The following is a 217,001-nucleotide window of genomic DNA, read 5'->3' as shown; positions in this document are numbered from 1 at the left end:
GGTCGATCGTGACCGTCTCCTCGACGACGCCGACGACGTCGCCGGGTTCGACCGCGTCGCCGACCGAGACCTCGGGGGAGAACTCCCACTCTTTGTCCATCTCGATGCCGGGCGCGTCGACGCCGCGGTCGAGGAAGGCGCTCTGCATCTTGCTCTCCAGTACGTCCAGCGGCCGCTGGACACCGTCGTAGATCGTGTCCAGGAGGCCGGGACCGAGGTCGACCGTCAACGGCTCGCCCGTGTTCTCGACGGGTTCGCCGGGGCCGACGCCGGAGGTCTCCTCGTACACCTGAACCGTCGTGAGGTCGCCCTCGATCTCGATCACTTCGCCCATCAGCCCTTCGTCGCCGACGTAGACGACGTCGTTCATCCGGGCGTCGAGATCGCGGGCGGTCACGACCGGACCACTCACGCTCTGAATGACACCGTCCTCGCGGACGGTCTCCTGTGTTGCCTGACTCATTCGTTAATCTTCCTCCATGAGGTCGATGCCGATAGCTCGTTTGATCTGTTCGCGCAGTCCGCCGCTGCCCGCGCCGCCGCCGAGGGTCACGAGCGTCGGCTCGATGCTCGTCTCGACCGCCCGCCGGGCGTTCCGGGAGAGGGAGTCGAGGTCGTCGGCGTGCATCACCACGATGCCCACGTCGTCGTCGGACAGCGTCCGCTCGACGGCGTCGTCGAGCCGTTCGTCCTTCTCCTCGTCGGGGACGTTCTCGAACTTGCGGACGCCGGCGAGGCGGAACCCGGTGGTGAAATCCGGACTGCCGATGACGGCGATCTCCTGACTCATAGTATCACGAGCTCCTCTTCGATCTCCTCCGCGTCGAGGCCGGCCTCGCGGCCGCGGGCGATCGCCCTGATGTTCTCCACTTCGCGCTCCTTCGCAAGGATGTACGAGATGATCGGCGTCACCGACAGCGGGAACACGTACCCGAGGCTGTCGGAGTATTCGAGCAGCGCCGCCTCCAGCGCGCGCTCGAATCCGATCAGGCTCTCGGCCTGCTCCAACTCGTCGACCGCCGCCGAGAGGTCGTCGCCGTACGCGCTGTCGCGGATGCGCGAGACCAGTTCGTCCGTGTTCTGTGCCAGCGCCGAAAGCTCCGACGCGTTGAAGAGCCGCCCGCCGTCGATGTAGTACTCCGAGGGATCGATCTCCGCGCCGCTTCGGGCGAGCCGCAGGGCGTTCCGAGCGTTTCGGAAGTCGATCTCCGCTCGCAGGAACTCGTGGTACTGCTGGGTCGCCTCGTCGACGACGAGCCCGTCGAGGAGGTTCTCGTAGAACGCGCGGTCGACCGCGTTTTCGAGGGGGACGAGAACGCCGGTCTCCTCGTAGTCCTCGTACGCGTCGGCGAGCGCGTCGCCGAAGATGGTGCGGTCCAGCAGCTCGACGGCCTCCTCGATGGAGCCCGCGTCGAGCAACCGGTTCACGAGCCGCTCGTCGAACTCGCCGGCGCGGATGAGGTCGTCCTCGATCGCCTGCCGGTCGAGCTCCGAGTACAGCCCCCGGAGCACCGTCTTGACGTTCCACGCGTCGAACTTCCGCAGGTAGCGGGCGATGAGACCGTACAGCCGGCCGTTCGCCCAGTCGAGGATGTCGTCGAACTGCTTCGCGAGGTTGCGGTTCAACGCGTACTCGATGAGGTCGACGCCGGAGTACCGCGCCCCGAGCGCGTTTATCTCCGCCTCGTACTCCGACTCCTCCATGAAGCGGGCGATCTCGGCCGGTCCCATCCGAACCAGCTTGCGGTAGTCCTCGTCGCTGTACAGGGCACCGCGTCGAGCCCTGACGCGGGCGTTGACGTACTCCGGATTCGAACTCCCGGCGGCGCTCATTGCTCGAAGAGTCGGGCGCTCAGTTCCTTCAAGTTGTCCTCCCAGACCGCTTCGAGGACCGAGTCGAAGGTGTTGTTCACCCGGACCCGCGAGGCCGTGCTCTCGACGACGACGCCCCCGAGGCAGTCGTACTCGCCGGCGACGTCGAACCCGTCGTAGTCGTCGGCGATCGCCGCGAGCAGCGCCTCGTCGTCCGCGCGGCCGTAGACGCGAACGTCGTCGTCCGCGTCGAACTCCTCGGCCGCCGCGTCGAGCAGCTCGCGGGTGAGCGTCTCGCGCTTCGTCCCGTCGAGTTCGACGAGCGACCGCTCGACCTCCGCGCGGACCTGCTGCAGCACGTCGCGGCGGGCTTCGAGCCGCTCCTGCTTCGCTTCGAGCTTCGCGCTGGAGAGGGTCTGTTCGCGCTCCTGGTCGATCCGGCGCTCGACGGCCGCTTCGCGCTCTTCGAGGATGCGCGCCGCGTCCGCCTCCGCGTCGGCGATGATCTCCTCCGCGCGCCGGTCGCCCTCGGCGCGGATCTCCTCCGCACGCGCGCGGGCCTCGTCTCGAATGTCCTCGACGACTGTTTCCAAACTCATTGTGAGAGGGGAGAAAGGCGGTTTAGCCGACCAGGAACACGACGACCAGCGCGAGGATGACGAGCGTCTCCGGCAGGACCGTGAGGATCAGGCCCCGGACGAAGAGGTCCTCGTTCTCGGCGACCGCGCCGACCGCCGCGGCGCCGATGCCGCGCTCCGCGTACCCCGCGCCGAACGCGGCGAGACCGACCGCGAGGGCGGCCGCGGCGCTCGCGTCGATGGCTGGACCGCCGCCTTGCTGTGCAACGTTGGCGAACTCTGTGGCGATTTCAAACATGTGTGGGTGGAAGTCCTTTTAATACGGGTTTTGTCGTCTCCGAACGTTCGTAGTTCACCTCAGGTCGCTCATAAAGCTTCCCAAAGAAGGCGAGCGAAACTACTGGAAGGGGGACGAACGAGGCGATGGCTACCGGTTACGCGAAGAAGATTAAAACGTGAAGACCCGATCCGAGAGGGTCGTTAGTCCTGCGTGGTGTACCGCCGCTCGTAGCCGAACGGCTTGTACTCGTCGCCGCCGCCCTCGTAGAACTTGCCGAAGAACTCGACGTACTCGAGACGGACGGCCTGCAGGCCGGCGCTGGTTACGCCGAGCGCGAGCACCAGCAGGTGCCCGACGACGAGGACGATAATGCCGAGCAGGATGGTGGCCGCACCACCGTGGACGAGGCCGGGGAACATGATCGCCTCCGCCCCGTACTCGCCGATGACGTACTCCGGACCGTAGCTGGTCATGAAGTGGAACTCGCCGTCGGACTCGTACGCCCCGAAGAACAGGAGGTTGACCGTGAAGGCCATCCCCGCCTTCGCCAGCAGCACCGCGGCGATCCGGGTGTACGACAGCACGTTCACGAGCACGTTCAGGAATTCGATGGACTCCGCGGGCTCGCCCACGACGAGCAGTCCGAGCCCGAGCAGGAAGACGAGCAGTGGCACGGTGATCGGTCCGACGCCGGGGATGGAAAACACTTCCATCGCTGGGAAGCCGTTGAACCCGATCGGAATCACGCCGTCGGTCGAGAACGTCGTGTAGAGGAACGCCGGCGACGTCCCGCGAAGGGCGTCGCTGAAGATCCAGATCCACAGGCCGTTCAGCATCAGGAGCCACGACCCGCTCTCGTAAAGGGCGTGTTTGAAGTCGTGCAGTTCGAGCGTCTCGACGAAGTCGAGGATCCACCCGATGTTGAGGTGGGCGATGCCGATGAGCACGCTGACGGCGAGCCACCCGAGCGCCCAGTCGACCTGACCCGGCGAGAGACCCTTCTCGATCGGCGGGTGGCTGAGGCCGAGCGCGCCCTCCCAGAGGTACTCGGAGATGAGGTGCAGCCCGAAGAACTCGCCGTAGAGGACGCCGAACAGCATCGTGAAGAGGCCGGCCCAGATGGTGATTCCGCCCATGCTCTTGAAGCCGGGACTGTCGAAGTTCGTGTAGAGGTAGTAGCCGATGAGCGAGTAGACGATCCCGTAGCCGAGGTCGCCGATCATGAAGCCGAAGAAGGCCGGGAACGTAAGGAAGACGAAGACGGAGGGGTCGAACTCGTTGTACTTCGGGCGGCTGACCGCGTTCGTCAGGACCTCGAACGGCTTGACCGCGCCGGGGTTGTTCTGGACGACCGGCGGCGAGTCGTCCTTCGTGACGACCGCGCTGCCGCCGTCGGCGCGGGCCTCCTTTTCGCCGCCGTCGGATTCGGCGGGCCGCGCCCGCGACTCGTCGGGTCCGCGACCGCTCGTTGCGGCCGGTTCGCCCGGGCTCTCCGAGATCTGTTCGATCCACGGCTCGTGACTGCCGCTCTTGAAGCTCGCGCGCTGGAGCTCTTCGACCTCGACGTGGTCGCCGACCTCCGTCTGGAGCGCGTTCGAAAGCTGCGAGTACCGCTTCGTCGGGATCCACCCCTCGGCGACGAACGCGTTCTCGGTCGTCGCGAACGAGAGCGGCGCTTCGGTCTTCTGCACCTCGATCGTGAGCTTCTCCTCGGCGGCGAGGAGGAACCCCGCGACGTCGAGTTTCAGCTCCTCCAGATCGTCCTCGACGGTGGCGAGCCGCGATCGAAGCTGCTGTGCGCGGTGGCGCAGTTCCCCGACGTACTCCTCCGGACTCCCCTCGGCGTCTGGGATCTCGAAGGCGGCGAAGTCGGTGCCGACGAGCGCGTCCGCGAGCGCGTCTTCGTCCGCGTCGGGAGCGGGTCGAGCGAACGCGGCGAGCACGCCCTCGGACTCGAAGATCTCGTACTCGGCGAGGTCGTCCGCGTCGGCGATCGCGCCCTCGACGGCGGGACGCTTACCGCGGCCGACGACGACCTGCAGCGAATCGTACCCGGAGAGCAGGTCGAGGTCGATCCCGAGCGCCGCGAAGGGCTTCATCGCGTCGATCTCCTCTTCGACCTCGCGGAGTTCCGATCGGAGCTCGTCGCGGCGGTCGTCGAGTTCGTTCACCTGCGCGCGGACCGACGCGAGTTCCGCTTCGAGCGCGTCGTCCGTGACGATTCGGGCCGGGCCGGCGTCGTCGTCGTCGACGTCGAGGATGCTCTCGATCGATCGGACGGTGACGAGCCTGTCGGACGCCGTCTCCGCGCCCGCGACCGGATCGCCGGGGGAGAACCCGTCCCAGGAGCCGTCGTAGTCGGAGACGTGCAGGAGGTTGAGTTGGTGGACGGTCTCGATGACGTCGGCCATGACGGCCTTCGACCCCGTCACCGAGACCTTGCTCATCTGCTCAGGTCTGAGCATGCACCGCCTCCTCGAACCGTGTCAGGGCGTACTCGACGGCGTCGGGGACGTTGTCCTCGGCGGCCGCCGCCAGCCGTTCGCGGGCCGCCTCGCCCTCGCTGAGGATCTCCTCGCGGCGGGCGTCGATGTCCGTTCTGGCCTCAGCGAGGCGGGTTTCCTCCAACTCGTCGGCCTCCCGTCTGGCCTCCGCGCGGATCTCGTCAGCGCGCTCGCGGGCCTCGGCGATCCGTTCTTCGCGGTCCGCTTCGGCCTCCTCGACGATCTCGTCGGCCTCTCTCTCGGCCGTTTTAATCCGTTCGAGAACCTCTGGTCTCGGCATACTCACTAATCGTTCGAACGTTGCACGAGCGGCGTATAAGGTGTTTGCGGAACCGCTTCGGGGAAGCGAAAGAATCGCGCGGCGCGGAGGGAGGCGATCGAGGACGGCCCCGTACGGAGCCGTCCGGCCCGCCGGGAATCCTCACCGTTATGGCCCCCGCCTCCCAAGCCGGCGACGATGGGAGTCCTCGAAGACAAATCGCGGGCGCGGCTGTTCTACAAGTACCTCTCGAAGGTGTACGATCAGGTCAACCCCTTCGTCTGGAACGAGGAGATGCGCGCGGAGGCGCTCTCGCTTCTCGACATCCAGCCGGGCGACCGCGCGCTCGACGTCGGCTGCGGGACCGGGTTCGGCACCGAGGGACTCCTCCAGCACACCGACGACGTCCACGGCCTCGACCAGAGCGTCCACCAGATGGAGAAGGCCTTCCGGAAGTTCGGAAAGCACGACAGGGTGAAGTTCTACCGCGGCGACGCCGAGCGGCTCCCCTTCGGGGACGGCTCCTTCGACGTGATCTGGTCGTCCGGATCGATCGAGTACTGGCCGAACCCCGTCGCGGCGCTGCGGGAGTTCCGCCGCGTCGTCAAGCCCGGAAAGCGGGTGCTCGTCGTCGGCCCCGACTACCCGAAGTCGACGGTGATGCAGAAGCTCGCGGACGCGATCATGCTGTTCTACGACGAGGGGGAGGCCGACCGAATGTTCGACGAGGCGGGTTTCGTCGACGTCGAACACCACATCCAGCAGGCGCGCCCCGGCAGCCCCCGAGCCATCACCACGGTCGCCCGCGCGCCGGAGGAGTAGACCGACTCGCCGCGACCGTCTCCTCTTCGCTCGACTCGTCTCGTCCCGTTTCGACCCGTCTCATCCCGTTTCGGCTTATCTCGCCACGTTTCTCAGCGCCGCTCGACGTCGCCGAGAGCCTCGCTATCGGCGCGTCGCGGTGGGAAATCCGAACGACGACGCGCGATCCCGGCCGAATCGGCGGTTCGTTGGTTCCCGCGACCCGCAGCGTCGCCGTTTCGCCCGCCGTCCACTCCGGGTCGGCGGCCGGGTTGAACGGCCCGCTCGGGCCGGACTCGAATCCCCGCGCCGAGAAGAACGGCACTGACGGCTGGTGAGAGAGTTCCTCGCCGTCGACGCGGACGCGGAGGCGCAGTTCCCGTACGTCGAGGTCGTCGCCCCCGGCGTGAGCGATGGTCAGCCGGTCGTCGGAGACCGAGAGCGTGAGCGCGGCCGACGGCGGCGAGTCGACGGACGCGACGGTCAGCGCCGCGCCGGCCACGGCCGCCCCGAGGAGCACCGTCAGTCCCAACAGCGCCGCGACGCCGACGGCCGGAACGGTCGCTCGATCGGACACGGGTCGACTTCGATCCGTCTTCGGATAAAAAGCTCAGCGCCGCCGGATCGTCGACGGGGAGACGCGGACGGCCTCCTCGGCATCGTCGCTCCCGTTTTCGCTCTCGTTCGTGGCCTCTCGCGGCACCGCCGGCGTCACTTCCGCGCTGACGACGGAGTTGATTCCGGGCGCGATCTTTATCGCCCTGATCGTCACGTTCTCACGCGGGGCGACCACCCAGAGCGATCCCGCCTCGTTCGTGCGGCCGATGACGTCGGCGCTGGAGGCGGTGACGTTCGCCCGGACGGGATCGCCGGTTTCGCTGTCGTTCAGTTGGATCTTCATCGGTCCCCCGGGGTACGACGGATACACCTCGAGGTCAAGGCCATCCTGCGTTTCGCTGACCGGCTCGGCCTCCGGCGTCCTGTTCAACGCGACCCGCTGTTCTTCCTTGAACACGGTACCGGAGTCGCCCCGGTCGACGAACGCCGTCAGGTGCGTCCGTCTGGACGAAACCTCGCCGATGAACACGTCGCTCGACTGCGACTGCGGCGAGGAAGTTCGAAAGCTCCCTCGGTCCATGAACGAGGGGTAGTGCTCCTCCATCACCGCCTCGAGTTCGTCGATGTCGATCCGGCGGTTCGGATCGTCGGGTCGCCGCGTGCCGTCGTACGCCTCGCGAACGTACTCGTCGTCGGTGATCGTCGAGATGACGAACCCGTCGTCGGCGGTCTCGACGTAGATCCGCGTCGCCGGCGCGTCGCCCCGGATCACGTCGCCGACTTCGTCGCGGACCGGACCCCGAAGCGTCCGGAGTTCGATCCGCGCCACCTTCGACCGCCGGTCGACGTCGAAGTCTTCGATGTCGGCACCCGCCCGCTGCAGCGACGTCACGTTGGCGGCGAGCTGGTCGGCCGCGGCGTCGATGCGCGCGAGCCGAATGAGCAGTTCGGTGGTTCCGATCTCGCCCTCGCCGTGCCGTCGGAGCGCCTCCCGTTCGGCGGATCGAAGCTCGTCGGTTCGGATTTCGACCTCCGTCATGGTTCGCTGGATGTGCGCCTTTCGCCGCTGTTCGTCGTCGATTTCCCCGAGTTCCTCCTCCGTACGTAGCGTTCCGAATCGGTTGTCCAGGCGCTCGTTCCGAAGCACGAGCGCGGCGCTGAGGTTCGCTCGCGGCTGGCTGTAGTTCGTTCGGTTGACCGCGTCCGCGTCGAGCATGAGAACGTTCGTCTCGTTCGGCGGCGTCGAGATCGACCGCGGCGGCGAGTCGGGTGCGCCGTCGACCCGATGAACCGCGCCGCCGTCAGCGGGTACCGCCGCGCCCGCCACCGAAGAGAGGACGAGAGTGACGGTTAAAAACCCGACGAGGAGTTTCATGAGGGCGTGGTATATCCTCTTGCTACAAAAACTAGTCGCTGTTCGTGAATGAATAGTGTTTGATATATTTGAATTCCGCGGCGACGGTGACGTCCCTCCCCGGCGCAGGCGTCCGATTTCCGTCCGGTATTCCGTCGAAGTGGATTACTCTTTGATGGAAAACGTTTTCATCCTCTACTGAGAGTTCCTGAAACGTATGCGGCGTGCCGCCCTCGTATTCGCTCTCCTCGTCCTCACAATCGGCGGTGTCGCCGCTCCCACCGCCGGTGCTCTCGGAACGTCCGCGGGGGCGACCCACGTCGAGGTCGGTGAAGAGTCGACCCCGAAAATCAATCCGTCCGAGCACGGGGAGGAAACCGCCCAGATGTCCCCGGACGAATCCGACGGAACCGACCTCGTTATCGCGATCACGAAGAACGGCGACGCCCGCTGGAAGGTCGTCACCCGGTACACGTTGGAGAGCAAAAACGACACGGCGGCGTTCGAGCAGTTGGTCTCTGACCTCCGCGCCGGAGAGGCGAACGCCACGATGGACGAGCGGACGTTCCGAAGCGTCGCCCAGCAGTCGTCTACCGCGACCGACCGAGAGATGGCGATCCGGAACGTCACCTACACCGGGAGCGTGGACGAGGACAACGAGACGGGGACGTTGACGATGGCGTTCACGTGGAAGAACTTCGCCGAAGAGCGCGACGGGCAGCTTCACGTCGGCGATGCGTTCCGATCGCCCGGCGGCGGAACGTGGCTTCCCCGGATTGTGGCCGATCAGACGCTCACGATTCGGATGCCTCCCGGGTACCACATCGACGAGAGCGACTTCCGCGCGAGACAGGAAAACCGGTCGCTCATCGTCGACGGACCCCGCGAGTTCGAGTCGGGAACGATCCGCGTCACGTACGCGGAGTCGAACTTGCCCGAAATCAGAGGCGGCGTCGCGCCCGAGCTTCTCGCCGGAATCGGCCTCGTCGTGGCGCTCATCGTCGCCGGCGTCTGGCTGCTCCAGAGACAGGACGGCGACGAGCCGTGGAGTCGCGACGGCGATGCGCTCGCGGTTCGATCGTCGGAGGCGGACGATCGGGACGAGACGGGCGGCGACGAGCGCGAATCGATGGACGAGGTGCCGTCGAACGACGAGGACGCGGTCGATCTCTCGCTCCTCTCCGACGAGGAGCGCGTCGAGCACATCCTCGAACGGAACGGCGGCCGGATGCGCCAGGCGAACATCGTCGCGGAGACCGGGTGGTCCGACGCGAAGGTGTCGCAGCTCCTGTCCTCGATGGCCGACGACGGCCGCGTCGAAAAGCTTCGACTCGGGCGTGAGAATCTCATTTCGTTCCCCGACTGGGAGGACGACTCGGACGACGAGGGCGACTGATCGGCGAACGCGGGAGGCGTCGTCGGGTCGCCCCTTCCGAAAGCATTTACCCGCAGCTAGAGGTAGTGGTCGATGATGAAGGTTCTCGTGACCGTCAAAGAGGTCGCCGAAGTGGAGGAGGACTTCGAGATCGAGGGCGTCGGCATCTCGGAGCGCTACCTCGAGTACGACCTGAACGAGTGGGACGACTACGCGGTCGAGGAAGCCGTCCAGATCGCCGAGGCGGACGAAGACGTCGAGGTCGTGAGCGTCACCATCGGGCCGGAGCGCAGCGAGGAGACCGTCCGGATGGCCCTCGCGAAGGGCGTCGATCGAGCGATTCGGGTGTGGGACGACGCGCTCGAAGCGACGGATCTGCTCGACGTGTCGGCGAAGACCCGCATCCTCGCGGCCGTGGTCGAGGAAGAACGGCCGGATCTCGTGCTCACCGGCGTCCAGGCTGGAGACGACAGTTTCGGCGCGACGGGCGTCTCGTTGGCCGACGCGATCGGATTCGAGTGGGCCGCGGTCGTGAACGCCCTCGACCTCGACTCGGAGGGGGGCGTCGCGAGCGTCCACCGCGAACTCGAAGGCGGCGTCGACGAGGTCACCGACGTGGATCTCCCGGCGGTGCTCACCATCCAGACGGGGATCAACGAGCCGCGGTACGCGAGTCTCCGCGGGATCCGGCAGGCCCAGCGCAAGGAGATCGCCGGGAAGAGCCTCGTCGACCTCGGACTCGACGCCGAGGCGGTCGAAACCGACGTCGCCCTGACCGACATGTACGAACCCGAGAGCGAATCCGACGCGACGATCTTCGAAGGGAGCGCCGAGGAGACGGCCACGCAACTCGCGGAAGTGCTCCGGGAGAAGGGGGTGAGCGCGGAATGAGCAGCGCCGAGGTGAGCGACGTTCTCGCCGTCGCCGAGCACCGCCGCGGCGACCTTCGCGACGTGAGTTACGAAGTCATCACCGCCGGGCGGCAGCTCGCGGACGCGACGGGCGGTGATCTCCACCTGGCGGTCATCAGCGGCGACGTGGACGGTTTCGCCGAGAAGCTGAACCGCGAAGGAGTGGACGAGATCCACACCGTCGACTACGGCGAGGAGTTCAACCACGACGTGTACGTACAGGCGATCGAGGCGCTGTGCGACGACCTCGATCCGGCCGTGCTCCTGATGCCGAACAGCGTCAACGGCCTCGACTACGCCCCGGCGGTCGCGAACGCCCTTTCGCTGCCGCTCGTGACGGATGCGATCGGTTTCGAGTGGAACGGGAGACTGACGGCGACCCGCGAGATGTACAACTCGAAGGTGGAGACGACCATCGAAGTGGACGCCGGGCGCGTCGCGGTCACGATCCGCGGCGGGGAGTGGCCGGGCGCGGAGGGAACCGGCGACGCAGACGTGTCGGCGTTCGACGTCGAGATCGACGAGGACGCCCTCGGTTCGCGCGTCACCGGCTTCGAGGAGGCCAGCCTCGGCGACGTGGACATCTCGGAGGCGGACGTGCTCGTGAGCGTCGGACGCGGCATCGAGGAGGAGGAGAACATCGACCTCGTGCGCGAACTCGCCGACGCGCTCGACGCGACGCTGTCGGCGTCTCGCCCGATCGTCGACAACGGCTGGTTGCCGAAGAACCGACAGGTCGGCCAGTCCGGGAAGGTCGTCACGCCGAAGGTGTACCTCGCGATCGGAATCTCCGGGGCGGTCCAGCACGTCGCCGGAATGAAGGGGGCCGAGACGATCGTCGCGATCAACACGGATCCGAACGCACCGATCTTCGACATCGCGGACTACGGGATCGTCGGCGACCTGTTCGACGTCGTGCCGGAGCTGATCGACGAGTTCGAAGGCTAGGGCTCACGCTCGCACGGCGCGATCGACCGACCGATCACGGACGGATGGCTCACCGAAGGGCGGGCAGGCGGCGCGAGGGCGCGCGGGAGACGGCGCGAGAGACGTGAGATGGCGCGCCGCGCGCCCGCTGACCACCTCGCGGTCGATCGTCAGATCACAGCGGTGATGGTCCCGTCTTCGTATATAAACCGTCGCGCCGTTTCTGCGCGCTAACGAAACGCGGAGAGCCGTCGTGTTCGAGGCGAACCGGCGCGTTTCGTCACGTACTTGCGTCACGATCACCAGCGCGTAACTAATGGAGTATCTGGAGCGGCGTGTCGCGCTGGTAAACGACCGACTCGCGGCGGTCGTCGACGGAGTCGAGCCCGACGAACTGTCGGACGAGCTCGACCACGTCGCGCTCGCGGGCGGCAAGCGCGTCCGGCCGGCGGTGACGGTGCTGGCCTGCGAGGCCAACGGCGGCGCGCCCGAGGACGCCGTCGACTTCGCCGTCGGCGTCGAACTCGTTCACAACGCGTCGCTCGTCATCGACGACATCATCGACCGCTCGGACGTCCGGCGGGGCGCACGGAGCGCGTGGCGGGAGTTCGGGTACGGCCCCGCGATCGTCGCGAGCGACGGCCTGCTCGGCGAGGCGTTCGCGCTCTTTTCGACCGACGAGCAGGCGATGCAGATCGTCGCGGAGTCGATGGTCGAACTCGGCGAGGGTGAGGCGACGGAGCTCGCCGCCCGTCCGACGAACGAACGCGAGTACATGGAGCTTGCGCGCCGGAAGACGGGGGCGCTGTTCCGCGCGGCGGCCGAGCTCGGCGCGGTCGCGGCCGGGGTCGACGGGTTCACGGTCGAGGCGTTCGGCGAGTACGCCGAGCGGGTCGGCGTCGCCTTCCAGATCCGAGACGACGTGCTCGACGCGACGGCGGACGCCGCGGAGCTGGGCAAACCGACCGGACAGGACGAGGAGATGGGCCGTCCGTCCGTGGTACGGGTGACCGATCTCACGCCCGAGGAGGCGAACGAGCGCGCCCGCGCGGAAGCCGATCGGGCGCTGCGGGCGCTCGAAACGGCGGACCTGGAGGAGACGGCGGCGCGGGGGTACCTCCGCGACCTCGCGGAGTTCGTCGTCGTCCGCGAGCGGTGACGAGGACGGTATCGGCGATGCCGACGGTGACGACGGCGGCACGGGCGGCGGCGGCGACCCGACGGGAGGCTCAGACGGCGTTCACGCCGGTTCCGCGCCGGTCGGGTACCGCGACTCGGCGATGGCGAACGCGAGCGTGCTGAGCACGCCGAGCAAGGTTCCAACCGTCAGCGCGACGGCGAGGCCGGTCAGCGAGAACGCCCGGACGCTCGGCACGTTGACGGTCGGCGGGAGCACGACGTCCGACAGGAAGAAGCCGGAGACGGCGTAGAGCACCACCGCGATGGCGACGACGTAGAATGGGGCGTTGAGGTACCGCCACTTGAACCGGTCGGCGAGGTACTCGTCGGTCACCTGCCCGAGGCTGCTCGTCACGCCGGCGGCGGCGAACCACTGGACGGCGCCGTGGACGAGCGCCGCGAGGATGACGCCCGGCGGGAGTTCGCCCGGGTAGCTCGCCCGGACCGCGTCGAGCGTCTCGACGCCCTGGATGCCGCCGACGACCATCAGCGCGGCCGCGACGATGTAGGTGATGAGCGTCACCCGGCCGGCGTACAGCACGTTCCGGGCGTGCTCGGCCGCGTCGTCGACGACGCGTTCGAGCCCCAGCCCGCGAAAGAGGACGTACAGCCCGAGCAGCGCCGAGATGAGGCCGAGAACCGCCGCGCCCTGCACGTCGAAGTAGCTGGCGATGACGACGAGTGGATAGATGAGAAGCAGGATGCCGAGCGGGACGAGGATCGTCCCGCGCGTTTCCGGGTCGGCGAGCACCTGCTTCATCGTGTAGTACATAGATTCGAGGTCCTGCGCCTGCCGGACGACGACCCGGCGAACGCCGTCGATTGGGACGCGCGAGCGGATGACCGGCAGGACGGACTCGTCCTGCGCGCCGTCGGTGATGACGACCGCCCGGACGTTCTCGCCGGTCCGCAGGTTCGCGAGCACGGTGTCGATCTCCTCGCCGACCGCGCGGTTCGCCTTCACGTCGCTCCCCTGCACGCCCGTGACGGCGACGACCTCCACCTCCTCGTCGCCGTCGGCGGCCAGCTCGTCGTGGACGTGGATCCCCTGGAACAGCACGTTCAGATCCGAATCCTCGGGGTCGACGGTGGCGAGCGCGACCGCCGCCTCCTCGACGGCCTCGCGGCCGATGACGGGCGTCCGGAGGCCCGTCTTGCGGCCGAGGTCGTCGTCGAGGTCGACACAGAGGACGAGCAGCATCGGGCGGAGGTATGTCGTCGGGCTATATCTGTTTTCGGGAGCAGGGAGCGACGGCGGGGGTTCGAACGGCGGTGGCGCGGTCGATCGGGCGGGCGACCGGAAACCGCTCGGCGGACCGGACGGCGGTGCGAACTCGCCGGTTGATCGACGTCACTCGCTCGCCCCGCGGTGTTCGACGGCGGCGAGCAGGTCGCGGACGGCGTCCCCCTCGCGGTACATGACGCGCGGGTGCGCCGCCAGGCAGACGACGAAGTCGCCGCCGGCGGCGACCGCCTCGGAGACGTAGAGGTAGATTTCGACCGACGCGTTCGCGTCGAGGAGGCGCGCGTCGGCGGTGAACCGCGTCACGGTCGCCTCCGTCCCGAGCACCGACGCGTCGAACTCGCTCTCGGGGCTGACGTTCCGGACCGCCTCGTAGCGCTCCTGCACCGTGTGGGCGATCTCCGCCGTCGACATGTCCGCGACGGGGTTGAACGCTCGGCCGAGCACCTCCACCTTCGGGGTGCTGAGCGTCGCGAACACGGCCCCTTGCAGGCGGCCGAAGGCGCCGAGGTCGATCGCGCGGTCGTACTCGCAGATGACGTTCGTCACGTCCACCTCGCGGCCGACGCCGAAGACCTCGTACCGCCGCGTGACGACGTCCTCCGTGACGCGGTGCTCCGCGTACCCGGACGCGGAGAGCGCGGCGTCCGGAAGCGGCGCGCCCGAGGCGGCGAATTCGACCGATCCGTCGCCCGTGATGCTCCCCGCACACCCGGCGAGCCCCGCGCTCAACGCGGCCGCGGTTCCGGCGAGCACTCGACGACGCGTCGTCCGGCGATTCGATACAGACATGGAAACTGATATGACTTCGATAATATATAAACTGATCAGTGTTCGGGTTCGAGGTGCCGCGCAACTGGTCGAGCGCGCGGGCGTCGACGTCGGCGGTGGAGCGGGAAAACGGTGCACGCCGGATCGGAACGCACGCTTTTTCCCGCTCCGCGGAGAAGGACGGGCAACGAATGATCTCGAAGGGCTGCGAACAGTGCGCCGTGGGCGGGAAGATGGTGCTCTTCGTCTACGGCTACTGCGACGAGCGGGACTGTTTCTACTGTCCGCTCGGCGAGAACCGCAAGAACGTCACCGACGTGTACGCCAACGAGCGGCTGGTCGAGTCCGACGAGGACGTGATCCGGGAGGCGAAGCGCATGGACGCCCTCGGCTCGTCGATCACCGGCGGCGAACCGCAGGAGGCGCTCGACCGGACCTGCCACTACGTCTCGCTTCTGAAGGAGGAGTTCGGGGAGGACCACCACACGCACCTCTACACCGGGATCACGGGCGGCAGGGAGAACATGCGCCGCCTCGCCGACGCCGGCCTCGACGAGATCCGCTTTCACCCGCCGTATGAGCTGTGGGGCGACCTCCACGGCACCGAGTGGGAGGACATCCTGTACGTCGCGCGCGAGGAGGGCCTCACCCCCGCCTTCGAGATCCCCGGCATCCGCGCAGAACCCGAGTTCCTGACGTTCCTCGACGAGGGCGCGGCGGAGTTTTGCAACGTCAACGAGTTCGAGATGAGCGACGGGAACTACCGCCGGATGAAGGAGGAGGGCTACGAACTGCAGGAGGGACACATGAGCGCCGTCGACGGCTCGAAGGAGGCCATCCTGGAGGAGATGGGCAAGCACCCCCGCGTCTACTTCTGCACGAGCGTCTTCAAGGACGCCGCCCAGCACCGAAACCGGCTGAAGCGGATGGCGCGGATGATCCGCCGGGAGTTCGACGACGTCACGGACGACGGCACCCTCGTCTACGGGAAGACCTGGGAGACAGAAGAGCGCCTGCGCGAACTCGGCGTTCCGGAGGAGTTCTACGCCGTGAAGACCGACCACGTCGAACTCGCCTGGTGGCTGCTGGAGGAGATGGTCGAGGAGGGCGACGTGCGGAAGGGGGAGATCGTCGAGCAGTACCCGACCGTCAACGGGACCGTGGTCGAGCGGACGCCGCTGGCGTGACGCGTCGAGCGTCGCTCCGCCGACGGTCGCGCGCGCACGGGAAACGCGAAACCGAAGCCGTTTATTGGTCGAGACGGCGAGCGTAGCGTATGGACCGACGCTCCCTGCTCGCGGCCGCGGCCTTCGCGATCGCCGGATCGTCAGCCGGGTGTCTGGAGAAGGGGTACGACTACCACCCGCTCCCGCCGATCGCGGGGCGCGTCGTCCGGCGAGGGATGACGGCGGAGACGGAGGGGTCGGATTCGTCGACGTCGATCCTCACGGTCGAGCCGGAGGCGATCGGCGTCGATCCGGCGCTCCGGTCGGCGCTGCCGCGGGAGGACGAGGCGGGGAACGTCACGATCACGCCGGAGGTGGAGGAGCCGCTCGCCGACGAGTACGGCGAGGTGTTCTACCACGTCGAGGTCGAACACGAGAACGCGAACCCGATGGACGGCGTCGAACGGGGCGACAGGAACTGGTACACCACCACGCGGAACACGTTCAACCGGCTCATGGTGGGCGACGACGTGCGGTTCCAGGTCGAGTTCGTGAACCGCCCGTCGATGGCGGGGGTGAGCGAGGTCGTCCGCCGCGGCGACGTGGCGAGCGCGGAGGCCGAGGGAGACGGCGGCGGCGAGACGTACCGCGTCGTCGTCGACCACGGCGCGTGGGGGGAGACCCGACGGACGAGAGCGTACACCGCGACGCGGGCGACGTTCGATCGCATCGAGACGGGGCAGTCGATCCGGTTCGCCGTCGAGGGGGAGATGGGGGACAGGATCGACGAGCTGCTGGGGGCGTGAGTCGAGGGGAGGCGGCCGGAGGATTCGGAAGTCCGCGGAACGGGCGCGAGAAGCGACGGACCGGCGCGTTTCACGTTCACTCCACCCGTGGCAAACGATTAAGTAGCCGCCGGAGCGTGGTGAAAGTGATGCCAGACGACCCCGAGGGGGGGATGCTCTCGTGGGACGAGTCGGTCTTTCGCGACGAACACGTCTTCGAGATCGACTACGTTCCGGAGACGTTCAAACACCGCGAAAGCCAGATGCAGAGCCTGCAGTACGCGCTGCGTCCGGCGGTTCGCGGGTCGCGTCCCCTCAACACGATGGTCCGCGGCCCGCCGGGGACGGGCAAGACGACCGCGGTCCAGAAGCTCTTCGGGGAGCTCCGCGCGCAGACGGAAGTGCGGACGGTCCACATCAACTGCCAGGTCGACTCGACGCGCTACGCCGTCTTCTCGCGCATCTTCGAGAGGATCTTCGAGTACGAGCCCCCCTCCTCGGGCATCTCCTTCAAGAAGCTGTTCGGCCAGATCACGGACCGCCTCGTCGAGGACGACGAGGTGCTCGTCGTCGCGCTCGACGACGTGAACTACCTCTTCTACGAGAACGAGGCGTCTGACACCCTGTACTCGTTGCTCAGAGCGCACGAGGCGCACTCGGGCGCGCGGATCGGCGTGATCATCATCTCTTCCGACCTCTCGCTCGACGTCGTCGACGAACTCGACAGTCGGGTCCAGAGCGTCTTTCGGCCCGAGGAGGTGTACTTTCCCGTGTACGACGCCCCGGAGATCGTCGACATCCTCCGAGAGCGGGTCGACCGCGGCTTCCACGACGGGGTGCTCGACGCGCCGAAGCTGGAGCGCGTCGCCGAGCTGACGGCCGAAAACGGCGACCTGCGGGTGGGGATCGACCTGCTCCGGCGGTCGGGGCTCAACGCGGAGATGCGCGCCAGCCGCAGGATCAGCGACGAGGACGTCGACGTCGCGTACGAGAAGTCGAAGTACGTCCACCTGTCGCGGAGCCTCCGCGGGCTCAGCGATCCCGAGCGAGCGCTCGTGAAAGCGATCGCCGAGCACAACGGCGAGAAAGCCGGAGCGGTCTACGAGGCGTTCCGCGAGGAGACGGATCTCGGGTACACCCGCTACTCGGAGATCGTCAACAAACTCGACCAGCTCGGGATCGTCGAGACGACGTACGCGGAGATGGAAGGTCGGGGGCGTTCGCGGTCGCTGTCGCTCACGTACGATCCCGAAACGGTGCTCGACCGGCTGTGAGTGGTACGAGGGCCCGCGCCCTCGACCGGTCGAACGTCACGCACTGCTCGATTCCGTGCCCACGGCGTTTCGTCGCGCCGGTGCGGTCGCGACGACGTGCGTGACAGGGATAGGCACGGGGCGGGCGGACAAAAGCGTTCGCTGAACGTCGTTTCAGTCGGGGCGGGGGAACGTTCCGACCGGTCACAGGAACCCGGAGCGCGCCTCAGAGGAACTCGGCGAGCGCGCCGACGTCGGACGCGACGAGCGACGGCGAGACCGGGCTCTCTTCGACGGCCGCGCGGTCCGCGTCGCCGGTGAGGACGCAGACCGAATCGCAGCCGAGCCGCTCGGCCATCCGGATCTCCGTTTCGAGCCTGTCGCCGACGACGACGACGTCCGACGGGGAGACGCCGCGCTCTTCGACGACGTGGGCGATCATCTCGGGGTTCGGCTTGCCGAAGACGCGCGCCGGCTCCCTCCCCGTCGCGGTTTCGACGAGCGCGCCGATCGAGCCGCAGTCGGGGACGAGCCCCGCCGTCGTCGGACAGACCAGGTCCGGGTGCGCGAGCAGGAACTCAGCGCCGTCGCGGATGGCGAGCGTCGCCCGTCGCACCTTCTCGTAGGTGAGTTCGGTGTCGAAACCGACGACGACGTGCGAGGGCTCCTCGGCGTCGACCGCGACGCCGTGGTCGGCGAGCGCCCGCCGCATCGCCTCCGTCCCGACGACGTGGACCGCCTCGGCGTCGTTCGCGCGGAGGTACTCGATGACGCCGTCGGTCGAGAGGATGACGTCCTCGGGCTCCGCCGCGATGCCGAGCGCGGAGAGCTTCGCCGCGTAGTCGGTCTTCCACTTCGCGGAGTTGTTCGAGAGGAAGTAGACGGCCGTCCCCTGCTCGCGGAACGCCGAGACGATCGACGCCGCCCCGTCTATCGGCTCGTCGTCGAGGTAGATCGTCCCGTCGAGGTCGAAGAAGGCGAGCTCCTTCGAGCGCAGGTCGCCGATCGAGGCGAACCGCCCGTCCGCGACGAGGAGGTCGCGCCCGTCGTCGATCTCGACCCACGGAAGCCCCGCCACGTCGACCGGACGGACGTCGTGTCTGCCCGTTCGGAGCAGCCGATCGATGGCGATCTCTGACCACCCGGTGTACTCCCCCCGGCACTCGATGATCCGTTCGAGTTCGTCGAAGAGCGCCGCCGAGAACGACGGGGAGAACCGATACAGGTCGATGGAGGAGGCGTACGCTTCCTCGCGGGGTATCTCCTTGCTGATGTGGGTGAGTCGGCCCTTCTCGTCCGCCGTGACCTTCATCGCCTCCTCGGAGTACGCGCCCGTGTCGCAGGCGATGGCGCTCTCGCCCTCGTCGGCGAGGAGGCGCGTCGGGATCTCGGGGTCGAAGACGACGTCGCCGTTCGCGAGCACGAACGCCTCCCCGTCGACCGCCTCCCGCGCGAGCGAAAGCGAGTACAGGTTGTCCGTGTTCGCGAACACTTCGTTTTCGATCACCGACACGTCGAAATCGTCGTAGTCGGCGGCGACGCGCTCGCACAGCCGCGCCGTCCGATCGTGGAGGTACCCGGAGACGACGTGGACTTCGGAGAGGCCGGCGTCGGCGTACGCTCGAAGCTGATGGGCCAAGATAGGGGTCGAATCAACCGAAACGCAGCACTTCGGCTTTCGGAGCGTGATCGGCCTGAGTCGAGAACCGATACCCGCAGCTAAGACGACAGCCTGTGAACAGCGAGCCATTGTACAGGATCTACCACGGACAGAATAATAAACACATGTCTGATTTTATGAGAATTACGTGCGGAGGAGAGTGTCAGCGGCGATCGACTGTCGTCGGCCGAGGGGGTACTCGTCGACCGTCAGGAAAGCTGGATCGGTTCGAGAGCCGCCGCGTCGGAAGCGGCGTCGTCGAGCGCGCCCTCGGGAGCGAGAAGTCCCGGGTAGTCCGCGATGAGGCCGTCGACGCCGGCTCGGCTGAGCTGGCCGGCCTGTCGTGGGCTGTCGACGGTCCAGACGTTGACCGCCCGGCCCTCGTCGTGGGCGATCTCGACGAGATCGATCGGTTCGAACGGTCCCGAGCAGTACTCCTCGTTGAAGAGCGACGTCCCGTACACCATGTTCCACGGCGCGTGGATCACCTCGCAGTCGTGGCGGCGCGCGACGCGGAAGCCGTCGGCGATGGAGTCGAAGAAGACGGTCGCGATCGGGACCGACGGATCGACGTCGCGGACGGCGGCGATGGCGGCCTCGTGGAACGAGGAGACGAGCACGTCGTGCGGATACGCGGAGAGCACGGAGAGCACGTCGGCGGCGAAGTCGCGCCAGCGCTCGCGCCCCCTCGAAAGCGTCTCGGCGTCGAGCGCGCCGTACTCGACGGCCGACGTGCCGGGGTTCTTGAACTCGACGTTCACGCCGACGTCCGGCGGAACGAGGTCGAGGACGTCCGAGAGCGACGGGACGGGGTCGCCGCTTTCGAGCACGTCGAAGCGGCGGAGCGTCTCGAACGGGATCTCCCAGATCGGCCGGTCGCGCAGCCGCGGGGGCGCGTCGGTGACTCTGCCGAGGGTCGCGTCGTGGAATACGACGATCTCGCCGTCGGCGGTCGGCACGACGTCGAGTTCGACGGCGTCAGCCCGGCCGTGCGGGGTCGCGTCGTCGACGGCGCGTTCGAAGGCGGTGCGAGTGTTCTCGGGTGAAACCCCCGCGAAACCGCGGTGGGCGATGCAGGCGACGTCGCCGGTTCGTGGAAGAAGATCGGGCCGGTCGGTGGATCCCGGTTGACACGCCATACTGAGTTTCGTCAGCGGATCGTTGGATCATCCGCTATATCAAACTGTCTGTTGGTGATACATACCGATGGTAGTGTGACAGTACACCTCCCGTGTTCTATATTGGCACGAATCGAAAGTGATGGGCAACCCGTCGACCGAGACGGAGGTCACTCCATCAGCGCCGCCACGGCGTCGAACACGGCGGCCGCCCGTCCGCCGGCGGGGTGGTCGAAGAATCGACGTCGGACCGCGCACCGTTCGGTCTCGTAGGGGTCGTCGCCCGCGAGCGTGCGCTCGATCGCCGCGAGGAGGCCGTCGAAGTCCGAGGCGACCGGGCCCGGCGTGACCTCGTCGTACGCGTAGTAGAACCCGCGCTCCGAGCGGTACGACGGGAGGTCGTACGGGTAGAAGACGACCGGTCGGTCGAGGAGCAGGTACTCGAAGTAGATCGACGAGTAATCGGTGACGAGCGCGTCCGCGTGCGGCAGCATCGGGTAGACGTCGGACCACGACGGGATCCGCAGGATCCGCGGATACTCGTCGAGGTCGCGTTCGAGTCGCTCGTCCGGGTGGAGCTTCACGGCGAGGTACGCGTCGTGCGCGTCGAGCAGGCGGTCGAGCGCGTCGAGGTCGATGCGCTCCGACGCGCGCTCCGCGGGATTCTCGCGGAACGTCGGCAGGTACAGGAGGACGTCGTGTTCCGCGGAGAGGCGACGGAGGTCGGCGAGCGTCCCAGTCGCGACGCCGACGTCGGCGTCCGGAACCGAGTCGAACAGCGCGTCCGTCCGGGGATAACCCGTGACAACGAACCGCGACGGCGGGAGGCGAAAGCCCGAGACGAAGGAGTCGAGCGTCCCCCGACCCGTCAGCGTGACGCGGTCGTACCGCCGGTAGAGGTAGCGCGAGGCGGATCGGACGATCGGCGGGAGTTCGGCGAGTTCCGCGTCCCAGGAGATGCGCTTCAGCGCGATCCCGTGCCAGAGCACGACCGTCGTCGCGCCGCCGACGGCCCAGCGGTTGACGTCCTTGAAGTTGTGCGTGAGGAAGACGACGCCGGCGCGAAACTGCAGCAGGACTCCGCGCGGCGAAAAGAGGTGGTACGCCTCGTACCCCCGGGTTCGGAGCGCGCGGACCGCGTCCCGGTCGCGCGAGACCCAGACGACCCGGATGCCGGGTCGCGTCGCGGCGACGTGGAGGAACAGGTACTTGGCGTTGTCGCCGAACGCCTCGCCCTCGCGCGCGCCGAAGACCCAGAGGTCGGCGTCGCGTCCGACGATCCCCGAGAGGAACGCGACGAGCGCGTGCGCGGCCGCTTCGAGGAGGAGCGAGGCGTACCGCCGGAACCGCCAGCGGAGACGTCGGTCACTCGCCGGCACGGACGCACCCCCGACGGACCGTCTTTCCGCCGCCGGCCGGCGTCGCCCCCCGCGATCCTCCATCGGATCGCCGAGCGGTGTCACGCGAGCAGCGCATCGAGTTTTCGCTTCGAGAGTTCGAGGTAATCGGCGTCGAACGTGTACGCCTCGATCGAGGCGGTCCCGTCCCAGTCGGCGTCGAGGAGCGGCGCGAGCACCGCCTCGAAGTCGAGCGTCCCGGAGCCGAAGGGGAGGTGTTCGTCCCGCGGGCCCCGCGTCTCGTTGAGGTGGAGGTGCGAGACGCGGTCGAGGTGGGAGTCCAGAAACGCGGCGATCTCCGACTCGTCCAGCCCGTCGACGCGCGCGTGGCCGGTGTCGAGCGTCATCGACGCCTCGGTGCCGTCGAAGAGTCGGTCGAAGTCGTGGATCGAAAGCTGGACGCCCGGGAGGTTCTCGGCGCAGAGTTCGACGTCGAGATCCCGGGCGAACCCGTCGAGTTCGGCCACCGAGTCGACGATGATCGGGTGGACCTCCGCGGGGCGGTACTCGGGCGGGGTCGCGTTCGAGTACGGGTGGAGCACCGCCTTCTCGGCGCCCATCTCCGCGGCGTCGCGGACGCACGCGCGGAGTTCGTCGAGCGCCCCCCGTCGGACCGCCTCGCGGGGCGTGCCGAGGTCCAGGTCGAGGAAGGGGAGGTGGACGAGCAGATCGAGCCCGCGATCGTCGAGGAGCGAGACGAACCGGTCGTGGTCGAACCGCGTCCGCTCCGTCGCCCCGTCCATGTACAGTTCGACGTACTCGAAGCCGAACGCGGCCGCCTGCGCTACGGCCTCGGCGTACCCCACGTCGCCCGTGTGCGTCTGCGTGACGAACCCGACTCTCATTGACGTTCGTCAGTCCGTCGTCCGTCGAAATAAAACCCGGCTGACAATACGTTCGATTCCGAGAAAGACGGGATTCGGTGACAGTCCGGCGAGGGAGGGATTCGGAGCGCGAATCACCTCGGAGCGCTTTTGTCCCGCGGCGGGCACAGCGCGCACATGAAGACGGACGGCGGAAGCGACGGGGCGAAGCGCCGCGCGGGCGAGAGCGCGGCCGCCCTCGTCGGCGACGGGATGACGGTCGGACTGGGCACCGGGAGCACCGCGGCGCACGCGATCCGCGCGCTCGGTCGCGCGGTCGACGACGGACTCGACGTTCGCGGCGTCCCCACGTCCTTCGCCGCGCGCGAACTCGCCCGCGAGGTCGGGGTGCCGCTCGTCGCGCTCGACGAGATCGAGGCGCTGGATCTCGCCATCGACGGCGCGGATCAGATCGCGGGCGGCGACCTCATCAAGGGCGGCGGGGCGGCACACGCGCGCGAGAAGGTCGTCGACGCGGCCGCGGAGCGGTTCGTCGTCGTCGCCGACCCCACGAAGGAGGCCGACGCGCTCTCTCGACCCGTGCCGGTCGAGGTGCTCCCCGCCGCGCGGACGACGGTCGCGCGCGCGGTCGAAATCGCGGGCGGCGAACCGACGCTCCGGGCGGGGGAGCGGAAGGACGGACCGGTCGTCACCGACAACGGAAACCTCGTGCTCGACTGCGCGTTCGGCGAGATCGAAGCGCCGGCCGCGCTGGCGCGGACGCTCGCCGAGACGCCCGGGGTCGTCGAGCACGGGCTGTTCGTCGGCCTCGCGGACGAGGCGCACGTCGGACGGGACGACGGCGTCTCAGTCCGGCGATTCGACGGGGAGTAGCGCCGCCGCTGGGCGGCGAAAAATATGGAAAAGTGATTGGAGTCGACCTTACAGGTCGCGCGGCTGGACCGTCTTCCGGTCGTTCTCTTCGGCGCGGCGAGCGGCGTCGTCGAGCAGGTCCTGCACCTGCTCGTCCAGCGCGTCGTAAAAGTCCGAAGCGACGTTCTTGTCCTGCAGCGCTTCCTTCACGGCGGCTTTGACAATGAGGTCTGCCATGCATGCCGGGGTACTGTCCCCTTATTAATAAGATTTCCCAAATTGCCCCGTCAGCCCTCCTACTGTGGGTCTGTGGCTGATCGTGGCCGACGGATTCATATACCCTCGCGTTGTTTGCGGGAGGACCGCGTACGCCCGCGTCGACGGCCGAGAGCGACATCTACGAGTAGGCCACCGTCGTAGGTGACGGCATGCGAGACATTCTGAACGCGGTCGCGGCCGGCGATCTCTCGCCCGCGGCCGCCGAGGCGCGGCTGCGTGGGTACGCGACGACGGGCGCTGGACGGTTCGACGCCGCGCGCGAGACGCGCCGGGGCGTCCCCGAAGCGATCCTCGCGGAGGGGAAGACTCCGGACGAGGTCGCGACGCTCGCGGCGGCGGCCGTCGAGACGACGGGCCGGGCGCTCGTCACGCGCGCCGACGCCGAGACCGTCGCGGCCGTCGAGGCGGCGCTACCGGGCGAAGAGACGATTCGCGAGGAGCGCGCGCGGACGCTCGTCGTCCGCGAGCCGGGATTCGAGCCGCCGGACGTGAACGGGACCGTCTGCGTCGTCACCGGCGGCACGTCCGACGCCGCCGCGGCCGGCGAGGCGGCCGTCGTCGCGCGAGAGATGGGCGCGGCGGTGGAGTTCATCGGGGACGTCGGCGTGGCGCACCTCGGGCGCGTCGTCGACCACCTCGACGCGCTCAGGGCGGCCGACGCGCTCGTCGTCGCCGCCGGCCGGGAGGGCGCGCTGCCGACCGTCGTCGCGGGCCTCGTCGACGCCCCGGTCGTCGGCCTCCCCGTCCCGACGGGGTACGGCGCGGGCGGCGAGGGCGAGGCCGCGCTGTACGGGATGTTGCAGTCCTGTACGGTGCTCTCGGTCGTGAACGTCGGCGCGGGCTTCGTCGCCGGAGCGCAAGCGGGGTTGATCGCCCGCGCCGTCGCGGCCGCGCGAGACGGTGAGGACGGCGGGGCGGGCGACGTCGCGGAGGGGTAGTTCCGGCGGTACTGCGGGTGGTTCGAGCGACACCGCGAGAATCGTTTTCGTTTACGAAAAGATTCTTTCGATTATCGGTTCCCGTGAGTGCGCGCGAGGGAAGAAGTATTTGGTGCTGGAACACATACCACATAGCACCGGCAGTGGTGGATGCCGGAAAACCATGCCAAGTTGCGACCACTGCGGGTCGCACGTGTCCGAGCGCTTCGCTCGCGTGTTCGCGGACGAATCCGGGCGTATTCACGCCTGTCCAAACTGTTCTGCGAACGCGGGAATCGCCGAGGCCGCCCGACAACGGACCCGCAACGTCTGACCGCTGACTGGGTACCGCGACAATACCACCACGCGAAGCTGTTCTCTCGGCCGTCCCCGCGGAGCGACCGCGACCCTTATGCACGGCGGACCGCACGCCTCGGGTAGACGGACCGTGCACCACGTCTACATCGTCGAGTGCGCCGACGGCAGCTACTACACCGGCTACACGACCGACCCTGACCGGCGGGTCGAAGCGCACAACGCCGGCGCGGGGGCGAAGTACACCCGCGGTCGCACGCCGGTCGAGTTGATCCACGTCGAGTCGTACCGCTCGAAGTCGGCGGCGATGAGCCGCGAGTACGAGATCAAGGCGCTCTCGCGCCGGGAGAAAGAGCGGCTGGTCGGCGACCGGTGAGCGCATCGCCGATGAACGCGTCGCCGGCGACGGGGCGCGAGAGCGCCGGGGTCGGCGGAGCGCGATTCGACCGTCGGCTTCGACCGATCGATCAGTCGTCGGCCTCGACCGCCGCTTCCTTCCCGCGGAGGAGCGCGGCGTGCTCTGCGACCTTCCGGCCCAGCTTTTCGGTGCGCTCTCGCAGGGGTTCGTCGACGAACTCGTACTCGACTCCGTCGCCGTTTCGGTCGGTCGACGGGATCTCCTCGAACTTCTCGTACGCGCTGCGGATGCCGACCTGGTGGGGTACCACGAGGCCGTGGACCCCGCGGATCGTGATGCGCATGTGGTCGAGGGTGCTGCCGTAGGAACCGCCGCCGGCGACGGCGAGCAGACCCGCGACGGTGTTCTCGTACTCGTCGAACGAACAGTAGTCGTGGAAGTTCTTGAACGTCGAGGAGTACGAGCCGTGGTAGACGGGCGAGCCGACGACGACGCCGTCGGCCTCGCGCATCCGCCGCATGAGCTCGGGCGAGTCGCCCTGTTCGTCGATATCGGGGTGGTACAGCGGGAGGTCCACCGCACCGAGGTCGATGAAGTCGGTGTCGGCGCCCGCCTCCGCGGCGGCGTCGAGTGCGTACCTGAGGGCGGCTCGGGTGTAGCTTCCGTCGCGGCGGCTGCCGCAGACGGCGACGACGGTTGTCATTGCCGAACGTCGGGCGCGCAGGGATAAAAGCGACGCGAGACCGGCCGGTGCCTCCCGACCGGGGGGCGGGACGCGACCGTCGGGGGGTGGTTTTTTTACGGGCTGGCGGGAGTGATCCCGTATGGACGCGATTTCCTTCGGCACGGACGGGTGGCGCGCGACGCTCGACACCTTCACGGACGACCGCGTGCGGACCGTCGGACAGGCGGTCGCGGACTACCTCCGCGAGGAGGGACACGACGCCCCCGTGCTCGTCGGGTACGACGCCCGGGAGACGTCGGAAGGGTTCGCGGAGAGTCTCGCCGAGGTGCTCGCGGGCAACGGCTTCGACGTGCTGCTCCCCGAGCGCGACCGCCCGACGCCGGTCGTCGCCTGGGGCATCGTCTCCCGCGGGCTTTCCGGCGCGCTGATGGTCACGGCCTCGCACAACCCGCCGGAGTACAACGGCGTGAAGTTCATCCCCGAGGACGGCGCGCCGGCGCTGCCCGACGTGACGGAGCGGATCGAGGCCAACCTCCGCGAGCCGGCGCTCCTGCCGGCCGACGAACGCGGCTCCGTCGAGCGCGTCGACCTCGTCTCGGACCACGCCGCCCACGTCCGCGACCTCGTCGACGCGGACCTCTCGGGGGTCACCGTCGTCTACGACGCGATGCACGGCAGCGGCCGCGGCGTCACCGACGCGCTGCTCGAATCCGCGGGTGCCGAGGTGATCCCCCGGCGGACGAACCGCGACCCCACCTTCGGCGGGGAGTCTCCGGAGCCGAGCCCCGAGCACCTGACCGGTCTCGTGGAATCGGTCCGCGAGCACGACGCCGACCTCGGCGTGGCGAACGACGGCGACGCCGACCGCCTCGCGGTCGTCACGCCCGGCCGGGGCTACCTCGACGAGAACCTCTTTTTCGCCGCCGTCTACGACTACCTCCTCGAATCCGACGCCGGCCCCGCGGTGCGGAGCGTCCCGACGACTTTCCTCGTCGATCGCATCGCCGAGGCCCACGGCGAGGACGTGATAGAGACCCCCGTCGGCTTCAAGTGGATCGCAAAGGCGATGGGCGAGCACGACGCGCTCGTCGGCGGTGAGGAGTCCGGCGGCTTCAGCGTCCGCGGCCACATCCGCGAGAAGGACGGCGTCCTGATGTCGCTCGTCGCCGCCGCGGCGGCCGACGAGGAACCGCTCGACGCGCGCGTCGACCGCCTGACGGACGAGTTCGGCGGGATCGCCGCCGACAAGATCAGCCTCGACTGCCCCGACGACGAGAAGGGGCGCGTGCTCTCGGCCCTCGAATCCGCGATTCCCGAGACGGTCGCCGGCCGCGAGGTGGCGAAAGTCGTCACGCTCGACGGGTTCAAACTCCTCCTCGACGACGGGTCGTGGCTGCTCGTCCGTCCGTCCGGCACCGAGCCGAAGATGCGCGTCTACGCCGAGGCGACGAGCGAGGAGCGCGTCGGCGAACTGCTGGCCGACGGGCGCGCGCTCGTCGCCTCGGCGCTCTGAGGGACCGAGGAGCGTATGGGAGCGACGATGACGGTTCGTCGGGCGACGGGGTCGGATCTGGAGGCCGCCGTCTCGCTCCTCGAACGGAACGATCTCCCGACGGACGACGCGCGTGACGCGGGCGTCGAACTGTTCGTCGGTACGGCCGGTCCCGAACGCCGCGTCGTCGCCGTCGGCGGCCTCGAACGGTACGGCTCGGACGCGCTGCTCCGCTCCGTCGCCGTCGACCAACGGCGGCGAGGGTCGGGGTACGGCCGGGAGATGTGCGAAGTGCTCCGAGAGTATGCGAGGTCGCGGGACGTCGAGACACTGTTCCACCTCGCGACGACGGCCACGGACTTCTTCGAACGCCTCGGCTTCGAGCGGATCGAGCGCGACGCCGCGCCCGAGCCGATCCGGAGCACGGCGCAGTTCGCGTCGCTCTGCCCGGCGTCGGCGACGTGCATGCGGGCGAGAATCGGATCCGGTTCGGTAGACTCGGGAGCACCGACGGACTTCGGCTGACTCAGCGCCCGCGACGCAGCCGACCGTACAGCCGCCCGGCCCGCCGTTCGACGTCGAAGCCCAGCGACTCGTAGAACGGGCGGACGCGCGGGTCGAAGTCGACGGTCAGTTCGTCCGCGCGATCGGCGGCCGCCTCGACGAGCGCCGTTCCGATCCCGCGGCCCCGACGGGAGGATCGGACGGCGACCGCCTCGACGTGCGTCCCGTCGAGCACGAGCGTCCCGACGGCGTGTCCGTCCGTCTCGGCGAGCATCACCGCTCCGTCGGCGACGCGCCCCCGGACCGTCTCCGCGTCGGCCTCCAGCAACGCGCCGTCGAGGATCCGCATCACGGTGAGGAGGTCGTCGGCGTCGGCCTCGCGGATCGCGGGGGGCGGGTCGTCGACGGGCGACCCGTCGCTCACGGCCTCACCTCCGATCACCCGCCCTTTATGAGCCGGAGCACCTTCACGCGGTTCGCCTCGATCGGTTGATCCTCGGGGACGGGTCGACCGTCGACGAGCACGCTCACCTCGTGCGGGCTAAGGTCGAAGGGGGAGAGCAGCTCGGCGTAGGTCGCGCCGGCGGCGACGCTGACCTCCCTCGTCTCCTCGCCGACGACCTCGACCGTGACGTCCATACCGGACCGTCCGGCGGGGAGCGGTTTCAGCGTTGTCCTCGGCGGCCGTCGGACGACGCATCTCGGGGACTTTATCAGTCGACCGCGCCCTACATGGCCCATGAGCGAGGCCGACGCGGAGGGGTCGTCGCCGGGGCGGGAGATCTGGATCGAGAAGTACCGGCCGCAGACCCTCGACGACGTGCACGGACAGGAGGATATCGTCGAGCGGCTGGAAAGCTACATCGCACAGCGCGACCTGCCGCACCTCCTCTTTGCGGGGCCGGCCGGCGTCGGGAAGACGACCTGCGCAAGCGCCATCGCGCGCGAGGTGTACGGCGACGACTGGCGCGGGAACTTCCTCGAACTCAACGCCTCCGACGAGCGCGGCATCGACGTGGTGCGCGATCGCATCAAGAACTTCGCGCGCTCGTCGTTCGGCGGCTTCGACTACCGGATCATCTTCCTCGACGAGGCGGATTCGCTCACGAGCGACGCCCAGTCGGCGCTTCGCCGGACGATGGAGCAGTTCTCCGACAACACCCGCTTCATCCTCTCGTGTAACTACTCCTCGAAGATCATCGACCCGATCCAGTCGCGCTGTGCCGTGTTCCGTTTCTCGCCGCTGTCGGACGCGGCGGTCGAAGCGCAGGTCCGCGAGATCGCCGACGCGGAGGGGATCGAGATGACCGACGAGGGGCTCGACGCGCTGGTGTACGCCGCCGACGGCGACATGCGCCGCGCGATCAACTCCCTGCAGGCCGCCGCGACCACCGGCGACGTCGTCGACGCCGAGGCCGTCTACACGATCACGAGCACCGCCCGCCCCGAGGAGATCGAATCGATGGTGACCGCGGCCATCGACGGCGACTTCGCGCGGGCGCGGTCGCAACTCGACCGCCTCCTGACCGACACCGGGATGGCCGGCGGCGACATCGTCGACCAGCTTCACCGCTCCGCGTGGGAGTTCGACCTCGACGATCGGGCGACCGTCCGACTGATGGAGCGCATCGGCGAGGCCGACTACCGGATCACCGAAGGAGCGAACGAGAAGGTTCAGCTGGAGGCGCTCCTGGCGTCGCTCGCGCTCGACGAGTCGTAGTCGAGGCCGGCGACGCAGATCAGATCAGATCTCGGGTTCGACGTAGACGATCCGCACGCGGTCGTCCGCCTCGCGGAGCTTGCGTTTGATCTCCGTGATGTCCTCGTCGAGGTCGCCGGTGACGAGGTCCGAGTCGAAGCTCACCTCGGCGGCGACGAGCACCTGATTCGCCCCGATGAACATCGTCCGGAAGGCGTCGACGTGGTCGACCGATTCGTGGGCGTCGATGACGTCCCGGAGGTCGCGCTCGACGGTTCTCGGGAGGCTCTCGCCGAGGATGAGCCGCTTGTTCTCCCACGCGAGCGCGACCGCGAATCCCATGAGCAACAGCCCGATGAGGACCGCGGCGGCCGCGTCGTACGCCTCGTTGCCCGTGAACTCCGACAGCAGGATGCCGACGAGCGCCAGCGTCGCGCCGCCGAGCGCGATGGCGTCCTCCGTGTACGCCGTGAGCGTCGTCACGTCGCTGGTCTTCCGGAAGGCGTCGACGAGGCCGGTCCATCCGTACTCCGCGATCTGCCGGCGGAGTTCCTCGTCCGCCTTCTTGAACGCGTAGGTCTCGAAGGCGATCGCGCCGAGGAGGACGACGACGTTCACGTAGATGGGATCGAAGGGACCGATTCCGAGGAACTCGACCGGCTGGCCGCCCCCGCCGTGGCCGCCGTGCGTGAGCGCCTCGTACCCGTGTTTGAGGCTCTCCCAGCCGGCGACGCCGAAGAGCAGCACGGAGACGAGGAAGCTGTAGAAGAACTGCGCCTTGCCGTAGCCGAACGGGTGCGACGGCGAGGGGGTTCGACCGCTGTACCGAATGCCGAAAAGGAGGAAGACCTGGTTTCCGGTGTCGGAGATCGAGTGGTACGTCTCCGAGAGCATGGAGGGGCTGCCCGTGAGGAGAAACCCGAAGAACTTCAGGACCGCGATCGCGCCGTTCGCGAAGAGCGCGGCGAGGACGACCGACGTGCTTGCGCCTGCCATGTCGCCCCCCACACGAGCGCGGCGGATAGCCCTTCCGCCCGGGCGATGCGTCCCGTGCCGGATGAGTGAGCGGTTTATTGCAGGGCAGCGTACCGTCGCACGATGCTCACCGTCGTCTCGGACACCCACGGGAAAGAAAGCCACCGACTCACCGGACGGACCCTCGACGCGGTTCGGGACGCCGAACTCGTGATACACGCCGGCGATTTCACGACCGAGACGGTCCTCGACGCGTTCTACGAGGAGGCCGCGGCGCTGCGGGCGGTGTACGGCAACAACGACGACGCCGCGACGCGCCGGCGCGTCCCGGAGAGCAGGACGGTCGAGTACGGCGGCGTCCGGTTCGCGGTGACGCACACCCGCCACGGCGGTCCGACGGCGCTGTCGCTCTTCGGGCGGGAGCGCGACGCCGACGTCGTCGTCTTCGGGCACAGTCACCGTCCGGCGTTCGACGCGACCGGACCGATCCCGCTCGTCAACCCGGGAAGCCACGCCGAACCGCGCGGCTACCGCGCGGCCCACGTCGAGATCGAGCAGATCGAAGGCGGCGTCGGGGGGCGGTTCTGCACGCCCGGCGGGGAGGTGTTCGAACGGTTCGAGCTCCCCGCGGACGGGTGACGCCACCGGCTGTCGAGGGGACGCGTATCGTGAGAACCGCGAGCGCCGAAAGAGGCCGCGTCGCCCGCGACGGCCGCCAACACGACGGGGAAGGGGGCGTCGGGCGTGAGTGCGACGCGCTGGGACGGTGCCAGAGGCGCGCACCGTCGACGCGGAGGGGCGGCACGGGTCGGATGCGGGGGTGGGATTCGAGGGCGGAGGGCCGAAGCGGGCGTCGCGAATGGGCATACGGCGTGACGTATCAAATACGCTCGGTAAGCTCAAAGAGTCGTTTCACTTACCGGCGGCCCGGCGGCGGAAGGCCACGAAGAGGAGGATCACGACCGTCAGTCCGCCGAGAAAGAACAGCAGGCCGGGCGACGCCGCGAGCGCGTCGGCGACGGCCGACGGGTCGGCGTCGAACAGCCCCGTGACGGCGTCGGCGGACTCGGCCGGTTCGGGGGTCGGCGTTCCGCCGCCCGACGCGTCGGTCGACGCGCCGCCGTCGGAGAGCGCTCCCCCGTCGGCCGTCCCCCCGTCGGCCGTCCCCCCGTCGGTCGTCGTCGCGGTGACCGCCTCCTCGGTTTCGGACGCGTCGCCGGCGGTCGCCGACGCGTCAGCGGCGTCGGCGTCGTCCGCAGCGCCCTCGTCGGTCGCGGCGTCGTCCCGCGCCGTCGTCCGATCGCTTCCGGTCGTCTCGTCGGCGGTGGCGGGTCCGCCGCCTCCGTCGGGTCCGAGCTGGGGGTCGCCCCCGTCACCGCCCGCGCTCGTCCGCGACCCGAACGACGGGATCGGTCCGGTCGCGTCGGCCGTCGGGCCGCCCAGCAGGCGATCGACGAGCAGGCTGGCGAGACCGAGGACGCCGACGCCGCCGAGCAGGCGCGAGAGCGTCGCTTTCAGCCCGGTCGTCTCCTCCTCGCGGCCGGCGACGACGACGAGCGCGCGGTCGGCGGGAGCGTAGACGTTCATCTCGCGGCCCTTCTCGGAGTAGACGGTGTCCGCGACCTCGACGAGGCCCGCGTCGGTCAGCTTTTCGAGGTGATACTGGACGTTCTGCAGCGACGTGTCGACCCGCTCCGCGAGCGCCGCGGGGGAGGCGGGCTCCTCGTGGAGCTCGGCGAGGGCGCGCCGGGCGGTTCGCGACGAGAGCGCGGCCAGCAGGTCGTCCGCCGCGTCGCTGTCGACCCCGACGACGCGCGGTTCGCCGCTGCCCGCGTCCGACGCGTCAGGCGAGGAGGGCAGGAGACCGGCCATTTACCCCCGATACCGACGCCCGCGGCATGAGCTTTCCCCTCCGTCGAAACGGCTTTCACGTCGCCGCAAATACGAACGGGCATGCTCGGCCCCCTCGTGCTGGAGAACGTCGACCCGGTCTTTCTCGGCCTCGTGGTCGTGATGCTCCTGTTCGTGTTCTTTTCGTACCTGTTCCTTCGGCGGACGCTCCTGGGACTGCGGGAGGGGTACGAGGAGGGGCGGCGAGGCCGGTGATCGACCCGAATCGAGCGATGGAGACCGCAGCGCGCCGTTCGGAGCGAGGTGGGCCCCGGTGGTGACGATCGAGGTAGTGCTGACGTTCGCCGTCGCGGCGGTGGCGAGCCTGTTCATGGCGTGGGCCATCGGCGCGGGGTCGTCCGGCGCGACGCCCTTCGCGCCCGCGGTCGGGGCGAACGCGATCTCGGTGATGCGCGCGGGGTTCGTCGTCGGCCTCCTCGGCCTCGCGGGCGCGGTGTTGCAGGGACAAAACGTCACGGAGGCGGTCGGGACGGAGCTCGTCGTCGGCCAGCCGCTCACGGCGACCGCGGCGACGATCGGCCTGCTGACGGCCGCGGGGCTCGTTGCGATCGGCGTCTTCACCGGATATCCGATCGCGACGGCCTTCACCGCCACCGGCGCGGTCATCGGCGTCGGCATCGCGCTCGGCGGCGGTCCCGCGTGGGCGAAGTACCAGGAGATCGCCGCGCTGTGGGTGCTCACGCCGTTCGTCGGCGGGGGGACGGCGTACGCGACCGCCCGGCTCCTCCGGGACGAGCGGTACCCGGAGCGGGTCGTCGTGCCGCTTCTCGCCGCCGTCGTCGGCGTCATCGTCGCCAACATCGAGTTCGCGCTGCTCGGATCGGCCGACGGGAGCGCGAGCGTCGCGGCGACCGTCGGCGAGGCGACCGACCTCGACGCCGTCGCGGGCGATCTCGTCGGCGTCGCCCTCGTCAGCCTCGCGATCGGCGTCGCCTCCGCCGCCGTGCTGGCGCGGGAGATGCGGGAGGACGCGGACGCCGCCCAGCGCCACTTCCTGCTCGCGCTCGGGGTGCTCGTCGCCTTTTCCGCCGGGGGCAGCCAGGTCGGCCTCGCGATCGGTCCGCTCGTTCCCCTGCTCGACGATGTCTCGCTCCCGCTGTGGGCGCTGCTCGTCGGCGGCGGCGTCGGCCTGCTCGTCGGCTCGTGGACCGGCGCGCCGCGGATGATCAAAGCGCTCGCGCAGGACTACTCCTCGCTCGGCCCCCGCCGCTCCATCGCGGCGCTGATCCCCTCGTTCGCCATCGCGCAGGTCGCCGTCGCCTTCGGCGTTCCCGTCTCGTTCAACGAGATCATCGTCAGCGCCATCGTCGGCAGCGGCTACGCCGCGGGCGGAAGCGGAGTGAGCCGGCGGAAGATGGGATACACCGTGTTCGCGTGGGCCGGGTCGCTGACGCTCGCGTTCGCCGTGAGCTACGGCGTGTTTCTCGCCGTGCAGGCCGTCCTATGACATCCTCCCCGCCGTAAACGGCGGGACTCTCTCCTCGATTCAGGTAGCGCGGCCGCCCTCAGGGCACGCTGTCGTTCGGTTCCGGCTCACGTTCTCGCTGAGAGTAGCCACTTCATTTTTTACTGTTCGCGGCTTCATTCCATTTGGGGTATAGAAAATAGATGGTAGACAGACGTGATCAAAGTGTCGACGCGGGCGATTCGAGCGGGTTAACCCGCCGAACGTACTTACAGGCGATCGGCGTCACGGCCGGCGTCGCCGGCGTCGCCTCGTCGAACGGACTCGCAGCCGACGAAGCCGAAAACGGACAGATGACCTACGAACTTCCCGATCTTCCGTACGACTACGACGCGCTCGAACCGCACATCGACGCGCGCATCATGGAACTGCACCACGACAAACACCACCAGGGGTACGTCGACGGCGCGAACGACGCCCTTGCGGCGCTCTCGGAGATGCGCGAGTCCGGGGACTTTGGCGACGTGAAGGCGGTAAAGCGCGACCTGTCGTTCAACGTCTCCGGCCACGTCAACCACAGCGTGTTCTGGCGGAACATGAGCCCGGACGGCGGCGGGAAGCCGGACGGCGAGTTGGCCGACGCGCTCGAAGCGTCGTTCGGGTCGGTCGACCGGTTCGAGGAGGAGTTCTCCGAAGCCGCGGCGGCCGTCGAAGGCTCCGGCTGGGGGATGCTCGTCTACGATCACCTCGCCGACGGCCTCCTCGTGATCCAGGCCGAGAGCCACAACGACATCGCGATTCAGGGGTCGACGCCCCTCCTCGTGCTCGACGTGTGGGAGCACGCGTACTACCTCCAGTACGAGAACGACCGCGAGGCGTACGTCGACGCGTTCTGGAACGTCGTGAACTGGGACGACGTCGCGGAGCGCTACGAGGCCGCGGCCGGTGCCGACCTCCTCGACGACGCCTGTCGGGGCTAGCGAGACGAGCCGGCGCGCGATCGCCGTCGCTTTTTATCGGTCGCCGCCACCGCCCGAGGACTCGTTCGAGTTCACTTCGTCGACGTTCGCCGGTTCAGCACTACCCGCCGCTTTCGACTTCCGCCTCCTCGCCGCCCTCGCTCGGTTCCTCTTCGAACGCCTCGGGCTTCGTTACCCGGGCTTTCATGATCCGGGTGTTGTCCACCTGTTCGATGAGGATGCTGACGCCGTCGTACTCGATCTCCTCGCCCTCCTCCACGAGTCGGCCGGCGCGGTTGAAGATGAAGCCGGCGAGCGTCTCGAACTCCTCGCCCTCCGGGAGTTCGAGGTCGAGCACCTCGTTCACCTCGTCGATGTTGACCTCGCCGCGGACGAGACAGGTGCGATCGTCGATCACCTCGAACGGCTCCTCCTCGTCGCCTTCGAGGATGTCGCCGACGATCTCCTCGACCATGTCCTCCATGGTGAGCAGCCCTTCGGTGGTCCCGAACTCGTCGATGACGATCACCATCTGCATCCGGTTGTCCTGGATCTCCGTGAGGAGTTCGTCGACGTTCTTGCTCTCGGGGACGTGGAGCGTGGGCTGGACGAGGTCGGTCAGTCGCGCCTCGCCCTCGCCGTAGTACTTCTCGCGGACGAGATCGCGGATGTTGACGATCCCGATGACGTTGTCGAGGTTGCCGTCGTACACCGGCACGCGCTCGTGGTCGCTCTGGATGCACGTCTCGATCGCCTCGTCGACGCTCGCGTCCTTCGAAACCGCGGTCACGTCGAGCCGCGGCGTCATGACCTCCTTCGCGATGGTGTTGTTGAACCGGAAGATTCGGTCGAGCATCTCGCGCTCTTCCTCCTCGATGACGCCCTCGCGCTCCCCGGACTGGATCATGTCCTGGATCTCGTCGCGGGTGACGTAGGAGGTCTCGATCGCCGAGCGCCCGCCGGTTACCTTGTTCACCATCCGGGTGAGGTGGTCGAACGTGATGACGAGCGGGTAGAGGACGTACTCCGAGAGTTTCAACGGGCGAGCGACCGTGAGCGCCCACGACTCCGTGTTCTCGACGGCGTACGACTTCGGCGCGCTCTCGCCGAAGAGGAGGACGAGCGACGTGATGCCGAACGTGGAGATGAGCACGGCCGGCCCGGGTTCGAAGTAGAACCCCACGATCGCCGTCGCGATCGAGGACATCGCGATGTTGACGATGTTGTTGCCGACGAGGATGGTGACGAGCAGGCGGTGGGGGTTCTCCTTCAGGTCGCTTACCGTCTTCGCCCCGGGGACGCCGTCGTTCAGGAGCGCTTCGACGCGGTGTTTCGCGAGCGAGAACATCGCGATCTCGGAGGAGGAAAAGAACGCCGAGAGTCCGATGAGCACGACGATCGCGACGACCCCCGCGACGGTGACGGTCGTCTGGTCGAGCGGGACGAACTGCGAGAGCTGTCCGGGCGGAGCGGACGGACTGATGGTCGGAAATGACGGCGGCAAGCCCATGTGACACGGAGTCTTAATCGGGCCGAGAATTAAGAGTTGCCCTCCTCCCGCCGCGCACGAAACCGCCCCAAATCCTCCGGAAACGAAGGCCTTAGACCGGGAAGGCCGCTAGCGTTCGGTATGTCCGCCGACCATCCGGCCATCACGCTGTACCGGCTCCAGGCGTGCCCGTACTGCGAGCGCGTCGTCCGCAGACTCCGGGAGTACGATCTCGACTACCGCTCGCGGTTCGTCGAGCCGATGCACTCCGATCGAACCGTCGTAAAGCGCGTGAGCGGCAAGCGGACCGTCCCCGCCATCGTGGACGAGAACACGGGCGTCACGATGTCCGAGAGCGCGAACATCGTCGAGTACCTGGACGCGATCTACGGCGACGAAACGGAGGGGACGGCCTGATGGTCGACTTCGACGTGGTCGACCTCGGCGACGCGGCTCACGTCGCGGAGGGCGAGACGGCACCCGACTTCACGCGGCCACTCGTCGACGACGAGTACTGGGAGGACGTCGCGCTGTCGGAGTTGACCGCGGAGGGCCCCGTGCTTCTCGTCTTCTACACGATGGACGGCGCGTTTCCGGCGACGTACGTGTGGAACGAGATCCGCGACCGCGGGTGGGGCGAACGCCTCACCGTCGTCGGCGTCTCCATCTCGACGCCGTACGAGCACGGGACGCTCATCGAGGAGCGCGGGATGGACTATCGGCTCTTTTCGGACCCGGCGAACGGGGTGGCCCGCGAGTACGGCATCGGCCACGAACTCGACGGCATGACCGGCGTCAGCGAACCGAGGCCGGCCGTGTTCCTGCTGGACGAGGACCGAACCGTGCGGTACGCGTGGGTCGCCCGCGAGTGGCCGGAGTTCCCGGACTACGACGAGGTCGAGGAGGCGATCGAGCGCGAGGTCTGACGTCGCCGCCGAACGGTGGCCTTTTTTCGACGCGTCGCTCACGTCTCCGCATGCGAGCGGACGTCGCGGACGCGGCCGACGCGATCCGGCGCGGCGAGGCGGCGGTGTACCCGACCGAAACCGTGTACGGGCTCGGAGCGGACGCCCTCTCCGAGCCGGCCGTCGAGCGCGTCTTCGAGCTGAAGGACCGTCCCCGGGAGAAACCCCTGTCGCTCGCGGTTCCGGACGTGGACGCCGCGCTCGACTACACCCGTCCGACCGACCGGGAAGAACGGTTCATGCGCGCGTTCCTCCCCGGGCCGGTCACCGTCGTCGTCGAGCGCCGCGAGGCGGTCCCCGACGCGCTGACCGCCGGGCGCGACCGGGTCGGCGTCCGGGTCCCCGACCACGATCTCGCTCGCTCGCTCCTGCGGGCGGTCGAACCGACGCCGATCACCGCGACGAGCGCGAACCGGAGCGGGTCGCCGAGCGTCGTCCGCGCGTCCGACCTCGACGAGCGGATCCGCGAGGGGGCGGGCGCGGTCGTCGACGGCGGCGAGACGCCCGGAACCGAGAGCACCGTCGTCGATCCCGGCGAGCGCGTGATCCACCGCCGCGGATCGCTGGCGGACGACATCGAAGCGTGGCTGGCCGACGACGGCGGGCGCTGACGGCGCGGGTCGAGTGAGACGCGCAGTGTGTGACTGCGCGGCCGCGCGACGCGCTCACAGCCCCAGCAGCGACCGCAACGAGCGCGTCCGGACGCCGCACCGCTCGCGGTAGTCGCAGGCGCCGCACTTGTCGCCCTCGCGCAGGCGCGGGGGCGGCCCGTCGAGCGCGCGGACCGCCGAGAGCGCCGACCGGTACGCGGCCTTCTTCCGCGTCGTCAGTCGAACGTCGCGGACGACGGCGTGGGCGGGGTACTCGACGAGGGCGAGGGGTATCTCCTCGCCGCGCTCCCACGCGAGCGCCTTCGCGGCGGCGACGGCGCGGACGGCCTGTGGCGTCCAGACGCCCCGTTCGGGGGGCGACCCGGGCGAGACGAGCGTCGGAACGGGCGGATCGCCGTCGAGAAGTTTGTCGGCGACGCCGCGACAGTCCTTCCCCGAGAGGAGCACGTCGACGTCGAGCGGATCGATCAGTTCGTCCCAGTCGTCGCGCGCGGCGAGGCGTTCGAGCGCGTCGCGGTACGCCCCCGGCGGCCGCTCGACGGGGAGCGACCGGAGCGTCGCGTCGGGCGCGGTCAGGAGTTCGGGATAGCGGTGGGCGAGCCGCTTTCGCGCGCGAACCTCGGGCGGAAGCGTCCTGTCCTCTCCGCGGGCGTAGTACAACTGTCGCGGGCAGTAGGCGGCGCGCGCGAGGTCACCGAACGAGGGCATGGGCGGGTTGGCCGCGGCTTCGGATATAAACGTCCGGAGCGGTCGGCTGCGGCCGTCGCGTCTCGGAAAGAAAACTCAGAAGGAGACGTCGGTTTCGATGTCTTCGGTCGCGTCCTTCAGCCCGTCCTCGCGGGCGTTCGTCGCCAGCTGCGTGGAGAGGTCCGAGTCGGTGAGGAGCTCTTCGAACTCGTCTCGGAAGCGGTCGTTCGCCCGCGTCGACTCGATGTCGGCCTCGGCGACCTCGCTGTAGCGAGCGACGACCGTCTCGTCCGCGCCGAGCGCCTCGGCGCGCGCTTCGAGCGGGTCGTTCTCGACCACCATCGGGCGGAGTTCGTCGAGTTCGAACGGCGCGTCGCGGTCCTCCTCCCGGACGAGGTGGAGGTCCATCCGGGCGTCGAACACCTCGCTCTCGTCGACGCCGAGTTCGTCCGCGAGGGTGGCGTCGCTCTCGTCGTCGAAGAAGCCGCGGACCACCCGGCGAAGCCCGTCGTCGTCGAGCGAGGAGTCGAACGTGTACCGCTCGCGCATCGTCGCGATGATCTGTGCGACCCGCTCGTTCGCCCCCTCCTCGTCGTCCGTGAGCGAGCCGCGCGCCTCCTCCTGGCTCTCGGTCACCGTTTCCGAACCCGTCGCATCGATGAAGATGTCCCGGAGTTCGGCCGTCTTTTCGTCCATTGGCAGGGACTAGACTCGGCCGCCGTACAAAAGCCTACTGGCGATGTGCGCGTCGCCGCGCAGTCGGCGACTTTCGGAGCCGTTCGACGCGGCCACGGCTCCGCCGACGGGCCGGCCGTCCGCGGGGCGTCAACCGAAGCATACAAGCTGGTTTACGGGGTTGGTCGGAGCATGGCTGCACCCACCGATTCGGTCGAACTGGTCGGCGACGAGGTCGCCGGAAACGTCGCCCGGGCGGCGCTTTTCGCCGCGGTCATGGGCGCGTTCGCGTACGTCTCGTTTCCGAATCCCGTCTCGCCGAACCCGGTGACGCTTCAGGTGCTCGGCGTGTTCCTCGCGGGCATCATGCTCGGACCGGCCTGGGGCGCGGCCGCGATGGCGCTCTACCTCGTCGCCGGCGCGGTCGGCGCGCCCGTGTTCTCCGGCGGCGGGGCCGGCCTCGCGTACCTCATCGGCCACTTCACGCTCGGCTACCTCTGGTCGTACCCGATCGCCGCGTTCGTCGTCGGCGCGGTCGTCCACGGCGGCCTCGAACTGCGCGACTACGGACGGGCGAGCGTCGGTCGCCTCGTCGGCGCGATGGCCCTGGGGACGGTCGTCATCTACGCCCTCGGCACGGTCGGATTCGCCGTCGTCCAGGACGTCGGCCTCGTCGAGGCGTTTCTCGTCTCGGCGGTCGCGTTCATCCCCGCCGAGGCGCTGAAGATCGCCGCCGCGGTCGGCATCGTCCGGAGCGACGCCGTCGCCGCCGCGTGACGACGCACCCGTGATCGAAACCCGCGGGCTGGTCCACCGCTACGGCGGCGCGACCGCCCTCGACGGCGTCTCGCTTTCGATCCCCGACGGCGAGTTCGTCGTCCTCGCCGGCGCGAACGGCTCCGGCAAGACGACGCTCGTCCGCCACTTCAACGGCCTGCTCGAACCCGACGCGGGCGAGGTGCTGGTGAACGACGCGCCCGTCGCCGACAACCTCGCTGCCGCCCGGACGGCCGTCGGGATGGTCTTTCAGGAGCCGCGGGACCAGCTCGTCGCCGCGACCGTCGGCGCGGACGTGGCGTTCGGCCCCGAGAACCTCGGCCTGCCGCGCGAGGAGATCGACCGTCGGGTCGCGGACGCGCTGGCGGCGGTGAACATGGGCGGACGCGGGGACGAGCGCGTCGACGCGCTCTCCGGCGGGGAGCGAGAGCGCGTCGCCGTCGCCGGCGCGCTCGCGATGGAGCCGGACCACCTCGTCCTCGACGAACCGTTCACCGGTCTCGACGATCCCGCCAGGCGATCGGTCGCGGAACGCCTCCGCGAACTACGCGACGCCGGGACGGGAATCGTCGTCGTCACGCACGACCTCCGGGACGTGGTCGGACTGGCCCACCGCGTCGTGGCGCTCGCCGACGGTCAGGTTGCGCTGGACGCCCCGCCGGACGAGGCGATCGGGTCCCTGCCGGAACTGGGCGTCCGCGTCCCGTCGAAGAGGGGAAGCGGTCGACGAGATCCCGGACACGATCGCACGGATCCCGGGTCGTCCGACCCGTGCTGACCTACGCGCCCGGCGAAACGCTCGCCCACCGCCTCGATCCGCGGTCGAAGCTCCTGTTCCAGTTCGCGTTCGCCGCCGCGGCCTTCGCCCACACGAACCCGCGGGGACTCGCGGCGCTCACCGCACTGGCGGGCGTCGTCCTGCTCGCGTCCGGCCTGCCCCCGACGACCGCGCTGTGGGAGTTCCGGTTCGCCCTCCCGTTTCTCGTCGCCGCCCCGCTCGTCGAGGCGCTGACGCTCGGACCGCCGTGGTTCGTTCCGGCCGACGCCGCGTCGCCCGCGCTCGCGAGCTACCGGGTCCTCCTCGTTCTCCTCGTGAGCGCCGCGTACGTTCGAACGACGCCCGTCCGCGACTCCCGGGCGGCGATCCAGCGGACGGTTCCGGGGAAGCCGGGGCAGTTCCTCGGCGTCGGCGTCGCGCTCGTCTTCCGCTTTCTCCCCGCCCTGCAGGCCGACCTCGCCCGGGTGCGCGAGGCGATGGCCGCGCGGCTCGGCGACGAGCGTCCGCTCCGAGAGCGGATGTGGTTGGTCGCGGCCGCCGGACTGAACCGCGCGTTCGGTCGCGCGGATCGGCTGGCGCTCGCGCTCCGCGCCCGGTGTTTCGCCTGGAACCCCACGCTTCCGGAGCTACGCTTTTCGCGCCTCGACGTGCCCGCCGTCGCGCTTTCGGCGATCCTCGCGGCGGCTGCGCTCGTCTGACCCCGCCGCGTCGCGGCCTTTCGGGGTCGTTCCGGGATGCGATGGTGGCAAGATTTAACAGCGCGCTACTCCGGTGATTGAGTATGATAGTTCTGCAGTCGTCGGGTGAGATCACCCGGGAGACGTTCTGGACCATCGGTCCGGTGGGGGAGGCCGCGTTCTACTATTTCGCGGCGGTCGCCATTCTCGTGTTTCTCTACGGGACGTACGCCCGGTTCGCGCGGTACGCCCGCGGGACCTACGATCCGTTCGACCGGCTCGACGACCTCCCCGGCCGGATCGCCTCCGCGGCGCGGATCGTCGGCTCCAACGAGAAGCAGTTCGACCGCGACCTCTACGGCGGGCTGATGCACGCCTTCATCCTCTGGGGCTTTCTCACGCTTCTCATCGGAACGACGATCCTCGCGGTGGACATGGACATCTGGACGAAGGCGCTCGGGCAGGAGTCGTTCTTCGTCGGCGACTTCTACCTCGCGTACTCGCTCGTGATGGACGCGCTCGGACTGTTGTTCGTCGTCGGCGTCGGCATGGCGCTCTACCGGCGGTACGCGGTCAGAAACGGCCGACTCTGGGGCAAGCACACGAGCCTCGAGGACGACGCGTTCGTCTGGACGCTGTTTCTGCTCGGCGTCGGGGGGTACGTCATCGAGGGACTCCGCATCGTCGGCACGGACTTCCCGGCGTTCGAGACGGTGAGCTTCGTCGGCTTCTTCCTCGCGCTCGTCTTCGACGCCGGCGGCGTGACGCCCGCGGCCGCCGCGTCGCTCTACTGGTGGGGGTGGTGGTCGCACGCCCTGCTCGCGCTCGCGTTCATCGCGTGGATCCCGTACGCCAAGCCGTTCCACATGATCTCCTCGTTCGCCAACGTCGTCGCGCGCGACGAGCGCGCCGGACGACGACTGCCCGGCGTCCCGGCGGACCTCGACCACGTCAACGCGGAGTCCATCGACGACTTCTCGTGGAAGGAGCTGCTCGACCAGGACGCCTGCACGAAGTGCGGCCGCTGTTCGGCCGTCTGCCCCGCGAAGGCGTCCGATCGGCCGCTGGATCCGCGGGACGTCATCCTCGACCTGAAGGCGTACCGAACCGATCTCGACGCCGGCGAGACCGAGCCGAAGCCGATCGTCGCGGACGGCGGCGAGGGCGTCGTCGCGACCGAGACGATGGAGTCGTGCATGGCCTGCATGGCCTGCATGGACGCCTGCCCGGTCGAGATCGAACACCTCAACTCCTTCACCCGGTTGAACCGACAGATGACGGACCAGGGCGACGTGCGGCCGAGCATGCAGGACGTGTTCGGCAACCTCATGCAGCGGGGCAACACGTTCGGCGAGCAACCGCGCACGCGCGCCGACTGGGCCGACGACCTCGACTTCGACCTCGTCGACGCCCGCGAGGAGACGGTGGAGTACCTCTGGTACGTCGGGGACTACCCGAGCTACGACGAGCGGAACAAGAAGGTCGCCCGCTCGCTCGCGACGCTGTTCGAGCGCGCCGACATCTCCTTCGGCATCCTCTTCGACGACGAGAAGTACGACGGCAACGACATCCGCCGCGTCGGCGAGGAGTTCCTCTACCTCGAACTGGCGGGCCACCACGTCGAGTCGTTCGAGGAGTGCGACTTCAGCAAGATCGTCTGCACCGATCCGCACTCGTACAACACGATGAAGAACGAGTACCCGGAGATAGACTTCGGCGAGTTCGCCGACGACCCCGTGATGCCGTTCGAGTACGACGGCCGCTGGAACGACGACGGCGCGATCGAGGTGCTCCACTGGACGCAGGCCATCGAGGAACTCGTTCGCGCCGGGCGACTCGGCCTCGACGGGACCGAACTCGACTACACCGTCACCTACCACGACCCCTGTCACCTCGGCCGGTACAACGACGAGTACGAGGCCCCCCGCGAACTCGTCCGCGCGACCGGCTGCGAGCTGTACGAGATGCCGCGCAACCGCAACGACAGCTTCTGCTGCGGCGGGGGCGGCGGCGGCCTCTGGATGGACTTCGAGGAGGAACCGAAGCCGAGCGAGGAGCGCCTGCGCGAGGCGCTCGAAGACACCGCCGCCGGCGACGCGGTCGAGAAGTTCGTCGTCGCCTGTCCGATGTGCATGACGATGTACGAGGACGGCCGGAAGACCGGGGACTTCGAGGAGGAGATCGAGATCGTCGACGTGGCCGAACTCCTGATCGAGGCGCTGGAAGCGAAGGAGTCGGCCGCCGCGACGCGGACGGGGTCGGCGGCGGAGGGGGACGGCCCGACGCTGGCGGAGACCGACGCGGCGGCGGCGGACGACGCCGACCCCGCCGCGGGCGTCACGGACGACTGATTCGAACCGGCGATCACCTCGATTCGAAGCGCGACCGGAGGTCGTCGGCGTCGACGCGGTACTTGTACGCCGGACGGCCGTCGATCGTGACGTACGGGACGCGCTCGCCGTATCGCTCACAGAGCGCCGCGTCCCCGTCCACGTCCACCGGTTCGAGGTCGACCGGCGTCCCCGTCGCCGACGCGACCCGCCGGATCGTCTCGATCGCCTCCTCGCAGAGGTGGCAGTGCTCGCGGGTGTAGACCGTGACCTCGACGGCGTCGGACATTCGCCTCGGGTACGGGGCCGATCGCAAGGAGCGTTCCGATCCCGGCGCGGCGAGCTACGCGAGTTCAGATGTAGATCGGTCCTTCCGACCGGAACGGCTATGAACCGAGGCCTCCCGACGTGGCATCCATGACGGACGACGGCCGGACCGACCGAGACGGCGACCCCGACCGGAAACTCGATGCCGATCTCGACCTCGACCTCGACCTCGGATTCACCGTCGGCCTCGGGATGGCGTTCGACGAGGCCGTCCGGTGGGCGGCGGACGAGGGGTTCGACTTCGTGGAACTGCTGCTCGACGGCCCCTACGCCCGCGAGCGCATCGCCGACCGCCGCGGGACCATGCGGGCAACCCTCGCCGACGCGGGGAGAGACATCGTCGTGCACCTCCCGTTCGCCGTCGATCCGGGCTCGCCGTTCACGCCCGTCCGGGAGGGCGCGGTGGCCGAACTCGTCGCCGGGATGGACCTCGCGGTCGACCTCGGCGCGGAGACCGTCGTGTTCCACCCCTCCTCGGACGCGTGGGATCTCGGCTGGACCGCGGCGGAGCGCCGCGAGTTCGTCCACGCGGGCCTCGACGACCTGATCCCGGCCGCCCGCGCTCGCGGGCTCGACCCCTGCGTCGAGAACGTCGTCTCCAGCTACTACGACGTGACGACCTTCCCGGAACTGCTGGAGCGGTACCCCGACGCGTCGATGACGTTCGACACCAGCCACGCGCTGCTCGCCGGCGCGGACGAGACCGCGACGGCCGCGTTCCTCCGCGAGCACGCGGATCGAATCGGCCACCTCCACCTCGTCGACACGCGCGGCGGCGGCGACGAGCACCTGCCGGTCGGGATGGGCCGGATCGACTTCGCCGCGGCGCTCGCGGGGCTCTCGGACGCCGGCTGGTCGGGGACCGCGACGCTGGAGATCGGAACTGAGGATTACGACACGATCGCCCTCGGGAAGCGCCACGTCGACGAGCTGCTGACGGGCGGCTGACGCGGGACGCGACCGCGAATCGATGACGACCGCGAGGCGTCGACTCGCGGTCGGCGTCAGTCTCGAAGCGGCGGCGTGTCGAACTCGGCGTCGCAGCCTTGACAGACGACGACGGGCCGGGCGTCCTCGCCGAGGGCGACGCGCAGGTCGTCGTGGCCGCACGCCGGACACGCGTTCGGGACGCGCTCGGCACCGCAGTCGGGGCAGACGAGCGTTTGACCGCCCCCGCCGGAGTTCAGGCGCAGGGTATCGTGGCCGCAGTCGGGACACGCGAGCGGAAGCCGCACGTCCTCGCTGTCGCGCGGCGCGCCGATCGCGAACGCCGCGAGGTCGTCGGCGGACGCGTTCCTCCCCGACTGGAACTCGCCGGGGGCGAACCTGATCGCCTCGCCCTCGCCGACCGTTATCTCGCCGTCCAGCGTCTCGAACGTCGCCTCCCCCTCCACGACGACGAACACCTCCTCCTGATCCGCGTGGGCGTGGAGACCGCTCGGGAATCCCTCGCCGGGGGCGAGCCGGTAGTGATTGATCGCGACGTGGGTCGTTCCGAGCGGCTCGGACAGCCGGCGGTAGCCGATTTCGGTGGCGGCCGGTTCGACTCCGCGGATCGAAATCCGCTTCATGGGACCGGGTGTGTCTCCGCCGGTGATACGTGTGCCGCCGAGGCGCGACGAGATGGGGACGCCGTGCGAGGTCGTCTCGTTCGACGGTCCCCGTCCACGGCGGACGACGGAGGCGACCGACCTGATCGTTTTTCGAACTATATAGCCCCAGATCGTTCGACCTCGAACAGAGGTGCCGTCAAACGTCACAGATGTTGTATGTCGGCGCTGGATCTCGGCGTTCGAGTGCGCGGAGCGTGCCGCTTTCTGCCCCGTCCGGGAGCCCCAAGAGCCATACCGCCCGCAGAACGATCCGAATTAGAACACGTTCGAATCACTGTTCGATGAGACGCGGACCGGTGTCGGACATTCGACTTACTATTCTCCGGATCGACCGGTACCGATCGTGATTCATCCATTCTTATCGGATATCTCCTCGTAGATCAGTATCAATATCGGTTAATTAATAAAAATATTATAAAATTTTATTGGGTGGTGAAACAGCGCGTCAACCGCGTCATGGAATTTACGAGACGGAACCTGATGGAGACGTCGATAGCCGCCGCGCTCGGCGCGAGCGTGATCGGCGTGGCGACCGCGGAGCACTCGGAGGAGGTCGAGGAGTCGGATACACCCGGCGCGCCGAGCGTCAAGGGGGATCTCAAACGATTCTCGACGACGGCGTTCGGCGCCGAGGTGACCGGCCCGTTCGTCTTCGAAGACGGGGGATTGCTGTACAGCCTGCAGCACCCGAGCGAGGAAAACCCCGAACCGTTCAACCGGGCTGGCGTCGGCTACTTCAGCGGCTTTCAGTTCGACTTCGATGGTGACAACGACGACTTCACGGAAGTGTCGACGCCCCAGACGAAGGACGAGCAGAGCGTCGTCCGCTCCGGCAACGGCGAGTACGTGCTCCTCGGCCAGGGGAGAGAATCGATAAACGGCGGAACGGAGCGGCTCGGCGTCACCCAGACGCCGGACGGCACCGACATCACGACGGACGAGTTCGCGGGCACGCAGTACGGCGACGCGGCGACCAACCCCGACTGCAACCAGTTCGTGGCGACGAACGACGAGGGAACCGAGGGCTACCTCTTTACGAACTGGGAGAACAGTCCCGGGAACGTCTCCCGAATCCCGATCACCCAGTCCGAGGACGGCGAGTGGGAGGCCGACCTCGACAACGCGATCAACCTCGCGAACACAGAGCCGCTCCGCGACCTCGGCGGGATGCGGATCAACTGCTACGGCAACCTCACGCCGTGGAACACGATGGTCTCCTCGGAGGAGAACTACGCGCACCCCCGGGTCTCCTTTACGCACACGGTGGGCGACATCGTCGAAGCCGGTTCCGGCGAAGGGATGATCGGCGCGTGTCAGTTCTGGAATCGCCCCAACCCATCGGAGATTCAGGACACGATCGACGAGTACTACGGCGATGACTCCTGGTCCGTCCAGGGCTACTGGGCGCTGACGGGCGTCGAGTTCCTCGCGTACTACCTCGGCGCCGAGCCGGTCGACCAGGCCGACGACGAGACGAACGACGTGACCCCGATCGGCGGCGTCTACCCGAACCCGTACCGCTACGGCTACCACGTCGACTTCCGCGAGCCGGCCGCGGACGTCCCCGAGCCGATCAAGTACTACGTGATGGGCCGCGCCTCGTGGGAAGCGCCGGACTTCCTGGGCGACGAACGAACCGTCTACGGTTGCTCGGACGGCGACAGCAAGGGCATCTACAAGTTCGTCGCCGACGAGTCGATCCCGAGCTACGACGATCCGATGGACCTCGAAGGCACCCTCTACGCGCCCAAGATCACCAACGACGAGGCGTCCGTCGCGGATTCGGGCGAGCGAAACTCCCCGGCGGACGTGAACCTCGAAATCGAGTGGATCGAGCTCGGTCACGCGAGCAACGCGGAGATCGAGCGGTGGATCGCCACCTACGACGACGTCACCCAGGTGCACTACCTCGAAACCCACGCCGAAACCGACTGGCGGGACGACCTCGAAGCCGCGCTCGAAGAGGCCGACCGGGCCGTCGTCGAGAACGGCAACCAGAGCTACGTCACCAACGAGGAGATCGTCGAGTGGGCCGAGCAGTGGGAAGAAAGCGGCCCGCGGGGCGTCGACGAGGACCTCCGCAAGGTGCCGTTCCTCGAAACCCGTGCGGCGGCGAAGGAGATCGGCGCGTCGATCGAGTTCAACAAGGCCGAGGGCGTCGACAGCGTCGACGGAGCCGGCCCCGGCGACTTCGTCTACTTCGGCATCTCCGAGTTCAACGACGACATGGCCGACGACACGGGCGACATTCAGATGGATCGCGTCGACGGCGGCGTCGTCTACCGCGGCGAACTCGAACTGGACTACAACGTCTCGACGCTCGAACCGGTCATCGTCGGCCCCGACTTCACCGACTCGCCCGCGGACGCGGACGACGCGCTCCGCAACGTGGACAACGTCTACGTGATGGACGACGGCCGCGTGCTCTGCTGCGAGGACGGCTTCGGCGGTCCCGCACGATCGTATCCCAACGACGGCCTGTACGTCTACCAGCCGAACGTCTTGGTCGACGTCGAGTGGGTGACCGTCGGGCTCGACGACACCGCGAGCGCGGACCTGACGGCGTCGTTCCTGCCGGCCGGCGTCTCCGGCGGCGAGGTTTCAGTCACCGTCTCCGACACCGAGGTGGCGTCGATCGCCGACGTCTCCTTCTCGGACGAGCTGACGGTCACGGAGAGCTCAGTCGCCGAGGACGGCTCGGCCGCGACGCTCCGGTTCGCCGACGTGGGGCAGAACCTCCAGCCCGGCGCGACGAACGTCGTCCTCGCGTCGCTCGAACTGGCGGCCGAGGCCACGGGAACGACCGAACTCGCGGTGGAAATCCACAGCATGGACGACGAGGACGGCGACGCGATCGACGCCGAGGCACGATCGGGAACGATCGTGACCGGCCCGCCCGCGATCGACTGTGAAGGCACGCCCACCGACCCCGACGGCGACGGCCGCTACGAGGACGTAAACGGGGACGGCGAGGTGGACGGCGAGGACGTCGACGCGCTGTTCGAGAACCTCGACTCGGAGAACGTCCGCGAGAACGAGGAGGCGTACGACTTCAACGAGAACGGTCGCGTCGACTACGACGACGTCGTGAGCCTCTCCGAAGAGAGCGACTGAGACGGTCGGTCACCCCGTCCGCATCGCCCCGGAACCACCCACCGATCCGATTCGACACATGTCACGATCCGACGATCCGATCCCGCGTTTCGACGACTCGACCGCCCACCACGACGCTCCGACCGCGAACGAGCGGAGCGAATCGACGGTCCGCGAGTACATCCTCGGCGTCCGAATCGTCGAGCGCGAGTCGCCCGACGGCGACGCACTCTACCGGTTCGACGCGCCACAGCACTGCGGCCGCACGTTCGACGATCTCCGTCGCGCGGAGCTGTACGCCGACGTCTATTTCGACGTCAACGGCTTCGAGGAGGCCGGGACGGGCGAGCGGGGCGTCCCTCCGACGATCATCCAGGCCGGCCGGGACACGCTCGTCGCGTACTTCCTGACGCAGCCGAACACGGACGTCTACTGGGTCGCCTCGTTCTACGGGGAGAAACCCGAGAAGATTCACCGGTACGTCTCGCGCGTCCGAAAGCGCGCGCAGGCGATCCGGGACGGAGCCAGTGATCTCGGCATGGAGTAGTCGACCCCGTCGGGATCGGAGCCCTCGGCATTCAGTCCGACCTGTACTCCTTCCGGAATCCGCGGAACTCCGTCCGGTGGGCCTCCTCGTCGGCGAGGATCGTCACCGCGAAGTCCTCCGTCACGGGGTCGTCGGCCTCCCGTGCGGCGTTCACGAGCGACCGGTACGTCTCGATGGCGTCGTTTTCGGCGTCGAGCACGCCCTCGATGACTTCGAGGACGTTCGTCGTGTCCGCCGGCGGCTGGAGCGTGTCCTGCCGCGCCTCGAACTCCGCGGAGCCGGGCGGTCGCTCGTCCAGCTGCTTCAGACGCTGGCCGAGCATCTCGGCGTGACCCAGTTCCTCCTGAATGTCCAGGTTCAGCGACTCCTTTACCTCCTCCGCGCTGACCCCGTCGAGGACGATGGAGTTCGTCAGGTAGTTCATGACGGTCTCGATCTCGTCGTTGTACGCCTTGCGGAGCAGCTCCGTTACCTCCTGGGACGACATGGTCGTTCGGTGGTCGGGTCGCCAGGCGCTTATAGTATCTGGCGGTCGAGAGCGGCGGCGCAGAAGACGAGCGACGATCCGACTACGCCCTGCTCGCGTCGACGTCGATGGCGTCGACGGGGCAGATGTCGACGCAGAGCATGCAGTCGATGCACTGGTCCTCGCGCGTCGGCTCGACCTTCCGATCGCTCGCGGGGTGACCCGGCGTGTCGACCCACGTGAACACGTCGACCGGGCAGTCCTCCAGACAGGCACCGTCCGCGACGCAGGCGTCGTAGTCGACGGCGACGTGCGCGCCGTGGATTCCCAGCCGTTCCGGCGGCTCCACCGGCCCCCACACGTCGATGCCGTTCTCCTCGCCCACCTTCTCGCGTGTCGCGTCGAAGTTCGGGTCGATCCCCATGGGCGTCACTCGGACGGTCGGCTATTTAAGCCCACATTTCCGTCGACGACGGCCGTCGCCACGGCGGGGGATTGATTGCGCCCCGTCGCCATTCCCCGCCATGCCTCGCGCCGACGAGCGACGGTCCGCGGCCCCGCCGCGGCTCGTCTACGACGACGACTGCGGGTTCTGCGCGTGGAGCGCGGCGCTGGCCGACCGGTACGGGACGTTCGAACTCGTCGGCTTCGGCGAACTCACGCCGGACCAGCGCGCGCGGCTCCCCGACGGCTACGAGTCCTGCGTCCACCTGCTCACCGACGACGCGGTGTACTCGTGCGGGGAGGCGACGGAGCAGACGCTCGTCCGGATGGGCGTCGCGGTCCGGCTCCTCGTTTCGGCGCTGCGGCGCGTCCCGGGCTACCCGAAGGCCCGCGAGGCGGCGTACCGGTGGCTGGCGGACCGACGGGCGATCTGGGGGCGGTTCCTCGGTCGGAAATCCGCGTGAGTCGCCCGCGGAGTGAGGGTCGAACGCGAAGGAGAGGGGTCCGGTTCGCTACGCGAGCGCGAGTTCGATGTCGCGCAGGGCGGCCCGTCCGGGTCGACCGTCGCGGCTGGGCGCGTCGTCGAGATAGGTCGAGACGATCCGGCGGAGCAGCCGGAGCTGTTCGTGGTCGAAGTCGTCGCCGGTTTCGAGCGCCCGAAGGAGGGTGCGCTCTTCCGACGCGTCGTCGTCGTCCGACTCCCGCTCGATGGCGTCGAGGACTGCGGCGTGCACAACCCACGCCTCTTCGCGGGAAAGATCCAGCGCGGTGGATCGATCGTGGGCCGAAGCGGTCATGTGTGGTTCACTTCGGGCTACGGTAGGGGAGCGGGCGTATATAGGCGTGTTCATTGTTGGCACACGTCTCGCACGACCGGAACGGCGGCGGAAATTCCCGGTTCTCCCTCTCACTCGAATGCGGCTATCCCGGTGAGATCCTGCCCCAACACGAGCGAGTGGATGTCGTGGGTCCCCTCGTAGGTGTACACCGTCTCCATGTTCGCCAGGTGGCGCATCGGCGAGTAGTCGACCGTGATCCCGTTGCCGCCGAGCATCTCCCTCGCCACCCTGGCCTGATCGCGCGCCATCCGCACGTTGTTTCGCTTCGCCATCGACACCTGCTGGGGGCGGAGGTCGCCCCGCTGTTTGAGGGCGGCGAGACGGTGGGCGAGCAACTGCGCGGTCGTGATTTGCGTCGCCATCTCCGCGAGCTTCTCCTGCTGGAGCTGAAAGCGCGCGATCGGTCCGCCGAACTGCTCGCGCTCCGTCGCGTACTCCCGGGCGGTCTCGAAGCAGTCGCGGGCCGCGCCGACGGCACCCCACGCGATGCCGTAGCGTGCCTGCGTGAGACACGACAGCGGTCCCTTCATCCCCTCGACGCCCGGCAGGACGTTCTCCTCGGGGACGCGGACGTTGCTCAGGCCGATCTCGCCCGTGATCGACGCCCGGAGCGACAGCTTCTCGTGGATCTCGTTCGTCGTCACGCCGTCGCGGTCGGTCTCGACGAGGAACCCGCGAACCGGCCGGTCGTCGGTGGACGTGTCCCGCGCCCAGACCACCGCAACGTCCGCGATCGGCGAGTTCGTGATCCACGTCTTCGATCCCTGGAGGACGTACTCGTCTCCGTCCTTCTCGGCGCGCGTCTCCATCCCCGCCGGATCGGAGCCGTGCTCCGGTTCCGTCAGCCCGAAACAGCCCACGGCCTCGCCTTCGCCGAGCTTCGGCAGCCACCGCTCCTTCTGTTCGTCGGAGCCGAAGGCGTGAATGGGGTACATGACGAGCGCGCCCTGCACGCTGGCCATCGACCGCAGGCCGCTGTCGCAGGCTTCGAGTTCCTGCATGAGCAACCCGTAAGCCGTCTCGCTCACGCCCGGCAGGCCGTAGCCGTCGAGGTTCGGCGCGTAGAAGCCGAGTTCGCCCATCTCGGGGACGAGATCGGTCGGAAACGTCCCCTCGATGTAGTGGTCGCCGACGTCGGGTCGCACCCGCTCGTCGACGAACCGGCGGGCTGTGTCGCGGATCAGCCGCTCCTCCTGGCTCAGATCCGCCTCCAATTCCACGTAATCGAGCATGTAGAACCGTGCGGAGCGCCGACGCAAAAGCGATTCGTTCGGACGCCCCGTTCGCCGGAACTTTCGACCGCGTGACGACGTCGGACGACCGCGGAATCGACCTCGAAATCGAGCTTCCGAGCCGATCAGGCGGTCGCCTCGGCCCGAACGCGCTCCGCGTAGGCGACGAAGTTGTCGAACAGCGCCTTCGCCTCGCAGGCGGCGGCGTAGTTCTCCTCGTCGATGCCGTCGAGCACCCGGCGGATCCGTTCCTCGCCGAGGAACTCCTTGCTCCGGGTGACGCGCTCCGCCGTCTCCGCGTCGTACTCCGGGTGGAACTGGACGCCGAAGGCGTGCCCCTTCCGGAAGGCGTGGACGCCGTGTTCGTTGTCGGCGAGCAGCTCCGCGCCCGGCGGAAGCTGGGCGACCGTGTCGCCGTGGGTCGTGAAGACGGTGAACGTCTCGTCGATTCCCTCGAACAGCTCGCCGCCGCGGTGGCGCACCTCCCGGTACCCGATCTCGAAGTCGTCCATGCCCGCGACGCGGCCGCCGAGCGCCTCGGCGACCACCTGGTGACCGTAGCAGACGCCGAGGATCGGCAGCCCGCGCGCCGCCGCCTCGGCGATCCAGTCGACGAGCGGCGGGATCCACGCCTCGTCCCAGTAGACCGAAGCACGGGAGCCGGTGACGACCACGCCGTCGAAATCGAACGACGACGGGAGGTCGCCGCCGCTCGCGTCGAACTCCGCGAGGTCGGCGTCGAGTTCCCGCCGGAAGTTCCGCCTGGTGCTTTCGTCGTTGTGCGATGCGTCGAGGAGGGCGAACCGAAGTCGACTCACTGTGCGTCCGTAGACGGTCCGAGGGCAAGTTCGTTACGCTGTCGACGCGGATTGCCGGCGACTTCGGCGGGGTTCGATGCCCACGACCAGGCCGTAGGTATAACTCGCCCGCCACGATACCGTGATTCATGTCCGGAGTTTTCTCGACCGACGGTCCCGGCAAGATCGAACAACTGTTCGACCTCCACCTCGACGCCGGGCTCCACCACGGCGCGCAACTCGCCGTGTACCGCGCGGACGACCCCGTCGTCGACCTGGCCGGCGGCGTGACCGGCCCGGACGGCGAGGAAACGACACCCGACTGGAAGCACGTCCTCTTTTCGTGCTCGAAGCCGTACGCGGGCGTCTGCCTGCACGCGCTGGTCGAGGAGGGCGCGCTCGACTACGACGACCCCGTCCGCGACCACTGGCCGGAGTTCGCCGAGCCGGGGACGGCGAAGGCGGAGGCGACCGTCCGACACGTGCTCAGCCACCAGAGCGGGATTCCGCACGGTCCCTTCGACGAAGAGCCGACGGAGTGGATCGACTGGGACGCCGCCGTCGCGGCGATGGAGGAGATAGAACCGACGTTCGAGCCGGGCGAAACGGCGGCGTACCACGCCCTGAACTACGGCTTCGTCGTCGGCGAACTCGTCCGCCGCGCGAGCGGGACGCCGATCGACGAGTTCGCCCGCGAGCGAATCTTCGAGCCGCTGGGGATGGACGACACCCACCTCGGCCTCCCGGACGACGAGCCCGACGCGGTCGCGACGCTCGTCGGCTTCGAGCCGTTCGACCGCTGCCGCGAGCCGGACGTCGGGCTCGGAACCGTCGACAACCACGGCGCGGCGGCGCTTTTCAACCGGGAGGCGTTCCACCGGGCGGTGATCCCCGCGGCGAGCGCGACCGGCACCGCGCGCGACATGGCCCGATTTTACGCCTGTCTGGCGAACGGCGGCGAACTCGACGGGGCGCGGATTCTCTCCGCCGAGACGGTCGAGGCCGCGACCGACCTCCAGGTCGAGGTCGAACGCGACGGCACGCTCGGCGTCCCCCGCCGGTACGCGATGGGCTTCGAGCGCGGCGGGACGCCGTGGGACAAGTACGGCACCCTGCCGCCGGAGCGCGTCTTCGGCCACGGCGGCCTCGGGAGCATCGTCGGCTGGGCCGACCCCGAGGCCGACCTCTCGATGGCCTACGTCACGAACGGCATCCGGGACGAGTTCGAACACGCCTCGCGGGTGAACGCGATGGCCGACGCGGTGCGGACGGTGTTCGGCTGAGCCGTCGGACCCGACGGCGTTCGGCTGTGCCGTCGGTGCCGACGGTCCGTTCGACTCAGTCGAGCGCGGGTTCGCCCAGAAAGTCCAGGAGGAGGTCGTTGACGGTCCGCGAGTGTTCGACGTGCGCGAGGTGCCCCGCGCCCTCGATCGGGACGAACTCGCCCCGCGGCAGCCCGTCGGCGAGGGCTCGACCGCGCTCGACCGGCCACGCCGCGTCCGCCGCCCCGTGAGCGACGAGCGCGGGGATCGTCACCTCGTGGAGGCGGTCGCGCGCGTCGAACCGCTCGATCGCCGCGGCCTGCGACTCCCACGCCTCGCGGGACGCGTCCTCGTCGGCGCGCCACTCCACGATCTGCGCGACGACGTCCGGCTGTTCGTCGAAGAACGCGTCCGAGAACGCGGCGGCGAGCGATCGCCGGAGGGCGTCGCTGTCGGACGGCGGGGCGAACAGTGGATCGAGGTCGAGGTCGGCCCCGCGCGCGGCCGTGCCGAGGAGCGTGAGACTCGCCGGTCGCGACGACGACAGCGCCGCCTGCAGCGCGACCGCGCCGCCGAGCCCCGCACCGACGAGGTGCGCGCTCCGAACGCCCGCGTCGGCGAGCACGACGTCGAGATCCTGCGCCAGTTCGCCGATCGTGTACGGACCCGGCGGCGCGTCCGACCGGCCGACGCCGCGGAGGTCCATCACGAGGCTTTCGTAGGGACCGGCCACGGCCGCGTGCTGCCAGCCCCACTGCCACGCGCCGTACCCGAGGTCGCCGACGAACGCGACCGTCTCGCCCGATCCGTCCGCGTCGTAGTACAGCGAGACGTCGCCGTTTCGCGCGGTTGGCATGGCCGACGCTACGTCCCCGATCCCGATAGAGAGTTGCGGTCCCGCCCGCGGCTCAACGTTCGCAGGGCGTTTCCCTGAACTGCGAGAGGCAGTCGAAGTCCGCGCCGCAGACCTCACAGACCCACCGGTCGGTCACGCGGTGGTCGCCGACGGTCCGCGGCCAGTCGTTCGGGCTCATGGACGACCCGTCGTCGTCGGAAGGTGTTGAATCCGTCGCCGGGGAGTTCGAACGCGGCGCTACCCGAGGAGGTAGCGCAGCCACGGGCGGTTCCGGACGAACTCCGTCCGTTCGAGGTAGGCGTCCACGCCGAGGAACCGGCCCGCGGCGAACACGCCGACGAACGCGAACATCAGGAGCCCGAACAGGTCCCCGTTGACGAGGCCGTTCTCCCAGTCGGCGTTCCCCAGGTAGAAGAACACCATCAGGAGCCCGCCGAACAGGGCCGCGAGGCGGACCAGCGCCCCGACGATCAGCCCGAGTCCGATGAGGAACTCGCCCGCCGGGATCATGAAGTTCGTAACCTCCAGCAGCCAGGGAGTTCCGCCCGCCCAGGCGAAAAAGCCCTGCAGTGGCGACGCTCCCGGCGCGTTGAGCAGGTAGCCCGACGCGTCGAACGGCTCCCCCGCGACGAAGGCGAACTTCGTGTAGCCGGCGTGGAGGAACCAGTAGCCGGTGATGAGTCTGAGCAGCACCGTCAGGTACCCCGCCGCCGACTCGGAGTACTCGAACGGCTTCTCCGCGCCGAGCCAGTTGATCGAAGCGTTGTTGGTAGTCATTGTGCTCACCTTACGGTTGAACGTACGACGGGCCGTCTCTTCAAGCGTCGATACAATTCCCAATCGACGGGAATCGGTGATGTGTGCGGTTATCCGGCGGATCCGGTCGGTCGGTGTGGGAAACGTTTCATTTTTCGAGACGTCGGGACGAGGAAACGTCGGCCGGAGTTACGCGTTCAGAACCGTCCGAAGCACGTCGTCGGCGTCTCCCAACGCCTCGTCCAGCGCTTCGACGTCCGGGCCGCCACCCTGCGCGAAGTCGGCCGGGCCGCCGCCGCCGCCGCCGACCTTGGCCGCGAGCTGGCCGACCACCTCGCCGGCGTTGACGCCGACGCCGTCGGGGACGCCGACGACGAACTGGGCGCTGTCGCCGCTGCCGCTGCCGAGCACCGCGACCTTTCCCTCGCCGACGAGCGCGTTGGCCGTCGCGCGGAGTTCGTCCGAGTCGGCGTCGAGCCGCTGGATGACGACCGGCGTCCCGTCGATGTCGATCTCGTCCGCGCCCGCGGCCGCGCGGGCCTCGGCGAGTTCGCGCTTGAGGCGGTCGATCTGCTTGCCGCGCTCTTTCCACTCGCTGAAAAAGCGCGCCGCGGTGTCGGGGACCTCCTGCGGGTTCACGTCGAGCACCCCCGCCGCCTCGTACAGCGCGTCCTCCGTGCGCTGGGTCGCCTCGATCGCGGCCTCGCCCGCGGCGAAGACGATCCGCTCGACGCCGTCCTGCACCGGCTCCGTGTTCAGTACCTTGATCGCGCCGATGTCGCCCGTCCGCCGGACGTGCGTCCCGCCGCACGCCTGCACGTCCCGCGCGACCTTGATGAGGCGGATCTTCTCGCCCGGCGGGATGCCGCCCTGGTAGAGGTCGAAGCCGTGGCGCTCCTCCGCCTCGTGGCGGTCCGGCCACTCCTGTTTGACGGGCACGTTGTCCATCACCAGTTCGTTGGCGACGCGCTCGATCTCCCTTACTTCCTCGCGGGTGATGCGCTCGTAGTGGGTGACGTCGAAGCGGGAGCTTTCGAGGCCCTTCTGCGCGCCCGCCTGGCGAACGTGATCGCCGAGCACCTGCCGGGCGGCGTGTCCCACGATGTGGGTCGCCGTGTGGTGGCGCATCAGCCGGCGCCGACGGGTCGCGTCGACCTGCCCGCGGACGAACTCGCCCTTGCCGGGGTCGCGGTCCGTCCGGTGGAGGATGACGCCGTCGGCGCTCTGGACGTCCTCGACCTGCGCGGTGACGTCGCCGGTCGAGATCGTCCCCCGGTCGGCCGGCTGCCCGCCGCCCTCGGGGTAGAACATCGTCTGATCGAGCACCACGTCGTACCCCTCCTCGCGCTCGAACACGTCGAGGACGACCGCTTCGAACTCGAACCGGTTCTGGTCCTCGTAGTAGAGCTTCTCCGTCCCCGGCAGGTCGGAGAGCCGATCGTCGCCCGCGTCGGTCTCGCTGAACGCCGCCTCCGAGTCGTGACGGGCGGCGACGAGCGAGTAGAAGTCGTCCGGCACCCGAACCGTCGCGCCGCGGTCCTCGGCGATCTCGCCCACCATGTCGGGCTGGATGCCGTGGCTGTCGTACAGCTCGATCAGCGTCTCCGTCGGGATCGGTTCGTCCGTGCCGGCGTACTCGTCTGCGATCTGTCTGACCCGCCGGCCGCCGCGTTCGAGCGTCTTTCGGTACTTGCGCTCCTCGGTGCGGACGATGTCGCGGATCGTGTCGCGGTTCTCGTAGCCGAGCCGGCGCGCCTGCATGTCCACGAGCTCGTCGAGCGGGGCGTCGACGCCGACGTTGTCGACGAGGCGCTTCGTCCGCCGGAGCACCATCCGAGCGAGGTAGCCGGTGCCGACGTTGCTCGGGACGATGCCGTCACCGAACATGTACGCCAGCGCGCGGCAGTGGTCGGCGATCGCGTAGATGTCCTCCAGCGGCCGCGTCAGCGTCTCCAGCTCGCGCTTGTTCACGTCGAGCTTCCGGGCGATGTTGTCGCGGGCGGCGTCCATGTCGTCGGCCTCGTCGATGTCCATGTGGCCCGCGAGCTTCGCCGCGCGGTGGATGAGCCGCTCCTCCTCGTCCGTGTGCTCGATCCCCGCGTTCTCCTTCAGGAAGTCGATCATCTCGGGGTAGACCGCCTCGTACACTGTTGGCGTCCCCTGGCTCATCCAGGTCCACCGTTCGAGGCCGTAACCCGTGTCGACGATGTACGTGTCCATCGGCGAGTAGCGGTTGCCGTCCTTCAGTTCGTACTCGCCCTCCGGGTCCTGTTCCATCGACATGAAGACCAGCGTCGCGAGCTCCGCGCCCCGGTAAATCACCTCGATGGCGGGGCCGGCGTTGCCGCCGCCGACCCACGGGTCCTCGATGTACGTGATCTCCTCGACGTCCGCGCCGAGCGACTCGAACAGCTCGTCGCAGAGTTCGACCGTGCGGTCCTTCCAGTACACCTCGCCCGAGTAGGCGTACTCGTCGCCGACCTCCTCGCGGGCGTTGAAGGCGTGGTGGGCCATCATCTCGAACGCCATCGTGTGTCGCCCCGTCTTGCCGACGTTGTCGATGTCCTGCATCCGGATGCAGGGCTGGGAGATGCAGAGGGGGTTCGCCGGCGGCGGCGTCTGGCCGCTGGTCACGAGCGGCTGAAAGTCGTAGATAGACGCCTGCGTCAGGAGCACGTCGTCGCGCCAGCGGTTCGCCGCGACCGGGTAGGGGTCGATGCGGGTGTGGCCGTGCGCTTCGAAGAAAGAGAGGAACGCCTCCCGCATCTCCTCCATCGTGTACGCCTCGTCGAACCCGGGGTTGTCGATGAAGCTGTACTCCTCGCACGGGGGCTCGCCGCACGTCGTGCGGTCGTGGTCCCGCGTCCAGAAGTGCGCCCCGCACTCGGAGCACTCCTTTCGAACGAAGTCGTTCTCCTCGAAGTACTCGAGGCGGTATTCGGACTCGAGTTCGCTCATTGTCTTTCATGTGGCCGACGACGGGGTAAAACAGTTCCGCAAGGACCCGTTCCGGCCCTTCTCTACGGCTTCGACGGACGCACAGTCGGCCGATTCGAGCGCGGCGGAGCGCGGCGAAGCGACCCGCGCCGGCCCGCGCCGAAACCCTCACGGCGATTCCACCCGTCAGAGAGCGCATGGAAACGACTCGCCGCGTCCCCGCCGTAGGGGGGCGCGAACTGCTCGCCGCCCTCGCGTTCGTCGCGATCGTCAACGCCGTCGGCGCGAGCCCGGCGCTCCTCGGCGGTCCGAACAGCGCCTGGTTCGCGGCGCTGGAGAAACCGTGGTTTTACCCGCCGGCGGCGACGTTCGGAATCGTCTGGACGCTCCTTTTCACGCTGCAGGGGATCGCGCTGTGGCTCGTCTGGCGACGCGGAACGTCGCGCCCGGACGTCCGAGCGGCGCTCGCCGCGTTCGTCGTCCAGTTCCTGGTCAACCTCGCGTGGACGCCGGCGTTCTTCACCCTGCAGAACCCGCCGCTCGGCCTCGCGATCATCGCCGCCCTCTTCGTCGCCGTCATCGCGACGCTCGCCGCCTTCGCCCGCGTCGACCGCCGGGCGGCGGCGCTCCTCGTCCCGTACCTGCTCTGGGTCGGCTTCGCCGCGGTGCTGAACTACGAGCTCTGGCGGCTGAACGGCTGATTCGGTGACGGCCGATCCTCGTCAGACCACGCCGACCGCCGCCTCGATCCGATCGAGGGCCTCGTCCACGTCCTCGCGGGTCACGTCCCAGTTGGTACAAAAGCGCGTGACGTACTCGCCGAACGCGCCGCAGCCCACCCGTCGCTCCTCGCAGGCGGCGACCAACTCCGCCGCGGTCATTCCCGCGGCCGAGGAGTCGACGACGACGATGTTCGTGTCCGGCTCGGGGGCGGAGAGGCCCGGAATCTCGTTCAGCCCGGCGGCGAGCGCGCGGGCGTTCTCGTGATCCTCCGCGAGGCGGTCGACGTTCGAGAGCGCGAGGAGGCCGGGGGCGGCGACGATCCCCGCCTGTCGCATCCCGCCGCCGAACAGCTTGCGGACCCGCCGCGCGCGCGAGACGAACTCCTCCGACCCGGCGAGCACGGAGCCGACTGGCGCGCCGAGCCCCTTCGAGAGGCAGAACATGACCGAGTCGACGTTCTCGACCGCCCGCGTCGGATCCTCGCCGAGGGCGACGCAGGCGTTGAACAGTCGCGCGCCGTCGAGGTGGACCGGGACGCCGAGCGCGTGCGCCGCGTCGGCCGCGGCGTCGATCCGCTCGGTCGGAATCGCCACGCCGCCGCGGCTGTTGTGCGTGTTTTCGAGTTCGAGGAGGCCCGTGCCGGGGCGGTGGAGGTCCTCCGCGACGACGCCGGCGCGGACCTGCTCGGGCGTCGGGACCGCGCGCGCGCCGCAGTCGACGGTGCGGACCTGTAACCCCGAGAGCTGCGCGAGGCCGCCCAGTTCCCACTTCACGACGTGCGCCTCCTCGTCGACGAGGATCTCCTGACCGCAGTCGGTGTGAACCCGCGCGGCGATCTGGTTGCCCATCGTTCCCGAGGGGACGTAGAGCGCGGCTTCCTTGCCCACCTTCTCCGCCGCGCGCGCTTCGAGTTCGTTGACGGTCGGATCCTCGCCGTACACGTCGTCGCCGACGTCGGCGTCGCGCGCGGCCTCGCGCATCGCGTCGCTCGGCCGCGTGACGGTGTCGCTACGGAGGTCGATCATAGGAAACCGATGCCCGTGGACGCCCATATAGTCGGTGGTCGGTCGTGCGGCGCGCGAAATAGCCGACGGTCTGCGAGTACGGGCGTGCGGAAACCGACTCCGAAAGCGGTATTCTCCCCCCGTCGAAAGGCCGGGTATGGACCCGCGCATCCGGGAACACGCACAGGTCATCGCCGACCACTCGACCGACGTCCAGCCGGGCGACAACGTCGTTATCAGCATGCCCAGCGAGGCCGAGGATCTGGCCGTCGCGCTCCACGAGCTCGCGGGCGACCGCGGCGCGAATCCGGTCTACCTCTGCAACTCCGAGCGCGCCGACCGGGCGTACTACCTCGCCGCCGACGGGTTCGAGACGCCGAGCCACAAGCTCGCGCTCTACGAGGAGATGGACGTGTACATCGTCGCGCGCGGCGGGGCGAACGTCACCGAAAAGAGCGACGTGCCGCCGGAGACGACCGCCGCGTTCCGGCGGGCGGACAAGCCCCTCCTGCACGAGCGGCTCTCGAAGCGCTGGTGTCTCACGCAGTTTCCGACCAGCGGCCACGCCCAGCTCGCGGGGATGAGCACCGAGGCGTACGAGAACTTCGTCTGGGACGCCGTCAACAAGGACTGGGACGAACAGCGGGACTTCCAGGCGCAGATGGTCGACGTGATGGACGGCGCGGACGAGGTCCACATCACGAGCGGCGGGGGGACCGACCTGACGCTCTCGGTCGCGGGCAACGAGACGATCAACGACTACGGGGAGAACAACCTCCCGGGCGGCGAGGTGTTCACCGCGCCCGTAAAGGAGAGCGTCGAGGGCGAGGTCCACTTCGACCTGCCGCTGTACCGCTACGGCCGCGAGATCGAGGGCGTGCGCCTCCGCTTCGAGGAGGGAAAGGTCGTCTCCCACAGCGCCGAACGAAACGAGGACCTGCTCGCGAGCATCCTCGACACCGACGAGGGCTCGCGATACCTCGGCGAACTCGGCATCGGGATGAACCGCGACATCGACCGGTTCACGTACAACATGCTGTTCGACGAGAAGATGGGCGACACGGTCCACATGGCCGTCGGCAGCGCCTACGCCGACACCGTCGGCGAGGAAAACGAGGTGAACGAGAGCGCAGAGCACGTCGACATGATCGTCGACATGAGCGAGGAGTCGACGATCGAAGTCGACGGCGAGGTGGTCCAGCGCAACGGGACGTTCGTCTTCGAAGACGGCTTCGAGTAGGGCTTCGGGCAGAAATGTCCGGCGGTGCGGCCGGCAGGCGGCGTTTTTCGGCGCGGATTCGCCGCGATTCCGCGGGTCGGTTCCGACCCGAGTCCCCCCGACGAGCCGACAGGAACTTATTCGATCGTGCCAATTAGTAACGTGCCTCGATGGCGTCCGTGGAGCGGAGAGTTCTGGCCGGGGCACTCGGGGCGAAGGGGGAACCAATGTCAAAGTACATCACGCTGTTCGAATACACGCAACGGGGCATCGAGAACGTCGAGGAAAGCCCGAACCGCCTCGACAGCTTCAGGGAAGTCGTCGAGGAGCGGGGCGGCGAGATCGCGGACTTTTATCTCACCATGGGCGCGTACGATCTCGTGGCGGTCCTGGAGTTTCCGGACGACGAGACGGCCGCGAAGGTGCTACTCGGGCTCGGACGTCTGGGGAACGTGACGACGGAGACGCTGAAGGCGTTCACCGAAGACGAGTTCGAATCGATCGTCGCCGACCTGCCCTGACCGCGCGTCGTCGGGGACGCGTTTCGGCGACGGACCGGTGATCGGGTCGCCGTTTCGAACCCGGTCGCGACGGATTCGCCCGCGCGTCACTCGTCGACGTCGAGTTCGAACTGCTCGTTCTCGACGACGGCGTTGAGCACGACGCTGGTGTTGGACTCGCGGATGTCCGCGTCCGTGAGCAGCGCCTTGATCTGGCGATTCATGCCGTCGGTGTCCTGGAACTTCCCGATGGCGATCACGTCGTAGTCGCCGGTCACCTCGTAGACGCTGATCATCTGCTTTTCGTCCTGCAGGCGCTCCGTGATGTCGGGGAGCTTGCTCCCTTCGACCTTGAGCTGGATGACCGCCGTCACGTCGTAGCCGAGCGCGTCGTAGTTCACGCGCGGGGTGTACCCCTCGATGACGCCCTCGTCTTCGAGGTCGCGGAGGTGGTTCGAGACGGTCGTCACCGACACGTCGAGCTTCTCGCCGAGGCTCCGCAGGCTCGCGCGTCCGTCGCCCAACAGCGCATTGATCAGCTTTGCGTCGAGGTTTTCGTACGTCATTACACTCGACCACTCACTGGGGGGATTAGAATTTTACGAATATCCAATTCTCGGGAGGGGCGGACGAGTTTGCACCAGTCGATAAAATCTTTATACTGGCTGTATTTGCATAGTCTGTTCAGAAGATGACGGACGAAAACATAGCAACTGACGGCGGGTTGAGCAGCGAGGCGCAGGCGGTCATCGACGAGATCGAACGCGAGGACGTCGACTTCCTCCGCCTCCAGTTCACCGACATTCTCGGAACGGTGAAGAACGTTGCCGTCCCGGCCAGTCAGGCAAAGAAAGCGTTCACCGAGGGGATCTACTTCGACGGCTCCAGCATCGAGGGCTTCGTCCGGATCCAGGAGTCCGACATGCGGCTCAAGCCCGACCCCGAGACGTTCGCGGTTCTCCCGTGGCGAAAGCGCGAGGGCGGCGCGTCGGCCCGCCTCATCTGCGACGTCATCGACACCTCGACCGGCGAACCGTTCGAGGGCGATCCGCGCTACGCCCTCAAGCAGGCGCTCGCCCGCGCCGAGGAGATGGGGTACAGGGTCAACGCCGCGCCGGAGCCGGAGTTCTTCCTGTTCGAGGAGGACGAGGAGGGGCGCGCGACGACGAAGACGAACGACGCCGGCGGCTACTTCGACCTCGCGCCGAAGGACCTCGCGTCGGACGTCCGCCGCGACATCATCTACGGCCTCGAGAGCATGGGCTTCGAGATCGAGGCCAGCCACCACGAGGTCGCCGAAGGTCAACACGAGATCAACTTCGAGTACGACGACGCGCTCTCGACGGCCGACAACGTCGCGACCTTCCGGACGGTCGTTCGCGCCATCGCCGCGGAGCACGGCCTCCACGCGACCTTCATGCCCAAACCCATCGCGCGCATCAACGGGTCCGGCATGCACACCCACCTGTCGCTCTTCACCGAGAGCGGCGAGAACGCCTTCCACGACGAGGGCGACGAGTTCAACCTCTCGGAGACGGCGAAACAGTTCCTCGCCGGCATCCTCGAACACGCGCCGGCCATCACGGCCGTCTGCAACCCGACCGTGAACAGCTACAAGCGCCTGGTGCCGGGCTACGAAGCGCCCGTCTACGTCGCCTGGTCCGACCGCAACCGCTCGGCGCTCATCCGCAAGCCGGCCGCCCGCGTCCCGGCCGCCTCGCGCGTCGAACTCCGCTCGCCGGATCCGTCCTGTAACCCCTACCTGGCGCTCGCGTCGATGATCCACGCGGGTCTCGATGGCATCGAGCAGGGGCTCGAAGCGCCCGAACCGGTCCGCGAGAACATCTACGAGTTCGACGAGTCGAAGCGCGAGGAGTACGGCATCGACACGCTGCCGGCCAACCTCGGCGAGGCGCTCGCCGCCCTGCAGTCGGACGAGACCGTCCAGAGCGCGCTCGGCGGGCACATCTACGAGAAGTTCGTCGAGGCGAAGACGCAGGAGTTCGACGACTACCGCGTCTCGGTCTCCGAGTGGGAACTCGACCGCTACCTCGAAACGTTCTGAGCCGGTCGGGCCGCCGAATGCGTTTTCCGTTTTTTTTTACGCGGTGAGCGTCGGCAGCGCGAGGACGCCGGCGACGACGAGCGCGTTCGCGCCGACCGTCACCGGCAGCGGCGGGGAGAGAGCGTAGGCAGCGAACGCGAGGCCGCCGACGGCGGCGAGACCGACGATCGCGACCGGTCCGCCGAGCGAACCGGTCCGAGCGCGGTGAGATCGGGAGCGCCACAGCGCCAGTCCGCCGAGGGCGCCGCCGAGCGCCGCCGCCACCTCCCGCATCTCGCCCGCGTGGCCGCCGAACGCCGCGGCCGCAAGCGCGAGGAGGCTCACGGCCGCCGCGACGGCGAACGCCCGGTCGGGGCGGCGACCGGCGACGGAAACGACGAGCGCGAGGAACGCGCCGCCGACGAGGACGCCGACGACGACGTCGAGCGCGTAGTGGACGCCGAGCACGAGTCGGGAGAGCCCGACGAGCGCGACGATCGCACCGGCGGCGAGCCAGCGGCCGACCCGCGTCCCCCGGCGCAGGAGGACCGCACAGCCGCCGTAGACGACGGTCGTGCCGACCGCGTGGCCGCTCGGGAAGCCGAAACCGTCGCCCGTCGCGATCTCCGCGTAGAGGGGGCCGACCGACATCGGGAGCCACGGCGGGAGGATCGCCTCGCCCGCGCCGGGGGGGCGGGGGGCGGCGAAGAGGCTCTTGAGTCCGACGGTCAGCGCGAGCGCGCCGAGTCCGAGCGCGATGAGGGTCGCGCCCGTCCGTCGGGGGACGCCGAGTCGGTCCGGGCCGAACCAGTACAGAACCGCGAGCGCGAGGAACAGAAACCACGGGTCGCCGAGCTGGGTGACGACGGCGAATAGGAACACGACGGGATCGGAGAGGGTCGCGAGGTGTTCGAGCTCGCCGACCGTCCGAATCGTCAGTATCGGAAGCATCGTTCTCCGGTGTCGATCACGGCCGCGACGGTGTTAGCTTCGGCGATCCCTGACCGCGTCGACGGCCCGGCCGGGGACGTCGAGCAGGTTCAGGCCGAGCCCGACCAGGACGAAGAGCACGTACAGCCCGAGCGTCGAAAGGAAGAGGACGATCATGGCGGCGATGGCGTAGACGCCGTCGAGGTAGAAGAACGCGCCGAGCGTCATGACCGTCCCGTAGAGGAGGACCAGGTAGGGTCCCCAGCCGCGGGCTTTGCCCCGTCGCATTCGCGAGCGGACGTACCGCTTCAGTTCCGATTCGAGCTCCGGTTTCTTCACCGTCCGCGCGTCCACGTCGGTCTCGAAGGCGGCGAAGTCGGCGCGCAGTTCCTCGACTCGACGTTCGAGTTCGTTGATGTCCGGCGCTCCGGTCGGTTCGACGTCCCGGTCCCGTTCCGTCGCGCCCTCGCTTTCCTCGCTCATCTCCGTCAGACTGTCACGTCGGCCCGGACCTTGTTGTAGCTGCCGGTCCGCCAGCCGGTCGCCGGACACCGCGTTGATGACGGCGCCGACGAGGAGCAGCGTCCCGCCGAAGTAAAACCACGTCAGAAGGAGCAACACCGCGCCGAGCGCGCCGGCGACGCTGCCGCCGGCGAGGTCCGCGTAGACGCCGAACAGCCCCGCGAGCACGGCCCACCCGACCGCCGTGAAGACGGTCCCCGGAAGGACCTCGCGCGGCGTGACGTCGACGTCGGGGAAGACGTAGTAGAGCGGAAAGAACGCGGCGATCAGCGTCGCGAGGAGGAGCAGGGAGCTCACGACCCCGATGAACGGAACCTCGACGAGGGAGATCGCCGCGCTGACGACGAACACGCCCAGGACACCGACGGCGATGGAGGTGATGACGAGGAGGCCGTCTTTCACCTGATCGGCGATTCCGCCCGTGTCGGAGCCGTACACCCGCGAGAACGCGGTGTCGACCCCGCGGAAGAGCTTCAGCGCGCCCCACGTGGTCAGGAGGAAGCTGACGAGTCCCACGCTCCCCTGGCCGGTCTGGTTGTCCACCGCCGATCGGACCAGTTGCTCGCCCTCCGGGAGCAGGTACCGACCGGCGAGGGTCGCGATCTCGCGCTGGAGGGATTCGCCGCCGACGAACAGGGCGACGACGAACGCCAGCACCAGGAGGGGGATGAGGGAGATGAAGGCGTAATAGGAGATGCTCGCCGCCAGAAACGTCACTTCGCGCTCTTGCACCTCGCGGACGACGGCCTTCGCCGTGTCCACGACGGCCGACCGGTTGGCAACTGTGGCAGACACGCGTTTCCGTTCGGCGAACAGCTACAAGTAACCGTTGGCGGGCTGAACTCTCGGATACGACGGTACGTGGCCGTGTCACCCGCCGAGAACGCCGGAGGATCTCGTCCCAGAGCACCCGCGACGACGTTTCAAGGGGAGCTACCGCGTCGCGTCCCTGATCTCGCTTACGGTCGCGTCCGTCTTGAACGCGGTCCCGTGGTAGTGCGCGCGCGTCGCCTCGTAGCCCGCCTCGCGGAGCTTCCCGAGGAACTCGTCCATCGCCGATGCCGACCGCCCCCACTCCTTGCAGAGGCGGTGCTGGTCGTAGTGCGTCGGCGCGTCGAATTCGGTCGCCACCGTATCGAGGAGCCGTCGGGCGCGCTTCGCCTCGCCCATGTCGTCCGTGACGCGCTCGCGAACCGCCCTCGCGAAGTCGCGATCGGCCGTCGGGCCGAGCCACACCGGGCCGGCGGTCAGGACCCGGTCGCCGTCGCACTCGGGGCACGACTCGGGCGGGTGGGCGACGAGTCCGAACTCGTGTTCGCGCGCGAGGCAGTCGTCGCAGTGGTGGAGGTGACCGAGTCGCTCGATGGCGGCGTCCGCGGCGGTCGCCCGGCGGTCGAGTTCGAGGTACGTCCGGACGTAGTGCCGCGACACGTGCGAGAGCACGGGGACGGCGGCGACGTCGCGGCGGGCGGCGGTCCTGACGAGCGCGGAGATGAGGATCCGCAGGCCCATCTCGGGGTGGTAGTCGGTGTTCCGCGGGACGGCGCTGTACTTTCGGACGCCGCTCGCGAGGTGCGCGCCGCAGAGCGGCGCGGTGTCGGTCGCGGTGACGCAGACGAGGTCGCGGGCGCGGGCGAACGCGGCGTCGGCGAACGGCATCGGCGTGCCGAACGGGTCCACGTCGACCACGTCGAACGCCTCCTCGTGCATGAGGACGTTCGCGTCGCGCAGGAGGGCTCGCCCGTCGAACCCGTTTCGCGCGAGGTTCGCCTCGGCCAGTTCGACCGCGTCGGGATCGACGTCGGCGCAGGTCGCGTCGAACCCCTCGGCGGCGGCGCGGACGCCCCGGATCCCGCTCGCGGCGGTCGCGTCGAGGTACGACTCGGCGCGCGGTTCGCGCTCGCGGTAGGCGCGCAGCGTCGCGACGGTCACGTCGCGGTTCAGCTCCTGCGTCGGGTTGAAGAACACGCCGTCTCCGGCCCCCTCGTTCATGCCGTCGCGCGCCGACGGGACCTCGACCTCGACGCCTCCCTCGCGGATCTCCATGCGAATCGCTCGGTCGTGGAAGCCGAAAAATCGCCCGGTACGGCGGCGTCGCGCTCCGATCGAACCTGTTTTGGTGCCGACGGTGCTAGGGAGAACCGACTGTGAGCGAGGTGGCAAACTGGCGCGCGGCGCTCGCGGAGACCGGGGAGCTCACGCCCCCCGTCGTGGACGCCATCGTCTCGGCCCACGGCTCCAGAGGCGTCCGAGCCATCGAGGCCGTCTCGGAAGGGCGGGTGAAGCAGTACCGCGACTTCACCGTCGTCGTCGGGTACGACGACGAGTACGTCGTCGAGGCGGGGCGGTGCACCTGCAAGGACAGCGAGTACAACCTCGACCAGACGGATCCCGAGCAGGCGTGCTGGCACGCCCTCGCGGTGGCGATCGCGGAGCGGGTCGGCGAGGTCGACCACCACGACATGTGGTACTCGGACGTTCGCGAGTTCCTGTAGGAGGACGCCCCGGATTCGCGCGATTCCGCTGAGCGCGCGCGGGACGGAAGATTTTCGCCGGCTCGGGGAGATCGATCACGCGATGAGTACGATCGACGAGAAGCGGGTCTACGGCGACAAAGCCGGAAAGGTGGAGGCGTTCGTCGCGACGGCCATCGGCGTCGTCGTCGTGGAGGTGTCCGGCGATCAGATCGGAGGCTTCGGCGTCGAGCGCCGCTGTGACGCCCGCGACGTCGCGGCCGCCGGGGGCGAGGTCGCCGTCGCGACCGACGAGGACGTGTTCGTCGACGGGAGGGGGGACGAGAACGACGGCGACGGCGCTGACCGCGATGACGACCCCGAGGACGCCGACGCCTTCGAGGAGACCGGGTTCGGCCCGGCGGTCGCCGTCGGGTACGACGGGCGGTCGCTCCTCGCGGCGGGCGAGGACGGTCGGGTCTCGCGGCGCGCGAGGGCGACCGGGACCGCCGGAGACGGCGAATCCGGCGGCGGCGACTGGATCGACCTCGGCGTCGTCGAGGACGTCCGCGCGATCGACGGTCCGCTCGTCGCGGCGGCAGAGGGCGTCCACCGGATCGGCGGCGACGGACTCGAACGCGCCGGCCTGCGCGACGTCCGCGACGTGGCCGGCCGGGGCGTCCCCCTCGCGGCGACCGCCGAGGGGCTGTACGCGCTCGGCAACGGGTGGATGAAGGAGCTGGACGGCGACGTTCGCGTCGTGAGCTCCGACGGCCGGGCGCGCGCTCACGCCGTCGCCGACGGGTCCGTCCACGCCCGCGCGGACGGCGGGTGGGAGGCGATCGACCCGCCGATCGACGAGCCGGTGGCGGCCATCGACTACGCGGCTGACGCGACGATCGCCGTCACGGCGACCGGGACGTTCCTGGTCGACGCCGGCGACGGGTGGCGATCGCAGGCGCTCGGATTGGGCGAAATCGCGGGACTGGCAGTCCGGTGAGGCGGTGGGACGCTGCGCCCTCTCCCGCGACCGCCGTCGACGCCGACGCGGCGAGCGACGTCGGTGCCAACGAAAACGGGTTTAACGCGCGGCGCGGTTCCCCCACGTATGATACTGCCCGGCTCCTCCTCGCAGGCACTGGCCGCGGCGCTCGCCGACGCGCTCGACGAACCGCTGGCCGTCCCCGAGTTCCGACGGTTTCCCGACGGGGAACTCCTCGTCTCCGCGCCCGCGCTGGTCGGCGAGGGCGACGCGGCGGGGAGGGCCGGGTCGACGGGAACCGACGCCGACGCCGCCGGCGTCGACGTCGACGGCGGCCGAGCGGTCGTCGTGGCGTCGACGCTCACGAGCGACGCGCACGTCGAACTCCTGCAGCTGCAGGACGCCGCGCGGGAGGCCGGCGCGGACGAGGTCGTGGCCGTCGTTCCCTACATGGGGTACGCGCGACAGGACAAGGCGTTCAAACCCGGGCAACCGATCTCCGCGCGCGCCGTCGCCCGCGCGATCGGCGCCGAGGCCGACCGCGCCGTGCTCGTGAACCCCCACGAGCCGTCGATCGCGGACTTCTTCGACGTCCCGTGCGAGGCGGTCGACGCCGGCGGGACGCTCGCCGAACCGCTCCCCGGGGACCTCTCCGAGCCGCTCTTCCTGTCGCCGGACGCGGGGGCGATCGACCTCGCAGAAACCGTCCGCGGGGCGTACGGTCGCGGCGACGCCGACTACTTCGAAAAGAGCCGCGACTACGACACCGGCGAGGTCGAGATCAGCCCGAGCGGCGCGCCGGTGGAGGGACGGGACGTGGTGCTCGTCGACGACATCGTCGCGACCGGGTCGACGATGAGCGAGGCCGTCGCCGTGCTCGGCGAGCGCGACGCTGCGCGCGTCTTCGTCGCGTGCGTCCACCCGCTCCTCGCGAGCAACGCCAGAACGAAGCTCGAAGCGGCCGGCGTCGAGGCCATCTACGGCACGGACACGATCGAGCGGGACGTGAGCGCCGTGAGCGTCGCCGACGACGTGGCGGCCGCGTTGTGAATCCGAGCTGAGATCGAACGCGCTACGCCGTGCGCGTTTCGAGAAGCGAGCGCAGGCGCGGGAGGAGTTCGGTGTAGCCCATCAGGTACGGGCCGAAGTAGAGCGCGAGCGCGCCCATCCCGCCGATCCAGAGCGCGAAGGAGAACCGGCCGGCGGCGAGCGCTTCGAGGCTGAGCCGTTCGAAGTACAGCCCGACGGTCGTCAGGGCCCCCGCCCCGACGGCGAAAAATCCCACCGCGAGGAGTTCTGCGAACAGTTCGGCGACGAGTTCGTACATGGGGACGGGAAAACGGCGGGCGACCGTGAGCCTTTCGGATCGCGGGGCGTCGCGCCGGACGGCCGAAGTCGCTCGCGCAACGATTTTATCCGTGAGCGAACTACGACGGCTCATGACCAGCCGTTACGGTACCCTCGACTACCCGTTCTTGACCAAAGCAGGATTCGGGCTCGGCGTCGCGCTCTTCGTCGTCGGCGCGCTCGGACAGCTCGTCGGGCACGCGGTGCTCCACCCTATGCCCGGCTGGGAGGAGGCGCTGTTCTTCGACCTCGAACTCCTCGGCATCGTCCTCGGACTCCTGTCGCCGTTCGTCTTCGGGATCTTCCTCCCGCTCACCGAGTGACGTGACGCCGACGCACCCGGACGCAGACGACCGTCGCGTCCTCGAACCCGGCTGCGCGCGCTGCCCCGCGCTGGTCGAGTCGCGCACCCGCATCTCGTGGGGGAACGGGCCGACGGACGCCGACGTGATGGTCGTCGGCGAAGCGCCCGGCTCGGGGAACCCGGACGCGGAGACGTGGAAAGGGGGTAACCACACCGGCTTCGCGTACACCTCCCGACACTCCGGCCGACGGATCCGCGCGCTGTTCGACGAACTCGGGTACGGCGAGCGGACGTACTACACGAACGCGGTGAAGTGCTTCCCGCGGGGCGATGACGGGTCGAACCGCGAACCGGCGGGCGAGGAACTCGCGAACTGCCGGACGCACCTCGAAACCGAACTCGAACTGATCGACCCGACGATCGTCGTCGCGACGGGCAAGCACGCGACGCGAACGGTGCTCGCCTTCGAGGGGCGAACGCTCGGCGGCTTTCTCGACGCGGTCCTCGAACCCGTCGACTGTGCCGCCCTCGGGGTGCGCCTGCTGCCGATCCTGCACCCGTCGTACCAGGAGGTGTGGCTGTCGCGGCTCGGCTACACGGGCGAGGAGTACCGCGAGGAGATCGCCGCGAAGCTCCCGTAACCCAGCGGTCGACGAACCCGCCCCGCGCCGGGAAATCTTCTTACCGCGGGCGGCCGACGGTTCGTCCATGTCCGACGACTGCATCTTCTGTCAGATCGTCGCGGGGGAGATCCCCGCGCACGTCGTCCGCGAAACCGACACGACGCTCGCGTTCCTCGACGTGAACCCCCTCGCGCCGGGGCACACGCTCGTCGTCCCGAAAGACCACTACGAACGGCTGAGCGACGCGCCGAGCGACGTCGCCGCGGACGTGTTCCACGAGGTGTACGAACTCGTCCCGCGCGTCGAAAGCGTCGTCGACGCCGACGCCACGACCGTCGGGATCAACGACGGCGCGGCCGCCGGTCAGGAGGTCCCGCACGTGCACGCGCACGTGGTTCCGCGCTTCGAGGGCGACGGCGGCGGGCCCATCCACGCGGTCGCGGGCGAGCGCCCCGACCTCTCCGACGAGGAGTTCGAAGAGATCGCGGAGGGGATCTCGGCGTCCCACCGCACGTAGACCCACCGGCGGGCCGGACGGGCGTCGGGTCGGTCGATCCGGCCGAAGCGCCGTCGAATCGCGACCTTTTAATCAGAAGAGGTGACCAGTCCGAATCATGTCAGGAACGGCGACGGCGCTGGTCGGCGCGACCGGCGGGGCGGGGACGACGCGGACCGCGGTGGAACTGGCGGCGACGCTCGCGCGCGACGGACGGAACGTCGCGATCCTCGACGCGGCATTCGCGACGCAGGGGCTCGCGGGGTACGTCGAGGGACGGATCGACCCGGATCTGACCGCGCTGCTCACGGACCGCGCGGACGCGCCGCTCGACGAGGCGTTACGGGTGCTCGCCCTCTCGGCGGCGGTCGAGGGGCGGGTCGCGTGTTGTCCGGTTCGCGCGCCGTTCGAGCGGCTCGCCCGCGCGAAGACGGTCGCCGCGGCGCGGCGGTTCGAGGAGCGACTCGCCGAGGCGGCCGAGACGTTCGACCACGTGCTCGTCGACGTACCGCCGGTGGCGGCTAACCAGGCGATCGCCGCCGTCGCCGGGGCCGACCGCGTCGTCCTCGTCGCGCCGGCGACGACGCGCGGGGCGGATGCGATCGATCGAATGCGGGATCGGTTGCTCGACGTCGGGACGACCGTCGACGGAGTCCTCGCGACGCGCGGCGACCTCGACGCGGCCGACGCGTCCCTCCCCGCGTGCGAGGCGACCGCCGCGGCCGATGCGCCTGCCTGTCTGGACCCGGGCGCACCGATCGCGCGCGCGGCGGCCGACGCGGCAGAGGAACTCCTCGGCGAGTCGCTCGATCTCGCGTTCGAAGAACCGGGACTGCTGGAGACCGTCGAAGGGTTCGTGACGCGGCGCTGAACGCCCTCGTTAGCGCAGCTCCGTCGCGTCGCTCATCGTCTCGCCGAGAGCGTCTCGTTTGGCGACGGCCGCGTTCGTGGCCGGCGCGCGCGCCCGCTCCGCCGCCTCGACGAGCGCCGGAACCGGATCGTGCGTCTCGACGTAGGCGGCGAGCGCGAACGTCGTCTCCCCCGCGTCCGCGAGCGTCAAGGCCTCGGATCGCGAGAGCCGTCCGGCGATCCAGTCGCGCACCACCCGGCGACCGATCGGAGAGAGCGGCGAAACGCCGACGACGCCACACCGGTGGAGCGCCTTCGCGGCCGTCACCGGCGCGACACCGGCCGCGAGGGCGCTGTCGCCCACGCTCGCCCCGTCGACGTACGCGTTCAGCAGCGTCGCCGCCGCCTCGGGCGCGCAGGGCAGCGAGTCGGCGTGCTCCTCGAAGCGCTCGGCGAGGCTCGCTCCCGTGTCGTCGACGGTCGAAACTCCCCTGTCGCGCTGCTTCGTCGTCACCTCGATCCCCGCCGCGATGTCGGCCAGCCCCATGAGTGAAGTCTGATACTTCAACCGACTAAAAATTACGGATCGGTGTGAGGACGGCCGCCGACCGAGCGCGCGGAACGTACCGGTCACCGGTACGTTCCTCGGTCGAAATCGGGGTCGTTCCCGTCCGATCGTCCCGTCTTTAAATACCCGATCGGGGCGAAGCTTCGAGTGTGATGAGTCAGGCACGCGCGGGCGGTTGTCCGGAGTGCGACGGGCGATTGAACGCGAGCGGAGACGAGACGGTCTGTTCGAACTGCGGGCTGATCGTCGCGGAGGACCGCATCGACCGGGGACCGGAGTGGCGGTCGTTCGCGGACGACGACGCGAACCCGGAGCGCACGGGCGCGCCGCTGACGCGGTCCCGGCACGATCGCGGACTGTCGACCGAGATCGGTCGATCCACGCGGCTCAAGGGGCGAAAGCGGCGGCAGATGGCTCGACTGCGCCGTCAACACAATCGCGCGCGCATCGCAACGAAGCGCGACCGCAACCAGGTGTACGCGTTCACGGAGATCCGGCGGCTCACGGGCGCGCTGTCGCTGCCGGAGCGGGTGCGCGACCACGCGTGTTCGCTGTTTCGCTCCGCCCAGAACGAGGACCTGCTGCGGGGCCGTTCGATCGAGGGGTTCGCGTCCGCGACGGTGTACGCGGCCTGCCGCGTCGCCGCCGTCTCGCGGACCGTCGACGAGGTCGTCTCGGCGGCTCGCGCGACGGAGTCCGAACACCGCGCCGCCTACGACGCGCTCAATCGCGAACTGGGGCTGCCGGTCGGTCCGATCGACCCCGTGGAGTACCTCCCCCGGTTCGCGAGCAAACTCGATCTCGACGCGACGGTGGAGCGGCGGGCGCGCGAACTCGCCTGCGAGGCGCACGAGTCGGGCCTCGCGACGGGGCGTAATCCGAGCGGCGTGGCCGCGGCGTGTCTCTACGCCGCCGCACGACAGCTAGACCGGCCGGTGACGCAGCGGGAAGCGGCGTCGGTCGCAGGCGTGACCCCCGTCACGCTCAGGAGCACGTACGCGAACCTGCGGGACTGACGGACGCCGTTTTCCGATCGAATCCGCTATGCGGACGCGCAGCGCCGAACCGCCGCCGCCAGCGCGTCGATCGCGCGCGCCGCGCGGCTGTCGGGGGCGGCGGTCACGACCGGCGCGCGGTCGGCGACGGACGCCGCAACGCGCGGGTCGGCGGGGATCGCGACGGCGGGCGCGCCGAGGGCCCGTTCGATCGTCCGCGTCGGCGGATCGTCGACGATTCTGTTCAGGGCGACGCCGACGAGTCCCGCGTCGAGTTCTCGCGCGAGCGCCCGCGTCCGGACCGCGTCGGCGAGCGCGAACGGGCGCGGCGAAGCGACGACGACGCAGCGGTCCGCGACGGCGAGGGGGACGCCCACGTCCGCGCGCATGCCCGCCGGGCAGTCGACGATCACGTCGCCGCGCTCGCGCTCGACGGTCCGAAGCGCGTCCGCGAGCGCGGTCACGTCCGCGGCCCGCGCGCCGGCGAGCGAGCGGCCGCACGGGAGCAGCGCGACCGGCGACCCGCGAACCGCTTCGATCGGATCCGCGCGACCGGCGAGCACGTCGTGCAGGTCCGGGCCCCGCCCCCGCGGGAGGTCGGCCATCCCCAGATCGGCGTCGACGACGACCGCGTCGATGCGAGCGCCGAGGTTGTACGCCACCGTCGACTTGCCGACGCCGCCCTTGCCGCCGACGACCGCGAGGATCACGCGAGCCTCCTGAGCGCCGCGACGGGGACGTCCGTCGCCTCCGCGCGCTCCGCGAGCGCCGTCGCGCGATCGGCCAGCGTCCGCAGACGGGCTGCGTCCGCCGAAACCCGCGCCTCGAGCCGGTCGACGCCGTCGAGGCCGCCGACCGCCGCGACCTCCCTCGTCGCCGCCGACACCGACGGGTTCGTGAGCCGCTCCGCGCGCTCGATCCGCGAGGTCGCGTCCGCGAGCCACGTCTCGACCGCCCCGGGGAGCGTCGCTCCGTCCACGCCTTCGAAATCGTTCGAGTTCTCGACGCCGTACTCGCCCTCGACGCCGTCCGGGGTTCCGTCGGCGCGATTCGATCCGCCCGCCGATTCGGCGCGATCGGAGGAGGTCGCCCGGCGGAGAGGCACGTCCGTCCCGGTCGGCGGCTCGGGGACCGTCGGCGGAGGTGGAGAAACGGCCTCCCGCGGCGGTTCGGGGCGACCGAGGCGGCGAACCGCGTCGGCGACGGTCGGCGAGGAGTCGCCCTCGGTCCGATCGTCGCGGACGACTTCGACCGGGGGGCCGCGCGCGGGGGCTGGACAGGCGTACCCCGCGACGACGAACCCGCCTGCGGGAACGACCGTCTCGAATCCCGCGTCGTCCCAGCCCTCCTCCGGAACGCCCTCCGTCCGCGGCGGGAGGACCGGCCCGTCGAGCCGGTTACGGAGCCGTACGAGGCGGTCGACGGGCGTCGGATTGCGCAGGCGCACGGAAACGAGCGAGACGCGGTCCGCCGAATCGACCGTCCAATCCAGCGCGACGACGCCGACGCCGGCGTCGTCCTCGTCGCTGTCGGAGTCCATGGGCACCGTGGTTCCGTCACCGGATTTAAACTCACAGGAGGACGACGGCGGCGTCGAGCCGCGCGGCCGCCTCGTCAGCGTCGTCGAATCGATCGACCGAGAGCACGACCGGCGCGGCGAGGTCGGCGATCCTGACGGCGGCCAGGTGGGCGGTCACCGCGTCGCCGTCGAACGCGCCCGGATCGCCGCCGGGATCGACCTCGCCCGGAAGCTCGCGCGCCGCGGCCGCGAAGTCGCCGTACACGGCCGCCGCGAGGTGCGCCCGGGCCGCGCGTTCGAGGTTGGCGACGCGGTCTTCGAGTTCGAGCCGTCGCTCCCGCTTCGTGCGGGCCTCACGGGCGCGACGTTCTGCCGCCGAGAGCGCCTGCACCGCGGCGATCCGCTCGGTTTCGACTTCCGAGAGCCGCCCGACCGTCGTTCGGAGGTCGCGTTCGACCGGCGCGGTCTCCGCGTCGATTTCCTCGAACGCACGGAGCCGACCGCGCAACTCGGCGACGCGCTCGCGGAGCGCCGCCGCATCCCGACCCGCGGACGCGGCTCGTCGCCGCAGATCGGTCAGGTCGAAGTCGGGAACGCGGCGATCGGCGAGTTCGGCCCTCGCCTCGCACAGCTCCGATCGCTGCGGCGCGCGGCGACCGCGCGACCGGGCCGCCGCGGCGAGCAGCGCGCGCAGCGATCGATCCGCCGCGCCGTCGACGTGGCCGAGTCGGTCGTGGGCCCGGGTCGGGTCGGGGCAGTCGACGCGCACGGGACCGGACGACGCTTCCGGCGCGCGGATCGCCTCGAGGATCGTCGCCCCGTCGAGGGGTTCGCCGTCGACCGTCACCGATCGAAGGTCGATCGCGCGTCCCCGGTAGACGGTTCCGTCCGCGACGAGCCTCACAGCTCGCGTCGCCGAAGCCGTTCCGGATCCGGGTGATCGGTGCCGGCCGCGAACTTCGCGTACGGCGTGCTTGCGTGTTCGCGCGCTTCGTACGCGACGGCCGCGTTTCGGACCCGCTCCGGGACGGTTTCGAACTCGTTCAGCGGCTCGGTCCGTTCGAGTTGTACGTCGGAGCCGTGTTTTTCGCGGAGGCGGAGCGCGAGAAACGCGCCGAGTTCGGTCTCTTCGAACAGGGCCGCGCGTCCGAACCGCCGGACGACGCACGCGTCGTGCGTCCGGCAGACGTTGCGCAGCGAACCCCGCGCCGCCCGAGAGTACGTGACGACCAGCAACACGGGTTCCGCTGCGAAACGAATCGGGGTAAAGATATCGGATTTTCGACACGGGATGACGGGTATAGACATCGGATCGGGAATCGCCGACATCCCGTGTCGAAAATCACCGACTCCGGACCGAGGGCTCGGCTCCACGGAGGTCGACGACGGCGTCGCAGAGCGACGCGACGCTTTCGACCGCGCGGGATTCGTGGGCGTTGGGATCCATGTGAAAGTGTGCGACCGCGTCGGCGGCGTACAGGTGTCCGGTGAGCACGTGGAGGAACTCGTAGGCGGTTTCCAGTTCGACGTACTGCAAGAGCGCGGTCAGCGAGTCGAAACAGGCGATCGTCCGGTTTCCGTTCCCCTCCCAGCGGAGGAGGTACTCGTTTATCGCGATGCCGAGTCCGGTGAGGTCGTTCGGGTTCGCGACGGTCTCGATCGGCCCGGCGGCGGAGCCGACCGCTCCCGCGTCGCTTCCGACCGCGCCGACGGCCCGCATCGACTCGCCGACGCTGACGATGCCGATCGCGGCCGGTCGCGCGTCCGCGTGCGTTCGCCACCGACGGAGTTGGGCGTCCGGCGAGCGCGTGTACGACACCCAGAGGACGTTCTCGTTCGCGGCGTCGTGCGGGCGGAGGAGGTCGGTGCAAACGTCGCATTCGGTCTCCGAAAGGGACGGGGCGAGAAGCAGGACGCTCGACGCGTCGACGAGGCGCTCTTCGACCCCCGAATGAGTACGTACCACTGTCACACCCACCTCACCCGAACGGGTAAGTGTACCCGACTATGCGGGTAGTTGACTAAAGTGTTTACATATATTTCATCCAACAGCTAGTCGAGCCGTTCGACGTCGAGTTTCAGCGGAGCGTCCGCGTCGAGGAGGTCGCGAACGCGCCGTTCGGCCTCCGCCCTGGAGTCGGCGACGACGACGAGTCCGTCGACGCGATCTTCGCCGGTCGCTCGGTACGCGGCGAGGCCGTCGGCGTCGAACTCGGTGGCGTACGTTCGAAGCACGGCCGCGACCCGGCGCTCCGTGGCCGCGAGGTCAGCCTCGCCCGACTCGAACGCGCGCAACGCCTCCTCGACGTTCCGGAGCGCGGAGATTCGGTCCATCTACGTCGTCCTGAGGTGGTTCTGGCGGGGTTCGTACACCTCGCCCTTCCGGCGGAGCTTTTCGATCTCCCCCTCGGCCTTGGACCGGTCGAGCCCGATCTCGCCGGCGCGTTCGAGCACCTCCTCGACCGGCGCGCCCTCCTCGTACTCGCCCTCGATGTCGGCGATGAGCTGTTTGAGGTTCTTGATGCGATCGCGCTGGGTCTTCGACCGCCCCGTCTCGACCACGTCGGCGTCGAACTGACCGGTCTCGGGGTCGACCCCGATGTCCTGCAGACAGGAGCGCACGATCTCGATGACGCGGTCCGCGTCCTCCGGTTCGACCGTGTCGGAGAGCCTGACGCGGGCGCTCGCTTCGGAGAGGCGGACGAGCGCTTCGAGCTTTCTGGCCGTGACGGGCACGGGCGCGTCCTCGTCCGCACCCTTCGACCGGAGGTTCACGTAGAAGTCGCGGATCGCCTCGCGAGCCTCGGGGGTCATCGTCGGGAAGACGTTCCGCTTCGCGTAGGCGATGTACTTCCGGAGGAGATCCGGATCGATGGACGGCGCGACCGTCTCCGTCACCTCCTCGACTTCCTCTGCGGTGAAGTTCGACCGCGGCATCCGCGTCCGCTGCGTGTGTAACTCGCCCGCGTAGTTCGTCCGGAGGATGTGCTCGGCCAGCCGGCTGTCGTGCTCGGGGTCGGGCTGGTCGGTGACGGTGAAGATCAGATCGAACCGCGAGATGAGCGCGGGTTCGAGGTCGATCTGCTCGCCGATCGATTCGTACTGGTCGAACCGGCCGTACTTCGGGTTCGCCGCCCCGAGCAGCGAACACCGCGATTTGAGCGTCGCGTTGATGCCCGCCTTGCTGATGCTGATCTGCTGTTGTTCGAGCCCCTCGTGCATGGCCGAGCGGTCTTCGGAGTTGTGAACGACCATGCCGTTGGCGACGAAGTTGTGCGTCCCCTCGACGGTCATATCGTACACCTTCGGCTCCGAGCGCGACTCGATCGCGTCGAGAAGCCGTCGAATCTCCTCGCGGACGTCCGCGATGCGGGCGAGCGCGACGTCGACCACCTCGTCGAACCGATCCGTCCGAACGACGCCGTCGAACCAGCGCGAAACGGTCGACCCGTCGACCCCGAGGTCGGTCGCGACGTCGGCGAACGAGACGCCGTACCGGTCGAGTTCCCGTCGGAGCTCCGACCAATCGTCCACGGTCGGTTCCGCGGCCAACAGCGCTCGGGCCCGCTCGGCGCAGTTCGTCGCGTCGCCACCGACGACGTCGGCCAGTTCGTTCCGCAGCAACCGAATCCGGTCGTCGACCCGATCCGCAGCGACGGTTTCGACCGTCTTCACCCGTCGCCACATCACGTCGCCGCGAACCAGTTCGCGGAACGTGCTGAGGTCGGTTTCGGCGACGGACTCGACGATCTCCCCGAGACGTCCCGTCACGACCGCCTGAAGGTCGTCGTCCTCGCCCCAGTCGTTCGAAATCTGCTGCTGGCTGAAGGCAGTTCCGTCCGCGAGTTCGGACTGGGAGACGTGGTAGCGTTCCTTGAGTCGAGTCAGGGTGCGCCAGTCACACGAATCGGAAAGCGTCGCCGCGTCCTCGCGTGCGGCGGCCTTGCGCGCTTCGAACGCGTCGAGGATCGTTCGGGCGCGGGAAATCGACGCGTTCGCGTCTCCGTTCTCGAAATTGCAGTAGGTTGCGTCGACGAGACCGCACTCCGAAACGTAGAGCCGAAGCGAATCGCGGAGCGATCGTAGCCGCTCGCCACAGTTGGGAATGACGTCGAGGATCGTCCCGTCGCCGGAGGCGGACGCGCAAACCTCGTCGAGGAGCGACTGCTTGCGGGCGAGGGTAAAGCCGACGTGCCGATTGAACCGTCGGAGCGAGTCGGCGGCGGTGATCGCGAGCGCGTACAGATCGCGCTTCTCCGGGTGCTCACGGTGTCGTATCTGACACGTCACCCCGAATTCGAGCAGGAGGCTCTTGACGCCGAGCAGCAGTTCGTAGCTCGACGAACTGATTTTGACGTTCCCGGTGGCGGCGTCCACGCACCCTTCGCTGTCGGCTACCGCGCGGACGAAGGCGGCCTTCGTCGACGGCGATGCGTCCGACACCGCCGTCGGGAACGCCCTCTCGTCGTACGCGCCGAGGCACATGCCGGCATCCAGCACCGACTCCGCGTACTCGCGGCCCGAAAGTCGGACGGTCTCGACGCCGTCGTCCCGCCGTTCGCTCGGGTGGCGAATGGGGGTGGTTCCGAAGGCGGCTCGACAGGCGTCTTCGAAATCCGAGAGAAGCTCTTCCTCCGTGTTGGTGAACCGGATCCCGTAGACGCCCTCGTCGCGGTCGTAGTAGACGTTCCCGTCGCCGGAGAGGTATCCGAGCACCGCGCCGAACGCCGGCGGAGGGTCGTCCGGCCCCGAACCGTCCTCCGTTCTCGAACCGTCGTCCGCCGACGGAGCCGTCGGCTGCTCGGCGGCGGTGACGCCGCCGTCTCCCGTCGGCCGTGGGAGGTGCCGGGGCACGTACACCCAGTCGTCGGGGTCGAGCGCCTCGGCGGGTTTCTCCACGCGCTCGCCGTCGTCGAGGACGAAAAACGGGTGGTCGTCGACCGCGGTTAGCTTCTCGCCGGACTCCAACGTCACCCGCGTCAGTTCGTCCGGCGCGTCGTACTCGTGAATCGCGGCGATCGGTCGGGTGACGAGTCGGTCGTCGTCCGTCATCGTCCACGCGTCGACGCCGACGTCTCTTATGGTACGTCCGTTCGATAGGGTCTCGATCTCGCCGTCTTCGCCGGCTTCGTGCGCGAGCTCGGCGATACGCGTCACGCGACCGTCTCCGAGGTGGACGAGCGTGTCGCCCGTCACGCAGCGCATCTTATCGAGTTCGTCGACGGCCGCGATCCCCTTGTCCGCGAGGACGAGCGCGCCGGCCTCGAGCGACCACTGCTGGCCGTCGCCGAAGTCGTCGCGGACGGCCGCCGCCGTCAACCCGGCCGAGGACGACCCCTTGCCGGACGTGTAGACCGACCGCGGGGCGATGTTTTGGATATATGATAGGAGCTGGCTCTTACCCGTACCGGGATCGCCGATCAGGAGCATGTGGAGGTCGCCGCGGATCCGGGAGCCGTCGGGGAGGTGTTTGGTGACGCCGGAGAAAAGTTGCAGGATCATCGCCAGCTTCTGCTCGTCGTAGCCGTAGATGGAGGGCGCGACCGAGGCGACCATCTCCTCGTAGATGTCGGGGTCGTTCGAGAGTTCGACGATCTCGCGTTTGTCCTCGTCGGTGATGTCCATGTCCTCGAACTCCTCGTCCTCGATGACGATCGAGATGCCGTCCATGTAGAGGTCGAAGATGGCCGACTTCTCCTGGCCGTTCTGCATCTGCTCGATGTGGAGGACGCCCGTGACGGAGACGTGGTCGCCCGCGGTCACCCGACCGGTGATGTCGTCTTCGATGTTGACGTCGATGCTCTGGGGCGTCTCGCCGCCGCGAAGGCCCTCGGGGCTCTCCTGGATGCGGAGCTTCTGCGAGTCGATGAACTCGGATTGATCGAAGTTGACCCGGAACGGGCCCTGTCGCTCGCAGCCCTGACACTCGTGCGGCTCCTGAAATCCGCCTTCGGCCTGCGGGATGTACGTCATCGTCCCGCAGCGTTGGCACTCGAAGGCGGCTTCGGTGATCTTCGGCCGCACGTCGGTCGCCTTGCGGACGATCCCCTGCACGCTCACGAGTTTTCCGACGTGATTGTCGTGCACCCGGATACCGCGGATGTCGATGCTCTCGGGGATGTTCTGGAGCCTGACGTGCGCCTGTCCGAGGCTCACGTCCGCGGGGAGGTCGTAGAGCCGGAGGGCCTCCTCCGCGTACTCTTGGAGCTGTTCGGGCTGGCTGAGGTAGTCTTCGGCGAGATCCGGATCGAAGGTGTAGAGGTCGTCGTAATCGACGTACAGCGAACGCTGTTCGTTCGGATACTTCTGCGCGAGCTGACCGATGGCCTCCCGGTAGTAGTTGCGGTAGAACTGAATGAACCGCTCGGTCAGCTCCTGGTTCTGCGCCTGAGCCATTGACGGGGTGTTAGGACCTCATCGTGTAAGAACTGTCGCCTCGGACCGAAAGTGATCGGCGCTCGCGGCGATCCGACCGCGTCCGCGACGGTCGTCCGACCGGGACGTTCCGGACGATCGCCTACTAGGACGCCGAATCGCAGTCGTCGTGTCCATATTCAAACCCCAGGGTTCCGCATACATGTTTTATTCGTCGTGAGCGCGATCGACTTCGTAGCGCGGTACCGGCGGCGGCCGGCCCCGACCGACGTCGCGCACGCTCAGCGGGCAGACGAATGATACGAGCCAGGTTCACCACCGACGCGCCCCTTCTTCGAGAGGCGTTACACCGAACGTCGGACGTGAGCGTCGAACTCGACGCCGCGTTCGTGACGACCGCGGGCGCGCTCCGTCTCCTGTTCTGGGCGACGTGCGGCGACCGCGACGCCTTCGAGGCGGCCCTCGACGAGGATCCGACCGTCTCGAACGTCGCGCCGCTCGTCGACGAGGAAGAGTACCGACTCTACCGAGCGGACAACGGGGCGTCGGGATTCGTCCGATCCGCGTACGACGAACTCGTCGCCGTCGACGCGACGTTCGTGAGCGCGGTGGGTACGAAACGCGGCTGGGTGGTCGAGGTCCATATTCCCGAGCGGCGCGCGCTTCGCGACCTCTGGGAGTGGTTCGCCGAGCGCAAGATCGGGTTTCGAGTCGAAAGCGTCGGGTCGGTTCGCCGGGCGGAGACGCCGCTGACCTACGATCTCACGCCGGCGCAGCGCGAGGCGCTCGTGCTCGCGTACCAGCGCGGCTACTTCGACATCCCGCGCGGGGTCGCGCTCGCCGACCTGGCGTCCGAACTCGGTATCTCCGAACAGGCGTTCTCCGAGCGACTCCGTCGGGGCTGTTCGCGGGTGGTCGGGAACGCCGTCGAGGGCGAATCTCGGTGATCCGTCGATCGTCACCCAGACACGGACCTGTCAGATCAAACCGTTAGGAAGTCACAGCCACTTCTTTTCTCGACGAAGTCCTGCATGTGTTCGAGGCGTTCACAGCTTCGCTTCGATTCTGGCCGAGCTTCGACGACACGTCGTCAGCTACCCGGTCGATCGGCTCATACCCGTCGTCCGTCAGCCGGTAGGGGGTCACGCTCATCGGCCCGTGTCCGCGTAGTCCTCGACGTCGATCACGGCCGCGGTCTCCGGGTGCGTGAGATCCCGGTCGGCGCTTACGACCGCCGCGTCGAGCTCACGACCGACCGCCGCGATCACGCCGTCCATCCCGGTGAGGTACGGGCCCTGCGGGCCGACCTCGTCGGCGATCTCCGCTGCGGTGATGGCCGTCCGCCCGTCAACGGGATACACCTCGGCCCACGACAGGGCGTCGCGAGCGCCCTCGATGTCACTCTCGCCCGGGCCGTTTCCCTCTCCGACGAGGACCTCCGCGAACGCCGGCGCCGGGACGACGAACCGCTCGGTCGAGTGCTCCTGGAGGTACCGGGTTGCGGCGTCGACGTCCTCGAGGTAGTCAGCCAAGAACGTCGCGTCCAGGACCTTCATCCGTCAGCGCCCGCCCCGCTGCTCGATCCGTTCCTTCGACTTCTCTTTGTACTTCCGGCGGGTCTCGCGGACCCGGTCGGCCTTCTCGGACGACCAGAAACCCGCTCCGGCCAGAAGGTCACGTCCCCGGTCACGGTCGGTGCCGAATAGCCGCTCGAGGACGTCGTTGTAACTTTCGCCCTCGCGCCGGCGCCGTTTGATCTCGCGCTTCACGGCTTCGCTGACGCGGATCTGTTCATCTGCAGCGCCCATCACACGTTGACGTTGTACGTCGACGTACCTGTATCTTCGGTTGCGTCGTGATCGGCCCTTGTGGGGTTGAAGCCGCGATGCCGACGCCTACCCCGCGCGGACCGGCGTCAAGGACACCAGTGACGTGCTCTCGCATCGTTTGCCCCTCCCGGATTCGAACCTCAGTCGTTCCACTCGCTCCGCTCGTCCTCGTGCTCCCACTTTTGCTCCCCAAAAGATGGGACCGCCCGGATTCGAACCGGGGTCACGAGCACCCAAGGCTCGAAGTATACCAGGCTAACCCACGGTCCCGCACCTACAGGTAGCGCGGCACCGCGTGTAAAGCGTTTCGTTCCTTACGAAAGCGGGAAGAACACCGCGATGCCGAGCGTCGTCACCAGCGCGAAGAGCAGTTGCAGCGGCGCGCCGACGCGAACGTAGTCGGTGAACCGGTAGCCCCCCGGCCCGTAGACGAAGAGGTTCGTCTGGTAGCCGACGGGGGTCATGAAGGCCGTACTCGCCGCGAACGTCACCGCGATCACGAACGAAAAGGGGTTCGCGCCGAGGGCACCCGCGGCCTCGATGGCGACCGGCACCATGAGCACCACGCTGGCGTTGTTGCTGATGACGTTCGTCAGGAGAGCGGTCAGGAGGTAGAACACCGCGAGGACGCCCAGCATCGGGAAGACGTCCGCGGTCAGCACGACGAAGTCGGCGATCAGCTCCGCCGCGCCCGTTCGCTCCAGCGCGATCCCGAGCGGGATGACGCCCGCGAGCAGGAAGATGACGTCCCACTGGACCGAGTCGTACACCTCGCCGGGCCTGAGACAGCCGGTCAGCACCATCGCGAGCGCCCCCGCGAGCGCCGACACGACGATCGGGACGACGTCGACCGCCGCGACCGCGACCACCAGCGCGACGATTCCGATGGCGATCGGGATCTTCGACTCGCGGTAATCGTGGCGCTCGATCTCCTGTGCGACGATGAAGTCGCGGTTGGTGTCGAGGCGCTCGACGCTGTCGGTCGTCGCCTGCACGAGCAGGGTGTCGCCGACGCGAAGGGGAACGTTGTCCATCCGCCGCCTGATGAGCTCGCCGCCGCGGCGCAGCGCGAGCACCGTCGCGTCGTACCGCTGTCGGAAGCTCGCGGACGCGAGCGACTCGTCGACCAGCGACGAGCCGGGCGCGACGACGACCTCGACGAGGTTCTGCCCGCGGCCGCCCGCCTCCAGCTCCTCCTCCGTGACCCTCGCCGGGACGATGTCGAGCCCCTCGGCGTCGAGGAGGTCGACGAGCGTCGCCCGGTCGGTCCGGACGGTGAACACGTCCCCCGCACGGATCTGCTTCGGACCGAGCGGTTCGAGGAACACCTCGCCGTCGCGGATGAGCTGCAGGAGGTCCACGTCGAACCGCGACTCCGCGAGCGCGTCCGCCACCCGTTCGCCGACGAGCGGGGAGTCCTGCCGGACGAAAACCTCCGTCAGGTACTCGGCCATCTGGAACTCCTCCGTCAGATCGGTCCGGGGCTTGATCCGCGCCGGGGTAAGCGTCCGACCGACCGTCAGGAGGTACGCCGTCCCGACGACGGCGACGACGGCCCCGAGGGCGGTGAACTCGAACATCCCGAACGGCGGCTGACCCGTGAGGCGCGCGTAGAGGTCGCTCGCGAGGATGTTCGTCGAGGTGCCGATGAGCGTCAGGGTGCCGCCGAACATCGACGCGTACGAGAGGGGTAAGAGGAGCTTCGACGGGGACGTCCGCCCCCGCTCCGCGAGATCCGTCACCATCGGGAGCAGGATGGCCACCGCCGCGGTGTTGTTGATGAACCCCGAGATGGGGGCCACGACGCCGATCGTCGCGCCGAGCTGGCGCGTCTCGCTCTCTCTCGTCACCGCCGCGATCTTCGCCCCGAGGAGCTGGATGACGCCCGTCCGCTGGACGCCCTCGCTGAGGACGAACATCGCGAGGACCGTGATCGTCGCGGCGTTGGCGAAGCCGGAAAGCCCCTCGTCGTAGGAGATCAGCTCGATCGGCGCGTCGAGCAGCCCGACTGCGACGAGCGCCTCGGAGGCGGGCGCGACGAGCATCAGCGTCACCATCACGCCGATCGCGGTGATGTCGACCGGCACGGGCTCGGTGACGAAGAGGACGAGCGCGGCGAGGACGACGGCGAAGACGACGGCGATGCCCGGCGTGATCGCGACCACGGAATCGAGGACGTCGCCGCGAGGCAAAAGCGTAGGGGATTCGAACAGTCACGGAGAGCGGCCGTGCGACCACGGTCGCGCGCCGATTCGACCACGTTACAGGTCGTCCTCGGCCAGTTCCATCTCGGCGACGATGTCGTACGGGTCCAGCCCGTTTCTGATCCCGTCGAGGATGCGGAAGGCGTCGTCCGGCGCGAGGAAGTGCCGCGTCACGGCCCGACCGAGCGGGGTCGGCTCGAAGCCGTCGATGAACCGCCACTCCAGGAGCTTCCCGACGGCGTGCGTCGTCGGGATCTCCCCGAGCATCCGGTCGTTCAACCGCTTCGCCTTCTTGCCGGCAACGACGACGTTCGCGAGCGTCTCCTCGGCCGCCGCCGATTCGTCGTAGACGGTCGAGACGTCCTCCATCTCGCCTTTGAGGAGCTTGAACGCCACCTCGTCCTCGGTCATCTCCATCGAGTTGTGGTAGGAGCAGTCGGGTTCGACCAGCATGTAGACGACGCCGCGGTCGTGGTAGTCCGGCCGCCCCGCGCGCCCGAGCATCTGGCTGAACTCCTGCACCGAGAGCCACTCGATGCCCATCGCGAGCGAGTCGAAGACGACCTGCGAAGCCGGGAAGTCGACGCCCGCCGCCAGCGCCGCCGTGGTCACGACCGCCGCGAGCTCCTGGTCGCCGAACAGCCGTTCGACCTTCTTCCGGCGGCGGTAGTCGAGCCCGGCGTGGTACGGCGCGGCGTCGTAGTCCAGCTTCCTGCTGATCTCGTGACACCGTCTCCGGGAGTTCGTGAAGACGATGGTCTGCCCCCGATACCCCTTCGAGGACTTCCGGTCGAACTCGCGCCTGACGAGGCGATTTATGATCCGCGGCTTCTCTCGACCGTCGGCGAAGGTGACGTGCCGTTCGATCGGGACGGGTCGCTCCTCGAACTCGATCAGCGTCGCATTCAGGCGCGCCGCGAGCCACTCCGGGTTGCCGACGGTCGCGGAGAGGTAGATCCACTGTGCGCCGTCGTACTCGCTCCGCCCCCGCGCCCGCACCTCGCAGTAGTGCTTCAGCCGAGAGATCATCCCGTCGAGGCGGTGGCCGCGTTCGTCCTCCTTCAGCGTGTGGACCTCGTCGATGACGACCGTGCCGACGTCGCCGAGGTCCCGGCCGGTCCGGAGCGCGTGGTCGACGCCCTCGTAGGTGCCGACGATCACGTCCGCACCCGGGTCGAACCGCTCGCCGTCGTCGTTGATGCGGCTCGCGCCGACGCGGATCGTCACGTCCACGAGGTGGCCGTACCGGTCGCGGAAGTCGTCGTACTTCTGGTTCGCCAGCGCGACGAGCGGGACCAGAAAGAGCAGCTTTCCCTCGCCCTGCAGCGCGCGGTCGAGGCCGGCGAGTTCGCCGACGAGCGTCTTGCCGGTCGCCGTCGCGCTCACGACGAGCTGATCCCGCCCCTCGAAGAGGCCGTTGCGGACGGAGAGGCTCTGGACCGGGAGGAGTTCGTCGAACCGGTCTTCGGTCAACGCTCGCAGTTTCGGGTGGAGGTCGAGGTCGGAGACGGGGACGGGATCCACGTCGTCGACGGTCGCGCCGATCTCGTCGAACTTCGTGAGGTCGGGGTCGAGTTCGCCCTGCAGGAGGTTGGTGATGCGGTCGAGGTCCTGCACGTCGAAGAGCAGTTCTTCGAGCCGTTCCTGCGCCGCACCCGTGAGCCCGCCCGCGAACGAGAGTTCGCGTTCGAGTTCGCGGATCGCGCAGTCGGGGCAGATGAACTCGCCGTTGGTCCGGACGGCAGTGTCCTCGGTGATGGGCGAGTACCGGCCGGTCGAGGCGCAGTACCGACAGGTTCGGACGACGAGGGCTTCGAGCTGGTAGCCGTCGAGCATCTCCCGGACCTCGCGTCGGCCCTCCCTCGACGTCTGCTCGGAGATCCGGATCCGCTTCGCTCTGCGGGCCAGTTCGACGAACTGGTCGGGGCTGCGCGGCTCCTCGCTCGACCCGCGCTTGACCCGGAACTTCCCGGGCCGCGGACCGGCGCTCGTCTCCGTCAGTTCGAGCACGCCCCGGAGCACCCGGTCGCCGTCGCGGGTGACGACGACCAGGTAGTTCCCGTTCGCCTCGTGGAGGAACAGCGTGTCGACCTGCGCGACCTGCTGTGACACGTTGCTGGGTACGAGGACCGGGTATTTCAGCGGCACGGTAGCGTCACGTCCGTGACGGACACGCACGGGGCGACTCGCGTACGCGTGTCCCGACTGCGGGAACGCGAATCGCGCGCCGGCCGCTCGCGGGCGATCCGCGATCGGGTCGTCTCGTCGCCGACGGCGGTCGCGAAGCGGCGTTCGGACGGCGTTCCTGACCGCCTCCGGTGGCGGGCGGTTCCGTCAATCGTCCGCGTCGACCAGTTCGATCGCGTCGTCCCCGTTCGGCACGGCGCAGAGGAACGCCCCCTCCTCGTCGCCCCCGTTTCGGTACCAGTGGACGACCCCGGCCGGGATGAAAAGCGAGTCCCCCGCGGAGACCACGCGCTCTTCGTCGCCCAGTCCGACGACGTACTCCCCCTCCAGCACGTACTGTTCGTGTTCGACCTCGTTCGTGTGCTTCGGCACCGACGCGCCGGGGGCGAGCGTGAACCGCCGGATCGCAAAGTGGGGTGCGCCGTCGGTCTCGTCGACGAGAACGCCCTTTCGAAGCCCCTCCGCGGCGTCGACGGACGCGTATTCGATCTCTGCCGCGCGCTTCACCACGGGTGTGGTCTGCTCGCTCATGGGCGCGGATACGACCCCCTCCTCGTTAAGTTGAGCGTCGGCGCGCGCGCGTGGAGCCTCCAGAACGTGCTCGTCTCTCCAGAACGCGTTCGTCTCGCGAGACGGCGGCGCGTCGCGGACGGGACGGCCGCCCCCGGCGCTCGGGCCCGAGTTTAAGACCCCTCCGCGACTAGGTACCGGTATGCGTGGTATTCGGATCGGGAGCGCGTTCGGGATCCCCGTCAGGCTGGATTTCACCTTCCTGCTCGTCCTGCCGCTCTTCGCGTGGCTCATCGGGGCGGACGTGGGGAACCTCACGAACGCCATCAACGGCCTCTTCGGCTCGAACATCGCGGTCGGGCCGCTCACCGGCGGGTCCATGCCGTGGATCCTCGGCGCGGCGGCCGCGGTCGGTCTCTTCCTCTGCGTCCTCCTCCACGAGTTCGGCCACTCGCTCGTCGCGATGCGGTTCGGCTACGAGATCGACTCGATCACGCTCTGGCTGTTCGGCGGCGTCGCGCGGTTCACGGAGATGCCGGAGGACTGGAAGCAGGAGTTCGCCATCGCCGTCGCCGGGCCGATCGTGAGCGTGCTCCTCGGCGTCGTCTCCTACCTCGGATTTCTCGCGTTTCCGGACAGTCAGGCCGCCGCGAAGTTCGTCCTCGGCTACCTCGCGCTGACGAACGTCCTGCTCGCCGTGTTCAACATGCTTCCGGGCTTCCCGATGGACGGCGGTCGCGTCCTCCGTGCGCTCCTCGCCCGAAACCGACCGCACGCGAGGGCGACGCAGATCGCCGCGGAGGTCGGGAAGGTGTTCGCGTTCCTGCTCGGGATCTTCGGGCTGTTTCAGAACCTGTTTCTCGTCGCGCTCGCCTTTTTCATCTACATCGGCGCGTCGAGCGAGGCCCAGCAGACGGTCATGAAAGCCGCCTTCCAGGACGTGACCGTCCGCGACATCATGACCACCCGCGAGGACCTGCACACCGTCGAGGAGAACACGAGCATCGCGGAGCTGATGGACCGGATGTTCCGCGAGCGCCACACCGGCTACCCCGTCATGCGCGACGGCCAGCTCGTCGGGATGGTCACGCTGAACGACGCGCGGACGGTCAACGAGATAGAGCGCGACGCCTACCGGGTCGAGGACGTGATGTCCCGAGACATCGCCAGCGTCACGCCCGACGCCGGCGCGATGGACGCGCTCGAAGTCATGCAGGAGAACAACGTCGGTCGGCTCCCGGTCATCGACGTCGACGGCGAGGTGGCGGGGATCGTCTCGCGGTCGGATCTGATGACGGCGTTCAACATCATCCAGACGAGCGGCTCCGAGGCGATCCGACGCCGCGGGCGCGAGCCGACCCTCGAACCGCGGTGAGCCGCTCGCGTCCGTCCGACCGTCGGGTGTGACAGAGCGTTTAAGCCGCCGCCCGGCCGTCGTCGTACCGATGGCGCTCTCGAACCCGTCAACGGTCGTCTCGTTCGACGCGGAGGCGGCGCTCGCGGCGATAGCGGAAACGGTCGACGGATCGCTCTGGGCGCTCGTCGAGTACGACGCCGAGTCGTTCAACCCCCTGTACGTCGACGACGCGGCCCTCGCGCTGTACGACGACGAAGCGCAGATGTCGGCGCACTTCGAACGGATCCACTCGTACGTCTACCTCGATTTCTCGGAGATGGAGCTGTTCGCCGACTTCTTCCCGGTCGCGGAGCGCGTCGAGTACATGGTCACCGGGATGGACGCGTTCACCCTCGTTCGCGTGTACGTCGCCGACCGCGAGGGGCTGTTCATGACGCTGGATCCGGCCGAACCGGTGCGACCCGTCGTCGAGGCGGTGCGAGAGAGCGTCGACGGAAGCCGGTGATCGAGGGAAAAATCCGCGTCTCGGGCCGATTACGCTGGCGTCGAACGACGGACGAAAACGGGATTGGTCAGCGCGACCATCGCTCCCTCGGAATCGCGGACCTCGGCCCTGACGTAGTCCACTTCGTCCGCCCGTGTCGAAACCGTCACCGTCTCGCGGTCTTCGGAGAGTGGCTTCGTCTTCACGGTTCCCTCCTGGGTGTGGAGCGTCGCGACGGCGGACGCAGCGCCGACGACTCGAAGGCGAGTCACGAGGCGAGCATCCGGCGCGGCTTCGACGGTCTCTCCGATCTCGGCCCGGTCGCGGCCCGCTCGGACCGACATGCGCAGGGCGACGTCGGTCGACGCGGCGACGTAGGATCGGCCGGCCTTCAGCTCCGGCAGGATCGCGTCGACGGCCAACCGCGGCGCGCGAACGACCATCTGCGGGTGGCCGAGGTCGCGATCGGGGCCGTGCGAGTCGCTCCCGCCGACCGCCGGGATCGCCAGCCCGTCACGGAGCAGTTCGTCCCACAGTTCGACGGATCGATCGTCGTCCGCGGTCCACGGGCCGTTCCACACCTCGATCGTGTCGACGTGCTCGTAGCCGAACCGCCAGTCGCACCCCTTGTACGGACAGAACGGGTGCTGCGCGACGGTGAAGCCGCCGACGTCGCGAACCTCCTCGACGAATCGGGGAAGCTGATCGTCCTCGGGGAGGTATCGCCAGTCGATCCACTGACCGGGTTCGAGGCCGATCGCGCTGTAGTGACCGGCGCGCGTGGTGGGTTCTTCGCCGTTGATCACGAGGAGGTCCGACCGGGCGTGTTCCCCCCAGACGAGGTTCGCCGTGGGGGTGTTGTGATCGGTCGGGACGACGAAATCGAGGTCGGCGTCGGCCGCGCGGGAGACGACCTCCGACGGGGTGTACTGGCCGTCCGAGTGGACCGTGTGGAGGTGGATGTCCCCCCGGTACCAACCCGCCTCGTCGTTCAGCGCCGTCGGCGCGGGGTCCGGTTCGAACGCCGGGCCCGGATCGACGGAGCGCATCGTGATCGTGAGCTCGTAGTCGATGCCGGTCGACGAGACTTTGTACGGCCCGAGGATGACGTGCCACGTCCCGCTCTCGATCGGTCCCGGGACGTAGCCGGGCGTCGCCGCCGCTCGCGAGATGGAAAACTCCGACCGCGCGCCGCCGGACCAGCCGCGGAAGCCGTCGACGTTGCCGAGATCGTAGCCGTCGGGATCGAAAACGCCGATGTCGAGGACGTTCTCCTCGCTCTCGTTGTACTCGTACTCGACGTGCAGTTCCGTCACGCCCGCCGGCACCTCGAACGGAACGTACACCCAGTCCGGCGCGTCGTCCTCGATGCGCCCGGTGATCGTCTTCGTTCGCTCGTCGTCCGAAGACGACCCGGCCGCCGAAAGACCGGAAGCCGCGCCGAGCGCCGCCGTCGCGGCCGCCGCGCGAAGGACGGAGCGTCGTCGAAGGGGTCGCTGCGTGGGGTTCGTCATTGTGGATTCATCTATTCGACTTTATCTGAAGATGTTAAAAGTTTCTTAGATGTTTAATATTCAACAGAGTTGGACTATTTAGAAGTACGGACGCGAGCGACCACGTCGAGTGGTCGAGGTGAACCGGGCGCGAGAATCGATCCCGACCGCGAGACTCGCCCCGCTCGTCTCGCGTGATTCGATCTCGCCTTCCGGCTTTTCCACTCCTCCCTTCGGTCGTCGTGAAAAAGTCCGGGTGCGAGAATCGAACCCGCGTCTCAGCCTCCACAAGGCTGAAGGATAACCACTACCCCAACCCGGACACACGTCGGCATACAGCGGTCCGACGGAAATACGTTACGACTTTCTGCGGTGGTACGGACGCCGCGTGCCGCGATTCCGCCGAAAACCGGGCGCGCGGCCCTCGGCGTTCGCCGACATATCCCGGCCGGTCACTTACGCCGCTGGACGTGGAACGTCAGACCATGGCCGACATCCCCGACGTGCAGATGGTGGACGAGGAGGACGAGTACATCCACGTCCGGTTCCGTGACCCCGACCGGTTCGACACGATCCGGACGCCCGACTGGGCCGCGAACGTCGCGAACTCGGTGTCGGAAGGGAGCGAGGTCCGGACGGGCAAGAAGGAAGACGGAGACGAGTGGCAGGTCGAGAGCGTCCTCATCCGAAAGGAGAACGCGGACGAGGACGAGGCGAGAGAGCAGGCGAAGCAGATCGTCGAGAAGATCGAATCCTGAGCCGATCGGCGGCCGTCGCCTCCGATCGGCGAGGAACGGCGTTCGACGACCGACGACGGTCGAACACCCGAGGTCCGTCGACCGTCGAGCGGCGGCGGCGGTCCTTCCGGGAGCCTTTTGCCGCTCGCGCCCCTACGCGGGTCCAACAGTGGCTATCACGGACAAGATATACGTCAAAAACCACCGGCAGATCGTCTCGCAGCTCGACGTGAACGTCCCGAAGCGGGCGTTCGCGGGGGCGACGCTGGACGTCCTCTTCACCGGGGAGGGGCTGTCGAAACTCGACGAGGCGACGAGGGAGCGCGCGCTCGACTTCGCCGAGGACTTTCTCGACTGCGGCTGCAAGAACAACCCCTACTGCGGCCACCCGGAGCGGAAGTTCGTCCGCTACCTGCTCGAACTCCGGGCGCAGGGGCTCGGCCCCGACGCCATCGTCGACGTGATGTCCGACGAGTACATGCTGTACGCCTACCCCGGCGACGTCCTCTCGTTTCTCGACCAGTCCGTGCGGACGCTGGAGGCGGTCGAGGCGCTCGCCGGCGTCGAGGGCGACGAGGAGACGAAACGACGTGCGGCGCGGGCCGCGAGGGAACTCTCCGGGTAGGAAGTCCGGTCGGGGAGCGGGTCGGAAGCGTTAGCCCAGCCGGAACGGCTGTTCGTCCGCGTCGGCGTCGAGATCTTCCAGGTGGATGACCTCCTCCTCGTCCGACTCGTCGAGCTGCTCGCGGAGGTGCGTCACGTACTGTTTGTACTCCTCCAACTGCTCGCGGAGGTGGTCGGCTTCGAGTTCCAGGCGCTCGTGCTCGCGGATGAAGCTCTTCGGCACCTCGACCTTCGGCGGGAAGCTCTCGTCGCCCCGCTTTATCTCCAGTTCGTGCTCGGGGACGACGCGGACCTGACCGTCGTGGGCAACGAGGGTGTCCACGTAATCCCGGAACACGGCCGACAGGGAGATGTCGCGCTCCTCGGCGATCTCCCGGAGGGTCTCGAACGCGTCCTCGTTGACGCGGAACGAGATCGTCTTGTTCTTGTTGCCCATCTCGGTTGCACTACGCGGCGCACCCCACTTAATCGTTCGTCAGACGATCCCACTCGTTCGTCAGACGACACAACGAGCCGTTTGTCATCCGAAACCGCGGTCTGCCCGGGCGCACGGACATAAACCCCACCGCGTGCGGCGGGTGAGGGTACATCGACGCCGCCGACCGTATCACGAACATGGCTACCGAACCGCACGATGAGGTGTGGACGATCGAAGCGGAACCGGCCGCGCGAAGCATCGACGACGTGCGCCTCAACGGGTACGACGCCCGGCCGGTCGCGAAGTTCGTCGTCGCGTTTCTCCTCGGGGCCGCCTTCTTTCTCGTTCCGGTGCCGTGGGAGGGCGAACTCACCGTCCCGTTCGACGTCGCCGTGAGCTGGATCACCGAATCGTTCCCGACCGCCGTCGGGGCGTACTGCCTCGCCATCGTCGTCGCGGGGGGCCTGCTGACGACCGCCGCGGAGTTCGACCGTCGCGGAATCGCCTCGGTCGAGACACCGCTCGACCTCTCGTACTTCGAGAGTTCGACCGTCTTCTGGCTCTTTCGCGTCGCGGGCGCGCTCCTCGCGCCGGTGATGTTCTTCGAACTCGGCCCGGGGTGGCTGCACGCGCCCGAGACGGGCGGGTTCATGTGGGAGACGCTGATCTACAGCGTGGGCGTGATCATCCCCGTGGGGGCGGTGTTCATCACGATCTTCGTCGAACTCGGCGGACTGGAGTTCGTCGGCACGCTCGCGCGGCCGGTGATGCGGCCGCTGTTCCGCCTGCCCGGTCGGGCCGCCCTCGACAGCGTCGCCTCGTGGGTCGGCTCCTACAGCGTCGGGCTGTACGTGACCCGGAACGTCTTCGAGCGCGGGGGGTACGACAAGCGCGACGTGTTCACCATCGCGACCTGCTTTTCGACGGTGAGCATCGGCTTCGTCGGCGTCGTCGCCGCGACCGTCGACATGCTCGCGCTCTTTCCGCTCATCTTCCTCGCGTACTTCGTCTGCGTCGTCGTCTGCGCGGTCGTGCTCGTCCGGCTCCCGCCGATCAGCACCGTCCCCGAGGAGTACGTCGCCGAACCCGACCCCGAGGTGCCGTTCGACGGCTCCGTCCGCGACTACCTCCGGTTCGCGCTGAGCGAGGCGGTCGGCAAGGCGGAGGAGGGAGAAACGTTCCTCGAAGCCGCCCGGCGGGGGTTCGTGGACGGTCTGAAGCTGACGAGCCTCGTCCTCGGAACCATCCTCGCGGTCGGCCTCGCGGCCGTGCTGCTTTCCGCGTACACGCCGACCTTCCGAATCCTCGGCGCGCCGCTCGTCCCCCTGATCGAGTTGCTCGGAATCCCGAACGCCGAGACCGTCGCGCCCGCGACGATCGTCGGCGTCACCGAGATGTACGTCCCCGTCCTCCTCGTCGCCGAGGCGGAGCCGATGGCCCGCTTTTTCGTCGCGGTGCTCGCGGTGTCCCAGCTCATCTTCTTCTCCAGCGTCGGGCCGATGATGATGGACATGTTCTCCGACGTGCCGATCCGGTTTCGCGACCTCGTCGCGCTGTTCGTCATGCGCACGGCGATCCTCGTGCCGCTCGTCGCCGCGATGACGCACCTCGTTGCCGCGCTGGGGTTGCTCTGAGTCGCGATCAGAGGTACGGAACCAACGCCCCGACCAGCTTGTTCTCGGCGCGCCGGAGGTGCTCCTCCGCGGTTCGGCGCTCGACGCCGACGGCGTCGGCGATGGACGCGGTCGAAACCTCCCGCGGAATCCGGTAGTACCCCCGCTCGTAGGCGACCGCGAAGACCTCGCGCTGGCGCGAGGTGAGCGCCGGCAGCACGTCGTCGAGCGTGAGCAGCGGGCCGTCCTGAGCCACGGCGCTCACCTCCCGCTTCGTCTCGACGCCCACCGCGTACCCGTCGGCGACGAGGTCGCGGTAGCACGCGGTCAGCGCCGACGGATCGAGCGCGAGCAGCCGACAGAACTTCGCGCCCTCGGCGTACCGCAGCGGCGGCAGGAGCAGACAGCCGTGCGCGCGGAGGTACCGCTCGACGTGGTCCGCCGTGCGGTCTTTCAGACACGCGGCGGTGACGACGACGAGTTCGTTCTCGTTCGCCAGCCGGTCCCGGACGCCCACCGACGCCTCGACGTGTTCGATCACCTCCTCGGCCGCCCCGTCGGTGACGTGCAAGAGGTCGCAGTGGTCGTTGCACCACAGTTCGATTCGCGCGTCAGTTCCCGCCGTCGCCGTCGCGTACGGCCCGCCGTCGTCGATCCGGAACGTCGCCTCGTACATATCCGCAGTCGACCGCACCCCCATATAAATATAGCTCCGTAAGGAGGGTCGAAGGTATTCGACGCTCGTCGACAACGGATAGGACGAGATGAGCGAACGGACGCCCGCGGAGACGGCGGATCGGATCGGAGCCCCGAGCGACGAGTGGCGGCGGTACCGCGGCTCGCCGACCGGCACCGACATCGAGTGCAAGGGATGGCGGCAGGAGGCAGCCCTCCGGCTGTTGAACAACAACCTCGACCCCGAGGTCGGCGAGGCTCCGGAGCGGCTCGTCGTCTACGGCGGCACCGGCCGCGCCGCCCGGAGCTGGGACGCGTACGACGCGATCCTGGCCGAGCTCAGGGAACTGGAGAACGACGAGACGCTCCTCGTCCAGTCGGGAAAGCCCGTCGGCAGGTTCCGGACCCACGAAACGGCCCCCCGGGTGCTCATCGCCAACTCCAACCTCGTCGGCAAGTGGGACGGGTGGGAGCACTTTCACGAGCTGGAGGCCGAGGGGAAGATCATGTACGGCCAGATGACCGCCGGGTCGTGGGCGTACATCGGCACGCAGGGCATCGTGCAGGGGACGTACGAGACGCTCGCGGAACTGGCGCGGCGGCACTTCTCCGACGCGGCGGGCGAGACGGTCGGGGCGGACGCGACGGACGCGACGGGGAACGTGGACGCGGCGGGTGACGCGGACGCGACGGCCGACCTCCGCGGTCGGATCGTCGTCACCGGCGGCCTCGGCGGAATGGGCGGCGCGCAGCCCCTCGCGGTGACGATGAACCGCGGCGTCTGCATCGCCGCCGAGGTGGACGAATCGCGGATCGACCGCCGCATCGAGACCGGCTACTGCGTGGAGAAGACGGCCGATCTCGACGAGGCGATCCGGAAGGCCGAGGAAGCCGCCGAGGCGGGCCAACCGTACAGCGTCGGCGTCCACGCCAACGCCGCGGACGTGCTGGAGGCGATGCTCGAACGCGACTTCGTCCCGGACGTGGTCACGGATCAGACGAGCGCCCACGACGAGCTGTCGGGGTACGTCCCGAGCGGCTACGCCGTCGAGGAGGCCGACGAACTGCGCGGGTCGGACCCCGAGCGGTACGTCGAAGAGAGCCTCGACACGATGGCGCGACACGTCGACGCCATTCTGGGGCTGCAAGAACGCGGCGCGATCGCCTTCGAGTACGGCAACAACATCCGCGGACAGGTGCGGGAGCACCGGGGGATGGAGGAGGCGTTCGACTTCCCCGGCTTCGTCCCGGCGTACGTCCGGCCGCTCTTTTGCCGCGGAAAGGGGCCCTTCCGCTGGGTCGCGCTCTCCGGCGATCCCGAGGACATCCGCCGGACGGACGAGGCGGTGACGGAGCTGTTTCCCGACAAATCGCACCTCCGGCGGTGGATCGATCTCGCGCGGGAACACGTGTCCTTTCAGGGCTTGCCCGCGCGGGTGTGCTGGCTGGGGTGCGCCGCGGGCGACGACGGGCTCACGGAGCGCGCGGCGTTCGCGCTCCGCGTCAACGACCTCGTCCGCGAGGGGGAGATCTCCGCGCCGATCGTCGTCACCCGCGACCACCTCGACGCGGGGAGCGTCGCCAGCCCCCACCGCGAGACGGAGGCCATGAAGGACGGCACCGACGCCGTGGCTGACTGGCCGATCCTCAACGCGCTCATAAACTGCGCGGCCGGCGCGGACATCGTCTCCGTCCACGACGGCGGCGGCGTCGGCATCGGCAACGCGCTCCACTCGAACAACCACGTCGTCCTCGACGGGTCGGATCTCGCCGCCGAGAAGGCGCGCCGGGTGTTCACCACCGATCCCGGCACGGGCGTGATCCGCCACGCCGACGCCGGGTACGACGAGGCGCTGGACGAGGCGTCGGCGTCGAACGTCCCGATCCCGATGCGTGATCGACGATGACGCGCCTCCGCGATCCGCCGGCGTGGTCGGGACCGTCCGGAGACCCGAACGACGAGCAGTTCGGAGACGTGGTCGAGCCGTGCTCGATGGCACGTCTGACGGGGTCAGATGACGCCGTCGGCGAGGGGTCGTCCGACGCGGTGCTCGTCGGCGAACCCTACGACGGCGGGGTCATCGGACGGACGGGAGCCCGGGAAGGACCGGCCGCGCTCCGCGAGGCGCTCGCGTCGGTCAAGACGCACCACTTCGACGGGGGTCCGATCGGGGCCCTCTGCGACCTCGGCGACGTGGAGATCCCGGACGGGAGCGTCCGCGCGGTGCAGGAGGCGGTGGGCGACGTCGCCCGCCGGATCCACGCGACTGACGCCCTCCCCGTGTTCCTCGGCGGCGACAACTCGCTCACGTACCCGAACGCCGCGCCGCTTCTCGACCGCTCGCTCGGCGTCGTCAACGTCGACGCCCACCTCGACGTGCGCGAGGTCCGAGACGACGCGACCAGCGGCACGCCGTACAGACAGCTGTTCGAATCGGGCCTCGACGCGTACGCCTGCGTCGGCGCGCGCCACTTCGAGACCTCGACGGCCTACGCCGAGTACGTCCGCGAGAGGGACGGGGAGATCGTCACCGCCGACGCGGCGGGGAGCGATCCGATCGGGGCGGCCGAATGGGCGCTGGCCGCGATGACCGGGGTCGACGCGATCTACGTCAGCGTCGACCTCGACGCGCTCGACGCGACCGCCGCGCCGGGGGTGAGCGCGCCGACGCCCGGCGGCCTGTCGACGCGGGAGCTGTTCGCGGTGCTCCGTCGGGTCGCCGACGACGAGCGCGTCGCCGGCTTCGAGGTCGTCGAGTGCGCCCCGCGGCTGGATCGGGACGGACGCACCGCCGCGGCGGGCGCGCGGGCCGTCGCTCACTTTCTAAGTGGCTACGGCGCGAAGGGGGAACGCCATGGCTGAACTCACCGCCGTCGTCCGCGACGCCGCCGAGGTCGTGGTCGGACCCGAGGAGGCCGAGAGGGGGGACGACGCGAGCGCGCCGCTCGTCCGCCGCGAGGACGCCGCCGTCGCGGTCGTCGACGGGCGCGTCGCCGCCGTCGGCCCCTCCGACGAGGTGACGCGCGAGCATCCCCCGGAGAACGCCGCGGTCGCCGTCGACGCGGCGGGAAAGAGCGTGATTCCCGGGTTCGTCGACGCGCACACGCACGCCCTCTTCGCTGGCGACCGCTCCGACGAGTTCGAGGCGAAACTTCGGGGAAAGACCTATCAGGAGATCATGGCCGAGGGCGGCGGCATCCTCCGGACCGTCGGAGCCACGCGCGCGGCGAGCGACGACGACCTGCTCGAGATCCTGCTGTCGCACCTCGACACGATGCTCGCCCACGGGACGACGACCGCCGAGGTGAAGTCCGGATACGGGCTCGACGTCGAGACGGAACTCCGGATGCTGGAGGTCGTCGCGCGCGCCGACGAGCGGCACCCGATCGACGTGGTGCCGACGTTCATGGGCGCGCACGCGGTCCCGCCCGGGGTCGACGCGGACGACTACGTCGACGAGGTCGTCTCCGAACAGCTCCCCGCGGTCGAAGCGCAGGGGATCGCGGAGTTCTGCGACGTCTTCTGCGACGAGGGGGCGTTCACGGTCGAAGCGTCGCGGCGCGTCCTCGAAGCCGGGAGGGAGGCGGGGCTCGCCCCGAAGATCCACGCCGACGAGTTCGCCACCCTCGGCGGATCGAGGCTGGCGGCGGATCTCGGGGCTACGAGCGCCGATCACCTGCTGCGCTCGACCGACGAGGACGTCGAGGCGCTCGTCGAGGCCGGCGTCGTCCCGGTGCTCCTCCCCGGGACGGCGTTCGCGCTCGGCGCGGGGTACGCGGACGCGGGCGCGTTCCTCGACCGCGGCGCGCCCGTCGCCGTCGCGACCGACTTCAACCCGAACTGCTACTCGCAGAGCCTCGGGTTCGCGGCGTCGCTCGCCTGCGTCGGCATGCGGATGACGCCCGCGCAGGCGCTCGTCTCGGTGACGCGAAACGGCGCGCTGGCGCTCGACAGGACGGACGGGCTGGGAACCCTCCGAGAGGGCGCGCCGGCGGACCTCGTGGTCCTCGACGCGCCGTCGCACGTCCACCTTCCCTACAACTTCGCGGTCAACGCGGTCGAAACCGTGCTCAAGGGCGGCGAGGTCGCCCACGCGAGAAACGGGTCGGGGGCGGCGCATGAGTGAAGCCGATTCGGACGCCGACAGGGTCGTCCTCGACGGCGAGTCGCTGACCGTCGAGGAGGTCGTCGCCGTCGCCCGCGAGGGCGCGCCCGTCGAGATCGACGAGGGGACGCGCGGGGCGATCCGCGAGTCGCGGGCGCGGATCGAGGAGATCGTCGGGAGCGACGAGGCGGTGTACGGCGTCAACACGGGCTTCGGCGAACTCGTCGACGTTCGCATCCCGCGGGAGCGAATCAACGACCTGCAGGAGAACCTGCTGCGGAGCCACGCCGCCGGCGCGGGGCGCGAGCTCTCGACCGAGGAGGTTCGCGCGCTCGTGCTCACTCGGATCAACGCGCTCGCGAAGGGCTATTCGGGCGTCCGCGAGGTCGTCGTCGACCACCTCGTGGCGATGCTCAACGAGGGGATCCACCCCGTCGTCAGGTCCCGCGGGAGCCTCGGCGCGAGCGGCGACCTCGCCCCGCTCGCGCACCTGTCGCTCGTCCTGATCGGCGAGGGCGAAGCCCGCGTGGAAAAGGGGGAAGGGGCGAAGAGCACCACCGACGATGGGCCTCGGTGCCGAGAACGCGACGGCGGCGACGATGGGCACGACCGCCTTCCGGGCGACGAGGCGCTTGCGACGGCGGGGCTCGAACCCCTCTCGCTCGCCGCCAAGGAGGGGCTCGCGCTCATCAACGGGACGCAGCTCACCGTGGGGCTGGCGGCGCTCGCGGTCCACGACGCGGAGCGCGCGCTCCGCGCGGCCGACGCCGCCGGCGCGCTCACGACCGAGGTGACGATGGGGACGACCGCCTCGTGCGACCCGGCGATCCAGGCGGTCCGCCCCCACCCCGGGCAGGCCGCGAGCGCCCGGAACGTGAAGCGGCTGACCGAGGGCTCGGAGATCGTCGAGTCGCACAGGAACTGCGACCGCGTGCAGGACGCCTACTCCATCAGGTGTCTGCCGCAGGTCCACGGCGCGGTGCGCGACGCCGTGGCGCACCTCCGCGGCGCGGTCGAGGTCGAGTTGAACAGCGCGACCGACAATCCGCTCGTGTTTCCGCGCGACGCCGTTTCCGACCGTGCGAGCGGGACGGCGTCGGCGGCGGTTCTCTCGGGCGGCAACTTCCACGGCGAACCGCTCGCGCTCCGGCTCGATTACGTCGCGGGCGCGCTCACCGACCTCGCGGCCATCGCCGAACGGCGGGTCGACCGGATGCTCAACCCGAACCTCCAGGAGCCGCACCTCCCGCCGTTTTTGACGGCCGAAAGCGGCCTCCGGTCGGGCTACATGATCCCGCAGTACACTGCCGCGGCGCTGCTCAACGAGTGCCGGTCGGAGGGGCGACCGTCGACGGACAACGCGCCCGTCAGCGGCGGGCAGGAGGACCACGTCAGCATGAGCGCGACCTCGGCGTTCACCGTCCGTCGCGTGGTCGAGCGCGTCCGAACCGTCGTCGCCGTCGAACTGCTCTGCGCCGCGCAGGCCGCGGAGTTCGTCGACCCCGCGCTCTCGCACGCCGCCGGCACGGGGGCGACCTACGAGGCCGTCCGCGAGATCGTTCCGCCCCTCGACGAGGACCGATCGAGCCACGGTGAGATCGAGGCGGTCGCGGCGCTCGTCGCCTCCGACGCGCTCGACCGGCGAGTGACGGAGGCGATCGGCGAAGCGCTGGAGTGACGGAGGTGGTGAGGACTCAGTCGGCGGGGTTCCCGTCGGGTCGGCCGACGAGATCGCGGCGACGCGAGCCGAGCCGATCCTCCGACGTCCGGTCCGTTTCGTCCGCTTCGCTCGCCTCCCCCCCTTCGTCCGCTTCGTCGGCGTCCTCCGCGTCTTCTTCGAACCAGGCCTCCGGCTCGACGCCCATCGCCTCGGCGACCTCGCGCCAGTCGCCGCTCGGGGAGGCTCGGTCACCTGGCATCGTCGATGTCGTCGACGTCGTCGGCATCGTCGGTGTCGTCGGTGTCGTCAGCGTCGCCGACGTCTGCGGCGTCGGCGGGGCGGGTGGAGTCGGCCCGACTCCCGGCCGGAGCCGGCGGGGAATCGCACCGAAAACAGCCGTCGCGCAGCCGAGGGTCGGCGCTTTCGAACCCGCAACGCTCGCACCGCCAGTAGCGGTGGTCGAGGCGACCGTCGCCGTCGCGGCCGTCGTGGGGACCGGTGACGGCGGTCGCGCTCCGACGGGGATCGGCGGCCGCGTCCGGCGCGTTCTCGTCGGAGCGGTCGGCTACGTTTCCGTTTCGGCGGGCGATCGCGTCGTTCGTCTTTTCGGTACGTTCTTGTCCGAGAGCGTAATCAACGTTCACTGGGCTGCTTGTGGTTCAGGTATGCCCGACGTCCGGGTGCTGGTGACACCCGGGCGCGCTTTCGATCGCGCGCCCGCGACGCGGGCCGGCGGTCTGTGGGCTGTTCGCCGTTCTCTACGCGTCAGCCGTCGCTATCGGCGTCGGAACGACTCCGTCTTCGGCCGTGCGCCACGCGAAAAACGGTGGCGCGCGTCGATCGCCCGCCTCAGGCGTTCGCCGCGAGTTCGTCCGTCTCTTCGAGGCTTTCGAGCGCCGCGGCGGCCGCGCGCTTGTACTCGTCGACCGGGAGGTCGTACTGCTCGCGGGCCATCCGCGCGTACTCGTTGCCCTCGTCCTCGAACGCCTCGACGCGTTCGAGCGTTCGACGGGCGGTTTCGACGACCCAGCGGTCGCGCGTCGCGGCGTCGACCGTCGTGATCGACTCGGGTCGGACGGAGACGTTGATCCCGCCCTCGTCCGTCTCGAAGGTGCGCGGCTTGCCGACGATGGCGACGTAGGCCGGGGGTTCGAGGTCCCGCAGGGCGCTCGCGGCCTCGGGCTGGTACTGGCCGGCGTAGACGAAGAACGTCCCCGTCGGATCGACGATCCGGCCGCGCCAGTACTCGCTGTCCTCGCCGACGTCCTCCTTCTCGGTGAGGGTTCCGACGAGGAACACCCGGTTCGCCCGCTCCCCCGACGGGAGGAGCAGGTAGACGGGCGCGCGCTCGTCGTCGGACTCTTTGAACGTGTAACCGGCGTCGTTGAACTCCTGTGCGAAGACGCGCCGGGCGACCTCTCGGGTGGGAACCGCGTTGCTCTGGCTCATTTACATCGACCTCGCTTTGATGAGGACGTCCTCCGCGTCCGTCGGCCCGGTCAGCTGTTCGAACTCGTTCGCGAGGACGTACCGCCCGAGGGTCGGGCCGGTGACGCCGTAGTAGCGACCGAGGGTGGTCTCGCGCATCTCGTCGGCGACGACCGTGGTGTCGAGCGCGTCCATCGCCCGCTGTTTGGCCTCCTCCAGCGTGACGCCGGTCAGTTCCTCCGTCATCTCGCGGTTGAAGATGACCTCCTGGATCTCGGTGCCGTCGTCGAGGACGCCCTTGATCCGCAGGTCGAACTCGCCCTCGACGCTGCCGTGCTCGGAGCACCGGCCGTTCTGGAGGACGCGCGTACAGCCCTCCTCGGGGCAGCGCTTGATCAACCCGCTGCCGCTCTGGATGTCGACGAGCGCGCCCTCGACGGTGACGCTGTCGTCGCCGACCTCGATGTCCTCGTCGAGTTCGGTGATCGTCGTCGTCCGGTTGAGCTTCACCGAGTACCGACCCTGGTACTCGTCGGTGACGACGTTCTCGAGGCGGTACACCGCCCCCTCGTCCAGTTCGGGGAGTTCCGAGGTCTTGAACGAGACGAACTTGATGGTGCCCGACTCGTCGCCGAGCAGACCGACCTGCGAGATGGAGTCGCTCCGGGGCTCCCAGAGGTCGACGACCTTCGCCGTCAGGTCGACCCACTGTTCGTCCTCGTCGATGTCGCTCACCTTCGCGGCCTGGCCGCCACCGCTCCGGATGGCGTCTCGCTCCAGCCCGGCCTCGTCGAGGTAGCTGTTGACGACGCTCCGGCGCGCCTCCTCGGCGGGGACCTTGTACTCGTTGACGAGGTTGTCCAGCCGCTCTTCGACCTCGTCGGCGTCGACGTTCAGGTGGTCCGAGAACTGTTCCGCAATCTCCTCTGCGTGGGTTCGCAACGCTGTCATGTGGTCTCACTGCCTCCGCTTCGTTTTTCTACGAGAGGCATGCGTCGGTTGGGGCCTGATGGTATAAAAGGTTACCCGTGCGGAGAAAGTGTAATCGGTGGCTACGAGCCCCCACTCACACGTTCGCGGACGTTTGGAGCCGCTGGATTTCGCGGCGCTGGAGCCGCCAGCGGACGAGGCCGCCGAGGGTCGGCGGACGGTGCGGGAGGCGACGGGCCTTTGTCCGCGGATCGAGAACGGTCGGTATGGACGACCGGATCGATCGCTTCATTCGAACCACGTTTCGCGGCGCGGGCCGGCGGTACGCCGAGGCGCGAAAGGCGTACCGCGAGGGTCGGGGCGAGACGGACGGCGGGGAGGGGGCGAACCGGTTCGATCTGCCGCGCGACGAGGAGGGGCGGGCGCGCCTCGTGTGTCGTCGCTACGCCGAACAGCGCGCGGTCACGGTCGACGGCGACGGGCGACCGTCGTGCTTCGACCCGGATCACGCCGACTGCCGGGGCTGCGCGGAGGACGTGCGCGAGGGCGTCGTCGAGACGTGGTAGGGAGGGAAAGAGGAGCGTTCGAGGCGCGAGGGCGGGCGAGAGCGCCTTTTTTGAGGGTCGGCCGGGAAGACCCGCCATGGACCGACCCCTCGTCGCGCTCGTGCTCGCCGGCGGCACCGGCACCCGACTCTACCCGGCAAGTCGAAGCGATCGACCGAAGCAGTTCCTGCCGCTGGTCGGCGATCGGTCCCTGCTCTCGCGGACCGTAGCGCGCGCGTCGTTCGCCGACGAAGTGTTCGTCTGCACGCGCGAGGCGTTCGCGTCCGAAATTCCGGACCACGCGCCCGAGGCGACCGTGATCGTCGAACCCGACGGGAAGGACACGGGACCGGCGCTCGTCTACGCGACCCACCGGATCGGGGAGGTCGTCGGCGACTGCGTCGTGCTCGCGCTGCCGAGCGACCACCACGTCGGCGACGGCGGCGCGTTCGAGGCGACGATGCGAACCGGCGCGCGCGTCGCGGCCGAGACCGGTTCGCTCGTCGCCTTCGGCGTCGAGCCGACGCGACCGGACACGGGATACGGCTACGTCGAGCCGGGGGCCGACCGCGGCGACCACTTCGATCTCGCCGCGTTCCGCGAGAAGCCGGACGCCGAAACCGCCGCCCGGTACATCGAGTCCGGCTGCCTCTGGAACGCCGGCATCTTCGCGTGGACGCCCGACGCGCTCCGCCGCGCCGCCCTCGGCTCCCCCCTCGCCCCGCTCGTCGAGGCGCTCGACGCGGGCGACCCGGAGACGGGATTCGAAGCGGTCGAGGCGGTCAGCGTCGACTACGCCGTCATGGAGCGCGCGGAGGACGCGGCCGTCGTTCCGGCCGCCTTCGAGTGGGACGACCTGGGGTCGTGGGACGCGCTGGAGCGGGTGCTCGACGCCGACGCGGCGGACAACGTCGCGCTCGGGGAGGCGCTCTCCGTCGACGCCGCCGGCAACGTGGTCGCGAGCGACGGCAAGCACGTCTCGCTCGTCGGCGTGGACGACCTCGCCGTGGTCGCGTGGGACGACCGCGTGCTCGTCGCGCCGAAGGCGGAGGCCCAGCGGGTGCGGGAAGTCGTCGCGGCGTTGAAGGAGGAGGGGCGGTTCTGATGACGGCGTACTACGCGCCGCCGCTCCCGTAATCGTACTTCATCGGTACGAGATCCTCCTCGCGGTCTTCCAGCCGCGCGGTCAGCTCGTGTCGTCTGAAACCGCACCGCTCGTAGAAGGGGATCAATCCTTCACGGCAATCCAGAGTCAGCACGTCGAGCGATTCGAGGGCGGGGTGACGGACGAGTTCGCGCATCAGGTCGCGTCCGATTCCCCGCCCTCGAAGCGACTCCTCGACGATGACGTCGTATATCTTGCCGTAGTAGACGGAGTCGGTGAACGCGCGTCCGGCGGCGACGAGTTCGCCCGAATCCTCGTCGGCGAGACCGACCACGACGTCGGTGTTCGCGATCGCCGTGCGGACGTCCTCGAGGGTTCGATCTTGCCACCACAGGTACGACTGGTAGAGGGAACAGTAGTCCTCGATCTGGCCGTCGGAGAGGTCGGTTACCGCGTCGAGCTGCATAGATACGCATCAATTCCCGCGCTAATAAACCTGAAACGGCTCGTTCGCGTCTCGAAAGGGGCGTCTTAACTCCGCAGCCGGCCCCCGTCGACCGGCAGCGAGACGCCGGTGACGAAGCTCGCGCGGTCGCTGGCGAGGAACGCCACGGCGTCGCCGAGTTCGCGCGGGTCGCCGATGCGGTCGAGCGGAATGCCGTCGGACCAGCTCGCGAGCCCCTCGTCGTAGGTGTCGAACTCGCCGCGGTCGAGCGCGGCCTCGATCAGTTCCTCGACTCGGGAGGTCTCGTGCGCGCCGGGGAGCACCGCGTTCACCCGCACGTCTGGGGCGAACTCCCGCGAGAGCGACTTCACGAGTCCGATGACGCCCCGTCGCACCGCGTTCGACAGGAGCAGGTCGTCGATCACCTCCCGCACGCTCGTCGAGGTGATGCAGGTGATCGTCCCGGCGTCGCTCGCTTCGAGGTGCGGACGGGCCGCCCTGATCGTCCGGACGGCGCTCATCACGAGCGTGTCGTAGGCGGCGTACCAGTCCTCGTCGGTCATGTCGACGAATCCGCCCGGCGGGACGCCCCCGGCTGAGGTGACGAGGTGGTCGAGGCCGCCGAACTCCTCGACCGTCGCCTCGACGAGCGCCTCGACGTCGTCGGCCTCCGTGATGTCCGCCTCGACCGCGAGCGCGTCGCCGGCGAGAGGTTCGATCGCCGCCTCCGCCGCCGACAGGCGCTCTTCGCTCCGCCCGCAGATCACCACGTTCGCGCCCTCCGCGGCCAGCGACTCCGCGCTCGCGCGGCCGAGACCCGCCGAACTCGCCGTCACCAGCGCCACGTCGCCGTCGATTCCGAGATCCATACCCGACGCTCTGCGGGACGATCGAAAAAGGTGTTCCTCGCGTTCGGAATGGCCGGTTCCCGCGGCGAGTGCGGGCGCTAGCCCGACCGTCGAACCCGCATCCGCCCCTCGCTCGTGACGCCGATGAAGAGCGGCTGGCGGACCTCCCGTCCCTGAACCGCGCCGCCCGCGGCGTCGCTCACGAGCTTCATCAGATCGGGGGCGGTGTGGCTGACCTTCACGCCGGCCGCGTCGCAGGCGTCGTAGACGAGTTTCGGCACGTCGTAGAGGTCGGTTCCGGCCGCTATCTCGACGCGGACGGGTGCGGAAAGCGCCTCGGCGAAGGCGATCGTCTCGCGCGCCTTCTCGACGTTCGAGCGCGCGCTGGCCTCGACGCTGGAGACGTTCGCGCGGGACGTGCCGAGGAGGTCCGCGATGACGGCCTGTCTGACCCCGCGCTCGCGAAGCGCCAGCACCTCCGCCTGTCGGCGGGTCAAGACGCTCCGCTCGGGATCGAACCCCGCACCTTCGAGCAGCGCCTCCACGTCCACGTCCGGAGCGTCGTCCATACGCGGTGTAACGTCCCCGTTCGCAAAAAACTACAGAAACCACTGTCCACGGCCGGTTCCGGAACGGGCGTCGCGCGGCTCAGGAACCCCAGAAGTTGTCGCGGCTGCCGAGCGCCGTGCGACGCTTGGGTCCGGCTCTGTCGTCTTCGGCGCGCTCGCCGCTCTCGGCTCCGTCGCCGTCGGCGTCGTTTTCGTCGCCTTCGTCGGCGGATTCGGCCTCCGCTTCGTCCATCGGCAGGCGCTCGACCTCCTCGGCGCGGGCGTGGTTCGACATCACCTGGGTGATCTTCACGCGCGCTCGCGCGTCCGGAAGGATTCCGTCGACCATCACGATGAACCCGTCCTCCGTGCGGCCGACGCCGGCACCGCTCTCGTGGATGTCGGTCACCTCCACGGTCACTTCCTCGCCGGGGGTGACGGGCTGCTGTTTCAGCTCGCGGATGGGCATGTTGTAGTGGTTACACCACTCCGCGCCGCCGCGGTCGCCGTAGTGGCGACACCCCATCCCCGAGATCCGCTCGGAGAAGCTCGGGCATTCATCGGCCAGTGGACAGTCGGGCATACCCGCGAGTAATTCGGGCGGCGTCTAAACGCTTGCGCCTTGGCGAGCGTCGACAGCGGGGCTGACGCGGCGTCCGTCGTGTGAGTCGGAAGCGGAGAAAGTGGCGGCCGTTGGAGATCGGAGCCGGTGACGGCGGCCATCGGCGGTCCGAGCCACCGTGCGCCGGCTCAGAACTTCTCCAGCAATCGGTCGTAGAACCCGAGGTCGCTCTCGCCCGCCAGCTTCTCGACGATGAGTTCGGGCGTCGATCGCGCGAGCGTCCCCTTGACCGGCGAGCGGTTCACCGCGAGTTCGCCGTCGACGAGGCCGACCGCCTCGATCCCGTCGACGGCGACGTCGAACCCCGCCGTCTCCCTGATCTCGCCCGCGAGGTGGGAGACGAACACCGCCGTCGATCCCTTTCCGTCGAGTTCCTCCAGGATACCGGCGATGATCTTCGCGCTCGCGCCGGGTTCCGTGATGCTCTCGAGTTCGTCGACGAGCACGAGCCGTCGCTCGCCGCCCGCCGTCAGGTCGGCGAAGTCGCGGAGGGTGCTCTCGAACGCCCCGGCGTCGAGCGTCCCCTGACTCTTCGCGTAGTAGTGTAACTCCTCGAAGACGCCCAGTTCGAACCGCTCGGCCGGGACGGGCAGCCCCATCTGCGCGAGGACGACGAGCGTCGCCACGAGGTCGAGCGTCGAGGTTTTCCCGCCGCTGTTGACCCCCGAGAGCAACGTCGCCCCCGAGACGGCGTAGTCGACCGGCTCGACCGCCTCGAAGTCCACGTCGAGGAGCGGCGAGCGGCCGCCCTCGATCGAGAAGCCGGGTGCGCGCCCGGTGAGGACGTCACTGTCGGCGTCGTCGCCCTCCTCGTCCCCCCGGTCTCCGTCGTCGCCCTCCTCGCCGCCGACGAAGGTCGGCACGACGCAGTCGAAGTCGCGGGCGAACCGCGAGACGGCGAGTTCGACGTCGAGTTCGAGCGCGTCGCGGACGAGTTCCTCGACCGGTTCGCGCAGGGCGGCGAGGTCCGACGCGAGGTCGGCCTTCAGCCGCGACGCGCGTCGGTCGCGGGCGGCCGAAAGCTCCGTCCGGAGGCGGGCGACGACCTCGCCGTTGCGCTCGACCGGGAACGTCGGTTCGTCGTCGAACAGCCGATCGATGAGGCTCGCCTCCTCGGGGCGCAGGTCGAGGCTGTCGACGAGGTGCTCGCGGGCGCGCGCCGTCGCCTCGTCGTACTGGTCCGCGAGTTCGCGAGAGAGGAGCGAGTCGACTCGCGCGCCCTGCTCGACGAGGGAGAGGAAGTCCGTCCCCTCGATGGTCACGTCCTGCTCGCGGATGGCGTCGCGCAGGCGGTCGTTCGCGACGGACTCGGCGGTCGAGACGGCCGCGTCGAGGTCGTCCACGGCGACGACGAGCCGGTCCAGCTCCCCGTCGCCGACGATCGTCCCGTCGTCGTCGAGCCGCGAGAGCGCGTCGCGGAGCGCCGCGGGCGAACAGGCCGGGTCCATCTCGGCCGCCTCGTGGACCGCGAGGGCCGCCTCCAGCCGCGAGCGGTTCTCCGCGAAAAATTCGAGAAGCCGCTCGGGGACGGTCTCCTCGGGTCGGGAGAGCGCGTCGGGGAGGACGCGCACGTCGCCCGCGACGTCGATGCCGGCGAACTCCTCGTCGAGGACGATCACCGTCGCGTAGGACCGCGCGAGTTCGGCCACGCCGCGGCCGTCCTCGACGATCTCGACGGACAGCTCCGGGAGGGCCTCGTCGGCCTCGGCGTAGCGCTCGGCGTCGGCGGTCGCGAGACAGCGGTCGCGCACGCGCCGCGGCGGCGGCGAGCGAAGCGGTTCGACCCCCGAGAGCGCGTCGAGCACGGCGGGGTCGGGGTCGCGCTCCGTCGCCCGCGCCGCGAACGCGCGCACCTCGTCGATCCGCGAGCGCGACGCGGTGGGAAACAGCGTCTCCAGCCGCTTTTCGGCGTAGTCCGTCACCGTCCGCCGCTGGAGCAGCGCGAGGACGTCGCGGTACACCTCCCGCGCGCGGTCGGTCGCCAGAAAATCGCCGGATTCGCCGTGTTCCTGCTTGATGGCGGCCCGGGCGATGGCCGCCGCGCGCCCCTCGGAGATCCCCGGCGCGCGGGCCAACGCGGCGACGTCGCCCCCGCGGAGCGCCGCCTCCGCCCCGTCGAGTTCGGCGAGCGCCGACGCCGTCTTCTCCCCGACGCCCGGGATGGCCTCGAACTCCATTCACCCCGGGGTATCCCCGGCTGACACAAAACGTTGCGGGTCGTCGCGTCGTGGGGGCCATCCGGCGACGAGTCCGGGGATCGGACGCGGCTGCCGGGTGCAACGGGCTTTTTAGCGCCGACGAGAAACCGCGACCATGACCACGAGCGTCGAGGAGAAGCTCTCGGCCGTCCGCGACGACCTCGCGACGCGCGACGGCGCGCTGATCGCGTTCTCGGGCGGCGTCGATTCGAGCGTCGTCGCCGCGATCGCGCGGGACGCGCTCGGCGAGCGCGCGGTCGCCTGCACCGCCAAGAGCGAGACCCTCCCCGAGGAGGAGCTGGCGGACGCGAAGCGCGTCGCCGACGAGATCGGCGTCCGCCACGAGGTCGTCGAGTTCTCGGAGCTGGACAACCCCGACTTCGTCCGAAACGACGGCGAGCGCTGCTATCACTGCCGGACGATGCGCCTCGGGAAGATGTACGAGCGGGCGCGCGAACTCGGGATCGGGACGGTCTGCGACGGGACGAACGCCTCGGACCCGGGCGAGGGCCACCGCCCCGGTCTGCGCGCCGTCGAGGAGCTGGAGGTGTTCTCGCCGCTCCTCGCCCACGACGTGTCGAAGGAGGAGGTCCGTGAGATCGCCGCGCGGTACGACCTCTCCGTCGCCGACAAGCCCTCGATGGCCTGTCTCTCCTCGCGCATCCCGACCGGTCTCGAAGTCACGGAGGAGCGCCTCTCTCGCGTCGAGAAGGCGGAGCGCCTGCTCCGGACGTGGGGCTTCTCGCAGTTCCGGGTGCGCGACCACGACGGCCTCGCGCGGATCGAGGTCGCACCCGAGGAGATGGCGGCGGCGCTCGACGTGGACTTCGTCCGCGCCGCGCGCGAACACCTCGCCGACGTCGGGTTCGACCACGTGACTCTCGACCTCCACGGCTACCGGACCGGGAGCGTGAGCCCCGCCGGGGAGGACGACGCGGAACCGCTCGTCGAGGACGTGTTCGCGGCGGAGTACCCGATCGGGGAGTGACGGGACGGACGGTCGAGCCGCCCGCACTCAGTTTCCGGTCCAGCGCAGGAGCGCGAGCGTCCCCTCGAACAGCACGATCATCGTCGCGGCGACGATGATCGGGGCCATGCCGGTCGGGTCGGGGCTGACGAGGAACGAGAGGCCGAAGAACGACCCCCAGAAGATGAGGCGCTTGTCCTCCAGCCACCGGCGGGTGACGAGGTTCATCATGATCGCGAGCATGACGAAGAGCGGGATCTGGAAGACGATCGCCATGTACCCCATGAGCAGGAGGATGAGGTTGAACGTCTCCGCGAGCCCGAACGCGATGTCGGCCGCGCGCTCCGTGTAGACGGTGAAGTACGAGAAAATGGCCGGCAGGACGATAAAGTGCGCGAAGGCGATGCCGACGAGCGCGAGGATGAGGCTCGTGGGCACCGCCGCGAGGTAGTAGCGCCGCTCTTTCGGGTACAGCCCCGGGCGCATGAAGAGGTACGTCTCGTAGACGAACGCCGGGAGGCCGATGACGAGCCCGGCGAGGCCGGCGACCTTCAGCTTGGTGAGGATGAACTCCAGCGGGCTGTAGAGCCGGGGACGAAGCGCCGCGTTCGTGACCGCGCCGGGAATGTGGGTGTTCCACATGTAGTTGATGAGCCGATCAGCGGTGGGAAAGGCCACGAGCGTCACGATCGCGCCGATGACGAAGACGACGCCGAGCCGCTTGACCATCTCCTCGATGTGGTCCGCGAGCGGCATCTCCTCGTCGTACTCCGGCCCGTCGCCGACGATCCCCCGGTCGAGGAACTCGTCGTCCTCGTCGCCTTCGTCCTCGTCTGCGTCGACGGCGGCCGCGTCCGCCTCGATTTCGGGTTCGTCCTCGGCGTCGAAGCCGTCCTCCGACTCCGCGACCGGCGGCTCGACGGGTTCGAGCTGTGAGTCGAGCGCCGCGTCCGCCTCCTCCGAACCCGCGTCCGCGTCCGCCGTCGTCCCCTTCACGTCGGCCATCTCGGCGCCGTCGAGGTCACTCCCTTCGAGTTCGCCGGATCCGTCGAGTTCGTCGGCGTCGACGTCCGCGCGAGCGCCCGCCTCGTCGACGACGGTCGCGTCCGCCGCGTCCCCGTCGACCTCGTCCGTCTCGTCGCGCTCGTCGGGAGGCCCGTCGTCGAGGAGGGGGTCGGCGGCGATCAGCTCCTCCTCCCGCCGGTCGAGGTACTCCCGTTCCGCTTCGAGGTACTCCTCCTCGGAGTCGAACTCCTCGGGCGGCGGCAGGTCGCTCGCGCCGGCGTCGTCACCGTGGGCGGATTCTGCGCCCGGGTCGTCGGCGCGTTCGCCTCCGGTTTCGGTCCCGGCGTCCACTTCGCCGCCGGATTCGTCGGCGTCGGACGGGCTGGCGTCCGCCGAGTCGTCGGGCGAGTCCGCCGAGTCGCCGGTCGAATCCGCCGAGTCGCCGGTCGAATCCGCCGAGTCGGACGCGTCGCTGTCCCCCTCCGACGCCGACCCGTCGCGTTCCCCCGCGTCGACGGACTCCGCGGACTCGTCTTCCTCCGCGTCGGAAAGCTCAGTAACGCCCGAACGCGCGCCCGACTCCGATTCGTCGCCCATTCAGTTTCCCTACGCCGCCGGTTCGTTATAGGCCTTTTTCCATGGCCGGCGGGCGATCCGGTCGAAAAGATTGATAACCGCGAGACGGTTTTCGATCACTATGTCTAGCGCGCTCGACGAGGATACGCGCCGCGCACTCGACGAGGGCCGGCAGACCGCCGGCGCGATGTTGCGAGCCGCGCAGAAGGACCTCCAGAAGGTGTTCATCGTCTTCCTGCTCGGCTTCTTCGGCGCGTTCTACGCGCTTCAGCTCTACGTCTGGGACTTTCTCAAGCGCGTGACGATGGCCCGGATGGAACCCGCGGTGCGGGACGGCGTGAACATCATCGCGCAGACGCCGTTCGACGTCATCCTCCTGCAGGCGAAGATCAGCCTCGCCGTCGGGATCATCGTCGCGCTCCCCGCGTTCGTCTACTTCGCCCGCGACGCGCTGAAGGACCGCGGCAGGTGGCCGGACGCCCCGATCAAGCTCTGGAAGGTCTTTCTCGTCGGATCGCTCTCTCTCGTGCTCTTCGTCGGCGGGCTGTTCTACGGCTACTACCTCTTCTTTCCGCTCATGTTCGAGTTCCTCGCGCAGAACGCGCTCTCGGCGGGCTTCGAGGCCTCGTACTCCATCGTGATGTGGGCGGAGTTCATCTTCTTTCTCACCCTCTCGTTCGGGCTGGCCGCGCAGATGCCGCTCGCCATCACGGGGCTGTCCTACAGCGGCGTCGTCCGGTACGAGACGTTCCGGGACAAGTGGCGGCACGCGGTCCTCGCCATCTTCGTCTTCGGGGCGGTGTTCTCCCCGCCGGATCCGTTCACGCAGATCATGTGGGCGGTTCCGCTGCTCGTGCTCTACGGGTTCAGCCTCTATCTCGCGAAGGTCGTCGTGACGGCCAAGCGGGGGAGCGAGCGGGTGAGCCTCGCCCGGACCGCCCGCCGACGCTGGAACGTCCTCGCGGGCGGCGTCGGCGTCGGCGCGGCCGCCGTCTACCTCTTCTACGAGCGCGGCGGCGTCGAGGCCGCGAACGGACTCCTCGCCCGGTTCGGCGACTACCGCGTCCTGCCGGTCGAGGCCGTCCTCCCGCTGCCGTCCGACGCGACGCTCGCCCTCCTCTGCGGGGTGGCCGGCCTCCTCGTCGCCGTCGTCGCCCTGCTGTACTTCGTCGCCGTCGAGCTGGGTGAGGATGGGGCGGCGAGCGGCGGTGACGACGGCGGGCGCGTGGGCGATCCGACCGCGATCGACGTCGGCGGCCTCGACGCCGACGGGGTCCGAGCGGCCCCGTCGGAGCCGTTCGCAGCGATGACGGAGGAGGAGGCGCTCCGCCTCGCGAGCGCCGCCATCGACGAGGGCGATCACGCGAAGGCGCAGGCGATTCTCGACCGCTACGACGGGGCGCACGAGGGCGAGGCACACGAAGGCGACGCGGCCGCCGAAGGCGAGGGAGCGGGATCGCCCGCGGCTGCCGCCGGCGCGTCGGCGACGACGAGCGCCGGAACCGCCGCGTCGGCCGGGATGCGCGAGCCGACCGGCGTCCTCGACTCGGTACGCCGCGGCTTCGGCTGGGTGAGCTGGCGCGACCGCTTCCGCGCGACGTGGAACGTGCTCGCCGGGGTCGGCGCGCTGGTCGGCGTCGGCGCGTACTACGTCCTCTCGACGCCTTACGCCCGGTACGTCCAGCAGTACGGGAACGAGGCCGTCCCGTACGTTCCGGCGGCGTACCGGGGGCGCGCGGTCGCGGCGCTCGCGGATCTGCAAGGCGGCCTCGGCGACGAATCGGCGGCCCTCGTCGCCGTCGGCCTCGCGCTCGCGGTCGTCGCGCTCTTCGCCGCGGTGCTCGCGCTGTCCGCGGCGTGGCAGGCCGGCCGCGACCCGGCGGCGCGCGACGTGCGCGCGCTGACGACGGCGGAGGTACGCGGCGCGCCGCCCCGCCTGTTCGCCGAGACGAGCGAGAGCGAGGCGCTCGGACACGCCGACCGCGAGCTGCGGGCCGGCAACGAGGAGAAGGCGCAGGCGATCCTCGACCGCTACGACGAGGTGCAGGCGGCGATGGAGGCGCGCGCGGAACCGGAGCCGGGCAGCGTCGGCGACCGCGCCTCGCGGGCGGGGGGGACGTTCCTCGACGAACTGACCGACGGCGAGACGGACGAGGACGACATCGGCGGCTACTACAAGGACATCACCTTCATCCTCGACAGCATCACCTCGCGGACGTTCCGCCTGATCGCGGTCTTCATGCTCGTACTCGGCGGCACGTTCACGTGGCTGTACGCCGGCGGACTCGGGGCCGTGTTCGCGAACTTCCTCAGCCGGTTGCCGGCGGACGTCCGGCCCGAATCGCTCCGGGTCGTCGCGCTCCACCCTGTCGAGGCGCTCATCTTCGAGGTGAAGTTCTCGACGCTCGTCGCGGTGCTCGTCACGCTCCCCATCGTCGGGTACTACGCGTGGCCGGCGCTCCGCGAGCGCGGCTTCGTCCGCGGGCACCAGCGGGTCATCTTCGGGTGGGTCGCCGCGCTCGGACTCGGCCTCTTCGGCGGATTCGCCCTCGGCTACGCGTACGTCGCGCCGGCGGTCATCTCCTACCTCGTCGCCGACGCCGCCCGCGCGGACATGGTCATCAGCTACCGCATCACCAAGTTCTTCTGGCTCATCTTCTACACCACCGCCGGGATCGGCCTTCTCGCGGACGTGCCGGTTCTCATGGTGCTCTTCAACACCGCCGGCGTGCCGTACCGCGCGATGCGCGACCGCTGGCGCGAGGTGACCGTCGCCATCCTGACGTTCGCCGCGGTGTTCACCCCCGCCGGCATCATCACGATGTTCCTCGTGACGATCCCGCTCATGGTCGCCTACGGCGTCGGCCTCGCGGTCCTGTTCGTGCTCACGCTCGGCGGCCGGCGCGACCTCGCGCCCTCCCGCGGAGCCGAGGTGTGAAGCGACATCGTCAGGGGACCGACTTCGCCCGGCGAGATGCGCCCATTCCCCCGAGTCATCGGGCGAGAGAGGAGGAAACCCTAATGGGTAAGTATTCCCTCCAGAATACCCGGATATGGCCAAGATAAGCGTCGAGATCCCGGACGAGCTGCTAGCGGACCTGGACGAACACGTCGGCGACGACGGGAAGTTCGTCAACCGGAGCGACGCGATCAGGGCGTCGATCAGGAAGACCCTCGACGTCCTCGACGAGATCGACGCCCGCCACGGGAGACGAGGGGATGAGTGAGGCGAGGGACCCGCCGTCCGTCGCCCCGATCGCCCTCGTCGGGCTGTTCGTCACCGCCCTCGTCACCGCACAACTCGTCTCCGCGAAGCTCATCTCGATCACGCTGCCGCTCGTCGGCGTCGCGCTCTCGATGCCGGGCGGGACGCTCGCGTACGCCGCGACGTACTTCGCGTCGGACTGTATATCCGAGCTGTACGGTCGTCGGTTCGCACGGCGCGTCGTCAACGTCGGCTTCGCGATGAACCTCGTGATGCTCGGGCTGGTGTGGCTGACGATCCGGTCGCCCGCCGCCGCGGGGTCGATCGATCCCGGGACGTTCGCGACCGTCCTCGGGGCCGGGACGAACATCGTCCTCGGGTCGCTCTGCGCCTACCTCGTGAGTCAGAACTGGGACGTGATCGCCTTCCACCGCATCCGCGAGTGGACCGACGGCGAGGCGCTCTGGCTCCGAAACGTCGGATCGACCGCCACGAGCCAGCTCATCGACACGGTCATCTTCACCGTCGTCGCGTTCGCGCTCGCACCCGCCCTCCTCGACATCGGAGCGGGTCTGGGAGCGGAGGTCATCGTCGGGCTCGTCGTCGGCCAGTACGTCGCGAAACTCTCCATCGCGGTGCTCGATACCCCGCTCGTGTACGCGGCCGTGGGGTGGCTTCGGGCGCGGGAGCGCGGCGAAAGCGCGGGATCGCCGTCGGTCGACTGATCGCGGCGCGGAAGGGGGAAGAAGGAGGGATCGCGGTCCAGAGCGTCCTATTTTATGACTCTTGCTACCGAACGGCACGCATGGTCGGGCAGCGACGCATACGCATCACGGAGCGAGACGGGATGGAGGGCGGGGTACGGTGCCCGAAGTGCGGGAGCTACACCTCCTTCGGGGACATCATCGCCGCGGGGGGGTGCGGGCGGGGGGCGTGGCGCGGCGGCCCGTGCGACGCGCGGCTGGCGCTGGACCTGGTCGTCGGGGCCGAGTGAACGTCGCTACTCGACGACCTCCGCGAACGCGAACCGCGGCTTCACGTCCGTGACGCGGACGGTGACCGAGTCGCCCTCCTCCGCCCCCGCGACGAACACCGTAAAGCCCTCCACCACGGCGATGCCGTCGCCCTCGCGGCCCGTCTCGGTGATCTCGACCGGGAGCTCGTCGCCCGACGAGACGGGCGCGATCGTCCGACCCTTCCCGACGAGGTACACCTCCGAGGACGACGCCCGCGAGGCGTCGGGGTGGATCGCGCGGACGTACTGGAACGCCCGCTCCACCTCCTCGCGGAACGCGGCGAGGTCGGGGCCGTCGAACACCTTGACGACGAGGTCGCCGCCGGGCGCGAGGAGGTCGGTCGCGACCTCGAACGCCTGCCGGGCGAGGTGGACCGACCGGGCGTGGTCCAGCGAGTACTCGCCGGTCATGTTCGGGGCCATGTCGGAGACGACGAGGTCCACGGGGCGGGACGCCACGTCGTCCGGGTCCGTCGCCCCCCCGCCGAGCCGCTCGCGGAGTTCCTCCTTCGTCTCTTCTGCGGTCATGTCCCCGCGGATCGTCTCGACGTTGTCCGCGTCGATCGATTTGATCCGCTGGAGGTCGACGCCGACGACCGTCCCCTCGGAGCCGACGGCTTCGGCGGCGACCTGGAGCCACCCGCCCGGGGCCGCACCGAGGTCGACCACGGTGTCGCCGCGGTTCATCAATCCGGCCTCCTCGTCCAGCTGCTTGAGCTTGTAGGCCGCGCGGGAGCGGTAGCCCTCCTGTTTCGCCTTGTTGTAGTAGTGATCCTTGCGCGTCATGGGTACATCACCGAGTGGCGTGATACGGCCGACCCGCGAGTCGCCGACGAATTCGCGTTCATACTCGTCGTGAGACGGTCGACCCGGAAAGGCACATCGAAGCATCGGTCACTCGTCGGGCTCTGCAAGAGGCGTCTCCTCGCCGAGTGAGAGCAACGATCCTGCGAACTCGCCTCTTACCGCCAGCAAATTTCGGACGATGTGCCCGCCCGGTGCACCGATAGATCACTCGAAGCGGGGACGACCTCCGTTACATCTATTGCGTATCGTAACGTAGTAGATCGTAACGATGAAAGCAGTCACCACGCGCATCCCGGAGGACGACGAGGAGGCGCTCGCCGAACTCGAGACAGAGTTGAGCGCGGATCGGTCGGAGGTACTTCGCCGCCTGATCCGACAGGGCCTCTCCGATTGGCGCAAGGAGCGGGCACTCGACCAGCTCCGTGACCACAGTATTACGCTGCGAAAGGCGGCGGAGTTCGCGGACGTGTCATACGTCGAGATGTTGACTCTCGCCGCGAAAGAAGGGATCGACGTCGGGTACACGACGGACGACCTCGAACGCGATCTCGGTCGCATCTAATGGTCGTCGTCGATTCCTCCGCGCTGATTCCGCTCGCGTGGGTCGGGCGACTCACCCTCGTCTCGACCGCCTTTGACGATATTCGCACGACAGAAGCTGTTCGGGAGGAAGTCCTCACTGCGGGTAAGCGCGGTACCGCGATGCTCGACGAGTTTCTGGCCGACGTAGCTGTTCACGGAACGCCGGACGCAGCCGACGAAGTGGCGTCGATGGAGGGAATTGCGGTGGCCGACGCGTCAGTGATCCTGCTGGCAGAGGCTAACGAGGAGATCCTTCTCGCTAACGACAAGGGGCTGATCGAGGTCGCCCGGAGTCACGGCGTCGAGTGCTGGTGGGTGACGACGCTGTTGCTCAGGTGTACGAAAGCGGGGGATGTAACGTCGGATGATGCAACCGAAATCCTCTACGACCTCGTGGATGAAGGAATGAATCTCCACCCAAAGGTCTACGCGCACGTGCAAAAGAAGCTCCAAGAACTGGGGGATTGATTTTCGGTATTCGGCCGGCTACGGGGCGCATTCAATTAGTAGGTCGAGCAAATTCGAGAGTAACGACGCTGTTGCTCAGGTGTACGAAAGAAGGTGACTCGACGGCGGACGGGGCGACCGATATCCTGCAGGACGACCGCGCCGTCCGGACGCTCACTGAACCCGGAGTTCGTCGTCCTCGGGTTCGTCGGCCGCGTCCCACGACAGCGAGAACGTCACCCGGCGGCGGGTGCTCGCCCGCAGCAGCGACGACGTGGCGTCGACCGCCACCTCGAACGTCACCGCCTCCGGGGGGTTGATCGTCGCGCCGTCGGTGCCCGAGAGCAGCGTCACCTTCCCGGTGGACGCGGAGACGGGACGGTCGTCGTTCGACGCCGCCGCGTGCGGCCGCTCCTCCTCGCCGGCGACGGCGATGGAGGTCTCCTCGGGGACGGCGATCGCCGTTTCGTCGGCCGCGTTCGAGGCGCCCGCATCGTCGGCGGCGTCGGAAACAGGAGGTGCGCCGTCGCCCGACTCGTCGGGCGGTTCGGCGGTCGATTCCGGTCCGCCCGCATCGCTCGGCGTCGCGCGGGGGACGCCGGTGCCGTGCGGTCCGCCGTCGGTGCCGTCGAGTCGGTCCGCGAACGCCCGCAGGTACGCTGCGACCTCCGCTCGCGTCAGCTCTCGGGTGGCGTCTAGCGTCGACATGGGTTCGTCCGATACGACGAGGACGACGATAGAAGGTGCGGCCGAGACGAGAGAAGGCGTGGCCGGAGACGGACGGCACGACCGAGAACGGAACGCCCGGCAGGGACCGCGACGGGCCGCACGCGCGCCGTGTGCGCACGCGAGACACTTACGAATCATCGGGCTTTTTAACGCCCCTGTCGTACGAGCGCACATATGTTCAAGGCGATCGTGAGCGCGTCGACCCTGCGAGACGCGCTCGACTCCGTGAGCGTGTTGGTCGACGAGTGCAAGATCCGACTCAACGAGGACGAACTCGCCATCCGGGCCGTCGATCCCGCGAACGTCGGGATGGTCGACCTCTCGCTCGACGCCGCCGCCTTCGAGTCCTACGAGGCCGACGGCGGCGTCATCGGCGTCAACCTCTCGCGGCTCGAAGACATCGCGGGCATGGCCAACGCCGGCGACCTCGTCCACCTCGAACTCGATGAGGAGACGCGCAAGCTCCACATCCGAATCGACGGCCTCTCGTACACCCTCGCGCTCATCGATCCCGATTCGATCCGCCAGGAGCCGGACATCCCGGATCTCGACCTGCCGGCGACCATCGTCCTCGAAGGGAACCAGCTCGACCGCGGGATCAAGGCCGCCGACATGGTGTCCGACCACATCGGCCTCCGCGTCGACGAAGAGGAGGAGGCGTTCTTCATCGAAGCCGAGGGCGACACCGACGACGTCGACCTCGAACTCGGCCGCGACGACCTCATCGACCTCGCCGCCGGTCCCGCCGACTCCCTCTTCTCGCTCGACTACCTGAAGGACATGAACAAGGCGATCCCCTCCGACGCGGAGGTGACCGTCGAACTCGGCGAGGAGTTCCCGGTGAAGCTCCACTACGAGCTCGCGGAGGGGATGGGGAACGTCACGTACATGCTCGCACCGCGCATCCAGAGCGATTAGCGGCCGTCCGGCCGCCCGCTCGTCGCGCCTCTCACCGCCCCGTCTTCCGGCTCGTCCGAATCGCGCCGTACGGTACCGTTCTCTACCGCATCGTACCTTCACGAACCACTATCAGCCACCACTTACCGCGCCGCTCGCCGAAGCGCCGGCTCCGAGAGGGAACCTATCACATTCGTTTGAGGTGGCTAAAATGGATATAAACCCGGCGCGAGTACGTTCGGGTGCATGGCACACAACTTCACCGAGGACGACGAGGGCAAGCGCGTGGTAGACGCGGAGGGCGACGAGATCGGACGAGTCGTCGAAGTGAGCCACGGTACCGCCTACGTCGACCCCGACCCGGGGCTGACGGACGCCATCATGTCGAAACTCGGCTGGAGCGACGCCGACGAGGATAGCTACCCGCTGCAGGAGAACGCCGTCGGCGAGGTCGCCGACGACGAGATCCGGCTGTCGCGGTTCTGAGCGACCGGCCGCATCGCCGTCGGAACCCGCGATCGATATTTTTCGGCTCCGCTCCATCGGAGAGGGGAGACCGCGGACAGTCACCCGACCGTCGGAGCGCGCCGTCGTCCCGCGAGGCCGACGAGGAGGGCGACGATGGGCGCGATGAGCAGCGCGCCGGAGACGAACGGTGACCAGTAGACGAGGACGTACAGCGCCGCCATGACCGGCGGACCGATCGTCCGACCGAGGCTCCCCGCCCCCTGCGTGACGCCGAAGGCGCTCCCCTGCGTCTCCGCGCTCGCGGCCGTCGAGACGAGCGTCGAGAGCGCGACGTTCAGCAGTCCGTTGCCGAACGAGAGGAGACCGAGCGCGACGAGCAGCGCCAGCAGTTCCCGGGAGAGGGTCGCGGCGAGCGCGTCGGGGAGCGCCGGAAGGAGCCGACCGAGAGCGGGCGAGAAGGGGAGCACGGCGAGGGAGACGAGCAGAGCGACCGCGCCGACGACGGCGATGCGCGCGGCGTCGTACCGCTTCGAAAGCTGACCGACTAGCACGCCCTGGTTGACGACGCCGAGGACGCCGACGTACGTCAGGAGGAAGGCCGTCTGCGTCGCGTCGTAGCCGTACACGTCCGCCGCGTAGGGGATGAACATCACCTGAACGCCCGAGAAGGCGACCGAGGCGAGGAAGAAGGCGACGACGAGCCCGCGGAGGTCGGCGTCGCGGAGGGCCGACGCGAACTGCCCGACGAGCGTCCCGCGCCCCGCCGGACCGCGCGTTCGATCGGGCTCCGACAGGAACAACGCGGCGAGACAGAGGCTCAGGAGGCTGAGGAGCGCCGCGGCGAAGCTGGGGAGCGAAAACGGGGTGGCGGGAACGATCGCCGGGAGCGAGCGATCCGCGGCCGCGACGACGGGATCGCTGGCGAGCAACCCGCCGATCGCCGGTCCGAAGATGAATCCGAGGCCGAACGACGCGCCGATGAGTCCCAGCGCACCCGCGCGACGCTCCGGCGGCGTGATGTCTGCCACGTACGCCTGCGCCGCGGCGAGGTTGCCGCCCATCGCGCCGGCGACCATCCGGGAGAGAAAGAGCGTGGCGACCCCAGCCGTGACGCCGACGAACGAGGAGGCCTCGCCGGCAAGGCCGAAGACGACCCACGCGATCGCGCTCCCCAAGAGCGAAAGCATCAGCACGGGGCGGCGGCCGCGCTCATCGGAGAGCCGGCCGAGGAAGGGGGCGAAGAGAAACTGCATGAACGAGTACGACGCCGCGAGCAGGCCGATAAACACGTCGCTCACGCCGAAACTGCGGACGTAGAAGGGGAGGATCGGGATGACGACGCCGAAGCCGAGTAGGTCGACGAAGACGACCGCGACGACGACCGCGAGCGCCCGGCGCGGGTTCCGAATCCCGGCCGTTGCGGTCGCCGCCTCGGGAACGCTCATGCCGACCGAAGGGTCGCGGCGAGCCTAACGTTTGTGTCGGACGGTTGCCCGCATCACGCGCGCCGGTCGATGAGGCTCTTTGCGGCCTGCGCCTTCTCCTTCCACCCGTAGCCGGCCTCGTAGACGTGGCGCTTGGACTCGACGAGCTGTTCGGGCGAGGCCTCCTCGAAGCCGCCGCGGGCCCACGAGCCGCTCTCTTCGAGCCACGAAACGACGTTCTCCTTCGTCTCGGCCCACGAGAGACCGACCATCTCGTACCACGCGATCATCGCGAAGACGGCGTTGTCGTGACAGCCGGGCACGCTCCCCTTCAGGTAGATCGTCCGCATCGGCTCCCGCGTCGGCTCCGAGACGTGTTCTTTGTACTCGGCCGCGGTGAGAAGCCGGAGCGAGCCGTCCTCCTCCGTGACCCGCTGTTCCGTCCTGAGCCGATCGAGCGCCGCGGCGTGAAGCGCCCCCCACTCGCCGTGGACGCCGCGCCGGAGGTCGCGCTCGCTCCGCGGCCCGGCGGAGAGGAGCGCGACGACATCGGTGTACGCCTTCTCGATCTCCGGCCAGGGCGTCCCCTCGAAGCGGCAGTCCGCGCCGTGGAGGTCGTTCGTCGTTCGACAGCCCGGGCACGGGTACGCGAAGTGCGGCACTGTCCCGTCGGTTGAGCGGTCACGAATATAGATTGTGCGGTCTGCGAGTGAGTCGCCGGAAACGTGACGTTTCCCGGGGGACACGTTCCGTTTCTCTCGACGGTCGCGTCGATCGTCGAGTTTATCCTCGCCCGACGGAATACGGAGAGGCATGAGCCCGCTCCACGCCCGGTACCCCTTCTTCGAGGCGGCCCGGGAGGCGGTCGAGGCCTCGGGAGTCGCGCTGTCGGCGCTCGTCGCGGAGGACGCGCCGGCGGTCGCCCGCGGGCGCGAGCGGGTCGAGCGCGCGCTCCTCTCGGGAACGACGGCCCCCGACGACCCCGGCGAGTGGAGCCTGCGCGACGAGCTGCTGTCGTACCCCGTCGCGCGCATCCTCGTCTCGCTCGTCGACTCGCGCGCGGCGGTCCGCAAGTACGCCGCCGCGGAGGCGGCGACCGCCCACGAGCGGTTCGTCGCCGACTTCGAGGCCGGCGACGACGGCCTCCGAAGCACCGATCGACGGACGGCGTCGATCGACGACTGCCTCCGCGAGTTCGACCTGGCGGCCGACGTACGGACGGAGCCGCCGGAGCACGGGCGGGAGCCGGACGCCTTCAGGATCGCTCTCGGGGCGTACCTCCGCCTTTCGGACCCCGGGTGGGGCGACGAGTGGCGGCTGGTCAACCGCGAAGTCGCCGCGGGAGCGGTCCGCGTCCGACGGGAAGAGCTGTACCGGCTGCTCCGAAAGGCGGTCCGCCGACGCGTCGCCGAGGGACTCCCGTTCGACGTCCGCGCGAGCGCGGAGGGCGAGCGCATCGCCGACGCGCTGGAGCCGGAGGTCGAGGCGCTTCGGGAACTGCTCGCCGACCGACAGGGCGCGTGGCGGATCGACACGGTCGCGCCGGAGCTGTTTCCGCCCTGCATGAAACGCCTCCTCGAACGGGCCCGCCGCGAGGCGGATCTCGAACCGCACTCGGCGTTCTCGCTCACCGCCTTTCTTACCGGGATCGGCATGGACACGGACGAGATCATCGACCTCTACCGGGACACCCCGCTCGACGAGGAGGCGATCCGCTATCAGACCGAGTACCTCCGTGACGAGGCTGGCGCACAGTACCCGCCGCCCTCCTGCGCGACGATGCGGGCGTACGACGACTGCGTGAACCCCGACGCCCGGTGCGAGACGATCTCGCACCCGATGGGCTACTACGAGGCGGCGCTCTCCGACGCCGGGGAGGTCACCGACTGGCGCGACCGCGAAAGCGAGGTCGAATCGTAGCCGCCGGCGCTCACCGCGAGAGGAAGAAGCCGACGAGCGCCATCACGACGATGAAGAGCACGATGCTCCCGACGAGCGCGAGCCCGCCGGACTGCCCCAGGCTGGTGCCGAACGTCATCCCGATGGCGAGAATGAGCGCGATGAAAAACCCGACCGCGACGACGGAGACGACGATCTGCTGGAGCGCCCCCTCTTCGAGATCCATGCCCGGCGTTTCCGCCGGGCGTATCAAAAGGACTTCGATAGTCGGTACGGCGGACTTCGGCGATCGGTGGGGCTTACTTCGGTGGTCGGCGTGGGGGACTGCGGTGGTCGGTGTGACGGCCTTAGGCGGTCGGCGCGGGAGTCCGCAGAATCGGTCGGAAAAGACGAATTCGAAGGTTTTCGGGGCTGAGCCGAAGGTTTAGGTGGCTCCGGAACCTATATTGGTTGCTCCGGGGCGGCGGCTCGCCCCGACGTACAGAACCATGACGCAAACCAGAAATCCACCAGCGTCACCGATCCCCGTCCGCACGAAAACCACCCTCCCGGGCGGCGGGTACACCGGCCGGTCCCGCCGGGCGCGGACCGAGCCGATGCTCGTTCGCCCGCTCCGCGACGACCGCTACGTCGTCGAGACCGATCACGGCACCTACGTGGTCGACCTCGACGGGCGGACCTGCACCTGCCCCGACCACGCGATCCGCGGATCGCGGTGTAAACACCTCCGCCGGGTCGCGATCGAGGTCAACGAGGGTCGCGTCCCGCCGCCGGGCAAGCGCGCCGCCGCCTGCGCCGTCTGCGGCCGCCGGCTGTTCGTGCCGACGACCGACGTCGGCCCGCGGCTGTGCGACCGCCACGAGATCGCGGTCGGCGACCTCGTCCGCGACCGCGAGACCGGCCGCAGGCTGGTCGTCACCCGGGTGACGGCCGACCGCGCCGACGAGACGACGACCGAGGACGGCATCGCCGTCTCCGAGTACGAGACGAACGCCGACTACGGCGGTCACGAACCGGTCGTCGAAGCGGTGTACCTCGACTCCGTGCGCGCCGGCGACTCGCTCGACGCGACCGAACTGAAGCGGTACAGCTTCCCGGCCTCGCGGCTTCGCCGCGTCGGGCCCGATCGGTCGCCCGAGTCGCAGGCGCAACTGGACGCGTTCGCGAGCGCCTGAGCGCGATGGCGACCGCCTGAGGCCGACGAAGAGCCGCCTGCGGTCGACGACGATCGGTGACCGTAACGAGACCGAAGCGTGCGACGAGCGACGGCTCTCGCGCGGAACCGAACCGCCGCGGTCACCCCCGGTTGTGGTTGCGACCGAGGAGCAGCGCGACCGCGTGAACGCAAACGAGGAGCACGAACCGGGGCCAAAAGCCGTGATAGAGGGCGTGAAAATAAAACGCCGGGACGACGACGGCCGTCCAGAAGGCGAAAACGCGCAGCGGGAGGACGAGCGGCCGAGCGACCCGCAGTAGCGCGGCGCGCGCGTCGACGATGAGCCGTGACGAACGGTCCTCGACGGACGACGGAGCGTTCGACATCGCGCTCAGCGGACCTCGTCGACCGCGACGTACGAGCCGCGCTCCGCCGCGATCCACCGCGTCGCGCTGACGCCGACGCGCCGGTCGTAGACGACGACCTCGTCCGGGTCGAACTCCCTCCCCGCGAGCTTCGGGTTGAAGGTGAATTCGAGTTCGAAACGCGGCCACTCCGTCTCGATGTCGGTCGTTCTGGCCGGCGGGTTCGGGGTCGTGCTCATGGTTTCGCTCCTGTCTACACCGAATATTCCTTTCCCATATATAGTTAAGACAACCCCTTAGTAACTATGATCGATTACTGAACGGTTACCGCGCGTCCGTCCCGCGGTCGTGTCGGAAAGCCGTCGAGAACGGGACCGGGTCGCGTCACTCCAACATCGTCGCGGCCTCGTCCGGCGAGAGGAGCCCCTGTTCGACCGCGAGGAGCACGTCGAGAACGCCGTGGCCGTCGGTCGCGCCGCCGGCGCTCGTCAGATCGGCGAGGGTCGCGCCGTCGGCGAGCGCGGCCTCCTTTTTGACGCGGTAGTTGCCGCCGTCGGTCCGGTAGAGGTCCGCCGGATGGAAGAAGTACCAGTCCTCGCGGTCGAACCGGACCGCCACCTTCGGCTTCGCGCCGAAGTTCTCGCTGAAGTAGACCAGCGCCTCGATCTCCTCGCCGGTGAGGTAGATCGGGTTGCCGGCGCTCGATTTCGCCTCGATGGCGTAGAAGACCTCGCCGTCGCCGGCGAGGACGTCGGGGAGTTCGCGGGTCGTCGCGCTCCCGCTGGCGGGGGCGCGCATGACGGCGAATCCGGCCTCGTCGAGCAGATTGACGAGTTCTCGCTCGCGGCGGTCGCCTTTCGCGTTCGACATCGCGGGAACTCTTACGTCCGCCGGCATAAAGAAGTCGACTGCGACCGAGTCCCGCGGTTTCGGGGATCGATTCGTCGCCGGTCGTCGCCGGGAGTCGTCACTGGGAGTCGTCCCGATCGTCGCCTTCGACGGCCGCGCCCGACGCTAGGTGCCGTGCTGCCAGCTCCCCATGTACTCCTCCTGCGCCGCGGAGAGGCCGTCGATCTCGACGCCCTCGGCGGCGAGTTTGACCTCAGCGACCTCGCGGTCGAGTTCGTCCGGCACCTCGTGGACGCCCGGGCCGTACGCCTCGCCGTTCTCGATCATCTCGCGGACGCAGACCGCCTGCACGCCGAAGCTCTGGTCCATCACCTCGACCGGGTGGCCGAGGGCGATGGGGCTCGCGAGGTTGACGAGGCGGCCCTCCGCGAGGACGTTCAGCCGGCGGCCGTCGGCCAGTTCGTACGCCTCGACGCCGTCGCGCGCCTCGTAGCGGTCGGCCGCGAGGTCCGAGAGCGCGTCGAGGTCGATCTCGATGTCGAAGTGGCCGGCGTTGGCGAGGAGGACGCCGTCTTTCATCCGCTCGAAGTGCTCGCGGGTGATCACGTCGCGGTTGCCCGTCGTCGTGACGAACACGTCGCCGACCTCGGCCGCGTCAGCCATGGGCATCACGTCGTAGCCCTCCATGTGCGCCTCCAGCGCGCGGCGCGGTTCGACCTCGGTGACGACGACGTTCGCGTTCTGGCCGGCGGCCTTCTTCGCGACGCCCTTCCCGCAGTAACCGTAGCCCGCGACGACGACGGTCTTCCCGGCGTACGAGAGGTTCGTCGTCATCGCGATGGTCGCGAGCGACGACTCGCCCGTCCCGTGGACGTTGTCGAACAACCGCTTCATCGGCGTGTCGTTGACGGCGAAGACGGGGTACCGCAGCGCCCCGTCCGCGGCCATCGCCCGCAGGCGGTGGATGCCGGTGGTCGTCTCCTCGCAGCCGCCGACGATGGAGTCGATGAGGTCGGGGCGGTCCTCGTGGATCGCCGCCACCATGTCCATCCCGTCGTCGACCGTCACGGTCGGTTCGTGGGCGATGACGGCCTCGATGGCGTCGTAGTACCCCTCCTCGTCGACGCCGCGGACGGCGTAGGAGGTGACGTCCTCGTTCGCGTCGAGCGCCGCGCTCACGTCGTCGTGCGTCGACAGCGGGTTGCAGCCCGTGATGGCGACCTCCGCGCCGCCGAGCGCGAGCAGTTCGACGAGGTTCGCCGTCTTCGCCTCGACGTGCATCGCCATCCCGATCGTCTGCCCGGCGAACGGTTGCGCCGCCTCGAACTCCTCGCGCAGCGCCCGCAGGATCGGCATGTGCTGTAGCGCCCAGTCCATCTTGCGTCGACCCTCCGCGCGCGCCGCCTCGACGTCGTCGAGGTGCTCGCTGACGGGGGGGTACGCCGTCGTGCTCATGACCGCTGGTTCGGCGACGCCGCTCAAAACCCTACCGGAGCGTCGAGCCGCGCGCGAAAACGGCGGTCGAAAACGCGTATCGGGTGCCTCTCTGCCCGAGTCGCGCCCGGATCGTTCGATCGCTACGCCTTCGCGTGCGCGGGCGGTCCGCCGCGGTCGTCCGCGCCGGAGCCGTTCCCGCGCTCGTCGCTCTCGTCCTCGTCGGCGTCGGACGATCCGTCGGCTGCCCGGTCCGGCGTCGCGTCGGAGCCGTTCTCCGGCGCGTCTTCGCCGGACTTCGAGGCGTTCTCGCCGCGTTTCTCGTCCGAGGCGTTCTCCGCATCCGTCTCGTTCGACGGACCGGCGTGATCGGGCCGCTCGTCGTTGCTCGGGTTCTCCTCGCGGGCGAACTCCGAGACCGACTGGCCGATGCCGCCCTCCGCGTCGTCGTCGCCGCTACCGAGCAGTCCCGCGACGAATCCGGAGACGCGCTGACCGAACGCCATCGACTCCTCCTCGCGCGTCGAGCGTGGCGGTCGTCTCGACCGTCTCGTTGCCCTCCGACGCCTCGATCTCGACGTCCGTCGTCTCGTTCGGCGCGGGCAGTTCGACGGTGCCCTCGTCGTTCGTCGCGTAGTCACCCGCACCCGAGTAGTCGCCGTCGGCGGCGACCGACACCGACGCGTTCGGGACGCCGGCACCGTAGCGCGTGACCGAGACGACGGCCGTTCCGTCAGCCGCGCTCTCGGCGTCGACCGCGAGTTCGGGCCCCGCGAGTTCGATCGTCGTCTCCGTCTCCTCGTCGACGACGACGGTCACGTTCACGTCGGTCGTCTCGTTCGGCGCGGGGAGCTCGACGGTGCCGTTCTCGTCCGTCTCGTAGTCGCCCGCGCCCGAGTAGTTACCGTCGGCTTCGACCTCGACGGTCGCGCCCTCGACGGCGGTGTCGTTTTCGGTCGCGGAGACGGTCGCCGTCCCCGCTTCGCCCTCCTGTTCTACGTCGATCGTCTGTGCGTCGTCGGCCGCGGCGGTTCCGGCGAACGCCGAAGCCCCGGCGACGACGAGCATCGCGGCGAACGCCGCCGCGAACCATTGCCTCCCTCTCATGGCGCTCGATCGGACGGCGACACAGGTCATAAATAGAGACATTCGTTTTTGACTGTTCTTTCAGTTTTTCGATACAGTAAATAACTGACGACGTCCGTCTTCACACCCGCACAGTCTCTCGAAAGCGCCGTTCAAGAAAGTTTACCTGTCAGATATTTTTCCTTCGCGGATGGGAGCGGGGCATCTCACCGACCGAGTCGGTCGAGGAGCGACGCCGTTCGATCGCGCGCCCGTCGCTTGACCGCGTCGGCGTCGAGCGTCAGCACCTCGCGGTCGCGCATGAGCGTCCGGCCGTCGCAGACGGTGTGCCGCACGTCGCAGCCGCGGGCGGCGTACGCGAGGTGGCTCACCGGGTCGTGCGCGGGCGTCAGGTGCGCCGCGTCGAGGTCCACGACGGCGAGGTCGGCCTTCGCGCCGGGTTCGATCCGGCCGACGTCGAGTCCGAGCGCGTCGGCGCTCCCCGCCGTCGCCATGCTGACGACGCTCTCCGCCGCGACGGCGCTCGGATCGTCCGCCGCGAGCTTGCCGACCATCGCCGCGTCGCGCATCTCGTCGAAGACGGAGAGGTCGTTGTTGGACGCCGCGCCGTCGGTGCCGAGACCGACCGTCACGCCCGCGTCGAGCATGCGCTGGACGGGGGCCATCCCGCTCGCGAGCTTCATGTTCGAGGCCGGACAGTGAATCACGCCCGTCCCGCGCTCGGCGAGGAGGGAGATCTCCTCGTCGTCGACGTGGACGGCGTGGGCGAGAAAGTCGTCCGCGGTCAGCATTCCGAGGTCGTCAGCGTAGACGAGGGGGCGGACGCCGCGCTCGTCGACGATCGGGTCGACCTCGTTCGTCGTCTCGTTCGCGTGGAAGTGGATCGGGATCCCGTCCTCGCGGGCTCGCGCGACGCTCTCGCGGAGGAACGTCTCGTCGACCGTGGTGAGGCTGTGGGGCATGAAGGCGGTCGAGACGCGGCCGTCCGCCGCGCCGTCGAACTCGCGGGCCACGTCGAGGCTCTCTTCGACGTCGGCTTGTGCGTCCCCGTCGTCCTTCCCGACCGTGACCGCGCCGTGGCCGACCCGCGCGCGCACCCCGGCCGCGTCGACCGCCTCGACGACCTCGGGGACGTGAAAGTACATGTCCGCGAAGGCGGTCGCTCCGGAGCGGATCAGCTCGAGCAGGGCGAGTTCCGTCCCCGCCCGGACATCCCCGGGGGAGAGTTCGGCCTCCGCGGGCCAGATGTCCTCCCTGAGCCACTCGTCGAGCGGTTTGTCGTCGGCGTAGCCCCGCAGGAGCGTCATCGCGGCGTGGGTGTGCGCGTTGACGAGCCCGGGGGTCACGAGCGACCCCGAGGCGTCGAGCGTCTCGTCGGCCTCTCGGGGGGAGACGCCGACTTCGTCGCCGAGCTCGGCGACGGTTCCCGCCTCGCGGTCGACCAGAACGTCGGCCTCGACGACCCCGAGATCCGGAAGCAACACCCGTCCGCCGGCGATCAGCAGCGCGTCCATACGCGAGCTACCGAGGGCACGCGGCGTTAATCCACCGTCTTCGGCCGGGATCGAAGTCGGGTCGACGCGGATCGGCGCGGATCGGCGCGGATCGAGGCCGGATTAACGCCGATCGTCGACTCACTCCCCGCCCCGGACCGCCGCGTCGAGCGCCCGCCGGGTCTCCTTGAAGTCGACGGTCGGCGCGTAGACCTCGTCAGCGACGACGAGCCGCGGCACGGCCGCGACGGGGATCTCGTCGACCCGCTTCATCGTCGCGTCGATCCGCTCTTCGTACGCGTCACCGTCGACCGCGGCCTCGATGTTCACCGCGTCCGACACCCCCGCGGCGTCTGCGACGGCGCGGATCCGCTCGGCCGAGTACCAGTCGTTCGTCGTCCGCTGGTTCTCGAAGAGGTACGCGAAGTACGGCCAGAAGGACTCGGGATCCTCGTTCCAGACGGCCTGTCCGGCGCGGGCGACGCCGGGCTCGTCGTCGCCGTGAAACGGCTCGCCGTTGTCGTAGGGGACGGCCCGGAACTCCAGGTCCACGTCCCCCGGCTCGACGTACGTCCCGATCAGGTCGTTCAGCTCGCCTTTGACGAACGAGGCCGTGTACGAACACTTCCAGCCGCCGTAGAGGGTGGCCTCGACACCGGCCGACCCCGTTCCGGCGATCGGATAGTCGCGGTCGGCCGCGTTCTCCGGAATCGCGGCGGATCGGACCGCGCCGGTCGGTTCCGAGAGTTCACCCGGGTCGGAGCCGCCCGATTCGGGCGTCTCGGTCCCGTCGGGCGTGGCCGGTTCCCCCGAGCCGTCGGCGCGTTCGTTCGTCTCGGCCGAACCGTCCGACGTCAACCCCGAACAGCCGGCGAGCCCGACCGCGATCGTCGTTCCCGCGAGACCGAGCACGGCCCGCCGCGTCGATTCGTCTCTCATACTAGACGGAGGTGGTTCGGGGGGCCCTTTGTTATAGCCTCCAAAACGGGAAATTAGCGTGAGGATAACGTACCACTTGGTCGATGTTTCCTCCGAGAACCGCTGAGTCGCGGTCGAAACACAGTTCTCCCGTCGGCGTGAGGGGTGGGTATGCGCATCGCCGTGCCCAACAAGGGGCGCTTGCACGAACCGACGATGGAGCTTCTGGAGCGCGCGGGACTGCACATCGAGAACGGGGCCGATCGGAAGCTGTACGCCGAGACGGTCGACCCGGACGTGACCGTGCTCTTCGTCCGCGCGGCGGACATCCCCGAGTACGTCCGCGACGGGGCCGCCGAAGTCGGAGTCACCGGGCTCGATCAGGTCCGCGAGTCCGGTCACGACCTCGTCGACCTCCTCGACCTCGGGTTCGGTCGGTGCAGGCTCGTCCTCGCGGCCCCCGAGGACGGCGACATCGAGACCGTGGAAGACGTGGCGGGCCGAACCGTCGCCACGGAGTTTCCGACGGTCGCCCGCGACTTCTTCGCGGAGCGGGGGATCGATCCGGAGATCGTGCGGGTGACGGGCGCGACGGAACTGACCCCGCACGTCGAGATGGCCGACGCGATCGTCGACATCACGAGCACCGGGACGACGCTCGCCGTGAACCGCCTCTCGATCGTCGCCGAGGTGCTGCAAAGCTCGGTTCGGCTGTTCGCCCGGCCGGACGTCGCGGACGACGGCAAGGTCCGCGAGGTCGCGATGGCGCTCGAATCGGTGCTGGCGGCGGAGGGCAAGCGCTACCTGATGATGAACGCCCCGAAGGATCGGCTGGCGGAGGTCCGCGAGGTCATCCCGGGCATGGGCGGCCCGACGGTGATGGACATCGCGGGGGACTCGAAGGTCGCGGTCCACGTCGTCGTCGACGAGCGCGAGGTGTTCGGCGTCATCTCCGACCTCCGGTCGGTCGGGGCGACCGACATCCTCGTCACCGAGATCGAACGGCTCGTCGAGTGACTCCGCTCACTCCCGCCAGCGCAGGTCGGGCAGGGTCAATCCGGGGTGGATCGCGACGTGACCGTACCGGTACTCGCACCAGCCGGCGATCGCCAGACAGCCGAGGAGGATCGCCGCGACGCCGACGAGACCCGCTTCGGGCCCGAACGAGCCGCCGGTCGCCGCCGGCGGCCCCCGCTGTTCGACCGCGACGACCGTCGCCGTGCGACCGAGTCCGCTCACCGGGAAGCCGTACACCGCGCCCTGAAAGAAGTTCCAGGTGATGTGCACGCCGATCGGGATGCTGAGTTCGTTCGTCAGCACGTAGCCGAGCGCGAGGAACACCCCCGCGAGGGAGATGTTGAACGTGCTCAGCGTCGTCGCGCTCGGGTTTTCAGCGTGCAGGAGGCCGAACGCCACCGAGGAGACGAGGACGGCGACGGCGACCGCCGCGCGCTCGCCGAGCGGGCCGAACCCGCGGAGCCCCTCCGCGACGTTCGTCAGGAGGTACCCGCGGGCGAACAGCTCCTCGTACACGCCGACGAACAGAAAGAGGGCGAGGACGAACAGGAACGACGGGGCGAACGGGCCGCCGGCGGTCTCGAAGGTGCCGGTGACGCGAACCCAGCCGACCGCGAGTTCGAACAGGAAGACGAGCGTCATGAGCGCCGCGCCGAGCGCCAGCCCGAAGGCGAGGTCGAGCCACCAGTCGCGGTCGAAGCGGAAGCCGAAGTCCGCGAGACGGCGGCGATCGAGGAAGATCCCCGCGAGGAGAACGGTCGCCGTGATGACGCCGCCGAGCGCCCACTGCGAGAGCGCCAAAAGCGCGACGTCGGCGGTCGCGCTTCCCAGCGTCGAGACGAGCACGATCTCCGCGCTCCGGAGCGCCGGCACGAGAACGAACCCGGCGGCGACGATCAGCACGGCGACGAAAACGAGCGTCAGGACGAGTCGCCAGAGCGCGCGGAGGCGGCGTTCGCGGCGATTCCAGACGAGCGCCAGCGGGAGAAAGCGCATAGCTATCCGATCTGTGACGGGCGGCCGCTTGAGTCCTGCGCTCTCCGCCGCTACGTCGGCGCGGTCGAGGCGAGAAAGAAGAGTCCGAAGAGGACGGTTCCGAGGATGACGGTGACGACGGCGTGGATGAACGTGACGTAGGCGGTGAGACTCAGAGAGCGGCCGTAGAGGTAGCGAATCATCCCCGCGTCCGCGACGAGCGCGACGGCGATCGACAGGAGGGAGTTCACGCCGAGCGCCGTGAACGCGACGCCGACGGCCGCGGGGACCGGCCCGACGGCGAAGGCCTTCTTCACCTCGACGTCGCCGAGGACGTTCCGGGCGGCGATGTGGGCGGTGAGGGTCAAAAACAGGGCGAACAGCCCGAACGTCCCGGCGATCGCCAGCGGGCTTCCGACCGCTTCGGTTTGCAATCCGACCGGTCCGAGGGGCGACGTGACGACCATGCCGGCGGTTCGATCCCGGGGGCTTTGGTCCTGACGCTCGACGGCTCGGGGGCGAAAGCGAAAACGAGGAGGAAGTCGGTCGGCGGATCGAGGGCTACTCGAGCAGACCAAGCTCTTCGAGGCGAACGGTGATCTCTTCGACCGCGTGTTCCGCGTCCACGGGCTTTTTGCCGCCGGTGATGACGAGTTTCCCCGACCCGAAGAGCAGGGCGACGACCTCGGGTTCGTCGAGGCGGTAGACGAGCCCCGGGAACTGCTCGGGTTCGTACTCGATGTTTTCGAGGCCGAGGCCGATGGCGATGGCGTTGAGGTTCAGGTTCCGGCCGAGGTCGGCGCTGGTGACGATGTTCTGGACGGTGATCTCCGGGTTCTCGTCGACCTGGATGTTCAGGTCGCGGAGCTTGTCGAAGACGATTTCGAGGCTCTCGTGGACGTCGTCGGTGGATTTCGCGCCGGTGCAGACGATCTTGCCGGACCGGAAGATGAGCGCCGCAGATTTCGGGTTCTGGGTTCGGTAGACGAGTCCCGGGAACTGCTCGGGGTCGTAGTCCGCCCCCTCCAGGTCCATTGCCACGCTCTGGAGGTCGAGTTCCTGGCCGATTCCCGTAGAAGCGACGACGTTTTCGATATTGATGGTGTCCTTGGGGTCGGTCATGCAACGATTTAAGTGTCGTATTTAAGCCTTAAAAAGCTTGGTACCGGTCGTTGATACGTTCGCGGGCGGCGGCGGATCCGACACGCTCATGGCCGGACGCCCGCAGGTTCGACCGTGTACTGTCTCGAACTCGCCGGCACCGACGACGCGTTCGCGGGCCGCGAGGCGGAGAGCGCCGCGACCGGCGTCGAGGTCGTCGCGCCCGGGGTCGCCGTCGCCCGGGGGATCGAGCCCGAGCGCGTTCGGACCCTCGCGTACGTCAGGCGGGCGAGCGATCTCGTCGGACGGACGGACGCGAGCGTCGCGAACGCCCGCGCGCTCCTCGACGCCGCCGAGATCGGCCGCGAGGGAACCGTCGCGGTCCGGGCGCGCGACGTCCGCGCCACGACCGGCGCGAGCACGAGGGAGGCGGAGCGCGAACTCGGCCGCGTCCTCGTCGACCGCGGGTTCTCGGTCGACCTCGACGATCCCGACCACGAGCTGCGCGCGCTCTTTTCGGACGGCGTCTGTTTCCTCGGGTGGCTCGACGTCGAGAGCGTCCGGGACTTCGGCGGTCGAAAGCCGACCGACCGCCCGTTCTTCCAGCCCGGGAGCATGGATCCGCTCGACGCCCGCGCGCTGGCCAACATCGCCGGCGCGAGGCCGGGCGCGACGGTGCTCGACCCGATGTGCGGGACGGGCGGCGTGCTCATCGAGGCGGGCCTCGTCGGCGCGCGGGTCGTCGGGAGCGACGCGCAGCGCAAGATGGTCCGCGGGGCGCGACGGAACCTGGGCGAGTATCTCGACGGCGCGGCGGCGCGGCGGACCGATCGCGCGCCGTGGGACGTGCTCCGCGGCGACGCGACCGCGCTCCCGCTGTGCGACGACGCGGTCGACGGCGTCGCGTTCGACGCGCCGTACGGCCGCCAGTCGAAGATCGCCCGCCACGACCTGCGCGACCTCGTCGCGGGCGCGCTCTCGGAGGCCGCCCGGGTCGCCCCGCGGGCGGTCGTGGTGGCGGATCGGTCGTGGCGGCCCGAGGCGGTCGACGCGGGCTGGCGCGTCGAGGAGGTCTTCGAGCGACGGGTGCACCGGTCGCTGGTGCGGCACGTGCACGTGCTGGAACGGGCGTGAGGTGGCCGTTTCGAACTCTCGGCTCGAAGCACGGGGCGGGAATCGTGGGATAGTCGAAAGCGTAACTCGGGTGAAGGGAAATATGGTGCATTCGTACGTTCACGGCACGGGTGGAAGCAGCTCCGTGAACTCGTTGTCGACTGTCTCACTCACAACATCGACAAAGCACTCTGAACGTTAGATATAGCGGATGCGCCTATCATACAACCGAGTCCTGCTCTTGTCGCACATGATTTCGTCTTCGACTCCGCACCACCATCAGAAATACCGGCATTTGTGGGACGCCTCGAAACGAACCGACACCCACTGCCATGACACCGTCTCATTTTGCCTAGAATCGTCCACCGATTCCCCAGCGGATGAAATTTAATTAGAAACAGAAATATTGGATCTAATCTGGATATATTAATTCTGGCGAATGATTATCTATGTGTAGTGTGTTGTATAGAACGATGGCCGAGGACTTCCCCCTGCCGGACGACCTACCAGCACCGGAAGACGACGGAGCGGCCGACCACCTCCAGGGAATGGAGATGCCCGACGTATCGCTCCCGGCGACCGACGGCACGACGGTCAACCTACAAGACCTCCCCCCTCGCACAGTGATCTACGTTTACCCCTTGACGGGGCGGCCCGACAAGGACGTGATTCCGGAGGGATGGGAGGACGTGCCGGGTGCCCGCGGCTGCACTCCCGAATCACGCGGCTTTCGCAGCCACTACGACGAACTCGTCGACAACGGCGTCGGGGAGGTGTTTGGCCTGTCCACGCAGACGACCGGGTACCAGCGTGAGGCTCGTGACCGGCTGCACCTCCCCTTCGAGATGCTCAGCGATGCCGAATGGGAGCTGGCGAGCGAACTCGAATTGCCGGCTTTCACTATCCAGGGGGACGAATACCTGAAGCGGTTAACGCTGGTCGTCTCTGATGGACGTATTGAGCACGTCTTCTACCCGATCTTTCCACCGGACGAACACGCGAGTGAAGTCCTCGAATGGGTGAGAGAAAATCCCCGATAGATGAAACACCGAGTTGTACTCTGCCGGCGGACCCGTTCTATTGTCCGAGGATTTTCGTGATGGCTCGGGACGCTATACGGGTGGATCGGCGTCGTCACCAAACCCACTCCCGTACGACTCGACGACTTCTGTAACCGTGACTTCGTACGCATCGTACCACTCTGTCCACCGCTGTTTCGCCTCTTTGTGGTCAGAATCTGCGCCAAACGACTCGATTGCGTCCAACGACTCCCAGTAGTAAACGACGAGAGCCTCTTCACTCTCAGGGGCATGCCACGTCCGCTTGCCCAGATACCCCTCAGTGTCCTCGGCAGCCACTTGTATCGCGTCATTCAACTCGTGAAACTCCGCATCGTACTCCCCCGGATCGAGACGGAACGTGACAAGATACACGATGATCAATTCACTCCCCCGCGCAGATAAGACTCTTCCCGTCCGTGGATACACGCCCTCAACGAGAGACTCTGTTCTCTCGGAATTCTCACATTTTCGGCTTTGGCCACTCTCGCCTCGAACTCCATTCCTATGCAACACGACCATAATGGTCGAGTATCACGATACCGACTCGGTACTGAGCTTCGACGGCTGACCCGTGCCGAACCTCACTACCGCCGCTCCGCGAGCACCGTCTCGCCCGCGATCACTTTCTGTCCGCGGACGACGTGCACGTCGTCCGCGTCGACCCACTCGGGCAGCAGCACGTCCGCGCGGCTCCCGAACGCGACGTGCCCGATGCGCTCGCCGCGCGCGACGGTGTCGCCGGCTTCGAGGTACGGGTGGATCCGCCGGGCGAACCACCCGGCGACGAGCGACACCTCGTGCGCGCCGAAGTCGACGTCCACCCGTTCGTTGCGCTCCGAATCCTTCGAGAACGCCGGCCGGTGCGCACCGGGGCGGTGCTCGACGGACTCGACGTAGCCGTCCAGCGGGGCGCGGTTGACGTGCACGTCCGTTACGTTCATGAACACGCCGACGCGGACGCGGTCGCCCTCCTCGCGGACGACGGAGACGGTCCCGTCCGCCGGCGAGACGATCCCCGACGGCGGCGGCGTCCGCTCCGGATCGCGGAAGAACGCGAGGACGGCAGCGCCGACGAGGAGCACGAGGACGCCGAAAAGCGGCGACGCGAGGAGGAGCGGAAGCCCGAGGAGAAGCGGCGGAGCGGCGAACCGCCACGCGCCGGGGGCGAAGCGGAGGCGGGGCGGCGTGATCACGCGACCGTCCCGCTCTCGTCGCCCGCCCCGGTCTCCCACGCGACGAGGAGGTGCGTGAGGTGGAGCCTGTCGTCCGTGCCGACGGCGAGGTCGAGGTCGACGGCGCCCGCGAGTCGATGGAGGCGGGCGAGGTCGTCGCCGCCGTAGTTCGCCCGCGCGACGCGAAGGAGTTCGCCGAGGAGTTCCCCCCCGTCGTACCCCTCCTCGTCGAGGAGCGTCCCGATCGTCTTTCGCGCGGCGGCGACGTCGCCCGACTCGGCGGCCGCGAGCGCGCCGCGGAGGTCGTCGTCGCGTCCGATCTCGCCGAGCGTCTCGTAGGCGGCGGCCATAGTGATCTCGCCCGCGGCGCTCGCGGTGGTTTGCGCGCCCAGAATCGACCGTCTGAGGTTCCCGTTCGCGTACCCGGCGACGTATTCGAGGCCGTCGTCGTCGTAGGCGACGCCCTCCTCGTCGGCGATGCGTTCGAGCACCGCGACGGTCTCGTCCGTCGTGGGGGCGCGCACGGGTACCGGGAAGCAACGCGAGCGGATCGGCGGGATGAGCTTCGAGGGTTGTCGCGTCGTGACGACGAACTGGGTCGTCCGGTGGTGTCGCTCCATCACCCGCCGCAGCGCCTGCTGGAAGTCCTCGCGGATCGCCTCGGCGTTGTCGAGGACGAGCGTCCTGAAGTCGCCCGAAACCGGTGCGTAGCTCGCGGACTCCTTGAGCACGTGGTTGATCATGTCGCGCTTCGCCATGCGACTCCGACCGGCGAGGAAGGATTCGAAGCGCGGATCCTCGCGGATCTCCTTTTTGGTCCGGTTGAAGAAGTCCGCGACGTTGAGCTCGACGAGGTCGTTCGCCACGTCCTCGTGCGTCTCGCGGGCGAGCGCGCGGACCGCCGCGGTCTTGCCGACGCCCGGCGGCCCCTGGAGGACGAGGTTCATCGGCTCGTCGACAGTCCGTTCCAGCCGCTCTCGCACCTCGGACTGCGGAAGCTCGTCGAGCGTCGGCGCGTGCGTCTCCGTCCAAAGCGGCGGGTCCATCGGAACGGCGTAGACGGCCACGAGGTAAGAATCGGTCGATTCGGGGGTCGCGACCCGAGCCTCGCGGGCTCCGGCGACGGCGGCATTCGACACGCGTAAACCCCTGCCGCCGTAGGTTCCGAGTATGTCGATGCGCGTGACGTTTCTCGGAACCAGCGGGGCGGTCCCGACGACCGAGCGGGCCCCGAGCGCGATCCTCGTCAACCGCGAGGGCGAGCGGTTGCTCTTCGACTGCGGCGAGGGGACCCAGCGGCAGATGATGCGCTTCGGCACCGGCTTCGCCGTCTCTCACATCTTCGTCACGCACCTCCACGGCGACCACATCCTCGGCATCCCGGGGTTGATACAGAGCTTGGGCTTCAACGACCGCGAGGAGCCGCTCGCGATCCACGTTCCCTCCGGCGCTCGAACGCACATCGAACGGCTCGTCCACGCCGGCGGCCACCAGCCGGGCTTTCCGGTCCGGATCAACGAGGTCCGACCGGGAACGACTGCGCTCCACGCGGACGACTACGAGGTCAGAACGTACCGCACCGAACACCGAACGCGCTCCGTGGGCTACGCGCTGGTCGAGGACGACCGCCCCGGTCGGTTCGACCGCGAGCGGGCCGAGGAACTCGGCATCCCGGTCGGCCCGAAGTTCGGCAGGCTCCACCGCGGCGAGCCCGTCGAACTGGACGACGGGCGCACGATCCGCCCCGAGCAGGTCGTCGGCGAACCCCGCCCCGGCCGGACGTTCGTCTACACCGGCGACACGCGCCCGATCGACGGGACGGTCGAAATCGCCGCCGCCGCCGACCTGCTCGTCCACGACGCGACGTTCGCGAGCGACGACGCCGACCGCGCGCGGCAGACGGCCCACTCGACCGCTCGAGAGGCCGCGGAAATCGCCTCGCGGGCGAACGCGAAGCGACTCGCGCTGACGCACGTCTCCTCGCGCTACGCCGGCGACGCTTCGAAATTGGCCGAGGAAGCCGCCGCCGCGTTCGGCGGCGAGTCGTTCGTCGCCGCCGACGGCCAGAAGGTCGAGATCCCGTACCCGGACGCCGAGTAGCCGCCGACGAGGCGGTGATTCGGGACGAAGAGTGACGGCTCGCCGCATCTCCGGGGAACGCTCCGCTGATCGCTCCGATCGGCTCGCGGCCCCGTTCACGCCGCGGAGAGTTACACCGTCGGCGTGGGGTATTTATCCGCAGCCGTCCTACGCGCGGCCGTGAACGCCCGGACGAGTGCGCTCGACTCGTTGGTGTTCGGCGTCGACGTTCAGAGCGGCGACGTCCGCGGCGATGCGCCGTCCTACGCGCTCGTCGCCCTCGAAGACGAACACCTCGATCGTGACGTCGTCTCCTTTCGAAAGCTGCAACGTCTCATCTCGCGCGAAGAGCCGGCCATCGTCGCGACGGACAACATGTACGAGTTGGCGGCCGACAAGAACGCACTCGTCCGGTTTCTCCGCTCGCTCCCCGACCGGACGAGGCTGGTGCAGGTGACCGGCGCGGAGCGGCCGGAACCCCTCTCGCGGGTCGCCTCCAGACACGGCGTCCCTTACGGCAAAAAGCCGATGAAGGAGGCCGAGGCGGCCGCCAGACTCGCCGCCGCGAACGTCGGCTACGAGGTGTCCGCCTTCACCGACACGACGATGGTGAAAGTCTCCCGCGGGCGCTCGACCGGCAAGGGCGGCTGGAGTCAGGACCGCTACACCCGGCGAATCCACGGCAACGTGAAGAGCGCCGCCCGCGAGGTCGAATCGAAGCTGAAGGAGGCCGGACTGTCGTACGAGCGCGACGTGACCGAGAAGTACGGCGGCTACGCGAACGCGACGTTCGCGGTCGAAGCCCCGCCCGAGGAGATCCCGGCGTCCGATCGCCGGTCGGGCGACATCCGGATCGAAATCGAGCGCGAGCGACGCGACGGCATCGAGTTCGAGCCGCTGGTGAAGCGCCGCGATCACGTCGTCGTCGGAATCGACCCCGGGACGACGACCGCAGCCGCGGTCGTGGATCTGGAGGGGACGGTCCTCGACGTGTACTCGTCGCGGACGGCCGACACGGCGGACGTGATCGAGTGGCTCATCGAGCGCGGCCGCCCGATCGTCGTCGCCGCCGACGTGACCCCGATGCCGGAGACGGTCGAGAAGTTTCGGCGGAGCTTCGACGCCGCCGGTTGGAAGCCGTCGTCCGACCTCCCGATCGACGAGAAGCTCCACCGGACGCGAAACGAGGCGTACGACAACGATCACGAACGCGACGCGATGGCGGCCGCGCTGTTCGCGTACGACGCGCACGAGGATCAGTTCGAGCGCGTCTCGCGGAAGGTCCCGCCGCAGTTCGACCGCGGCGAGGTGATCGCCCGCGTCGTCGCCGGCGGCGAGTCCGTCGAGGCGGTGCTCCGCGACCTGACCGAGGACGAAGAGTCAGAGGCGGAGGAGACCGAGCACGAGCCGCGCGAACTCACCGAGGAGGAAAAGCGAATAAAGCGGCTCGAAGCCCAGGTCGGCCGGTTAGAGGGACACGTCGAGGACCTGAAGGAGACGCTCGGAGATCGGGACGATCGCATCGAGGAGTTCAAACGCGAACTGTCGGACGCTCGCCGCGAGGAGCGACGGAAGGCCCGCGAGCGGCGCGAGGTGAACCGCCTCGAACGCGAGAACGGCCGACTGAAGCGCGAACTGGAGGCCGAGCGCGAGCAGGTGGACGAGCTGGAGACGAAGTTCGCGCGCCTCAAGACGCTGTGGAAGCTCGACCACTCGAACTTCGCCGACGTGGCCGAGGGGCGCGATCTCGTCCCGGTCAAGGTCGTCGATCAGTTCACGAAGGGCGCGATCGAATCCGCCGACGAGCGGTACGGACTCGCGTCGGGCGACGTGGTCTACCTCCGGGACGCGAGCGGCGCGGGCTGGCGGACGGCGGAACTCCTCGCCGAGACCGAGCCGCGGATCGTGCTTCGCGATGGCGGCCTCTCGGAGGCGGCGGACGAGGTCCTGTTCGACCGCGAGATCCCCGTCGGTCCGGCCGCGGACGTGACGATTCAGGAGGTCGACGAGCTCGCCGTCGCCCGCGAATCCGAGGTCGAAGCCGCGATCGAGGACTGGGAGGCTCGCGCCGAGGAGCGACGTCGCGAGCAGAAGACGGCGATGGTCGACCAGATCATCAGCGAACACCGCGCGGGGGAGGGGCAGAGCGACTGATCGGCCCTCGGCGTCGTATCGCGTCGTCGCTGCGGGAGAGTTCGTCGGCGAGGACGGACCGCAAAGGGGGCGAACAGGCGGCACGGGCGTCCGCGAAGCGGCGTGCCGCGCACCCGCCTCGACTCGCTTCGCGGCGACTCACTCGATCACGGACGTCGGTGGTCCCGTTCTCGTACTTCAACTCTCGGGAAGCCCGTCGTCGCCGGGTCTGGTCCGGCGGCGGTGGGTCCGCGGACCTGCGGGTCGCGCGCCGCGCTTTCAGAAGTCATATCCCGACCCCCGAAGACCACACGGGTATGGACGCCTACGAGCGGATCACCCGGAACGTCTCCGAGGTGGTCACGGAGGACGAGGTGCGCGCGCTAGCCGAATCGCCGGAGGGCAAGCGAGCGTACGTCGGCTACGAGCCCTCGGGCGTCCTCCACGTCGGGCACATGCTCACGGCGACGAAGCTCATCGACTTACAGGAGGCGGGCTTCGACGTGACCGTCCTCCTCGCGGACGTACACGCGTACCTCAACGACAAGGGAACCTTCGAGGAGATCGCCGAGACGGCGGCGCGGATGAAGGAGCAGTTCGTCGCGTACGGGCTCGACGAGGAGAGGACCGAGTTCGTCCTCGGTTCCGAGTTCCAGTTCGATCGCGAGTACGTGCTCGACCTGCACGCGCTCGAACTGGAGACGTCGATGGCGCGCGCCGAGCGCGCGATGGCCGAGATCAAAAGCGGCGAGACGGTGAAGGTGTCGCAGGCGGTGTACCCGCTGATGCAGGCGCTGGACATCGTCTACCTCGACGTGGACCTCGCGATCGGCGGGATGGAGCAGCGGAAGGTTCACATGCTCGCCCGCGACACGCTGCCGAGCGTCGGCGCGACCTCACCGACGTGCCTGCACACGCCGCTGATCGCGGACCTCTCGACCGGCGTCGGCAAGATGTCCTCGTCGGAGGGGATCACCATCTCCATGGAGGACTCGACCGACGACATACGCGAGAAGGTGAACAAGGCGTACTGCCCGCCGACGCGCGACCCCGAGCCGGACGACGAGGGCAACGACCGGGAGAACCCGGTGCTCCAGCTCTTCGAGTACCACGTCTTCCCCCGGCTCGACCGGGTCGTCGTCGAGCGCCCGGAGAAGTACGGCGGCGACCTCGTCTACGAGGACTACGAGTCGCTGGCGGCGGATCTCGAATCGGGCGAACTCCACCCGGCGGACGCGAAGAGCGCGCTCGCGGAGTACCTCGACGAGTTGATCGCCCCCGGCCGCGAGAAGGTTCGATCGACGGACTAGGGGTCGAAAAACGTTAAACGTCGCGAGGTCGAATCCCACGCACATGAGCGAGAACGAAGGCAGGCGGGACCTCCGAATGCCCGACGACGACGAGGTGTTCGCGACGGTGACGAACATGCTCGGCGCGAACCGCGTGAAAGTGCGCTGTGCGGACGGGACGGAGCGAACCGCCCGAATCCCGGGACGAATGCAAAAGCGCATCTGGATCCGCGAGGGCGACGTGGTGCTCGTCGAGCCGTGGGACTGGCAGGACGAAAAGGCCGACATCACCTGGCGCTACGAGAAGGCCGACGCCGACCAACTCCGCCGCGAAGGCCACATCCAGTAACCGCCGTGTTCACCGCCACGCGTCGCGCCGCGCCGTCGTCGATCGATTGCGAACGACCGAGCGAACGCTCGCCTGCCCCTCTCTTATCCCGGGCGTTCGGACGGGCGAACGGATGACCGACGAGTTCGGCCTGGTCGACCCCGAAGCGGGCGAGGGGTTCGGCGACGAGTGGGAGGAGATCGACGTCTCCGACACGGAGGCCGACCGCATCGCCCGACGACGGGATCGCGAGTTCGACGAGTTCAGAAAGCGCATCAAGGACGCCGATCAGTTCAAGGTCGAACAGTCGGTCTTCGACGACGCCACCTTCGCGGCCATCTACAAACTCGTCCAGGACGGCCACATCGAGGCGTTCGGCGGCCCGATCTCGACGGGCAAGGAGGCCAACGTCTACGAGGCGCTCGGGGACGAGGGGCGCGACGTCGCGGTCAAGATCTACCGCATCAACGCCTCGAACTTCCGGCACATGCGCGACTACCTCGAAGGCGACCCCCGATTCGAGGGGATCGCCTCCGACAAGAAGGAAGTCGTCCTCGCGTGGACGCAAAAGGAGTTCGCGAACCTCGACCGCGCCCGACGGGCGGGCGTGCGCGTTCCCGAGCCCGTCGCGGTCGAGCGGAACGTCCTCGTGATGGAGCTCGTGGGGCTGGTCGAAGAGCGCGCCCGCCGCCTCACCGAAGTGCGAGTCGAAAACCCCGAGACGGCGCACGAAGTCGTCAGGGAGTACATGCGGCGGCTGCACGGCGCGGGGCTGGTCCACGGCGATCTCTCGGAGTACAACATGATCGTCCACGACGGGGAACTCGTGATCATCGACCTCGGACAGGCCGTCACGGTCCACCACCCGAACGCCGACGAGTTTCTGCGACGGGACTGTACGAACGTGGCGAACTTCTTCTCGCGACAGGGCGTCGACGTCACCGACGACACGCTGTACGAGTACGTGACCGACGCGGAGCCGGATCCCGAAGCAGACCTCGACGGGTCGGAGAAATCGGAACGCTAGAGCGGCTTCGTGAACACGTAGCTCGCCCGGTCCATCTCCGCTCGCTCCTCGTAGAACCGGTGCGCGTCGGCGCGTTGCAGCCCGGACGAGAGCGCGAGTCGCTCGCACCCCTCCTTCGCGGCCCACTCCTCGACGAACGAGAGCAAGCGCCCCCCGTATCCCTTCGATCGGTGGTCCGCGTCGGTGACGAGTTCGTACACCCAGGCGTGCCTGCCGTGGTACATGTTCGTCGAGATTCCGACCCCGACGAGGGCGACGACCTCCCGGTCGCCGGCGTCGTCGCCTTCGGCGGCCAGCGCGAAGAGTCGGTACCCGTCGCCGCGCATCCCGCGGACGAGCGAGACGAACTCGTCCGCGTCGAGATGGGTTCGGAGCTGTCTCATCACGGGGAACGCGGCGCGCCACTCCGGTTCCGTCTTCAGTTCGCGGATCTCGGTTTCGGTCATTCGGCGGTGCCGACGAGCCGTCGGAGGTAGTTCGTGTCGGTGGCGACGAAACCCGCCGCGACGGGGCGCGGTCGGCGAAACCCTCATATCGACCGGCCGGGTACCTCGAGGTGACTATGCCCGTCCGCGGCACGCGCTGGCGCTGGTGGCGCTCCCCTCCGGGAGCGGAGGGTGCCGCCCTCGCCCGCGTCGCGGCGTAACCCGGCGCGGTCGGGTCGGACGCTCGCTCCGTTCTTCTGTGGCTCCGTCGTGTTCGACGGCTATTCGACCGGTTCGGCCCACCAGATCCGCCTACCAGTCCAACCCACCAGATCCGCCCACCAGTCCAACCCACCAGATCCGCCCACCAGTCCAACCCACCAGATCAACCGATGCCAGATTTCACCGTCACGCCCTACGCGGTCGAAGGCGAGGTCGACTACGACCGCCTCCTCGATCGCTTCGGCGCGGACGCGCTGACCGACGAACAGCTCTCGAAGTTCCCCCGGCCCCCGCACCCGCTGCTCCGCCGACGGGTGTTCTACGCCGGCCGCGACGTCGACCGCTTCGCGGAGGCCGCGGCGGCCGGCCGGCCGACGTCGATCGTGACCGGTCGCGGGCCCTCCGGGCCGATGCACCTCGGGCACATCCTGCCCTTTTACTTCGCGAAGTGGCTCCAGGAGGAGACGGGCGCGCACGTCTACGTGCCGCTTTCGGACGACGAGAAGTACTTCGCGAAGGACCTCACGTTCGACGAGATACGCGAACACACCCGCGAGAACGTCCGCGACCTCGTCGCGGTCGGGTTCGATCCGGCGCGGACGCGCATCGTCGTCGACACCGCGGACGCGGACGTGATCTACCCGCTCGCGGCGACGTTCGCGAAGGAGATCACGCAGGCGACGGTGAACGCGACCTACGGCGAGCCGCCGAACGTCGGGCTCTCGTTCTACCCGGCGGTCCAGACCGCGCACCTCCTCCTGCCGCAGCTCGTCCGCGGGCGGCACCCGACGCTCGTCCCCATCGCCGTCGATCAGGACCCGCACGTTCGCGTCTCGCGCGACGTCGCCGCCAAACGGCGGTACGGCGTCGACAAACCCGGCGCGCTCCTGTCGAAGTTCCTCCCCCGGCTGAGCGGCGGCGGGGGGAAGATGAGCACCAGCGACGAGGAGCCGAGCATCCTCCTCACTGACGACCGCGAGACGGTGCGCGAGAAGGTGATGCGGTACGCCCGCTCCGGCGGTCGCGCGGACGTGGCCGAACACCGCGAGAAGGGCGGCGATCCGGCGGTCGACGTGGCGTACCAGCTCCTGTTTTACTTCTTCGAGGACGACGACGCGACCGTCGAGCGCCTCGCGCGGGAGTACCGCGAGGGGACGTTGCTGACGGGGGAGCTGAAAGAGTACGCCGCGGAGCGGATCGCGGACTTCCTCGACGCGCACCAGTCCCGTCGACCGGAGGGAAGCGTCGCGGAGGCGGTCGCGCCGTACCGGTTGACCGCGGCCGAGCGAGAGCGGCTTCGACCGCGTGCCCTGTGAGCGCTGCCGCCGAGAGCGATTCGCAGCCGCTGAAGGGAACCGGTGGCGTTAACCGGCGTGAGCGGCTAGAGGTGCGGCGGTATGGATACTCTCAGAGTCGGCCTGTCGTACGGCGACGTACTGCTGGTCCCGCAGCGATCGCCGGTGGACAGCCGGAGCGACGTCGACCTCTCGACCGATCTCACCCCGAACGTCCGGCTCGACACGCCGCTTTTGAGCGCGCCGATGGACACGGTGACGGAGTCAGATCTCGCGACCGCGCTCTCGCGCGTCGGCGGGTTCGGCACGATCCACCGATTTCTGACCATCGACGAGCAGGCCGAAGAGGTTCGCGCGGTGAAGGCCGCGGGCGAGAAGGTCGGCGCGGCCGTCGGCGTCAACGAGGACTACCTCGACCGCACCGAGGCCGTCGTCGATGCGGGGACGGACGCGGTGGTGGTGGACGTGGCGCACGGCCACCTCGAAAAGTGCCTCGACGCCGTCGAGCGGATCCGCGCGGAGTTCCCCGCGGCGGACCTCGTCGTCGGCAACGTGGCGACGGCGGCGGGCGTCGAAGACCTGTACGCCGCCGGTGCCGACTGCGTGAAGGTCGGCATCGGTCCCGGGTCGCACTGTACGACCCGAAAGGTGGCGGGTGCCGGCGTCCCGCAACTCACGGCGGTGGACGACTGCGCGGCGGTCGCCCGCGACCTCGGCGTCACCGTCGTCGCCGACGGGGGGATCCGCACGTCCGGCGACGCGGTGAAGGCGCTGATGGCCGGCGCGGACACGGTGATGATGGGGAGCCTGTTCGCCGGGGCGGAGGAGTCGCCGGGCGCAGTCATTGAGCGGGACGGCATCCGGTACAAGCGCTCGCGCGGCATGGCCACGACGGCGGCGGCGGAGGAGCGGACGGACAAGGAGAACGAGGTTCGCGCCGACGAGGGCGTCGAGGGCCTCACGCCCTACAAGGGTCCGGTGGCGGAGGTCGTCGCCGAGTTCGCCGCGGGCATCCAGTCGGGGCTGAGCTACTGCGGCGGACGGACGATTCCGCAGGCGCGCGAGAAGGCCGAGTTCCTCCGCGTCGCGCCGAGCGCACAGGAGCGCGAGGGCGCACACTACGACCACGAGTGGGAGAACGTCGGTGTCGACACCATCGCGAAGGCGATCGCGGAGCACTCCGATTGAACCCCGAGGAGATCACCTCCGGCGAGCGCCGACGAAAAAACGCTTAAACGGCTCGGAGGGGTAGCGGGCGTATGCAACACGTGAAGGTTCCGCAGGACCGCATCGGTGCCCTCATCGGTGACGGCGGCGAGACCATGCGCGAGATCGAACGTCGCGCCGAGGTCCGCCTCGACATCGACTCGGAGAACGGGGCGGTCGCGATCGACTCGGTCGGCGATCCGGTGACCGGAATGATCGCGCCGGACATCGTCCGGGCCATCGGCCGCGGCTTCGCGCCCGGGTCCGCCCTCTCGCTGCTCGACGACGAGATGCGGATGTTCGACCTCATCGACCTCGCCGATCAGACGCGAAACAAGAACGACCTCCACCGCCAGAAGGGCCGACTCATCGGCGAGAACGGCAGAACGCGCGAACTGATGGAGGAACTCACGGGCGCGGAGGTCGTCATTTACGGGGCGACGCTCGGCATCATCGGCCAGCCGGAGGAGGTCGAGGCGGTCCGACGAGCCGCCGGAATGATCCTCGACGGCGCACCGCACGGTGCGGTGTACTCGTTCCTCGAACGAAAACACAACGACCTCACCGGCGGGTTCGACATCCGGCCGTCGGGGTAACCGTTTTCCGGATTCGTTTCGAGAAGACAGTCATTTCTTCCTGAAATTCGCTAATTCGTGCCTAAACGTCCGGTTAACGGCAGTTTTAGATGGGTAACTATTTATTACTGAAACAGAACCACACTGCCAGCGGCTCGAAATTGAGTCGAGATCGAGTACTTCGTATGACACGACACGACACGCCATCGATTCGACGGTCGTCGTTCGAATCGACGTTGACGCGAAGAGCGGGACTCGCGGCGATCCTCGGGGGGGCGCTGTTCGCGCTCCTGCCCGTCGTCGAAGACGCCGTCGGGTCCCTGCTCCCCGTTGCACCGGCCGCCATGACAACGTCGCTCCCGGAAGTCACCAGTTTCCTCCTGCTCTTGGGGGGGTTGTACGGCGTCTTCCTCCGGTACACCGACGGAACCGCCGGGCCCGCGACCGCGGGTATCCTCGCCGTCGCGATCGGACTGCTCGCCCTCGCGGCGGGGTCGGTCGCCGAACCGTTCACCGGGGGTGCCCGGACGCCGACGTCCCCCGACGGCCTCGCGATCCTGATCGGGTACTTCGCCGTACTCGGCGGCGGCATCCCGCTGGGAATAACGCTCCCGCGCGCGAGCACCGTCACGCGACTCGCATCCGTGCTCCTCGTCGCCGCGCTCCCGGTCGCGCTCGTCGGCTCGTGGATCCTGGAGGTGACCGTGGGCTCGGGCGTCAGCACCGAACTGTCGTGGGCGGTCCTCGGGACGCCTCTCGGGGTCGCGTTCGTCCTGCTCGGCGTGCAACTGGTGAACGGCCGGCCGAAGCCACGGAACCGCTCGTCGAACGCCTGAAACCCCGCCGCGGGCGTCGCGTCTGCGGCGTGACTGGTTTCCACCTCGCCTCCGTGCCCCGATTTCGCACGCCGTATACCGAAGGTTTTTTATAGAATCACAAACAATCCCGGAGTGACTATGGCTCAGCGACGAATGGGTAACCAGCCCATGATCGTACTCTCGGAGGAAAGCCAGCGCACCTCCGGGCGGGACGCACAGTCGATGAACATCACGGCCGGGAAGGCCGTCGCCGAGGCCGTTCGGACGACGCTCGGTCCGAAAGGGATGGACAAGATGCTCGTCGATTCCTCGGGCGGGGTCGTCGTCACGAACGACGGCGTCACCATCCTGAAGGAGATGGACATCGACCACCCGGCGGCGAACATGATCGTCGAGGTGAGCGAGACCCAGGAGAACGAGGTCGGCGACGGCACGACGACCGCGGTCGTCATCGCCGGTGAACTCCTCGATCAGGCGGAGGAGCTCCTCGAATCGGAGATCCACGCGACGACCGTCGCGCAGGGGTACCGACAGGCCGCCGAGAAGGCGAAGGAGATCCTCGACGAGCAGGCCATCGACGTGAGCGAGGACGACCGCGAGACGCTCGTCGAGATCGCCTCGACGGCGATGACGGGCAAGGGCGCGGAGAGCGCCAAGGATCAGCTCGCCGAGCTCGTCGTCGACGCCGTGGTGGCCGTGGCCGACGACGACGGGATCGACACCGAGAACGTGAGCGTCGAGAAGGTCGTCGGCGGTTCGATCGACAACTCCGAGCTCATCGAGGGCGTCATCGTCGACAAGGAGCGCGTCGACGAGAACATGCCCTACATGGTGGAGGACGCGAACGTCGTGGCCTTCGACGGCGCGCTCGAGATCAAGGAGACGGAGATCGACGCCGAAGTCAACGTCACCGACCCCGACCAGCTCCAGCAGTTCCTCGACCAAGAGGAAAAGCAGCTGAAGGAACTGGTCGACAAGCTCGTCGACGTCGGCGCGGACGCCGTCTTCGTCGGCGACGGCATCGACGACATGGCCCAGCACTACCTCGCGAAGGCGGGCGTCCTCGCGGTGCGCCGGGCGAAGGACAGCGACCTGAAGCGCGTCGCCCGATCGACCGGCGGCCGCGTCGTTTCGAGCCTCGACGATCTCTCCGAGGACGACCTCGGCTTCGCCGGCTCCGTCGCCCAGAAGGACATCGGCGGCGACGAGCGCATCTTCGTCGAGGACGTCGAGGAGGCGAAGTCCGTCACGCTCGTCCTCCGCGGCGGGACGGAGCACGTCGTCGACGAGGTCGAACGCGCCATCGAGGACTCCCTCGGCGTGGTCCGCACGACGCTGCAGGACGGTAAGGTGCTGCCCGGCGGCGGCGCGCCCGAGACCGAACTCGCGCTGCAGCTCCGCGACTTCGCCGACTCCGTCGGCGGCCGCGAGCAACTGGCCGTCGAGGCGTTCGCCGACGCGCTCGAAGTCATCCCGCGCACGCTCGCCGAGAACGCCGGCCTCGACCCCATCGACTCGCTGGTCGACCTCCGCGCGCGCCACGACGGCGGCGAGTTCGACGCCGGTCTCGACGCCTACACGGGCGACGTGATCAACATGGAAGCGGAGGGCGTCGTCGAGCCGCTCCGCGTGAAGACGCAGGCCATCGAGTCGGCCACCGAGGCCGCCGTCATGATCCTCCGGATCGACGACGTGATCGCCGCGGGCGACCTCTCGGGCGGTCAGGTCGGCGACGACGACGACGGCGACGACATGCCCGCCGGCGGAATGGGCGGCGGCATGGGTGGCATGGGCGGCATGGGCGGCATGGGCGGCGCGATGTGAAAACGGTCGGGACCGACCACACCTGAGCCCCCGCCCGCGGCCGACGCCGCAGGACCCGCACGCCGAACCGACGATTCGCTTTCTTTCCGCCGCTCGCGCCGCGAGCGACGGCGGTATCCTCCGATTCGTTACGGGATTTCGAGACGGCGTCCGACGTCCGCAACATATATCGGACTCCGTTCGGAGCGTGTGAGTATACCACCCATGGAATCGGAACACGGACTCAAGCGGGTGCTCTCGAAACGGGACGTCTTCGTGCTCGCGTTCGGGGCGATGATCGGCTGGGGATGGATCATTCAGACCGGCTACTGGATAGACGAGGCGGGCGCGCTCGGCTCGATACTCGCGTTCGTCCTCGGCGGAGTGCTCGTCGGAACGGTCGGCATCATCTACGGGGAACTCGCCTCGGCGATGCCCTACGTGGGCGGCGAGCACGCCTACAGCCTGCGGGCGCTCGGGCCCGTCGGCTCGTTCGTCTGCACGTGGGCGATCGTCCTCGGCTACGTGAGCGTCGTCGCCTTCGAGGCGGTGGCGCTGCCGTCGGCGCTCGCGTACCTCGTTCCGGGGTTCGACAGCCTCGAACTGTGGCGGGTCGCGGGCGAGCCCGTCTACGGAACCTGGGTCGCCGTCGGCCTCCTCGCGTCGATCGCCATGACGTACATGAACTACGTCGGCGTCCGCCCGGCGGCGCAGGTGCAGGCGGTTCTCACGGTCGTCATCGCGCTCGCGGGCGTCACGCTCGTCGCCGGCGGGGCGGCGAACGGCGCACCGACGGGCGACGCGTCGTTCGCCGACGCGGGGCTGGCCGGCGTGTTCACCGTCGCGCTCATGACGCCGTTCATGTTCGTCGGGTTCGACGTCATCCCCCAGGCGGCCGAGGAGGCCGACATGTCCTCGAAGTACCTCGCGTACCTGCTCCTCGCCGCGGTCGCCTGCGCGGCGCTGTTCTACATCGCGGTCATCTGGGCCGCCGGGCGGGCGCTGCCCGGCGCGGCGCTCGTCGAGAGTCCGCTCCCCGCCGCGGCCGCCATGTCGGCGCTCTTCGGGAGCGTCACGGTCGGCCGGATCATGGCGCTGGCGGGCGTCGCGGGCATCCTCACGAGCTGGAACGCGTTCATCATCGGCGGGAGCCGCGCGGTCTTCGCGCTGGCGGAGTCGGGAATGCTCCCGAGCAGGCTGGCGCGGCTGCACCCCGAACACGGCACGCCCACGAACGCGGTGCTCCTCGTCGGCGGCACCGCCGCGTTCGCCCCCCTGTTCGGCGAGGAGATGCTCGTCTGGGTCGTCAACGCCGGCGGGCTCGGCATCGTGGTCGCGTGGCTGTTCGTCGTGATCTCGTTTCTCGTGCTGCGGTACCGCGAGCCGGAGATGGAGCGGCCCCTTCGAATCCCCGGCGGGTACGCCGTCGGGGCGTTCGGCCTCCTCATTACCCTCTTTTTCGTCACGCTGTACCTGCCGGGCGGCGAGTCGGCGCTCGCGTGGCCCTACGAGTGGCTGATCATCGGCGCCTGGACGGTCCTCGGCGTCGTCCTGTTCGCGATCTCCGACGGCGCGTCCGCGGAGGTCGAACCGTCGGTGACGCCGACTGACGAGGGGTGAACCGGCGTCGGGCCGGAACCCGTCATCCGTCGATCGCGGGCGACCGGATCCCTCCCGTTAGCCGTCGTCGCCGAGTTTGAGGTCGTCGAACTCCCCGGCCAGATCCTCCAGCACGGACTTCGCCCGATCCTTCGCGTCGTCGTCGATGCCGTCGATCCGCTCGACGCTGTGGCCGCCGCTGTAGGCCGTCTTCAGCGCGTGGGCGTTGAGGTCGCCGCCGGGGTCGACGACGGGGAGCTTCAGAACCTCGAACTTTGCCGGATCGTCGAACCCCGACGACGAGAGGACGAAGTGCGTCGCGATCTCCGAGAGGTCGTCCGTCTCGAAGTCGTGCTCGCGCGGCGCGCTCCACTCCTCTTCGGTCGTTCCCGAGAAGTCGGGTTCGTGGACGCTGTACTCGGGCATCGGAAGGAGATGTCGTCGGGGGCGCTGTTCAACGTTCGGGCCGAAGGAGCTTAGAATGAATGCTCCAGGTCCCTCCCTTCGCCCAGCGTGGGCGGATCCCGATCGCTGTACCGCGGGCGGCCCACCGCGTTCCGCCGCACGCCGTTCAGCACCGCGAGCTGGAGATCGTCGACCGTTCGATACGTTTCGTCCCCGGAGGCGTCGAACACGGCACCGAGGGATTCGGAGCCGCCGCCGGGGTACGAAACCTCCACGTCGCCGAACGCCGAGCGGATCTCGTCGGTGGTCGCCGGCAGCTCCTCGCCGTCGAAGAGGTCGAGGACGCGGTTTATGTCGAGCGGCCGAGTGTCACCCGCGGAGTCCGGTGTGTCCTCCATGGCGGATTCGGATTCACCGCGACGACGGATAACTATTCGTACGGTTGACATTTGAGAGAGTCGCTCCGATAGTACGATCGATAGGGCCGCGACGGGACGGTTTCCGGCTCGAGCGGTCCAGCCCGCGAGGATCGGCGTTCGACGGCCGCGGGAGCACCCCGTGAAACAATAGTTCACAGTAGGTTCCGAGCGCAAACCATTTCCCGGTACTCGCCAGTCTGCAGGTATGAAGGTCGCATTCGTCTGCGTTCAGAACGCGGGACGGAGTCAGATGGCGACGGCGTTCGCCGAGCGGGAGCGGGCCGATCGGGACGCCGAGGAACGGATCGAGATCGTGAGCGGGGGGACGCAGCCCGCAGAGCACGTCCACGAGGAGGTGGTCGAGGTCATGCGAGAGGAGGGGTTCGACCTCTCGGAACGGACGCCGCGCGAGGTCACGCCCGAGGAACTGCGGGCGGTGGACCTCGTGATCACGATGGGGTGTTCCGCGGAGAACGTCTGCCCGGCGGCGTGGAACGGCGAGAACCGCGACTGGGGTCTCGACGACCCCGACGGTCGGGAGCCGGCTGGCGTCCGCGAGATCCGCGACGAGATCGAGCGGCGCGTCGAGTCGCTGTTCGACGAACTCCTCGCCGAGGACGGTCGGAATGGCTGAGGCGGCGGGCCGCGCCTGCGTCGCGCGGCAGTCCGTGAGCGCGCGGCTCGTGTACACCGTCCTGAAACACGAACGCGCGCTCTCGCAATCGGCCCTGATCGAGGAGAGCGGGCTCTCGCGCGACAGCGTGAGGCGCGCCGTCGACGAGTTGCGCGCGTGCGACGTGGTCGAGGAACGCCCGTGCCTCACCGACGCGCGCCGGCGGACGTACCGCTTCGCGGAAGTCGAATCCGCCTGAGCGAAGCGGGGGCGGGTTCACCGAGAGCGCGGAGGTCGAACCGCGAGCGACCGCAGGGAGCGAGCGGCATTTTTCGGTCCAGATTTTTTGCCCGAGTGGTTCGCAAAGCGCATCCGAGGGGAAAGTCCGTTTTAGATATCACAAGCGGATCGAACCGCGAGCGACCGCAGGGAGCGAGCGGCCTTTTTTGGTCCAGATTTTTTGCCCGAGCGGTGCGCGAAGCGCACCCGAGGGGAAAAAAGGTGGACGAGCACGATGGGATTTGAACCCACGACCGTCGGATGTCTCCCCCCGACAGCGGCGCTGCCGAGGATAGAAGTCCGACGCTCTATCCAGACTGAGCTACGTGCCCTCTATCGGTCAGAGACGATCCGACCTAAAAAGCGATTTGGGTTCGATCAGCCGTCGAATCGGTACAGCGAGGTCACGTACGGCAGGCGGTTGAACAGCCAGTACGCGATCGGCAGGCCGACGATCGTCACCGCGAGGAAGGCGGCCGCGTTCGCCCAGAGCCAACTCAGCCACCAGCCGACGAGGACGAAGTAGATCGCCCGGACGAGGAGGGGGTGCTGTCGCCGCGCCGCCTCCGGCGCGGCCGTCGCCCGCGGCTCTCTCAGCGACAACACGGTCGGAACGAGGTTCGTGAGTTTGATCCCGAGGGGGATGAGCACGACCGTCGCGTTCAGGAACCAGACGACGTTGACCACCGCCGGGGTCGCCCACCAGCCGACGAGGACGAACCACAGCGCGCGCACCAGCAGGGACCGCTCGCTCATGCCGTCCGGAAGGTCGCGCGGGGGGAAAAGCGTCGCGAACGAACAGCAGACCTAAGTTCGCGACCCCAGTAGCGGAGAGCGATGAGAGTCATCGGAACCGTCGGCCTGCCCGGGAGCGGGAAGGGCGAAGCCGCCGCGGTCGCCCGCGAGCTGGGGATCCCCGTGGTGACGATGGGCGACGTCATCCGCCGGGCGTGCCGCGAGCGCGGTCTGGACCCCGCCGAGGACCACGGCCGCGTCGCGAAGGCCCTCCGCGAGGAAGACGGTCCCGACGCCATCGCCGCGCGGTCGCTCCCGCTCGTCGAGGAGCGACTGACGGCGAACGACGCCGTGCTCGTCGACGGGATCCGCTCCGACGTCGAGGTCGACCGCTTCGAAGAGGCGTTCGCCGACGCGTTCCTGCTCGTGAGCGTCGAAGCGCCGTTCGAACTCCGTCGCGAGCGCGTCGCGGATCGCGGACGGGACAGATCGGAGGACGACGGCGGCGAGAGCCTCCGCGAGCGCGACGAGCGCGAACTCGGCTTCGGGATGGCGGCGGCGATGGAGCGCGCGGACGTGGTCGTCGAGAACACGGACACGCTGGAGGCGTTCCGCGCGCGGATCCGGGAGATCCTCCGACCGGCGGCCGCGTCGGCGTCGAAAGAGGAGTCGGAGACCGCGGAGGTGGAGCGGCGGTGATCTACAGCGTCGACGTCCGGATCGTCGCGCCGGTCCGCGACACCGAGGTGACGGACCGCGTCGCCGACGCCGTCCGGAACCTCTTTCCCAACGCCGAGGTGGCGCACGAGTCGGGGCGCATCGTCGCGGAGGCTCACTCGCTGGACCACTTCTCCGACCTGCTGCACGAGCAGGCGATCCTCGACACCGCCCGCCGGGAGTTCGGGAAGCGCCGGACCGAGGACGGCTTTTCGTTCGCGCTGAAAAAGCAGGCCGCCTTCCGCGGCGTCGTCAACTTCGCCGTCGGCAATCCCGACGAACTCGGCGACGTGGAGGTACACGTCGCGGTCCGCGAGCCGACGGTCGAGGAGTTCGTCGACCACATCGCCCCGCCGACCGAGGACGGCCGGCCCGTCGATCCCGACCGACGGCGCGAGTGACGCGCCGGCAGACTGACGACTGGCGGAGTCGCGTCGACGAAGAGCCGGCGGTCGGTGGCGACAGTCGGTGGTAGACGGTGATAGGCGGTTGTAGATGGTGATAGCCGGTGACGAGTGGTGACTGCCGGTGACGGGCGGCGGCAGTCGGTACCGAACGACGGCTACGGCGCGAGCAGCACGGCGACGGCGCCGCCGATGAAGACGACTTTCAGCGCGGTGTTGACCGCGACGACCTTCGATCCGAAGCTGGCGCCCCAGATGCCGTACTGGAACGGCACGGAGCGTTTGAACGTCGAGACGGCGAAGGAGACGATGCCGCCGATGAGCATCGTCGCCACCGCCTGCCGCGGCGTGAACGCCTCGCCGACGAGCGGCGCGATGGCGACCGCGCCTGCCGTCGTGTCGAACGCGAAGACGGCGACGACGGGGACGGCCGCGCCCGGCAGGCCGAGCAGCGTCGTCAGCGGTTCGGCCGCGGCGGTCAGCGCCGCGAGGTCGTACGTCTCCACGAGCAGCGTCACGAGAGCGTAGACGACGGCGAGTCGGGGGACGATGCGACGCAGCGTCTTCGACGTGCTCGTCGCCGCCCCGCGGATCTTCTCGCGCGTCGGCCGCGACTCGCGGTCCGGCGCGTCCAGTTCCTCGGGGACGGCGTCCGGGTTCACGTTGCGCTCGGAGAGAAAGAGCGCGCCGGCGAGGATGCCGGCGAGGGTGATGCCGAGCGCGATGGCCGCCCGCGCGCCGACGTACATGAGCCCCACGCGGAGGCCGAGGATCGGGATCAGGACGGGCCCGTAGAAGGTGAAGATGTGCTGGGCGAAGCCGAAGAACGTGTTGATGGTGACGGCGACGAGCGTCGCGCGGTCGTCCAGCATGCCCGAGTCGCGGAACTCCGCGAGCATCCCGTAGCCCGCCGTCGTCGACGCGGTCGTGGTCAGGATCGCCGTCCCGACCTCCCGCGGGAGGTTCGCGGGCCTCGTCAGCGGGTACGCGAGCCACGTGACGTACCGCACCGCGCCGAAGGCGACGGCGACGTTCGCGAGAAAGACGCCGACGCCGATGGCGACGGCGATTTTGACGACGCGCAGGGCGACCTCCGCGGCGAGCGACCAGTCGAGCGCCTGCGCGACGGACTGCACGGGGGATGCTCGGGAACGGACTGACAAATGGGCGTCGATCGGGAGGGGCTAGACGAAAAGCCGCACCGCGCCGAACAGCACGAGCACCCCCAGCACGTCGCAGGTGTTCGTGACGACCGGGATCACCACGTCGTCGGGATCGAGTTCGAGGCGGTAGGCGGCGTACGTGGTGACGAACGTGACGACGATGGCCAGGATCGCCAACACCGCCCCGCTCGTGAAGGCGACGAGGACGACGGTCCCGAGGCCGAGTTCCGAGCCGCCGACGATCGTCTGGACGATCCACGCGCCAGCGCCGACCAGCGGAAAGATCGTGAGCGACAGGGCCACGGTGGCGAGGGCGTTGCCGACGAGCGCGTCGTTCTCCGGGCCGAACTGCAGCAGGCCGAGGTGGAGCGCGGTCGAGAGCCGCGCCGCGAGGATGCTCCCGAGGTTGCCGGCCATTCCGATGGTGACCGGCACGAGCACCAAGAGCGAGGGGTACTGAAGCAGCGTCCCCTCGAACGTGTCGAGCACGAGCCCGCTCGCGAGTTCGACGACGGTCAGCACCGTCAACACGGGGAGCATCGTCTCCATGATGGTTCGAACCTCCCAGTTCGCGTCGGCGGTGCCCGCGGCCCCCATCTCAGCCACCACCCAGCGCGAGGACGACGCGCGCCGCGAACAGCATCGTCGCGATACCGACGAGGTCGCCGGTCGTGGTGACGACGGGTCCCGCGAGCGTGTCGGGGTTCAGCCCCCGACGGTAGCCGTAGAAGACGACGCTCAACACGGCGGCGGTGAGCAGAACCCCCGAGACGACGCCGGCGATGAGAGCGATCCCGACGAGCGTGAGCATCGACGCCGCCGGCCGCGACAGCGCGACGAGAAACAGGTGCGTCAGCACCGCCGCGAAGACGCTGACGAGGACGCCGTTCGCCAGGGCGGCCGCGACGGCGTTGCGGATCCGCCTGTCATCCAGCGACAGGTGCGGATCGACGAGTCCCTGGTGAAGCCCGGTGGCGAGCCGCGCGCCGAGCGACCCGTAGACGTTTCCGCGCGTGGCGAGGAGCGCCGGGACGAGCACCAGGAGACCGGGAACGACGCGGAGTTCCTCCTCCATCCCGCCGAGCACCGCGCCGGCGAACAGCCCGCCGACCGCGCTGAGCGCGAGCACGGGGAGCGCCTCCCGGTAGGCGGCGACGGCGACCTCGCGAATCGTCATACCGAGTGGGACGTGCGCGAGCGTTAAAAGTCAGGCGTGTACGAACGTGTGACGAGGGCGCGAGGGGGTCACCCTCGACCGTCGGCCTCCGACGAAACGGAGCCGGCGGGCTCGCGCAGCATCCGATCCGCGAGCAGGACGGCGACGCCCGCCACCGAGAGGCACGCGGCGACGAGGAGCGCGGCGAACGCGGCGCCGAAGCCCGCCAGATCGGAGAGCAGGCCGACGACCGCCGGCGAGATCGCCCCGACGACCATGAGCGCGGTCCGGACGATTCCCAGCGTCCCGCCCGTGTCCGCTCTCGGGATGACGGCGACGAGGTACGACCCGCGAACGGGGCGGTAGCCGTGACCTCCGACTCCGAACAGGAGGACGCCGGCGGCGATGAAAAGCGGCGTCGTGGCGACGAGCAGGAGGCCGAGTCCGACGGTCGCGAGCGCGAGCATCGCGGCCATCACCGGAAGCCGTCCGAGCCGGTCGCTGAGGTCGCCGGTCCCCAACTGGACGACGCTGACGGCGAACAGGCCGCTGTACAGCATCCCGGCGAAGCCCTCCGAGAGGCCGGCACCGTCGGTCAGAAAGAGCGGGAGGAAGGCCACGACGCCGTTGTAGGCGACGGAGAAGAACACGGTCGCGGCGACGAACGCGGCGAACCGTCGGTCGGCGAACCGCGCCGCGTATTCGCGCCACGGTCGATCCGCCGCCCCGTCCGTGGCGTCGTTTCCGGCCGGCAGCCGTCGCGGGACGCGGCGGGCGAACAGGCCGATCAGCAGGAGGCCGACGACGCCGCTCGCGAGAAAGAGCGCCCGCCAGTCGGCCGCGCCCGAGAGCGCGACGACCGCGGCGGGGGCGACGACGCCGCCGAACGTCCCGACGGTGTCGAGCACGCCGAGCGCCCGGCCGGTCCGCTCGGGGTGGATCGCCGACAGGAGGCGGACGGCGACGGTCTTGTGGACGCCGGTTCCGAGGCCGATGAGGACGACGCCGAGGACGAGCGCGACGAACGCCGGGGAGGGGACGAGCGGGAGCGACTCGAACGCGGCGAACGAGGGCGCGAGGGCGACCCAGAGCGACCCGAACGCGGCGACGAGCGTGCCCGCAACGATCACGCGAACCGAACCGAGGCGGTCGGCGAACGCCCCCGCGGGAAACTGCATCGCGGCGTACGCGAGCATCAGCGCCGAAAAGGTCGCCCCGAGCGCGGCGTTCGAGACGCCGAACGTGCCGCGGAAGGTGCCGAAGAGCGGCGGAAAGGCGTACCGGAGCACCTTGGCGAGAAACCAAAGCAGCGCCGTCAGCACCAGCGCGTCGGCGCTTCGGAGGCGGGCCAACCGAGTCGTCGTGGCCACGGCTCAGCCGAAGGGGCCCATGCCGCCCATGCCGCCGCCACCGCCGCCCTGGTTCTCGAGCTTCTTCATCATCCGCTTCATGTCGCCGTCGCCCATGCCCTGGAACTGCTTGAGCGTCTGATCCATCATCTTGTGCTGTTGGAGCAGTTCGCGGACCGTCTCCTCGTCCTTGCCGCTGCCGCGGGCGATGCGCCGGATCCGGCTCGCGCCGACCGATCGGGGGTTTTCGAGTTCGTCGTCCGTCATCGAGTCCATCACGACCTCGAACGAGCGCATCCGGTCCTGCGTGACGTCCATGGCGTCGTCGGGGAGCTGATCCATCAGGCCGCCGCCGAGACCGGGGATCATGTCGAGGACCTGATCGAGGGGACCCATCCGGTTCATCGCCTCCATCTGTTTTTGCATGTCCTTCAGCGTGAACTTCCCCCGCATGATGTCCTCGGGGTCCCAGTCCTCGTCGGCGTCCTGCGTCTCGACCATCGCGCGCTCGACGCGCTCGGACAGCTGTTTGAGATCCCCCATCCCGAGCAGTCGGGAGATGAAGCCGCTCGGCTCGAAGCGCTCGATGTCCTGCACCGTCTCACCGGTCCCGAGGAAGGCGATCGACGAATCGGTCTCGTTGACGGCGGTGAGCGCGCCGCCACCCTTCGCGGTCCCGTCGAGCTTCGTGATGACGACGCCGCCGATGCCGATGGAGCCGTCGAACTCGCGGGCTTGATCCTTCGCGCCCTGCCCGATCGCCGCGTCGAGCACGAGCAGGTTCAGGTCGGGGTCGACGACGCGTTCGATCTCCTCGATCTCGTCTATGAGATCGGCTTCGAGCGCGTGGCGGCCGGCGGTGTCGACGATGTGCACCTCGGCGTGCTTCGTCGCCTCCAGCCCCTCGCGGGCGATCGTCACCGGATCCTCCTCGTCGGGGTCGCCGTAGAACTCCACCTCGGCGCGCTCGCACATCTGCTTCGCCTGGTCGTACGCGCCGGGGCGGAAGGTGTCGGTCTGGATGACCGCGGGGCGGAGCCCCTTCTTCGAGAACCACCACGCCATCTTGGCCGCGGAGGTGGTCTTCCCCGATCCCTGCAGGCCGGCGAGCATGATCGTCTGCGGTTCCAGCGGGATCTCCGTCGAGTCGCCGACGACGGCGACCATCTCCTCGTAGACGATCTTGAGGATGTGATCGCGCGCGCTGGTGCCGGCCGGGGGCTCCTCTTCGAGGGCGCGGGTTTTGATGGAGTTCGAAAGCTCCATCACGAGCCCGACGTCGACGTCGGCCTGGAGGAGCGACCGCTGGATCTCCTTTACGATTTCCTCGACGTCCTCCCTGTCGAGGCGGGTCTTCCCCCGCAGCTTGTTCATCGTGCCGCGGAGGGAGGTCCCGAGATCGTTGAGTACCATTGTCTCGGAGTACGATTCCGAGCCGGTAAAGCCTTTATTCGTCCGCCCGCTCGGGCGGTCGGCGCGAGAACGGGCGCGTTCGGGCGTGAGAGCGTCGAGCTGACGAGGTCGACGCTACTCGACGAGGCCGGCGAGCGAGAGGAGTTCCTCGACGACGAGCCAGTGCATGTTCACGCGCACCGGGAGCGGGAGGTCGTCGTACGTCTCGACGAGGAAGCTCGGAACGGCGAGGTCCTCGGCCGTCTTGGTGACGAACAGCCCGCTCGGGTCGGAGACGAGTTCGGTGCTGACGTCGGTTCGAAATTCGTGCTGGGAGGCGGGTTCGGGGACGAAAAAGTCGTTCACGGGCTCGACGGCCCGCTCCGCCGTCTCGGCCTCCTCCAAGCTCTCGTCCTCGCCTGTGTAGAAAACGGCCTGTCCGACGCCCGACGGCTCGCGCTCGTAGAGGCCGACCGTTTCGTGCAGGTCGACGACGATCTCGGGTTCGATCGCGCGCACCTCCTCCCAGAGCGTGCGGGCCGGCTCCGTCGACGGCGTCTCCCCGACGGGGAACTGCCGGTTCAGGTCGCCGTTCGGCCCCTCCCGGGAGCCCGCTTCGACCGCGGGCGCGTTCGCCTTCGGGATCACGACGACCCGCCCGGCGTCGACGGCGAGGTGCGCCGCCATCGCGTCGGCCGCGGCGTATCCGGCCCGCTCGTCGCCGTGGATTCCGCCGACGACGAGCGCCGTCGGCCCGGGTTTTACCGAGTCGACGTAGCGAAGCGTCGTCTCGTACTCGGTGTCCTCGAGGACCGCGAAGCTCCCCCGCCTGAGGGATGAAGCGCCGTCCTCCGTCGATCGCGCCGCCGACGCCGACCCGACGCCGAGGGTCGCGATCGTCGCGCCGGCCGCGGCGGCGTTCAGAAACGTTCGTCTGGAGGGACCGTTTCGGGGCATTACCTCAGTTGAATACATGTTATTATTTTAAACTTTTGTTAGATCCAATATTATTGAATTTTTGTAATAATCCGATTTCGATATATTGATCTTTGGGTGAATTTCAACGAATCTGGTAAATACGCCGTCTGCACGGCCGGACGCTGCCGTGACAATTATGACAGCGGGCGCGAACGGACGTTCGATGGCGCGCTTTCGGAACACCGGACAGCCGGACTGGGACTGGTGGCGGGAGCTGTGGGGCGATCCCGGAGAGACGCTTCGAGCCGTGGGCGCGGACGAAGCCGGTTCGCTGGTCGACGTCGGGTGCGGCGACGGATACTTCACGATCCGAGCGGCCGAGCGTTGCGACGGGCCGGTGTACGGCGTGGATCTGGACGGTGATCTGTTGGCCGACCTCCGGGCCCGCGCGGCGGACGCCGGCGTCGACGTGATCGCGATCCGCGGCGACGCGCGCGACCTGCCGGATCTGCTCCCGACGACCGTCGACGTCGCGCTGTTCGCGAACGCCTTCCACGGCGTCGACGACAAGGTCGAGTTCGCGGGCGGCGTACGCGACGCGCTCGTCGACGGCGGGCGGTTCGCCGTCGTCAACTGGCGGCCGCTACCGCGGGAGGAGACGGTCGTCGGCGGAGAACCCCGCGGACCGCCGACTGAGCTGCGCCTGACGCCGACGGAGACCCGCGAGGCGGTCGAAGCCGCGGGCTTCGATCACGTCGAGATCGTGGACCTCCCGCCGTACCACTACGGGGCGGTGTTCGAGCGAACGTAGGCGAACGCGAACTCGATTGCGGCAGCGTCGACGTCGGAAGCCGCGTTTTCGCGTCCGACGCGCGCATCGACGCGATCGACTCGCTTCGCGCCCCGAGAACCGGCGTCAGCGATGTATACGAGCCGGACCTATACGGACTATGGACGAAGGCGACAGCACCGTCGACATCGATCGCGAGGAGGCCGCCTCCATGTTCGTCGGGCCGGACGAACTGCGCGAGGAGGACGAGGGGTACGTCCTCGAATGTCCTGCGTGCGGGACGACGACGCGGCTCGTCCGGATCGTCGAGACCGGTCGGTGTGCGGGGTACGAAACCGAGATGGACTGCACGGCGAGGCTCGCCGTCGAACTGCTCTGGACGTCCTGAGTCGAGTTCGGCGACGCTCGCCGAGGGGTGCCGAGGGGCCGGACGCCGAGTGGTACGAGCGCGCGGCCGCGGCCTCGTCACCAGACGCGTCCGAGGTACTCCTCGAGGCGCGTGAACGCCACGTCGTGCTCGCGTCGCAACCCGACGAGGTCGACGTCGTACCCCTCCTCGTTGAACCACTCGAACATGGTCGCCATCTCCTCGCCGCGGCTCTCGCGCAGGTCGTCGATCGGAACGTGGACGACCTCCATCTCCGCGTCGAGCAGGTCCGCGAAGCGGGCGGCCGTCGCCTGCAGCGTGAGTTCGTCGCTCGCGAGTTCGAACGTCTCGCCGACGTACTCCTCGGGCGCTCCGAACGCCTCCGCGACGATCGCACCGATGTTGTCCGCGTCGACCATCTGCAGCGGGACGCGCGGTTCGAGCGCCATCGCCAACCGGCCGTCTTCGATCCCCTCGCGCATCCCCTCGAAGTTCTGCACGAAGAACACCGGGCGGACGACCGTCGCCGGGAGACCGAGGTCGTCGATGCGCCGCTCGATCTCGCGCTTCGACTCGAAGTGCGGGATGCCCGTGTCGCGGTCCGCGCCGGCGACGGAACTGAACACGAAGTGGTCGACGCCGGCGTCCGCGGCGGCTTCCGCCGTGGTGACGCCCTGCTCGACCTCCGCCTCGACGCCGCCCGCGGCGAACGTCGTGACGCAGTAGACGCCGTCCACGTCGGCCACGAGCGGGTCGAGCGCGTCCCGGTCGGTCATGTCCCCTTCGACGACCTCCGCACCCCGTCGCGAGAGGAGTCGCGCGTCGTCGCTCTCGGCGTCGCGCGTCAGCGCGTGGACCTCGATTCCCCGCTCCAGAAGGTGGTCCGCGACCGCGCCGCCTTGCGTTCCCGTCGCGCCCGCGACGAGTACGGTTTGCGCTGTCATAGCAACGTTCGTGCCACGGCCACGGGGATAAACCTTGGACGCCCGGCCGGGCGCGACCGAGGGAAAGAAGAACCGGAACGCTACTCGTCCGCCTCGCCCAGCAGCCGATCGACGAGCAGTTCGGGGTCGAATCGCTCGACGTCGTCGTAGCCCTGTCCGGTGCCGAGAAAGAGGATCGGCTTGCCCGTGACGTAGGCGATGGAGATGGCCGCGCCGCCGTTCGAGTCGGCGTCGGCCTTCGTGAGGATCGTGCCGTCTATCTCGGCCGCCTCGTCGAACTTCTTCGCCCGCTGGACGGCGTCCTGTCCGGCGACCGCCTCGTCGACGAACAGCGTCATGTCCGGGCCGACGACGCGGTCGATCTTCTCCAGTTGCGACATCAGGTCGTTGCTCGTGTGCAGCCGACCCGCCGTGTCGCCGAGCACCACGTCGATGCCGTGGGCGTCGGCGTACTCGACCGCGTCGTAGATGACCGCCGCCGGGTCGCCGCCCTGCTCGTGGGCGATGAGCTTCCGGTCGAGGTTGTCGGCGTGCTTTCGGATCTGTTCGTTCGCGCCCGCACGGTAGGTGTCGCCGTTCGCCAGCACCGTCGAGAGCCCGCGCTCCTCGAAGTACTCCGAGAGCTTCGCGATGCTCGTCGTCTTGCCGACGCCGTTGACGCCGGTGAAGATGATCGTGACGGGTTTTTCGGCCTCCCGGACGCGCTCGTCGAAGTCGAACTGCCCGACGCTTATCACGTCGAGGAGCGCGTCGTGCAGCGCCACCTCGACGAGCTCGGCCGTCGTCTCGACCTGCGCGCGCGTCTCGCCGATCATCTTCTCCCGGAGGGTTTCGAGGATCTCCTCCGCGACGTTCAGCTCCACGTCGCTTTCGAGGAGCGCCATCTCGAGGCTCCACAGCGGCTCTTCGAGGTCCTCCTCCTCGATGATGATCTTCCCGGTTGCGAACGCCTTCGCGCGCTGGAACCGGCTGATCGTCGAGTCGGAGTCGTCGGGCTCCGCCGGCGACGGCGCGGGTTCCGAACCGCGTGCCGATTCCGATTCAGTCTCCCCCGGTTCCGGTTCCGCCGCGTTCGTACCGCCGACCGTGTTGGCCGTTGGCTCGGCCGATGCGGCGTCGGATCTCGCCGCCCCGAGTGCTTCGTCGGTTCCGGCGGCGGCGGGGGCGTCCGTTTCCCCGCGGTCCGTTTCGACGTCGGGTTCGTCCTCGACCGTGGCGGCCTCGGGGGTCCTGTCTTCGGTTTCTGCCCCTTCTGCGTCGGCCGCTTCGACCGCTTCGGTCTCGACACCCTCGGCCTTCTCCTCGGCCGTGTCCTCGACGTCCTGGCGGAACCGGTTGAGCTTCTCTTTCAGTCCGTCGAACATCGCGGTTACTCGTCCTCGCCTTCCCCTTGTAGTTGCTGCATCTGCTGCATCTGCTGTTGCTGGAGCTGCTGTTGCATCTCCTGGGCCTGCTGTTCGATCTCGTCGCCCTCGTCTTCGAGCTCTTCGATCTCCCCGCGCACCTCGGCGATGCGCTGGTCCAGCAGGTCCCGCTTTCGGTGCAGCACCTCGATCGCGTCGTTTTGCTCCTGTTCCGCCGCGTAGCCGCCGCCGAGACCGACGATGACCTCGTCGATGTCGCGGACCTCGGCGCGGACGTACGCGCCGCCGCCGAGCGGCACCTGCACCGTCGAGCCGGTCTCCAGCGTCTCGATGGCCTCGACCGCCTCGTCGATCTCCGACTGTTCCGACTGGATCCTCTCGATGTCGGCTTCGAGCGCCTCGATCTCCTGATCGATCGCCTGGAGCTCCTGCGAGAGCTGCTGCAACTGCTGCTGTCCGCCGCCCATCATGCGGCGATCACGCTCGTTGTGGCCGTCGACGTCGTCTCTCGCGATCGGAAGCGGTCGCTAATGCGCTGACTCATGAGAGGACGTGCGGCAGCGAGGGGGAAGTATCTTCCTACTCGGAGAGGACGCCGCGCTACTCGAGGTACCCGAGGGCGTCCTCGATTCGACCGAGTTCCGGGCCGGTCGTATCCGCGCCGACGACGTAGCCGGCTCCGTTGGCGACGAGCCCCGAACCGACGAGCGGCCCGCCGTAGTTGATCGTGCCGATGTCGGCTCGAACGTCGAGATGCGCCTCCAGCGCCTGCAACTCCGGCTCTCGGGACTTCGGATGACAGAGCGCGCCGTCGTTCGTGACGACGGCGGCGGTTCCGACGGTCCGGACGCCGCCGAGTTCGCCCCGCTCGACCGGCACCGAGAGCGCGGTTTCGACCGCCTCGACGGCCTCGTCGCTCAGTTCGGGGTGAACCCACGCGCCGTAGTCGTTGGCGAGAACGACGTTCCCCGCCGCGTTGATACGGCCGGGGAGTTCGACCACCGGCAGGCCGACGGCGTCGCCGATGGCGTCCCGTTCGCGGTCGGTCGTTCGACTGGAGACGAGGATGCCGTTCTCGTTGCCGGTCGCGAGCGCGCCGACGGTCCCCGAGCCGTCGACCGTGATCGGCAGCGCGTCAACGGCGAGTTCGTCGGCCATGTCGGCGACGAGTTCGTCGTCGGCGTCGGGCCGAACGAGGAGGACGTCGTCGGTGGCGCGGGCGAAGACCCCGACGTACGACGATCCGGCGAAAGAGGCGCGGAGCACCGTTACTCGGCCGGTTCGGCCTCGACGACGACGTCGCCTTCCTCGTCGAAGCGCGCGGCGCGGACCCGGAGCTTCCGCGGGGGTTTACGCCGGCTCCGCGACCAGACCGCCTCGTTGAGCGAGGGGTCGAGTCGGACGTCGCCCTCGTCCACCTTGAAGTGCTTCGCGAGGTGCTCGCGGATGAGCTTCATCGCCTTGTCGGCGCGCTTTTGGATCGGTTCGCTCTTGACGCCGCGGAGCGGGACGGTGACGACGCGCTCCTCGAAATCGTTCGCGCTCATCACTCGTCGGTGTCGCTGCGCCGCCAGCTACGGCGCTTGGGGTTTCGCGTGACCTGCATGTCGGTCTTGAGCATGACCCACGCGGGGACGCGGCTGTTCTGGCGTTCGAGCTTCGCCAGCCGTTTCTTCTTGGCCTTCGATTTCTTGCCCATAGTAGCAGGGACTTCCCCTGCGCGGCATAAAATCTTGTTCCTTCGCGTCGGAGCCGAATCGGGGAATCGCACGTCTCGTCGGACGATTCGTCGGAGGGTACTCGCTTCGCGTCGCTCGTCGCCCGACGCGCGGTCGCCAAAACGGACGTCGAAAACGGATCGATGCTCCGAGATTCACAACCCGAACCGCGCGACCGTCGAGTACTCGGGACCGTCAGACGCGAGGACGCTCTCCTTCAGCCGGATCTCCTCGACCCGGAACGTTTCGAGCGTCGGCCCCCCCTCGCGGACCACGCGCCGGACGAGGTCCTTCCCGCGGGCGTCGTCCATCCGCGCGATCGTGACGTGCGGCGTGAAGTCGTGGGGTTCGGCGTCGAACCCGACGGCGGTCGTCTCGCGCTCGATCGCCTCGTGGAGCCGGGTCATCTCGTCGGCCCCCTCCTCGATCCCGGCCCAGACGACGCTTATGTACTCCTCGTTCGGGAAGACGCCGAGACCGCCGATCGTCGCCTCGAACGGCCCGACGCCGGCGTCGTCGATCGCCCGCTCGACCGCCGCCTCGATCGCGGGAACGCGCCCCTCCGACGCGTCGCCGAGGAACTTCAGCGTGACGTGGGCCCGACCCGGATCGACGAACCGGAGCCCGTCGGCGTCGCGCAGGCGATCCTGCACGTCGACGAGCGCCGACGCGACGGCGTCGGGGAGGTCGATGCTCAAGAACAGACGCATGGCGGGGTATCGGACGACGGGGCGGTTAATCTTCCGGGTCCGCCGCCGAGAGTTTATATACCAGAACGAGGCAGACCCCCCGTGCGTTGACGATTCGACGCGACGGGATCCGCGACAGCACGGCACGTCCCTTCGCGCTCCGCCGAGGGTGCCGTCTGTCCGCAACCGACGCCTCGAATCCTTATTCGGCGACGAGTCCAGCGCCTTCGACGCGCATGACCGCCTCGCCGTCGGGGAGGTTCGGCGCGTCCACGAGTCGGACGATCCGCTTCGTGCCCTTCGAGTTCCGCAGGTAGAGGCGGAAGCTCGACGCGTGGCCGAGAATGTGCCCGCCGACGGGACGGGTCGGGTCGCCGAAGTACGAGTCGGGATTGCTCTGGACCTGGTTCGTGACGACGACGGCCGCGTTGTGCAGGGCGGCGATCCGGAGGAGGTCGTGGAGGTGCTTGTTGAGCTTCTGCTGGCGCTCGGCAAGCGTCCCGCGACCGACGTACTCCGCGCGGAAGTGCGCCGTGAGCGAGTCCACGCAGAGCAGCCGGACTGGACGCTCGGTTCCCTCGTACTCGCCGGCGAGTTCCTTGGCCTTCTCGGCGAGGAGGATCTGGTGGTTCGAGTTGAACGCCTTTGCCACGTGGATCGTATCGAGGAAATCGCCCACGAGGTCCTCCATCGCCCCCTCGTCGTCCGGCGACCCGTCGATCCCGCGGCGGTCGAACTCGCCCGCGAGGACCTCTTCGCTCAAACCGCGGACCATGTCGTCGATTCGCTCGGGTCGGAAGGTGTCCTCGCCATCGACGAACACCGCCCTTCCGCCGAGGCCGCCGTGCTTCGGCGGGAGTTGCACGTTCACCGCGAGTTGGTGCGTGACCTGCGACTTGCCGACGCCGAACTGCCCGTACACCTCGGTGATCGAACCGGTTTCGACGCCGCCGCCGAGCATCTCGTCCACGGCTGGGACGCCCCACCGTAGCTTGCCGACCGTCTCGCGCCGACGGAGGATCGCCGTGCCCGTCTCGAAGCCGCCGACATCAGCCGCCTTGCGAGCCGCGCGGATGATCTCCGCCGCGCTACGTTCGCCGACGTCGGCGGCGGTGGAGAGTTCGCCCGGACTGGCGACCGCCAATCCCCTGTACGAGTCGTAGCCCGCCTCCGCGAGCTTCTCCGCGGTCGCCGGACCGACGCCGGGGAGGCTTTCGAGGTCAGCCGTTGCTGCCATGTCAACGCTACTCGCCGGACGGAGATAAACCGTCGTCAACAGCGGGGTGGAAGTGAAATCACCGTCCCCGACGTTCGCGTTAGCGGGTCGATGAACGTGGAATTCGGCGCTCTCCGATCACTTCCGGAGATGGGCGAAAGTGAACGTGCTCGCCCCATCGTCGATCATCACCGCGCTTCCCAAGCGCGCTCGACGCCGACCAGTTCCGAGCCCTCGAACGTCAGGCGGTACACGTCGGGCACCGAGAGGCTCCTCCGAAACGTTTCGCCATACTCGTCGTCGTAGGCGTTCAGAACGAGCGTCAGGAGCGTTCCGTGCGTGCCGACGGCGACGTGTCGATCCGCGTACCGATCGAGAAGGCGGTCCAGCGCCGCGGTTCCGCGGCGTTGTGCCTCTCGATTCGATTCGCCGCCGGGTAACGACGCGTCGAAGTCGTTCCATAGCCTCCCGGTCGCGTCCGCGAACTCGTCGACGTGGCGGCCGGCGAGCCGTCGCTCCTTGAAGTCCGAATCGACGACGATGGGAGTTTCCAGCGCATCGGCGAGCGGCTCGACGGTCTGGACGGCCCGCACGGAGGGGCTGGAGACGACGGCGTCGACCGCGCCGCGGAGCCGCTCGGCGACGCGAACCGCGTCCCGGTGGCCGCGCTCGGACAGTTCCCGCGTCGCTTCGAGGTCCGGAACGTACGACGCGTGAGCGTGGCGGACGAGCGAGACGGTCGTCTGCATCGGGTTTCCGCGAACGGAGGTAAGAGAAATGATAGTTTCGCTTCGAGGCCGGTGACGCAGCCCTTAACCGCGACGGCCGCCAAAGCGGCGACATGACCGAAAAAGACGACGATCGACCGCATCGCTACTCGGAGGGGCAGGGCTTCGACGATGCGTACGACGAGTTCTCGCTGGACCCGCCCGAACTCAAGGTCGATCCGACGAAGGTCGATCCGGTCGACTCGCACGTCCTGACCGACGTTCTCGACCGGCGGAACGTGGCGCGCGACGACGTGGACGTGCACGGGCTCGTCGAAGTGGGGCTCGCCTACATGCAGATCCACCGCTTCGAGGAGGCCACCGAGACGTTCGAACGCGCGGCTCGCTTCGCCGAGGAGGACAGCCTCGACGCGCAGGAGGCGTGGGTCAACAAGGGCGTCGCCCACGCCGAACTGGAGGAGTACGACGAGGCCATCGGCGCGTATCGGGAGGCGCTCCGCATCGACGACGACTCGGAGCACGCCGCCACGGCGGAGACCAACCTCGCGTACGCGCTCTGGGAGTCCGGCTACACTGAGCAGGCGCTCGAACACGCCGAGCGCGCGGTCGAGATCGACCCGCGGTTCGCGCAGGCGTGGTACAACCGCGGATTCCTCCTCTCCGAGCGCGGGTTACACGAGGACGCGGTCGCCGCCTTCGACAACGCCATCCGCCTCGGCATGCGCGACGCCGAGGTGCTGGAGGAGAAGGCCATCGCGCTGGAGGAACTCGGCGAGGACGAGGCGGCCGAACGGGCGCAGGAACGGGCCGACGAGTTGCGCGAGGAGGCGGAACAGCGGCTCGTCGAGGAGTACTGACCGATGTTGGTCCGCGAGCGACAGACGCCCGAGGGGCTTCTCGTCTCCGTCTGCGACCCCGAGTGTCTCGGTGAGACGTACGAGAACGGCGCGGTGACGCTCACCGTCACCGAGGAGTTCTACGGCGGTGAGGAGGCCGACGAGGCTGACGCCGAAGCGGTCGTCGACAGCCTCACTCGGGCGACGGTGGCGAACATCGTCGGCGAACGAGCCGTCGGCGTCGCGGTCGAGGCGGGCATCATCGACGAGGAGACGGTGCTCGACGTCGGCGAGACGCGACACGCGCAGTTGCTGTGGATGCGTTGATCGTTCGATCCGCGGCGACGGCCGTCCGCCCGCTGCGGCGATGACCGCCGCGTTCGTAACCGGTTTCGGTTTCTCCGCCACCGGCGGACCGAAGGGATGTTGATGGTAGAGTCCCTGCTAGCCGGTAATGAGTACGCAGGAGCAGTACCCGCTCGACGTCGAGTCGATCCGCGAGGACTTCCCCATCCTCGGACGGAAGGTCGGCGGCGACGTCACCGCGCCGGGCGAAGGCCCCGACCACTCGACGCCGCTCGTGTACCTCGACAACGCGGCGACGAGCCAGACGCCGACGCAGGTCGTCGACGCCATCGTCGACTACTACTACGGCTACAACTCAAACGTCCACCGCGGCATCCACCACCTGAGCCAGGAAGCCTCCGTGGCCTACGAGGAGGCCCACGATCGGGTGGCGGAGTTCGTCGGCGCGTCCGGCGGCCGCGAGGAGATCGTCTTCACGAAGAACACCACCGAGGCGATGAACCTCGTCGCCTACGCCTGGGGCCTCTCGGAACTCGGGCCGGGCGACCGCGTCGTCCTCACCGAGATGGAGCACCACGCGTCGCTCGTGACGTGGCAGCAGATCGGCAAGCGGACCGGCGCGGAGGTACGGTACGTCCGCGTCGACGACGAGGGACGCCTGGACATGGACCACGCGCGGGAGCTGATCGACGAGTCGACGAGGCTCGTGAGCGCGGTCCACATCTCGAACACCCTCGGAACCGTGAACCCCGTCGCCGAACTCGCGGACGTGGCCCACGACGCCGGCGCGTTCATCTTCGTCGACGGGGCGCAGGCGGTGCCGACGCGACCGGTCGACGTGGAGGCGCTCGACGCCGACTTCTACGCCTTCTCGGGGCACAAGATGTGCGGACCGACCGGAATCGGCGTGCTCTACGCGAAACGGCACATACTCGAAGCGATGGGGCCGTACCTCTACGGCGGCGAGATGATCCGGAAGGTCACCTACGAGGAGTCGACGTGGGAGGACCTCCCGTGGAAGTTCGAGGCCGGCACGCCGCCGATCGCGCAGGGCGTCGGCCTCCGCGCCGCCGTCGACTACCTCGACGAGATCGGCATGGAGAACGTCCGGAAGCACGAGGAACTGTTGGCCGAGTACGCCTACGACCGCCTCGCGGAGTACGACGACGTGGAGATCTACGGCCCGCCGGGCGACGACCGCGGCGGCCTCGTCGCGTTCAACCTCGACGGCGTCCACGCCCACGACCTCTCCAGCATCCTCAACGACCACGGCGTCGCCATCCGCGCCGGCGACCACTGCACCCAGCCGCTGCACGACAAGCTCGGCGTCGCGGCCTCGACGCGGGCGTCGTTCTACATCTACAACGAGCGCGAGGAGATCGACGCGCTGATCGACGCCGTCGACGACGCCCGGGCGCTGTTCGGGTAGCGACTCCCGAACGCCGTTCGAGTAGTCGCCCCCGTCAGCCGTTCCGATAGCCCGCCCCCGACCGCCGGTTCCGTCGGCTACTTGTCCGCCCCGCGACGTCTTGTGATCAGCCGATGACCCTCGAACTCGCGTGCGACGCCTGCGACGCGACCGCCCGCGCTAGCTACCGCTGTGAGTGCGGCGAAAGCCTGTGGGTGGAGACCGACCCCCATGGTTTCGACTGGAACTCGACGGTCGACGCGCCGGGCGTGTGGCGGTACGCGGCGCTACTGCCCGATTCGTCGCCCGGCGGCGTCGCCGACGCGGCGGGCGGCACGCCGCTCGTCAGGACGCGGGGCCTCGACGAGTACGCCGGCGTCCGCGTCCACGTGAAAGACGAGGGCGAGAACCCGACGGGGAGTTTCAAAGACCGAGGGAGCGCGCTCGGCGTCGCTCGCGCGCTGTCGTCGGGGACGGAAACCGTCGGTACCGTCTCGCACGGGAACATGGCGATGAGCACAGCCGCGCACGCCGCGAGCGCCGGGCTGGATTGCGTCGTGCTCGTCCCGGACGACATCCCGCCGGAGCGCCTCGGCGTCATCGCGCAGTACGGCCCGACCGTCCTCCGCGTCGAGGGCGACTACGGTCGGCTCTACGAGGAGTCGCTCCGACTCGGCGAGGAGCGTGGCGTCGCGTTTCTCAACTCCGACGCGCCGCTCCGCGTCGAGGGGCAGAAGACCACGGCGCTGGAGATCTGCGAGGTGTTCGCCCCGGACGCGCCCGACGCGATCGTCGCGCCGGTGAGCAGCGGCGGCCACGCGAGCGCGATCTGGAAGGCGGTCCGCGAACTCGCCGCCGCCGGAGCGATAGCTCGGGTGCCGCGCCTCTACTTCGCGCAGGCCGCCGCGTGCGCGCCGATCGCCGACGCGTTCGAGGCGGGCGCAGAGGGAGTCGAGCCCGTCGACGCGGGGAAGACGGTCGCGTACTCCATCGCCAACGCCGATCCGCCGAGCGGTCGACGGGCGCTCGCCGCCGCGCGGGAGACGGGTGGCGCGGTCGCGGCCGTGACGGACGAGGAGATCGTGACGGCGAAGGAGCGATTCGCCCGCGAGGCGGGCTTTTGCGTCGAGACGTCGTCCGCGACGACGCTGGCGGCGGCGCGAAAGCTGTCCGAGGTGGGAGAACTCGCCGACGACGAGGACGTAGTGCTCGTAGCGACCGGCAGCGGATTCAAGGAGGCGCGGACCGGAGCGGACGCGTCGACCGATGCGGCGACGGTCGGGCTGGAGGACCTCGGCGGCCGGCTGGCGACGCTGTGAGCCGGTCGCGCGAGTGTGAGGCTCGTCGGCGGGGCTGCGCGAACCGGGAACGTTGCACCGCTCACCTCCCCGGAATCCTTTTACAGCGCACTCGCCTAGCGGGATTCAACTATGGGTATGGGCTCGGACATGTACCGACAGCAGATTCTGGATCACTACAAGAACCCCCGGAACTACGGGGAGCTGGAGGACGCGACGTTCACGCACGTCGGCGAGAACCCCTCCTGCGGCGACACGATCCGGATCGACGTGCGCCTCGAAGACGACGACGAAACCATCGACTTCGTCGCCTTCTCCGGGGACGGATGCGCGATCAGCCAGGCCAGCGCCAGCATGCTCTCCCAGCGCCTGCCGGGCACGACGCTGTCGGAGCTGAAGGAGATGGACCGCGACGACGTGATCGACATGCTCGGCGTCGACATCAGCCCGATGCGGATCAAGTGCGCCGTGCTCGCGGAGAAGGTGGCCCAGGACGGCGCGATGATCTACGAAGGCGAGATCGAGATCGAGGAGACGACGACCGAAGACGACCTCTGACCGCTCTCTTCTCTGATTTCTCCCGACGCGAGGATCGCGGAGAGATCGACGATCACGCCGGGTGGGGTGCAGCCGAGGCGGAGAGCATTCTCGAAGATCTCGGGGTGAGCGACGGTGCGATCGCCCACGTGCAGCAGTGTATTCACAGCCACCGCTACTCGAACGAGGTCGAGCCCGCGAGCATCGAGGCCGAACTGCTGTGCGACGCGGACAACCTCGACGCCCTCGGCGCGGTCGGACTCGCCCGGTGTTTCTGCTACGGCGGCGAACTCGGTCAGCCGATTTACGATCCAGAGACCCCGGTCTCGGTCGACGATTCGCCCGCGGGACGCACGCAAACGAATCACCTCCGCAAGAAGATCCTCTCGCTGCCGGAGCGGATGTACACGGGCGAGGGTCGCCGTCTCGCGGAGGAACGCCGAGAGTTCGTCGCCGACTTCGTCGATCGAGTCGAACGCGAAGCCGCCGGAGACGCCTGAACCCCTTGTGCCGAGATGACGACCCCGATCGTCGTGAGCGATAAACGTGATACCCTGTAAGAGAAACCGTCTGCGAGCCGTTCTCACTCCCAGACGGTTTCGACGCCGGCGCCCCGAACGGCGCCGTCGGTCGTGATGATCGCGTCCGTTCCTCGCGCCCGGTGGCTGGCGACGACGAACGCGTCGTGAATGCTGAATTCGTGGACGATACCGGCGAGTTCGGCGAGTTCCTCGTCGCCGACGGGCGTCAGCGAAACGGGGCCGTCAGCGACGAGCGCCCGTCGGGCGGCCGCCGGCGTACCGGTCAGCGTGACTCCGCAGAGGTCCTTGTCCCGCGAAACCGAGTAGAGAACTTCGGCGAGAACCGTGGCCGGCGCTTGGATGACCGTCTCCCCGGCTTCGGCCTCGGCGAACGCGCGATCGGCCCCTCGCGGGAGTGCGTCGACGAGATAGACGAGGAGGGCGACCGCGTCGGCCGTGTACGTCGCCACGGTCACGCCTCGCCGTAGTTACGGTCGCGGCGCTCGCGGATGCGCCGATCGAGCTCCTCGGCCACCTCTTCGCGTTTTTCCGCCGACGTGTCGTCGGGGAGGAGCATCCCGCGGAAGCGCGGAGAGTTCGTTGCCACTTCGTCGACCGGGTCGGACGCGAAGACACCCGACGAGGGAAAACGGTCCTATTCGGGCTTCAGACCGGCACCCTGCACGCGCATGACCGCCTCGCCGTCGGCGAGGTTCGGCGCGTCGACGAGCCGGACGATCCGCTTGTCGCCCTTGGACTTGCGGAGGTAGATGCGGAACGTCGAGGTGTGGCCGAGGATGTTCCCGCCGATGGGCTGGGTCGGGTCGCCGAAGTACGAGTCGGGGTTCGACGCGACCTGGTTGGTCACGAGGATCGCGGTGTTGTACAGGTCGCCGATGCGCATCAGGTCGTGGAGGTGCTTGTTGAGCTTCTGCTGGCGCTCGGCGAGGTTGCCCCGGCCGACGTACTCCGCGCGGAAGTGCGCCGTGAGCGAGTCCACGCAGAGCAGCCGAACCGGCCACTCGCTCTCTTCGTGCTTGCCGGCCAGTTCCTTCGCCTTCTCGGCGAGGAGGATCTGGTGGTTCGAGTTGAACGCCTTTGCCACGTGGATCCTGTCGAGGACGTCGGCGAGGAGTTCCTCCATCGCGTCCTCGTCGCCGGGGGAGCCCTCGATCTCGCGGTCGTCCATGGTCGCCTGGATGATCTCGTCGTCGAGACCGCGGACCATGTCGTCGATCCGCTCGGGCCGGAAGGTGTCCTCGCTGTCGATGAAGATGCAGCTTCCGCGCAGGCCGCCGTACTCCCGCGGAAGCTGCACGTTCACGGCCATCTGGTGGGTGACCTGCGACTTGCCCGCCCCGAACTCGCCGTACACCTCGGTGATCGACTGCGTTTCGAGCCCGCCGCCGAGCAGGTCGTCCACTTCGTCGATCTGCCAGCTCAGCTTGCCGATCGTCTCGCGGCGCTGGAGCACCGCCGCGCCGGTCTCGAAGCCGCCGATGTCCGCGGCCTTCCGGGCGGCGCGGATGATGTCGCCGGACGTGCTCTCGCCGATGTCCGCCGTGTTCGAGAGCTCCGAGGGGCTGGCGACCGCGATGCTCTGGTAGCTGTCGAAGCCCGCTTCGACGAGTTTGTCCGCGGTCGCGGGACCGACGCCGGGGAGGTTTTCGAGATCGTCGTCTGCCATGTACCTCGGGCTTGTGCCCCTCGGTACATAAACCCTCGTTAACAGCGTGGTGGAAGTGAAAATGGACGACAGCGCGGGGGGAGACTGGAAAGCGTTCGTGAACGTTAAGCGAGAGGAGAGATCGCTGCGGCGGCGCACCCGGTTCGATCGGAACGGACGGCGAATCGGGGGAGGGGTGGCGGGGTCACTCCCACGGGTGGCCGCCGGACCGGTCGGGCCACAGGGGGTACCAGTACCCTTCGTCCCCCTCGATCGCGAGTTCGCCGTCGAGGACGGACTGGAGTTTGAACTCCGCGCGCTGATCGCGCTCGTGGCCGCCCTTCGGCACGAAGGGGTAGTAGGCCCCGCGGCGGAACGAGTAGATCCAGTAGGCGCGGGCGTCGCCCTTCTCGAAGGCGAAGACGGCGGCGAGCAGCCTCGAACCGTACCCCTGTTCGACGAACTCGTCGGCCGCGAAGTGGACGCTCGTGAGGAGGTCCTCGGGGTCGGAGTCCTCCAGCACGACCCACTGGTAGCCGTGGGAGTCCTCGTTTCGCCGGAACGTCGTCCCGGTCTCCTCCTCGCCGGCTTCGAGGATGGCCTCCACCTCGTCGAGGGTGGCGGCGAAGTCGGTGCTGTCGACCGACGAGAAACAGAGCGCGGCCGCGCCGCCCGGGTCGTAGCCGAGATCCGCCTCCATCGTCAGGTAGGCGGTGCTCATCCCGAAGAGGTCCTCGGGGTCGGCCTTCCGCGTAGCGTCCGCTTCCGCGCTCATGCCGAGCGCGGAGCGGATGGAGTCGAAGAGGCCCATCGACGCTCAGGCCGTCTCCATCTCGCGTTCGAGCTGGCGGAGCCGCTCGACGCGCTTCTCGGTCGAGGGGTGGGTGCTGGCGATCTTCCCGATGAACCCGCTCTTGATCGGGATGATGAAGAACGCGTTCATCTCGGCCTGCTCGCGCATGTCGCGCTTCGGCACCCGATCCATCGTCCCGTCGATGGTGAGGAGCGCCGAGGCGAGCGCGCCCGGCTTCCCCGTGATGACCGCCCCGCCGCGGTCGGCCGCGAACTCGCGGTAGCGCGACAGCGCGCGGATGAGGAGGAACGAGACGATCCACACGACGAGCGACGCGAAGATCGCGACGATGACGGGCGCGCCCTGTCGGTCGCGGCCGCCGCCGAACCACCAGCCCCAGCGGACGATCATGAAGGCGATCGTCGAGAGGAACGACGCGATCGTCATCACCATCACGTCGCGGTTCTTCACGTGCGCGAGCTCGTGCGCGAGCACGCCTTCGAGTTCGTCGCGGTCGAGCGTCCGCAGCAGCCCCGTCGTCACCGCGACGGCCGAGTTCTTCTGCGAGCGACCCGTGGCGAACGCGTTCGGGACGCGCGTGTCGGCGACCGCGACCGTCGGCTTCGGCAGGTCAGCCTGCTGGGAGAGCCGTCCGATCATCGCGTGGAGCTCGGGGTACTCCTCCTCGCTGACCTTCTTCGCGCCCATGCTGTAGAGGGCGAGCTTGTCGCTGAAGAAGAACTGCGCGAGGAGGAACACGATCATGAGCGGGAGGAACGTCGCGTACCCGGTTCGCAGGAGCGCGCCCACGAACACGACGTAGAGGGCGAACAACAGGAACATCGTGAGCGCCATGCGCCCGCGGAGTCCCCAGTCCGGTTTCCATTGCATGTTCCAATCTACCGTCTCAGCGGCATAAACTCTATCGACGGCAGACGGTCACGACGAGGGGGGAGTCACCGACGTCGCGTCGATTCGATCGCCGATCGCGCGGCTGCACGAGTCGGCGGTCACCGCTGTCTCGCCTCGCGCTCGCCGGAGGGCGGCACGTAGGAGCGGCCCGCGAAGTCGCCGAGCAGCCACTCTCTGGCGCTCAGCTGCGGCTGCGAGGCTTCGTCGACGTCCGGGCCCGTCTCGAACCGGCGCTGGCTCGTCTGCCCGTAGTTCACGAGCGTCACCAGCACGACCCCGCCGAGGGTGTTGCCGAGGAACACCGGGAGGAAGAACTCCCAGAGGCCCGTGACGAGGGCGAGTTCGCCCCGGAAGACGAGGAAGAACATGTCGCAGACGGAGACGACCACGTGGTAGAGTCCGCCGGTGGGGATGGTGAGGAACGCCAGGTACACGAGCAGGAAGCGCGACACCGTATCGCGCGCGGCGTAGTCGAGCCACACCACGCCGGCGACGATCAACCCGGCGAAGATGGCCTTGAAGAAGAGGTCCCACCAGTCGGTTTCGAGCCCCTCGGTGCCGAACGAGGTCGCGACCGCGATCCCCTCCGGCGAGAGAACGCCCGTGTTCGCCAGCACGAACGCGCCGACGGCCGCTCCGAGGACGTTCGCGAGCAACACGATGCCCCAGATGCGGAGCAGCGACGGGACGCTCGCGATGCGTTCCAATACCAGCGCGACCGGCGGGAGCGTGTTCTCCGTGTACAGCTGGTACCCGCCGAGGATGATGTAGATGAACCCCAGCGGGTACAGGAGCCCGCCGACGAGGCCCGTCTCGTCGCCCGTCGCGGCCGTCACGGCCGCGTGCAGGAAGAACGTCAGCGTGATCGCGAAACCGGCCGCGAGCCCGCTGAAGAACAGCTCGCGCGTTCCGGCCGTGATCTCCTCGTCGGCCGCGGCGACGACGCGCTGGAAGATCTCGTCGGAGGAAAATCGGTCCCTGATCGCCTTTCCCGCGGCCGGCGCGCCGCTCCGCGAGCGGTCGACCGCCTCTCGTACGTCGTTCTCCGAAATGGAATCGTCCTCGCTCACTGTGGTGTCTCTCCCGTGAAGGTAGCCGGACCGAGGGGATGAAGCGGTATAACGGTACGCTCCGCGGTAGAAAGGGGGCACCCTTTTGCCCCGACCGTCCGTCAGGCGAGCCATGGACACCGTGCTCGTCACCGGCGGCCTCGGTCGCTCCGGACGCTGGATCGTGGATCGACTCGCCGCGTCGCACGACGTGGTCTGCGCCGACCTCGACCAGCCGGGATTCGAAGTTCCGGAGCGCGACCGGATCGACTTCCGCGCCGTCGACCTCGCGGACCGAGGGCAGACCTTCGACCTCGTGGCCGACCTCGACCCGGACGCGGTCGTCCACTGGGCCGCGATTCCCGCGCCGACGCGGCACCCAGGCGGGCGCGTCTTCGAGACGAACGCCCTCGCGACGTACAACGCGCTCGTCGCCGCGGGCCGCGCGGACGCCCGGGTCGTCTGGGCGTCCAGCGAGAGCGCCTACGGCTTCCCGTTCGCGCGCGAGAAGACGCTGCCGGACGAGCTGCCGATCGCGGAGGACCACCCGATGCGCCCGGAGGACCCGTACGGGACGTCGAAGGTCGTCGGCGAGGAGATCGCGAAGATGGTGACCCGCCGGTACGGCGTCCCCGTCGCCTCGATCCGCCCGTCGTGGATCCAACACCCCGGCGAGTACGGGTGCCGGAGCGACGGGGTGCTCGGCGACCTCGCGGCCGGGGCGGGCAACTTCTGGTCCTACGTGGACGTGCGCGACGTCGCGGGGATCGTAGACGCCGCGCTCGACGCCGACTTCACGGGCCACGAGCCGTTCCACGCGGCCGCGGCGGAGAACTACCTCGACCGGCCGACCGCAGGGATCGTCGAGGAATTCTTCGGGGACGTTCCCGACGCGTGTCGCGTCGAGGGCGACGAGTCCGCGCTCGCGACGGCGAAGGCGGAGCGGCTGCTCGGGTGGGAGCCCGCGCACTCGTGGCGCGAGGCCGCCGACGAGGCGGTCGACCCGCCCGCGCTCCTCGACGAGTGAGTTCGCGACCGATCGGCGACGAGTGTGTTCGCTGGTGGACGTGACAGTTCACCGACGTTCGTTAGTCCTTAACACCGTCGCGGTGGTACTTTCGGTATGTTCGAAAACAGGACCGACGCGGGGGGGCGGCTGGGGGACCGCCTCGTCGAAGAGGGCGTCGACGCCGACGTCGTGCTCGCGATCCCGCGCGGCGGGCTCCCCGTCGGGCGCGCCGTCGCGGACCGGCTCGGCGCGCCGCTGGACGTCGTCGTCGCGTCGAAGCTCGGCGCGCCGCACAACCCGGAGCTGGCGATCGGAGCCGTCGCCGGCGACGTCAGCGTCTGGCTCAACGACGACCTCGTCGAACACCTCGGCGTCCGGTCGTCCTACGTCGAGGACGCGCGCGAGAAGGAGGCCGAAGCGGCGCGCCGCAAGGTCGAGCAGTACCGCGGCGGCGAGGCGCTCCCGGACCTCGCGGGCGAGCGCGTCGTCCTCGTCGACGACGGCCTCGCGACGGGCGCGACGGCCATCGCCTGCCTTCGACAGATCCGAAAAGCGGACGCTGCGCGGACGGTGCTCGCGGTTCCGGTCGCGCCGGCCGACGCGGCCGAGGGGCTTCGCGACGAGGCGGACGAGGTCGTCTGTCTGGAGACGCCGGCGCGCTTCGGCGCGGTCGGCGCGTACTACCGCGACTTCTCGCAGGTGTCGGACGCGGAGGCGCTCGAATACCTCGATCGGGAGTGAGCGCTCTCCGCCCGCCGGACGAGCGCGATCGTTCTCCGCCCCGCTGCGGGCCGGATCGAGCGGGGGGCGTGGCGGGGGACTTAACCGTCGCAGCGGCATAGCGAGGTCGATGACCGAATCTCGCGAGTTCTGCCCACGCTGCGGGAACCCGGTGCCGGAGCGAGCGGAGCCGCTGCCCGGGTCGCCGCGCGAGCGCGACGAGGTTCTCTGCGACGCCTGCTACTTCGAGGACTTCGACCTCGTGGACGCGCCCGAGCGCGTCGAGGTGCTCGTCTGTTCCGGCTGCGGCGCGGTCCACCGGGGGAACCGCTGGGTCGACGTCGGCGCGCGCGACTACACCGACGTCGCCGTCGAGTCGGTGTCCGAGGCGCTCGGCGTCCACGTCCGGGCCGAGGACGTGAGCTGGGCCGTCGAGCCCGAGCAGGTCGACGAGAACACGATCCGGATGCACTGTCACTTCTCGGGCGTCGTCCGCGGGACGCCCCTCGAAGAGACGGCGGTCGTGCCGGTGAAGATCTCCCGGGGAACGTGCCAGCGCTGCGGGCGCATCGCCGGCGGCTACTACGCCGGAATCGTGCAGGTCCGCGCCGACGAGCGGACGCCGACGCTCGACGAACGGCGGCGCGCGATCGAGATCGCCGAGGGCCTCGTCGCGGATCGAGAGGCGGCCGGCGACCGCGACGCGTTCGTCACGGAGGCGAAGGAGACGACCGACGGCGCGGACATCAAACTTTCGACCAACCAGCTCGGACGGACGGTCGCAAATCGGATCGTCCGAGAACTCGGCGGGGACGTGGACACCCACCCGACGCTCGTCACGGAGGACGGCGACGGCAACGAGGTGTACCGGGTCACGTACGTCGCACGGCTCCCGCGCTTTACGGGCGGTGACGTCATCGACCCCGAGGACGGCGAGGGGCCGGTGCTCGTCCGAAGCGCCCGCGGGAACCTGAAGGGCGTCCGCCTCGCCACCGGCGAGCGGTACGAGTCGAGCTTCGAGGAGGGCGACTCGCCGGACGCGCGGCGGCTCGGCGACGCCGCGGACGCAGAAGAGACGACCGTCGTGACGGTCGAGGACGAACGCGCCGTACAGGTGCTCGACCCGGAGACGTTCGAGGCGAAGACGATCCCGCGGCCCGACTTCTTCGATCCCGACGCGGAGACGGTGCCAGTGCTCAAGAGCCGCGCCGGGCTGCACGTCCTCCCCGACGACGCCGGCGACGAGAGAGACGGGGTCGACGAGGGCGACGAGTAACGGCGTAGGCGGCGCATAATTAGGTCGGTGGGGGAGAAATACGGATCGATACCTGATGGTCGAACGCGCGTCGCGCGAGCGGTTTCGCTCCGAGGTCGACGACCGCCGCGGCGGGTTCGAGGGGGAAGACGCCCGCAGCGGGATACGGACGACGTTCGGCGTCGTTCGGACGGTCGTCCGCCTCGTCCTGATCGTCGCCCTCGTCGTCGGCGCGGCGCTCGTCGCCCCGCAGCTCGCACCCATCGTCGGCGATCCGCTCGACGCCGGGTTGCCGGGCGCGGACGACTCGGAGGACGAGCCGGCGGCCGGATCGAACGCGACCGGCGGGGACGTCCAGCACGGCGTCAACCGCACGGCGGTCGAGTACGCGATCCACGCCGAGGTCAACGACCGGCGCGAGGCCCGCGGCCTCGATCCGCTGGCGTTCGACCCGGAGATTCGCGAGGTCGCGCGGTACCACTCGGCGGACATGGCCGAGCGCGGGTACTTCGCGCACAGCTCGCCCGAGGGCGAGACGGTCGAGGACCGGTACGACCGCTTCGGATACCGGTGTCGGGTCCACGTGTCCGGGCTCCGGTACGCGACCGGGGGCGAGAACCTCGCGAAGAACTACTACCGGGAACCCGTTTCGAACGGTACGTCGACCGAGTACTACGAGACCGAATCGGAACTCGCCGCGTCCATCGTCGACGGGTGGATGAACTCGCCGGGCCACCGGGAGAACCTCCTCAGGCCGTACTGGGAGAACGAGGGAATCGGCGTCGCGGTGACGATCGAGGGCGGACGAACGACGGTGTACGCGACGCAGAACTTCTGCTGAGGCGGCGAGGGATCGGACCGGACGACGGGTGCGTCAGTCTGCGCCGACTCGACGCCGACCGGCGTCGACCGAAACCGGCTCCGGGCGGACCGAGACGCCGTACCGCCGGAGCGTTTTGGCGAACTCCGCCTCTGAGCGTCCGGCGCGGGCGGCCGCCTGGCTGAACGTGAGCGTTCCGCTCTGGTACAGCGTCAGGGCCTGAGTGAGGGCGTGGGTGTGCATCTGGCTTCGATATCACCTACAGAAACAAAGCATGTAAAGCTATCGTGAGATAGAGTGCCACAACATCCGTTGGGAGAGGATAAAATAGAACTAATGACCAATAGTAAGCACAGGAATGGAACGTCTGGTTAACATCGTCAAAAATCGTGTTATACACGGCGGTGATCGCGACCGATCGAGCAATATTTGCCAATCCGCGGTCGGCGAGGCGGATGAATTAAACCGATTCGGGCCGAGCGGGGGCACATGGACCGCCAACAGTGGCTCGCGATCGTCCTCGTCGCGCTCATGATCGGCTCGTCGATCGTCTACAGCGCGAGCGCCTTCCTCTAGCCGTCGCCCCACACGTCCGAGAGGGGGTGATTCTTCCGCTGCTCCGCGCTGGATCGCGTGGGTCGCGGCGCGGCGTCCCGCCGGTTCGACCGTCCGCGCCCGCCGCATCGACCGCTCGACACCTCGCCGAGCGCCGCGCTCGGGTCGAACGCCGGGAGCGACGGCGCGTCCATCGCGTCGACCCCCTCGCGGAACCAGTCCGGCATGTCGCCGCGGGCCCGCTCGAAGAGGTCGAGGAGGCTCGAATCGGCGAGGTACGTCGCGCCGTAGTCGTCGGGAGCCCGGACCACGCGGCCGCACGCCTGGATGACCGTCCGCAGCGCGGCGCGGTGGTACCACGCCCACTGTCCCTCCTCCAGCCGTCGCGCCACGCGCGAATCGCCGGTGTTCAGGTACGGCGCCTTGCAGATCACCTGCCAGCGGGCGAGGTCGCCCTTCAGGTCGAGCGCCTCCTCCATCTTCACGGAGAGGAACAACTCCGGATCCGAACTCGCCTTCCACGCCTCCAGTTCGGCGTCGCGCTCGTCCCGGCCGTGCGCCCGCACCCGCTCGCCGATCCCGAAGTCCACGAGCAGGTCCGCGAGTCGTTCCTGGATCGCGTACGAGTGGGCGTGGACGAGCCCCTTTTCGTCCGGGTGTTTCGCCATGAGGCGGACGAGCAGTCGGGCGATCTTCGGGAGCGTCTCGTCGCGGTGGTCGTACGTCATCTTCCCGCGCGTCACGTCGTAGAGGGGGCGGTTTTCGAGGGGGAAGGTGTGGCCGACGTCGACGAGCGCGACGTTTTCGGGGTTCAGGCCGACCTGCCGGCAGAACGCCTCCTTGTTGAGGATCGTCGCCGAGAGGAGGGCGAACGCGTTGCCGCGGTCCCAGACCGTGTGGTGGAGGTAGCGCTCGGGGTTCAGCGGTTTGATCGTGATGCCGTCGGCCTGATCGACGACCCACGTCGTCGGACTCTCGGGGTCGCGGTAGTCGTCGACGAACCACGAGAGCTCCGATATGAGTTCCTGCAGGCGGTCCCGACGGGCCGCCTCCTCGGGCGCGAGTTCGGGTTTCGAGAGGAGGTCGTCCTTCTCTCGGGAGCAGACGCCGGCGAGCGTCTCGGCGAAGCGGATCGCGCGTTCGACGGGGTCGTCGGCCGCCGCGAGGTCGGGGACCCCGATCTCGTCCCAGACGGGCACCGTCCGCGGGTTCAGATCGATGGTCGCGTACATCTCCGCCCACTCGGCGAGCCCGTGGGCCTCGTCGATGACGACCACGTCGCGCGTTCTGAACACCTCCGACCCGGCGGTCTGCATGAAGTACGCGAGCGTCATCGCGGCGATCCCGCTCCCCGACGCGATCGCCCGATCGGAGAAGTACGGACAGCGGTGCATCACGGAGCAGTCGAAGCCCTTCTGTCGGGCGCAGGGGGCGCGGTTCACCGGCGTGTCGTGCTCGCCGGGGAGGATGCACGAGTAGTTGCGCTTGCCGCGGATGACCTTGAGATCCGAGAGCAGGTCGTCGCCGGCGACGTCGTCGAGCTGCGACACCTGCGGCGTCGTGTAGTAGGCGTCCGTCGCCTGCTTCGGCTCGACCTCGTCCACGCCCCGCGCGGCCCCGGCGACGGCGCGCGCGAGGAGCGACTTGCCGCTGCCGGTCGGCGCGCGGACCAGCACGACGTCGTTGCCGGCGGCGAAGGCGTCCCGGATGTCGCGGAGCGCCCGCTCCTGGTTGCCGCGAAAGCTCGGGGCGGGAAACTCGTCGACGACGCGCTCCGGGTTCACGATCGAGGGTGGCCGCCCGCCGGCCTAAAACCACCGGCTTTTCGCACGCGGCTCGACCGCCCACAGGCCGGATCGTCCGGCGGTTTTTCCAGCGATGGCCGATCCCGACGGCGTGTCACAGCGCGCGGACGTCCGCGGCCGTGACCTCCCTGTCGTCCGGCAGCCGCTCGACGCAGTCGAAACAGAGGAAGTGGTCGCTCCCGTCCGCGAGTTCGAGGTCGATCCCGCCGGACGACTCGCCCGCGAACGACCAGAAGTCGCCGATCCCGCCCGCGATTCGCACCCGACGGCCACAGCCGTCGCACGGTTGGCTGCTCATTGCCCGACGAACGCGCTCGGGGGAAAAGAACGCTCCGACGAGGAGGCGTCGCGGTCGGAGGACGGAGTCGCCCGTGAGAGCTATTACGCCGCGTCGCCGAACCACGGGGCATGGAGGTGAACTGCGAGGGCTGCGCCGGATGCTGCGTCGACTGGCGGCCGGTGCGTCCGGAGGGGAACGACCACGAGCGGCGGGGACCGCGCCGGCCGCTCGACGACGCGTACAACCTCGTGCCGCTGACGCGCGACGAGGTCCGGGACTTCCTCGACGCCGGCTACGGCGACGCGCTGGTCCCGCGGCTGTTCACCGCCGACGGGGACGAAACGGTGGCGATCGACGGGCGCGACCTCGCGGCGCTCGACGGTCGACCGGTCTTCTCGGTCGGCCTGCGGAAACCGCCGAAGCCGATCGGACCGTTCGGCCTGCCGGCCCGGTGGCTCGACGCGTGCGCCTTCCTCGATCCGCGGACGCTCCAGTGCCGCATTCACGGCGACGACCTGTACCCCGAGGCGTGCGCCGACTACCCGGGTCGGAACCTCGCGCTCGGCAGGGAGACCGAGTGCGAGCGCGTCGAGGCGGCGTTCGGCGGCGAACGGCTCGCGGAGCGGTCCGTCCCCGGGGACCTGCACGGCCCGCGATTCGGACCGCAGGCGGTCGGTTCGGTGCTGTTCGTCCACCCGACGCCGGACCGTCTCCGCGGGGTCGTCGCCCGCGCGGCCGAGGGCGCGCTCACCGCCGCGGACCGAGCGGAGTTCGTCGGCGCGGCCGTCGGCTCCAGCCCGGGAACGAGCGACGTGAACGAAGCGCGCGCGGCGTCGGCCCGCGAACGCGTCCTCGACGCGGATTCGTGGGTCGGGCGGGCGATCGGGGAGTGGAAGACTCGGGCGGGGCGCGACGCCGACCGGAGAGCCGATCCCGACGCCGCGAGCGACGTCGAAGACGCCCGCGGCGCGCCGGGAACGCCGGGGTGGTGAGCGCGGATGCGGTCGTGGTGGGTCGTCGAGGGGCCGGTCGTCCGAACCGGTGCTGCCGCTCGCCGTCGGCGGTCACGTCGCCGCGATGATCCTCGCGTCGGCGCTCGCGATTATCCCGCTCGGGAGGATGAGTCGTTACTCGGCCCGGTCGGATTTGATGCGCCGGAACTGGTCGAGGAGCGCTTCGGCGGACTCCCCCGAATCGAATTCGACCGACCCGTGAAAGTCCGTGCGACGGTCGTCGAACTCGATGTCGATCTGGCCGGTCTTCTGCTCTCGACGCTCGTGTTCGGTTTCGTCGTAGGCACCCATTGACATGCTACGACATAACGTAACAATTTCGCGCACATATATGTAACGGTCGTACACGAACGATGCGGAGAAACCGCGGGCGACCGGCGACGAGAAGGGGGAGACTTTAATCTCGAAGCCCGTATAGCTGGTGTGGCCCGACCCCTTCGCCCACGGTACGCCCCCGGTCGATGGACGCTCGACCGGATCCGCCGCGACCTGTTGACCCCGCTCGATTCGAATCTCGGCGCGACGATGCGACGCTCGTGGTTCAGACCGCCCGCCGGGTACGACGCTCGGCGGTTCGAGATGGACAACGGCGACGTCGCGCTGTTCTGCTGGACGGTCGACGGCGACGAGGGGCCGGACGGGACCGGCGGAGGGCCGACGCCGGGGGGGTACTGGGTCGGAAACACCGAGACGCCGAGCGAGCTGTGGCGGACGACGAAGTACAGGTTCGAGGCGGTGCCGTACCCCGTCGCGCGCTGGGTGCAGCGCGAGCTGCTCGCGCAGCTGTACGAGGAGACGCCGTGGCTGGAGCCGTACCCGCACGTCTCGTGGTTCTTCCTTCCCGTCTTCCTCTCGAAGGACGGTCGGGACTCCACCCGACGGTTCTTCGACGAGCACGCCGCCGGGTTCCCGGACGCGACCCGGGACGAGGCGCTCGCGTTCTACGACGACTTCCTCGCGACGGGGACGCTCGACGGGTACCGCGAGGAGATGGCCGGAAAGCTCGGCACGTCGAAGCACCTCGACCCCGTGCGGATGAGCGCCGCGATGGGCGAATTCACCGCCGCGAAGGTGCTCTACGACGCCGGCTACGACGTGACGCCCGAGATCGAGGTGACCACCGGTCACTCGCTCGACTTTCGCGCGGACGGGCCCGACGGGACCGGAACGCTCGTCGAGGTGACGCGCCCCCTGCCGCCGAACCGGCGGAGCGCGAACACGCCCGTCGCCGCCGTCCGCGACACGGCCGAGACGAAGACCAACGGTCAGCTCGAACGCCACGGCGGCGGGGTCGTCCTGTTCGTCGACTGCTCGTCCTTTCCCGACGACGACTGGCTGGCCGTGTGCGGGGAGAAACCGGAGGTCCGCCACCGGCCGGCGGTCGTGCTCCGGGCGCGACCCTCCGGCCGGATCGAAGCGTACAGCAAGGGATCGCTGCCGCTGAACCTGGACGGGGCGCTCGAATGGGTGTAGCGCAGAGTGGCGCGGAGCCGTCTCCTGATTGCGTCGCGACTTCCGAGCCGCCGACTTCGGTGCCGCGAAAAACGTGGAGGGTGACCCCCCGGGTTCGAGACCGAGGGCGGTCAGAACGACAGCGGTTCGGGACCGTACTCGCCGAATGAGAACGGGTCGCGGTCGCTGTAGAACCGCCGACCGATCGCGCGGTGGCTCACGCACGTAAAGAGCGCGTCGCGGACGTCCTCGGGGTTCTCGTACGTCTGCGAACCGAGGCGTTCGAGCACCGCGCCGAACCGTTCCTCGCCGTTCTGGAGTTCGATGACCCGGTCGCCGTACGCTTCGATGAGCTCCTCGCTCGTCATCGGGTACTCGTGGCCGTCGAACGCGTCGGCAGTGCGGTTGAGTCGCATCGCCAGATCCTACCCGGACGATAATTATAACGATTTTCCATGCATATCCTTAGAGCCTCCGGATTCCTTAATAGTCCTTAATGTCGCAAGCGCTTTGCGCGAAACGCGCCGAGGGAGGCGCATGGACGACACCGATCCCCCGCCGGTCGCGGACCTCCACGTCCACACGACGGCCTCCGACGGACGATTGACGCTCTCGGAGGTTCCCGCGGCGGCGCGGACGGCCGGCATCGACTCCGTCGCGATCACCGACCACGACCGCGTCCATCCCGGTCTCGACGCGCCGGTCCGACGTCTCGACGGGGTGACCGTCGTCCGGGGGATCGAACTCCGCGTCGACGCCGGCGAAAGGGGCGCTGGAGAGGTGGACCTCCTCGGCTACGGCGTCCGGCGAACGGCGGCGCTCGCGACCGAGTTGGATCGAATCCAACGAAACCGCGTCGAGCGCGGGCGGGAGATCGTCGCGCGCGTCGAGGCGCACCTGGGGGTCGACCTCGACGTCGAAGCGCGGGAGGGGATCGGCCGGCCGCACGTCGCCCGCGCCGTCGAGGCGAGCGACGCGCCGTACGACTACCAGGACGCGTTCGACGACCTCATCGGCGACGACGGTCCGTGTTACGTCCCCCGTCGGATCCCGTCCTTCGAGCGCGGGGTGAAACTGCTCTCGGAGGCCTGTTCGGTGGTGAGCCTCGCGCACCCGTTCCGCTACGCCGATCCCGACGCCGCGCTGGCGTTGACGGCGCACCTCGACGCAGTCGAGCGGTACTATCCGTACGAGCGGCCGGTCGACCCCGGACCGATCGACGCGATCATCGAGGAGCACGGGCTGCTGGCGACCGGCGGGAGCGACGCTCACGGACGGACGCTCGGACTGGCCGGACCCCCCGCGGACGCGTTCGAGGCGTTCGAGGCGCGGCTCCCCCGGCCGTAGTCACTCGCGGCGCGACTGCGGTTCTCTCGCACCGTTTCCGACAGCGCAGGCTTCAACCCCCTCGGGCGCGAAGGCCGCGTATGTACTGTCACTACTGCGACCGCGAGGCCGCCTACGCCGCCGAGAAGGACGGCGTCAGGGTCGGCCTCTGCGACGAGCACTTCCGCGAGCGCCTCGAAGCGCTCGCCGACTCGGACGGCCTCGCCGCGCTCCGGGAGCGGCTCGACGTGGATCGAACCGACTGACGCGGCGTCGCTCCGCGCGCTCTCGACGCGGTGCCCGGGTTTTCCGCGTTCTCGGACGGTCGGAGGCGCTCGGCGCGTTCGTCCTCGCGGCGCTCCTCCTCGTCCGTCGCATCGCGCACCCTCTCCAGCACGTCACCGGGGTCGTGGTCGCCGGCGCGGACGCCGTGGAGTTCGCCGAGCGAGGCGGGATCGCGCGCCGCGAAACGGTCGGGCGGGATTCCCCGAGGGGAACGAAGACGGTCAGAGCAGGCGACCGAGGAAGACGAAGAGGCCGGCGAGGATCACCTCGAACGAGAGCGTCCCGAGCGCCGAGTAGGCGACGAACTTCCGGTCGGAGAGTTCCGAGAAGCCGGCGGGGACGGTCAACATACCTCGGGTAAAGAGCATCGTGTTGCTCAGGAGGACGACGATCGGTCCCCACCGGTCGAACCAGCCGTCGAAGCGGTCGAGCTTCTCCTCGCTGATTCGGAACCACCGCTTTTCGAGGAGGTACTCCCGGCCGCCGCGGCGGGCGACTTTGAACAGCGCGTACTGGCCGATCGTGGCCCCGACGACCGCGACGCTGATGATGGCGAAGTTCTGCGGCGACAGGAAGCTGGACGTGTCGCCGATCAGCACGATCGCGCCGGGAACGATCAGCTCGCTCGGCATGACGTACATCAGCATCGCGCCTTCGAGGACGAAGATCCCGAGCAGGACGAGGAAGGCGTACTCCGACTCCAAGAGCGCCTGCAGTTCGGCTGGCATCTCCTGAAGCTGGAGGACCGGTGTGACCATCGGAGATACCTTCCGCGTTCTCCGCTAAATGAGTTGTGACCCGCGGTTGACGGTCCGGCGGCCGGGAACGCCCCGATCCGGTGGAGTTCGCGCCGCGCTCCCGATCGTCGAGCCGTCGCCCGCGAGCGCGCCCTCGTGCTCGAGGAGTTCGATCGCGAGCGATGCGGTTTTGGGCCGAGCGCCACAAGTGCGGGCATGGATCTCAGAGACCGACCGCGACGCCTCCGTGCCGACGGCATCCGCCCGCTGGTCGCGGAGACGCGGCTCTCGGCGACCGACCTCGTCGCTCCCGTGTTCGTCGACGCGACGGCAGACGAGCGGCTCCCGATCGACTCGATGCCGGGTCACGAGCGCGTGCCCGTCGACGAGGCGGTCGAGCGCGTCGAGGAGGTGCGCGAGACGGGCGTCGAGGCGGTGATGCTGTTCGGCGTCCCGCGGTCGAAGGACGGGCGCGGAACCCGCGCGTGGGCCGAGGACGGCGTCGTTCAGGAGGCGACCCGCCGGATCGTCGCCGAGACCGACGCGTACGTGATCACCGACGTCTGCCTCTGCGAGTACACCGATCACGGTCACTGCGGGGTGACCGAACGCGACGCCGAGACGGATCCCCGCCTCACCGTTCGCAACGACGAGACGCTCGACCTCCTCTCGAAGGTCGCCGTCTCGCACGCGGCGGCGGGCGCGCACATGGTCGCCCCGAGCAGCATGACCGACGGCATGGTCGGCGCGATCCGCGACGGACTCGACGAGGCCGGGTTCGCGGACGTGCCGATCACGAGCTACGCCGCGAAGTTCGAGAGCGCCTTCTACGGCCCGTTCCGCGACGCCGCCGACGGCGCGCCCGCCTTCGGGGACCGCAGACACTACCAGATGGACCCGGCGAACGCGCGCGAGGCCGTGCGGGAGGTGCGCCTCGACGTCGAGCAAGGCGCGGACGTGCTGATGGTCAAGCCGGCCCTGCCGTACCTCGACGTCGTCCGCGACGTGCGCCGGGAGTTCGACCGGCCGGTCGCCGCCTACAACGTCAGCGGCGAGTACGCGATGCTCCACGCCGCCGCGGAGAAGGGGTGGCTCGACCTCGAAGCGACGGCGCGCGAGTCGCTCCTGTCGATCAAGCGCGCGGGCGCGGACCTCATCGTGACGTACTTCGCCGAGGACGTGGCGTCCGGTCTGTGATCGCGCGCTCGCCGTCCGTCGCGCGGGTCGGACGGAACGCCCCGTAAAAGACAGCGGATCGACACTACGTTCGTCAAATACTCCGGCAACATTTGTCCAGCCGGTGGTGGGAGTATGACCTTATACAACCCTTATTCGATCTTAAATAGAACGTTCGTCTATCGAGAGGGCAGAAAAATTCCCATATTCAACACCAACCCTTATATGCCGCCGTTCCATGATCTTCTACCGTGATTTGGAAGAAGTATGCGGTTGATTTCGTCTCAACCGTGAACATCTGTCCACGTATCGTCCGTAAAATAGTACCCGAGGGGGTGTCGTCGTGATGGAACCGCTCCTGCAGACTGACGCCGCCGCGATCGTCGAGGGCGTCAACATGGTGTGGGTGCTCGTCGTCACCTTCCTCATCTTCTTCATGCACGCGGGCTTCGCGATGCTGGAGGCGGGGCAGGTGCGCGCGAAGAACGTGGCGAACCAGTTGACGAAGAACCTCCTGACGTGGAGCGTCGGCGTGATCGTCTTCTTCCTCGCGGGGGCGGCGATCTCGGCCGTCGTCGGCGGGATCACCGGCGGCGGCGACTACTCCGTCGCCGGCGCGTTCGCCGACGTGTACGAGCCCTCGTCGTCGGTCGACTGGGTCGGGTGGCTGTTCGGCGCGGTGTTCGCCATGACCGCCGCGACGATCGTCTCCGGGGCCGTCGCCGGCCGCGCGAAGCTCCGCGCGTACGTCGCCTACACCGTCCTCCTCGCCGCGGTCATCTACCCGGTCGTCACCGGCTTCACGTGGGACGGCGGCTTCCTCGACGCGCTCGGCTTTCACGACTTCGCCGGCGGCATGATCGTCCACGGGATGGGCGGCATCGCCGGCCTCACCGCGGCGTGGGTCATCGGCCCGCGGATGGACCGTTTCAACGACGACGGGACGGTCAACGTCATCCCCGGCCACTCGCTGACGTTCGCGGCCCTCGGGACGCTCGTCCTCGCATTCGGCTGGTACGGCTTCAACGTCGGGACGGCCGCCGCCCCCCTCGCGGTCGAGGGCGGCGAGGTCGTCCTCGGCGACTTCAGCTACGTCGGCCGCGTCGCGCTGACGACGACCCTCGGCATGGCCGCGGGCGCGATCGGCGCGGCCGCGATGGCGCTGTACAAGACCGGCAAGGTCGACACCCTGTACGTCGCGAACGGCCTGCTCGCCGGCCTCGTCGGCATCACGAGCAACACCGACGCCATCGTCTGGCCCGGCGCGCTCGCCATCGGCCTGCTCGCCGGCGCGCAGCTTCCCATCGTCTTCGAGTTCGTCGAGAAGCGGCTGAAGATCGACGACGTGTGCGCCGTCTTCCCAGTTCACGGGTCGGCCGGCATCCTCGGGGCGCTCGTCTTCCCCGCCTTCGCCGTCGACGTGTGGGCGGGCGGCGGCGTCGCCGAGGCGGTGAGCCTGTTCGTCCCGCAGGCGATCGGGGTCACCGTCATCGCCCTGTGGACGTTCGCCGCGACCGCCGCCGTCTTCGGCGGCATCAAGGCGCTGGGCGAGGCGCGCGTCACGCCCGAGCACGAGCGCGAGGGGCTCGACAGCTCCGAGCACGGGGTCGACACCTACCCCGAGTTCGGTAAGCCCGACGCCGTCGCCGACGGCGCGGGCGCGCCGATCCGCCCCGACGGCGGAATCCGCGTCGAGGGGGGTGACGAGCGATGAGCGACGACGTCCCGAACGACGGGGAAATCAAGATGGTCGTCGCGATCGTCCGACCGGACAAGCTCGGCGACGTGAAGAAGGGGCTCGCCGAGGTCGGCGCGCCCTCGCTCACGGTCACGAACGTCTCCGGCCGCGGCAGCCAGCCCGCGAAGAAGGGCCAGTGGCGCGGCGAGGAGTACACGGTCGACCTCCACCAGAAGGTGAAGATCGAGTGCGTCGTCGCCGACATCTCGGCCGACGACGTGGTGGACGCCGTCCGCGAGGCCGCCAACACCGGCGAGCCGGGCGACGGCAAGATCTTCGTCATCGACGTCGCCGACGCCGTGCAGGTCCGCACCGGCAAGCGCGGACCGGACGCCGTCTGAGGCGACGCGACGCGGTCCGAGGCGGCGCGCGGCTCAGAAACTACTTTGGAGCCCGCATTCCAACGGCGGCGCATGAACGCGTCGAGATCGCGGCACCGGGACCGGGCGGAACGAGCGTCGCCTTCGGCGACCTGCGAACGCGCGTCCGGAGGTGCCCCCGCGTGAACCACGATCGCTCCCGCGACCTGTACGACCGGGCGCTGTCGGTCATGCCCGGCGGCGTGAACTCGTCGGTGCGGGCGACGAGACCGTACCCCTTCTTCGTCGAGCGCGGCGACGGCGGCCACGTCATCGACGCCGACGGCAACCGGTACGTGGACTACGTGCTCGGCTACGGACCGCTGCTGTACGGCCACGACATGCCCGACCCCGTCCGCGCGGCGGTCCAAAAGTACGCCAGCGACGGCCCGATGTACGGCGCGCCGACGGAGATCGAGGTCGAGCACGCGGAGTTCGTCGCCAGGCACGTCCCGAGCGTCGAGATGATCCGGTTCGTCAACTCCGGCACCGAGGCGACCGTCTCGGCCGTCCGCCTCGCGCGCGGCTACACCGGCCGCGACAAGATCGTCGTCATGCGGGGGGGCTATCACGGCGCGCAGGAGTCGACGCTCGTCGAGGGCGACCCGGAGAGCCCGCGGCCGAGCACGGCGGGCATCCCCGAGGCGTTCGCGGCGCACACCCTCCCGGTCCCGTTCAACGACGAGGGGGCCGTCCGCGACGCGTTCGAGGCGCACGGCGACGAGATCGCGGCCGTCCTCGTCGAGCCGATCCTCGCCAACACGGGCATCGTGATGCCCGTCGACGGGTACCACGAGACGCTCCGCCGGCTCACCGACGAACACGGCGCGCTCTTGATCTTCGACGAGGTGATCACGGGCTTCCGCGTCGGCGGCCTCGGGTGCGCGCAGGGGAAGTTCGGCGTTACGCCGGACCTGACGACGTTCGGGAAGATCGTCGGCGGCGGGTTCCCCGTGGGCGCGATCGGCGGCAGGGCGGAGGTCGTCGAGCACTTCAGCCCCGCGGGCGACGTGTTCCAGTCCGGCACGTTCTCCGGCCACCCTGTGACGATGGCCGCGGGTCACGCGTACCTGACGTACGCCGCCGAGAACGACGTGTACGAGCACGTCGACCGCCTCGGCGAGAAGCTCCGACGGGGGATCACGGAGATCTGCGAGGAGCAGGCCCCCGAGTACACCGTCGTCGGCACCGACAGCATGTTCAAGACGATCTTCACCCGCGAGGGCCCCTCCGACCTCGACGGCCAGTGCGCGGCGGGCTGTCGCCAGCGTCCGGACTGCCCGCGGTACGACTACTGCCCGAAGACCGGCGCGGACGTGTCGAACGCCGAGACGGAGCGCTGGGAGCGCATCTTCTGGCAGGAGATGAAGGATCGCGGGGTCTTCCTCACGGCCAACCAGTTCGAGTCGCAGTTCGTCTGTTACGCGCACACGGACGAGGACGTGGAGCGGACGCTGGAGGCGTACAAGGAGGCGCTCTGAGGCGCGCTAATTTATACGCCGGCGACGACTACCCGGGGATATGAACGATCAGCCGCCGGACGACCGGGACGAACGGACGAGTCGATCCGACCGATCGGACCGAGCCGTCGACCGCGGGGGTGATCGCGCGACGAGACGCGAGCCCGGCGCGCCGACCGCGGTCGGCACGGCGACGGATCGCGACAGCGGGCTCGACCGGTACCTCCCCGACGCGGACGTCGACTCGCGGTGGTGGTACTGGATCGCGGCCGTCCCGGTCTACTTCGTCCTGCTCGTCGTCGCCGCCGTCGTCGCGTTCGTCGCGTTCGCCTTCGGGTTCGCGCTCGACGTCGCCGGACTGGGCGGCCTCGCGAGCCTGACGAACGTCCTCCTGTTCTCCGTCGCGGCGTTCGTCCTCGCGCTCCCCGGCCTCGTCCTCGCGGTGCTCTTTCCCCTCGCGATCTACGTCGACGCGAAGGCGGTCGCGCGGTCCGGGTCCGAGTGGAGCCCCGACGCGGTGCTGTACGGGCTGGTCGCGCTCGCGGGCGTGATCGTGACGAACTTCGTCGTGAGCGTCCCGCTCGCGGTGTACTACCTCTACCTCCGGCACGAGCACGTCGGAACGCCGTAGGGGAGGTGCCGGCGCACCGGCCGCCGGAACGTGGGGGCACGGGCGCGTCGGACCGCCGGAGGGTCGGAACTGGTGTCCTTTTCAACGTCGGGCGCACATCACCGACCATGAGCACACGCGGGACCCTGCGGCTCGCGACGCGAGGCTCCGACCTCGCGTTGCGACAGGCGGCGAGCGTCGGCGAGGCGCTCTCGGACCGCCGCTACGACGTGGAGCTGGTCGAGGTCGAGACGCGCGGCGACAGGCTGCGGGACGAACTCATCCACCGCCTCGGGCGGACCGGCGCGTTCGTCCGCGCGCTCGACGAGAAGGTCCTCGCGGGCGAGGTCGACGCCGCGGTCCACTCGATGAAGGACATGCCGACGGAGTCGCCGCCGGAGCTGTTCGTCGCGGGCGTCCCCGAGCGCGCGTCGGCCGGCGACGCGCTCCTCACGCCCGACGGGAGCGATCTGGACGACCTGCCGTCGGGGGCCGTCGTCGGGACGTCGTCGCTCCGGCGGAAGGCGCAGCTCCTCAACGCCCGGCCGGATCTCTCCGTCGTCCCCCTCCGCGGAAACGTGGACACGCGCGTGGAGAAACTCCTCGCGCCGAGCCTCCAGCGCGAGCACGAAGCGCGCGTCGAGGCCGACGCCGACCGGAAGGGGAACCTCGGAGACGACGACTACGAACCGGCGTACGACCGACGGCCCGAGGAGTGGTTCGACGACCTCTCGGAGCTCGAACGGCGGGCGCTCGGCCGCGACGCAGACGCTGAGTTCGACGCCATCGTCCTCGCGGAGGCCGGACTGCGCCGGAGCGGCCTCGACCGCCACGTCGCGTCCTCGCGCCTCCCGATGGGCGCGTTCGTCCCAGCGCCGGGACAGGGGGCCATCGCGGTCACGGGCGCGGCCGGCGAGGCGTCGGAGGCGATACAACGCGCCGTCGACCACCCGCGGTCGCGCGTCGAGACGACCGTCGAGCGGACGGTGCTCGCGGAACTCGGCGGCGGCTGCGTGGCGCCCATCGGCGTCAACGCCGTGGTGCAGGGGAGCTACGTCCGAGTCCGCGCGCAGGTGCTGAGCGCGGACGGCGAGGAGGTCGTCGAAACCTCCCGGGACCTCCCCGTCGAGAACCACGCGCACGCCGCCGCGGACCTCGCGGACGACCTGCGCGACCGCGGCGCGGCGGAGCTGATCGAGCGCGCGGCGCGCGAGGCGGAAGCGGACGAGGAGACGGAAGGAAAGCGGGGTGAGTGAGATGGGGGAGCGCGAGAAATCGGCGTCGGACGCCCCTGGTACCGTCTACCTCGTCGGGAGCGGCCCCGGCGACCCGGACCTCATGACGGTGAAAGCGAGACGCCTGCTGGAGGAGGCGGACGTCGTCCTCCACGACAAGCTCCCCGGGCCGGAGATCCTCGGGACGATCCCCGAGGGGAAGCGCGAGGACGTGGGCAAGCGCGCGGGCGGCGACTGGACCCCGCAGGAGTACACGAACCGTCGGATGGTCGAACTCGCCCGCCGGGGGAAGACCGTCGTCCGACTGAAGGGTGGCGACCCCTTCGTCTTCGGCCGCGGCGGCGAGGAGATGGAGCACCTCGCGCGGGAGGGAATCCCGGTAGAGGTCGTCCCCGGCGTCACCTCGGCCGTCGCCGGCCCGGGCGTCGCCGGCGTCCCGCTCACCCACCGCGACCACGCCTCGTCGGTGTCGTTCGTCACGGGCCACGAGGACCCGACGAAGGAGGAGTCGGCGGTCGACTGGCGGGCGCTCGCGGAGACCGGCGGGACGATCGTCGTCCTCATGGGCGTCGGAAAGCTCCCCGAGTACGCCCGTGCGCTGGTCGAGGCGGGGAAGCGCCCCGACACGCCGGTCGCGCTCGTCGAGCGGGCGACGTGGCCCGACATGCGCGTCGCGACCGGGACGCTCGAAACCATCGTCGCGGTGCGCGACCGCGAGGGGATCGAACCGCCCGCGATCGCGGTGATCGGCGAGGTGGCGGCGACCCGCGAGCGCGTCCTCGATCTGCTGGAGAACGCGGGGGGCGAGCCGTGACGCGCGAGGTCACCGTCGCCGTCTTCCGCCCGGCCGACGAGCGACTGCGCGAGGCGGTCGAGCTGCTCGACTCGCTCGGCGCGACGCCCGTCCCCGATCCGATGCTCGCGGTCGAACCGACGGGCGAGGTACCGCGGACCGACGACGCCGACTACGCGATCTTCACGAGCAAGACGGGCGTCGAACTCGCGGCCGAGGCGGGGTGGGTGCCCGACGAGAGGACGGTCGTCTGCGCGATCGGCGAGGCGACCGCCGACGCGCTCCGCGACGCCGGATACCGGGTCGATCGAATCCCCGAAGAGTTCACCTCGACCGGACTCGTCGCCGCGCTCGACGGCGACGTCGCGGGCGCGCGCGTCGAGGTCGCCCGGAGCGACCACGGCAGCGACGTGCTGCTCGACGGGCTGCGCGAGGCCGGGGCGGACGTGCGCGAAACCGTCCTCTACCGGCTCGTTCGACCCGAGGGTTCGGGCGAGTCGGTGGAACTGGCCGCCGACGGGGATCTGCGCGCGGCGGTCTTCACCTCGTCCCTGACCGTCGAGAACTTCCTCGCGGCGGCCGAGGATCGCGGGGTTCGTCAGGACGCGCTCCGGGGGCTGAACGAGGCGGTCGTCGGGGCCATCGGCGAACCGACGCGGCGGACCGCGGAACGGCTCGGGGTCGACGTCGACGTGGTCCCGGAGCGCGCCGACTTCGAGGAACTGGCCTGCGCGGTCGTCGAGGCCGCGGCTCCGACGTACAACGAGTGAGACGGGACGACGTGGCGGGACGCGGCGGCCGATCGGCCGCCGCGTCCCACGATCGGCCGATGTCGGTGTCCGGCGGCGGTTATAAGCGACGCGGGAGAGACACGCACACCCATGCTCTCGTACGACCGTCGCGGCGACGCCGCGTGGATCACGATCGACAGGCCCGAAAAGCGCAACGCGATCCACGTCGAGGGGTGGCGCGAGCTCGCGCGCCTGCTGGAGCGAGCGGAAGCGGAGGCGCGCGCGGCGGTGCTCACCGGCGTCGGCGACGCGTTCTGCGCCGGCGACGACATCGAAGTCATCGACGGGGCGGAGACCGCCGCCGAGGTGGAGGAGCTCGGCGACTGCCTCCACGAGGCGCTGTTCGGCGTCGAGAAACTCGACGTGCCCGTGATCGCGGCGGTCAACGGGCTCGCCTACGGCGGCGGGATGGAACTCGTCGTCGGCTGCGACCTCGCGGTCGCCGTCGAGGGGGCGACGTTCGCGCTGCCGGAGACGCGGATCGGCGCGTACCCGCCGTACGCGGTCGAGCGGGTCGCCGCCGTCGGCGGCCGAAAGCGCCTGATGGAGCTTTCGCTCACGGGCGAGCCGATAGACGCGGATCGGGCGCTCGACTGGGGACTGGTGAACCGGGTCGTTCCCGAGTGGGAACTGGAGCCGACGGTCGAAACGTTCGTCGAGCGGATCGCCGAGTCGCCGGCCGCATCGATCGCGACGGCGAAGCGGCACGCCGCCCGGAGCGCGTCGGACGCGGGCGCGCGCGATCGCGTCGTGGGTGCGCTCTCGCAGCTCCGGCGCGACGACGACTGCAGGGACGCGACGCGGGCGTTTCTCGAACGGTAGCGCGAGCCGGGAGCCGGAAGTTTATATTCCAAACCGCGCCTACCGTCGGGTAATGGACGGTCCGGTTCCCGAACTGGCGGAGTGCGCGTCGGCGTGCGCGGAGCGACTCGGAGACGCCGACAGCGTGCTCCTCGCGTCGCACATCGACGCCGACGGCCTCACGAGCGCCGCGGTCGCCGCGAGCGCGCTCGAACGGGCGTCGATCCCCTTCGACACCGTGTTCTCGAAGCAGCTCGACGAGTCCGAGATCGCGGCGATCGCGGCGACCGACCACGACACGGTGCTCTTTACCGACTTCGGGAGCGGGCAACTGGATCTCATCGCCGAACGCGAGGCGGCGGGGGCCTTCACGCCGGTCGTCGCGGACCACCACCGACCGGCGGACGCGGAGACCGAGTTCCACCTCAACCCCCTCCTCTTCGGCGTCGACGGCGCGTCCGAACTCTCCGGGGCGGGCGCGAGCTACGCGCTCGCGCGGGCGCTGGAGACCGACGGGGTCGACAACCGCGACCTCGCGGCGCTCGCCGTCGTCGGAGCCGTCGGCGACATGCAAGGCTCGAACGGCGGGTTGACCGGGGCGAACGAGCGGATCGTCGAGGAGGGCGTCGAGGCCGGCGTCCTCGAAGCCGCGCGGGACCTCGCGCTGTACGGCAGACAAACCAGGCCGCTCCCGAAGCTCCTCGAATACGCGAGCGACGTCCGGATTCCCGGGATCTCGAACGACGAGGCGGGGACGATCGCCTTCCTCTCTGATCTCGATCTCGACCTGAAGGAGGGGGGCGAGTGGCGACGGTGGATCGACCTCTCCGGCGAGGAGCGGCGGACGGTCGTCAGCGCGCTGGTACAGCGGGCTGTGGCGTCGGGCGTGCCGGCGAGCCGCATCGACTCGCTCGTCGGGACGACCTACACGCTCACGACGGAGGAGGAGGGGACGGAGCTGCGCGACGTGAGCGAGTTCTCGACGCTCCTGAACGCGACGGCGCGCTACGAGCGCGCCGACGTGGGACTGGCCGTCTGTCTCGGGAACCGGGACGGCGCGCTGGACGCCGCTCGCGCGTTGCTCAGAAACCACCGACGGAACCTCTCGGAGGGGTTACGGTGGGTCAAGACGGAAGGCGTGACGGTCGAAGAGCACGTCCAGTGGTTCGACGCCGGCACCCGCATCCGCGAGACCATCGTGGGGATCATCGCCGGCATGGCCGTGGGCGCGAACGGGATCAGCCCGCGACTTCCCATCGTCGCCTTCGCCGAGAAGAGCGACGAGGAGGTGAAAGTCTCCGCGCGCGGCAGCCGCGTCCTGACCCGTCAGGGGCTCGACCTCTCGGCGGTGATGCGCGAGGCGTCCCGCGCGGTTGGCGGCGACGGCGGCGGCCACGACGTCGCCGCCGGGGCGACGATCTCGAACGGCGAGCAGCGGGCGTTCGTCGAGCACGCGGACCGACTCGTCGGCGAACAGCTCGACGGGTGATCGGCGACCGGGCCGGCGGAAGCGACGAGAGGGTCGAACGGCGACGAGAGGATCGGACGGCGTCGAGAGGACCGGACGGCGTCGACGAAGAGCCGCGTGGAGGCGGGGGGTCCGGATCGATCGCGGCCGAACCACTGATACAGCGGTGCGGCGTACGGCCGGTCGCATGATCGATCGGGCGCAGTCGGGCGCGGATCGCGAAGACTCCGCCGCGCGGGCGAGAGAGGACGACCGCCGCCGAGCGTCGCGGCGCCGGATCCTCGCCGGCGTCGGCACCGTCGCGACCGTCGGCCTGGGCGGTTGTCTCCGGACGGGGCTGCGCGCGTCGGTCGACGGACTGGCCGACTCGAACGTCTTCGAGGACGTGTCGCCGTCCGGGTCGGTGGCGACGGCTCGCACGACGGCGAAGGTGACGCTGACGTCGGCCGCCGCGACGCGAGTGGGCGTCCGCGAACTGAGCGTGACCTCGACGGGCGGGAGCGAGATCTGGACGGGGTCGGTCGCGCCGGGCCAGACGAGCGTCGGCGGTGTCGTCTTTCCCGTCGGGAAACCCGCGAGGCTCTCGGCCGCGAACTACGACGGCGCGTTCGTCGAGGGCGTGACCGTCACGATCGGTGGCCGGGCGGTGCCGTAGCGCGGGGACGAAACCTGGCGCGCCGTCGGTCGACGAGTCCGTTCGTCGCGGACCGACGAGTACGTCCGTCGCGGACCAACGATTATGTCCGCCGCGAGAGAAGGCGAATCGTGTCGGTCGAAATCAGGTTCGCCACGGAAGCGGACGCCGACCGCGTCCGCGAGATATACGCCCCCCACGTCGGTGAGTCGGCGGCGTCGTTCGAACTGACCCCCCCGTCAACGGCGGAGGTGCGGCGACGGGTCGCGAAGACGGTCGACGAACGGCCGTGGCTCGTCTGCGAGGTCGACGGGACGGTCGCCGGCTACGCCTACGCGAGCCCCTTCAGCGACCGCGGGGCGTACCGGTGGTCCGTCGAGAGTTCGGTGTACGTCCACCGCGCGCGGCGGCGAAACGGGATCGCGCGCGGACTGTACGCGTCGCTGTTCGAACTGCTCCGGTTGCAGGGCTTCTACAACGTCTACGCTGGAGTGACGCTGCCGAATCCGGCGAGCGTCTCCCTCCACGAGTCGATGGGGTTCGAGCCGGTCGGGACGTACGAGAACGTCGGGTACAAGCGCGGGGAGTGGCGCGACGTGGGGCGGTGGCACCTGCCGCTCCGCGAGCACTCGTCCGGGCCCGAGCCGCCGGCGTCGGTGTCGGCGACGCGCCGCCTCGACGGGTGGGACGAAGCGCTCGCGGCGGGGCTGTCGTCGATTCGGCTGTGATCGTCACTCCGAAAGACGAATCGAGCCGTACTCGTCCGCGTACAGTTCGACGAGGGTCTTCAGGAGGCCCAGCACGATCGGCCCGAAGAAGAGTCCGACGAAGCCGAACAGGTACAGTCCGCCGAAGATGCCGACGATGACGATCGCCGGGTTGAGGTTCGCGCCGCGGCCGCTGACGACCGGTCGGACGTAGTTGTCCGAGAGGCTGACGACGACGCTCCCGTAGACGAAAAGCAACGCTGCCGCGCCGGCGCGACCGACGACGAGGAGATAGATCGACGCCGGAACCCAGACGATGGACGCGCCGATGAGCGGGAGAAAGGAGAGCACCGTCGTCATGACGGTCCAGAAGACGACGTTGGAGACGCCGACGACCGCGAGGCCGACGCCGGTCAAGACGCCCTGGACGACCGCGACCACGGCGTTTCCGACGAGCACCGCCCACATGATCCGGTCGGTCGCGGCGTACAGTTCCTCTCGAACGCGGCGGGACAGCGGAGACGCGTCGCCGAGCCAGCGAAGCAACCGATCGCCGTCCGCGAGGAAGTAGTAGAGCAGAAAGACGAACACGGTGACGCCGATGAGCGCGTTCGATATGCCGCCGAACACGCCGAAGAGACCGCCGAGCAGGTCGGTCGTTCGCCCGCCCATCTGGCGTAAGAGTTCTTCTGCGATCCGGTTGGGATCGATCACCACCGTCGGAACGTCGACCGCGACGCCGGTCACGGACTGGATCCCCGCCTCGACGGCGGACTCGTCGAACTCCACCGCACCGGACCGGAGGATGTCGACCGCCTGGTCGATCGCGACGCCGACGACGACGGCGAACGGGACGAGCAGGGCGACCGCCGAGAGGAGGATGAGGACGACGGCCGAGAACCGAGAGCCGACGTGCGGCGCAAGCCGTCGCTGCAGCGGATAGAGGAGGTACGCGAGCAGGACGGCCGACAGGGCGTACTGGAGAAACGGAAAGAACAGGAGGGCCGAGAGGACGACGGCGAGCCCGACGAGCAGCAGGTGAAACCGCGCGCTCCGTCTCACACCATCCATCGAGACCGCGACGGGTTAAATATGTACGCCGACGGACGCAATCCGCGTCGGCATCGGCCGACTTTTGAGGGTTCCGGCGAATCCACGGATATGACCGAGTTCGATCCCGAGAAGTTCGAGGACAAGTACGTCCACTACTTCCCGCAGCTCCAGCGGGCGTACAAGAATGCGTTCGATACGATGAACGAGGCGTACGACTCCGAGTTGATCCACGCGATCGATCAGGGGATCCTGAACGAGTCCGAGCCGTTCTACGCCGACGGCGAGTTTCACGTCGAACTGCCGGAGGACCCGGCCGACCGACTCGGCGGCGTCCTCGTCGACGACGAGAAGCTGGAGGCGACGCTCGCGCGCTACGTCGAGGAGATCGAATCGGAACTGCACCGCGTGTTCGGCGTCGAGCGATCGTAACGCGTGGTCGGCGTCGGGCGAACGCAAAGCGCGAGCGACGCCGTGCGGACGTGAAATCGCGGCGCACGGCGGCCGTACGCCGGCGTTCGTCGGTGCGCGGCGTGCGCGTGAACCAAAAGCCTAAGAACGCCGACCACCAAGGCCGGGACATGAGCACGGAGAGTCAGGAGTCGGACGACGACCTGAAAGAGCGCGTGGCGAACTTTCTGCGCCGAAACTTCCCGCAGATCCAGATGCACGGCGGCACCGCGGCGATCCGCGACCTCGATCGCGAGACGGGCGAGGTGACCGTCGCGCTCGGCGGCGCGTGTTCCGGGTGCGGCATCTCCCCGATGACGATCCAGGCGATCAAGACCCGGATGGTAAAGGAGATCCCCGAGATCGAGACGGTCCACGCGGACACCGGGATGGGCGGCGGCATGGGTGGCGGCACGAGCCCGTCGTTCCCCGGCGAGACCCGCGAGAACGACAGCGACGAGGGACCGCAGGCCCCGTTCTGAGGCCCGCGTAGCGCCCTTTTCGATCTCCGCGGGTCGCGCGTCGTTCTCGTTCGGTGACGGGACGACGCGTCAATACCGGAGATTTATCCGTCCCTCCGGCAGAGGGTGACGTATGAGTCGCGAGTCGCCCCGGAACGTCCTGTTCGTCGTGATGGACACCGTCCGGAAGGACCACCTGACCCCGTACGGGTACGAGCGTCCGACCACCCCCGGATTGGCGTCCTTCGCCGAGGAAGCGACCGTGTTCGAGGGGGCGGTCGCGCCCGCGCCGTGGACGCTCCCCGTCCACGCCTCGCTCTTCACCGGGATGTACCCGCACCAGCACGGGGCAGATCAGGAGAACCCCTACCTCGACGGGGCGACCACGCTCGCGCAGACGCTGTCCGCGGCGGGCTACGACACCGCGTGTTACTCCTCGAACGCCTGGATCACGCCGTACACCCACCTGACCGACGGCTTCGACGACCAGGACAACTTCTTCGAGGTGATGCCCGGCGACTTCCTGTCGGGGCCGCTCGCGAAGGCGTGGAAGACGCTGAACGACAACGAGTCGCTCCGCGCCGTCGCCGACAAGCTCGTCAGCCTCGGCAACACCGCCCACGAGATGCTCGCCGGCGGCGGCTCCGCGGACTCGAAGACGCCCGCCGTGATCGACCGGACGATGGAGTTCGTCGAAGGGTCGGACGAGTGGTTCGCGTTCATCAACCTCATGGACGCGCACCTCCCGTACCACCCGCCGGAGGAGTACGCGGAGCGGTTCGCGCCAGGCGTCGACTCGGCCGAAGTGTGCCAGAACTCGAAGGAGTACAACTCGGGTGCGCGCGACATCGACGACGACGAGTGGGAGGCGATCCGGGGGCTGTACGACGCCGAGATCGCCCACATCGACGACCAGCTCACCCGCCTCTTCGACTGGCTGAAGGAGACGGACCGGTGGGACGACACGATGGTCGTCGTCTGCGCCGATCACGGCGAGCTCCACGGCGAACACGGCATCTACGGCCACGAGTTCTGCCTGTACGATCCGCTCGTGAACGTCCCGCTGCTGGTGAAACACCCCAAACTCGACGGCGGCCGCCGGGAGGATCAGGTCGAGCTGCTCGACCTCTACCACACGGTGCTCGACGCGCTGGACGTCGAAGGCGGCGCTCCGGCCGCTTCGGGCGACGACGTCGTCTCCCTCGACCGGACGCGGTCGCTCCTCTCCGAGGGGTACCGCTCGTTCGCGTCGGTTCCCGCGGCCGACCGCGACCCCGGTCAGCGCGGCGAGGGGGAGTACGCGTTCGTCGAGTACTCCCGTCCCGTCGTCGAGCTGAAACAGCTCGAAGAGAAGGCGAAGAAGGCCGGAATCACGATCTCCGAGGACTCGCGCTTCTACTCGCGGATGCGCGCGGCGCGGCGGCGGGAGGCGAAGTACGTCCGCATCGACCGCATCCCCGACGAGGCCTACCGGCTCGACGCCGACCCCGAAGAAGCGGAGAACCTCGCCGGATCGGGCGACGAACTGATCGCGGCGACCGAGTCGACGCTCGCGGCGTTCGAGGAGGCCGCGGGCGGCGCGTGGGCCGAGGCGGACGACGTCGAGGTGACCGACGAGTCGCTCGACGAGATGGACGACGAGGCCCAACAGCGCCTCCGCGACCTCGGTTACATGGAGTGATCGGCCGCGCCCCCCTCGACCGGTCGAAGTTCCCGCTCGGACTCCCACGCCCGTAGCAGTCCCGCGAGCGTTCGGTTCGTCGGCGCGTCGAGTCCGTGTCGCCGCGCCCGCTCGACGACGACGCCGTTTATCGCGTCCACCTCCGTCCGCGCGCCGGCGTCGACGTCCTGGAGCATCGACGACCGGTTCGCGGCGGTCGCGTCGACCACCTCACAGAGCGCATCGCGCGCCCGCCGATTCGTCAGGTGGACGCCCTCGGCGCGGGCGACGCGGGCGGTCTCGCGGGCGGCCGTCCGCGCGAGCGTCGCCGCCTCGCCGTCGGCGAGCGCCCCGTTTTCGACCCGTGCGAGGGCGGTCACGGCGTTGATCCCGGCGTTGACGGCGAGTTTCTCCCAGCGCCGCAGCGGCATGTCCGTCGCCGCGGTCGCTTCGAGGTCGGCCGCGCGGAGCGCGGCTGCGACGCGCTCTGCCACGGGGGAGCGGCCGCCGCCGTGCGCGCCGAGGGCGATCCCCCCGACGCCCGTGCACTCGACGCGTCCCGGGCCGAGCAGCCTCGCGCCGTACGTCGCGGTTCCCGAGAGCACGGGCGCGTCGATGCGATCCGCGAGGATCTCCTCCGTGAGCCCGTTCTGCAGCGAGAGGACGGCCCCGGCGTCCGCGTCGGCCAGCGCGTCCGCCGCCGCGGCGGTGTCGTACGACTTCACGGTCACGATCGCGAGGTCGGCGGAACGGTCGGGAAGGGTGGTTCGGGCGTCCGGACGGACCTCGGCGTCGATCGCGCCGGAGACGCGCAGTCCGGCCTCGCGGACGCGGGCGACGTGCGGATCGCGCCCGACGAGGGTTACCAGGTGTCGGCGGGCGAGCAGGCCGCCGACGAGGCTTCCGAGGCTCCCCACGCCGAAGACGACGATCTCCATGCCCGACCGGTGGCGGGCCGGCGAGAAAAGCGAACGGTTCGACCGCGGTCGTCAGTCCTCGGTCCAGTAGTAGAGGTCCTCCTTGGGCGCGCCGCAGTTGGGGCACCGCTCCGGGAGGCCCTCGTCGATCTCGCCCATCTCGCCGCACTCGGTGCAGCGCCACATCAGGTAGCCCTCGCCGAACTCGTGGCCAGTGCGGGCGTGCTCGACGCTCAGCGCCTCCATCCCCTCGCGCATCGTCACGTAGAAGCCGCCCTCGTCGAACCCGCGGACAGTCCCGAGTTCGTTGCCCTCCTCGTCGTAGACGGACTGGCCCAGATTCAGCTGTTCGATCTCCGATTCGGACACGTCGTCGGGTTCTTCGCCGCCATCGCCGACCATGTGTACGCGTTCGACGGCGAGTATGTTAAATGCCAACGGCCGCGGCGGTGAAAGCGCGGAGCGGCCCGCGGAGATCGAACGACGGTTGTACCGCGAGCGAACGACCGAAGGGAGTAAGCGAGCGGATCGAGGAGCGACCGGAGGGAGCGACGAGGATTTTGATCGACCGTTTGCCGAGCGAGCGAAGCGAGCGGAGCGCAAACGGTCGTGTTACATGAAGTCGGCGATGCCGCTCTGTTTGTTCTTGTCGTTCTCGAAGACGCTTTCGAGGCTCCGTTCGAGGATCCGGAGGCGCTGTTTCGTGTACTCGCGGCAGCCGAACTCCTCCGCGACCTGGATCGCCGCGTCCATGTACTTGTTCACGGAGCCGCGGTGGACCGTGAGGTTCACCCGACCGCCGCACTCGCGGCAGTCGCCGGTCAGCGGCATCCGCCGGTACTTCTCGCCGCAGTCCAGACAGCGCGTCTCCTGCCGCGAGAAGGCGCGGAGGTTCCCGATCAGGTCCGGCAGGAAGTGGTACTCGATGACGCGCTCCGCCACGTCGGTCTCGTCGACGGCGCGGAGTTTCCGCGCGAGTTCGAGCTGGGCGTCCATCTTGTCCATCATCGATCCGAGCGTCTTGTACGCCGACAGGTCCGGACCGAGCGCGATGTTCGAGGTGTCGTGGGTGTGATCGAACCCGGCGTACTCGCGGTCGGTGCCGACGGTCTCCTCGGCGATGGTGATGAGGTGCTCCACGTCGCCGGGATCGGCCATCTCGCGGGTCGCCTCGTAGAACTCGAGGGGATACCGCCGGACGACGTCCATGTTGTGCGCCTCGTCGTCGATCTCCGCGGGGTCGATGCGGGAGGACATGACGAGCGGCGCGTCCATTTTTCCACCTCGTTTGTCAGGTAAATAACTCTTGCTGAAGTTTAATAGCCCATCGAGGAGTAGCATAACACAATCTTCATCTCCATCGCAATTACGGCGTTTCGATGCGTGAAAATATGGGTGGGCGTAGCCGACGGCTGCGCTCGTGAAGCCGACGACGCGGCCGACGACCGCGGCGCTCGTGTGCGGGGCCATCCCGAACACGAGTTCGCCGATGAGGTCGTCGCGCTCGTTCACCTCGTAGAAGCGTGGGAGGTCGTAGAACTTCTCCAGCAGGTCGTCGACGAAGTTCGCGGTCTTGAGCATGTGCCGGGCCGCGCCGTCGGAGAGGACGACGTCCTGGACGTTCAGTTCGACGAGCTGGTCGTCGTGGCGGAGCGGTTCGCCGTCGACGTCGACCTCGTATCCCAGCTGGCGGAAGTGGTCGGCGGTGACGTCGAGTTCCTCCGGGCGCACGGCCGTCACCGGGAGGTCGGTCATGTCGTAGCGGACCGTCCCGTCCTTGAAGCTCGTGACGCCGTGTTTCGCGCGGAGGACCCCCTTTTCGATGGGTTCCGGCGTCTTGTGGGCCGATGTGAGTCCCTTGACCCCTTTCAGGATCTCGAAGGCGGCCTCGCGCTCGCCGACGTTCTCCAGCGCGCCGCGGTACTCCGCCCTGAGGTCGACGGTGTGCCAGTCCGGGCTTTCGACCTCGCGCTCGCAGCGCGGGCACTCGACGCGCCCGCCCTCGTCCGGTTCGACCTCGATGTCGCACTCCTCGCACTCGTAGTACGGTTCCGTGTGGCCGCCGCACTCGGGGCACTGCGCCTTGTACGTTCGCTCGCCGCAGTCGCCGCAGCGCCGCCGACCGAGCCTCGTGCTGATGACGCCGCGCTGCCCCCGGTCGTTCATCTTCCGGGCCGCCGCGGCCACGTCCCGCTGGCTGCCGCCGTCGCTGTTGATGGGAAAGAGGGTGTGCACCGCCGGGCTGAGGTCGCGGCTCTCGGACTTCTCGGGCCGCCCCATCCGGTTGCCGATGCGGGTCGGCGCGCGCTCTCGGACCTCGAAGGGAGCCACCTCGTTGACCGCCTCGATCGCGTTGTCGCCGTCGCCCCAGGTGCGCGCCGCCTCGGAGGGGTCGTCCCACTCCCGCCGGAGGCCGTCGGTCAGCCCGAGGCTCCTGACGAGCGGTCGCCAGACGGGAATCCGGAGCGAATCGGGGGTCTGCGAGTGCTCGACGAGCAGGCGTTCGAGCGCCCGGCGGGTGGTGTCGGTGCGTTCGACGACGAGGGTGCCCTCGGTGATCTCGCCGTCCGCGGCCGCGTCGGCCAGCGCCTCGAACTCCGCGACGGAGATGTCGTGCCAGAGGTACGTGTACGCCGGGTGTAGCGGGGCGTCGTACTCGGTCGCCCACTCCAGCGCCTCGTCGACCGTCGGGTCCTCCAGGTCGACCCGGTGGGAGTCCCGCAGCGCCTGCACGTCCGCGCCGGCGCGCTCGAAGTCCTGCACCCACCACTCGAACACGTAGGAGGCGGGCGCGAGCGGGTGATTGTTCTCGACGAACTCACCGTAGTTGACGAGGTACTCGCCCAGGTCGAGGATCTTCTCGACGCCGTTTCTGATCTCCAGCGCCTCCGCCGGATCGTCGACGCGCCGAACGTCGCCGTTGGCGAGGCGGACCGTCGGCCCCTCGATGGAGTCGACGGGGACGACCCCGCCCGCTTTTCCGGGGCGTTCGGTCTTGATCTGCGTCCCCGTCGCGAGGAAGTCGTCGACGAGGTGCATCGTCGCCGGGTGGACGCCGGCGGTCGCGAAGCCGTGGTTTCGAGCCCGGCCGTACCGCAGGCGGAAGCCCCCGGCGCGACACGGGTGGCCGAACACCGGGCGGCCGGCGATGAGGTCCCGGAGGTACTTGGTCGCCGGTTCGACCCGCGGCGGGCCGGCCGGTTCCACGCCCTCGACTTCGCCGCCGTCCTCGGTTTCGGCGATACCGTCCGACTCGTCGACGTCGTCGTCCGATTCCGCCGCGGCGTGGGAACCCTCACCGGCGTCGTCGCTCGCCGCCCCGCCTTCGCCATCGTCGGCGGCTTCGGCGGCTTCGGCGGTTTCGGTGACTTCGGCGGTGGTCACCGACTCGTCCTCACTTACCGTCCCGTCGATCAAATCCTGCAGCCACGGCCAGTCGACCTCGTCGAGCTGGCGGGTGTACCGCTGGATCTTCGGGGCCTTCAGGGCGATTCCCTCGGCCATGACGAGACACATCCCGCCGCGGGCGGAGTTGGTGTCGACGCGTTCGAGGTCGCGGAAGCCGGACACCTCTTCGTCGCCCGTCGCCTCGCCGTCGAGCATGATCGGCATGTGCTGCGCGATGAAACGGGTCTCCTTGTCCTTCGGCGAGTACTGGAGGCCGGTTTCCTTGTCGTAGAGGTTGACCTCCTCGACGTAGCGTTCGACCTCGTCGGTGCGCGCGCGGTACTCGTCGAGGCCGATGAGGGTCCGGGTGTAGTCGGCGACGAGCACCGACAGCGCCTGTGCGGTCCCGCCCGCGGAGCGGATCGGCCCGGCGTAGTACACGTTGACGAACTCTGACCCGTCGTCGTTCTCGATGATTTCGACGCGGTCGATCCCCTCGATGGGCGCGGCGACCACGCCCTCCGTGAGGAGCGCGACCGCCGTCCGAACCGCGCCCTCGACCTTCCCCGCGCGCGTCTCGTAGTCGCCGACGCGTCCCGCGGCGAAGTCCGCCGCGAGTTCGAGGGCGGCCTCCTCGCGGGACATCCGCCCTTCGAGTTCGCGGACGCGCTCCGCGACGCCGTCGATGCCGAGGATGTTCTCGACGCGGTCGGCCATGTCCTGCGCGACGGGTATCTCGACCGCCGTCGCGGGATCTTTGCCCTTCGCCTTGGCCGCCTCCGCGAGTTCGAACGCCTCGTCCAGCCGATCCTCGATGCGGGCGAAGTAGCGTTCGTCGTCCGGTTTCACGCGAGCACCCCCGCCTTCGGCGATTTCGGGACCTCCGTCGCGACGGTCGCGGTCGGCGTCACAGCCAGAGGTCGAGGTCGGTCACGTCTTCGCGCTCGCGCTCCAGCGGCTCGTCGAAGCTCCGGAGGTGCACCTCGCCGGCGAAGACGGTCGCCGCGTTGAGGTGGCCGGCGAGCGCCTGCCCGCTCCGCCGGGAGAGCACGACGTGCGTGTGGGCGAACGGCTCGCCGTCGAGCAGCGCCACGTTACCGACGCACGAGGCGACTTCGAGGGGCTCGTCGAACGAGACCGATCGGTACTCCGTGTCGTCCTGATCGTAGTACCACAGTTCGGCGTCCTGCACCGCGCCCATCGCGGTGAACCAGGCCGACTCGATCCCCTCGCGCGCGGCGAACTCCTCGATCTCCTCGCGCCAGTCCGCGCCGTGTTCGAGGCGAGCGAGGAACTCGCGGCTCGGCGTGACCTCGCGGTAGTTCATGTGGCGGTGAACGATCGAGGTGAACAAAAAAGCTCGCCATCCGTTTCAAAGCGCGAATACCCCGCAGAGGCGGGAGAGGTCGTCACCGCCAGTCCGGGAGAACCGGGGCGTCGTCCGCACGGAGGGACAGCCACGCGTCGTCGCACGAGATGTCCGCGATGACGAGCTCGTCCCCGCAGGGAGAGGGGTTCACCGACGCCATGACTTCGGGGCTCGACGCATCCGTGACCGTCGCGTCCGTCACCATGTATGGGACTTTCTGTCACAGCCACATAAGGGCGTCGAAACGACAGCGAAAGCGCCGGATCGAAGCGTGAGAGGGTGAAATTCGGATTTCAGCCTCCGATGGATATTTGCGGTGGACTCCCGGAATGGATTTCATGGCGCGCTGTATCAGGAGTCGACTGATCGCCCGTCGGGCATCAGTGAAGTGGTATTCGAATGCGGTACGTTTATCAAATCCGATTAAAAATGGAGCGTCGGATGACAGACGATAACAGTATTTCGCGCCGGCGATTCGTGCGAGCGACGGGCGGCGCGGCGGCCGCGGTGGCGATCGCCGGATGCGCCGGTAACGGGGGAGACGGCGGGGATGGCGGCGACGGCGGCGACGACGAGGGTGAGCGGGAAGGCACCGAAGTCGGTGAGAACTACCTTCAGGGCATCAACTCGACGATGGACACGCTCGACCCCGTCAAGGCCAGCGACACGGCGTCGGGGGGGGTCATCCAGCAGCTGTTCGACGGGTTGACGTACTACCCGAACGGCGACATCAACGCCGAGGCGCTTCTCGCCGAGGACTACCAGACCTCGGAGGACTTCACCACCTACACGTTCACCCTGAAGGAGGGCGTGACGTTCCACGACGGGAGCGACGTCACCGCGCAGGACGTCGTCTACTCGTGGGAGCGGCTCGCGCAGTCGCCGAACTCCCGGCGGGACTACTTCGTCCTCGACTCGCTCGGCGTCGTCCACGAGACGGAGATGGCCGAGAACGACGACGGCGAGGAGGAAGAACGGTACGTCCCCGACTCGCTCGCGCTGGAGGCGGAGGACGACTACACGCTCACGATGGAACTCGAAGAGCCGTTCGCCTCGACGATCGGAATCTTGGCGTACTCGGCGTTCGCGGTGGTCCCCGAGGGGATCGTCGGCGACATCGAGGGGTACGACGGCGAGATGGAACACGGCGAGTTCGCCACGAAGAACCCGATCGGCTGCGGCCCGTTCCAGTTCCAGAAGTGGACGCCGAACACGGAGGCGATCGTCGAACGCTTCGACGACTACCACGGCGACGTCGCGGATCTCGACGGGGTCCGCTGGCAGATCATCGAGGACGACGACGCACACTACTCGTACGTCCAGAACGAGCAAGCGGACTATTTCGGCATCCCGACGTCGAAGTACAATCCGAACAAGCTGAGCGTCGACGAGACGGACGAGGAGGGCCGCGAGATCGGGACGTACGACCTCGACGGGACGACCGTCGACTACGTCGGCGTCGCGACGGTCAGCTGTTACTACATCGGCATCAACCAGGAGAACGTCGACGAGCCGGCGGTGCGCAAGGCGATGGCCTACGCGCTCAACCAGCAGACGGCCGTCGAGCAGGTGTTCAAGGGCCGCGGGAAGGGCGCGTACCACTTCACGCCGCCGAACATCTTCCCGGGCGGCGTTGACGAGTACGACGGGCACGCGGAGGAGAACTACCCGTACGGGTACAACGAGAGCAGGCTCGAAGAGGCCCGTCGGGTGATGGAGGAGGCCGGGTACGACGACGGGAACCGGTACGAACTGACGTTCACGACCTACGAGGACGCCGGGTGGCAGCAGATCGCCTCGCTGCTCCGCGACCAGCTCACGAGCGCCTACGTCGACGTGACGCTGGAGGAAGCGCCCTTCTCGACGCTGCTCACGCGGGGGCGCGAGGGGAACCTCGAAGCGTACTCGCTGGGCTGGGTGATGGACTGGCCCGCGCCGGACAACTTCCTGCAGAACCTCGTGCCCGATCTGACCGTCACGTCGCAGGAGGGCGGCGCGAAGGGCGCGTACGTCGACTGGCAGGACACCGACGCGTCCCGGCGGGCACAGGAGGCGTGGAATCGCATCGAGTCGAACCCCGCGCCGACCGACGAGGCGGAGTCGACCCGCAACGAGGCGTACCTCGAGATGGAGAGGGCCAACTGGGAGGACGTGGTCCTCCTGCCCGTCTACCACCAGACCGATCAGCGGTTCAACTACCAGTGGGTCGACATCCCGGCGTTCGGCGGCGCGGACACCAGCCGGATGAAACACAACAACACCTCGCTCGGCGAGCGGAACTGAACCCCCGGGAACCGCCCCGCGCGACGCCGATCCCGAGTTCGGGCTTCGTCGGTGATATCGCCGAATTTCGGGTTTCTGTTGACGAAAAATTCGCATGAACCGTAACGCAAGATATAACCACGGTAATTCAGAACACAGCGTAACGATGGTAACAGAATCGCCGACGCGGCGAAGGCACCCATGAGCCGGTGGGGATACTTCCTCCGGCGGGTGTTGCTCGCCGTTCCGGTCGTCGTCTTCGGGACGACGATCACGTTCCTCATCCTCCGGGTCGGCCCGCTCGACCCCGTCTCAGCGATTCTCGGGCCGACCGGCTCGCCGCAGGCGTACGACCAGATCCAGGAGAACCTCGGGCTGGACGAACCGCTCTGGATCCAGTACATCCAGTTCATGACCGACCTGTTCACCTTCAACCTCGGTCAGTCGTGGGTGATAAACCCCGACACCGACGCGTACGACCTCATCCTGCTCTTCGCGCCGCGGACGATCTGGCTCGGCTTCTGGTCGGTGCTCATCGCCCTGTTCGTCGGCATTCCGCTGGGCTTTTACGCCGGCCTGCACCCGAACACCCTCCCCGACTACGCCGCCTCGTTCGGCGGCATCGTCTGGCGGGCGATGCCGAACTTCTGGCTCGCGATCATCCTCGTCGGGATGCTCGGTATCTCCGGACCGTTCGGCGACGCGTGGGTGAACCTCGGCAGACAGACGTCGATCATCGGTCCGCCGAACATCGCCTTTCTCTCGCAACCGCTCCGGCTCGTGACCGCGCCGGGAGACACGTGGCCGAACCTGCTGATCGCGATCAAGCAGATCGCCCCCGCGGCGATCGTGCTCGGATCGGCGTCGATGGGCAACGAGATGCGAATCGGCCGGACCGCGGTGCTCGAAACGATCAACTCGAACTACGTCGAAACCGCCCGCGCGAAGGGCGTTCCGCGCCGGAGCATCGTCTGGAAACACGTCTTCAGGAACGCGCTCATTCCGCTCGTGCCGGTCATCACGGGCGAGGCGTTCCTGCTCATCGGCGGATCGGTCATCGTCGAGACGATCTTCGGCATCAACGGCATCGGCTACCTGTTCTTCCAGGCGGCGGTGCAGAGCGATCTCCCCCTGGTCGGGTCGCTGATGTTCATCTTCATCCTCCTGCTCGTCGTCGTCAACATCCTGCAGGACTTCCTGTACACGATCATCGATCCGCGAGTGGGGTACGAGAGGTGATCCGATGAGCCGGACATCGCTCTCCGAGGACGCACCGCTCACGGATCGCATCGCCGCGAACCCCCGCCCCGCGCTCGTCTGGGTCGCCGGGTTCGCGCTCCTGCTCGCGCTGGAGTTCGGCGCGTTCGCGCAGTCGGTCACGGAGCCGATCCCGTGGAACGCCCTCTACGAGCGCCCGGCCGGCGCGCTCGGCGCGCCGCCGGACGCGGTCGGCGTCGTCCTGCTCGTTTCGACCGCCGTCGTCGCGGGCGTCGGGTTCTCGAATTACGTCCGCGGCGGGTCGCTCCGGGGGGCCGGCGTCGGGACGCTGTCGCTTCTGATCGCCGTCGAGACCGCCATCGCCCTCGGCGGGACGGCGACGCTCGCCGTCGTCGCGCTCGCGCTGCTCGCGGCGGTCGCGCTCGTGGGCGGCGGCGTCGCTCGGGGCGAGCCGCGCGGGGTGGTCGTCGGCGGACTCGTGCTGCTCGTCGGCCTCGTCGGCGTGCACGCGATCCAGCCGCTGCCGACCCTCCTCACCCGCGAACTCGTCCCCAACGAGGGGTACGAACACCCCGAAGACGGGTGGCGAAACACGTTCCTCGGCCTCTCGCCGGCGGTCGCGTGGGCGATCCGGGTCGTCCTCGTGTACGCCTACTCGTTCGC

240 protein-coding genes, 3 tRNA genes and 3 pseudogenes (2 of these 246 only partly in view) are annotated in these 217,001 nt (G+C 68.9%); 119 read left to right on the top strand and 127 right to left on the bottom strand.

Going from position 1 to position 217,001, the window contains the following annotated elements:
• From C3L37_RS09610 to ahaH, 7 genes are all read right to left on the bottom strand, one after another.
• On the bottom strand, positions 1-463 hold the start of the coding sequence (locus tag C3L37_RS09610; RefSeq protein ID WP_129114390.1) for an ATP synthase subunit A. Its footprint begins 1,298 nt before the window's first position; the window shows 463 of its 1,761 coding nt (coding positions 1-463); it begins with the start codon at positions 461-463; the stop codon falls past the left edge of the window.
• Positions 464-466: 3 nt separating this feature from the next.
• Positions 467-790: a V-type ATP synthase subunit F gene (locus tag C3L37_RS09605; RefSeq protein WP_129114389.1), complete on the bottom strand. Its 324-nt coding sequence runs from the start codon at positions 788-790 to the stop codon at positions 467-469.
• On the bottom strand, positions 787-1,833 hold the full coding sequence (locus tag C3L37_RS09600; RefSeq protein WP_129114388.1) for a V-type ATP synthase subunit C: 1,047 nt from the start codon (positions 1,831-1,833) through the stop codon (positions 787-789). Before C3L37_RS09600 ends, C3L37_RS09605 begins: the two co-directional genes overlap by 4 nt.
• On the bottom strand, positions 1,830-2,411 hold the full coding sequence (locus tag C3L37_RS09595) for a V-type ATP synthase subunit E (RefSeq protein WP_129114387.1): 582 nt from the start codon (positions 2,409-2,411) through the stop codon (positions 1,830-1,832). Before C3L37_RS09595 ends, C3L37_RS09600 begins: the two co-directional genes overlap by 4 nt.
• A 22-nt stretch (positions 2,412-2,433) precedes the next feature.
• Entirely contained in the window at positions 2,434-2,688 is a 255-nt protein-coding gene (locus C3L37_RS09590; protein ID WP_129114386.1) for a hypothetical protein, read from the bottom strand.
• A 182-nt stretch (positions 2,689-2,870) separates the two neighbouring features.
• Positions 2,871-5,135 carry a V-type ATP synthase subunit I gene (locus tag C3L37_RS09585; protein WP_129114385.1) on the bottom strand — a complete coding sequence of 755 codons (2,265 nt, stop codon included), beginning with the start codon at positions 5,133-5,135 and terminating at the stop codon, positions 2,871-2,873.
• A complete protein-coding gene (gene ahaH, locus C3L37_RS09580; RefSeq protein WP_129114384.1) occupies positions 5,122-5,454 on the bottom strand; it encodes an ATP synthase archaeal subunit H in 333 nt (110 codons plus the stop codon). Before ahaH ends, C3L37_RS09585 begins: the two co-directional genes overlap by 14 nt.
• A gap of 177 nt (positions 5,455-5,631) precedes the next feature.
• Between ahaH and C3L37_RS09575 the strand changes: the two genes are divergently transcribed.
• A complete protein-coding gene (locus tag C3L37_RS09575; RefSeq protein WP_129114383.1) occupies positions 5,632-6,255 on the top strand; it encodes a methyltransferase domain-containing protein in 624 nt (207 codons plus the stop codon).
• Here C3L37_RS09575 and C3L37_RS09570 read toward each other — a convergent pair.
• From C3L37_RS09570 to C3L37_RS09560, 3 genes are read right to left on the bottom strand one after another with little or no spacing between them, the layout of a single operon-like run.
• Complete coding sequence (locus C3L37_RS09570) at positions 6,224-6,811, bottom strand: type IV pilin (RefSeq protein ID WP_129114382.1); 588 nt, start codon at positions 6,809-6,811, stop codon at positions 6,224-6,226. The two genes, C3L37_RS09575 and C3L37_RS09570, sit on opposite strands and share 32 nt — an antisense overlap.
• 33 nt (positions 6,812-6,844) lie before the next feature.
• Entirely contained in the window at positions 6,845-8,167 is a 1,323-nt protein-coding gene (locus C3L37_RS09565; RefSeq protein ID WP_129114381.1) for a DUF7096 domain-containing protein, read from the bottom strand.
• 31 nt (positions 8,168-8,198) lie between these two features.
• Positions 8,199-8,513 carry a hypothetical protein gene (locus C3L37_RS09560; RefSeq protein ID WP_129114380.1) on the bottom strand — a complete coding sequence of 105 codons (315 nt, stop codon included), beginning with the start codon at positions 8,511-8,513 and terminating at the stop codon, positions 8,199-8,201.
• Between the two features lie 18 nt (positions 8,514-8,531).
• Here C3L37_RS09560 and C3L37_RS09555 point away from each other — a divergent pair, with 18 nt between their 5' ends.
• The 4 genes from C3L37_RS09555 (at position 8,532) to C3L37_RS09540 (ending at position 12,518) form a co-directional block, all read left to right on the top strand.
• Entirely contained in the window at positions 8,532-9,542 is a 1,011-nt protein-coding gene (locus tag C3L37_RS09555; protein ID WP_129114379.1) for a helix-turn-helix transcriptional regulator, read from the top strand.
• Between the two features lie 75 nt (positions 9,543-9,617).
• Entirely contained in the window at positions 9,618-10,412 is a 795-nt protein-coding gene (locus tag C3L37_RS09550) for an electron transfer flavoprotein subunit beta/FixA family protein (RefSeq protein WP_129114378.1), read from the top strand.
• 11 nt (positions 10,413-10,423) lie between these two features.
• The gene (locus C3L37_RS09545; RefSeq protein WP_129114641.1) at positions 10,424-11,380 is read left to right on the top strand and encodes an electron transfer flavoprotein subunit alpha/FixB family protein; all 957 of its coding nucleotides are present in this window, start codon (positions 10,424-10,426) and stop codon (positions 11,378-11,380) included.
• A 295-nt stretch (positions 11,381-11,675) separates the two neighbouring features.
• Positions 11,676-12,518, top strand: coding sequence for a polyprenyl synthetase family protein (locus C3L37_RS09540; RefSeq protein ID WP_129114377.1), 843 nt, complete (start codon positions 11,676-11,678; stop codon positions 12,516-12,518).
• 81 nt (positions 12,519-12,599) lie between these two features.
• On the opposite strand, the gene C3L37_RS09535 is transcribed toward C3L37_RS09540, so the two are convergent.
• On the bottom strand, positions 12,600-13,739 hold the full coding sequence (locus C3L37_RS09535; protein WP_129114376.1) for a DUF373 family protein: 1,140 nt from the start codon (positions 13,737-13,739) through the stop codon (positions 12,600-12,602).
• Positions 13,740-13,889: 150 nt separating this feature from the next.
• Positions 13,890-14,573, bottom strand: a complete 684-nt coding sequence (locus C3L37_RS09530) for a DUF6517 family protein (RefSeq protein ID WP_129114375.1) — start codon at positions 14,571-14,573, stop codon at positions 13,890-13,892.
• Between the two features lie 170 nt (positions 14,574-14,743).
• Between C3L37_RS09530 and C3L37_RS09525 the strand changes: the two genes are divergently transcribed.
• The 3 genes from C3L37_RS09525 (at position 14,744) to C3L37_RS09515 (ending at position 17,777) form a co-directional block, all read left to right on the top strand.
• Entirely contained in the window at positions 14,744-15,739 is a 996-nt protein-coding gene (locus C3L37_RS09525; RefSeq protein WP_129114640.1) for a radical SAM protein, read from the top strand.
• Positions 15,740-15,828: 89 nt separating this feature from the next.
• Positions 15,829-16,524, top strand: a complete 696-nt coding sequence (locus tag C3L37_RS09520; RefSeq protein ID WP_129114374.1) for a hypothetical protein — start codon at positions 15,829-15,831, stop codon at positions 16,522-16,524.
• Positions 16,525-16,652: 128 nt separating this feature from the next.
• Positions 16,653-17,777 carry an ORC1-type DNA replication protein gene (locus tag C3L37_RS09515; protein WP_129114373.1) on the top strand — a complete coding sequence of 375 codons (1,125 nt, stop codon included), beginning with the start codon at positions 16,653-16,655 and terminating at the stop codon, positions 17,775-17,777.
• Between the two features lie 205 nt (positions 17,778-17,982).
• Here C3L37_RS09515 and C3L37_RS09510 read toward each other — a convergent pair whose 3' ends face one another.
• From C3L37_RS09510 to C3L37_RS09495, 4 genes are all read right to left on the bottom strand, one after another.
• Positions 17,983-19,506: an HAD-IIA family hydrolase gene (locus C3L37_RS09510; RefSeq protein WP_129114372.1), complete on the bottom strand. Its 1,524-nt coding sequence runs from the start codon at positions 19,504-19,506 to the stop codon at positions 17,983-17,985.
• A 119-nt stretch (positions 19,507-19,625) separates the two neighbouring features.
• Positions 19,626-20,555, bottom strand: coding sequence for a glycerophosphodiester phosphodiesterase (locus C3L37_RS09505; RefSeq protein ID WP_129114371.1), 930 nt, complete (start codon positions 20,553-20,555; stop codon positions 19,626-19,628).
• Between the two features lie 149 nt (positions 20,556-20,704).
• Positions 20,705-21,913 (bottom strand): CDP-glycerol glycerophosphotransferase family protein, encoded by a 1,209-nt coding sequence (locus tag C3L37_RS09500; RefSeq protein WP_164974726.1) that lies wholly within the window; start codon positions 21,911-21,913, stop codon positions 20,705-20,707.
• A gap of 80 nt (positions 21,914-21,993) precedes the next feature.
• A complete protein-coding gene (locus C3L37_RS09495) occupies positions 21,994-22,776 on the bottom strand; it encodes a sugar phosphate isomerase/epimerase family protein (RefSeq protein WP_129114369.1) in 783 nt (260 codons plus the stop codon).
• A gap of 156 nt (positions 22,777-22,932) precedes the next feature.
• On the opposite strand from C3L37_RS09495, the gene rpiA reads away from it, so the two are divergent.
• Positions 22,933-23,628, top strand: a complete 696-nt coding sequence (gene rpiA, locus C3L37_RS09490; RefSeq protein ID WP_129114368.1) for a ribose-5-phosphate isomerase RpiA — start codon at positions 22,933-22,935, stop codon at positions 23,626-23,628.
• A 48-nt stretch (positions 23,629-23,676) separates the two neighbouring features.
• On the opposite strand, the gene C3L37_RS09485 is transcribed toward rpiA, so the two are convergent.
• Complete coding sequence (locus C3L37_RS09485; RefSeq protein WP_129114367.1) at positions 23,677-23,844, bottom strand: DUF1931 family protein; 168 nt, start codon at positions 23,842-23,844, stop codon at positions 23,677-23,679.
• A 191-nt stretch (positions 23,845-24,035) separates the two neighbouring features.
• On the opposite strand from C3L37_RS09485, the gene larB reads away from it, so the two are divergent.
• From larB to C3L37_RS09475, 3 genes are all read left to right on the top strand, one after another.
• Positions 24,036-24,824, top strand: a complete 789-nt coding sequence (gene larB, locus C3L37_RS09480) for a nickel pincer cofactor biosynthesis protein LarB (RefSeq protein ID WP_129114366.1) — start codon at positions 24,036-24,038, stop codon at positions 24,822-24,824.
• A gap of 163 nt (positions 24,825-24,987) precedes the next feature.
• Positions 24,988-25,137, top strand: coding sequence for a DUF7563 family protein (locus C3L37_RS25980; RefSeq protein ID WP_449267282.1), 150 nt, complete (start codon positions 24,988-24,990; stop codon positions 25,135-25,137).
• Between the two features lie 78 nt (positions 25,138-25,215).
• Positions 25,216-25,494 carry a GIY-YIG nuclease family protein gene (locus C3L37_RS09475; RefSeq protein ID WP_129114365.1) on the top strand — a complete coding sequence of 93 codons (279 nt, stop codon included), beginning with the start codon at positions 25,216-25,218 and terminating at the stop codon, positions 25,492-25,494.
• A gap of 91 nt (positions 25,495-25,585) precedes the next feature.
• On the opposite strand, the gene C3L37_RS09470 is transcribed toward C3L37_RS09475, so the two are convergent.
• Positions 25,586-26,179, bottom strand: coding sequence for an NADPH-dependent FMN reductase (locus C3L37_RS09470; protein ID WP_129114364.1), 594 nt, complete (start codon positions 26,177-26,179; stop codon positions 25,586-25,588).
• 121 nt (positions 26,180-26,300) lie between these two features.
• Between C3L37_RS09470 and C3L37_RS09465 the strand changes: the two genes are divergently transcribed.
• Both C3L37_RS09465 and arsN2 read left to right on the top strand, forming a co-directional pair.
• Positions 26,301-27,674, top strand: coding sequence for a phosphoglucomutase/phosphomannomutase family protein (locus tag C3L37_RS09465; protein ID WP_129114363.1), 1,374 nt, complete (start codon positions 26,301-26,303; stop codon positions 27,672-27,674).
• 15 nt (positions 27,675-27,689) lie between these two features.
• On the top strand, positions 27,690-28,178 hold the full coding sequence (gene arsN2, locus C3L37_RS09460; protein WP_129114362.1) for an arsenic resistance N-acetyltransferase ArsN2: 489 nt from the start codon (positions 27,690-27,692) through the stop codon (positions 28,176-28,178).
• 1 nt (position 28,179) lies between these two features.
• On the opposite strand, the gene C3L37_RS09455 is transcribed toward arsN2, so the two are convergent.
• Both C3L37_RS09455 and samp2 read right to left on the bottom strand, forming a co-directional pair.
• Positions 28,180-28,506 (bottom strand): GNAT family N-acetyltransferase, encoded by a 327-nt coding sequence (locus tag C3L37_RS09455; RefSeq protein WP_129114639.1) that lies wholly within the window; start codon positions 28,504-28,506, stop codon positions 28,180-28,182.
• Between the two features lie 89 nt (positions 28,507-28,595).
• Positions 28,596-28,796 carry a ubiquitin-like small modifier protein SAMP2 gene (gene samp2, locus C3L37_RS09450; RefSeq protein ID WP_129114361.1) on the bottom strand — a complete coding sequence of 67 codons (201 nt, stop codon included), beginning with the start codon at positions 28,794-28,796 and terminating at the stop codon, positions 28,596-28,598.
• A gap of 100 nt (positions 28,797-28,896) precedes the next feature.
• Between samp2 and C3L37_RS09445 the strand changes: the two genes are divergently transcribed.
• Positions 28,897-29,877, top strand: coding sequence for a replication factor C small subunit (locus C3L37_RS09445; protein WP_129114360.1), 981 nt, complete (start codon positions 28,897-28,899; stop codon positions 29,875-29,877).
• A gap of 24 nt (positions 29,878-29,901) precedes the next feature.
• On the opposite strand, the gene C3L37_RS09440 is transcribed toward C3L37_RS09445, so the two are convergent.
• Positions 29,902-30,852, bottom strand: a complete 951-nt coding sequence (locus tag C3L37_RS09440) for a cation diffusion facilitator family transporter (RefSeq protein WP_129114359.1) — start codon at positions 30,850-30,852, stop codon at positions 29,902-29,904.
• A 102-nt stretch (positions 30,853-30,954) separates the two neighbouring features.
• On the opposite strand from C3L37_RS09440, the gene C3L37_RS09435 reads away from it, so the two are divergent.
• Positions 30,955-31,470: a metallophosphoesterase gene (locus C3L37_RS09435; protein WP_129114358.1), complete on the top strand. Its 516-nt coding sequence runs from the start codon at positions 30,955-30,957 to the stop codon at positions 31,468-31,470.
• A gap of 273 nt (positions 31,471-31,743) precedes the next feature.
• Here C3L37_RS09435 and C3L37_RS09430 read toward each other — a convergent pair whose 3' ends face one another.
• Complete coding sequence (locus tag C3L37_RS09430; protein ID WP_129114357.1) at positions 31,744-32,703, bottom strand: ArsR/SmtB family transcription factor; 960 nt, start codon at positions 32,701-32,703, stop codon at positions 31,744-31,746.
• 81 nt (positions 32,704-32,784) lie between these two features.
• On the opposite strand from C3L37_RS09430, the gene C3L37_RS24305 reads away from it, so the two are divergent.
• From C3L37_RS24305 to C3L37_RS09420, 3 genes are all read left to right on the top strand, one after another.
• The gene (locus C3L37_RS24305; protein ID WP_164974725.1) at positions 32,785-32,937 is read left to right on the top strand and encodes a DUF7859 family protein; all 153 of its coding nucleotides are present in this window, start codon (positions 32,785-32,787) and stop codon (positions 32,935-32,937) included.
• 115 nt (positions 32,938-33,052) lie between these two features.
• Positions 33,053-34,189: an inorganic phosphate transporter gene (locus C3L37_RS09425; RefSeq protein ID WP_129114638.1), complete on the top strand. Its 1,137-nt coding sequence runs from the start codon at positions 33,053-33,055 to the stop codon at positions 34,187-34,189.
• A gap of 161 nt (positions 34,190-34,350) precedes the next feature.
• Positions 34,351-35,127 (top strand): superoxide dismutase, encoded by a 777-nt coding sequence (locus C3L37_RS09420; RefSeq protein WP_129114356.1) that lies wholly within the window; start codon positions 34,351-34,353, stop codon positions 35,125-35,127.
• A 100-nt stretch (positions 35,128-35,227) separates the two neighbouring features.
• On the opposite strand, the gene C3L37_RS09415 is transcribed toward C3L37_RS09420, so the two are convergent.
• Entirely contained in the window at positions 35,228-36,616 is a 1,389-nt protein-coding gene (locus C3L37_RS09415) for a hemolysin family protein (RefSeq protein WP_129114355.1), read from the bottom strand.
• A gap of 120 nt (positions 36,617-36,736) precedes the next feature.
• On the opposite strand from C3L37_RS09415, the gene C3L37_RS09410 reads away from it, so the two are divergent.
• Genes C3L37_RS09410 through C3L37_RS09400 form a run of 3 tightly spaced genes read left to right on the top strand, consistent with a single transcriptional unit; the run spans position 36,737 to position 38,171 of the window.
• Positions 36,737-37,012, top strand: a complete 276-nt coding sequence (locus tag C3L37_RS09410) for a glutathione S-transferase N-terminal domain-containing protein (RefSeq protein WP_129114354.1) — start codon at positions 36,737-36,739, stop codon at positions 37,010-37,012.
• The gene (locus C3L37_RS09405; protein ID WP_129114353.1) at positions 37,012-37,521 is read left to right on the top strand and encodes a redoxin domain-containing protein; all 510 of its coding nucleotides are present in this window, start codon (positions 37,012-37,014) and stop codon (positions 37,519-37,521) included. Before C3L37_RS09410 ends, C3L37_RS09405 begins: the two co-directional genes overlap by 1 nt.
• Before the next feature lie 50 nt (positions 37,522-37,571).
• Positions 37,572-38,171 carry an L-threonylcarbamoyladenylate synthase gene (locus C3L37_RS09400; RefSeq protein WP_129114352.1) on the top strand — a complete coding sequence of 200 codons (600 nt, stop codon included), beginning with the start codon at positions 37,572-37,574 and terminating at the stop codon, positions 38,169-38,171.
• Positions 38,172-38,225: 54 nt separating this feature from the next.
• Here the strand turns inward: C3L37_RS09400 and C3L37_RS09395 are convergent, their stop codons facing one another.
• Positions 38,226-38,879, bottom strand: coding sequence for a CRISPR-associated protein Cas4 (locus C3L37_RS09395; RefSeq protein WP_129114351.1), 654 nt, complete (start codon positions 38,877-38,879; stop codon positions 38,226-38,228).
• A 75-nt stretch (positions 38,880-38,954) separates the two neighbouring features.
• Positions 38,955-39,554: a conditioned medium-induced protein 4 gene (locus C3L37_RS09390; RefSeq protein ID WP_129114350.1), complete on the bottom strand. Its 600-nt coding sequence runs from the start codon at positions 39,552-39,554 to the stop codon at positions 38,955-38,957.
• A gap of 171 nt (positions 39,555-39,725) precedes the next feature.
• Between C3L37_RS09390 and C3L37_RS09385 the strand changes: the two genes are divergently transcribed.
• From C3L37_RS09385 to C3L37_RS09370, 4 genes are all read left to right on the top strand, one after another.
• Positions 39,726-40,310, top strand: a complete 585-nt coding sequence (locus C3L37_RS09385; RefSeq protein WP_129114349.1) for a biotin transporter BioY — start codon at positions 39,726-39,728, stop codon at positions 40,308-40,310.
• Between the two features lie 10 nt (positions 40,311-40,320).
• Positions 40,321-41,088 carry an energy-coupling factor ABC transporter ATP-binding protein gene (locus C3L37_RS09380; RefSeq protein ID WP_129114348.1) on the top strand — a complete coding sequence of 256 codons (768 nt, stop codon included), beginning with the start codon at positions 40,321-40,323 and terminating at the stop codon, positions 41,086-41,088.
• Positions 41,082-41,786 (top strand): energy-coupling factor transporter transmembrane component T family protein, encoded by a 705-nt coding sequence (locus C3L37_RS09375; RefSeq protein ID WP_129114347.1) that lies wholly within the window; start codon positions 41,082-41,084, stop codon positions 41,784-41,786. Before C3L37_RS09380 ends, C3L37_RS09375 begins: the two co-directional genes overlap by 7 nt.
• Positions 41,787-41,869: 83 nt before the next feature.
• A complete protein-coding gene (locus C3L37_RS09370) occupies positions 41,870-44,116 on the top strand; it encodes a heterodisulfide reductase-related iron-sulfur binding cluster (protein ID WP_129114346.1) in 2,247 nt (748 codons plus the stop codon).
• A 13-nt stretch (positions 44,117-44,129) separates the two neighbouring features.
• Here the strand turns inward: C3L37_RS09370 and C3L37_RS09365 are convergent, their stop codons facing one another.
• Positions 44,130-44,384, bottom strand: coding sequence for a glutaredoxin family protein (locus C3L37_RS09365; protein WP_129114345.1), 255 nt, complete (start codon positions 44,382-44,384; stop codon positions 44,130-44,132).
• Between the two features lie 128 nt (positions 44,385-44,512).
• Between C3L37_RS09365 and C3L37_RS09360 the strand changes: the two genes are divergently transcribed.
• Positions 44,513-45,370 (top strand): sugar phosphate isomerase/epimerase family protein, encoded by an 858-nt coding sequence (locus C3L37_RS09360; protein ID WP_129114344.1) that lies wholly within the window; start codon positions 44,513-44,515, stop codon positions 45,368-45,370.
• A 56-nt stretch (positions 45,371-45,426) separates the two neighbouring features.
• Here the strand turns inward: C3L37_RS09360 and C3L37_RS09355 are convergent, their stop codons facing one another.
• Positions 45,427-45,993, bottom strand: coding sequence for a cupin domain-containing protein (locus tag C3L37_RS09355; RefSeq protein WP_129114343.1), 567 nt, complete (start codon positions 45,991-45,993; stop codon positions 45,427-45,429).
• A gap of 522 nt (positions 45,994-46,515) precedes the next feature.
• On the opposite strand from C3L37_RS09355, the gene C3L37_RS09350 reads away from it, so the two are divergent.
• Positions 46,516-49,149, top strand: a complete 2,634-nt coding sequence (locus tag C3L37_RS09350; protein ID WP_129114637.1) for an alkaline phosphatase PhoX — start codon at positions 46,516-46,518, stop codon at positions 49,147-49,149.
• 58 nt (positions 49,150-49,207) lie between these two features.
• On the top strand, positions 49,208-49,675 hold the full coding sequence (locus C3L37_RS09345) for a hypothetical protein (RefSeq protein WP_228546186.1): 468 nt from the start codon (positions 49,208-49,210) through the stop codon (positions 49,673-49,675).
• 31 nt (positions 49,676-49,706) lie between these two features.
• Here the strand turns inward: C3L37_RS09345 and C3L37_RS09340 are convergent, their stop codons facing one another.
• Both C3L37_RS09340 and C3L37_RS09335 read right to left on the bottom strand, forming a co-directional pair.
• Positions 49,707-50,162 carry a ferritin-like domain-containing protein gene (locus C3L37_RS09340; RefSeq protein WP_129114342.1) on the bottom strand — a complete coding sequence of 152 codons (456 nt, stop codon included), beginning with the start codon at positions 50,160-50,162 and terminating at the stop codon, positions 49,707-49,709.
• 82 nt (positions 50,163-50,244) lie between these two features.
• The gene (locus C3L37_RS09335) at positions 50,245-50,565 is read right to left on the bottom strand and encodes a 4Fe-4S dicluster domain-containing protein (protein WP_129114341.1); all 321 of its coding nucleotides are present in this window, start codon (positions 50,563-50,565) and stop codon (positions 50,245-50,247) included.
• Positions 50,566-50,665: 100 nt separating this feature from the next.
• Between C3L37_RS09335 and C3L37_RS09330 the strand changes: the two genes are divergently transcribed.
• A complete protein-coding gene (locus tag C3L37_RS09330; RefSeq protein ID WP_129114340.1) occupies positions 50,666-51,049 on the top strand; it encodes a DCC1-like thiol-disulfide oxidoreductase family protein in 384 nt (127 codons plus the stop codon).
• A 48-nt stretch (positions 51,050-51,097) separates the two neighbouring features.
• Here C3L37_RS09330 and C3L37_RS09325 read toward each other — a convergent pair whose 3' ends face one another.
• From C3L37_RS09325 to C3L37_RS09315, 3 genes are all read right to left on the bottom strand, one after another.
• Positions 51,098-51,382 (bottom strand): DUF7853 family protein, encoded by a 285-nt coding sequence (locus C3L37_RS09325; protein ID WP_129114339.1) that lies wholly within the window; start codon positions 51,380-51,382, stop codon positions 51,098-51,100.
• Positions 51,383-51,492: 110 nt separating this feature from the next.
• Complete coding sequence (locus tag C3L37_RS09320) at positions 51,493-52,656, bottom strand: acyl-CoA dehydrogenase family protein (protein ID WP_129114338.1); 1,164 nt, start codon at positions 52,654-52,656, stop codon at positions 51,493-51,495.
• 125 nt (positions 52,657-52,781) lie between these two features.
• A complete protein-coding gene (locus C3L37_RS09315; RefSeq protein ID WP_129114337.1) occupies positions 52,782-53,474 on the bottom strand; it encodes a type 1 glutamine amidotransferase in 693 nt (230 codons plus the stop codon).
• A 128-nt stretch (positions 53,475-53,602) separates the two neighbouring features.
• Here C3L37_RS09315 and C3L37_RS09310 point away from each other — a divergent pair, with 128 nt between their 5' ends.
• Positions 53,603-54,736 carry a serine hydrolase domain-containing protein gene (locus C3L37_RS09310; protein ID WP_129114336.1) on the top strand — a complete coding sequence of 378 codons (1,134 nt, stop codon included), beginning with the start codon at positions 53,603-53,605 and terminating at the stop codon, positions 54,734-54,736.
• 55 nt (positions 54,737-54,791) lie between these two features.
• On the opposite strand, the gene C3L37_RS09305 is transcribed toward C3L37_RS09310, so the two are convergent.
• The 4 genes from C3L37_RS09305 to alaS form a co-directional block, all read right to left on the bottom strand.
• Positions 54,792-55,571 carry an alpha/beta fold hydrolase gene (locus tag C3L37_RS09305; protein WP_129114335.1) on the bottom strand — a complete coding sequence of 260 codons (780 nt, stop codon included), beginning with the start codon at positions 55,569-55,571 and terminating at the stop codon, positions 54,792-54,794.
• A gap of 52 nt (positions 55,572-55,623) precedes the next feature.
• Positions 55,624-55,749, bottom strand: coding sequence for a hypothetical protein (locus tag C3L37_RS25285; RefSeq protein ID WP_267195309.1), 126 nt, complete (start codon positions 55,747-55,749; stop codon positions 55,624-55,626).
• Positions 55,750-55,808: 59 nt separating this feature from the next.
• A complete protein-coding gene (locus C3L37_RS09300) occupies positions 55,809-56,348 on the bottom strand; it encodes a DoxX family protein (RefSeq protein WP_129114334.1) in 540 nt (179 codons plus the stop codon).
• A 168-nt stretch (positions 56,349-56,516) separates the two neighbouring features.
• A complete protein-coding gene (gene alaS, locus C3L37_RS09295; protein WP_129114333.1) occupies positions 56,517-59,285 on the bottom strand; it encodes an alanine--tRNA ligase in 2,769 nt (922 codons plus the stop codon).
• A 176-nt stretch (positions 59,286-59,461) separates the two neighbouring features.
• On the opposite strand from alaS, the gene C3L37_RS09290 reads away from it, so the two are divergent.
• Entirely contained in the window at positions 59,462-59,965 is a 504-nt protein-coding gene (locus tag C3L37_RS09290; protein WP_129114332.1) for a TspO/MBR family protein, read from the top strand.
• 21 nt (positions 59,966-59,986) lie between these two features.
• On the opposite strand, the gene C3L37_RS09285 is transcribed toward C3L37_RS09290, so the two are convergent.
• On the bottom strand, positions 59,987-61,012 hold the full coding sequence (locus tag C3L37_RS09285) for a threonine aldolase family protein (RefSeq protein WP_129114331.1): 1,026 nt from the start codon (positions 61,010-61,012) through the stop codon (positions 59,987-59,989).
• Positions 61,013-61,148: 136 nt separating this feature from the next.
• Here C3L37_RS09285 and C3L37_RS09280 point away from each other — a divergent pair, with 136 nt between their 5' ends.
• Both C3L37_RS09280 and C3L37_RS09275 read left to right on the top strand, forming a co-directional pair.
• A complete protein-coding gene (locus C3L37_RS09280; protein ID WP_129114330.1) occupies positions 61,149-62,231 on the top strand; it encodes an aminopeptidase in 1,083 nt (360 codons plus the stop codon).
• A gap of 206 nt (positions 62,232-62,437) precedes the next feature.
• A complete protein-coding gene (locus C3L37_RS09275) occupies positions 62,438-62,731 on the top strand; it encodes a GYD domain-containing protein (RefSeq protein WP_129114329.1) in 294 nt (97 codons plus the stop codon).
• Between the two features lie 86 nt (positions 62,732-62,817).
• On the opposite strand, the gene lrp is transcribed toward C3L37_RS09275, so the two are convergent.
• Positions 62,818-63,276: an HTH-type transcriptional regulator Lrp gene (lrp, locus tag C3L37_RS09270; RefSeq protein ID WP_129114328.1), complete on the bottom strand. Its 459-nt coding sequence runs from the start codon at positions 63,274-63,276 to the stop codon at positions 62,818-62,820.
• Between the two features lie 125 nt (positions 63,277-63,401).
• Between lrp and glnA the strand changes: the two genes are divergently transcribed.
• Positions 63,402-64,775 (top strand): type I glutamate--ammonia ligase, encoded by a 1,374-nt coding sequence (gene glnA, locus C3L37_RS09265; RefSeq protein WP_129114327.1) that lies wholly within the window; start codon positions 63,402-63,404, stop codon positions 64,773-64,775.
• 36 nt (positions 64,776-64,811) lie between these two features.
• Here the strand turns inward: glnA and C3L37_RS09260 are convergent, their stop codons facing one another.
• The 3 genes from C3L37_RS09260 to C3L37_RS09250 form a co-directional block, all read right to left on the bottom strand.
• Entirely contained in the window at positions 64,812-65,705 is an 894-nt protein-coding gene (locus C3L37_RS09260) for a phosphatase PAP2 family protein (protein ID WP_129114326.1), read from the bottom strand.
• Positions 65,706-65,738: 33 nt separating this feature from the next.
• Positions 65,739-67,001: a YihY/virulence factor BrkB family protein gene (locus C3L37_RS09255; RefSeq protein WP_129114325.1), complete on the bottom strand. Its 1,263-nt coding sequence runs from the start codon at positions 66,999-67,001 to the stop codon at positions 65,739-65,741.
• A 138-nt stretch (positions 67,002-67,139) separates the two neighbouring features.
• Complete coding sequence (locus tag C3L37_RS09250; RefSeq protein ID WP_129114324.1) at positions 67,140-68,252, bottom strand: tRNA (guanine(26)-N(2))-dimethyltransferase; 1,113 nt, start codon at positions 68,250-68,252, stop codon at positions 67,140-67,142.
• Between the two features lie 101 nt (positions 68,253-68,353).
• On the opposite strand from C3L37_RS09250, the gene C3L37_RS09245 reads away from it, so the two are divergent.
• From C3L37_RS09245 to prs, 3 genes are all read left to right on the top strand, one after another.
• A complete protein-coding gene (locus C3L37_RS09245; protein WP_129114323.1) occupies positions 68,354-68,701 on the top strand; it encodes a metal-binding protein in 348 nt (115 codons plus the stop codon).
• Between the two features lie 82 nt (positions 68,702-68,783).
• On the top strand, positions 68,784-69,659 hold the full coding sequence (locus C3L37_RS09240; RefSeq protein ID WP_129114322.1) for an HVO_0234 family beta-propeller protein: 876 nt from the start codon (positions 68,784-68,786) through the stop codon (positions 69,657-69,659).
• A gap of 108 nt (positions 69,660-69,767) precedes the next feature.
• Entirely contained in the window at positions 69,768-70,691 is a 924-nt protein-coding gene (gene prs, locus C3L37_RS09235) for a ribose-phosphate diphosphokinase (RefSeq protein ID WP_129114321.1), read from the top strand.
• 22 nt (positions 70,692-70,713) lie between these two features.
• On the opposite strand, the gene C3L37_RS09230 is transcribed toward prs, so the two are convergent.
• Positions 70,714-70,968, bottom strand: a complete 255-nt coding sequence (locus C3L37_RS09230) for a hypothetical protein (RefSeq protein WP_129114320.1) — start codon at positions 70,966-70,968, stop codon at positions 70,714-70,716.
• A 112-nt stretch (positions 70,969-71,080) separates the two neighbouring features.
• Between C3L37_RS09230 and C3L37_RS09225 the strand changes: the two genes are divergently transcribed.
• From C3L37_RS09225 to C3L37_RS09210, 4 genes are all read left to right on the top strand, one after another.
• Positions 71,081-71,311 (top strand): DUF7860 family protein, encoded by a 231-nt coding sequence (locus C3L37_RS09225; RefSeq protein ID WP_129114319.1) that lies wholly within the window; start codon positions 71,081-71,083, stop codon positions 71,309-71,311.
• Between the two features lies 1 nt (position 71,312).
• Complete coding sequence (locus C3L37_RS09220; RefSeq protein ID WP_129114318.1) at positions 71,313-71,933, top strand: uracil-DNA glycosylase; 621 nt, start codon at positions 71,313-71,315, stop codon at positions 71,931-71,933.
• A 67-nt stretch (positions 71,934-72,000) separates the two neighbouring features.
• Positions 72,001-72,432 carry an HIT family protein gene (locus tag C3L37_RS09215; RefSeq protein WP_129114317.1) on the top strand — a complete coding sequence of 144 codons (432 nt, stop codon included), beginning with the start codon at positions 72,001-72,003 and terminating at the stop codon, positions 72,430-72,432.
• Positions 72,433-72,529: 97 nt separating this feature from the next.
• Entirely contained in the window at positions 72,530-73,282 is a 753-nt protein-coding gene (locus C3L37_RS09210) for an AAA family ATPase (RefSeq protein ID WP_129114316.1), read from the top strand.
• 9 nt (positions 73,283-73,291) lie between these two features.
• Here the strand turns inward: C3L37_RS09210 and C3L37_RS09205 are convergent, their stop codons facing one another.
• Positions 73,292-73,807 (bottom strand): DUF7858 family protein, encoded by a 516-nt coding sequence (locus C3L37_RS09205; protein WP_129114315.1) that lies wholly within the window; start codon positions 73,805-73,807, stop codon positions 73,292-73,294.
• Positions 73,808-73,980: 173 nt separating this feature from the next.
• On the opposite strand from C3L37_RS09205, the gene C3L37_RS09200 reads away from it, so the two are divergent.
• Entirely contained in the window at positions 73,981-74,844 is an 864-nt protein-coding gene (locus C3L37_RS09200) for a transcription initiation factor IIB (protein ID WP_129114314.1), read from the top strand.
• 26 nt (positions 74,845-74,870) lie between these two features.
• Here C3L37_RS09200 and C3L37_RS09195 read toward each other — a convergent pair whose 3' ends face one another.
• The 7 genes from C3L37_RS09195 to C3L37_RS09165 all read right to left on the bottom strand — a co-directional run bounded on the left by C3L37_RS09195 (position 74,871) and on the right by C3L37_RS09165 (position 82,738).
• On the bottom strand, positions 74,871-75,533 hold the full coding sequence (locus C3L37_RS09195) for a MinD/ParA family ATP-binding protein (protein WP_129114313.1): 663 nt from the start codon (positions 75,531-75,533) through the stop codon (positions 74,871-74,873).
• On the bottom strand, positions 75,530-76,363 hold the full coding sequence (locus C3L37_RS09190; protein WP_129114312.1) for a DUF7857 domain-containing protein: 834 nt from the start codon (positions 76,361-76,363) through the stop codon (positions 75,530-75,532). The genes C3L37_RS09195 and C3L37_RS09190 overlap by 4 nt, the downstream gene beginning before the upstream one ends.
• 31 nt (positions 76,364-76,394) lie before the next feature.
• The gene (locus tag C3L37_RS09185; protein ID WP_129114311.1) at positions 76,395-77,246 is read right to left on the bottom strand and encodes a DUF7856 family protein; all 852 of its coding nucleotides are present in this window, start codon (positions 77,244-77,246) and stop codon (positions 76,395-76,397) included.
• A complete protein-coding gene (locus C3L37_RS09180) occupies positions 77,243-77,581 on the bottom strand; it encodes a DUF7855 family protein (RefSeq protein ID WP_129114310.1) in 339 nt (112 codons plus the stop codon). The genes C3L37_RS09185 and C3L37_RS09180 overlap by 4 nt, the downstream gene beginning before the upstream one ends.
• 103 nt (positions 77,582-77,684) lie before the next feature.
• Positions 77,685-78,308: a DUF7504 family protein gene (locus tag C3L37_RS09175; protein ID WP_129114309.1), complete on the bottom strand. Its 624-nt coding sequence runs from the start codon at positions 78,306-78,308 to the stop codon at positions 77,685-77,687.
• 86 nt (positions 78,309-78,394) lie between these two features.
• A complete protein-coding gene (locus tag C3L37_RS09170; RefSeq protein ID WP_129114308.1) occupies positions 78,395-78,676 on the bottom strand; it encodes a DUF7854 family protein in 282 nt (93 codons plus the stop codon).
• Positions 78,677-82,738, bottom strand: a complete 4,062-nt coding sequence (locus tag C3L37_RS09165) for an LAGLIDADG family homing endonuclease (protein WP_129114307.1) — start codon at positions 82,736-82,738, stop codon at positions 78,677-78,679. It abuts the gene before it with no gap.
• Positions 82,739-83,013: 275 nt separating this feature from the next.
• On the opposite strand from C3L37_RS09165, the gene C3L37_RS09160 reads away from it, so the two are divergent.
• Positions 83,014-83,664, top strand: coding sequence for a helix-turn-helix domain-containing protein (locus C3L37_RS09160; protein WP_129114306.1), 651 nt, complete (start codon positions 83,014-83,016; stop codon positions 83,662-83,664).
• Positions 83,665-83,865: 201 nt separating this feature from the next.
• Here C3L37_RS09160 and C3L37_RS09155 read toward each other — a convergent pair whose 3' ends face one another.
• The 6 genes from C3L37_RS09155 to C3L37_RS09130 form a co-directional block, all read right to left on the bottom strand.
• Positions 83,866-84,273 (bottom strand): PIN domain-containing protein, encoded by a 408-nt coding sequence (locus tag C3L37_RS09155; RefSeq protein WP_129114305.1) that lies wholly within the window; start codon positions 84,271-84,273, stop codon positions 83,866-83,868.
• A 3-nt stretch (positions 84,274-84,276) separates the two neighbouring features.
• A complete protein-coding gene (locus C3L37_RS09150; protein ID WP_129114304.1) occupies positions 84,277-84,525 on the bottom strand; it encodes an antitoxin VapB family protein in 249 nt (82 codons plus the stop codon).
• Positions 84,526-84,743: 218 nt separating this feature from the next.
• Positions 84,744-84,816 (bottom strand) — tRNA-Pro (locus tag C3L37_RS09145).
• Between the two features lie 44 nt (positions 84,817-84,860).
• Positions 84,861-86,711 (bottom strand): SLC13 family permease, encoded by a 1,851-nt coding sequence (locus C3L37_RS09140; RefSeq protein ID WP_129114303.1) that lies wholly within the window; start codon positions 86,709-86,711, stop codon positions 84,861-84,863.
• Between the two features lie 96 nt (positions 86,712-86,807).
• Positions 86,808-88,862 (bottom strand): DEAD/DEAH box helicase, encoded by a 2,055-nt coding sequence (locus C3L37_RS09135; protein WP_129114302.1) that lies wholly within the window; start codon positions 88,860-88,862, stop codon positions 86,808-86,810.
• 222 nt (positions 88,863-89,084) lie between these two features.
• Complete coding sequence (locus tag C3L37_RS09130; protein ID WP_129114301.1) at positions 89,085-89,468, bottom strand: cupin domain-containing protein; 384 nt, start codon at positions 89,466-89,468, stop codon at positions 89,085-89,087.
• A gap of 181 nt (positions 89,469-89,649) precedes the next feature.
• Between C3L37_RS09130 and C3L37_RS09125 the strand changes: the two genes are divergently transcribed.
• Positions 89,650-90,822: a M50 family metallopeptidase gene (locus tag C3L37_RS09125; protein ID WP_129114300.1), complete on the top strand. Its 1,173-nt coding sequence runs from the start codon at positions 89,650-89,652 to the stop codon at positions 90,820-90,822.
• Between the two features lie 70 nt (positions 90,823-90,892).
• On the top strand, positions 90,893-91,309 hold the full coding sequence (locus C3L37_RS09120) for a hypothetical protein (protein WP_129114299.1): 417 nt from the start codon (positions 90,893-90,895) through the stop codon (positions 91,307-91,309).
• Between the two features lie 29 nt (positions 91,310-91,338).
• On the opposite strand, the gene C3L37_RS09115 is transcribed toward C3L37_RS09120, so the two are convergent.
• Both C3L37_RS09115 and C3L37_RS09110 read right to left on the bottom strand, forming a co-directional pair.
• The gene (locus C3L37_RS09115) at positions 91,339-92,802 is read right to left on the bottom strand and encodes a CehA/McbA family metallohydrolase (protein WP_129114298.1); all 1,464 of its coding nucleotides are present in this window, start codon (positions 92,800-92,802) and stop codon (positions 91,339-91,341) included.
• Between the two features lie 229 nt (positions 92,803-93,031).
• Positions 93,032-93,103, bottom strand: a tRNA-His gene (locus C3L37_RS09110).
• A 163-nt stretch (positions 93,104-93,266) separates the two neighbouring features.
• On the opposite strand from C3L37_RS09110, the gene C3L37_RS09105 reads away from it, so the two are divergent.
• A complete protein-coding gene (locus C3L37_RS09105; RefSeq protein WP_129114297.1) occupies positions 93,267-93,539 on the top strand; it encodes a hypothetical protein in 273 nt (90 codons plus the stop codon).
• Positions 93,540-93,687: 148 nt separating this feature from the next.
• Positions 93,688-94,143, top strand: coding sequence for a DUF5814 domain-containing protein (locus tag C3L37_RS09100; protein WP_129114296.1), 456 nt, complete (start codon positions 93,688-93,690; stop codon positions 94,141-94,143).
• A 30-nt stretch (positions 94,144-94,173) separates the two neighbouring features.
• On the opposite strand, the gene C3L37_RS09095 is transcribed toward C3L37_RS09100, so the two are convergent.
• Positions 94,174-94,578: a ribbon-helix-helix protein, CopG family gene (locus C3L37_RS09095; RefSeq protein WP_129114295.1), complete on the bottom strand. Its 405-nt coding sequence runs from the start codon at positions 94,576-94,578 to the stop codon at positions 94,174-94,176.
• Between the two features lie 179 nt (positions 94,579-94,757).
• Here C3L37_RS09095 and C3L37_RS09090 point away from each other — a divergent pair, with 179 nt between their 5' ends.
• A complete protein-coding gene (locus C3L37_RS09090) occupies positions 94,758-96,194 on the top strand; it encodes a YjiH family protein (RefSeq protein ID WP_129114294.1) in 1,437 nt (478 codons plus the stop codon).
• Between the two features lie 7 nt (positions 96,195-96,201).
• Here C3L37_RS09090 and C3L37_RS09085 read toward each other — a convergent pair whose 3' ends face one another.
• Positions 96,202-96,849, bottom strand: a complete 648-nt coding sequence (locus C3L37_RS09085) for a helix-turn-helix domain-containing protein (protein ID WP_129114293.1) — start codon at positions 96,847-96,849, stop codon at positions 96,202-96,204.
• 88 nt (positions 96,850-96,937) lie between these two features.
• Between C3L37_RS09085 and hutU the strand changes: the two genes are divergently transcribed.
• From hutU to C3L37_RS09065, 4 genes are read left to right on the top strand one after another with little or no spacing between them, the layout of a single operon-like run.
• Positions 96,938-98,755, top strand: a complete 1,818-nt coding sequence (gene hutU, locus C3L37_RS09080) for a urocanate hydratase (RefSeq protein ID WP_129114292.1) — start codon at positions 96,938-96,940, stop codon at positions 98,753-98,755.
• Positions 98,752-99,711, top strand: coding sequence for a formimidoylglutamase (gene hutG, locus C3L37_RS09075; protein ID WP_129114291.1), 960 nt, complete (start codon positions 98,752-98,754; stop codon positions 99,709-99,711). The genes hutU and hutG overlap by 4 nt, the downstream gene beginning before the upstream one ends.
• Positions 99,704-100,975, top strand: a complete 1,272-nt coding sequence (gene hutI, locus C3L37_RS09070) for an imidazolonepropionase (RefSeq protein ID WP_129114290.1) — start codon at positions 99,704-99,706, stop codon at positions 100,973-100,975. The genes hutG and hutI overlap by 8 nt, the downstream gene beginning before the upstream one ends.
• The gene (locus C3L37_RS09065; RefSeq protein ID WP_129114289.1) at positions 100,968-102,632 is read left to right on the top strand and encodes an HAL/PAL/TAL family ammonia-lyase; all 1,665 of its coding nucleotides are present in this window, start codon (positions 100,968-100,970) and stop codon (positions 102,630-102,632) included. Before hutI ends, C3L37_RS09065 begins: the two co-directional genes overlap by 8 nt.
• Before the next feature lie 16 nt (positions 102,633-102,648).
• Here the strand turns inward: C3L37_RS09065 and C3L37_RS09060 are convergent, their stop codons facing one another.
• The 4 genes from C3L37_RS09060 to C3L37_RS09045 all read right to left on the bottom strand — a co-directional run bounded on the left by C3L37_RS09060 (position 102,649) and on the right by C3L37_RS09045 (position 104,993).
• Positions 102,649-102,873 carry a hypothetical protein gene (locus C3L37_RS09060; RefSeq protein WP_129114288.1) on the bottom strand — a complete coding sequence of 75 codons (225 nt, stop codon included), beginning with the start codon at positions 102,871-102,873 and terminating at the stop codon, positions 102,649-102,651.
• Complete coding sequence (locus tag C3L37_RS09055; RefSeq protein WP_129114287.1) at positions 102,863-103,258, bottom strand: hypothetical protein; 396 nt, start codon at positions 103,256-103,258, stop codon at positions 102,863-102,865. Before C3L37_RS09055 ends, C3L37_RS09060 begins: the two co-directional genes overlap by 11 nt.
• 205 nt (positions 103,259-103,463) lie before the next feature.
• Positions 103,464-104,063 carry an RPA family protein gene (locus C3L37_RS09050; protein WP_129114286.1) on the bottom strand — a complete coding sequence of 200 codons (600 nt, stop codon included), beginning with the start codon at positions 104,061-104,063 and terminating at the stop codon, positions 103,464-103,466.
• Positions 104,064-104,993 carry a replication factor A gene (locus tag C3L37_RS09045; protein ID WP_129114285.1) on the bottom strand — a complete coding sequence of 310 codons (930 nt, stop codon included), beginning with the start codon at positions 104,991-104,993 and terminating at the stop codon, positions 104,064-104,066.
• 245 nt (positions 104,994-105,238) lie between these two features.
• On the opposite strand from C3L37_RS09045, the gene C3L37_RS09040 reads away from it, so the two are divergent.
• Both C3L37_RS09040 and C3L37_RS09035 read left to right on the top strand, forming a co-directional pair.
• Complete coding sequence (locus C3L37_RS09040; protein ID WP_129114284.1) at positions 105,239-105,538, top strand: DUF7091 family protein; 300 nt, start codon at positions 105,239-105,241, stop codon at positions 105,536-105,538.
• 76 nt (positions 105,539-105,614) lie between these two features.
• Complete coding sequence (locus C3L37_RS09035; protein WP_129114283.1) at positions 105,615-106,622, top strand: mannose-1-phosphate guanylyltransferase; 1,008 nt, start codon at positions 105,615-105,617, stop codon at positions 106,620-106,622.
• 10 nt (positions 106,623-106,632) lie between these two features.
• Here the strand turns inward: C3L37_RS09035 and C3L37_RS09030 are convergent, their stop codons facing one another.
• The 5 genes from C3L37_RS09030 to C3L37_RS09010 all read right to left on the bottom strand — a co-directional run bounded on the left by C3L37_RS09030 (position 106,633) and on the right by C3L37_RS09010 (position 111,262).
• Positions 106,633-107,088 carry a GNAT family N-acetyltransferase gene (locus C3L37_RS09030; protein WP_129114282.1) on the bottom strand — a complete coding sequence of 152 codons (456 nt, stop codon included), beginning with the start codon at positions 107,086-107,088 and terminating at the stop codon, positions 106,633-106,635.
• A 65-nt stretch (positions 107,089-107,153) separates the two neighbouring features.
• Complete coding sequence (locus tag C3L37_RS09025) at positions 107,154-107,936, bottom strand: SDR family oxidoreductase (RefSeq protein WP_129114281.1); 783 nt, start codon at positions 107,934-107,936, stop codon at positions 107,154-107,156.
• 77 nt (positions 107,937-108,013) lie between these two features.
• Positions 108,014-108,484 carry a Tfx family DNA-binding protein gene (locus C3L37_RS09020; RefSeq protein ID WP_129114280.1) on the bottom strand — a complete coding sequence of 157 codons (471 nt, stop codon included), beginning with the start codon at positions 108,482-108,484 and terminating at the stop codon, positions 108,014-108,016.
• 79 nt (positions 108,485-108,563) lie between these two features.
• Complete coding sequence (locus C3L37_RS09015) at positions 108,564-109,046, bottom strand: TRAM domain-containing protein (RefSeq protein ID WP_129114279.1); 483 nt, start codon at positions 109,044-109,046, stop codon at positions 108,564-108,566.
• Between the two features lie 167 nt (positions 109,047-109,213).
• Entirely contained in the window at positions 109,214-111,262 is a 2,049-nt protein-coding gene (locus C3L37_RS09010; RefSeq protein WP_129114278.1) for a MutS-related protein, read from the bottom strand.
• 136 nt (positions 111,263-111,398) lie between these two features.
• Between C3L37_RS09010 and larE the strand changes: the two genes are divergently transcribed.
• Complete coding sequence (larE, locus tag C3L37_RS09005; protein ID WP_129114277.1) at positions 111,399-112,271, top strand: ATP-dependent sacrificial sulfur transferase LarE; 873 nt, start codon at positions 111,399-111,401, stop codon at positions 112,269-112,271.
• A 27-nt stretch (positions 112,272-112,298) separates the two neighbouring features.
• Here larE and C3L37_RS09000 read toward each other — a convergent pair whose 3' ends face one another.
• Positions 112,299-113,852 (bottom strand): twin-arginine translocase subunit TatC, encoded by a 1,554-nt coding sequence (locus tag C3L37_RS09000; RefSeq protein ID WP_129114276.1) that lies wholly within the window; start codon positions 113,850-113,852, stop codon positions 112,299-112,301.
• 100 nt (positions 113,853-113,952) lie between these two features.
• On the opposite strand from C3L37_RS09000, the gene C3L37_RS08995 reads away from it, so the two are divergent.
• The 4 genes from C3L37_RS08995 (at position 113,953) to C3L37_RS08980 (ending at position 118,030) form a co-directional block, all read left to right on the top strand.
• A complete protein-coding gene (locus C3L37_RS08995; protein WP_129114275.1) occupies positions 113,953-116,769 on the top strand; it encodes a twin-arginine translocase subunit TatC in 2,817 nt (938 codons plus the stop codon).
• Positions 116,770-116,884: 115 nt separating this feature from the next.
• Positions 116,885-117,058, top strand: a complete 174-nt coding sequence (locus C3L37_RS08990) for a ribbon-helix-helix domain-containing protein (protein ID WP_129114274.1) — start codon at positions 116,885-116,887, stop codon at positions 117,056-117,058.
• Positions 117,051-117,761 carry a queuosine precursor transporter gene (locus tag C3L37_RS08985; protein WP_129114273.1) on the top strand — a complete coding sequence of 237 codons (711 nt, stop codon included), beginning with the start codon at positions 117,051-117,053 and terminating at the stop codon, positions 117,759-117,761. The genes C3L37_RS08990 and C3L37_RS08985 overlap by 8 nt, the downstream gene beginning before the upstream one ends.
• Before the next feature lie 80 nt (positions 117,762-117,841).
• Complete coding sequence (locus C3L37_RS08980) at positions 117,842-118,030, top strand: hypothetical protein (protein WP_129114272.1); 189 nt, start codon at positions 117,842-117,844, stop codon at positions 118,028-118,030.
• Between the two features lie 6 nt (positions 118,031-118,036).
• Here the strand turns inward: C3L37_RS08980 and C3L37_RS08975 are convergent, their stop codons facing one another.
• Positions 118,037-118,837, bottom strand: a complete 801-nt coding sequence (locus C3L37_RS08975) for a 23S rRNA (uridine(2552)-2'-O)-methyltransferase (RefSeq protein ID WP_129114271.1) — start codon at positions 118,835-118,837, stop codon at positions 118,037-118,039.
• A 289-nt stretch (positions 118,838-119,126) separates the two neighbouring features.
• Here C3L37_RS08975 and C3L37_RS08970 point away from each other — a divergent pair, with 289 nt between their 5' ends.
• Positions 119,127-119,420: a UPF0175 family protein gene (locus C3L37_RS08970; RefSeq protein WP_129114270.1), complete on the top strand. Its 294-nt coding sequence runs from the start codon at positions 119,127-119,129 to the stop codon at positions 119,418-119,420.
• Entirely contained in the window at positions 119,420-119,908 is a 489-nt protein-coding gene (locus C3L37_RS08965) for a hypothetical protein (protein ID WP_129114269.1), read from the top strand. Before C3L37_RS08970 ends, C3L37_RS08965 begins: the two co-directional genes overlap by 1 nt.
• A 153-nt stretch (positions 119,909-120,061) precedes the next feature.
• Here C3L37_RS08965 and C3L37_RS08960 read toward each other — a convergent pair whose 3' ends face one another.
• The gene (locus C3L37_RS08960) at positions 120,062-120,595 is read right to left on the bottom strand and encodes a hypothetical protein (protein ID WP_129114268.1); all 534 of its coding nucleotides are present in this window, start codon (positions 120,593-120,595) and stop codon (positions 120,062-120,064) included.
• Positions 120,596-120,790: 195 nt separating this feature from the next.
• Here C3L37_RS08960 and C3L37_RS08955 point away from each other — a divergent pair, with 195 nt between their 5' ends.
• Positions 120,791-121,534 (top strand): DNA polymerase sliding clamp, encoded by a 744-nt coding sequence (locus tag C3L37_RS08955; protein ID WP_129114267.1) that lies wholly within the window; start codon positions 120,791-120,793, stop codon positions 121,532-121,534.
• A gap of 225 nt (positions 121,535-121,759) precedes the next feature.
• Entirely contained in the window at positions 121,760-121,999 is a 240-nt protein-coding gene (locus tag C3L37_RS08950) for a PRC-barrel domain containing protein (protein ID WP_129114266.1), read from the top strand.
• A gap of 80 nt (positions 122,000-122,079) precedes the next feature.
• Here C3L37_RS08950 and C3L37_RS08945 read toward each other — a convergent pair whose 3' ends face one another.
• Positions 122,080-123,426 (bottom strand): MFS transporter, encoded by a 1,347-nt coding sequence (locus C3L37_RS08945; RefSeq protein ID WP_129114265.1) that lies wholly within the window; start codon positions 123,424-123,426, stop codon positions 122,080-122,082.
• A 53-nt stretch (positions 123,427-123,479) separates the two neighbouring features.
• A complete protein-coding gene (locus C3L37_RS08940) occupies positions 123,480-124,067 on the bottom strand; it encodes a DUF7474 family protein (RefSeq protein ID WP_129114264.1) in 588 nt (195 codons plus the stop codon).
• A 151-nt stretch (positions 124,068-124,218) separates the two neighbouring features.
• Between C3L37_RS08940 and C3L37_RS08935 the strand changes: the two genes are divergently transcribed.
• Complete coding sequence (locus C3L37_RS08935) at positions 124,219-125,325, top strand: DNA primase large subunit PriL (RefSeq protein WP_129114263.1); 1,107 nt, start codon at positions 124,219-124,221, stop codon at positions 125,323-125,325.
• Positions 125,326-125,335: 10 nt separating this feature from the next.
• On the opposite strand, the gene C3L37_RS08930 is transcribed toward C3L37_RS08935, so the two are convergent.
• Entirely contained in the window at positions 125,336-125,530 is a 195-nt protein-coding gene (locus tag C3L37_RS08930) for a DUF7472 family protein (RefSeq protein ID WP_129114262.1), read from the bottom strand.
• Positions 125,531-125,792: 262 nt separating this feature from the next.
• On the opposite strand from C3L37_RS08930, the gene C3L37_RS08925 reads away from it, so the two are divergent.
• Positions 125,793-126,479, top strand: coding sequence for an SWIM zinc finger family protein (locus tag C3L37_RS08925; RefSeq protein WP_129114261.1), 687 nt, complete (start codon positions 125,793-125,795; stop codon positions 126,477-126,479).
• Positions 126,480-126,600: 121 nt separating this feature from the next.
• On the opposite strand, the gene C3L37_RS08920 is transcribed toward C3L37_RS08925, so the two are convergent.
• From C3L37_RS08920 to C3L37_RS08885, 8 genes are all read right to left on the bottom strand, one after another.
• On the bottom strand, positions 126,601-126,846 hold the full coding sequence (locus C3L37_RS08920) for a hypothetical protein (RefSeq protein ID WP_129114260.1): 246 nt from the start codon (positions 126,844-126,846) through the stop codon (positions 126,601-126,603).
• Positions 126,847-126,851: 5 nt separating this feature from the next.
• On the bottom strand, positions 126,852-127,064 hold the full coding sequence (locus C3L37_RS08915; protein ID WP_129114259.1) for a hypothetical protein: 213 nt from the start codon (positions 127,062-127,064) through the stop codon (positions 126,852-126,854).
• A 145-nt stretch (positions 127,065-127,209) separates the two neighbouring features.
• On the bottom strand, positions 127,210-127,695 hold the full coding sequence (hjc, locus tag C3L37_RS08910; protein ID WP_129114258.1) for a Holliday junction resolvase Hjc: 486 nt from the start codon (positions 127,693-127,695) through the stop codon (positions 127,210-127,212).
• 144 nt (positions 127,696-127,839) lie between these two features.
• On the bottom strand, positions 127,840-129,129 hold the full coding sequence (locus C3L37_RS08905; protein WP_129114257.1) for an adenosylhomocysteinase: 1,290 nt from the start codon (positions 129,127-129,129) through the stop codon (positions 127,840-127,842).
• Positions 129,130-129,251: 122 nt separating this feature from the next.
• A complete protein-coding gene (locus C3L37_RS08900) occupies positions 129,252-129,614 on the bottom strand; it encodes a hypothetical protein (protein ID WP_129114256.1) in 363 nt (120 codons plus the stop codon).
• Entirely contained in the window at positions 129,565-130,215 is a 651-nt protein-coding gene (locus C3L37_RS08895; RefSeq protein ID WP_129114255.1) for a hypothetical protein, read from the bottom strand. The genes C3L37_RS08900 and C3L37_RS08895 overlap by 50 nt, the downstream gene beginning before the upstream one ends.
• A gap of 185 nt (positions 130,216-130,400) precedes the next feature.
• Entirely contained in the window at positions 130,401-131,708 is a 1,308-nt protein-coding gene (locus C3L37_RS08890; protein ID WP_129114254.1) for an amidohydrolase, read from the bottom strand.
• Between the two features lie 120 nt (positions 131,709-131,828).
• Positions 131,829-132,626 (bottom strand): DsbA family protein, encoded by a 798-nt coding sequence (locus tag C3L37_RS08885; RefSeq protein WP_129114253.1) that lies wholly within the window; start codon positions 132,624-132,626, stop codon positions 131,829-131,831.
• 150 nt (positions 132,627-132,776) lie between these two features.
• On the opposite strand from C3L37_RS08885, the gene hisG reads away from it, so the two are divergent.
• Positions 132,777-133,622: an ATP phosphoribosyltransferase gene (gene hisG, locus C3L37_RS08880; RefSeq protein ID WP_129114252.1), complete on the top strand. Its 846-nt coding sequence runs from the start codon at positions 132,777-132,779 to the stop codon at positions 133,620-133,622.
• Positions 133,623-133,628: 6 nt separating this feature from the next.
• Here the strand turns inward: hisG and C3L37_RS08875 are convergent, their stop codons facing one another.
• From C3L37_RS08875 to C3L37_RS08865, 3 genes are all read right to left on the bottom strand, one after another.
• Entirely contained in the window at positions 133,629-134,618 is a 990-nt protein-coding gene (locus tag C3L37_RS08875) for a CPBP family intramembrane glutamic endopeptidase (RefSeq protein ID WP_129114251.1), read from the bottom strand.
• Between the two features lie 50 nt (positions 134,619-134,668).
• The gene (locus tag C3L37_RS08870) at positions 134,669-135,064 is read right to left on the bottom strand and encodes a DUF7473 family protein (protein WP_129114250.1); all 396 of its coding nucleotides are present in this window, start codon (positions 135,062-135,064) and stop codon (positions 134,669-134,671) included.
• Positions 135,065-135,158: 94 nt separating this feature from the next.
• Entirely contained in the window at positions 135,159-135,719 is a 561-nt protein-coding gene (locus C3L37_RS08865) for a TATA-box-binding protein (RefSeq protein ID WP_129114249.1), read from the bottom strand.
• Between the two features lie 114 nt (positions 135,720-135,833).
• Between C3L37_RS08865 and C3L37_RS08860 the strand changes: the two genes are divergently transcribed.
• The 3 genes and pseudogenes from C3L37_RS08860 to C3L37_RS08850 all read left to right on the top strand — a co-directional run bounded on the left by C3L37_RS08860 (position 135,834) and on the right by C3L37_RS08850 (position 137,851).
• Positions 135,834-136,832, top strand: a complete 999-nt coding sequence (locus C3L37_RS08860) for a THUMP domain-containing protein (RefSeq protein WP_129114248.1) — start codon at positions 135,834-135,836, stop codon at positions 136,830-136,832.
• A gap of 75 nt (positions 136,833-136,907) precedes the next feature.
• Positions 136,908-137,006, top strand: a pseudogene (locus C3L37_RS08855) (IS5/IS1182 family transposase); the annotation flags it as partial.
• 278 nt (positions 137,007-137,284) lie between these two features.
• Positions 137,285-137,851, top strand: coding sequence for a peroxiredoxin (locus tag C3L37_RS08850; protein WP_129114247.1), 567 nt, complete (start codon positions 137,285-137,287; stop codon positions 137,849-137,851).
• Positions 137,852-137,923: 72 nt separating this feature from the next.
• On the opposite strand, the gene C3L37_RS08845 is transcribed toward C3L37_RS08850, so the two are convergent.
• The 3 genes from C3L37_RS08845 to C3L37_RS08835 form a co-directional block, all read right to left on the bottom strand.
• Complete coding sequence (locus tag C3L37_RS08845; protein ID WP_129114246.1) at positions 137,924-138,244, bottom strand: antibiotic biosynthesis monooxygenase family protein; 321 nt, start codon at positions 138,242-138,244, stop codon at positions 137,924-137,926.
• 212 nt (positions 138,245-138,456) lie between these two features.
• Positions 138,457-139,065: a protein sorting system archaetidylserine decarboxylase gene (locus tag C3L37_RS08840; protein ID WP_228546185.1), complete on the bottom strand. Its 609-nt coding sequence runs from the start codon at positions 139,063-139,065 to the stop codon at positions 138,457-138,459.
• The gene (locus C3L37_RS08835; RefSeq protein ID WP_129114634.1) at positions 139,062-140,090 is read right to left on the bottom strand and encodes an AAA family ATPase; all 1,029 of its coding nucleotides are present in this window, start codon (positions 140,088-140,090) and stop codon (positions 139,062-139,064) included. Before C3L37_RS08835 ends, C3L37_RS08840 begins: the two co-directional genes overlap by 4 nt.
• A gap of 124 nt (positions 140,091-140,214) precedes the next feature.
• Between C3L37_RS08835 and rnz the strand changes: the two genes are divergently transcribed.
• The 5 genes from rnz to rio1 all read left to right on the top strand — a co-directional run bounded on the left by rnz (position 140,215) and on the right by rio1 (position 145,900).
• The gene (gene rnz, locus C3L37_RS08830) at positions 140,215-141,144 is read left to right on the top strand and encodes a ribonuclease Z (protein WP_129114245.1); all 930 of its coding nucleotides are present in this window, start codon (positions 140,215-140,217) and stop codon (positions 141,142-141,144) included.
• Positions 141,145-141,303: 159 nt separating this feature from the next.
• A complete protein-coding gene (locus C3L37_RS08825; protein WP_129114244.1) occupies positions 141,304-143,277 on the top strand; it encodes a DUF460 domain-containing protein in 1,974 nt (657 codons plus the stop codon).
• A gap of 296 nt (positions 143,278-143,573) precedes the next feature.
• Positions 143,574-144,566 carry a tyrosine--tRNA ligase gene (locus tag C3L37_RS08820; protein ID WP_129114243.1) on the top strand — a complete coding sequence of 331 codons (993 nt, stop codon included), beginning with the start codon at positions 143,574-143,576 and terminating at the stop codon, positions 144,564-144,566.
• Between the two features lie 43 nt (positions 144,567-144,609).
• On the top strand, positions 144,610-144,894 hold the full coding sequence (eif1A, locus tag C3L37_RS08815; protein ID WP_129114242.1) for a translation initiation factor eIF-1A: 285 nt from the start codon (positions 144,610-144,612) through the stop codon (positions 144,892-144,894).
• Between the two features lie 112 nt (positions 144,895-145,006).
• Positions 145,007-145,900, top strand: coding sequence for a serine/threonine-protein kinase Rio1 (gene rio1 / locus C3L37_RS08810; RefSeq protein WP_129114241.1), 894 nt, complete (start codon positions 145,007-145,009; stop codon positions 145,898-145,900).
• Here rio1 and C3L37_RS08805 read toward each other — a convergent pair.
• Positions 145,897-146,346, bottom strand: a complete 450-nt coding sequence (locus C3L37_RS08805; protein WP_129114240.1) for a GNAT family N-acetyltransferase — start codon at positions 146,344-146,346, stop codon at positions 145,897-145,899. The genes rio1 and C3L37_RS08805 overlap by 4 nt on opposite strands.
• Positions 146,347-146,717: 371 nt before the next feature.
• Between C3L37_RS08805 and C3L37_RS08800 the strand changes: the two genes are divergently transcribed.
• From C3L37_RS08800 to C3L37_RS08775, 6 genes are all read left to right on the top strand, one after another.
• A complete protein-coding gene (locus C3L37_RS08800) occupies positions 146,718-147,863 on the top strand; it encodes a tryptophan--tRNA ligase (RefSeq protein ID WP_129114239.1) in 1,146 nt (381 codons plus the stop codon).
• Between the two features lie 81 nt (positions 147,864-147,944).
• Entirely contained in the window at positions 147,945-149,030 is a 1,086-nt protein-coding gene (locus C3L37_RS08795; protein ID WP_129114238.1) for a guanosine monophosphate reductase, read from the top strand.
• A 71-nt stretch (positions 149,031-149,101) separates the two neighbouring features.
• Positions 149,102-149,644, top strand: a complete 543-nt coding sequence (locus C3L37_RS08790; RefSeq protein ID WP_129114237.1) for a KH domain-containing protein — start codon at positions 149,102-149,104, stop codon at positions 149,642-149,644.
• 164 nt (positions 149,645-149,808) lie between these two features.
• Entirely contained in the window at positions 149,809-150,459 is a 651-nt protein-coding gene (locus C3L37_RS08785; RefSeq protein ID WP_129114236.1) for a hypothetical protein, read from the top strand.
• Positions 150,460-150,609: 150 nt separating this feature from the next.
• A complete protein-coding gene (gene thsA / locus C3L37_RS08780) occupies positions 150,610-152,265 on the top strand; it encodes a thermosome subunit alpha (RefSeq protein WP_129114633.1) in 1,656 nt (551 codons plus the stop codon).
• A gap of 204 nt (positions 152,266-152,469) precedes the next feature.
• Positions 152,470-153,864 carry an APC family permease gene (locus C3L37_RS08775; RefSeq protein WP_129114235.1) on the top strand — a complete coding sequence of 465 codons (1,395 nt, stop codon included), beginning with the start codon at positions 152,470-152,472 and terminating at the stop codon, positions 153,862-153,864.
• A gap of 57 nt (positions 153,865-153,921) precedes the next feature.
• Here the strand turns inward: C3L37_RS08775 and C3L37_RS08770 are convergent, their stop codons facing one another.
• Complete coding sequence (locus C3L37_RS08770) at positions 153,922-154,269, bottom strand: hypothetical protein (protein WP_129114234.1); 348 nt, start codon at positions 154,267-154,269, stop codon at positions 153,922-153,924.
• Between the two features lie 50 nt (positions 154,270-154,319).
• Entirely contained in the window at positions 154,320-154,646 is a 327-nt protein-coding gene (locus C3L37_RS08765) for a DUF5789 family protein (RefSeq protein ID WP_129114233.1), read from the bottom strand.
• A gap of 226 nt (positions 154,647-154,872) precedes the next feature.
• Here C3L37_RS08765 and C3L37_RS08760 point away from each other — a divergent pair, with 226 nt between their 5' ends.
• A complete protein-coding gene (locus C3L37_RS08760; protein WP_129114232.1) occupies positions 154,873-155,301 on the top strand; it encodes an arsenate-mycothiol transferase ArsC in 429 nt (142 codons plus the stop codon).
• Positions 155,294-155,539 carry a MarR family transcriptional regulator gene (locus tag C3L37_RS08755; RefSeq protein WP_129114231.1) on the top strand — a complete coding sequence of 82 codons (246 nt, stop codon included), beginning with the start codon at positions 155,294-155,296 and terminating at the stop codon, positions 155,537-155,539. The genes C3L37_RS08760 and C3L37_RS08755 overlap by 8 nt, the downstream gene beginning before the upstream one ends.
• Before the next feature lie 247 nt (positions 155,540-155,786).
• On the opposite strand, the gene C3L37_RS08750 is transcribed toward C3L37_RS08755, so the two are convergent.
• Together C3L37_RS08750 and C3L37_RS08745 are read right to left on the bottom strand one after the other, a co-directional pair.
• Positions 155,787-155,891, bottom strand: a tRNA-Arg gene (locus tag C3L37_RS08750).
• Between the two features lie 46 nt (positions 155,892-155,937).
• A complete protein-coding gene (locus C3L37_RS08745; protein ID WP_129114230.1) occupies positions 155,938-156,315 on the bottom strand; it encodes a YccF domain-containing protein in 378 nt (125 codons plus the stop codon).
• Between the two features lie 81 nt (positions 156,316-156,396).
• Between C3L37_RS08745 and C3L37_RS08740 the strand changes: the two genes are divergently transcribed.
• The gene (locus tag C3L37_RS08740) at positions 156,397-156,993 is read left to right on the top strand and encodes an AAA family ATPase (RefSeq protein WP_129114229.1); all 597 of its coding nucleotides are present in this window, start codon (positions 156,397-156,399) and stop codon (positions 156,991-156,993) included.
• On the top strand, positions 156,990-157,412 hold the full coding sequence (locus C3L37_RS08735; RefSeq protein WP_129114228.1) for an RNA-binding domain-containing protein: 423 nt from the start codon (positions 156,990-156,992) through the stop codon (positions 157,410-157,412). Before C3L37_RS08740 ends, C3L37_RS08735 begins: the two co-directional genes overlap by 4 nt.
• Positions 157,413-157,573: 161 nt before the next feature.
• Here the strand turns inward: C3L37_RS08735 and C3L37_RS08730 are convergent, their stop codons facing one another.
• The 6 genes from C3L37_RS08730 to C3L37_RS08705 form a co-directional block, all read right to left on the bottom strand.
• The gene (locus C3L37_RS08730; RefSeq protein ID WP_129114227.1) at positions 157,574-158,551 is read right to left on the bottom strand and encodes a nucleoside recognition protein; all 978 of its coding nucleotides are present in this window, start codon (positions 158,549-158,551) and stop codon (positions 157,574-157,576) included.
• 48 nt (positions 158,552-158,599) lie between these two features.
• Positions 158,600-159,175: a magnesium transporter gene (locus C3L37_RS08725; protein WP_129114226.1), complete on the bottom strand. Its 576-nt coding sequence runs from the start codon at positions 159,173-159,175 to the stop codon at positions 158,600-158,602.
• A 1-nt stretch (position 159,176) separates the two neighbouring features.
• A complete protein-coding gene (locus tag C3L37_RS08720) occupies positions 159,177-159,755 on the bottom strand; it encodes a magnesium transporter (protein ID WP_129114225.1) in 579 nt (192 codons plus the stop codon).
• A gap of 68 nt (positions 159,756-159,823) precedes the next feature.
• The gene (locus C3L37_RS08715) at positions 159,824-161,104 is read right to left on the bottom strand and encodes an MFS transporter (protein ID WP_129114224.1); all 1,281 of its coding nucleotides are present in this window, start codon (positions 161,102-161,104) and stop codon (positions 159,824-159,826) included.
• Positions 161,105-161,107: 3 nt separating this feature from the next.
• Entirely contained in the window at positions 161,108-162,496 is a 1,389-nt protein-coding gene (locus C3L37_RS08710; protein WP_129114223.1) for a signal recognition particle protein Srp54, read from the bottom strand.
• A gap of 114 nt (positions 162,497-162,610) precedes the next feature.
• Positions 162,611-163,432 carry a M99 family carboxypeptidase catalytic domain-containing protein gene (locus C3L37_RS08705; RefSeq protein ID WP_164974724.1) on the bottom strand — a complete coding sequence of 274 codons (822 nt, stop codon included), beginning with the start codon at positions 163,430-163,432 and terminating at the stop codon, positions 162,611-162,613.
• 184 nt (positions 163,433-163,616) lie between these two features.
• Between C3L37_RS08705 and C3L37_RS08700 the strand changes: the two genes are divergently transcribed.
• The gene (locus C3L37_RS08700) at positions 163,617-164,204 is read left to right on the top strand and encodes a class I SAM-dependent methyltransferase (protein WP_129114221.1); all 588 of its coding nucleotides are present in this window, start codon (positions 163,617-163,619) and stop codon (positions 164,202-164,204) included.
• Positions 164,205-164,343: 139 nt separating this feature from the next.
• Positions 164,344-164,571, top strand: coding sequence for a hypothetical protein (locus C3L37_RS08695; RefSeq protein WP_129114220.1), 228 nt, complete (start codon positions 164,344-164,346; stop codon positions 164,569-164,571).
• A 77-nt stretch (positions 164,572-164,648) separates the two neighbouring features.
• Here C3L37_RS08695 and C3L37_RS08690 read toward each other — a convergent pair whose 3' ends face one another.
• From C3L37_RS08690 to C3L37_RS08650, 9 genes are all read right to left on the bottom strand, one after another.
• Positions 164,649-165,494 carry an NmrA/HSCARG family protein gene (locus tag C3L37_RS08690; RefSeq protein WP_129114219.1) on the bottom strand — a complete coding sequence of 282 codons (846 nt, stop codon included), beginning with the start codon at positions 165,492-165,494 and terminating at the stop codon, positions 164,649-164,651.
• Positions 165,495-165,574: 80 nt separating this feature from the next.
• Positions 165,575-166,858: a signal recognition particle-docking protein FtsY gene (ftsY, locus tag C3L37_RS08685; RefSeq protein WP_129114218.1), complete on the bottom strand. Its 1,284-nt coding sequence runs from the start codon at positions 166,856-166,858 to the stop codon at positions 165,575-165,577.
• 5 nt (positions 166,859-166,863) lie between these two features.
• A complete protein-coding gene (pfdA, locus tag C3L37_RS08680) occupies positions 166,864-167,325 on the bottom strand; it encodes a prefoldin subunit alpha (protein WP_129114217.1) in 462 nt (153 codons plus the stop codon).
• Between the two features lie 133 nt (positions 167,326-167,458).
• The gene (locus C3L37_RS08675; RefSeq protein ID WP_129114216.1) at positions 167,459-168,124 is read right to left on the bottom strand and encodes a translation initiation factor IF-6; all 666 of its coding nucleotides are present in this window, start codon (positions 168,122-168,124) and stop codon (positions 167,459-167,461) included.
• A gap of 2 nt (positions 168,125-168,126) precedes the next feature.
• The gene (locus C3L37_RS08670; protein ID WP_129114215.1) at positions 168,127-168,405 is read right to left on the bottom strand and encodes a 50S ribosomal protein L31e; all 279 of its coding nucleotides are present in this window, start codon (positions 168,403-168,405) and stop codon (positions 168,127-168,129) included.
• A complete protein-coding gene (locus C3L37_RS08665; RefSeq protein WP_101295108.1) occupies positions 168,405-168,557 on the bottom strand; it encodes a 50S ribosomal protein L39e in 153 nt (50 codons plus the stop codon). Before C3L37_RS08665 ends, C3L37_RS08670 begins: the two co-directional genes overlap by 1 nt.
• Positions 168,558-168,731: 174 nt before the next feature.
• On the bottom strand, positions 168,732-169,286 hold the full coding sequence (gene thpR, locus C3L37_RS08660) for an RNA 2',3'-cyclic phosphodiesterase (RefSeq protein ID WP_129114214.1): 555 nt from the start codon (positions 169,284-169,286) through the stop codon (positions 168,732-168,734).
• 181 nt (positions 169,287-169,467) lie between these two features.
• The gene (gene radA, locus C3L37_RS08655; RefSeq protein ID WP_129114213.1) at positions 169,468-170,502 is read right to left on the bottom strand and encodes a DNA repair and recombination protein RadA; all 1,035 of its coding nucleotides are present in this window, start codon (positions 170,500-170,502) and stop codon (positions 169,468-169,470) included.
• Positions 170,503-170,669: 167 nt separating this feature from the next.
• Positions 170,670-171,230 (bottom strand): histidine phosphatase family protein, encoded by a 561-nt coding sequence (locus C3L37_RS08650; RefSeq protein WP_129114212.1) that lies wholly within the window; start codon positions 171,228-171,230, stop codon positions 170,670-170,672.
• A gap of 92 nt (positions 171,231-171,322) precedes the next feature.
• Here C3L37_RS08650 and C3L37_RS08645 point away from each other — a divergent pair.
• The 6 genes and pseudogenes from C3L37_RS08645 to C3L37_RS08620 form a co-directional block, all read left to right on the top strand.
• A pseudogene (locus tag C3L37_RS08645) lies at positions 171,323-172,060 on the top strand (tetratricopeptide repeat protein); the annotation flags it as partial.
• A gap of 9 nt (positions 172,061-172,069) precedes the next feature.
• Positions 172,070-172,372 carry a DUF424 domain-containing protein gene (locus tag C3L37_RS08640; protein ID WP_129114210.1) on the top strand — a complete coding sequence of 101 codons (303 nt, stop codon included), beginning with the start codon at positions 172,070-172,072 and terminating at the stop codon, positions 172,370-172,372.
• A gap of 127 nt (positions 172,373-172,499) precedes the next feature.
• Positions 172,500-173,780, top strand: coding sequence for a bifunctional cysteine desulfurase/selenocysteine lyase SufS (gene sufS / locus C3L37_RS08635; protein ID WP_129114209.1), 1,281 nt, complete (start codon positions 172,500-172,502; stop codon positions 173,778-173,780).
• 113 nt (positions 173,781-173,893) lie between these two features.
• Complete coding sequence (thrC, locus tag C3L37_RS08630; protein WP_129114208.1) at positions 173,894-175,078, top strand: threonine synthase; 1,185 nt, start codon at positions 173,894-173,896, stop codon at positions 175,076-175,078.
• A gap of 111 nt (positions 175,079-175,189) precedes the next feature.
• A complete protein-coding gene (sufU, locus tag C3L37_RS08625; protein WP_129114207.1) occupies positions 175,190-175,615 on the top strand; it encodes a Fe-S cluster assembly sulfur transfer protein SufU in 426 nt (141 codons plus the stop codon).
• Positions 175,616-175,719: 104 nt separating this feature from the next.
• Positions 175,720-176,094: an HD domain-containing protein gene (locus C3L37_RS08620; protein WP_228546183.1), complete on the top strand. Its 375-nt coding sequence runs from the start codon at positions 175,720-175,722 to the stop codon at positions 176,092-176,094.
• An 83-nt stretch (positions 176,095-176,177) separates the two neighbouring features.
• On the opposite strand, the gene C3L37_RS08615 is transcribed toward C3L37_RS08620, so the two are convergent.
• From C3L37_RS08615 to C3L37_RS08590, 6 genes and pseudogenes are all read right to left on the bottom strand, one after another.
• Positions 176,178-176,585 (bottom strand): hypothetical protein, encoded by a 408-nt coding sequence (locus tag C3L37_RS08615; RefSeq protein WP_129114206.1) that lies wholly within the window; start codon positions 176,583-176,585, stop codon positions 176,178-176,180.
• Positions 176,586-176,587: 2 nt separating this feature from the next.
• The gene (locus tag C3L37_RS25280) at positions 176,588-176,722 is read right to left on the bottom strand and encodes a hypothetical protein (RefSeq protein ID WP_267195308.1); all 135 of its coding nucleotides are present in this window, start codon (positions 176,720-176,722) and stop codon (positions 176,588-176,590) included.
• Between the two features lie 48 nt (positions 176,723-176,770).
• Positions 176,771-177,802 carry a DNA repair and recombination protein RadA gene (radA, locus tag C3L37_RS08605; protein WP_129114205.1) on the bottom strand — a complete coding sequence of 344 codons (1,032 nt, stop codon included), beginning with the start codon at positions 177,800-177,802 and terminating at the stop codon, positions 176,771-176,773.
• Positions 177,803-177,986: 184 nt separating this feature from the next.
• Positions 177,987-178,592, bottom strand: coding sequence for a PspA-associated protein PspAB (gene pspAB, locus C3L37_RS08600; RefSeq protein ID WP_129114204.1), 606 nt, complete (start codon positions 178,590-178,592; stop codon positions 177,987-177,989).
• Positions 178,593-178,598: 6 nt separating this feature from the next.
• On the bottom strand, positions 178,599-179,465 hold the full coding sequence (htpX, locus tag C3L37_RS08595; protein ID WP_129114203.1) for a zinc metalloprotease HtpX: 867 nt from the start codon (positions 179,463-179,465) through the stop codon (positions 178,599-178,601).
• A gap of 152 nt (positions 179,466-179,617) precedes the next feature.
• A pseudogene (locus tag C3L37_RS08590) lies at positions 179,618-180,556 on the bottom strand (formate/nitrite transporter family protein); the annotation flags it as partial.
• Positions 180,557-180,668: 112 nt separating this feature from the next.
• On the opposite strand from C3L37_RS08590, the gene C3L37_RS08585 reads away from it, so the two are divergent.
• The 4 genes from C3L37_RS08585 to C3L37_RS08570 all read left to right on the top strand — a co-directional run bounded on the left by C3L37_RS08585 (position 180,669) and on the right by C3L37_RS08570 (position 184,360).
• Positions 180,669-181,562 carry an NAD-dependent epimerase/dehydratase family protein gene (locus C3L37_RS08585; protein ID WP_129114201.1) on the top strand — a complete coding sequence of 298 codons (894 nt, stop codon included), beginning with the start codon at positions 180,669-180,671 and terminating at the stop codon, positions 181,560-181,562.
• Between the two features lie 96 nt (positions 181,563-181,658).
• On the top strand, positions 181,659-182,285 hold the full coding sequence (locus tag C3L37_RS08580) for a phosphoribosyltransferase (protein ID WP_129114200.1): 627 nt from the start codon (positions 181,659-181,661) through the stop codon (positions 182,283-182,285).
• Positions 182,286-182,394: 109 nt separating this feature from the next.
• The gene (locus tag C3L37_RS08575; protein WP_129114199.1) at positions 182,395-183,540 is read left to right on the top strand and encodes a 60S ribosomal export protein NMD3; all 1,146 of its coding nucleotides are present in this window, start codon (positions 182,395-182,397) and stop codon (positions 183,538-183,540) included.
• 55 nt (positions 183,541-183,595) lie between these two features.
• On the top strand, positions 183,596-184,360 hold the full coding sequence (locus tag C3L37_RS08570) for a CAP domain-containing protein (protein WP_129114198.1): 765 nt from the start codon (positions 183,596-183,598) through the stop codon (positions 184,358-184,360).
• A 33-nt stretch (positions 184,361-184,393) separates the two neighbouring features.
• Here C3L37_RS08570 and C3L37_RS08565 read toward each other — a convergent pair whose 3' ends face one another.
• The 3 genes from C3L37_RS08565 to C3L37_RS08555 form a co-directional block, all read right to left on the bottom strand.
• Positions 184,394-184,582, bottom strand: coding sequence for a DUF7317 family protein (locus C3L37_RS08565; protein WP_129114197.1), 189 nt, complete (start codon positions 184,580-184,582; stop codon positions 184,394-184,396).
• A gap of 329 nt (positions 184,583-184,911) precedes the next feature.
• Positions 184,912-186,678 carry a helicase C-terminal domain-containing protein gene (locus C3L37_RS08560; protein WP_129114196.1) on the bottom strand — a complete coding sequence of 589 codons (1,767 nt, stop codon included), beginning with the start codon at positions 186,676-186,678 and terminating at the stop codon, positions 184,912-184,914.
• Positions 186,679-186,793: 115 nt separating this feature from the next.
• On the bottom strand, positions 186,794-186,997 hold the full coding sequence (locus C3L37_RS08555; protein WP_129114195.1) for a DUF7561 family protein: 204 nt from the start codon (positions 186,995-186,997) through the stop codon (positions 186,794-186,796).
• A gap of 110 nt (positions 186,998-187,107) precedes the next feature.
• Between C3L37_RS08555 and C3L37_RS08550 the strand changes: the two genes are divergently transcribed.
• Positions 187,108-187,971: a YkgJ family cysteine cluster protein gene (locus C3L37_RS08550; RefSeq protein ID WP_129114194.1), complete on the top strand. Its 864-nt coding sequence runs from the start codon at positions 187,108-187,110 to the stop codon at positions 187,969-187,971.
• Positions 187,972-188,106: 135 nt separating this feature from the next.
• Here the strand turns inward: C3L37_RS08550 and C3L37_RS08545 are convergent, their stop codons facing one another.
• Positions 188,107-188,289: a DUF5786 family protein gene (locus C3L37_RS08545; RefSeq protein ID WP_129114193.1), complete on the bottom strand. Its 183-nt coding sequence runs from the start codon at positions 188,287-188,289 to the stop codon at positions 188,107-188,109.
• A gap of 126 nt (positions 188,290-188,415) precedes the next feature.
• Between C3L37_RS08545 and C3L37_RS08540 the strand changes: the two genes are divergently transcribed.
• Positions 188,416-189,465, top strand: a complete 1,050-nt coding sequence (locus tag C3L37_RS08540; RefSeq protein ID WP_129114192.1) for a DUF5784 family protein — start codon at positions 188,416-188,418, stop codon at positions 189,463-189,465.
• 110 nt (positions 189,466-189,575) lie between these two features.
• Here C3L37_RS08540 and C3L37_RS08535 read toward each other — a convergent pair whose 3' ends face one another.
• On the bottom strand, positions 189,576-189,860 hold the full coding sequence (locus C3L37_RS08535; protein ID WP_129114191.1) for a DUF5789 family protein: 285 nt from the start codon (positions 189,858-189,860) through the stop codon (positions 189,576-189,578).
• A 121-nt stretch (positions 189,861-189,981) separates the two neighbouring features.
• On the opposite strand from C3L37_RS08535, the gene C3L37_RS08530 reads away from it, so the two are divergent.
• Both C3L37_RS08530 and C3L37_RS24300 read left to right on the top strand, forming a co-directional pair.
• Positions 189,982-190,791 carry a PHP domain-containing protein gene (locus C3L37_RS08530; RefSeq protein WP_129114190.1) on the top strand — a complete coding sequence of 270 codons (810 nt, stop codon included), beginning with the start codon at positions 189,982-189,984 and terminating at the stop codon, positions 190,789-190,791.
• 80 nt (positions 190,792-190,871) lie between these two features.
• The gene (locus tag C3L37_RS24300; protein ID WP_164974723.1) at positions 190,872-191,036 is read left to right on the top strand and encodes a DUF6757 family protein; all 165 of its coding nucleotides are present in this window, start codon (positions 190,872-190,874) and stop codon (positions 191,034-191,036) included.
• 240 nt (positions 191,037-191,276) lie between these two features.
• Here C3L37_RS24300 and C3L37_RS08520 read toward each other — a convergent pair whose 3' ends face one another.
• On the bottom strand, positions 191,277-191,813 hold the full coding sequence (locus tag C3L37_RS08520; protein WP_129114189.1) for a DedA family protein: 537 nt from the start codon (positions 191,811-191,813) through the stop codon (positions 191,277-191,279).
• A gap of 195 nt (positions 191,814-192,008) precedes the next feature.
• On the opposite strand from C3L37_RS08520, the gene hemB reads away from it, so the two are divergent.
• From hemB to C3L37_RS08460, 12 genes are all read left to right on the top strand, one after another.
• Entirely contained in the window at positions 192,009-192,989 is a 981-nt protein-coding gene (hemB, locus tag C3L37_RS08515; protein WP_129114188.1) for a porphobilinogen synthase, read from the top strand.
• A gap of 325 nt (positions 192,990-193,314) precedes the next feature.
• Entirely contained in the window at positions 193,315-194,682 is a 1,368-nt protein-coding gene (locus tag C3L37_RS08510; protein ID WP_129114187.1) for an ammonium transporter, read from the top strand.
• Positions 194,679-195,047 carry a P-II family nitrogen regulator gene (locus C3L37_RS08505; RefSeq protein WP_129114186.1) on the top strand — a complete coding sequence of 123 codons (369 nt, stop codon included), beginning with the start codon at positions 194,679-194,681 and terminating at the stop codon, positions 195,045-195,047. Before C3L37_RS08510 ends, C3L37_RS08505 begins: the two co-directional genes overlap by 4 nt.
• 161 nt (positions 195,048-195,208) lie before the next feature.
• The gene (hemL, locus tag C3L37_RS08500) at positions 195,209-196,546 is read left to right on the top strand and encodes a glutamate-1-semialdehyde 2,1-aminomutase (RefSeq protein ID WP_129114185.1); all 1,338 of its coding nucleotides are present in this window, start codon (positions 195,209-195,211) and stop codon (positions 196,544-196,546) included.
• Between the two features lie 40 nt (positions 196,547-196,586).
• Positions 196,587-197,156 carry a hypothetical protein gene (locus C3L37_RS08495; protein WP_129114184.1) on the top strand — a complete coding sequence of 190 codons (570 nt, stop codon included), beginning with the start codon at positions 196,587-196,589 and terminating at the stop codon, positions 197,154-197,156.
• A 107-nt stretch (positions 197,157-197,263) separates the two neighbouring features.
• Positions 197,264-198,391 (top strand): hydroxymethylbilane synthase, encoded by a 1,128-nt coding sequence (gene hemC / locus C3L37_RS08490; protein ID WP_129114183.1) that lies wholly within the window; start codon positions 197,264-197,266, stop codon positions 198,389-198,391.
• Between the two features lies 1 nt (position 198,392).
• The gene (gene cobA, locus C3L37_RS08485; RefSeq protein WP_129114182.1) at positions 198,393-199,184 is read left to right on the top strand and encodes a uroporphyrinogen-III C-methyltransferase; all 792 of its coding nucleotides are present in this window, start codon (positions 198,393-198,395) and stop codon (positions 199,182-199,184) included.
• Positions 199,181-199,933, top strand: a complete 753-nt coding sequence (locus tag C3L37_RS08480; RefSeq protein ID WP_129114181.1) for a uroporphyrinogen-III synthase — start codon at positions 199,181-199,183, stop codon at positions 199,931-199,933. The genes cobA and C3L37_RS08480 overlap by 4 nt, the downstream gene beginning before the upstream one ends.
• Positions 199,934-200,044: 111 nt before the next feature.
• Positions 200,045-200,776 (top strand): enoyl-CoA hydratase/isomerase family protein, encoded by a 732-nt coding sequence (locus C3L37_RS08475; RefSeq protein ID WP_129114180.1) that lies wholly within the window; start codon positions 200,045-200,047, stop codon positions 200,774-200,776.
• A 52-nt stretch (positions 200,777-200,828) separates the two neighbouring features.
• Positions 200,829-202,244, top strand: coding sequence for a DHH family phosphoesterase (locus tag C3L37_RS08470; RefSeq protein WP_129114179.1), 1,416 nt, complete (start codon positions 200,829-200,831; stop codon positions 202,242-202,244).
• A 166-nt stretch (positions 202,245-202,410) separates the two neighbouring features.
• Positions 202,411-202,878 carry a hypothetical protein gene (locus C3L37_RS08465; RefSeq protein ID WP_129114178.1) on the top strand — a complete coding sequence of 156 codons (468 nt, stop codon included), beginning with the start codon at positions 202,411-202,413 and terminating at the stop codon, positions 202,876-202,878.
• Between the two features lie 110 nt (positions 202,879-202,988).
• Positions 202,989-203,585: a GNAT family N-acetyltransferase gene (locus C3L37_RS08460; RefSeq protein WP_129114177.1), complete on the top strand. Its 597-nt coding sequence runs from the start codon at positions 202,989-202,991 to the stop codon at positions 203,583-203,585.
• A 3-nt stretch (positions 203,586-203,588) separates the two neighbouring features.
• Here C3L37_RS08460 and C3L37_RS08455 read toward each other — a convergent pair whose 3' ends face one another.
• Positions 203,589-204,626, bottom strand: coding sequence for an AI-2E family transporter (locus C3L37_RS08455; RefSeq protein WP_228546181.1), 1,038 nt, complete (start codon positions 204,624-204,626; stop codon positions 203,589-203,591).
• Between the two features lie 99 nt (positions 204,627-204,725).
• Here C3L37_RS08455 and C3L37_RS08450 point away from each other — a divergent pair, with 99 nt between their 5' ends.
• The 3 genes from C3L37_RS08450 (at position 204,726) to C3L37_RS08440 (ending at position 207,206) form a co-directional block, all read left to right on the top strand.
• On the top strand, positions 204,726-205,046 hold the full coding sequence (locus tag C3L37_RS08450; protein WP_129114175.1) for a DUF5783 family protein: 321 nt from the start codon (positions 204,726-204,728) through the stop codon (positions 205,044-205,046).
• Between the two features lie 149 nt (positions 205,047-205,195).
• Positions 205,196-205,546 (top strand): NifU family protein, encoded by a 351-nt coding sequence (locus C3L37_RS08445; protein ID WP_129114174.1) that lies wholly within the window; start codon positions 205,196-205,198, stop codon positions 205,544-205,546.
• 112 nt (positions 205,547-205,658) lie between these two features.
• Entirely contained in the window at positions 205,659-207,206 is a 1,548-nt protein-coding gene (locus C3L37_RS08440) for a sulfatase (protein WP_129114173.1), read from the top strand.
• Here C3L37_RS08440 and C3L37_RS08435 read toward each other — a convergent pair.
• The 5 genes from C3L37_RS08435 to C3L37_RS24295 form a co-directional block, all read right to left on the bottom strand.
• On the bottom strand, positions 207,194-208,123 hold the full coding sequence (locus tag C3L37_RS08435) for a ketopantoate reductase family protein (RefSeq protein ID WP_129114172.1): 930 nt from the start codon (positions 208,121-208,123) through the stop codon (positions 207,194-207,196). The genes C3L37_RS08440 and C3L37_RS08435 overlap by 13 nt on opposite strands.
• Positions 208,124-208,174: 51 nt before the next feature.
• Positions 208,175-208,504 carry a DUF7130 family rubredoxin-like protein gene (locus tag C3L37_RS08430; protein WP_129114171.1) on the bottom strand — a complete coding sequence of 110 codons (330 nt, stop codon included), beginning with the start codon at positions 208,502-208,504 and terminating at the stop codon, positions 208,175-208,177.
• 210 nt (positions 208,505-208,714) lie between these two features.
• On the bottom strand, positions 208,715-212,338 hold the full coding sequence (locus tag C3L37_RS08425; protein WP_129114170.1) for a DNA polymerase II large subunit: 3,624 nt from the start codon (positions 212,336-212,338) through the stop codon (positions 208,715-208,717).
• A gap of 58 nt (positions 212,339-212,396) precedes the next feature.
• Positions 212,397-212,816, bottom strand: a complete 420-nt coding sequence (locus C3L37_RS08420; RefSeq protein WP_129114169.1) for a PPC domain-containing DNA-binding protein — start codon at positions 212,814-212,816, stop codon at positions 212,397-212,399.
• Positions 212,817-212,898: 82 nt separating this feature from the next.
• On the bottom strand, positions 212,899-213,063 hold the full coding sequence (locus tag C3L37_RS24295) for a DUF7556 family protein (RefSeq protein ID WP_164974722.1): 165 nt from the start codon (positions 213,061-213,063) through the stop codon (positions 212,899-212,901).
• 236 nt (positions 213,064-213,299) lie between these two features.
• Here C3L37_RS24295 and C3L37_RS08415 point away from each other — a divergent pair, with 236 nt between their 5' ends.
• The 3 genes from C3L37_RS08415 to C3L37_RS08405 all read left to right on the top strand — a co-directional run.
• Positions 213,300-215,141 (top strand): ABC transporter substrate-binding protein, encoded by a 1,842-nt coding sequence (locus tag C3L37_RS08415; protein WP_129114168.1) that lies wholly within the window; start codon positions 213,300-213,302, stop codon positions 215,139-215,141.
• A 180-nt stretch (positions 215,142-215,321) separates the two neighbouring features.
• Positions 215,322-216,359 carry an ABC transporter permease gene (locus C3L37_RS08410; RefSeq protein ID WP_129114167.1) on the top strand — a complete coding sequence of 346 codons (1,038 nt, stop codon included), beginning with the start codon at positions 215,322-215,324 and terminating at the stop codon, positions 216,357-216,359.
• Between the two features lie 4 nt (positions 216,360-216,363).
• Positions 216,364-217,001 carry the start of an ABC transporter permease gene (locus C3L37_RS08405; protein ID WP_129114166.1) on the top strand. It continues 1,093 nt past the right edge of the window, so the window shows 638 of its 1,731 coding nt (coding positions 1-638); its start codon is at positions 216,364-216,366; its stop codon lies off the right edge, out of view.

The sequence above is a fragment of the Halegenticoccus tardaugens genome, assembly GCF_004116405.1.
Classification (GTDB): domain Archaea; phylum Halobacteriota; class Halobacteria; order Halobacteriales; family Haloferacaceae; genus Halegenticoccus; species Halegenticoccus tardaugens.
This window is presented reverse-complemented; position numbering and strand designations above follow the sequence as displayed.

Excerpts from the sequence above, each read along its gene's own strand:
- C3L37_RS09605 (WP_129114389.1), bottom strand. The coding sequence starts at position 790 with ATGAGTCAGGAGATCGCCGTCATCGGCAGTCCGGATTTCACCACCGGG.
- C3L37_RS09600 (WP_129114388.1), bottom strand. The coding sequence starts at position 1,833 with ATGAGCGCCGCCGGGAGTTCGAATCCGGAGTACGTCAACGCCCGCGTC.
- C3L37_RS09595 (WP_129114387.1), bottom strand. The coding sequence starts at position 2,411 with ATGAGTTTGGAAACAGTCGTCGAGGACATTCGAGACGAGGCCCGCGCG.
- C3L37_RS09590 (WP_129114386.1), bottom strand. The coding sequence starts at position 2,688 with ATGTTTGAAATCGCCACAGAGTTCGCCAACGTTGCACAGCAAGGCGGC.
- C3L37_RS09585 (WP_129114385.1), bottom strand. The coding sequence starts at position 5,135 with ATGCTCAGACCTGAGCAGATGAGCAAGGTCTCGGTGACGGGGTCGAAG.
- ahaH (WP_129114384.1), bottom strand. The coding sequence starts at position 5,454 with ATGCCGAGACCAGAGGTTCTCGAACGGATTAAAACGGCCGAGAGAGAG.
- C3L37_RS09575 (WP_129114383.1), top strand. The coding sequence starts at position 5,632 with ATGGGAGTCCTCGAAGACAAATCGCGGGCGCGGCTGTTCTACAAGTAC.
- C3L37_RS09565 (WP_129114381.1), bottom strand. The coding sequence starts at position 8,167 with ATGAAACTCCTCGTCGGGTTTTTAACCGTCACTCTCGTCCTCTCTTCG.
- C3L37_RS09555 (WP_129114379.1), top strand. The coding sequence starts at position 8,532 with ATGTCCCCGGACGAATCCGACGGAACCGACCTCGTTATCGCGATCACG.
- C3L37_RS09550 (WP_129114378.1), top strand. The coding sequence starts at position 9,618 with ATGAAGGTTCTCGTGACCGTCAAAGAGGTCGCCGAAGTGGAGGAGGAC.
- C3L37_RS09540 (WP_129114377.1), top strand. The coding sequence starts at position 11,676 with ATGGAGTATCTGGAGCGGCGTGTCGCGCTGGTAAACGACCGACTCGCG.
- C3L37_RS09535 (WP_129114376.1), bottom strand. The coding sequence starts at position 13,739 with ATGCTGCTCGTCCTCTGTGTCGACCTCGACGACGACCTCGGCCGCAAG.
- C3L37_RS09530 (WP_129114375.1), bottom strand. The coding sequence starts at position 14,573 with ATGTCTGTATCGAATCGCCGGACGACGCGTCGTCGAGTGCTCGCCGGA.
- C3L37_RS09525 (WP_129114640.1), top strand. The coding sequence starts at position 14,744 with ATGATCTCGAAGGGCTGCGAACAGTGCGCCGTGGGCGGGAAGATGGTG.
- C3L37_RS09520 (WP_129114374.1), top strand. The coding sequence starts at position 15,829 with ATGGACCGACGCTCCCTGCTCGCGGCCGCGGCCTTCGCGATCGCCGGA.
- C3L37_RS09515 (WP_129114373.1), top strand. The coding sequence starts at position 16,653 with ATGCCAGACGACCCCGAGGGGGGGATGCTCTCGTGGGACGAGTCGGTC.
- C3L37_RS09510 (WP_129114372.1), bottom strand. The coding sequence starts at position 19,506 with ATGGCTCGCTGTTCACAGGCTGTCGTCTTAGCTGCGGGTATCGGTTCT.
- C3L37_RS09505 (WP_129114371.1), bottom strand. The coding sequence starts at position 20,555 with ATGGCGTGTCAACCGGGATCCACCGACCGGCCCGATCTTCTTCCACGA.
- C3L37_RS09495 (WP_129114369.1), bottom strand. The coding sequence starts at position 22,776 with ATGAGAGTCGGGTTCGTCACGCAGACGCACACGGGCGACGTGGGGTAC.
- rpiA (WP_129114368.1), top strand. The coding sequence starts at position 22,933 with ATGAAGACGGACGGCGGAAGCGACGGGGCGAAGCGCCGCGCGGGCGAG.
- C3L37_RS09485 (WP_129114367.1), bottom strand. The coding sequence starts at position 23,844 with ATGGCAGACCTCATTGTCAAAGCCGCCGTGAAGGAAGCGCTGCAGGAC.
- larB (WP_129114366.1), top strand. The coding sequence starts at position 24,036 with ATGCGAGACATTCTGAACGCGGTCGCGGCCGGCGATCTCTCGCCCGCG.
- C3L37_RS25980 (WP_449267282.1), top strand. The coding sequence starts at position 24,988 with ATGCCAAGTTGCGACCACTGCGGGTCGCACGTGTCCGAGCGCTTCGCT.
- C3L37_RS09475 (WP_129114365.1), top strand. The coding sequence starts at position 25,216 with ATGCACGGCGGACCGCACGCCTCGGGTAGACGGACCGTGCACCACGTC.
- C3L37_RS09470 (WP_129114364.1), bottom strand. The coding sequence starts at position 26,179 with ATGACAACCGTCGTCGCCGTCTGCGGCAGCCGCCGCGACGGAAGCTAC.
- C3L37_RS09465 (WP_129114363.1), top strand. The coding sequence starts at position 26,301 with ATGGACGCGATTTCCTTCGGCACGGACGGGTGGCGCGCGACGCTCGAC.
- arsN2 (WP_129114362.1), top strand. The coding sequence starts at position 27,690 with ATGGGAGCGACGATGACGGTTCGTCGGGCGACGGGGTCGGATCTGGAG.
- C3L37_RS09455 (WP_129114639.1), bottom strand. The coding sequence starts at position 28,506 with ATGCGGATCCTCGACGGCGCGTTGCTGGAGGCCGACGCGGAGACGGTC.
- samp2 (WP_129114361.1), bottom strand. The coding sequence starts at position 28,796 with ATGGACGTCACGGTCGAGGTCGTCGGCGAGGAGACGAGGGAGGTCAGC.
- C3L37_RS09445 (WP_129114360.1), top strand. The coding sequence starts at position 28,897 with ATGAGCGAGGCCGACGCGGAGGGGTCGTCGCCGGGGCGGGAGATCTGG.
- C3L37_RS09440 (WP_129114359.1), bottom strand. The coding sequence starts at position 30,852 with ATGGCAGGCGCAAGCACGTCGGTCGTCCTCGCCGCGCTCTTCGCGAAC.
- C3L37_RS09435 (WP_129114358.1), top strand. The coding sequence starts at position 30,955 with ATGCTCACCGTCGTCTCGGACACCCACGGGAAAGAAAGCCACCGACTC.
- C3L37_RS09430 (WP_129114357.1), bottom strand. The coding sequence starts at position 32,703 with ATGGCCGGTCTCCTGCCCTCCTCGCCTGACGCGTCGGACGCGGGCAGC.
- C3L37_RS24305 (WP_164974725.1), top strand. The coding sequence starts at position 32,785 with ATGCTCGGCCCCCTCGTGCTGGAGAACGTCGACCCGGTCTTTCTCGGC.
- C3L37_RS09425 (WP_129114638.1), top strand. The coding sequence starts at position 33,053 with ATGGCGTGGGCCATCGGCGCGGGGTCGTCCGGCGCGACGCCCTTCGCG.
- C3L37_RS09420 (WP_129114356.1), top strand. The coding sequence starts at position 34,351 with ATGGTAGACAGACGTGATCAAAGTGTCGACGCGGGCGATTCGAGCGGG.
- C3L37_RS09415 (WP_129114355.1), bottom strand. The coding sequence starts at position 36,616 with ATGGGCTTGCCGCCGTCATTTCCGACCATCAGTCCGTCCGCTCCGCCC.
- C3L37_RS09410 (WP_129114354.1), top strand. The coding sequence starts at position 36,737 with ATGTCCGCCGACCATCCGGCCATCACGCTGTACCGGCTCCAGGCGTGC.
- C3L37_RS09405 (WP_129114353.1), top strand. The coding sequence starts at position 37,012 with ATGGTCGACTTCGACGTGGTCGACCTCGGCGACGCGGCTCACGTCGCG.
- C3L37_RS09400 (WP_129114352.1), top strand. The coding sequence starts at position 37,572 with ATGCGAGCGGACGTCGCGGACGCGGCCGACGCGATCCGGCGCGGCGAG.
- C3L37_RS09395 (WP_129114351.1), bottom strand. The coding sequence starts at position 38,879 with ATGCCCTCGTTCGGTGACCTCGCGCGCGCCGCCTACTGCCCGCGACAG.
- C3L37_RS09390 (WP_129114350.1), bottom strand. The coding sequence starts at position 39,554 with ATGGACGAAAAGACGGCCGAACTCCGGGACATCTTCATCGATGCGACG.
- C3L37_RS09385 (WP_129114349.1), top strand. The coding sequence starts at position 39,726 with ATGGCTGCACCCACCGATTCGGTCGAACTGGTCGGCGACGAGGTCGCC.
- C3L37_RS09370 (WP_129114346.1), top strand. The coding sequence starts at position 41,870 with ATGATAGTTCTGCAGTCGTCGGGTGAGATCACCCGGGAGACGTTCTGG.
- C3L37_RS09365 (WP_129114345.1), bottom strand. The coding sequence starts at position 44,384 with ATGTCCGACGCCGTCGAGGTCACGGTCTACACCCGCGAGCACTGCCAC.
- C3L37_RS09360 (WP_129114344.1), top strand. The coding sequence starts at position 44,513 with ATGACGGACGACGGCCGGACCGACCGAGACGGCGACCCCGACCGGAAA.
- C3L37_RS09355 (WP_129114343.1), bottom strand. The coding sequence starts at position 45,993 with ATGAAGCGGATTTCGATCCGCGGAGTCGAACCGGCCGCCACCGAAATC.
- C3L37_RS09350 (WP_129114637.1), top strand. The coding sequence starts at position 46,516 with ATGGAGACGTCGATAGCCGCCGCGCTCGGCGCGAGCGTGATCGGCGTG.
- C3L37_RS09345 (WP_228546186.1), top strand. The coding sequence starts at position 49,208 with ATGTCACGATCCGACGATCCGATCCCGCGTTTCGACGACTCGACCGCC.
- C3L37_RS09340 (WP_129114342.1), bottom strand. The coding sequence starts at position 50,162 with ATGTCGTCCCAGGAGGTAACGGAGCTGCTCCGCAAGGCGTACAACGAC.
- C3L37_RS09335 (WP_129114341.1), bottom strand. The coding sequence starts at position 50,565 with ATGGGGATCGACCCGAACTTCGACGCGACACGCGAGAAGGTGGGCGAG.
- C3L37_RS09330 (WP_129114340.1), top strand. The coding sequence starts at position 50,666 with ATGCCTCGCGCCGACGAGCGACGGTCCGCGGCCCCGCCGCGGCTCGTC.
- C3L37_RS09325 (WP_129114339.1), bottom strand. The coding sequence starts at position 51,382 with ATGACCGCTTCGGCCCACGATCGATCCACCGCGCTGGATCTTTCCCGC.
- C3L37_RS09320 (WP_129114338.1), bottom strand. The coding sequence starts at position 52,656 with ATGCTCGATTACGTGGAATTGGAGGCGGATCTGAGCCAGGAGGAGCGG.
- C3L37_RS09310 (WP_129114336.1), top strand. The coding sequence starts at position 53,603 with ATGTCCGGAGTTTTCTCGACCGACGGTCCCGGCAAGATCGAACAACTG.
- C3L37_RS09305 (WP_129114335.1), bottom strand. The coding sequence starts at position 55,571 with ATGCCAACCGCGCGAAACGGCGACGTCTCGCTGTACTACGACGCGGAC.
- C3L37_RS25285 (WP_267195309.1), bottom strand. The coding sequence starts at position 55,749 with ATGAGCCCGAACGACTGGCCGCGGACCGTCGGCGACCACCGCGTGACC.
- C3L37_RS09300 (WP_129114334.1), bottom strand. The coding sequence starts at position 56,348 with ATGACTACCAACAACGCTTCGATCAACTGGCTCGGCGCGGAGAAGCCG.
- alaS (WP_129114333.1), bottom strand. The coding sequence starts at position 59,285 with ATGAGCGAACTCGAGTCCGAATACCGCCTCGAGTACTTCGAGGAGAAC.
- C3L37_RS09290 (WP_129114332.1), top strand. The coding sequence starts at position 59,462 with ATGGAAACGACTCGCCGCGTCCCCGCCGTAGGGGGGCGCGAACTGCTC.
- C3L37_RS09285 (WP_129114331.1), bottom strand. The coding sequence starts at position 61,012 with ATGATCGACCTCCGTAGCGACACCGTCACGCGGCCGAGCGACGCGATG.
- C3L37_RS09280 (WP_129114330.1), top strand. The coding sequence starts at position 61,149 with ATGGACCCGCGCATCCGGGAACACGCACAGGTCATCGCCGACCACTCG.
- C3L37_RS09275 (WP_129114329.1), top strand. The coding sequence starts at position 62,438 with ATGTCAAAGTACATCACGCTGTTCGAATACACGCAACGGGGCATCGAG.
- lrp (WP_129114328.1), bottom strand. The coding sequence starts at position 63,276 with ATGACGTACGAAAACCTCGACGCAAAGCTGATCAATGCGCTGTTGGGC.
- glnA (WP_129114327.1), top strand. The coding sequence starts at position 63,402 with ATGACGGACGAAAACATAGCAACTGACGGCGGGTTGAGCAGCGAGGCG.
- C3L37_RS09260 (WP_129114326.1), bottom strand. The coding sequence starts at position 65,705 with ATGCTTCCGATACTGACGATTCGGACGGTCGGCGAGCTCGAACACCTC.
- C3L37_RS09250 (WP_129114324.1), bottom strand. The coding sequence starts at position 68,252 with ATGGAGATCCGCGAGGGAGGCGTCGAGGTCGAGGTCCCGTCGGCGCGC.
- C3L37_RS09240 (WP_129114322.1), top strand. The coding sequence starts at position 68,784 with ATGAGTACGATCGACGAGAAGCGGGTCTACGGCGACAAAGCCGGAAAG.
- prs (WP_129114321.1), top strand. The coding sequence starts at position 69,768 with ATGATACTGCCCGGCTCCTCCTCGCAGGCACTGGCCGCGGCGCTCGCC.
- C3L37_RS09230 (WP_129114320.1), bottom strand. The coding sequence starts at position 70,968 with ATGTACGAACTCGTCGCCGAACTGTTCGCAGAACTCCTCGCGGTGGGA.
- C3L37_RS09225 (WP_129114319.1), top strand. The coding sequence starts at position 71,081 with ATGACCAGCCGTTACGGTACCCTCGACTACCCGTTCTTGACCAAAGCA.
- C3L37_RS09215 (WP_129114317.1), top strand. The coding sequence starts at position 72,001 with ATGTCCGACGACTGCATCTTCTGTCAGATCGTCGCGGGGGAGATCCCC.
- C3L37_RS09210 (WP_129114316.1), top strand. The coding sequence starts at position 72,530 with ATGTCAGGAACGGCGACGGCGCTGGTCGGCGCGACCGGCGGGGCGGGG.
- C3L37_RS09205 (WP_129114315.1), bottom strand. The coding sequence starts at position 73,807 with ATGGGGCTGGCCGACATCGCGGCGGGGATCGAGGTGACGACGAAGCAG.
- C3L37_RS09200 (WP_129114314.1), top strand. The coding sequence starts at position 73,981 with ATGAGTCAGGCACGCGCGGGCGGTTGTCCGGAGTGCGACGGGCGATTG.
- C3L37_RS09190 (WP_129114312.1), bottom strand. The coding sequence starts at position 76,363 with ATGGACTCCGACAGCGACGAGGACGACGCCGGCGTCGGCGTCGTCGCG.
- C3L37_RS09170 (WP_129114308.1), bottom strand. The coding sequence starts at position 78,676 with ATGGACCGAATCTCCGCGCTCCGGAACGTCGAGGAGGCGTTGCGCGCG.
- C3L37_RS09165 (WP_129114307.1), bottom strand. The coding sequence starts at position 82,738 with ATGGCTCAGGCGCAGAACCAGGAGCTGACCGAGCGGTTCATTCAGTTC.
- C3L37_RS09160 (WP_129114306.1), top strand. The coding sequence starts at position 83,014 with ATGATACGAGCCAGGTTCACCACCGACGCGCCCCTTCTTCGAGAGGCG.
- C3L37_RS09155 (WP_129114305.1), bottom strand. The coding sequence starts at position 84,273 with ATGAAGGTCCTGGACGCGACGTTCTTGGCTGACTACCTCGAGGACGTC.
- C3L37_RS09150 (WP_129114304.1), bottom strand. The coding sequence starts at position 84,525 with ATGGGCGCTGCAGATGAACAGATCCGCGTCAGCGAAGCCGTGAAGCGC.
- C3L37_RS09130 (WP_129114301.1), bottom strand. The coding sequence starts at position 89,468 with ATGAGCGAGCAGACCACACCCGTGGTGAAGCGCGCGGCAGAGATCGAA.
- C3L37_RS09125 (WP_129114300.1), top strand. The coding sequence starts at position 89,650 with ATGCGTGGTATTCGGATCGGGAGCGCGTTCGGGATCCCCGTCAGGCTG.
- C3L37_RS09120 (WP_129114299.1), top strand. The coding sequence starts at position 90,893 with ATGGCGCTCTCGAACCCGTCAACGGTCGTCTCGTTCGACGCGGAGGCG.
- C3L37_RS09115 (WP_129114298.1), bottom strand. The coding sequence starts at position 92,802 with ATGACGAACCCCACGCAGCGACCCCTTCGACGACGCTCCGTCCTTCGC.
- C3L37_RS09105 (WP_129114297.1), top strand. The coding sequence starts at position 93,267 with ATGGCCGACATCCCCGACGTGCAGATGGTGGACGAGGAGGACGAGTAC.
- C3L37_RS09095 (WP_129114295.1), bottom strand. The coding sequence starts at position 94,578 with ATGGGCAACAAGAACAAGACGATCTCGTTCCGCGTCAACGAGGACGCG.
- C3L37_RS09090 (WP_129114294.1), top strand. The coding sequence starts at position 94,758 with ATGGCTACCGAACCGCACGATGAGGTGTGGACGATCGAAGCGGAACCG.
- C3L37_RS09085 (WP_129114293.1), bottom strand. The coding sequence starts at position 96,849 with ATGTACGAGGCGACGTTCCGGATCGACGACGGCGGGCCGTACGCGACG.
- hutU (WP_129114292.1), top strand. The coding sequence starts at position 96,938 with ATGAGCGAACGGACGCCCGCGGAGACGGCGGATCGGATCGGAGCCCCG.
- hutG (WP_129114291.1), top strand. The coding sequence starts at position 98,752 with ATGACGCGCCTCCGCGATCCGCCGGCGTGGTCGGGACCGTCCGGAGAC.
- hutI (WP_129114290.1), top strand. The coding sequence starts at position 99,704 with ATGGCTGAACTCACCGCCGTCGTCCGCGACGCCGCCGAGGTCGTGGTC.
- C3L37_RS09065 (WP_129114289.1), top strand. The coding sequence starts at position 100,968 with ATGAGTGAAGCCGATTCGGACGCCGACAGGGTCGTCCTCGACGGCGAG.
- C3L37_RS09060 (WP_129114288.1), bottom strand. The coding sequence starts at position 102,873 with ATGCCAGGTGACCGAGCCTCCCCGAGCGGCGACTGGCGCGAGGTCGCC.
- C3L37_RS09050 (WP_129114286.1), bottom strand. The coding sequence starts at position 104,063 with ATGAGCCAGAGCAACGCGGTTCCCACCCGAGAGGTCGCCCGGCGCGTC.
- C3L37_RS09045 (WP_129114285.1), bottom strand. The coding sequence starts at position 104,993 with ATGACAGCGTTGCGAACCCACGCAGAGGAGATTGCGGAACAGTTCTCG.
- C3L37_RS09040 (WP_129114284.1), top strand. The coding sequence starts at position 105,239 with ATGGACGACCGGATCGATCGCTTCATTCGAACCACGTTTCGCGGCGCG.
- C3L37_RS09035 (WP_129114283.1), top strand. The coding sequence starts at position 105,615 with ATGGACCGACCCCTCGTCGCGCTCGTGCTCGCCGGCGGCACCGGCACC.
- C3L37_RS09030 (WP_129114282.1), bottom strand. The coding sequence starts at position 107,088 with ATGCAGCTCGACGCGGTAACCGACCTCTCCGACGGCCAGATCGAGGAC.
- C3L37_RS09025 (WP_129114281.1), bottom strand. The coding sequence starts at position 107,936 with ATGGATCTCGGAATCGACGGCGACGTGGCGCTGGTGACGGCGAGTTCG.
- C3L37_RS09020 (WP_129114280.1), bottom strand. The coding sequence starts at position 108,484 with ATGGACGACGCTCCGGACGTGGACGTGGAGGCGCTGCTCGAAGGTGCG.
- C3L37_RS09015 (WP_129114279.1), bottom strand. The coding sequence starts at position 109,046 with ATGCCCGACTGTCCACTGGCCGATGAATGCCCGAGCTTCTCCGAGCGG.
- C3L37_RS09010 (WP_129114278.1), bottom strand. The coding sequence starts at position 111,262 with ATGGAGTTCGAGGCCATCCCGGGCGTCGGGGAGAAGACGGCGTCGGCG.
- larE (WP_129114277.1), top strand. The coding sequence starts at position 111,399 with ATGACCACGAGCGTCGAGGAGAAGCTCTCGGCCGTCCGCGACGACCTC.
- C3L37_RS09000 (WP_129114276.1), bottom strand. The coding sequence starts at position 113,852 with ATGGGCGACGAATCGGAGTCGGGCGCGCGTTCGGGCGTTACTGAGCTT.
- C3L37_RS08995 (WP_129114275.1), top strand. The coding sequence starts at position 113,953 with ATGTCTAGCGCGCTCGACGAGGATACGCGCCGCGCACTCGACGAGGGC.
- C3L37_RS08990 (WP_129114274.1), top strand. The coding sequence starts at position 116,885 with ATGGCCAAGATAAGCGTCGAGATCCCGGACGAGCTGCTAGCGGACCTG.
- C3L37_RS08985 (WP_129114273.1), top strand. The coding sequence starts at position 117,051 with ATGAGTGAGGCGAGGGACCCGCCGTCCGTCGCCCCGATCGCCCTCGTC.
- C3L37_RS08980 (WP_129114272.1), top strand. The coding sequence starts at position 117,842 with ATGGTCGGGCAGCGACGCATACGCATCACGGAGCGAGACGGGATGGAG.
- C3L37_RS08975 (WP_129114271.1), bottom strand. The coding sequence starts at position 118,837 with ATGACGCGCAAGGATCACTACTACAACAAGGCGAAACAGGAGGGCTAC.
- C3L37_RS08970 (WP_129114270.1), top strand. The coding sequence starts at position 119,127 with ATGAAAGCAGTCACCACGCGCATCCCGGAGGACGACGAGGAGGCGCTC.
- C3L37_RS08965 (WP_129114269.1), top strand. The coding sequence starts at position 119,420 with ATGGTCGTCGTCGATTCCTCCGCGCTGATTCCGCTCGCGTGGGTCGGG.
- C3L37_RS08960 (WP_129114268.1), bottom strand. The coding sequence starts at position 120,595 with ATGTCGACGCTAGACGCCACCCGAGAGCTGACGCGAGCGGAGGTCGCA.
- C3L37_RS08955 (WP_129114267.1), top strand. The coding sequence starts at position 120,791 with ATGTTCAAGGCGATCGTGAGCGCGTCGACCCTGCGAGACGCGCTCGAC.
- C3L37_RS08950 (WP_129114266.1), top strand. The coding sequence starts at position 121,760 with ATGGCACACAACTTCACCGAGGACGACGAGGGCAAGCGCGTGGTAGAC.
- C3L37_RS08945 (WP_129114265.1), bottom strand. The coding sequence starts at position 123,426 with ATGAGCGTTCCCGAGGCGGCGACCGCAACGGCCGGGATTCGGAACCCG.
- C3L37_RS08935 (WP_129114263.1), top strand. The coding sequence starts at position 124,219 with ATGAGCCCGCTCCACGCCCGGTACCCCTTCTTCGAGGCGGCCCGGGAG.
- C3L37_RS08930 (WP_129114262.1), bottom strand. The coding sequence starts at position 125,530 with ATGGATCTCGAAGAGGGGGCGCTCCAGCAGATCGTCGTCTCCGTCGTC.
- C3L37_RS08925 (WP_129114261.1), top strand. The coding sequence starts at position 125,793 with ATGACGCAAACCAGAAATCCACCAGCGTCACCGATCCCCGTCCGCACG.
- C3L37_RS08920 (WP_129114260.1), bottom strand. The coding sequence starts at position 126,846 with ATGTCGAACGCTCCGTCGTCCGTCGAGGACCGTTCGTCACGGCTCATC.
- C3L37_RS08915 (WP_129114259.1), bottom strand. The coding sequence starts at position 127,064 with ATGAGCACGACCCCGAACCCGCCGGCCAGAACGACCGACATCGAGACG.
- hjc (WP_129114258.1), bottom strand. The coding sequence starts at position 127,695 with ATGTCGAACGCGAAAGGCGACCGCCGCGAGCGAGAACTCGTCAATCTG.
- C3L37_RS08905 (WP_129114257.1), bottom strand. The coding sequence starts at position 129,129 with ATGAGCACGACGGCGTACCCCCCCGTCAGCGAGCACCTCGACGACGTC.
- C3L37_RS08900 (WP_129114256.1), bottom strand. The coding sequence starts at position 129,614 with ATGGCGTTCGGTCAGCGCGTCTCCGGATTCGTCGCGGGACTGCTCGGT.
- C3L37_RS08895 (WP_129114255.1), bottom strand. The coding sequence starts at position 130,215 with ATGAGAGGGAGGCAATGGTTCGCGGCGGCGTTCGCCGCGATGCTCGTC.
- C3L37_RS08890 (WP_129114254.1), bottom strand. The coding sequence starts at position 131,708 with ATGGACGCGCTGCTGATCGCCGGCGGACGGGTGTTGCTTCCGGATCTC.
- C3L37_RS08885 (WP_129114253.1), bottom strand. The coding sequence starts at position 132,626 with ATGAGAGACGAATCGACGCGGCGGGCCGTGCTCGGTCTCGCGGGAACG.
- hisG (WP_129114252.1), top strand. The coding sequence starts at position 132,777 with ATGCGCATCGCCGTGCCCAACAAGGGGCGCTTGCACGAACCGACGATG.
- C3L37_RS08875 (WP_129114251.1), bottom strand. The coding sequence starts at position 134,618 with ATGCGCTTTCTCCCGCTGGCGCTCGTCTGGAATCGCCGCGAACGCCGC.
- C3L37_RS08870 (WP_129114250.1), bottom strand. The coding sequence starts at position 135,064 with ATGGTCGTCACGTCGCCCCTCGGACCGGTCGGATTGCAAACCGAAGCG.
- C3L37_RS08865 (WP_129114249.1), bottom strand. The coding sequence starts at position 135,719 with ATGACCGACCCCAAGGACACCATCAATATCGAAAACGTCGTCGCTTCT.
- C3L37_RS08850 (WP_129114247.1), top strand. The coding sequence starts at position 137,285 with ATGGCCGAGGACTTCCCCCTGCCGGACGACCTACCAGCACCGGAAGAC.
- C3L37_RS08835 (WP_129114634.1), bottom strand. The coding sequence starts at position 140,090 with ATGGACCCGCCGCTTTGGACGGAGACGCACGCGCCGACGCTCGACGAG.
- rnz (WP_129114245.1), top strand. The coding sequence starts at position 140,215 with ATGTCGATGCGCGTGACGTTTCTCGGAACCAGCGGGGCGGTCCCGACG.
- C3L37_RS08820 (WP_129114243.1), top strand. The coding sequence starts at position 143,574 with ATGGACGCCTACGAGCGGATCACCCGGAACGTCTCCGAGGTGGTCACG.
- eif1A (WP_129114242.1), top strand. The coding sequence starts at position 144,610 with ATGAGCGAGAACGAAGGCAGGCGGGACCTCCGAATGCCCGACGACGAC.
- rio1 (WP_129114241.1), top strand. The coding sequence starts at position 145,007 with ATGACCGACGAGTTCGGCCTGGTCGACCCCGAAGCGGGCGAGGGGTTC.
- C3L37_RS08805 (WP_129114240.1), bottom strand. The coding sequence starts at position 146,346 with ATGACCGAAACCGAGATCCGCGAACTGAAGACGGAACCGGAGTGGCGC.
- C3L37_RS08800 (WP_129114239.1), top strand. The coding sequence starts at position 146,718 with ATGCCAGATTTCACCGTCACGCCCTACGCGGTCGAAGGCGAGGTCGAC.
- C3L37_RS08795 (WP_129114238.1), top strand. The coding sequence starts at position 147,945 with ATGGATACTCTCAGAGTCGGCCTGTCGTACGGCGACGTACTGCTGGTC.
- C3L37_RS08790 (WP_129114237.1), top strand. The coding sequence starts at position 149,102 with ATGCAACACGTGAAGGTTCCGCAGGACCGCATCGGTGCCCTCATCGGT.
- C3L37_RS08785 (WP_129114236.1), top strand. The coding sequence starts at position 149,809 with ATGACACGACACGACACGCCATCGATTCGACGGTCGTCGTTCGAATCG.
- thsA (WP_129114633.1), top strand. The coding sequence starts at position 150,610 with ATGATCGTACTCTCGGAGGAAAGCCAGCGCACCTCCGGGCGGGACGCA.
- C3L37_RS08775 (WP_129114235.1), top strand. The coding sequence starts at position 152,470 with ATGGAATCGGAACACGGACTCAAGCGGGTGCTCTCGAAACGGGACGTC.
- C3L37_RS08770 (WP_129114234.1), bottom strand. The coding sequence starts at position 154,269 with ATGCCCGAGTACAGCGTCCACGAACCCGACTTCTCGGGAACGACCGAA.
- C3L37_RS08765 (WP_129114233.1), bottom strand. The coding sequence starts at position 154,646 with ATGGAGGACACACCGGACTCCGCGGGTGACACTCGGCCGCTCGACATA.
- C3L37_RS08760 (WP_129114232.1), top strand. The coding sequence starts at position 154,873 with ATGAAGGTCGCATTCGTCTGCGTTCAGAACGCGGGACGGAGTCAGATG.
- C3L37_RS08755 (WP_129114231.1), top strand. The coding sequence starts at position 155,294 with ATGGCTGAGGCGGCGGGCCGCGCCTGCGTCGCGCGGCAGTCCGTGAGC.
- C3L37_RS08745 (WP_129114230.1), bottom strand. The coding sequence starts at position 156,315 with ATGAGCGAGCGGTCCCTGCTGGTGCGCGCGCTGTGGTTCGTCCTCGTC.
- C3L37_RS08740 (WP_129114229.1), top strand. The coding sequence starts at position 156,397 with ATGAGAGTCATCGGAACCGTCGGCCTGCCCGGGAGCGGGAAGGGCGAA.
- C3L37_RS08725 (WP_129114226.1), bottom strand. The coding sequence starts at position 159,175 with ATGGGGGCCGCGGGCACCGCCGACGCGAACTGGGAGGTTCGAACCATC.
- C3L37_RS08720 (WP_129114225.1), bottom strand. The coding sequence starts at position 159,755 with ATGACGATTCGCGAGGTCGCCGTCGCCGCCTACCGGGAGGCGCTCCCC.
- C3L37_RS08710 (WP_129114223.1), bottom strand. The coding sequence starts at position 162,496 with ATGGTACTCAACGATCTCGGGACCTCCCTCCGCGGCACGATGAACAAG.
- C3L37_RS08705 (WP_164974724.1), bottom strand. The coding sequence starts at position 163,432 with ATGCCCCGAAACGGTCCCTCCAGACGAACGTTTCTGAACGCCGCCGCG.
- C3L37_RS08700 (WP_129114221.1), top strand. The coding sequence starts at position 163,617 with ATGGCGCGCTTTCGGAACACCGGACAGCCGGACTGGGACTGGTGGCGG.
- C3L37_RS08695 (WP_129114220.1), top strand. The coding sequence starts at position 164,344 with ATGGACGAAGGCGACAGCACCGTCGACATCGATCGCGAGGAGGCCGCC.
- C3L37_RS08690 (WP_129114219.1), bottom strand. The coding sequence starts at position 165,494 with ATGACAGCGCAAACCGTACTCGTCGCGGGCGCGACGGGAACGCAAGGC.
- ftsY (WP_129114218.1), bottom strand. The coding sequence starts at position 166,858 with ATGTTCGACGGACTGAAAGAGAAGCTCAACCGGTTCCGCCAGGACGTC.
- pfdA (WP_129114217.1), bottom strand. The coding sequence starts at position 167,325 with ATGGGCGGCGGACAGCAGCAGTTGCAGCAGCTCTCGCAGGAGCTCCAG.
- C3L37_RS08670 (WP_129114215.1), bottom strand. The coding sequence starts at position 168,405 with ATGAGCGCGAACGATTTCGAGGAGCGCGTCGTCACCGTCCCGCTCCGC.
- C3L37_RS08665 (WP_101295108.1), bottom strand. The coding sequence starts at position 168,557 with ATGGGCAAGAAATCGAAGGCCAAGAAGAAACGGCTGGCGAAGCTCGAA.
- thpR (WP_129114214.1), bottom strand. The coding sequence starts at position 169,286 with ATGCGTCTGTTCTTGAGCATCGACCTCCCCGACGCCGTCGCGTCGGCG.
- radA (WP_129114213.1), bottom strand. The coding sequence starts at position 170,502 with ATGGCAGCAACGGCTGACCTCGAAAGCCTCCCCGGCGTCGGTCCGGCG.
- C3L37_RS08650 (WP_129114212.1), bottom strand. The coding sequence starts at position 171,230 with ATGCAGACGACCGTCTCGCTCGTCCGCCACGCTCACGCGTCGTACGTT.
- C3L37_RS08640 (WP_129114210.1), top strand. The coding sequence starts at position 172,070 with ATGTTGGTCCGCGAGCGACAGACGCCCGAGGGGCTTCTCGTCTCCGTC.
- sufS (WP_129114209.1), top strand. The coding sequence starts at position 172,500 with ATGAGTACGCAGGAGCAGTACCCGCTCGACGTCGAGTCGATCCGCGAG.
- thrC (WP_129114208.1), top strand. The coding sequence starts at position 173,894 with ATGACCCTCGAACTCGCGTGCGACGCCTGCGACGCGACCGCCCGCGCT.
- sufU (WP_129114207.1), top strand. The coding sequence starts at position 175,190 with ATGGGTATGGGCTCGGACATGTACCGACAGCAGATTCTGGATCACTAC.
- radA (WP_129114205.1), bottom strand. The coding sequence starts at position 177,802 with ATGGCAGACGACGATCTCGAAAACCTCCCCGGCGTCGGTCCCGCGACC.
- pspAB (WP_129114204.1), bottom strand. The coding sequence starts at position 178,592 with ATGGGCCTCTTCGACTCCATCCGCTCCGCGCTCGGCATGAGCGCGGAA.
- htpX (WP_129114203.1), bottom strand. The coding sequence starts at position 179,465 with ATGCAATGGAAACCGGACTGGGGACTCCGCGGGCGCATGGCGCTCACG.
- C3L37_RS08585 (WP_129114201.1), top strand. The coding sequence starts at position 180,669 with ATGGACACCGTGCTCGTCACCGGCGGCCTCGGTCGCTCCGGACGCTGG.
- C3L37_RS08580 (WP_129114200.1), top strand. The coding sequence starts at position 181,659 with ATGTTCGAAAACAGGACCGACGCGGGGGGGCGGCTGGGGGACCGCCTC.
- C3L37_RS08575 (WP_129114199.1), top strand. The coding sequence starts at position 182,395 with ATGACCGAATCTCGCGAGTTCTGCCCACGCTGCGGGAACCCGGTGCCG.
- C3L37_RS08570 (WP_129114198.1), top strand. The coding sequence starts at position 183,596 with ATGGTCGAACGCGCGTCGCGCGAGCGGTTTCGCTCCGAGGTCGACGAC.
- C3L37_RS08565 (WP_129114197.1), bottom strand. The coding sequence starts at position 184,582 with ATGCACACCCACGCCCTCACTCAGGCCCTGACGCTGTACCAGAGCGGA.
- C3L37_RS08555 (WP_129114195.1), bottom strand. The coding sequence starts at position 186,997 with ATGAGCAGCCAACCGTGCGACGGCTGTGGCCGTCGGGTGCGAATCGCG.
- C3L37_RS08550 (WP_129114194.1), top strand. The coding sequence starts at position 187,108 with ATGGAGGTGAACTGCGAGGGCTGCGCCGGATGCTGCGTCGACTGGCGG.
- C3L37_RS08545 (WP_129114193.1), bottom strand. The coding sequence starts at position 188,289 with ATGTCAATGGGTGCCTACGACGAAACCGAACACGAGCGTCGAGAGCAG.
- C3L37_RS08535 (WP_129114191.1), bottom strand. The coding sequence starts at position 189,860 with ATGCGACTCAACCGCACTGCCGACGCGTTCGACGGCCACGAGTACCCG.
- C3L37_RS08530 (WP_129114190.1), top strand. The coding sequence starts at position 189,982 with ATGGACGACACCGATCCCCCGCCGGTCGCGGACCTCCACGTCCACACG.
- C3L37_RS24300 (WP_164974723.1), top strand. The coding sequence starts at position 190,872 with ATGTACTGTCACTACTGCGACCGCGAGGCCGCCTACGCCGCCGAGAAG.
- C3L37_RS08520 (WP_129114189.1), bottom strand. The coding sequence starts at position 191,813 with ATGGTCACACCGGTCCTCCAGCTTCAGGAGATGCCAGCCGAACTGCAG.
- hemB (WP_129114188.1), top strand. The coding sequence starts at position 192,009 with ATGGATCTCAGAGACCGACCGCGACGCCTCCGTGCCGACGGCATCCGC.
- C3L37_RS08510 (WP_129114187.1), top strand. The coding sequence starts at position 193,315 with ATGGAACCGCTCCTGCAGACTGACGCCGCCGCGATCGTCGAGGGCGTC.
- C3L37_RS08505 (WP_129114186.1), top strand. The coding sequence starts at position 194,679 with ATGAGCGACGACGTCCCGAACGACGGGGAAATCAAGATGGTCGTCGCG.
- C3L37_RS08495 (WP_129114184.1), top strand. The coding sequence starts at position 196,587 with ATGAACGATCAGCCGCCGGACGACCGGGACGAACGGACGAGTCGATCC.
- hemC (WP_129114183.1), top strand. The coding sequence starts at position 197,264 with ATGAGCACACGCGGGACCCTGCGGCTCGCGACGCGAGGCTCCGACCTC.
- cobA (WP_129114182.1), top strand. The coding sequence starts at position 198,393 with ATGGGGGAGCGCGAGAAATCGGCGTCGGACGCCCCTGGTACCGTCTAC.
- C3L37_RS08475 (WP_129114180.1), top strand. The coding sequence starts at position 200,045 with ATGCTCTCGTACGACCGTCGCGGCGACGCCGCGTGGATCACGATCGAC.
- C3L37_RS08470 (WP_129114179.1), top strand. The coding sequence starts at position 200,829 with ATGGACGGTCCGGTTCCCGAACTGGCGGAGTGCGCGTCGGCGTGCGCG.
- C3L37_RS08465 (WP_129114178.1), top strand. The coding sequence starts at position 202,411 with ATGATCGATCGGGCGCAGTCGGGCGCGGATCGCGAAGACTCCGCCGCG.
- C3L37_RS08450 (WP_129114175.1), top strand. The coding sequence starts at position 204,726 with ATGACCGAGTTCGATCCCGAGAAGTTCGAGGACAAGTACGTCCACTAC.
- C3L37_RS08445 (WP_129114174.1), top strand. The coding sequence starts at position 205,196 with ATGAGCACGGAGAGTCAGGAGTCGGACGACGACCTGAAAGAGCGCGTG.
- C3L37_RS08440 (WP_129114173.1), top strand. The coding sequence starts at position 205,659 with ATGAGTCGCGAGTCGCCCCGGAACGTCCTGTTCGTCGTGATGGACACC.
- C3L37_RS08435 (WP_129114172.1), bottom strand. The coding sequence starts at position 208,123 with ATGGAGATCGTCGTCTTCGGCGTGGGGAGCCTCGGAAGCCTCGTCGGC.
- C3L37_RS08430 (WP_129114171.1), bottom strand. The coding sequence starts at position 208,504 with ATGGTCGGCGATGGCGGCGAAGAACCCGACGACGTGTCCGAATCGGAG.
- C3L37_RS08420 (WP_129114169.1), bottom strand. The coding sequence starts at position 212,816 with ATGAACTACCGCGAGGTCACGCCGAGCCGCGAGTTCCTCGCTCGCCTC.
- C3L37_RS24295 (WP_164974722.1), bottom strand. The coding sequence starts at position 213,063 with ATGGTGACGGACGCGACGGTCACGGATGCGTCGAGCCCCGAAGTCATG.
- C3L37_RS08415 (WP_129114168.1), top strand. The coding sequence starts at position 213,300 with ATGACAGACGATAACAGTATTTCGCGCCGGCGATTCGTGCGAGCGACG.
- C3L37_RS08410 (WP_129114167.1), top strand. The coding sequence starts at position 215,322 with ATGAGCCGGTGGGGATACTTCCTCCGGCGGGTGTTGCTCGCCGTTCCG.